Source organism: Marinithermus hydrothermalis DSM 14884 (genome assembly GCF_000195335.1).
In the GTDB taxonomy this organism is placed as follows: domain Bacteria; phylum Deinococcota; class Deinococci; order Deinococcales; family Marinithermaceae; genus Marinithermus; species Marinithermus hydrothermalis.
Window position 1 is genome coordinate 1,028,362 of sequence record NC_015387.1, and the last position, 225,551, is coordinate 1,253,912.

General features: G+C 67.6%; 206 protein-coding genes, 5 tRNA genes, 3 pseudogenes and 2 riboswitches (2 of these 216 only partly in view). Of the genes and pseudogenes, 99 read left to right on the forward strand and 115 right to left on the reverse strand.

All coding sequences use genetic code 11. The features are described from left to right. A protein-coding gene (locus MARKY_RS05245; RefSeq protein ID WP_013703838.1) for an efflux RND transporter permease subunit crosses the window boundary here: on the forward strand, positions 1–1,651 show its end. The gene continues 1,679 nt to the left of window position 1, outside the view; only the last 1,651 of its 3,330 coding nucleotides appear in the window; its start codon lies beyond the left edge, outside the window; the stop codon is at positions 1,649–1,651. A 56-nt stretch (positions 1,652–1,707) separates the two neighbouring features. Here MARKY_RS05245 and MARKY_RS05250 read toward each other — a convergent pair whose 3' ends face one another. From MARKY_RS05250 to MARKY_RS05260, 3 genes are read right to left on the reverse strand one after another with little or no spacing between them, the layout of a single operon-like run. Next, positions 1,708–2,538, reverse strand: a complete 831-nt coding sequence (locus MARKY_RS05250) for a carbohydrate ABC transporter permease (protein ID WP_013703839.1) — start codon at positions 2,536–2,538, stop codon at positions 1,708–1,710. Beyond that, on the reverse strand, positions 2,528–3,436 hold the full coding sequence (locus tag MARKY_RS05255; RefSeq protein ID WP_013703840.1) for a carbohydrate ABC transporter permease: 909 nt from the start codon (positions 3,434–3,436) through the stop codon (positions 2,528–2,530). Before MARKY_RS05255 ends, MARKY_RS05250 begins: the two co-directional genes overlap by 11 nt. Before the next feature lie 57 nt (positions 3,437–3,493). After that, on the reverse strand, positions 3,494–4,648 hold the full coding sequence (locus MARKY_RS05260) for an ABC transporter substrate-binding protein (protein WP_013703841.1): 1,155 nt from the start codon (positions 4,646–4,648) through the stop codon (positions 3,494–3,496). Positions 4,649–4,827: 179 nt separating this feature from the next. Between MARKY_RS05260 and MARKY_RS05265 the strand changes: the two genes are divergently transcribed. The 4 genes from MARKY_RS05265 (at position 4,828) to MARKY_RS05280 (ending at position 6,860) form a co-directional block, all read left to right on the forward strand. After that, positions 4,828–4,915: transfer RNA gene (locus MARKY_RS05265), tRNA-Leu, on the forward strand. A gap of 91 nt (positions 4,916–5,006) precedes the next feature. Beyond that, a tRNA-Leu gene (locus MARKY_RS05270) sits at positions 5,007–5,094 on the forward strand. Between the two features lie 75 nt (positions 5,095–5,169). Then, a complete protein-coding gene (gene trpS, locus MARKY_RS05275) occupies positions 5,170–6,162 on the forward strand; it encodes a tryptophan--tRNA ligase (protein ID WP_041657839.1) in 993 nt (330 codons plus the stop codon). Positions 6,163–6,164: 2 nt separating this feature from the next. Then, positions 6,165–6,860 carry a chromosome segregation and condensation protein ScpA gene (locus MARKY_RS05280; protein WP_013703843.1) on the forward strand — a complete coding sequence of 232 codons (696 nt, stop codon included), beginning with the start codon at positions 6,165–6,167 and terminating at the stop codon, positions 6,858–6,860. A gap of 7 nt (positions 6,861–6,867) precedes the next feature. Here MARKY_RS05280 and MARKY_RS11405 read toward each other — a convergent pair whose 3' ends face one another. Next, positions 6,868–9,195: an HD domain-containing phosphohydrolase gene (locus MARKY_RS11405; RefSeq protein ID WP_169311730.1), complete on the reverse strand. Its 2,328-nt coding sequence runs from the start codon at positions 9,193–9,195 to the stop codon at positions 6,868–6,870. 170 nt (positions 9,196–9,365) lie between these two features. Here MARKY_RS11405 and phaA point away from each other — a divergent pair, with 170 nt between their 5' ends. Next, complete coding sequence (gene phaA, locus MARKY_RS05290) at positions 9,366–10,556, forward strand: acetyl-CoA acetyltransferase PhaA (RefSeq protein ID WP_013703845.1); 1,191 nt, start codon at positions 9,366–9,368, stop codon at positions 10,554–10,556. Positions 10,557–10,601: 45 nt separating this feature from the next. Here the strand turns inward: phaA and MARKY_RS05295 are convergent, their stop codons facing one another. The 11 genes from MARKY_RS05295 to MARKY_RS05345 form a co-directional block, all read right to left on the reverse strand. Continuing rightward, entirely contained in the window at positions 10,602–10,916 is a 315-nt protein-coding gene (locus MARKY_RS05295; RefSeq protein ID WP_041657840.1) for a DUF503 domain-containing protein, read from the reverse strand. 19 nt (positions 10,917–10,935) lie between these two features. Further along, positions 10,936–12,456: an outer membrane protein assembly factor BamB family protein gene (locus MARKY_RS11890; protein ID WP_083804418.1), complete on the reverse strand. Its 1,521-nt coding sequence runs from the start codon at positions 12,454–12,456 to the stop codon at positions 10,936–10,938. A 69-nt stretch (positions 12,457–12,525) separates the two neighbouring features. Then, positions 12,526–15,246: an aconitate hydratase AcnA gene (gene acnA / locus MARKY_RS05305; RefSeq protein ID WP_013703848.1), complete on the reverse strand. Its 2,721-nt coding sequence runs from the start codon at positions 15,244–15,246 to the stop codon at positions 12,526–12,528. A 101-nt stretch (positions 15,247–15,347) separates the two neighbouring features. Further along, the gene (locus MARKY_RS05310) at positions 15,348–15,557 is read right to left on the reverse strand and encodes a heavy-metal-associated domain-containing protein (protein ID WP_041658290.1); all 210 of its coding nucleotides are present in this window, start codon (positions 15,555–15,557) and stop codon (positions 15,348–15,350) included. A 5-nt stretch (positions 15,558–15,562) separates the two neighbouring features. Beyond that, positions 15,563–16,015, reverse strand: coding sequence for a DUF1999 domain-containing protein (locus MARKY_RS05315; protein WP_041657842.1), 453 nt, complete (start codon positions 16,013–16,015; stop codon positions 15,563–15,565). A gap of 10 nt (positions 16,016–16,025) precedes the next feature. Continuing rightward, positions 16,026–17,477, reverse strand: a complete 1,452-nt coding sequence (locus tag MARKY_RS05320; RefSeq protein ID WP_342626878.1) for a VWA domain-containing protein — start codon at positions 17,475–17,477, stop codon at positions 16,026–16,028. After that, positions 17,459–18,964 carry a hypothetical protein gene (locus MARKY_RS05325; protein WP_013703852.1) on the reverse strand — a complete coding sequence of 502 codons (1,506 nt, stop codon included), beginning with the start codon at positions 18,962–18,964 and terminating at the stop codon, positions 17,459–17,461. The genes MARKY_RS05320 and MARKY_RS05325 overlap by 19 nt, the downstream gene beginning before the upstream one ends. A gap of 240 nt (positions 18,965–19,204) precedes the next feature. Beyond that, positions 19,205–19,756: a tRNA (adenosine(37)-N6)-threonylcarbamoyltransferase complex dimerization subunit type 1 TsaB gene (tsaB, locus tag MARKY_RS05330; protein WP_013703853.1), complete on the reverse strand. Its 552-nt coding sequence runs from the start codon at positions 19,754–19,756 to the stop codon at positions 19,205–19,207. A gap of 21 nt (positions 19,757–19,777) precedes the next feature. Then, the gene (locus MARKY_RS05335; RefSeq protein ID WP_013703854.1) at positions 19,778–20,524 is read right to left on the reverse strand and encodes a DUF58 domain-containing protein; all 747 of its coding nucleotides are present in this window, start codon (positions 20,522–20,524) and stop codon (positions 19,778–19,780) included. A gap of 3 nt (positions 20,525–20,527) precedes the next feature. Then, on the reverse strand, positions 20,528–21,439 hold the full coding sequence (locus tag MARKY_RS05340) for an AAA family ATPase (RefSeq protein ID WP_013703855.1): 912 nt from the start codon (positions 21,437–21,439) through the stop codon (positions 20,528–20,530). 19 nt (positions 21,440–21,458) lie between these two features. Beyond that, positions 21,459–23,429, reverse strand: a complete 1,971-nt coding sequence (locus MARKY_RS05345; RefSeq protein ID WP_013703856.1) for an elongation factor G — start codon at positions 23,427–23,429, stop codon at positions 21,459–21,461. Between the two features lie 80 nt (positions 23,430–23,509). Between MARKY_RS05345 and MARKY_RS05350 the strand changes: the two genes are divergently transcribed. The 3 genes from MARKY_RS05350 to MARKY_RS05360 are packed head-to-tail and all read left to right on the forward strand — an operon-like array spanning position 23,510 to position 25,896. Beyond that, on the forward strand, positions 23,510–23,896 hold the full coding sequence (locus MARKY_RS05350) for a M67 family metallopeptidase (RefSeq protein ID WP_083804420.1): 387 nt from the start codon (positions 23,510–23,512) through the stop codon (positions 23,894–23,896). After that, a complete protein-coding gene (moeB, locus tag MARKY_RS05355; protein WP_013703858.1) occupies positions 23,883–24,713 on the forward strand; it encodes a molybdopterin-synthase adenylyltransferase MoeB in 831 nt (276 codons plus the stop codon). Before MARKY_RS05350 ends, moeB begins: the two co-directional genes overlap by 14 nt. Before the next feature lie 43 nt (positions 24,714–24,756). Next, positions 24,757–25,896, forward strand: a complete 1,140-nt coding sequence (locus tag MARKY_RS05360; RefSeq protein ID WP_013703859.1) for a citrate synthase/methylcitrate synthase — start codon at positions 24,757–24,759, stop codon at positions 25,894–25,896. A 47-nt stretch (positions 25,897–25,943) separates the two neighbouring features. On the opposite strand, the gene MARKY_RS05365 is transcribed toward MARKY_RS05360, so the two are convergent. From MARKY_RS05365 to MARKY_RS05375, 3 genes are read right to left on the reverse strand one after another with little or no spacing between them, the layout of a single operon-like run. Then, the gene (locus tag MARKY_RS05365) at positions 25,944–26,588 is read right to left on the reverse strand and encodes an anti-sigma factor (protein ID WP_013703860.1); all 645 of its coding nucleotides are present in this window, start codon (positions 26,586–26,588) and stop codon (positions 25,944–25,946) included. Further along, positions 26,585–27,118 carry an RNA polymerase sigma factor gene (locus MARKY_RS05370; protein WP_013703861.1) on the reverse strand — a complete coding sequence of 178 codons (534 nt, stop codon included), beginning with the start codon at positions 27,116–27,118 and terminating at the stop codon, positions 26,585–26,587. Before MARKY_RS05370 ends, MARKY_RS05365 begins: the two co-directional genes overlap by 4 nt. A 39-nt stretch (positions 27,119–27,157) precedes the next feature. Beyond that, complete coding sequence (locus MARKY_RS05375) at positions 27,158–27,967, reverse strand: serine/threonine-protein kinase (RefSeq protein ID WP_013703862.1); 810 nt, start codon at positions 27,965–27,967, stop codon at positions 27,158–27,160. A 55-nt stretch (positions 27,968–28,022) separates the two neighbouring features. On the opposite strand from MARKY_RS05375, the gene MARKY_RS05380 reads away from it, so the two are divergent. Continuing rightward, positions 28,023–28,784 carry a patatin-like phospholipase family protein gene (locus tag MARKY_RS05380; protein ID WP_013703863.1) on the forward strand — a complete coding sequence of 254 codons (762 nt, stop codon included), beginning with the start codon at positions 28,023–28,025 and terminating at the stop codon, positions 28,782–28,784. Positions 28,785–28,794: 10 nt separating this feature from the next. Beyond that, complete coding sequence (lepB, locus tag MARKY_RS05385) at positions 28,795–29,610, forward strand: signal peptidase I (protein WP_041657846.1); 816 nt, start codon at positions 28,795–28,797, stop codon at positions 29,608–29,610. A 62-nt stretch (positions 29,611–29,672) separates the two neighbouring features. Here lepB and MARKY_RS11790 read toward each other — a convergent pair whose 3' ends face one another. Then, on the reverse strand, positions 29,673–29,855 hold the full coding sequence (locus MARKY_RS11790; protein WP_148230406.1) for a hypothetical protein: 183 nt from the start codon (positions 29,853–29,855) through the stop codon (positions 29,673–29,675). A gap of 119 nt (positions 29,856–29,974) precedes the next feature. On the opposite strand from MARKY_RS11790, the pseudogene MARKY_RS05390 reads away from it, so the two are divergent. Beyond that, positions 29,975–31,074, forward strand: a pseudogene (locus tag MARKY_RS05390) (transposase). A 1,104-nt stretch (positions 31,075–32,178) separates the two neighbouring features. On the opposite strand, the gene MARKY_RS05395 reads toward MARKY_RS05390, so the two are convergent. The 3 genes from MARKY_RS05395 to MARKY_RS05405 form a co-directional block, all read right to left on the reverse strand. After that, complete coding sequence (locus MARKY_RS05395) at positions 32,179–32,667, reverse strand: flavodoxin family protein (RefSeq protein WP_013703867.1); 489 nt, start codon at positions 32,665–32,667, stop codon at positions 32,179–32,181. 84 nt (positions 32,668–32,751) lie between these two features. Further along, complete coding sequence (locus tag MARKY_RS05400; RefSeq protein WP_013703868.1) at positions 32,752–34,080, reverse strand: NCS2 family permease; 1,329 nt, start codon at positions 34,078–34,080, stop codon at positions 32,752–32,754. 76 nt (positions 34,081–34,156) lie between these two features. Continuing rightward, entirely contained in the window at positions 34,157–35,482 is a 1,326-nt protein-coding gene (locus MARKY_RS05405) for an acetyl ornithine aminotransferase family protein (protein ID WP_013703869.1), read from the reverse strand. Positions 35,483–35,626: 144 nt separating this feature from the next. On the opposite strand from MARKY_RS05405, the gene minD reads away from it, so the two are divergent. The 5 genes from minD to tatA are packed head-to-tail and all read left to right on the forward strand — an operon-like array spanning position 35,627 to position 38,681. Next, on the forward strand, positions 35,627–36,430 hold the full coding sequence (gene minD, locus MARKY_RS05410) for a septum site-determining protein MinD (protein ID WP_013703870.1): 804 nt from the start codon (positions 35,627–35,629) through the stop codon (positions 36,428–36,430). Continuing rightward, positions 36,430–36,657: a cell division topological specificity factor MinE gene (gene minE / locus MARKY_RS05415; protein ID WP_013703871.1), complete on the forward strand. Its 228-nt coding sequence runs from the start codon at positions 36,430–36,432 to the stop codon at positions 36,655–36,657. Before minD ends, minE begins: the two co-directional genes overlap by 1 nt. Further along, positions 36,654–37,733, forward strand: a complete 1,080-nt coding sequence (gene rodA / locus MARKY_RS05420; protein WP_013703872.1) for a rod shape-determining protein RodA — start codon at positions 36,654–36,656, stop codon at positions 37,731–37,733. Before minE ends, rodA begins: the two co-directional genes overlap by 4 nt. A gap of 22 nt (positions 37,734–37,755) precedes the next feature. Beyond that, positions 37,756–38,511: a sulfite exporter TauE/SafE family protein gene (locus MARKY_RS05425; RefSeq protein WP_041657849.1), complete on the forward strand. Its 756-nt coding sequence runs from the start codon at positions 37,756–37,758 to the stop codon at positions 38,509–38,511. Continuing rightward, positions 38,508–38,681: a twin-arginine translocase TatA/TatE family subunit gene (tatA, locus tag MARKY_RS05430; RefSeq protein ID WP_013703874.1), complete on the forward strand. Its 174-nt coding sequence runs from the start codon at positions 38,508–38,510 to the stop codon at positions 38,679–38,681. Before MARKY_RS05425 ends, tatA begins: the two co-directional genes overlap by 4 nt. Here tatA and MARKY_RS05435 read toward each other — a convergent pair. The 8 genes from MARKY_RS05435 to MARKY_RS05470 form a co-directional block, all read right to left on the reverse strand. Then, positions 38,633–39,673: an ABC transporter ATP-binding protein gene (locus MARKY_RS05435; protein WP_013703875.1), complete on the reverse strand. Its 1,041-nt coding sequence runs from the start codon at positions 39,671–39,673 to the stop codon at positions 38,633–38,635. The two genes, tatA and MARKY_RS05435, sit on opposite strands and share 49 nt — an antisense overlap. After that, a complete protein-coding gene (gene modB / locus MARKY_RS05440) occupies positions 39,634–40,305 on the reverse strand; it encodes a molybdate ABC transporter permease subunit (protein WP_013703876.1) in 672 nt (223 codons plus the stop codon). The genes MARKY_RS05435 and modB overlap by 40 nt, the downstream gene beginning before the upstream one ends. After that, entirely contained in the window at positions 40,302–41,051 is a 750-nt protein-coding gene (modA, locus tag MARKY_RS05445) for a molybdate ABC transporter substrate-binding protein (RefSeq protein WP_013703877.1), read from the reverse strand. Before modA ends, modB begins: the two co-directional genes overlap by 4 nt. A gap of 170 nt (positions 41,052–41,221) precedes the next feature. Then, positions 41,222–41,788 carry a hypothetical protein gene (locus tag MARKY_RS05450; protein ID WP_013703878.1) on the reverse strand — a complete coding sequence of 189 codons (567 nt, stop codon included), beginning with the start codon at positions 41,786–41,788 and terminating at the stop codon, positions 41,222–41,224. A gap of 54 nt (positions 41,789–41,842) precedes the next feature. Next, positions 41,843–41,926, reverse strand: a riboswitch (cyclic di-GMP riboswitch). Between the two features lie 61 nt (positions 41,927–41,987). After that, on the reverse strand, positions 41,988–42,572 hold the full coding sequence (locus tag MARKY_RS05455) for a hypothetical protein (RefSeq protein ID WP_013703879.1): 585 nt from the start codon (positions 42,570–42,572) through the stop codon (positions 41,988–41,990). Positions 42,573–42,581: 9 nt separating this feature from the next. Beyond that, entirely contained in the window at positions 42,582–43,901 is a 1,320-nt protein-coding gene (locus tag MARKY_RS05460) for a hypothetical protein (protein ID WP_013703880.1), read from the reverse strand. 159 nt (positions 43,902–44,060) lie between these two features. Next, entirely contained in the window at positions 44,061–44,552 is a 492-nt protein-coding gene (ruvC, locus tag MARKY_RS05465; protein WP_013703881.1) for a crossover junction endodeoxyribonuclease RuvC, read from the reverse strand. 8 nt (positions 44,553–44,560) lie between these two features. Beyond that, a complete protein-coding gene (locus tag MARKY_RS05470; protein ID WP_013703882.1) occupies positions 44,561–45,298 on the reverse strand; it encodes a YebC/PmpR family DNA-binding transcriptional regulator in 738 nt (245 codons plus the stop codon). Between the two features lie 64 nt (positions 45,299–45,362). On the opposite strand from MARKY_RS05470, the gene tdh reads away from it, so the two are divergent. The 4 genes from tdh to MARKY_RS05490 all read left to right on the forward strand — a co-directional run bounded on the left by tdh (position 45,363) and on the right by MARKY_RS05490 (position 48,482). Beyond that, positions 45,363–46,403, forward strand: a complete 1,041-nt coding sequence (gene tdh, locus MARKY_RS05475; protein ID WP_013703883.1) for an L-threonine 3-dehydrogenase — start codon at positions 45,363–45,365, stop codon at positions 46,401–46,403. Positions 46,404–46,466: 63 nt separating this feature from the next. Continuing rightward, positions 46,467–47,459, forward strand: a complete 993-nt coding sequence (gene mtnA, locus MARKY_RS05480) for an S-methyl-5-thioribose-1-phosphate isomerase (protein WP_041658294.1) — start codon at positions 46,467–46,469, stop codon at positions 47,457–47,459. Beyond that, positions 47,446–48,057, forward strand: coding sequence for a ComF family protein (locus MARKY_RS05485; protein WP_013703885.1), 612 nt, complete (start codon positions 47,446–47,448; stop codon positions 48,055–48,057). Before mtnA ends, MARKY_RS05485 begins: the two co-directional genes overlap by 14 nt. 23 nt (positions 48,058–48,080) lie before the next feature. Then, on the forward strand, positions 48,081–48,482 hold the full coding sequence (locus tag MARKY_RS05490) for a hypothetical protein (RefSeq protein ID WP_013703886.1): 402 nt from the start codon (positions 48,081–48,083) through the stop codon (positions 48,480–48,482). On the opposite strand, the gene MARKY_RS05495 is transcribed toward MARKY_RS05490, so the two are convergent. The 3 genes from MARKY_RS05495 to MARKY_RS05505 are packed head-to-tail and all read right to left on the reverse strand — an operon-like array spanning position 48,479 to position 50,668. After that, positions 48,479–49,282 carry a sugar phosphate isomerase/epimerase family protein gene (locus MARKY_RS05495; RefSeq protein ID WP_052297157.1) on the reverse strand — a complete coding sequence of 268 codons (804 nt, stop codon included), beginning with the start codon at positions 49,280–49,282 and terminating at the stop codon, positions 48,479–48,481. The genes MARKY_RS05490 and MARKY_RS05495 overlap by 4 nt on opposite strands. 13 nt (positions 49,283–49,295) lie before the next feature. Further along, positions 49,296–50,183, reverse strand: a complete 888-nt coding sequence (gene ribF, locus MARKY_RS05500; protein WP_013703888.1) for a riboflavin biosynthesis protein RibF — start codon at positions 50,181–50,183, stop codon at positions 49,296–49,298. Further along, positions 50,180–50,668, reverse strand: a complete 489-nt coding sequence (locus MARKY_RS05505) for an NUDIX domain-containing protein (protein ID WP_013703889.1) — start codon at positions 50,666–50,668, stop codon at positions 50,180–50,182. Before MARKY_RS05505 ends, ribF begins: the two co-directional genes overlap by 4 nt. Before the next feature lie 32 nt (positions 50,669–50,700). Here MARKY_RS05505 and MARKY_RS05510 point away from each other — a divergent pair, with 32 nt between their 5' ends. Together MARKY_RS05510 and MARKY_RS05515 are read left to right on the forward strand one after the other, a co-directional pair. Further along, entirely contained in the window at positions 50,701–52,146 is a 1,446-nt protein-coding gene (locus tag MARKY_RS05510) for an amidohydrolase (RefSeq protein WP_013703890.1), read from the forward strand. A 117-nt stretch (positions 52,147–52,263) separates the two neighbouring features. After that, positions 52,264–54,153, forward strand: coding sequence for a sensor domain-containing diguanylate cyclase (locus tag MARKY_RS05515; protein ID WP_013703891.1), 1,890 nt, complete (start codon positions 52,264–52,266; stop codon positions 54,151–54,153). Here the strand turns inward: MARKY_RS05515 and MARKY_RS05520 are convergent. The 3 genes from MARKY_RS05520 to MARKY_RS05530 are packed head-to-tail and all read right to left on the reverse strand — an operon-like array spanning position 54,150 to position 57,629. Further along, the gene (locus MARKY_RS05520; protein WP_013703892.1) at positions 54,150–56,375 is read right to left on the reverse strand and encodes a DEAD/DEAH box helicase; all 2,226 of its coding nucleotides are present in this window, start codon (positions 56,373–56,375) and stop codon (positions 54,150–54,152) included. The two genes, MARKY_RS05515 and MARKY_RS05520, sit on opposite strands and share 4 nt — an antisense overlap. A 36-nt stretch (positions 56,376–56,411) precedes the next feature. Beyond that, positions 56,412–56,882: an arsenate reductase ArsC gene (locus MARKY_RS05525; RefSeq protein ID WP_013703893.1), complete on the reverse strand. Its 471-nt coding sequence runs from the start codon at positions 56,880–56,882 to the stop codon at positions 56,412–56,414. Positions 56,883–56,894: 12 nt separating this feature from the next. Beyond that, complete coding sequence (locus MARKY_RS05530) at positions 56,895–57,629, reverse strand: alpha/beta hydrolase (protein WP_013703894.1); 735 nt, start codon at positions 57,627–57,629, stop codon at positions 56,895–56,897. An 88-nt stretch (positions 57,630–57,717) separates the two neighbouring features. Here MARKY_RS05530 and MARKY_RS05535 point away from each other — a divergent pair, with 88 nt between their 5' ends. The 4 genes from MARKY_RS05535 to MARKY_RS05550 all read left to right on the forward strand — a co-directional run bounded on the left by MARKY_RS05535 (position 57,718) and on the right by MARKY_RS05550 (position 61,197). Next, the gene (locus tag MARKY_RS05535) at positions 57,718–58,086 is read left to right on the forward strand and encodes a hypothetical protein (RefSeq protein WP_013703895.1); all 369 of its coding nucleotides are present in this window, start codon (positions 57,718–57,720) and stop codon (positions 58,084–58,086) included. A 45-nt stretch (positions 58,087–58,131) separates the two neighbouring features. Continuing rightward, positions 58,132–58,602 carry a GreA/GreB family elongation factor gene (locus MARKY_RS05540; protein ID WP_013703896.1) on the forward strand — a complete coding sequence of 157 codons (471 nt, stop codon included), beginning with the start codon at positions 58,132–58,134 and terminating at the stop codon, positions 58,600–58,602. Between the two features lie 77 nt (positions 58,603–58,679). Next, positions 58,680–60,179 carry a lysine--tRNA ligase gene (gene lysS, locus MARKY_RS05545; RefSeq protein WP_013703897.1) on the forward strand — a complete coding sequence of 500 codons (1,500 nt, stop codon included), beginning with the start codon at positions 58,680–58,682 and terminating at the stop codon, positions 60,177–60,179. Positions 60,180–60,297: 118 nt separating this feature from the next. Beyond that, entirely contained in the window at positions 60,298–61,197 is a 900-nt protein-coding gene (locus MARKY_RS05550; RefSeq protein ID WP_013703898.1) for a cation diffusion facilitator family transporter, read from the forward strand. Here the strand turns inward: MARKY_RS05550 and sdaAA are convergent. The 7 genes from sdaAA to MARKY_RS05585 all read right to left on the reverse strand — a co-directional run bounded on the left by sdaAA (position 61,194) and on the right by MARKY_RS05585 (position 67,403). Continuing rightward, on the reverse strand, positions 61,194–62,069 hold the full coding sequence (gene sdaAA, locus MARKY_RS05555) for an L-serine ammonia-lyase, iron-sulfur-dependent, subunit alpha (protein ID WP_013703899.1): 876 nt from the start codon (positions 62,067–62,069) through the stop codon (positions 61,194–61,196). The genes MARKY_RS05550 and sdaAA overlap by 4 nt on opposite strands. Before the next feature lie 64 nt (positions 62,070–62,133). Further along, on the reverse strand, positions 62,134–63,045 hold the full coding sequence (locus MARKY_RS05560; RefSeq protein WP_013703900.1) for a hypothetical protein: 912 nt from the start codon (positions 63,043–63,045) through the stop codon (positions 62,134–62,136). Then, complete coding sequence (locus tag MARKY_RS05565; protein WP_013703901.1) at positions 63,042–63,734, reverse strand: ABC transporter ATP-binding protein; 693 nt, start codon at positions 63,732–63,734, stop codon at positions 63,042–63,044. The genes MARKY_RS05560 and MARKY_RS05565 overlap by 4 nt, the downstream gene beginning before the upstream one ends. 10 nt (positions 63,735–63,744) lie before the next feature. Continuing rightward, positions 63,745–64,962: an ABC transporter permease gene (locus tag MARKY_RS05570; RefSeq protein ID WP_013703902.1), complete on the reverse strand. Its 1,218-nt coding sequence runs from the start codon at positions 64,960–64,962 to the stop codon at positions 63,745–63,747. Between the two features lie 9 nt (positions 64,963–64,971). Further along, a complete protein-coding gene (locus MARKY_RS05575) occupies positions 64,972–65,703 on the reverse strand; it encodes an outer membrane lipoprotein-sorting protein (RefSeq protein WP_013703903.1) in 732 nt (243 codons plus the stop codon). A gap of 9 nt (positions 65,704–65,712) precedes the next feature. Continuing rightward, on the reverse strand, positions 65,713–66,924 hold the full coding sequence (locus MARKY_RS05580; RefSeq protein ID WP_013703904.1) for an ABC transporter permease: 1,212 nt from the start codon (positions 66,922–66,924) through the stop codon (positions 65,713–65,715). Beyond that, positions 66,921–67,403 (reverse strand): GbsR/MarR family transcriptional regulator, encoded by a 483-nt coding sequence (locus MARKY_RS05585; protein WP_013703905.1) that lies wholly within the window; start codon positions 67,401–67,403, stop codon positions 66,921–66,923. The genes MARKY_RS05580 and MARKY_RS05585 overlap by 4 nt, the downstream gene beginning before the upstream one ends. 151 nt (positions 67,404–67,554) lie before the next feature. On the opposite strand from MARKY_RS05585, the gene MARKY_RS05590 reads away from it, so the two are divergent. The 6 genes and pseudogenes from MARKY_RS05590 to MARKY_RS11650 all read left to right on the forward strand — a co-directional run bounded on the left by MARKY_RS05590 (position 67,555) and on the right by MARKY_RS11650 (position 75,850). After that, the gene (locus MARKY_RS05590; protein WP_013703906.1) at positions 67,555–69,129 is read left to right on the forward strand and encodes a type I restriction-modification system subunit M; all 1,575 of its coding nucleotides are present in this window, start codon (positions 67,555–67,557) and stop codon (positions 69,127–69,129) included. 2 nt (positions 69,130–69,131) lie between these two features. After that, positions 69,132–70,538, forward strand: coding sequence for an AlbA family DNA-binding domain-containing protein (locus MARKY_RS05595; protein ID WP_013703907.1), 1,407 nt, complete (start codon positions 69,132–69,134; stop codon positions 70,536–70,538). Between the two features lie 20 nt (positions 70,539–70,558). Continuing rightward, positions 70,559–72,016 (forward strand): ATP-dependent nuclease, encoded by a 1,458-nt coding sequence (locus tag MARKY_RS11645; RefSeq protein ID WP_013703908.1) that lies wholly within the window; start codon positions 70,559–70,561, stop codon positions 72,014–72,016. A 36-nt stretch (positions 72,017–72,052) separates the two neighbouring features. Continuing rightward, positions 72,053–73,150 (forward strand): annotated as a pseudogene (locus MARKY_RS05610) (transposase). Continuing rightward, entirely contained in the window at positions 73,077–75,497 is a 2,421-nt protein-coding gene (locus MARKY_RS05615; protein ID WP_218916181.1) for a type I restriction endonuclease subunit R, read from the forward strand. The pseudogene MARKY_RS05610 and the gene MARKY_RS05615 overlap by 74 nt, the downstream one beginning before the upstream one ends. Next, complete coding sequence (locus tag MARKY_RS11650) at positions 75,494–75,850, forward strand: M48 metallopeptidase family protein (RefSeq protein WP_013703910.1); 357 nt, start codon at positions 75,494–75,496, stop codon at positions 75,848–75,850. Before MARKY_RS05615 ends, MARKY_RS11650 begins: the two co-directional genes overlap by 4 nt. An 87-nt stretch (positions 75,851–75,937) precedes the next feature. Here MARKY_RS11650 and sdaAB read toward each other — a convergent pair whose 3' ends face one another. Beyond that, on the reverse strand, positions 75,938–76,600 hold the full coding sequence (sdaAB, locus tag MARKY_RS05620; protein ID WP_041657855.1) for an L-serine ammonia-lyase, iron-sulfur-dependent subunit beta: 663 nt from the start codon (positions 76,598–76,600) through the stop codon (positions 75,938–75,940). A gap of 73 nt (positions 76,601–76,673) precedes the next feature. Here sdaAB and MARKY_RS05625 point away from each other — a divergent pair, with 73 nt between their 5' ends. Then, a complete protein-coding gene (locus MARKY_RS05625) occupies positions 76,674–78,734 on the forward strand; it encodes a hypothetical protein (RefSeq protein ID WP_013703912.1) in 2,061 nt (686 codons plus the stop codon). Here the strand turns inward: MARKY_RS05625 and cdd are convergent. Genes cdd through MARKY_RS05660 form a run of 8 tightly spaced genes read right to left on the reverse strand, consistent with a single transcriptional unit; the run spans position 78,702 to position 84,959 of the window. Beyond that, positions 78,702–79,088 (reverse strand): cytidine deaminase, encoded by a 387-nt coding sequence (gene cdd / locus MARKY_RS05630; protein WP_013703913.1) that lies wholly within the window; start codon positions 79,086–79,088, stop codon positions 78,702–78,704. The two genes, MARKY_RS05625 and cdd, sit on opposite strands and share 33 nt — an antisense overlap. Beyond that, on the reverse strand, positions 79,088–80,476 hold the full coding sequence (locus tag MARKY_RS05635) for a hemolysin family protein (RefSeq protein WP_013703914.1): 1,389 nt from the start codon (positions 80,474–80,476) through the stop codon (positions 79,088–79,090). The genes cdd and MARKY_RS05635 overlap by 1 nt, the downstream gene beginning before the upstream one ends. 28 nt (positions 80,477–80,504) lie before the next feature. After that, positions 80,505–80,900, reverse strand: a complete 396-nt coding sequence (locus MARKY_RS05640; protein WP_013703915.1) for a diacylglycerol kinase — start codon at positions 80,898–80,900, stop codon at positions 80,505–80,507. Beyond that, positions 80,855–81,280, reverse strand: a complete 426-nt coding sequence (ybeY, locus tag MARKY_RS05645) for an rRNA maturation RNase YbeY (RefSeq protein WP_013703916.1) — start codon at positions 81,278–81,280, stop codon at positions 80,855–80,857. Before ybeY ends, MARKY_RS05640 begins: the two co-directional genes overlap by 46 nt. Next, positions 81,267–82,274, reverse strand: coding sequence for a PhoH family protein (locus tag MARKY_RS05650; protein WP_013703917.1), 1,008 nt, complete (start codon positions 82,272–82,274; stop codon positions 81,267–81,269). The genes ybeY and MARKY_RS05650 overlap by 14 nt, the downstream gene beginning before the upstream one ends. Positions 82,275–82,323: 49 nt before the next feature. Beyond that, positions 82,324–82,731 (reverse strand): hypothetical protein, encoded by a 408-nt coding sequence (locus MARKY_RS12215; protein WP_013703918.1) that lies wholly within the window; start codon positions 82,729–82,731, stop codon positions 82,324–82,326. Then, positions 82,728–83,723 (reverse strand): flotillin-like protein FloA, encoded by a 996-nt coding sequence (gene floA, locus MARKY_RS05655; RefSeq protein ID WP_013703919.1) that lies wholly within the window; start codon positions 83,721–83,723, stop codon positions 82,728–82,730. Before floA ends, MARKY_RS12215 begins: the two co-directional genes overlap by 4 nt. 6 nt (positions 83,724–83,729) lie before the next feature. After that, on the reverse strand, positions 83,730–84,959 hold the full coding sequence (locus MARKY_RS05660) for an NfeD family protein (RefSeq protein ID WP_148230461.1): 1,230 nt from the start codon (positions 84,957–84,959) through the stop codon (positions 83,730–83,732). Between the two features lie 115 nt (positions 84,960–85,074). On the opposite strand from MARKY_RS05660, the gene MARKY_RS05665 reads away from it, so the two are divergent. Continuing rightward, entirely contained in the window at positions 85,075–85,887 is an 813-nt protein-coding gene (locus MARKY_RS05665; protein ID WP_013703921.1) for a shikimate dehydrogenase, read from the forward strand. Here MARKY_RS05665 and MARKY_RS05670 read toward each other — a convergent pair. Next, on the reverse strand, positions 85,870–86,829 hold the full coding sequence (locus tag MARKY_RS05670; protein WP_013703922.1) for a CapA family protein: 960 nt from the start codon (positions 86,827–86,829) through the stop codon (positions 85,870–85,872). The two genes, MARKY_RS05665 and MARKY_RS05670, sit on opposite strands and share 18 nt — an antisense overlap. A gap of 44 nt (positions 86,830–86,873) precedes the next feature. Between MARKY_RS05670 and MARKY_RS05675 the strand changes: the two genes are divergently transcribed. From MARKY_RS05675 to MARKY_RS05700, 6 genes are all read left to right on the forward strand, one after another. Continuing rightward, complete coding sequence (locus MARKY_RS05675; RefSeq protein WP_013703923.1) at positions 86,874–87,455, forward strand: IMPACT family protein; 582 nt, start codon at positions 86,874–86,876, stop codon at positions 87,453–87,455. 4 nt (positions 87,456–87,459) lie between these two features. Beyond that, positions 87,460–89,964 (forward strand): DNA polymerase I, encoded by a 2,505-nt coding sequence (gene polA, locus MARKY_RS05680; RefSeq protein WP_013703924.1) that lies wholly within the window; start codon positions 87,460–87,462, stop codon positions 89,962–89,964. Positions 89,965–89,998: 34 nt separating this feature from the next. Then, on the forward strand, positions 89,999–91,309 hold the full coding sequence (gene glmM, locus MARKY_RS05685) for a phosphoglucosamine mutase (RefSeq protein WP_013703925.1): 1,311 nt from the start codon (positions 89,999–90,001) through the stop codon (positions 91,307–91,309). Positions 91,310–91,334: 25 nt separating this feature from the next. Continuing rightward, entirely contained in the window at positions 91,335–91,625 is a 291-nt protein-coding gene (gene rbfA, locus MARKY_RS05690; RefSeq protein WP_013703926.1) for a 30S ribosome-binding factor RbfA, read from the forward strand. 1 nt (position 91,626) lies between these two features. After that, positions 91,627–92,070, forward strand: a complete 444-nt coding sequence (locus MARKY_RS05695; RefSeq protein WP_013703927.1) for an acyl-CoA thioesterase — start codon at positions 91,627–91,629, stop codon at positions 92,068–92,070. A 560-nt stretch (positions 92,071–92,630) separates the two neighbouring features. Beyond that, positions 92,631–92,918, forward strand: coding sequence for a hypothetical protein (locus MARKY_RS05700; RefSeq protein ID WP_148230408.1), 288 nt, complete (start codon positions 92,631–92,633; stop codon positions 92,916–92,918). 6 nt (positions 92,919–92,924) lie between these two features. Here the strand turns inward: MARKY_RS05700 and hemG are convergent, their stop codons facing one another. From hemG to MARKY_RS05740, 8 genes are all read right to left on the reverse strand, one after another. Continuing rightward, complete coding sequence (gene hemG / locus MARKY_RS05705) at positions 92,925–94,328, reverse strand: protoporphyrinogen oxidase (protein WP_013703929.1); 1,404 nt, start codon at positions 94,326–94,328, stop codon at positions 92,925–92,927. Continuing rightward, positions 94,319–95,215, reverse strand: coding sequence for a ferrochelatase (gene hemH / locus MARKY_RS05710; protein WP_013703930.1), 897 nt, complete (start codon positions 95,213–95,215; stop codon positions 94,319–94,321). The genes hemG and hemH overlap by 10 nt, the downstream gene beginning before the upstream one ends. 10 nt (positions 95,216–95,225) lie before the next feature. After that, entirely contained in the window at positions 95,226–96,245 is a 1,020-nt protein-coding gene (gene hemE, locus MARKY_RS05715; RefSeq protein WP_013703931.1) for a uroporphyrinogen decarboxylase, read from the reverse strand. Between the two features lie 66 nt (positions 96,246–96,311). Next, positions 96,312–96,746, reverse strand: a complete 435-nt coding sequence (locus MARKY_RS05720; RefSeq protein WP_013703932.1) for a universal stress protein — start codon at positions 96,744–96,746, stop codon at positions 96,312–96,314. A gap of 50 nt (positions 96,747–96,796) precedes the next feature. After that, a complete protein-coding gene (locus tag MARKY_RS05725) occupies positions 96,797–97,876 on the reverse strand; it encodes a prephenate dehydrogenase/arogenate dehydrogenase family protein (RefSeq protein ID WP_013703933.1) in 1,080 nt (359 codons plus the stop codon). Between the two features lie 3 nt (positions 97,877–97,879). Further along, positions 97,880–98,917 (reverse strand): 3-deoxy-7-phosphoheptulonate synthase, encoded by a 1,038-nt coding sequence (gene aroF, locus MARKY_RS05730; protein WP_013703934.1) that lies wholly within the window; start codon positions 98,915–98,917, stop codon positions 97,880–97,882. A 117-nt stretch (positions 98,918–99,034) separates the two neighbouring features. Continuing rightward, positions 99,035–99,454 (reverse strand): hotdog fold thioesterase, encoded by a 420-nt coding sequence (locus MARKY_RS05735; protein WP_013703935.1) that lies wholly within the window; start codon positions 99,452–99,454, stop codon positions 99,035–99,037. 17 nt (positions 99,455–99,471) lie between these two features. Continuing rightward, the gene (locus tag MARKY_RS05740; protein WP_052297159.1) at positions 99,472–101,091 is read right to left on the reverse strand and encodes a chloride channel protein; all 1,620 of its coding nucleotides are present in this window, start codon (positions 101,089–101,091) and stop codon (positions 99,472–99,474) included. A gap of 45 nt (positions 101,092–101,136) precedes the next feature. Here MARKY_RS05740 and MARKY_RS05745 point away from each other — a divergent pair, with 45 nt between their 5' ends. After that, positions 101,137–101,340 carry a hypothetical protein gene (locus tag MARKY_RS05745; protein WP_013703937.1) on the forward strand — a complete coding sequence of 68 codons (204 nt, stop codon included), beginning with the start codon at positions 101,137–101,139 and terminating at the stop codon, positions 101,338–101,340. On the opposite strand, the gene truD is transcribed toward MARKY_RS05745, so the two are convergent. Beyond that, the gene (truD, locus tag MARKY_RS05750) at positions 101,337–102,398 is read right to left on the reverse strand and encodes a tRNA pseudouridine(13) synthase TruD (RefSeq protein WP_013703938.1); all 1,062 of its coding nucleotides are present in this window, start codon (positions 102,396–102,398) and stop codon (positions 101,337–101,339) included. The two genes, MARKY_RS05745 and truD, sit on opposite strands and share 4 nt — an antisense overlap. A gap of 41 nt (positions 102,399–102,439) precedes the next feature. On the opposite strand from truD, the gene tilS reads away from it, so the two are divergent. After that, on the forward strand, positions 102,440–104,026 hold the full coding sequence (gene tilS / locus MARKY_RS05755; protein WP_013703939.1) for a tRNA lysidine(34) synthetase TilS: 1,587 nt from the start codon (positions 102,440–102,442) through the stop codon (positions 104,024–104,026). 11 nt (positions 104,027–104,037) lie between these two features. Next, positions 104,038–104,128, forward strand: a tRNA-Ser gene (locus tag MARKY_RS05760). 39 nt (positions 104,129–104,167) lie between these two features. Here the strand turns inward: MARKY_RS05760 and MARKY_RS05765 are convergent. Continuing rightward, positions 104,168–104,863: a metallophosphoesterase gene (locus MARKY_RS05765; protein ID WP_013703940.1), complete on the reverse strand. Its 696-nt coding sequence runs from the start codon at positions 104,861–104,863 to the stop codon at positions 104,168–104,170. Between the two features lie 39 nt (positions 104,864–104,902). Here MARKY_RS05765 and MARKY_RS05770 point away from each other — a divergent pair, with 39 nt between their 5' ends. From MARKY_RS05770 to cysS, 3 genes are all read left to right on the forward strand, one after another. Beyond that, positions 104,903–105,346, forward strand: coding sequence for a regulatory protein RecX (locus MARKY_RS05770; RefSeq protein ID WP_013703941.1), 444 nt, complete (start codon positions 104,903–104,905; stop codon positions 105,344–105,346). 12 nt (positions 105,347–105,358) lie between these two features. Further along, a complete protein-coding gene (locus tag MARKY_RS05775) occupies positions 105,359–105,793 on the forward strand; it encodes a type II toxin-antitoxin system RatA family toxin (RefSeq protein WP_013703942.1) in 435 nt (144 codons plus the stop codon). 144 nt (positions 105,794–105,937) lie between these two features. After that, complete coding sequence (cysS, locus tag MARKY_RS05780) at positions 105,938–107,383, forward strand: cysteine--tRNA ligase (protein ID WP_013703943.1); 1,446 nt, start codon at positions 105,938–105,940, stop codon at positions 107,381–107,383. A gap of 341 nt (positions 107,384–107,724) precedes the next feature. On the opposite strand, the pseudogene MARKY_RS05785 reads toward cysS, so the two are convergent. Beyond that, positions 107,725–108,486 (reverse strand): annotated as a pseudogene (locus MARKY_RS05785) (transposase family protein); the annotation flags it as partial. A 350-nt stretch (positions 108,487–108,836) separates the two neighbouring features. On the opposite strand from MARKY_RS05785, the gene MARKY_RS05790 reads away from it, so the two are divergent. From MARKY_RS05790 to metF, 3 genes are all read left to right on the forward strand, one after another. Continuing rightward, positions 108,837–110,096 (forward strand): glycosyltransferase, encoded by a 1,260-nt coding sequence (locus MARKY_RS05790; protein ID WP_013703945.1) that lies wholly within the window; start codon positions 108,837–108,839, stop codon positions 110,094–110,096. Positions 110,097–110,214: 118 nt separating this feature from the next. After that, positions 110,215–110,326, forward strand: a riboswitch (SAM riboswitch). Positions 110,327–110,396: 70 nt separating this feature from the next. Next, the gene (metE, locus tag MARKY_RS05795; protein WP_013703946.1) at positions 110,397–112,646 is read left to right on the forward strand and encodes a 5-methyltetrahydropteroyltriglutamate--homocysteine S-methyltransferase; all 2,250 of its coding nucleotides are present in this window, start codon (positions 110,397–110,399) and stop codon (positions 112,644–112,646) included. Between the two features lie 33 nt (positions 112,647–112,679). Then, positions 112,680–113,564, forward strand: a complete 885-nt coding sequence (gene metF, locus MARKY_RS05800; protein WP_013703947.1) for a methylenetetrahydrofolate reductase [NAD(P)H] — start codon at positions 112,680–112,682, stop codon at positions 113,562–113,564. A gap of 43 nt (positions 113,565–113,607) precedes the next feature. Here metF and rnr read toward each other — a convergent pair whose 3' ends face one another. Then, positions 113,608–115,950 carry a ribonuclease R gene (gene rnr, locus MARKY_RS05805; RefSeq protein WP_013703948.1) on the reverse strand — a complete coding sequence of 781 codons (2,343 nt, stop codon included), beginning with the start codon at positions 115,948–115,950 and terminating at the stop codon, positions 113,608–113,610. 6 nt (positions 115,951–115,956) lie between these two features. Beyond that, positions 115,957–117,195 (reverse strand): aspartate aminotransferase family protein, encoded by a 1,239-nt coding sequence (locus tag MARKY_RS05810; RefSeq protein ID WP_013703949.1) that lies wholly within the window; start codon positions 117,193–117,195, stop codon positions 115,957–115,959. A 210-nt stretch (positions 117,196–117,405) separates the two neighbouring features. Here MARKY_RS05810 and MARKY_RS05815 point away from each other — a divergent pair, with 210 nt between their 5' ends. The 3 genes from MARKY_RS05815 to MARKY_RS05825 are packed head-to-tail and all read left to right on the forward strand — an operon-like array spanning position 117,406 to position 121,985. Next, positions 117,406–119,538 (forward strand): S8 family serine peptidase, encoded by a 2,133-nt coding sequence (locus tag MARKY_RS05815; protein WP_013703950.1) that lies wholly within the window; start codon positions 117,406–117,408, stop codon positions 119,536–119,538. Between the two features lie 34 nt (positions 119,539–119,572). Next, positions 119,573–120,736 carry a phenylacetate--CoA ligase family protein gene (locus tag MARKY_RS05820; RefSeq protein ID WP_013703951.1) on the forward strand — a complete coding sequence of 388 codons (1,164 nt, stop codon included), beginning with the start codon at positions 119,573–119,575 and terminating at the stop codon, positions 120,734–120,736. Then, a complete protein-coding gene (locus MARKY_RS05825) occupies positions 120,729–121,985 on the forward strand; it encodes an O-acetylhomoserine aminocarboxypropyltransferase/cysteine synthase family protein (protein ID WP_013703952.1) in 1,257 nt (418 codons plus the stop codon). Before MARKY_RS05820 ends, MARKY_RS05825 begins: the two co-directional genes overlap by 8 nt. Here the strand turns inward: MARKY_RS05825 and dtd are convergent. Both dtd and MARKY_RS05835 read right to left on the reverse strand, forming a co-directional pair. Beyond that, entirely contained in the window at positions 121,982–122,446 is a 465-nt protein-coding gene (gene dtd / locus MARKY_RS05830) for a D-aminoacyl-tRNA deacylase (protein ID WP_013703953.1), read from the reverse strand. The genes MARKY_RS05825 and dtd overlap by 4 nt on opposite strands. A gap of 16 nt (positions 122,447–122,462) precedes the next feature. After that, positions 122,463–123,305: a DegV family protein gene (locus MARKY_RS05835; protein WP_013703954.1), complete on the reverse strand. Its 843-nt coding sequence runs from the start codon at positions 123,303–123,305 to the stop codon at positions 122,463–122,465. Between the two features lie 134 nt (positions 123,306–123,439). On the opposite strand from MARKY_RS05835, the gene serA reads away from it, so the two are divergent. Next, positions 123,440–125,002 carry a phosphoglycerate dehydrogenase gene (gene serA, locus MARKY_RS05840; protein WP_041657861.1) on the forward strand — a complete coding sequence of 521 codons (1,563 nt, stop codon included), beginning with the start codon at positions 123,440–123,442 and terminating at the stop codon, positions 125,000–125,002. Then, a complete protein-coding gene (locus MARKY_RS05845; protein WP_013703956.1) occupies positions 125,002–126,081 on the forward strand; it encodes a pyridoxal-phosphate-dependent aminotransferase family protein in 1,080 nt (359 codons plus the stop codon). Before serA ends, MARKY_RS05845 begins: the two co-directional genes overlap by 1 nt. A gap of 1 nt (position 126,082) precedes the next feature. Here the strand turns inward: MARKY_RS05845 and aroH are convergent, their stop codons facing one another. Continuing rightward, complete coding sequence (gene aroH / locus MARKY_RS05850) at positions 126,083–126,451, reverse strand: chorismate mutase (RefSeq protein ID WP_013703957.1); 369 nt, start codon at positions 126,449–126,451, stop codon at positions 126,083–126,085. A gap of 59 nt (positions 126,452–126,510) precedes the next feature. On the opposite strand from aroH, the gene MARKY_RS05855 reads away from it, so the two are divergent. Beyond that, positions 126,511–127,203 carry a PIG-L deacetylase family protein gene (locus tag MARKY_RS05855; protein ID WP_013703958.1) on the forward strand — a complete coding sequence of 231 codons (693 nt, stop codon included), beginning with the start codon at positions 126,511–126,513 and terminating at the stop codon, positions 127,201–127,203. Here MARKY_RS05855 and MARKY_RS05860 read toward each other — a convergent pair. Genes MARKY_RS05860 through mqnC form a run of 3 tightly spaced genes read right to left on the reverse strand, consistent with a single transcriptional unit; the run spans position 127,115 to position 130,802 of the window. Beyond that, positions 127,115–128,554, reverse strand: a complete 1,440-nt coding sequence (locus MARKY_RS05860) for a chloride channel protein (protein WP_013703959.1) — start codon at positions 128,552–128,554, stop codon at positions 127,115–127,117. The genes MARKY_RS05855 and MARKY_RS05860 overlap by 89 nt on opposite strands. Beyond that, a complete protein-coding gene (locus MARKY_RS05865; protein ID WP_013703960.1) occupies positions 128,554–129,684 on the reverse strand; it encodes an amidohydrolase family protein in 1,131 nt (376 codons plus the stop codon). The genes MARKY_RS05860 and MARKY_RS05865 overlap by 1 nt, the downstream gene beginning before the upstream one ends. Then, positions 129,684–130,802, reverse strand: coding sequence for a cyclic dehypoxanthinyl futalosine synthase (gene mqnC / locus MARKY_RS05870; protein WP_013703961.1), 1,119 nt, complete (start codon positions 130,800–130,802; stop codon positions 129,684–129,686). The genes MARKY_RS05865 and mqnC overlap by 1 nt, the downstream gene beginning before the upstream one ends. Before the next feature lie 37 nt (positions 130,803–130,839). Here mqnC and MARKY_RS05875 point away from each other — a divergent pair, with 37 nt between their 5' ends. From MARKY_RS05875 to metG, 6 genes are all read left to right on the forward strand, one after another. Next, positions 130,840–131,325 (forward strand): adenosine diphosphatase, encoded by a 486-nt coding sequence (locus MARKY_RS05875; RefSeq protein ID WP_013703962.1) that lies wholly within the window; start codon positions 130,840–130,842, stop codon positions 131,323–131,325. Positions 131,326–131,364: 39 nt separating this feature from the next. Next, the gene (gene bcp, locus MARKY_RS05880; RefSeq protein WP_013703963.1) at positions 131,365–131,838 is read left to right on the forward strand and encodes a thioredoxin-dependent thiol peroxidase; all 474 of its coding nucleotides are present in this window, start codon (positions 131,365–131,367) and stop codon (positions 131,836–131,838) included. Next, complete coding sequence (gene rpiA, locus MARKY_RS05885) at positions 131,835–132,518, forward strand: ribose-5-phosphate isomerase RpiA (protein WP_013703964.1); 684 nt, start codon at positions 131,835–131,837, stop codon at positions 132,516–132,518. The genes bcp and rpiA overlap by 4 nt, the downstream gene beginning before the upstream one ends. 26 nt (positions 132,519–132,544) lie before the next feature. Continuing rightward, positions 132,545–133,267, forward strand: a complete 723-nt coding sequence (locus MARKY_RS05890) for an ABC transporter ATP-binding protein (protein ID WP_041658303.1) — start codon at positions 132,545–132,547, stop codon at positions 133,265–133,267. Then, entirely contained in the window at positions 133,264–134,442 is a 1,179-nt protein-coding gene (locus MARKY_RS05895; RefSeq protein ID WP_013703966.1) for an ABC transporter permease, read from the forward strand. Before MARKY_RS05890 ends, MARKY_RS05895 begins: the two co-directional genes overlap by 4 nt. Positions 134,443–134,585: 143 nt before the next feature. Further along, on the forward strand, positions 134,586–136,484 hold the full coding sequence (gene metG / locus MARKY_RS05900; RefSeq protein WP_013703967.1) for a methionine--tRNA ligase: 1,899 nt from the start codon (positions 134,586–134,588) through the stop codon (positions 136,482–136,484). A 25-nt stretch (positions 136,485–136,509) separates the two neighbouring features. Here the strand turns inward: metG and MARKY_RS05905 are convergent, their stop codons facing one another. The 5 genes from MARKY_RS05905 to MARKY_RS05925 form a co-directional block, all read right to left on the reverse strand. Next, the gene (locus MARKY_RS05905) at positions 136,510–137,835 is read right to left on the reverse strand and encodes a SpoVR family protein (protein WP_013703968.1); all 1,326 of its coding nucleotides are present in this window, start codon (positions 137,833–137,835) and stop codon (positions 136,510–136,512) included. Continuing rightward, positions 137,822–138,919 carry a DUF444 family protein gene (locus tag MARKY_RS05910; RefSeq protein WP_013703969.1) on the reverse strand — a complete coding sequence of 366 codons (1,098 nt, stop codon included), beginning with the start codon at positions 138,917–138,919 and terminating at the stop codon, positions 137,822–137,824. The genes MARKY_RS05905 and MARKY_RS05910 overlap by 14 nt, the downstream gene beginning before the upstream one ends. An 18-nt stretch (positions 138,920–138,937) precedes the next feature. Continuing rightward, positions 138,938–140,956: a PrkA family serine protein kinase gene (locus MARKY_RS05915; protein WP_013703970.1), complete on the reverse strand. Its 2,019-nt coding sequence runs from the start codon at positions 140,954–140,956 to the stop codon at positions 138,938–138,940. A 173-nt stretch (positions 140,957–141,129) separates the two neighbouring features. Next, positions 141,130–142,275: an AmmeMemoRadiSam system protein B gene (gene amrB, locus MARKY_RS05920; RefSeq protein ID WP_013703971.1), complete on the reverse strand. Its 1,146-nt coding sequence runs from the start codon at positions 142,273–142,275 to the stop codon at positions 141,130–141,132. Beyond that, positions 142,250–143,566, reverse strand: coding sequence for an HD domain-containing protein (locus MARKY_RS05925; RefSeq protein ID WP_013703972.1), 1,317 nt, complete (start codon positions 143,564–143,566; stop codon positions 142,250–142,252). The genes amrB and MARKY_RS05925 overlap by 26 nt, the downstream gene beginning before the upstream one ends. Positions 143,567–143,575: 9 nt before the next feature. Between MARKY_RS05925 and coaE the strand changes: the two genes are divergently transcribed. Continuing rightward, complete coding sequence (coaE, locus tag MARKY_RS05930) at positions 143,576–144,175, forward strand: dephospho-CoA kinase (protein ID WP_013703973.1); 600 nt, start codon at positions 143,576–143,578, stop codon at positions 144,173–144,175. Then, the gene (locus MARKY_RS05935; protein ID WP_013703974.1) at positions 144,159–144,965 is read left to right on the forward strand and encodes a helical backbone metal receptor; all 807 of its coding nucleotides are present in this window, start codon (positions 144,159–144,161) and stop codon (positions 144,963–144,965) included. Before coaE ends, MARKY_RS05935 begins: the two co-directional genes overlap by 17 nt. A 34-nt stretch (positions 144,966–144,999) precedes the next feature. On the opposite strand, the gene MARKY_RS05940 is transcribed toward MARKY_RS05935, so the two are convergent. Then, positions 145,000–145,090 (reverse strand) — tRNA-Ser (locus MARKY_RS05940). A gap of 61 nt (positions 145,091–145,151) precedes the next feature. Between MARKY_RS05940 and MARKY_RS05945 the strand changes: the two genes are divergently transcribed. From MARKY_RS05945 to MARKY_RS05955, 3 genes are read left to right on the forward strand one after another with little or no spacing between them, the layout of a single operon-like run. Then, positions 145,152–146,438: an amylo-alpha-1,6-glucosidase gene (locus tag MARKY_RS05945; RefSeq protein ID WP_013703975.1), complete on the forward strand. Its 1,287-nt coding sequence runs from the start codon at positions 145,152–145,154 to the stop codon at positions 146,436–146,438. A gap of 23 nt (positions 146,439–146,461) precedes the next feature. After that, on the forward strand, positions 146,462–147,247 hold the full coding sequence (proC, locus tag MARKY_RS05950; RefSeq protein ID WP_013703976.1) for a pyrroline-5-carboxylate reductase: 786 nt from the start codon (positions 146,462–146,464) through the stop codon (positions 147,245–147,247). Then, positions 147,244–147,807 carry a hypothetical protein gene (locus MARKY_RS05955; RefSeq protein WP_245526761.1) on the forward strand — a complete coding sequence of 188 codons (564 nt, stop codon included), beginning with the start codon at positions 147,244–147,246 and terminating at the stop codon, positions 147,805–147,807. Before proC ends, MARKY_RS05955 begins: the two co-directional genes overlap by 4 nt. On the opposite strand, the gene MARKY_RS05960 is transcribed toward MARKY_RS05955, so the two are convergent. The 9 genes from MARKY_RS05960 to rpsB are packed head-to-tail and all read right to left on the reverse strand — an operon-like array spanning position 147,788 to position 154,696. Beyond that, entirely contained in the window at positions 147,788–148,423 is a 636-nt protein-coding gene (locus MARKY_RS05960) for a glycosyltransferase family 2 protein (RefSeq protein WP_013703978.1), read from the reverse strand. The two genes, MARKY_RS05955 and MARKY_RS05960, sit on opposite strands and share 20 nt — an antisense overlap. Positions 148,424–148,425: 2 nt before the next feature. Further along, positions 148,426–149,454, reverse strand: a complete 1,029-nt coding sequence (locus MARKY_RS05965) for a M50 family metallopeptidase (protein ID WP_013703979.1) — start codon at positions 149,452–149,454, stop codon at positions 148,426–148,428. After that, positions 149,451–150,557, reverse strand: coding sequence for a 1-deoxy-D-xylulose-5-phosphate reductoisomerase (gene dxr, locus MARKY_RS05970; RefSeq protein WP_013703980.1), 1,107 nt, complete (start codon positions 150,555–150,557; stop codon positions 149,451–149,453). Before dxr ends, MARKY_RS05965 begins: the two co-directional genes overlap by 4 nt. Beyond that, positions 150,554–151,375, reverse strand: a complete 822-nt coding sequence (locus tag MARKY_RS05975; protein WP_013703981.1) for a phosphatidate cytidylyltransferase — start codon at positions 151,373–151,375, stop codon at positions 150,554–150,556. The genes dxr and MARKY_RS05975 overlap by 4 nt, the downstream gene beginning before the upstream one ends. After that, a complete protein-coding gene (gene uppS, locus MARKY_RS05980; protein ID WP_013703982.1) occupies positions 151,356–152,042 on the reverse strand; it encodes a polyprenyl diphosphate synthase in 687 nt (228 codons plus the stop codon). The genes MARKY_RS05975 and uppS overlap by 20 nt, the downstream gene beginning before the upstream one ends. Continuing rightward, the gene (gene frr, locus MARKY_RS05985) at positions 152,039–152,596 is read right to left on the reverse strand and encodes a ribosome recycling factor (RefSeq protein ID WP_013703983.1); all 558 of its coding nucleotides are present in this window, start codon (positions 152,594–152,596) and stop codon (positions 152,039–152,041) included. The genes uppS and frr overlap by 4 nt, the downstream gene beginning before the upstream one ends. A gap of 12 nt (positions 152,597–152,608) precedes the next feature. Next, positions 152,609–153,316: a UMP kinase gene (pyrH, locus tag MARKY_RS05990; protein ID WP_013703984.1), complete on the reverse strand. Its 708-nt coding sequence runs from the start codon at positions 153,314–153,316 to the stop codon at positions 152,609–152,611. Between the two features lie 37 nt (positions 153,317–153,353). Beyond that, entirely contained in the window at positions 153,354–153,944 is a 591-nt protein-coding gene (gene tsf / locus MARKY_RS05995) for a translation elongation factor Ts (protein ID WP_013703985.1), read from the reverse strand. Continuing rightward, positions 153,941–154,696 carry a 30S ribosomal protein S2 gene (gene rpsB / locus MARKY_RS06000; protein ID WP_013703986.1) on the reverse strand — a complete coding sequence of 252 codons (756 nt, stop codon included), beginning with the start codon at positions 154,694–154,696 and terminating at the stop codon, positions 153,941–153,943. The genes tsf and rpsB overlap by 4 nt, the downstream gene beginning before the upstream one ends. Positions 154,697–154,951: 255 nt before the next feature. Here rpsB and MARKY_RS06005 point away from each other — a divergent pair. Further along, positions 154,952–155,026: transfer RNA gene (locus tag MARKY_RS06005), tRNA-Ala, on the forward strand. A 45-nt stretch (positions 155,027–155,071) separates the two neighbouring features. Here the strand turns inward: MARKY_RS06005 and MARKY_RS06010 are convergent. Continuing rightward, positions 155,072–156,142 (reverse strand): hypothetical protein, encoded by a 1,071-nt coding sequence (locus MARKY_RS06010; RefSeq protein WP_041657863.1) that lies wholly within the window; start codon positions 156,140–156,142, stop codon positions 155,072–155,074. A gap of 281 nt (positions 156,143–156,423) precedes the next feature. Continuing rightward, entirely contained in the window at positions 156,424–156,930 is a 507-nt protein-coding gene (locus tag MARKY_RS06015; RefSeq protein WP_148230409.1) for a hypothetical protein, read from the reverse strand. A 204-nt stretch (positions 156,931–157,134) separates the two neighbouring features. On the opposite strand from MARKY_RS06015, the gene trpB reads away from it, so the two are divergent. From trpB to MARKY_RS06035, 4 genes are all read left to right on the forward strand, one after another. Further along, complete coding sequence (gene trpB / locus MARKY_RS06020) at positions 157,135–158,361, forward strand: tryptophan synthase subunit beta (RefSeq protein ID WP_013703989.1); 1,227 nt, start codon at positions 157,135–157,137, stop codon at positions 158,359–158,361. A 2-nt stretch (positions 158,362–158,363) separates the two neighbouring features. Beyond that, entirely contained in the window at positions 158,364–159,146 is a 783-nt protein-coding gene (gene trpA, locus MARKY_RS06025; RefSeq protein ID WP_013703990.1) for a tryptophan synthase subunit alpha, read from the forward strand. Between the two features lie 9 nt (positions 159,147–159,155). Further along, the gene (locus MARKY_RS06030) at positions 159,156–159,998 is read left to right on the forward strand and encodes an MBL fold metallo-hydrolase (RefSeq protein WP_013703991.1); all 843 of its coding nucleotides are present in this window, start codon (positions 159,156–159,158) and stop codon (positions 159,996–159,998) included. Positions 159,999–160,120: 122 nt separating this feature from the next. After that, positions 160,121–162,916: a tetratricopeptide repeat protein gene (locus MARKY_RS06035; RefSeq protein ID WP_013703992.1), complete on the forward strand. Its 2,796-nt coding sequence runs from the start codon at positions 160,121–160,123 to the stop codon at positions 162,914–162,916. Here MARKY_RS06035 and MARKY_RS06040 read toward each other — a convergent pair. From MARKY_RS06040 to gap, 6 genes are all read right to left on the reverse strand, one after another. Next, the gene (locus MARKY_RS06040; protein ID WP_013703993.1) at positions 162,913–163,716 is read right to left on the reverse strand and encodes a deoxyribonuclease IV; all 804 of its coding nucleotides are present in this window, start codon (positions 163,714–163,716) and stop codon (positions 162,913–162,915) included. The two genes, MARKY_RS06035 and MARKY_RS06040, sit on opposite strands and share 4 nt — an antisense overlap. Next, positions 163,713–164,249 carry a septal ring lytic transglycosylase RlpA family protein gene (locus MARKY_RS06045; protein WP_013703994.1) on the reverse strand — a complete coding sequence of 179 codons (537 nt, stop codon included), beginning with the start codon at positions 164,247–164,249 and terminating at the stop codon, positions 163,713–163,715. Before MARKY_RS06045 ends, MARKY_RS06040 begins: the two co-directional genes overlap by 4 nt. Continuing rightward, positions 164,246–165,286 carry a M24 family metallopeptidase gene (locus MARKY_RS06050; protein ID WP_013703995.1) on the reverse strand — a complete coding sequence of 347 codons (1,041 nt, stop codon included), beginning with the start codon at positions 165,284–165,286 and terminating at the stop codon, positions 164,246–164,248. Before MARKY_RS06050 ends, MARKY_RS06045 begins: the two co-directional genes overlap by 4 nt. 113 nt (positions 165,287–165,399) lie before the next feature. Next, positions 165,400–166,155, reverse strand: a complete 756-nt coding sequence (gene tpiA, locus MARKY_RS06055; protein ID WP_013703996.1) for a triose-phosphate isomerase — start codon at positions 166,153–166,155, stop codon at positions 165,400–165,402. Beyond that, positions 166,152–167,324, reverse strand: coding sequence for a phosphoglycerate kinase (locus MARKY_RS06060; protein ID WP_013703997.1), 1,173 nt, complete (start codon positions 167,322–167,324; stop codon positions 166,152–166,154). The genes tpiA and MARKY_RS06060 overlap by 4 nt, the downstream gene beginning before the upstream one ends. Before the next feature lie 71 nt (positions 167,325–167,395). Continuing rightward, a complete protein-coding gene (gene gap, locus MARKY_RS06065) occupies positions 167,396–168,388 on the reverse strand; it encodes a type I glyceraldehyde-3-phosphate dehydrogenase (protein WP_013703998.1) in 993 nt (330 codons plus the stop codon). Positions 168,389–168,499: 111 nt separating this feature from the next. On the opposite strand from gap, the gene smpB reads away from it, so the two are divergent. The 6 genes from smpB to MARKY_RS06095 are packed head-to-tail and all read left to right on the forward strand — an operon-like array spanning position 168,500 to position 175,283. Continuing rightward, on the forward strand, positions 168,500–168,928 hold the full coding sequence (gene smpB / locus MARKY_RS06070; protein WP_013703999.1) for an SsrA-binding protein SmpB: 429 nt from the start codon (positions 168,500–168,502) through the stop codon (positions 168,926–168,928). Next, the gene (locus tag MARKY_RS06075; RefSeq protein WP_013704000.1) at positions 168,919–170,250 is read left to right on the forward strand and encodes an N-acetylmuramoyl-L-alanine amidase; all 1,332 of its coding nucleotides are present in this window, start codon (positions 168,919–168,921) and stop codon (positions 170,248–170,250) included. Before smpB ends, MARKY_RS06075 begins: the two co-directional genes overlap by 10 nt. Further along, on the forward strand, positions 170,247–170,783 hold the full coding sequence (locus tag MARKY_RS06080; RefSeq protein WP_013704001.1) for a GerMN domain-containing protein: 537 nt from the start codon (positions 170,247–170,249) through the stop codon (positions 170,781–170,783). Before MARKY_RS06075 ends, MARKY_RS06080 begins: the two co-directional genes overlap by 4 nt. A gap of 7 nt (positions 170,784–170,790) precedes the next feature. Beyond that, entirely contained in the window at positions 170,791–174,036 is a 3,246-nt protein-coding gene (locus MARKY_RS06085) for an AAA family ATPase (RefSeq protein ID WP_013704002.1), read from the forward strand. 5 nt (positions 174,037–174,041) lie between these two features. Then, positions 174,042–174,581, forward strand: coding sequence for a peptide-methionine (S)-S-oxide reductase MsrA (gene msrA, locus MARKY_RS06090; protein ID WP_013704003.1), 540 nt, complete (start codon positions 174,042–174,044; stop codon positions 174,579–174,581). A 30-nt stretch (positions 174,582–174,611) separates the two neighbouring features. Beyond that, a complete protein-coding gene (locus MARKY_RS06095) occupies positions 174,612–175,283 on the forward strand; it encodes a hypothetical protein (RefSeq protein WP_013704004.1) in 672 nt (223 codons plus the stop codon). 116 nt (positions 175,284–175,399) lie between these two features. Here the strand turns inward: MARKY_RS06095 and MARKY_RS06100 are convergent, their stop codons facing one another. Then, positions 175,400–176,434 (reverse strand): tyrosine-type recombinase/integrase, encoded by a 1,035-nt coding sequence (locus MARKY_RS06100; RefSeq protein ID WP_013704005.1) that lies wholly within the window; start codon positions 176,432–176,434, stop codon positions 175,400–175,402. Between the two features lie 560 nt (positions 176,435–176,994). Between MARKY_RS06100 and MARKY_RS06105 the strand changes: the two genes are divergently transcribed. The 8 genes from MARKY_RS06105 to asnS all read left to right on the forward strand — a co-directional run bounded on the left by MARKY_RS06105 (position 176,995) and on the right by asnS (position 186,495). Beyond that, positions 176,995–177,303, forward strand: a complete 309-nt coding sequence (locus MARKY_RS06105) for a hypothetical protein (RefSeq protein WP_013704006.1) — start codon at positions 176,995–176,997, stop codon at positions 177,301–177,303. 28 nt (positions 177,304–177,331) lie between these two features. Then, complete coding sequence (gene hisS, locus MARKY_RS06110; protein ID WP_013704007.1) at positions 177,332–178,594, forward strand: histidine--tRNA ligase; 1,263 nt, start codon at positions 177,332–177,334, stop codon at positions 178,592–178,594. After that, entirely contained in the window at positions 178,591–180,351 is a 1,761-nt protein-coding gene (gene aspS, locus MARKY_RS06115; protein ID WP_013704008.1) for an aspartate--tRNA ligase, read from the forward strand. Before hisS ends, aspS begins: the two co-directional genes overlap by 4 nt. Then, positions 180,348–181,268: a PhzF family phenazine biosynthesis protein gene (locus MARKY_RS06120; RefSeq protein WP_013704009.1), complete on the forward strand. Its 921-nt coding sequence runs from the start codon at positions 180,348–180,350 to the stop codon at positions 181,266–181,268. Before aspS ends, MARKY_RS06120 begins: the two co-directional genes overlap by 4 nt. Before the next feature lie 153 nt (positions 181,269–181,421). Continuing rightward, entirely contained in the window at positions 181,422–183,002 is a 1,581-nt protein-coding gene (gene aceB / locus MARKY_RS06125; protein WP_013704010.1) for a malate synthase A, read from the forward strand. A 14-nt stretch (positions 183,003–183,016) separates the two neighbouring features. Further along, positions 183,017–184,285: an isocitrate lyase gene (gene aceA, locus MARKY_RS06130; RefSeq protein WP_013704011.1), complete on the forward strand. Its 1,269-nt coding sequence runs from the start codon at positions 183,017–183,019 to the stop codon at positions 184,283–184,285. Positions 184,286–184,340: 55 nt separating this feature from the next. Next, complete coding sequence (locus MARKY_RS06135) at positions 184,341–185,162, forward strand: HAD family hydrolase (RefSeq protein ID WP_013704012.1); 822 nt, start codon at positions 184,341–184,343, stop codon at positions 185,160–185,162. Between the two features lie 13 nt (positions 185,163–185,175). Further along, a complete protein-coding gene (gene asnS / locus MARKY_RS06140) occupies positions 185,176–186,495 on the forward strand; it encodes an asparagine--tRNA ligase (protein WP_013704013.1) in 1,320 nt (439 codons plus the stop codon). On the opposite strand, the gene pdxT is transcribed toward asnS, so the two are convergent. From pdxT to fsa, 5 genes are all read right to left on the reverse strand, one after another. Beyond that, positions 186,492–187,064, reverse strand: coding sequence for a pyridoxal 5'-phosphate synthase glutaminase subunit PdxT (pdxT, locus tag MARKY_RS06145; RefSeq protein ID WP_013704014.1), 573 nt, complete (start codon positions 187,062–187,064; stop codon positions 186,492–186,494). The genes asnS and pdxT overlap by 4 nt on opposite strands. 59 nt (positions 187,065–187,123) lie before the next feature. Next, entirely contained in the window at positions 187,124–188,005 is an 882-nt protein-coding gene (gene pdxS / locus MARKY_RS06150; RefSeq protein ID WP_013704015.1) for a pyridoxal 5'-phosphate synthase lyase subunit PdxS, read from the reverse strand. Between the two features lie 64 nt (positions 188,006–188,069). After that, on the reverse strand, positions 188,070–189,233 hold the full coding sequence (locus MARKY_RS06155) for a LysM peptidoglycan-binding domain-containing M23 family metallopeptidase (protein WP_013704016.1): 1,164 nt from the start codon (positions 189,231–189,233) through the stop codon (positions 188,070–188,072). Positions 189,234–189,261: 28 nt separating this feature from the next. After that, complete coding sequence (gene rho, locus MARKY_RS06160) at positions 189,262–190,542, reverse strand: transcription termination factor Rho (protein ID WP_013704017.1); 1,281 nt, start codon at positions 190,540–190,542, stop codon at positions 189,262–189,264. Next, the gene (gene fsa / locus MARKY_RS06165; protein WP_013704018.1) at positions 190,539–191,189 is read right to left on the reverse strand and encodes a fructose-6-phosphate aldolase; all 651 of its coding nucleotides are present in this window, start codon (positions 191,187–191,189) and stop codon (positions 190,539–190,541) included. The genes rho and fsa overlap by 4 nt, the downstream gene beginning before the upstream one ends. Positions 191,190–191,647: 458 nt before the next feature. Here fsa and ileS point away from each other — a divergent pair, with 458 nt between their 5' ends. The 4 genes from ileS to MARKY_RS06185 all read left to right on the forward strand — a co-directional run bounded on the left by ileS (position 191,648) and on the right by MARKY_RS06185 (position 198,868). Continuing rightward, positions 191,648–194,803 (forward strand): isoleucine--tRNA ligase, encoded by a 3,156-nt coding sequence (ileS, locus tag MARKY_RS06170; RefSeq protein WP_013704019.1) that lies wholly within the window; start codon positions 191,648–191,650, stop codon positions 194,801–194,803. A gap of 349 nt (positions 194,804–195,152) precedes the next feature. Then, the gene (locus tag MARKY_RS06175) at positions 195,153–196,826 is read left to right on the forward strand and encodes a Rossmann-fold NAD(P)-binding domain-containing protein (RefSeq protein WP_013704020.1); all 1,674 of its coding nucleotides are present in this window, start codon (positions 195,153–195,155) and stop codon (positions 196,824–196,826) included. 9 nt (positions 196,827–196,835) lie between these two features. Then, positions 196,836–197,867: a pyruvate dehydrogenase (acetyl-transferring) E1 component subunit alpha gene (gene pdhA / locus MARKY_RS06180; protein WP_013704021.1), complete on the forward strand. Its 1,032-nt coding sequence runs from the start codon at positions 196,836–196,838 to the stop codon at positions 197,865–197,867. Beyond that, on the forward strand, positions 197,864–198,868 hold the full coding sequence (locus MARKY_RS06185) for an alpha-ketoacid dehydrogenase subunit beta (protein WP_013704022.1): 1,005 nt from the start codon (positions 197,864–197,866) through the stop codon (positions 198,866–198,868). Before pdhA ends, MARKY_RS06185 begins: the two co-directional genes overlap by 4 nt. Before the next feature lie 53 nt (positions 198,869–198,921). Here MARKY_RS06185 and MARKY_RS06190 read toward each other — a convergent pair whose 3' ends face one another. From MARKY_RS06190 to MARKY_RS06210, 5 genes are read right to left on the reverse strand one after another with little or no spacing between them, the layout of a single operon-like run. Continuing rightward, on the reverse strand, positions 198,922–199,593 hold the full coding sequence (locus tag MARKY_RS06190; protein WP_013704023.1) for a site-2 protease family protein: 672 nt from the start codon (positions 199,591–199,593) through the stop codon (positions 198,922–198,924). A gap of 11 nt (positions 199,594–199,604) precedes the next feature. Further along, a complete protein-coding gene (locus MARKY_RS06195) occupies positions 199,605–200,231 on the reverse strand; it encodes a site-2 protease family protein (RefSeq protein WP_013704024.1) in 627 nt (208 codons plus the stop codon). Further along, positions 200,206–202,683 (reverse strand): CBS domain-containing protein, encoded by a 2,478-nt coding sequence (locus tag MARKY_RS06200; RefSeq protein ID WP_013704025.1) that lies wholly within the window; start codon positions 202,681–202,683, stop codon positions 200,206–200,208. Before MARKY_RS06200 ends, MARKY_RS06195 begins: the two co-directional genes overlap by 26 nt. Before the next feature lie 16 nt (positions 202,684–202,699). After that, a complete protein-coding gene (gene mfd / locus MARKY_RS06205; RefSeq protein ID WP_013704026.1) occupies positions 202,700–205,657 on the reverse strand; it encodes a transcription-repair coupling factor in 2,958 nt (985 codons plus the stop codon). Between the two features lie 8 nt (positions 205,658–205,665). Next, complete coding sequence (locus MARKY_RS06210; protein ID WP_013704027.1) at positions 205,666–206,517, reverse strand: DegV family protein; 852 nt, start codon at positions 206,515–206,517, stop codon at positions 205,666–205,668. A 30-nt stretch (positions 206,518–206,547) separates the two neighbouring features. Here MARKY_RS06210 and MARKY_RS06215 point away from each other — a divergent pair, with 30 nt between their 5' ends. After that, positions 206,548–207,762, forward strand: a complete 1,215-nt coding sequence (locus MARKY_RS06215) for a lipid-A-disaccharide synthase-related protein (RefSeq protein WP_013704028.1) — start codon at positions 206,548–206,550, stop codon at positions 207,760–207,762. Here MARKY_RS06215 and MARKY_RS06220 read toward each other — a convergent pair. Next, complete coding sequence (locus tag MARKY_RS06220; RefSeq protein ID WP_013704029.1) at positions 207,736–208,788, reverse strand: glycosyltransferase family 4 protein; 1,053 nt, start codon at positions 208,786–208,788, stop codon at positions 207,736–207,738. The genes MARKY_RS06215 and MARKY_RS06220 overlap by 27 nt on opposite strands. Positions 208,789–208,811: 23 nt before the next feature. On the opposite strand from MARKY_RS06220, the gene MARKY_RS06225 reads away from it, so the two are divergent. Then, positions 208,812–210,020, forward strand: coding sequence for a glycosyltransferase family 4 protein (locus MARKY_RS06225; protein ID WP_041657870.1), 1,209 nt, complete (start codon positions 208,812–208,814; stop codon positions 210,018–210,020). Here MARKY_RS06225 and MARKY_RS06230 read toward each other — a convergent pair. Next, the gene (locus MARKY_RS06230; RefSeq protein ID WP_013704031.1) at positions 209,959–210,642 is read right to left on the reverse strand and encodes a glycosyltransferase family 2 protein; all 684 of its coding nucleotides are present in this window, start codon (positions 210,640–210,642) and stop codon (positions 209,959–209,961) included. The two genes, MARKY_RS06225 and MARKY_RS06230, sit on opposite strands and share 62 nt — an antisense overlap. A gap of 34 nt (positions 210,643–210,676) precedes the next feature. Between MARKY_RS06230 and MARKY_RS06235 the strand changes: the two genes are divergently transcribed. Then, complete coding sequence (locus MARKY_RS06235) at positions 210,677–211,837, forward strand: MFS transporter (protein WP_013704032.1); 1,161 nt, start codon at positions 210,677–210,679, stop codon at positions 211,835–211,837. After that, positions 211,837–212,961, forward strand: coding sequence for a polysaccharide deacetylase family protein (locus MARKY_RS06240; RefSeq protein ID WP_013704033.1), 1,125 nt, complete (start codon positions 211,837–211,839; stop codon positions 212,959–212,961). Before MARKY_RS06235 ends, MARKY_RS06240 begins: the two co-directional genes overlap by 1 nt. On the opposite strand, the gene mnmC2 is transcribed toward MARKY_RS06240, so the two are convergent. Then, a complete protein-coding gene (gene mnmC2, locus MARKY_RS06245; RefSeq protein WP_013704034.1) occupies positions 212,915–213,610 on the reverse strand; it encodes a tRNA (5-methylaminomethyl-2-thiouridine)(34)-methyltransferase MnmC2 in 696 nt (231 codons plus the stop codon). The two genes, MARKY_RS06240 and mnmC2, sit on opposite strands and share 47 nt — an antisense overlap. A gap of 352 nt (positions 213,611–213,962) precedes the next feature. Here mnmC2 and MARKY_RS06250 point away from each other — a divergent pair, with 352 nt between their 5' ends. From MARKY_RS06250 to serS, 3 genes are read left to right on the forward strand one after another with little or no spacing between them, the layout of a single operon-like run. Beyond that, the gene (locus MARKY_RS06250) at positions 213,963–214,706 is read left to right on the forward strand and encodes a DUF554 domain-containing protein (RefSeq protein ID WP_041657872.1); all 744 of its coding nucleotides are present in this window, start codon (positions 213,963–213,965) and stop codon (positions 214,704–214,706) included. A gap of 5 nt (positions 214,707–214,711) precedes the next feature. Beyond that, positions 214,712–214,999: an Asp-tRNA(Asn)/Glu-tRNA(Gln) amidotransferase subunit GatC gene (gatC, locus tag MARKY_RS06255; RefSeq protein ID WP_013704036.1), complete on the forward strand. Its 288-nt coding sequence runs from the start codon at positions 214,712–214,714 to the stop codon at positions 214,997–214,999. Between the two features lie 4 nt (positions 215,000–215,003). Further along, positions 215,004–216,278, forward strand: coding sequence for a serine--tRNA ligase (gene serS / locus MARKY_RS06260; protein WP_013704037.1), 1,275 nt, complete (start codon positions 215,004–215,006; stop codon positions 216,276–216,278). Here serS and MARKY_RS06265 read toward each other — a convergent pair. Beyond that, complete coding sequence (locus MARKY_RS06265; protein ID WP_013704038.1) at positions 216,275–217,423, reverse strand: NAD(P)/FAD-dependent oxidoreductase; 1,149 nt, start codon at positions 217,421–217,423, stop codon at positions 216,275–216,277. The two genes, serS and MARKY_RS06265, sit on opposite strands and share 4 nt — an antisense overlap. A gap of 75 nt (positions 217,424–217,498) precedes the next feature. Here MARKY_RS06265 and MARKY_RS06270 point away from each other — a divergent pair, with 75 nt between their 5' ends. After that, complete coding sequence (locus tag MARKY_RS06270) at positions 217,499–218,767, forward strand: Gfo/Idh/MocA family protein (RefSeq protein WP_013704039.1); 1,269 nt, start codon at positions 217,499–217,501, stop codon at positions 218,765–218,767. On the opposite strand, the gene ald is transcribed toward MARKY_RS06270, so the two are convergent. Continuing rightward, entirely contained in the window at positions 218,764–219,879 is a 1,116-nt protein-coding gene (ald, locus tag MARKY_RS06275; protein ID WP_013704040.1) for an alanine dehydrogenase, read from the reverse strand. The genes MARKY_RS06270 and ald overlap by 4 nt on opposite strands. 108 nt (positions 219,880–219,987) lie before the next feature. On the opposite strand from ald, the gene MARKY_RS06280 reads away from it, so the two are divergent. After that, positions 219,988–220,467, forward strand: a complete 480-nt coding sequence (locus tag MARKY_RS06280) for an Lrp/AsnC family transcriptional regulator (protein ID WP_013704041.1) — start codon at positions 219,988–219,990, stop codon at positions 220,465–220,467. A gap of 1 nt (position 220,468) precedes the next feature. On the opposite strand, the gene MARKY_RS06285 is transcribed toward MARKY_RS06280, so the two are convergent. The 4 genes from MARKY_RS06285 to MARKY_RS06300 form a co-directional block, all read right to left on the reverse strand. Next, a complete protein-coding gene (locus MARKY_RS06285; RefSeq protein WP_013704042.1) occupies positions 220,469–222,070 on the reverse strand; it encodes an aldehyde dehydrogenase family protein in 1,602 nt (533 codons plus the stop codon). 107 nt (positions 222,071–222,177) lie between these two features. After that, on the reverse strand, positions 222,178–223,506 hold the full coding sequence (locus MARKY_RS06290) for a dipeptidase (protein WP_013704043.1): 1,329 nt from the start codon (positions 223,504–223,506) through the stop codon (positions 222,178–222,180). Between the two features lie 10 nt (positions 223,507–223,516). Further along, complete coding sequence (gene hspR, locus MARKY_RS06295) at positions 223,517–224,233, reverse strand: heat shock protein transcriptional repressor HspR, fused homodimer type (protein ID WP_013704044.1); 717 nt, start codon at positions 224,231–224,233, stop codon at positions 223,517–223,519. A gap of 116 nt (positions 224,234–224,349) precedes the next feature. Then, positions 224,350–225,551: the 3' portion of an NAD-dependent malic enzyme gene (locus MARKY_RS06300; RefSeq protein WP_013704045.1), read on the reverse strand. The gene runs 559 nt beyond the window's last position; the window shows 1,202 of its 1,761 coding nt (coding positions 560–1,761); its start codon lies beyond the right edge, outside the window; it ends in the stop codon at positions 224,350–224,352.

Genomic DNA, 225,551 nt, shown 5'->3' on the forward strand with positions numbered 1-225,551 from the left:
GTTGGGTCTGGCTGGAGGGGTCACCCTGGTGCTGTTTCTCGGCACGGAGCGAGCCTTGCGCGCCCTGACCGAAGGGTACGCGCGGTGGTTGCGGGGAGGGTTGGCCCGGCCAGGGCTTGTGCTGGGGGTGGCGGGGCTGTTGTTCCTCAGCCTAGGGTTTGTGCTGCCCCGGATTCCCTTTAACTTCACGCCCCGCTCCGACACCGGGGTGCTCACCGCTACACTTCTTCTGCCCCAGGACGTTCCCCTTGAGGAAACTGACGGCTTGAGTCGAAGGCTGGAGGGGTACTTCCTGGGCCAGCCCGGCGTGGATCGCGTCCTCACCACTCTGGGCGCGCGCAGCATCGGGGGTACGGAGGTGGTGGACGCTTCGCGCGCGCAGTTCGTGATCGTCCTGAAGCCCAAGCACGAACGGGAGGATATCCTCACCCTCGCGGAGCGCTTCTCCCGAGAGGGCAGCCGGTTCCTCCAAGGGATTCCGAACGCGGAGTTGCGCGTTCAGGCCCAGACCGGACCGGAGACCGAGGACGCGGACCTACAACTCGTCCTCACCGCGCCCGACTCCGCCCTTTTGGAGCAGAGAACCCGGGAAGCGGTGCGGTTGATCGCGGAACGGCCGTACGTAAAGGACGTGAAGTCCAGCCTCGAGGAGCGGGCTCGCGAACGGGTTTTCGTCCCGGATCCCGCGCGGCTCTCCGGCACGGGCGTCACGCCGTACGACCTGGCCCAAGCGATGCGCACGTACCTCTCGGGGACCGAAGCCGCGGTGGCGCGAAGGGCGGGGGAGGAGTACCCCATCCGGGTTAAGCTGGACCCCCTGGAGCTCGAGGACGAGAACGCCTTGCTCGCCCTTCCCGTGCAAAGCCCGGTGCTGGGCAGTCTTCCCTTGGGGAGTTTGGGGCGCTTTGAGGAGCGGCTCGCGCCCACCAGCGTGGCGCGGCAGAACCAGGCCTACTCCGCGGGGATCAACATCAACTTAAGGCCGGACGCGCCGGGGGTCTTTCAGGTGCAGCGGGAGCTCGAGAACCTCCTCCGGGAAGCGGGGGTGGTGGGGGAGGGGGTGGAACTTTCCTCCGCTGGGACCGCGAGCCTTACGGAGGACCTGGTGACGCTGGCCCCTCAGGCCTTCGCTTTGGCGTTGGTGCTGAATTACCTGGTGCTCGCCAGCCAGTTCAACAGCTGGACCTACCCCCTCTACCTCCTCCTTACCGTGCCGTTGGCTTTGGTCGGGGCCCTTTGGCTCACGTACCTGTTGGGCACGGGACTGGATGTGATCAGCGTGCTGGGGGTGGTGATGCTGATCGGCCTGGTGACGAAGAACGCCGTGCTTCTTTTGGACTTCGCCGTGAAGTTGCGGGAGAGGATGCCGCTTAAAGAGGCGCTTGTGGAGGCGGGGCGGTTGCGGTTAAGACCGATTCTGATGACCACCCTGACCGTGCTCATCATCAGCCTTCCCCTCCTTTTGGGGTTGGGGGAAGGGGCGGAGTACCGGCGGCCTCTCGGGGTGATTATCCTGGGGGGGCTGGTGAGCTCCACCCTGCTCACCCTCTTCGTGGTTCCCGCGGCCTTCTATCTCTTTGAAGGCCGGCGTGCGGAGGAGCGGGTTCGGAAGCCGGCGCTTGTGCTGGATGGGGATTCCGCGGGAAGCTAGCGGCAAGGCTCCCCGCCGTGGCCGACGCCACGGCGGGGAGCCTACTCGCGTAAGGCCTATTTGGCGGCTCCGCCGATCAAGCCGCGGATATAGTAGCGCTGGAGCAACAGAAAGACCAGGATGGGCACGATCATGGTGATGACGGCCCCCGCGCTCAGAAGCCCCCAGTCCACGTGGTACTGTCCCCGCATCAGGGGAATGCGTTGGGTCGCGACGAGCTTGTCCGGATCGAAGATCAACACCAAAGCGAGGAAGAAGTCGTTCCACGTCCAGGTGACCTGCAACGCGGAGACCGAGGCCAACGCCGGGGTCATCAGCGGTAGGACGATGCGGAAGAAGGTCTGGTACCGGTTCGCTCCGTCGATCGCTGCAGCTTCCTCGAGTTCGCGGGGCAGGCTCGTCAGGTAGCCCCGGAGGAAGAAGATGATCCAGGGGAGCGCCCAGGCGCTGTGCGCGAGGACGAGGCCGGTGTAGGTGTCGAGTAGGCCGAGGCTGTTGAGGAAACGGAACAGCGGCACGGCGACCATCTGTTGCGGGATGGCGAGCAACAAGGCGATCACCATGAGGATGGGGCCGCGCCCAGGTAGACGGAATCGTTCCAGACCGTAAGCCCCGAGCGCCCCGATGAATACTGGGATGAGCGTGGAGGGGATGACTACGAGCAGGGAGTTTTTCACCCCTTGGGAGAGGGGGGCCGTGGGGTGGTTCCAGGCGTTGACAAAGTTATCGAATGAGAAGGTCGCGGGTAGGTTCCACCACCCGTAGAGAATCTCTTCCTGGGGTCGAAGGGCGGACATGAGCACGCCCATGAATGGCACGATCCACACAAGGCCCACCAGGAAGGCCAGTAGACTCACGATGAGAGCACTCCAGCGTTTACCCTTCACGACCCACCCCCACGGTTCTACGAGCAAACCACACGCCGATGACCAGGCTGACCAGCGTGAGCAGCGTGGCTACAGCTGCGGCGCGGTACGGGTCGAGTTCCCGGAAGCCGATGAGATACATTTGCAAGGCCAGCACGAGTGAGGCTCCGCCGGGACCACCTTGGGTGGCTACGAAGACGATATCGAAGATTTTGAGCTCCCACAGGAGCGTGAGCGCGATCACGACCGCGGTCACAGGCCACAGCAGCGGCAGGGTGATGCGCCAGAACTTGTGCCACTCGGTGGCCCCGTCGATCTCCGCGGCCTCGTACAACTCCGGATCGATGGTGGAAAGCCCTGCAGAGTGCAGCACCATGCTGAACCCCGTCCAGAGCCACACGGAACCCAGGATCAGCGCGAAAAGCGCGGTCTCGGGGTAGGCGGTCCACGTCTTATCGAGCGGCTCCCCTAGGCCCAGCCAGTGCGCCAAGGCCGGCACGATCCCCGCGGTTTCGTCGAATAGAAAGCGGATGATCACGCCGCCCACGATGAGAGGGGTGACCATCCCCAGGAAGATCGCGACCTTGGCTAGGTTGGCCCACAGTCCCCGCACTTTGTTGAAGAGTACGGCGAGCGCGAGGCCTAGGATGACCGTGAGGGGTAGGTGAATCAGCACCCAAAGGGCGTTATTGACCAAGGATCCCCACGGGGGCAAGCGCGTAGGGAAGCGGTCCAGGTTCAGGGTGTCGCGGTCTGTGAGGACGTCTCTGAAGTTCGCGAGCCCTACAAACCCGTCCTCGCTGTAAAAGGAAAGGCGCAGGGTTTCCAGGGCAGGCCACAGGATGAAGAACGCGATGAGCAGGAGCGCAGGCAGCAGGAACGTTAGGGCCGTGAGCCATTCCCTTCGGTCGTTTCGCATGTTGCCTCCGAGAATCCCTCCCCCGGCACGCCGGGGGAGGGACGGGGAAGCCGGGGGTTACTGGCGCCGTTCCTCGAGGGTTTGCAGAACGTCCCCCAACCGCCCGGGACGCACCCAGAGGAGTTTCAGCTGATCCCAGAAAGCCTGCTGCCAAGCGCCGCCGATGGAGTCGTCCAGGTCAGGCAGGGTGCCGAACCCTTGGAGCGCGCGGGCTAGTTCTTGCTCCGCGGCCGCGTAGGACTCGGGGCCCACGTCGCTGCGCATGGAGAGCTTGCCACCCTTGGCCACGCGGATCTCCACGCCTTTTTTGCTGACCAGGAAGGCCGCGAGCTGTTTGGCCGCTTCGACGTTCTCCGAGTACTTGGGTACGAAGAGGTAGTCGGCGGCCGCTACGACGGCCTGAGCGCCCGGGAGCGGGAACACCCCGAGGTCCGTGGGGTCCTCAACCATCCCGGTGATCCAGTTCCCCATGAAGTACAGGCCGTAATCGCCGTTCCACCAAAGGTCCACGGCCTGCGTCCACTCGATCGGGTCGCTGAAGTAGTCCTTTTCGAGGAGGGGCACCAGGCGCTCCTCGAAGATGGACCGGACCTTATCGCTTTCCCACGAGACCTTACCCGCGATCAGGTCGTGGATCAGCTCGGGGCCCCCGAAGGTAGCCAGGAAGTGTTCGGTGACGTCGGAGAGGGGCCAGCCCACCCCGTCCCCGGAGGCGATCGCGTTCTTCACGCCCGGGATGCTCTGGATCTTCTCGAGCAGCGCCACGAACTCATCCCAGGAGGTGGGCACCTCGAGCCCGTTCGCTTCGAAGAAGGACTTCCGGTACCAGAAGCCGGGCTTGACGGACATCACGTAGGGCAGACCGACGAGCGCGCCGTCCACGCGGACCGCGTCCGTGATGAACGGGTCCGTGTCCACCAGCCCCGATAGATCCACCGCGTGCTGGGCGTTCTGCTCGATCCACCAGTTCCAGATGAAGATCACATCGCCCGGGGTCCGGCGCGCCGAGAACTGAGCGGGGAGCACCTGCGCAAGGTCCTCAGCGCGGAAGGTGCGGTACTCCACCTCAATCCCCGTTTCCTTCTCGAAGGCTTCAAGCACGGGGGTGAACTGATCGGCTTCGGCACCGGACCAGGGTCCGAGCACGGTGAGTTTCTGGGCTAGTCCAAGCGAGCCTACGAGCAGGACAACGATCCATACGAGCCGCTTCATCCTTGACCACCTCCCAACAGATCGTTGTGCCAACCGACTACAATGAGTTTGGCACCGCTTCCACTCTAGCATACACCGAACATTTCGCCATAGTTTGGGAGCGGTACGCTGGGAGCGCAGCAAGGGGCGGGGGACGCTTGACGAAACACGAAGGGACCGCTAGTATCGAGGGTGCGTCTGCCGGGATGGCGGAATTTGGTAGACGCGCATGATTCAGGGTCATGTGCCCGCAAGGGCGTGTGGGTTCGAGTCCCACTCCCGGCACCAGAACCTCCCTCCGCGTGCAGCGGGGGGAGGTTTTGTCAGGCCGCACCCCTTGACAAGCTCGAGCCGCACGGCTAATATCATCAGTGCGTCTGCCGGGATGGCGGAATTTGGTAGACGCGCATGATTCAGGGTCATGTGCCCGCAAGGGCGTGTGGGTTCGAGTCCCACTCCCGGCACCAGAACCTCCCCCGCGCGCAGCGGGGGAGTGCTGCTTAGGGGCGCATCGGATCTAGGGGATTGATATGATTTTCTCTATGAAACGCGTGTTCTCCGGCATCCAACCGTCGGGCGAAATCCACATCGGCAACTACCTCGGCGCCATCCGCAACTGGATCAAACTCGGCGAGAAGCTCGGCCGGGACGCGATCTTCTGCATCGTGGACTACCACGCGATCACCGTGCCCTACGATCCCGAGGCTCTAGCGAAACGCACCTTCGAAGCTGCGCTCGTCAACATCGCCGCGGGCCTCGATCCGGAAAAAGTCACGCTCTTCGTGCAGTCGCACGTGCCGGAGCACACCGAGCTCGCCTGGGTCTTCACCACCCAAACCCCCGTGGGCGACCTCACCCGCATGACCCAGTACAAGGATAAGGCCGCCCGGCAGGTCTCGGTGGGGGCGGGACTGCTCATGTACCCTGTGCTCCAGGCCGCGGACATCCTCATCTACAAAGCGGACACCGTGCCGGTAGGGGAGGACCAGCTCCAACACATCGAACTCACCCGCGAGATCGCGCGGCGCTTCAACGGCCGCTTCAAGGAGATCTTTCCCGAGCCCCAAGCCTTCGTGGACCCGAACGCTCCCCGCATCCCTGGCATCGACGGGAAGGCCAAGATGTCCAAATCGGTGGGCAACACCATCGGCCTGCTCGAGGACCCCAAGCAGATCTGGGAGAAGATCCGCACCATTCCTGACGATCCCGCGCGCATTCGTCTCTCGGATCCCGGAGAACCCGAGCGCAGCACCGTCTTCACCTTCCTCAAGTACGTGGCTCCGCCCGGGATGGTGCAGGCCCTCGCGGAGGAGTACCGCCAGGCCGGAGTGGGCACCCTGGTGATCAAACGCATCCTCTTCCAGGAGATCATGAAGATCCTCGAGCCCATCCAAGCGCGCGCGGCGGAACTCCGGCGGGATCCGGATTACGTGTGGGACGTGCTCATGGAGGGCGCGAAGCGGGTGCGTCCCATAGCGCAAGCCACGATGGAGGAGGTGCGGCAGGCGATCGGCTTGCTGCGCCCTAGGTCCTAGCCATGATCCACCTTTCCTTCCCGGGATTCGAAGGAAACGCCTTCGAGCTCGCGGAGGCCTTACGACGCGGGCGCATTCCCGCTGCGGAACTGCCCATCCTGAGTCTGATCCAGCAAGCGCTCGCGCAGCTCGAGGCCCTGGACCTCGGCGCAAAAAGCGCGGTGCTGCCCCTGCTCGCGGAGCTCTTGGAGGCAAAGCTGCGCGCGTTGCTGCCCCAAACGATGGATCCCGAGGGGGATGGGGAGGAATCCACCGAGGCGGAGATCGCCGAGCACGTGGTGGGGTTGCTGGTGGAGCTCGAGCGCGCCGTGGCGTTCCTAGAGGCCCGCAGCCGCGCACGGCGCGATGTGCTGCCCGTGCGCCCGCCGCCCCTCCCGGCGGACCCGCGGTTGCCGCGGCTCGCGCCGGAGCGGCTCGTACGCGCCGTGCGGGCGTTTCGACGCAAGGCGGAGGTGCTGGTGGCTCCGGAGCGTTACGGGATTCCGGAGGCTTGGCGCCGCATCGCGCGGTTGCTGGCGTTTACGCCCCGGCTCGTCTTTCAACGCTTGCCCTTCAGGGGGTGGGGAGAACGCGCGGTGACCTTCGCGGCCTTGCTGGAGGCGTTTCGATTAGGGAAGGTGCACCTCGAGCAAGCCGCGCCGTTCGCCGAGCTCGAGGTGGAGCGCCGGGAGGTGGAGCTCGAAGAGCGTTTGGCGTGAGGGGCGGTTAAAGGGAGCGGGAGCGCGTGGAGGAGACGCTGCGTCGCAGGGCTACGAACGCTTGCGCTACGCGCGGGTCGAACTGCCGTCCCGCCTGACGTTGGATCTCGGCCAGGGCTTTTTCCTCGGACCACGCCGGCTTGTACGGACGCTCGTTCGTGAGGGCATCGAACACGTCCACCACGGTGAAGATGCGGGCCTCGAGCGGGATGGCTTCGCCTTGGAGCCCTTCCGGGTAGCCGCTCCCGTCCCAGCGTTCGTGGTGGTAGCGTACCACGTTGCGCGTGATCTCGGGCAGGAAGGGGATGTCCTTGAGCATCTCGTACCCCACCTCGGGGTGGGTTTGCATCACGTGCCACTCGCGCGTCACCAGGTTATCGGGCTTGAGTAGGATCTCGTCCGGCATGGCCAGCTTGCCGATATCGTGCAGGTACGCTCCCCAACGCAAAGCCTCGAGTTCGGCGCCGTGAAATCCAAGGGCTTCACCGAGCTGTGCGGTGAGGGCCACCACCCGGTCGGTATGCCCGCGCGTTTCAAAGTCCCGCCGTTCCAAGGCGATGCCTAGGGCGCGGAAGGTGGCTTCGCGCGTGGTCTCGATGTCCGCGAGATGCGCGACGCGTTCGAAGGCCCGCTCCAAGCGGCGGGCAACCATCTGGGCGAGGGCTTGATGCTCCGGGGTGAAGTGTGCGTGCTGAGCGGTGGAGGCTAGGGCGAGAGCGCCGAGGGGGGCGTCGCCCACCCAGAGGGGCTCTACCAGGACGCTCTTGTACCCGATCTGCACCATCTCGGGGATGGCGTGCGCCCAGCGGTCGTAATGCGGAAGCAGGAGCGGTTTCCGCTCCTGGATGGCGATGCCGACTGCGCCGCGCCCCAGCGTGAGCTTTCGGGTCTCGAAGTAACGGCGAAACTCCCGCGTGTATTTTCCGTGCACGAGGTGCGGGTACGCCCAGCGGTCCTCGACCCTGAAGAGTACTCCGGTCTCGCAGGCCGTGACCTCGAGCAGGACCTGGAGGGCGCGTTGCGCGATGGCGTCGGGGTCCTCGATGATCTCGAGCTCGGAGGAGAACTCGAGGAGGCGTTTGTAGGCGGCGGCGCGTTCTTCCGCGGCGTTGAGCGCTTCGATGCGTTCCGCGGCCAGACCGAGGGTTTCCGCGGTGGCGCGGATGAAGGCGACCTCTTCGGAGGTAAAGGATTCCGGGGGGGCGGGCACGATGAGTACGCCGGTATGCTCGTGCTGGCCGTTTGTGATGGGGATGGTGAGGCGTGGAGGCTTGGAGGGCTGGGGGGGGCGGTTCGCGGTCGTGGTCCACTCCAGTCCTTCCGGCTCGATCATGGCGCCGGGAGGGGTGTGGGGGTCCGTCGAGGCGATCACTTGGAGTGCCTGACGATCCGAGTCGAGCCAGGCGATGAACGCCTGGCCGGCTCTCGTGTACCGCTGGAGTGTCTTGAGGGTTTCCTGATGCGCGCCTTCTAGGGTGCGGGCGTTGCGGATCCGTCGGTGGGCTTCGATGAGGTGTTCCAGGAGGTGAAGGTGGCGGGTGAGGGTGCGTTCGCGCTCCAGGATCGCGAGGTAAGCGGCTGCCTCGCGGGCGAACAGCTCGGCGATCTGGAGGCTTTCCGGGCTGAAGACGCGGGGGGTGGTGAAGCCGTCCAGGTTCAGCAGGGCGCGCACCTGGTGGTTCCACACGATAGGCACGGCGAGGTTTACTTTGATGCGGGCCGCGTGGGTTCGACCGATCAGCGGTTCACTAATGCGGCAGTGCAGCGTCGGGAAGGGCAGGATGCGCCCGGCACCTTGGAGGAATGCGGCCTCACCTTGGCCGTACCACTCGAGCTGATGGGTGCGCGGCAGGCGGGTGCCGAGAAGGGTGTCCGGAAACCCGATGGCTGCGCGGCACACAAACGCTTCCCCTTCCCAGATCCAGAGGCTGCCACCCTCGCTTCCGGGGACAGCCTGCATCGCTGCGTGCAGCACGGCGTGGTAGACCCGAGTAGGTTCGGCGTCCTCAGCTAACGCTGCTTTGACGGGGTGGAGCGCTTCGAGGACGGTGCGTGGCTGGCTCACGTCACGAGCCGAGGCCAGCAGCCCTCCTTCCCCTAGTGGAACGAGGGTGACGTGGTAGACCTGGGGGGGAGCGAGGGAGGGCGGGACCCACGTGAAATGCCCTGCGCGTTCGGCTTGCGCGGCGGCCTCGATCTCCGGAAGGTGCGCGGCGAGGCTTTCCGGCAACGGCAGGGATAGGGCCTCAGGGGTGTCGGGAGAAGGCAAGGCCAGCACACGCTGCGCCGGGGGGTTCGCGTACGTGAGGCGAAGGCCGTTTTTTGTGTTCTCCACGATAAAAAACGGAGTTTCAACGGCTTGAAGCACCTGCTTAAGCGTTAGATATCTTTGTCCCCGCACCGCCCCGAATATAACAGAACAAATCGTATATGTAAACGTTCTGAAGTAGGGCGGCTGCGTACCCCCGCCGGCGTGGGGTAGCATAAGTAACTGTGGAGGTCAACATGCGGGAAGCATATATCGTAGCAGCGGTCAGGACGCCCATTGGCCGGTTCGGGGGGAGCCTGAAGGACCTTTCCCCGGTGGATCTCGGGGCGCACGCGATGCGGGCGGCGCTCGAGCGCGCCGAGGTTGCGGGGGACCAGCTGGACCTGTACATCTTCGGTAACGTGCTGCGTGCGGGACACGGGCAGCTCTTGCCACGCCAAGCGGCCTTTAAGGCCGGAATCCCCAAGTCGATCGACGGGTACGCGGTGGACATGGTGTGCTCCTCGGGCATGCTGGCCTTGATGAACGCAGCCACCGCGATTCGGGCGGGTGAGGCGGACCTCGTGCTCGCGGGCGGTATGGAGTCCATGTCCCAGGCGGGCTTTTACCTCTCCCACCGGGCGCGCTGGGGGTACAAGTTCCTCCTCGGAGCGCGGGAGGAGGTCACGGACCTGTTGCTCTATGACGGCCTGACCGATCCCACCACCGGCGAGGCTATGGGCGAGCAGACCGAGCGGCTCATTGCGGAGCACGGCGTGACGCGCGAGGAGCTCGACGAGGTCGCTTACCTCTCCCAGACCCGTGCCGCTGAAGCGACCGCGAAGGGGGTCTTCAAGAACGAGATCGCCCCGATCGAGGTCAAGACCCGCAAAGGCGTGCAGGTCCTGGACCGAGACGAAGGGATCCGGCCCGACACCACGCGGGAGAGCCTGGCGGCCCTCCGTCCGGCCTTTAAGAAGGACGGGGTGCTCACTGCGGGGAACTCGAGCCAGATCTCGGACGGCGCGGCGGCCTTGCTGGTCGCGAGCAAGGAGGCGGTGGAGCGCTACGGATTGAAACCCATCGCTCGCGTCCTGGGGGCGACCTGGGCTGCGGGGGAGACCTGGCGCTTCCCCGAAGCGCCCATTCCGGCGGTCCGGAAGCTGCTGGACAAGCTCGGCATGACGGTGGCGGACTTCGACCTTTTCGAGAACAACGAGGCCTTCGCGGTGAACAGCGTGCTTTTCCGCAGGATGCTGGACGTGCCGTACGAGAAGCTGAACGTCTTCGGCGGTGCGATCGCGCTGGGACACCCCATCGGCGCGTCGGGCGCTCGGATTGTGGTGACCTTGCTGAACGCCCTTCGGGCCCAGGGCGGCACGCGGGGCCTGGCGGCCATCTGCCACGGCACCGGCGGCTCCACCGCGGTGGCTGTAGAGCTTGTATAACCCGATTTGAGCCCTTTCGGCGCGGACCTACGGGTCCGCGCCGCGCTAGTTCGTGTGCGCTTCCAGCTCCACAGCCTCGACGAAGACCTGTTCCGCGCACACGTGGTACGCGCCGTTTTGGGACAGGAAGGTGGCGGCCTGCTGGATGATCTGTTCGATCCAGGCGGGGTCGCTGCCGATCACGGTAAACCCCACGATCTCCCACCCGTGCGCGTCGAGCCCACCGAGTCGTGCTGCGGAAACGGGAAAACGAGCCTTGAGGCGCTCCATGACGGGGCGTACCAGAGCACGTTTCTCCTTGAGGCTGCGCACCCAGGGCATCTCGAGCCGGGCTGTGTAGACCCCCACGTAGGCCTTCATGGTACCCACCATGATAGCGTTACTCCGTGGGGCTCAAGGGGGTCCCGAGGTTTTGCTCGTTAAGGCGAAACTTCGGCCAGGGGGAGTCGGCCAGTCCAGGAGAAGTGGTCTGAAGGGCGAGGAGGTCCCCGTTCTTCGCGCCGATGTACAGCGTACCGTCGGGCGCGAGGGTGGGGGAGGAGGTCCAGGTGTCATCCCCGGTCTGGTAAGCCCATCGCAGCTCGCCGTTCGGCGCGACCGCGTAAACGTAACCGAGGCGCGAACCAACGTAGATAGTGCCGTCCGCGCCCACGGCCGGGGAGGACATGAGGTTTAACCGGGCTGAGAAGCGCCACTTGACCTTCCCCTCCGGGCTGAGCGCGTACAAGTAGTTGTCGTACGAACCGATGTAGATGGTGCCGTCCGTTCCGAGGGCCGGGGAGGCCCACACGGGGCCGTCGGTAAGGACGCGCCACTTGAGCGTGCCGTCGGGCTCGAGGGCGTACACACCCCCGTCCATGGCGCCTACGTAGATCGTGCCGTCCACTCCAATCGCTGGAGAGGAAGGGACGCTGCCCCCGAGGCGCACCTGCCACCGGAGTGTGCCGTCGGGCTCGAGGGCGTACACGTGATGATCCATGGATCCTACGTACACGGTGCCGTCCGGGGCGAGGGCGGGGGAGGAGATGATCGGGCTTCCGGTCTGGAAGTGCCATTGGAGCTTTCCGTCAGGGGTGATCGCGTATAGGTGCCCGCCGCGTGAGCCGATGTACACGGTGCCGTTTGGGGCGAGGGCAGGGGAAGAGTCGATGCGAAACCGCGTGGCTAGCTTCCACTTGAGCGTGCCGTCGGGCTCGAGGGCGTACACGCTGCCGTCCCAGGAGCCTACGTAGATGCGGCCATCCGGGGCGATGGCCGGTGCGGCAACGATGTCGCTTCGGGTCGCGAAACGCCAGCGCATCCTGCCTTCGGGGGTTAGGGCGTAGAGGTGGTTATCCATGGAGCCGACGAGGATACTGCCGTCTGGGGCGAGGGCGGGGGAGGAGCGGATAGGGCCGGCTGTTGGGAAGCGCCACTTCAGCACGCCTCCAGGGCCGGGAAGCGCACGGGCCACGCGTGCCTCGGAGGGCTCCGGCTCGGACGGGGGTTCAAGGGCGGAGGGAGGGGGTGGGGCTTGGACCGTGACCTGCACGGTCGCCTCGTGGGTTTGCCCAGCGGCGTCCTGCACGGTGAGAGTGGCAGTGTAGGTGCCTGCGGCGGTGTACGTGTGGGATTGCGTGGTGGTGGCCTCGCAGTCGGAGATCTCGTAAGCTTCTGGCCCGTCACCGGGTTGGAGGGTGCAGGTGAGAGAGGTGCGACCGGGATTCGCGGTCTTCCATGAAAAAGTCACCATAAGCGGTGCGTTGCCGCTAGAGGGGGCGGGCGTGAAGCTCTCGACCTCGGGAGGAGTGGGGGGGCGCTTGCAGCCAGAGAGTCCCAGGGCAATCCCTAGGCCAACGGCCATGAGAAGATTAGAATGGCGCATGAGCCTTCCCTTCTTTGTGCGCGCCTTCCTTATCATTATAGCATTTCTGGAGGTAAAGACGGCGGGCGGACCAAGGCCCGCCCGCCGTGAACGCGCGTTAAGGGGTTACGCCTCGGCGCGCTTCGCTTCCTTCAACAAGCGGCGCAGCACGGTTTGCAGGATGCCGCCGTTCTTGTAGTAGTCCACCTCCACCGGCGTGTCGAGCCGCACGATGACGTTGAAGCGCACCTCGGTACCGTCCGGCTTCTTCGCCACGACCGTGAGCTCGCTGCCGGGTTTGAGGTCTTCGTTCAGGCCGAGGATGTCGTAGGTCTCGAACCCCGTCAGGCCCAGGCTCTTCGCGGACTCCCCGGGCTTGAACTGCAAGGGCAGTACCCCCATCCCCACCAAGTTCGAGCGGTGAATGCGTTCAAAGCTCTCCGCGATCACCGCCTTCACGCCGAGGAGGTAGGTGCCCTTAGCGGCCCAGTCGCGGCTCGATCCGGTCCCGTACTCCTTTCCGCCGATCACCACGAGGGGCGTGCCCTCCTCCTTGTACTTCATGGCGGCGTCGTAGATGAACATCCGCTCACCCTCGGGGAGCTTGACGGTGTACCCGCCCTCGACCCCGTCCAGCATCAGGTTCTTGATGCGGATGTTCGCGAAGGTGCCGCGCATCATCACCTCGTGGTTCCCGCGGCGGGAGCCGAAGGAGTTGAACTCCGCGGGCTTCACGCCCTTTTGGATCAGGTACTGCCCGGCGGGACCGTCCGCGGGGATCACGCCGGCAGGGGAGATGTGGTCGGTGGTGACGGAGTCTCCCAAGAGCGCGAGCACCCGCGCGCCTTTGATGTCTTGGAGCGGCGGGGCCTCGAGCGGCATGTCCACGAAGAATGGGGGCTCCTGGATGTAGGTGGAGTTCTCGTCCCACTCGTACAGATCCCCGCTCGGGGCGGGCAGGTTCTGCCAACGCTCGTCCCCGTCGAAGACAGAGGCGTACTCCTTCTTGAACATCTCCGGGTCAAGCACCCGCCGGATCGTGTCGCGGATCTCCGCCTGGCTGGGCCAGATGTCCTTGAGGTAGACCGGCCGGCCGTTCGGGTCGTACCCCAGCGGCTCGGTCTCGAAGTCGATATCGACCCGGCCCGCGATCGCGTACGCCACGACGAGCATCGGACTCGCCAGGTAGTTGGCCTTGACGTGCGGGTTGATGCGCCCCTCGAAGTTGCGGTTACCGGAGAGGACCGCCGCGACCACCAGGTCCTCGCGCTCCACGGCCTCCGCGATCTCCTTCGGCAGGGGGCCGGAGTTCCCGATGCAGGTGGTGCACCCGTACCCCACGATGTGGAAGCGCAGCGCCTCCAGGAAGGGCATCAGGCCGCTGGCCTCGAGGTAGTCCCGCACCACCTTGGAGCCCGGCGCCATGGAGGTCTTGACCCAGGGTTGCACGTCCAGCCCGGCCTCGACCGCTTTCTTCGCCAAAAGGCCCGCCCCGAGCATGACCGAGGGGTTGGAGGTGTTGGTGCAGGAGGTGATCGCCGCGATCACGACGGAACCGTGCTGCAGCTCGAACTCCTCCTGGCCGCGCTTCACCGTGGCTTTCTTGCCCAGCTCCTCCGGCTTAAGGCCGAACCCGCGCTCCGTGGCGGGCTTGGTGAGGTGTTCCTGGAAGCTGGCCTTGATCTGGCGCAGCGGCACGCGGTCTTGCGGGCGTTTGGGGCCAGCCAGGGAAGGCTCGACGGTGGACATGTCGAGCTCGAGGGTTTCGGAGTACACGGGCTCGGCGTCGTCGGTGCGGAAGAGGCCGACGGCCTTGGTGTACCGCTCCACCAGGTCCACCAGCGCTTCATCGCGGCCGGTGAGGCGCAGGTACGCGAGGGTCTCCTCGTCCACCGGGAAGAAGCCCATCGTCGCCCCGTACTCGGGCGCCATGTTCGCGATCGTGGCGCGGTCCGCGAGGGAGAGCTTGGCGAGGCCGGGGCCGTAGAACTCGACGAACTTGCCGACCACGCCGTGCTGGCGGAGCATCTCGGTGATGCGGAGCACTAGGTCGGTCGCGGTGGCGCCTTCGGGCAGCTCGCCGGTGAGCTTGAAGCCCACGACCTTCGGGGCGAGCATGTAGTACGGCTGGCCCAGCATGACCGCCTCGGCCTCGATGCCGCCCACGCCCCAGCCGAGCACGCCCAGGCCGTTGATCATGGTGGTGTGGGAGTCGGTCCCGACAAGAGAGTCCGGGAAGGCCACGGTCTCGCCGTTCTCGGTGCGGGTCATCACGACCTGGGCGAGGTACTCGAGGTTCACCTGGTGCACGATCCCCGTGCCGGGGGGCACCACGCGGAAGTTATCCAGGGCCTGCTGGCCCCACTTGAGGAGGGTGTAGCGTTCGCGGTTGCGTTCGTACTCCTTGTCGACGTTGTAGAAGAAGGCGTACTGGGTGCCGAAGTAATCCACCTGAACCGAGTGGTCGATGACGAGGTCCACCGGAACCTGCGGGTTGATCTTCTTGGGGTCCGCTCCGAAGCGGGCCATCGCGCTGCGGAGCGCAGCCAGGTCCACCACCGCGGGAACGCCCGTGAAGTCCTGCAGGATCACGCGGGCGAGCTTCAGGGGAACGTTGATCTCCCCGGGCTCCGGCTTCCACTGGGCTAGGTTGATCACGTCCTCCCGCGTCACGTCGTACCCGTTGACGTTCCGCAGGAGGCTTTCCAGCATGATCTTGATAGAAAAGGGCAGTTTGGAGACCTGGGCAACCCCCTGCTCCTCGAGCACGTTAATGTCGTAGTAGCTGACGGTACCAGCCTGGGTCGATAGCGTTTTCTTCGCGCCAAACTCGTCTTTGTAACTCATTTGGGCTCCTTTCTGCTCCGCGACGCACAAGCCCTGCGTCGGGAGCGGCTATTCCCTATCTTACCCTTAACGCTCCGTATCCCAAGCGGGTGTAGGTGGGGTTAGAGCATACCGGCGAGGAAGCCCTGCTCCCGCGTGGTGCGGATCAGGTCCATCACCGTGAGCCGGTGCGGGTCGTACTCCACCACGACCTGACCCAGGTGCGGGGCCTCCGCTTTCGTGACCCCCTCGAGCCGCAGCAGGGCCTCGAGGACCACCCGCATCTGTTCTTCGCTTTCGATCCCGCGAATGCCCAGCATCACCCGATTCATCATGCTTATTCTAAAACGTGGCGCGTTTCGCCGCGCACGCCGCGGCTGCCGAGCACCCGGGTGGCGAGGACGAGCGGCCCGAGCGTAAACCCGGCGGCCTGCGCTGCGGCGACCAGGGCCTCGTGCTCTGGGTCGATGTGCATCGCCACCTCGTACACCCCCGCGTCGTACGCGGACTTGACCACGGCCCGGAGCAGCCCCTCGTACGCGGCGCCGTCCGCGGCCAGGATCCGCGTCACGAACACGGTGGGGCGGTCCCCCTGCCACACGGCTTGGGCCAGCGCGAACCCGTGCACAGCGTCTCGGGTTGAAGCGACGAAGGAGTGGCCTGTGCGCATGAAGAACCGCAGGGCTGCGGGGTGGGCGCGGTACGCGTGCTCGGGCGCGCCTTCAAGCAGGGCGCGCTCAAACGCTTCCATGGCGGGAAAATCCTGTTCGTCAAAGGGACGGTACTCCATGCCCTTCAGTTTACGCGCTACGCCGCCCTGCAAGCCGCGCCTCCCCCCAGAGCAGAAGCGCGGCCAGGAGGACCAGAAAAGGCGCGAGCGGCACCGGCGTGCGCGCCGCGTGCAGGGGCCGGTCCGGGACGGGCCTCGGCAGGAAGGTCTCCGAAGGGGCGCTCAGGTTGACCGCCACCCCCTCGACCACCTGGGGCTCGAGGACGCCGTTCCACCCCAGGGGAGCCATGGCCTTTCGGAACGGGGCGAGCAGGTTGTAGATCAGCACCGGAAAGGCCGGTAGGTCCTGCAGGGCCTCTATGGGCGGCAGGTACAAGCCGCGCGGGTGCGCCCACACCAGCCCTTCCCCCGATGCGTCATACACGATCGGACGCCACGAGGTAGGGGGCGGCGGGGGTATGGGCAACGCGTACCCGACGAGCTCCACGCTCCGCAGCGCCGGGTGCGTGGGCTCGAGGTCGAAGACCCGCCGAGCTTCACCGGCCTCGGTTGCGAAGTACACGCTGAACCCCTCGGGGTCCTCCGGCGGTCGGCCGAAGCGCACCTCGAGGTCAGGGTTCTGGCGTACCCGCTGGGCGCCAAGGAGCTGCAACAGCCGCACCAGGCTGGGGGGAGCGGCTTCGAGTCGGACGCGGGGAGGGCGTTCCCGGTAGAACGCGAGGTTATCCAGCTCGAGCGCGTCCGGGTCGGGGAGGCGTAGGGTTGTGGCTGGGGTGGCGGGGTACTCGAGGACGCGGAACCCCCCCGCGGGAACCCGTACCTCGAGGGTCTGGCCGCCCACTTGGACACGCCCGTCCCAGAGGCGACCGCTCGCGTTGCCGATCGCGAGGAACCCCCGGCCCAGCGCGGTGATGCCGCGGTTTTCTCCGGTGGCGGCCACGTTCCAGTACCCGTCCACTCCTGGGGGGGGCGGGGTGTCGCTCAGGACGACCACCGGTGCCCCGGGGAGGAGGGCTTGTCCTTGCCGGATGGCGGCTTCGAGGTCGGCGGCGGCATCCCCGGGCTGGAGCGCGGCGAGGGGTTCGAGCAGCGCGGGGCCAGGCGCGGGGCCGAAGACGCGCGGCTCGAGGCCCGCCCGGACCAGGACCGCCTGGGGGGCGGCTTCGAGGAGGGGGCGGGCGAGGGCCTGGGCGGCCGCGAACCGGTTTGGGGCGCGGTCGGTCGCGGCCATGGAGGCGGACGCGTCGATGACGAGCACCAGGGGGCCGGGGCTGACGCGGAGAAGGTACGGGCGCGCCAAGGCTAGGGCTGTGAGGATGGTGGCGAGGAGGAGGAGGAGGAGGCGAAGATCCACCCGGCGGCGCGCGCCCCCCCGACCGAGGGCGCGCTGCCACAACCAAACCCCTGCCGCCGGGCGCGGGTGGGGCCGCGCCCGGCGGTACAGCCAGTACACCAGCCCCGCTAGGGGGGGGATGAGCGCCAGGAAGAGGGGAGCTTCGAAGCCTACCAGCGCACCTCCCAGAACCCTTCGGACTCGAGGGTGTGGTCCTGAACCTGGCTGTAGGCCACCCCGCCTCCGACGCGGCCCGCGATGAACTCGAGGAAGGCCTGGAACTGCTCAGCGATCGCGAAGCTGGTCTGCATGGCGGCGGGGTCATCCACCATGAGCGGCAGGGTGCTGGTGATCAGCGCGGCCTGTTCGCGGAGGGTGCCGGAGAGGTTTGTGAAGGAGGCACTGACTGCGTTGGGCGGGATGCGGGTGGCGAACCGCTGGAACGCGGGGTCGTCCTCCAGGGTGGGGCCCGTGAGGGCGGAGAACGCCTCCGCGCTGGTGGCGAGGATCATCACCCCTTCGCGGTGGGCCAGGTACACCTCGCCCCAAAGCCCGACCTGGACCCGGCGGGCTTCAAGACCGTCAGCTTCGATCGGCTCGACCTTGAACCCCCCGGCGCCTTCCGCGGTGGCGAAGGCCGCGGCTTGCTGCAGCCAGGAGAGCACCGTGACCTCCGCGGTGATGGGGTCTTCGGTCTCCACATAGATCAGCATGTTCCCGAGCGGGTTTTGCTGCAGGAGCATGGGATCTGTGGGCATGGGGAGGGTGACCACCGCGATCCGCCGGCCGAACGCGGAGAGGTCAAGGTCGTAATCCACGCCGAAGAACTGCAGCCATTGCGTGACGTACGCGCCGAACTTGGCAAGGTCAAACACCCCTGAGGTCACGCTGTGCCCCTGCGCCAGGTCCTCGAGGGGCCAGGCCCGCTCTTCGGGCAGGAGGAGGGCGAGAAGCTCGGGGTCCCCCTCGGGCGACAGGGCGAGGCGTGAGCGGGTGTGGACGCCGTCCGGCTGCAGCTCGAGCGCGGTCGCGTACCCCGCGAAGGTCCGTACGACGCGCGCCAGCTCAGGGGGAAGGTCGGTGGTCTCCAGCAACGGCAGGAGGGGCTCCGGGTCCACCCAGAAGACCAAGTCGCCCTCGAGGGGCACCTCGAGGCCGCGTTCCTTGGCGAAGAACCGGTCGGCCGCGGTGGGGGTGGCGACCAGGACCAGCTCCTTGGTGTACCCCACCAGGATATCCATCTCTTCGCCGGCGAAGGTCTGGACCATCCATCCGCTGCGCGGCCGGGCTTCCTCGAGCAGGTTCTTCAGGGTGGAGATCACCAGGCCCACCCGGTCCGCGGAGGGTCGCGCGAGCGCGAAGAAGTTCCCGTCCGGGTAGACCGTAACGATCCCCTCACGGCCCACCACATCCAGGTTGAAGATCTGCCGGAAGAGCTCGAGCTCGCGGCGCTCCGTTTCGCTGAGCTCGAGCTCCTCCCCGAGCGCTTGGTCCACCCAGTCCGCTAGGCCCAGGCGCGCCCACTCCGCTTGGAAGTCGAGAAAAAAGGTCTTCTTCAGGCCAAGGTTGCGGGTGTACAGGCCCGCAACGGCACCCGGTGGGGTGAGCGCGGGTAGGGTTTGCGCGAGCGCGAGGCTGACCAGGAAAGCGCTGAGAAGAACAAGGATCTTTTTCATACCACCTCCATATTACCGAATCTTTTCAGCGGATACGGGTTTTCGTTCACCTCTTCGCCTCCTTTGACGCCGCCGCTACCCCCACGGATTATGAGGGGTGTTGGTGATTAGCCTTCCCGGATGGGGAGCGCGGCCCTGTTGGCCGCTCGACGCCCCCCGGGGTATGCCGTGTGCGGGGCAGGGTGGTTTTAGGGTACACGATCCGGGCCGGGGTGAAGGGCGTGCACGACCACGTTTGGCTCAAAGGTAGTGTACGGACACCCCTCGCCGGCCGGCTTGGAGCTGCGCGCGGCCCCACACGGCGAGGGCGCGGCCGCTGGGGGGTTCATCCACCACCACGCACCCCTCCAGGAAAGGGAGCGCCTCCAGCCGGGTCTTGTGTGGGGGGTGCACGACCTCGAGGTGGGGCGCGCTCGGGGTTTGGGAGGCGGGGACGCGGTAGGTTGCGGTGTAGACCCGACCGCTACGCGCGGAGAGGGCGGGGGTGACCGTGCCGCGATAGCGCAGGGCGATGCCCGCGAGGGTGTCCACTCCCACCACGGGCACCCCAAGGGCGCGTCCCAGCCCCAGCGCTGCGGAGACCCCGATGCGGACGCCCGTATAGGACCCGGGTCCCTGACCCACAACGATCCCGCGGATCGCTTTTAGGGACACGCGGTGCGTTTGCAGGAAGGCCTCGAGGTGCGTGAATAACGCTTCCGCGTGGCGCCGGTCGAGTCGCCACGCGCCTTCGGCGTGCGGCAGACCGAGGACGAGGTAGGGAGTTGCGGTGTCGATCGCCAGGACGGTCACGGCTGGAGTATACCCTCGCGCCTACCGTTCCTCCAGAACCTTTTGCTGGACCAGCCCGGGTACGATAGCCTCGCCCACCCTAAGGTGCGCATACCCCCCCGCGCGCCGCGCCCAGAACCGAAGTTCCCGAAGGTGCGCTGCCAACGCTTTCCGGTACGCTGCTCGCACCTGCGGCGTAACAAGGACGCGCGCGCCGGTTTCCACGTCCACGAGCTCCGCCTCCTCACGGGGAGGATCGAGCTCCTCAGGGGCCAGCACCTGTACGGTGATGGGCTGTACGCGCGCCAACTGACGGTACAACCCCCGCCAATCCCCCTCGTCCAACCCGTCCGTCACGACAAGAAGCGTGCCGCGCACGTGTGCAGCGAGCTGGGGAAGGGCCTCCATCGGTCCGCGCGGATCGGCCTCGAGCGCGCCCCGCCAGCGCCGCGCGCCCCGAGGGGTGAGCACGAACGCCCCCTCGGGGCGGGCCACGCGCAACAACACCTCCGCTACCCGCCGGGCATACGCGGCCTTACCGTGAAGGCGCATGCTGGGGGAACCGTCGAGCCACAGGTAAAACCGGCCTCGAGCCTCGGCCTGGAACACGCGCGAGTAGAGCTTCCCAGTGCGGGCGTAGGCCTTCCAGTCCACCCAGCGCAAGTCGTCGCCCGGAACGTAAGGCCGAAGCTCGAGGAACTCTAAGCTACCGCCGCGCCCGCGTACCAGGCGCTCGCCGGGGTACGCGATGAGGCGTGGGGTGCGGATCCGGTAGCGCGTGAGGGGCATGCTTTAGCGTGGGGTGATGCTTGGCATGGCTTTTTGCACCAACTCCTCCAGGACCTGGTGGGGGGTGATCCCCTCGAACTCCGCTTCCTCGGTGAGGAAGAGGCGGTGGATCAGCGCAGGGCGGGCTGCGCGGCGCAGGTCCTCCCAATCCACGTGCGCTCGTCCCCCCAGGAGGGCCATGGCCTTCGCGAGCCGAAGCCACGCCTTGGCCCCGCGGGGGCTCACGCCGAAGCGCAGCGCGGCGTGCTCCGCGGCGAGCAACGCTAGGTTCGTGACGGCCTCGAGGGCGGCGCTGGATACGCGCACCTGGTCCACGCGCGCGCGCGCTTCGTGGAACGCGTCCGCGTCGACCACCGGCTCGGGCGCCTTGGGCTCCTCGGACAGGATGCGCATCCAGACCGTGCGGGGCGGGTTGGTGATCTCGATCTTGGCCATGAAGCGGTCCAGCTGCGCTTCGGGAAGGGGGTAGGTGCCCTCGATCTCTACCGGGTTTTGTGTGGCCAGGACCAGAAACGGGCTGGGGAGGGCGTGTCGTTCCCCCGCGATGGTGACCGCGCCTTCCTGCATGGCTTCCAGGAGGGCGGACTGGGTTTTGGGCGTGGCGCGGTTAATCTCGTCAGCGAGCACCACCTGCGCAAACAAAGGGCCCGGCTGGAAGGTGAACGCCCCGTCCCGAAGCACAAGCGTGCCCGTAACGTCGGCAGGCAGAAGATCCGGCGTGAACTGGATGCGACGGTAGCTCAGGCCGGAGGCTTGCGCGAAGCTTTTCGCGAGCAGGGTCTTGCCCAACCCGGGCAGGCCCTCGAACAGCACGTGCCCGCCGGCCGTAGCCGTAGCAAGCAACGTGCGGATCACCGCCTCCTGACCGAACAGCGTCTCCGAAAGGACGGCCTCGAGGCGCTTTAAGGCTTCCACAGCTCCAGTATACGGGCCGCTACCCGGCCTCGGCCTGCCGCGCTGCGATCACCTTCTGCGCCAGGTGGGGGGGCACTTCGGCGTAGTGGCTGAACTCGAGGCTGTACGCACCTTGCCCGCCCGTGAGGCTGCGCAGAACGCGGCTGTACTCCAGCAGTTCCGCAAGGGGCACCTCGGCCTGCACTACGGTCAGGGCGCCGTCCGGCTCCATCCCCAAAATGCGGCCCCGCCGCCCTTGGAGGTCCGATAGGATGTCCCCCACACGATCCTGCGGAATGAATACCTTCAGCGTGTAGATCGGCTCGAGGAGCAAGGGATTCGCGGCCTCCATGGCTTTTTTGAAGGCCATGGACGCGGCGATCTGGAAGGCGAGGTCGCTGGAGTCCACCTCGTGGTAACTGCCGTGGAAGACCGTCGCCTTAAACCCCATCACCGGGTACCCCGCGAGCACCCCCTTTTGGGCAGCTTCCTGGATGCCTTTCTCGATGGCTTCCTTGTACTTCGTGGGGATCACGCCCCCCGTGATCTTCCACTCGAACGCGTACTCCGGGCTGGGCTCGAGCTTGAGCCACACGTCCCCGTACTGACCATGCCCGCCGGTTTGCTTCTTGTATTTGCCCTGGGCCTCGGCGGCCTTGCGTACGGTCTCGCGGTACGGGATCTTGGGGGTGCGCAGCACTACGCGGACCCCGTAATCCTCCAGGCGTTCCTTGGCGACCTCGAGGTGCAGGTCGCCCATTCCCCACAGCAAGAGCTCCCCGGTCTCCTCCTGCCGTTCAGTGCGGAGGCTGGGGTCTTCCTCCAAGAGCTTGTGCAGGGCTTCTCCGAGCTTGGCCTCGTCCTGTTTGCCTTCAGGGTATACCGCGACGAAGGTGGTGGGGTCAGGGAGGCGGGTGGTGGGCACCTCGTCCTTCGTCTCCCGCCACAAGACCATGCCTCGGTGCAACTGCTCGGCCTTGGGAACCGCGAGGATATACCCGGCTTCGGCGGCCTCTACCTCGACGAGGTCCTTGCCTTGGGGAACGTAGAGGTGCGCGAGCTTGACCGGGCCGTTTTCGGACTCGAGGGTATCCCCTGGAGCGAGGGCACCCCGGTAGAGCCGGACGTAGGCTACCTGCCCCATGAAGGGGTCCACCTGGACCTTGAAGACCTGGGCGAGCGGGGGGCCGTCCGCGAAGCGTTCGGTGGGGGCGGGCAGTGCCTCGAGGATGAGGTCGAGCACGGGTTCCGCACCGATCAGGGTTTTGCCGGAAGCGATCGCGACGGGGTAGAGCTGCCCTTGCCGTACGGCCTCGTGAAAAGCGTGCGCGAGGGCGGCTTCCTCCACGTCCTCGTCCCCAAGGTATTTTTCCAGCAGGGCCTCGTCGGTCTCGACGATGGCCTCGAGGGCTTCCTGGCGGTAACGCGCGACCTCGTCCTTGAACGCGTCGGGGATGTTCTCAGGGGTGTAGCCGCGGTCTGCGTGGCGGTAGGCCTTGTGGTGCAGCACATCGAGCAGCCCGATCCATTGACCGTTCTCAATCCAGGGTAGGTGCACGGGCAGGATGGGGCCTAAGGTGGCGCGAAGGTCTTCCAAGAGCGTGTAGAAATCCCCTCCCCGGTCGAGTTTCGTGACGACCACCATCCGCGCCAGGCCCAGCCGTTCCGCAACGGTCCAGGCGCGCTCGGTCCCGATCTGCACACCTTCTGGGGCGGATACGCACACCACAGCCGCGTCCGCCGCGGCCATGGCTCCGCGGATCTCCGCGACGAAGTCCGCGTACCCGGGCGCGTCCAGTACAAAAAAGCGGTGCCCCTTCCATTGAAGGGGCAGGACCGCGGTCCGCACGGAGATCCCGTGCGCCTTCTCCTCTGGGGTATAGTCCGAGATCGTGCTGCCCTCCTCCACGGCACCCATCCGGTCCTTGATCCCCGCCAGGTACGCCCAGGCTTCTCCCAACGTGGTTTTTCCGCTTCCGCTATGCCCGACCAACGCGATCGTGCGAATCATGGCCTCCCCCTTTCCCAAAGAACGGGTGTTTTGCCGTCCGCGTTACGCTCAGTATACCCCGCCGCGCGTAGACTGGACACGTGCTGGTGGTGTCGGAAGCGGTACTCGAGGCGATGTGGCTTCAGGCGCGGCTCGAGGCTCCGCGCGAGTGCGTGGGGCTTTTGGTGGGGCGGTTGGGACGGGCGGAAGCGGCCTGGCCGCTGCCGAACGCGAGCCCGCGCCCCGAGGTCGCGTACGAGGCGGAGCCGCGCGCGCTGGTCGCGGCGTTGCGCCGCATGGACGCGGCGGGCCTCGAGCTGGTGGGGATCTACCACTCGCACCCGAACGGCGCGGCTTGGCCCAGCCCTACGGACCGGGCGCGGGCGTACTGGCGGGTGCCGTACGTGATCCTGGGGCTTGCCGAAGGGGCCGTGCGGGCCTTTATGCTTCCGGAGGAAGAGGAGGTGACGCTGCTTGTGGACGCGTGAGGAGCTGGACCGGTATGCCCGCCACATCATCCTGCCCGAGGTGGGGGCCGAGGGGCAGCAGCGGTTGAAGCAGGCCTCGGTTGTGGTGGTCGGCGCGGGGGGGTTGGGTGCCCCATTGTTGTTGTACCTGGCGGCCGCGGGGGTAGGGCGAATCGGCATCGTCGAGATGGACACGGTGGACCTATCCAACCTGCAACGGCAGGTGCTCTACGCCACGGAGGACGTGGGACGTCCCAAGGCTGAGGTGGCCCGGGAGCGGGTCGTTGCCCTAAACCCCCACGTCCGGGTTGAGGCGCACCCGGTCCGGCTGACCTCCGAAAACGCTTTAGAGATCCTGGGGGATTACGACGTGATCGTGGACGCCTCGGACAACTTCCCCACGCGCTACCTCGTGAACGACGCCGCGGTCCTCCTGGACAAGCCCCTGGTGTACGGGGCCATCTACCGCTTCGAGGGGCAGGTGGCGGTCTTCCATCACGCGGGCGGCCCGTGCTACCGCTGCTTGTTCCCTAAGCCGCCCGATCCGGGCGCGGTGCCGAACTGCGCCGAGGCCGGTGTGTTCGGCGTGCTGCCGGGCGTGGTGGGCAGCCTGATGGCGGCGGAGGTCATCAAGCTGATCCTGGGGGTGGGCGAGGCACTTTCGGGACGGCTGCTGTTATACGATGCTCTCACCGCTTCTTTTAGGACGGTACGGTTTCCTAGGAACCGGAACTGCCCGATCTGCGGGGAGGTTCCGAGCCTTACGGGGCTTATAGATTACGAAGCCTTCTGCGCCGGCGGCTCCAAAAGTGATAGTATGCCTACCGAGACGAGTTAGACCCGGTGTACCGGGGTAGAGTGAAGGAGACGAAGGAGGAACCATGAGCGTAACGGAGATCGCACGGGGACTCGAGGGCGTGGTCTTCACCGAGACGAAGCTCTCGTATATCGACGGGCAGGCGGGCAAATTGTACTACGCCGGCTACCCGATCGAGGCGCTCGCTGAAGAGAGCAGTTACGAGGAGGTGGCCTTCCTGCTCTTACAGGGCCGCCTCCCCAAGAAGGAGGAGCTCGAGGCGTTCAAGGCCCAGCTCGCGGCGGAGCGGGAGCTTCCGGAGGTCGTGCTCAACGCCCTTAAGGCGTACCCCAAGCACACCCACCCCATGTCCGCCCTGCGCACCGCGGTGAGCCAGCTGGGGATGCTGGACGAGCGGGCGGAGGACCTCTCGCAGGAGGGGTTGTACCAGAAAAGCATCGCTCTCATCAGCCGGATCGCGACCATCGTAGCGGCGCTCAAGCGCATTCGTGAGGGTAAGGAGCCGGTCGCGCCTCGGAAAGACCTCTCGCACGCGGCGAACTTCCTCTACATGGTGAACGGTGAGGTGCCGAGCCGGGAGCAGGAGAAGCTCTTCGATGTGGCCCTGGTCCTGCACGCCGAACACGGCATGAACGCCTCCACCTTCACCGCCCTCGCGGTGCACTCCACCTCGGCGGACATTTACTCCTCGATCACCGCGGCGATCGGGGCGCTCAAGGGGCCGCGTCACGGCGGCGCGAACGAGGCGGTGATGCGCTCGGTGCAGGAGGTGGGCGCGCCGGAGCGGGCGGTGGCCTGGGTTCAGGAGAAGCTCGCGAAGAAAGAGCGCATCATGGGCATGGGGCACCGCGTGTACAAGGCGCTCGACCCGCGGGCGAGGATCCTGAAGAAGTACGCGGAGATCGTCGCGCAAAAGCACGGGCGCACCCAGGAGTACGAGATCCTCACGCGCATCGAGGCGGAGGCCGGCAAGGTCCTCGGCCCCAAGGGGATCTACCCCAACGTGGACTTCTACTCCGGGGTGGTGTACAGCGACCTGGGCATCCCGGTCGAGTTCTTCACCCCGATCTTTGCGGTGGCCCGCATCGTCGGGTGGGCAGCGCACATCCTCGAGTACAACGCCACGGACAACCGGCTCCTGCGCCCCAAGGCGCGCTACGTGGGCGAGCTGGACCTCGAGTACGTCCCGTTGGAAGCGCGCTAAGCAGGCGCGTAGGCCGGGCCGGGAATCCCCCGGCCCGGCCTTGCGGTTTAAATGACCGGCACCCGCCCCAGCGGTTCCGTAGGTTCGGGGCTCCCGCCCGCGGGCTCGAGGCTCACCCCGACGAACTGGAACCCGCGCCAGCGCACCTCGATCACCTGAGTTTGGGTCAGGCCTAGGGAGACGCGGTTGCCGTTACGGTGTCCCCAGGCTTGGTATGCCTTGCCGGGTGGTGGGGGGGTGGTGAGGAAGAAGAGCGCGCGGCCGTCGGGAAGGAACAACACGCTCCCCAGCGCGGTGCCTTGGGGTGTGGTCAGGGGACGCACCGTGACGCGGTCCGCGGTGAGGTACGCGCTGAGGAGGAGGCGTTCCGCCTGAAGCGCCTGGAGTTCTCGGGTGAGGACCGCACTCCAGGTGGCAGTCCCGAGGGCCAGGAGGATACCCGCAACGGCGGCAGCGATCCAGCCGCGGGGAGCGCGGGGGGGACCCAGCCGTTGAAGGATCCGCGCCCAGGTGTGACGGCGGGGCGGTAAGGGCGGCAGGGTGTCGGTAAGGGCGAACAGGGCTTCCCGCAAGGCCTTGACCTCTGTGCGGCACGCGTCACACGAGGCGAGGTGCGCCTCGATCTGACACGCCTCCTCGATCTCTAAAAGGTCCAGGACGTAATCGGCGAGCCGCTCGTGCGGGTGGTTCATGGTGCCTCCAGGTACCGGCGGAGTTTCAACAGCGCCCGGCGCAGCCGGGTTTTGACCGTACCCAAGGGCAGGCCGTGGCGCTGCGCCAGTTCCTTGTGGGTATACCCCATGAAGAAGGCTTCCTCAAGCAACCGGCGCTCGTCTGCCTCGAGCTGCTCCAGCGCCCGACGCACAACGACCCGGGTGGTGAGATCGGGGGGCTCGGGCGCGGGGTGGGAGAAGCCGGGGTCGTGCACATCCAGCGGGGCTTTTGTAGGCCGGGCGCTTCGAGCCCGTAACCGGGAGATGGCCAGGTTGCGGGCCACGGTGAGCACGAAGGTCCTGGCTGAGCTCTTCTCGGGGGTGTAGCGATGCCCGTCCCGGTAGAGTTTGACGAAGGTGTCCTGCAGGACTTCCTCGGCTTCCTCGCGGCTGCCCAGGATCCGGGTGGCCAGGGCGAGCACGCGGGGTGCCATCCGCCGGTACAGTTCGGCGAGCGCGGCTTGGTCACCCGAAGCGGTGCGGACCAGCAGCTCTTCTTCGGTCGCCACATCCTCATCTAACCATACGCACCGGATGCTTCGTTGGATTCAGAGGGCTTCGAAGGCTGCAAGCGCTTCGGCGCCGTCGCGGAAGCGATCCTGAGGATCCTTGGCCAAAAGACGCAGCAAGTACCGGGCAAGGCCGGGGGGGAGGTGCGGGGTTGGCGGAAGATGCACCGGCCGCTTGAGGTGGGCTTGCATGACCTCGTGCGGTGCACCGCTAAACGGCAGTTCTCCGAAGATCCCCCAGTACAGGAGGACACCGGCCGCGTACAGATCGGTGGCCGGGACTGGGGGAATGCCGCGCACCTGCTCGGGGGCCAGGTAACCCAACGTGCCGATACGAATCCGGCCGGGGAAGCGTTCCCCGATGGGACCGGAAAGGTCGAAGTCTACCAGCCGAGCTTCTCCCGAGGCGGCCACGATCAGGTTTTCCGGCTTCACATCGCGGTGCACGAAGCCCCGCTCGTGGACGTGGGCCAGCGCACGCAGCAGTTGATGAAACACGGCGAGAAACGCCTCGAGCGACGCACTGTTCCAAGTGGAGAGCCGATCCCCTGGAGCGAAGGCCAACAGCACCGCGGGGAAGCCTTCGACCGAGACCCGCTCGAGGACCGGGTTGATGTTCGGGTGCTCGAGGGCTCGGCCGACCTTCCACTCCCGATCCGCCCGCGCGGCGTAGGTTTTGGGAAACACCTTGACGGCGTAGGCCGTGCCGCCCGTATCGAAGGCCAAATACACCGTGGCCAACGCTCCACGCGCGATGGGCCGGACCACGCGGTACCGACCTAGGAGGACCGTTCCCGGAATCCCCACGGTACAACTATACCGTGGGCGGGCCTTCCCGTATTGGGCCATGCGTCTTTCGGGGAAGGCTCATGACGTTCATGAGGTGGGTGCGTAAAGTAGAAGCGTGAGAATCGGCGTGGCGCTTTCCGGAGGTGGGGCGAGGGGCTTCGCGCACATCGGTGTGCTCGAGGCGCTCGAGGCGCGGGGGGTGGAGGTTGCTTGTGTGGCGGGGACGAGCATGGGCGCGATCGTTGGGGCGCTTTGGGCGCATGGCGTACCGGCGCGGGAGATCTACCGTTTGGCGGAGCGCACGCCGTGGGTGAGCCTTTTGAACTTTGTGCCCCGCGGGGGGCTGGTCTCGGGGCGGAAGCTCCGCGCGTTTTTGGCCGAGTACCTGCCCCCGACCTTTGAGGCCCTGGAGCGCGAGCTGGTCGTGGTGGCTACGGATCTGGCGAGTGGGGAGGCGGTGTACCTTACGCGCGGCACCTTGCCCACGGCCGTACTAGCCTCCGCAGCGTACCCGGGGTTGTTGGCTCCGGTTGAGTGGGAGGGGCGCTGGCTGATCGATGGGGGAGTGGTGGATAACCTGCCGGTGGATGCGGCTCGCTTGTTGGGAGCAGACCGGGTCGTGGCGGTGGACGTCACGCCGGGGGCGGGGCTGCCTAAGGGGAGCGATCCGCCGCGTTCCTTGATTGGCACGGCCCGCCGGGCGGTGGATGTGATGCTCGCGCGGCTGACCGCGGTGCGTCTGGCGTTGTACCCGCCCGAAGTGTACATACGACCGGAGATCCCGGAGGTGCGCTTCGAGGACTTCGGTCGGTTGGAGGAAATCGTAGCTCGAGGACGCGAGGCTGCGGAAGCGGCGTTGGGTGCGTATGCTGATTAAGGGAGTGGTTATGCGCGAGTTTTTCGTTTACTTGTGGCGTGAGTGGTTTCGCCAGGTGGGCGAAGCGTTACTGATCGCGTTCGTTGTGACGACGTTCGGGTTTACTACGGTCGCGGTGTTCGGAAGCAGCATGCAGCCGACGCTGGCGCACGGAGAGCGCGTGTTCGTGCCCAAGTACGAGGCTTGGGCGGTGCGCTTTGGGCTTACGGAGTGGCGGCGTGGCGACATTGCGATCCTCAAACCCCCGCAAGGAGCGCCGAACTCGGTGACGGCCTTCCCCGTGCTGGGGTTTACCTTCCGGCCGTTTTTCATTAAGCGGATCGTGGGGCTGCCGGGGGATGTGGTCTCGGTACGGCGCGGCGTGGTGTACGTGAACGGACAGCCCCTCGATGAGGAGCACATCACGCGCTTCATCACGCCGTACCCGGACTCCTTCCCGCGGGTGGAGGTACGCCGCGGGAGGGTGGTGCGTTTCGCGGGCATTCCCGTGGACCGTCTCCCGGAGTACTTGAAGCCAGCCTTGGAGATGCTCGAGCCCCTGCCGGAGGAGGTGATCGCGGCGAGCCAGGCGCGTACGGTGGAGTACGTGGGAAGCCTGCGCCTTAAGGAGGGGTATTACTTTGTGTTGGGGGATAACCGGAGCCTGGGCGGTTCGGAGGATTCCCGGACGTTCGGGCCGGTGCCCGCGCGGAACATCGCGGGGCGGGCGACGTTCGTATGGTGGCCTTTGGTGCGCCGCGATGAGGAAGGGTGGCGCGTGAACGTGCGCCGGTTGGAGGTGCCGCAGGCCTTCCTGTCCGTGCCGCCTGCTCCAGAATCCCGGTAAGCGGGTAGGGTAAAGCCCTGCGGCTCGAGGGAGTGGAGCCGCAGGGCTGGGTTTTGGAGGGGTTAGGAGCTGCGGGCGATGCGGTTGGGATGCTCGGGGCGGGCGTGCTCCCAGTCCCAGTTCGAGCGGTGCACGAGCTCGGCGGCCTTGACGAGGTTCGCCCCGATGCGTGCGGCGTCTTTGAGGGCTTCGGGGTCCTCGTGGACGCTGCTGCGCCCGCGTCGGTGGGTGTACACCATTCCCATGGGGAGACTCATGTAAAAAAGTCGGTTGACTCAAAACTTGCACTTATGCACCCTGGGGATACCTATGCGCCAGGACCACTTGAAAGGGGCCGCTGGTTTCCCGTCTGATGACGGGTGCCATGACCCAAGCGGCCCTGTCCCTACTTTGGACCCTCCTGGCCCTTTTGCCAAGCCCCCACCTCCAGGAATCCCTCAAGGCCCTGCTCTTGCTCCTCCTCCACGGCCACGGCAAGGCCAGACCCCAGCACAGCCAGGTCAAGTCCCCCTCCGCCCTCTCTCGCTTCCTCAACCGCTACCCCTGGCCCACCCGCGCTCTCATCCGCCTGGCAAGAAAAGAGGCCGAGAAAGCCCTGGACCGGGCCAGAAAGAAAAAAGGCCCCAAGCCCCGTCTCCTGGTGGTCCTGGACCTAGTCACTCTGGAGAAGCGGGGCCGTTTCCAGGCCCTGCCCCTCTCCTTTTTTCACGGCAAGTGGGGACTCCATCTGGTGGTCCTCTACCTCGTCTACGGAGACCTCCGCATCCCTTGGGCCTACCGCCTCTGGCGGGGCAAGGGGGAGAAGGCCCTCTCCCGCCTGGCCCTAAGCCTCCTGGCCTCTCTGCCCCCCTGGATGCGCCGGGCCTTCCGGATACGGGTGGCCGCGGATGCGGCCTTTGGCACCACCTGGTTCCTTTTCGGGGTGAAGCGGTTGGGTTTTGAAGCGGTGGTGGGGATGCGGCGGGACCGGAGGCTGCGGGAAGGGGGGAGGCTTGGGGACCTCAGGCGGCAGGGGAGCCGGGTCTACCTTTGGGGGCTTTCCTTCCCGGTCTGGGTGGCCTGGTACCGCTACCCCCTGCCCCAAGGGGGCTGGGAGTGGCGGTACGTGGTGGCCACCTTTCCCGCCACGCCCCGGACGGCGCTCACTTGGGGAAAGAGGCGGTTTGCCATAGAGCACTTCTTCCGCGCCGCGAAAAGCGAGTTCTCCCTGGGGCAGTTTGGGCAGCGGACGGCTTTGGGGGTGCACCGTTTTCTGGTGCTTTCCCTTCTGGCCTACCTGTTGGCCCACTGGGTGGGCATGGAGGGGAAGGAAGCTGGCGGGAGGCCAGGGAGCGGGCGGCGCGGGTTCTCTTGCCTGAGCTCGTGGTGCAGGTCGCCCTGCGGGAGCTCTATGCCCTGGGTCTCTGGCCGCCGGGGGGAGGGGGTGAAGGTTTATGCGGGATATGCGGGAGGTGCAAGTTTTGAGTTGACCCTTTTATCCTCCCCACCAGGGGCCTCCACCAGCACTCTGGGGAAAGAGTTCCCGTAAGCCTTTCCCAGGGGCTCTTTTCCCCAATCCGCCGATGCCGCATCCGGTAAAGCCCCACCATCAACCAGGATTCCCCCACCTCCAGGCTCCGCAACACCCTCCGCCTGCGCCGCCGCCACAATCGCCCATGCCCTACCTCCGCCACGTTGTTTGTCCAAGGAGGCGGTACCTCGGCCCCCCAAGCCTCCTGCAACCCCTCCCAAGCCCGCACCCAGCCCCCCAAGGCCTTACCCCACCGGGGCAGAAGCTCCTTCCAAAAGAACGCCTCCCTCTCCCCAGGCCCAAGCCCCCGCAGCACCCTCAGACCCTCCCGTATCTCCCCCCACGCCTTCCGGTCCACCTTGGCCCGTACCTCCCGCATCAGGTGGAAAGCGCACCGGGCCCAAAGCAGCCTCCGCCCCAACCAGCCCAACGCCTCCCCTACCTCCTGCGCCCCGTCCGAAACCACCCCCAGCCTTGGAGGTAACCTCCAAAGGAGCTCCCGCACCCGCTCGTAACGCCGCCGATGGCCAAGGTCTCCCCACAGCGGGCAACCCGTCCAAGCCTCAAAGTAAAGGTACCCGTACCCCTTGGGGCCCCGGCCAAAGGCCCATTCATCCACACTCCCCCAGTACACCCGCCCTCGGAGAAGACGGTTCTCCCGCTGAAGGAGCCGTTTGGCCCTGGCCCCCGCGGACCTGAGCCAGCGGAGGCGGGTGGGACGGGTGAGGGGGAAGCCCAGGTTCTTGGCGAGATCGTTTTGGACGCTTTCAGGGGCGCGATGGCTTGCGAGGATGAGGAAGTGCTCCTGGATGGAGATCGCGTACCAGCGGCTTCTAGGGCAGTCCTCCGGGTAGAGAGCTCGTTTCTGGCGCTTGCATTGGGCGCAGCGGATCCGTTTGACTCTGACTTCCTGGATGCCCCGAAAGGTGCGCAGCTTGCGTCTGCGGTAGCCCCCGCTCTCCTCACGGGTGGCTCCGCAGTGGGGACAGGGTACGATGGAGCTCGGGGAGTCCTCAGTCGGCTTCATGGCAGAACCAGACTAAGGGCTCCCCTCTTACTCAACCGAGTTTTTTACATGACCCCATGGGGATGAGGGAGAACCCCATGTAGTTGAGGGGGGTGGCCAGCTGGGCCATGGCGTGAGCGGCGCCGTCTTCCTCGGCGACCGCGGCGAGAGCCATGGGTTTGCCCGCCAGCAGGAGCCCCTTGTTCTCCAGGGAGGTCATGCGTTCGATCAGGGCCTTCATGCGCGCGGAGGGCCCGTACCAGTAGACGGGAGTGGCGAAGACCACCGCGTCCGCCCAGAAGAGGCGTTCCGCGATTTTACCGAACCCGTCCCAGGGGCCCTGGGTACACTCGTTCGGGCCGCACGCGCTGGGTTCCATCGAGTAGTTCCCGACGCAAAAAGGAAACGGGTGGCGCACCAGATCCAGCCGTTCGACTCGAGCGCCTGCTTTTGCGGCATGCTCCAGGATGAGGTCCAAAAGCGCTGCCGTCCAGCCGTCAACTCTTGCCGAACCGTTTAGGCCCAAGATGTTGATCGGCATGCTATCACCTCAGTCTACGCAATCTATTTTAGCATGCCGAGCGCAACTCCCCTTGGACCCCTCCTGGAGCAGCTGCGCGCGGGTTTACCCGTGGGGGATAAACCCGTAGTACAGCGCCAAGAGTACCGCCAGGACGTACATGATCGGGTGTACCTCGCGCCCTTTCCCCGAGAGCAGTTTCAGGGCAACGAAGGTCACGATGCCCGCCGCGATCCCGTTCGCGATGGAGAAGGTGAACGGCATGATCACGATCGTGAGGAAGGCGGGCAGGGCCTCGTCCATGCGCGACCAGTCAAGGTCCCGGGCCCCCTGCATCATCAGCACGCCCACCACGATCAGCGCGGGGGCGGTGGCGATGGCCGGTACCGCGATGAACAGCGGGGTGAAGAAGAGCGAGAGCAAGAAGAGCAGCGCGACCGTCAGGGCCGTCAGGCCGGTGCGCCCGCCTTCCTCCACCCCCGCGGCCGATTCGATGTACGTCGTGACCGTACTCGTGCCCAGCATGGCCCCGACGGTGGTACCGGCCGCGTCGGCAGCGAAGGCTCGATCCGCGCCGGGCAGTTCGCCGCGCGCGTTCACGAACCCAGCCAGGCGCCCCACCCCGATCAGCGTGCCCGCCGTGTCAAAGAAGTCCACGAACAGGAACGCGAGGATCACGGTGAGGAGGGCTCCGGAGAGGATGTTGGAGAAGTCAAAGGCCAACAGGGTTTCCTGGGGGAAGGAAGGCAGGCCAAAGATGCGCTCCGGAGCCGGCGCGAGCCCCGTAACCCAAGCCACGACGGTGACTACAAGGATTCCGGCCAGGACGGCCCCCCGCACCTGGCGGGAGAGCAGCACCCCGATCAGGATCAGGCCGGCCAGGGAGAGCAGGACGGCGGGATCGCGCAGGTTCCCCAAGCCGACCAGGGTAGCCGGGTGATCCACTACGAGGCCCGCGTTTTGAAACCCGATGATCGCCAGGAACAACCCGATGCCGGTCGTGGTCGCGGCTTTCAGCGAGAGGGGAATAGCGTTAATGATCGCGGTGCGGATCCCGCCGAACGCCAAAGCCAAGAAGAGCAGCCCCTCGATAAACACCGCGGTGAGGGCGACCGGCCAGTCCACCCCCATTCCCTTCACGACCCCGAAGGTGAAGTAGGCGTTCAGGCCCATGCCGGGAGCCAGCGCGAAGGGAAAGTTCGCGTACAGCGCCATAGCCAACGTGGCCACGGCCGAGGCGAGCGCGGTAGCGATCGCTACGTCCGAGGCGGGCATACCCGCGGCGGAAAGGATCTGCGGGTTGACGAACAGGATGTAGGCCATCGTGAGGAAGGTCGTCACGCCCGCACGAATCTCCGTAGCGAGGGTTGAGCCCCGCTCACGCACCCGAAAGAACCGTTCCAGTTGACCTAGGTACCCCGTGGTCGCTTCCATGGCTACGCTCCTTTTTATGCAAGGCCCCGCGGCTAACGCAGCGGGGCTACACGCACTATACGTTTAGAAGGGGGCGTTATACAAGCGCTTCAGCGATTGCTTCGTCCAGAATCTCCACGGCGATCTGCGCCTCTTCCCGGCTCAGGATCAGAGGCGGCGCGATCCGGATCGTGCTGGGACCGGCAGGAAGGTTCAGCAGCCCCTTCGCGAACGCCCGGTTCGCCACGCGGTCCCGAAGCTCCGGATCCTCCTCCCGCGTCTCGGGGTCCTTCACGAAATCCAGGCCGATCATCAAGCCCCGGCCGCGCACATCGCCCAGGCGAGGGTACTTGGCCTTAAGCTCCTCGAACGCTCGCAGAAGGAAGGCCCCCACCTCGCGGGCGTTCTCCATCAAACCCTCCTCCAACAGGTCCAGCGTAGCGTGCGCCGCTGCCGCTGCGACCGGGTGCCCCCCGAACGTGGTGCCGTGCGCGCCGGGCGTCCAACTGGAGAGCTCCTCTCGGAAGAGAACCGCGGAGATCGGATACCCGGAGGCCAACCCCTTGGCGAGCACCACGATGTCGGGCTGGACCCCCTCGTGCTCCACGGCAAGGAACTTCCCGGTGCGGCCCGCCCCGGTCTGCACCTCGTCCGCCACCAGCAGGATGCCGTGCCGTTCCGTGAGCTCCCGCAACCCCTTCAGAAAGCCCTCTGGAGGCACAACGTACCCGCCCTCGCCCTGGATCGGCTCGATGAACACCGCACCGACCTCGTCCGGCGGCAGGCTGGTCTTGAAGAGGTGCTCGAGGTGCTCGAGCACCGCCGTGCCCGCAGCTTCGGGAGGTGCGCCGAGCGGGGGACGGTAGGGGTGAGGGAAGGGCAGGTGTACCACGCCGGGAAGGAGGGGGGCGAAGCCCCGGCGGTACTTGCTGTTCGAGGCGGTGAGGGAGAGGGAGCCCATGGTGCGTCCGTGGAAGGCCCCGGTGAAGGCGATGATGTACGGCCGACGCGTGTGGTAGCGAACGATCTTGATCGCGGCTTCGACCGCTTCGGTGCCGGAGTTGCCAAAGTACACGCGGTACCCGCCGCCGAGTTTTTCCACCAGGCGCTCGGCCAGGCTGAGCTGCGGTTCGGAGGTGAAGTCGGAGAAGCACACGTGCTGGAAGGCTTCAGCTTGCCGACGCACCGCCTCAACCACGCGGGGGTGCGCGTACCCGGTGGTGTTCACGGCGATGCCCGCCATCACATCCAGGAATAGGTTGCCGTCCACGTCCCAGATCCAAGCCCCCTCACCTTTTTCTGGAACGAAGGGGAAGGGGCGGATATACGAGGTGGACATGCGTTTCGCGTCGCGCTCGAGGAGGGCTTTGGCCTTGGGGCCGGGGAGTTCGGTCTGGATCAAAGGGCGCTTATGGGTGTACATACCGCCTCCTTTCCATGCGCCTCTAGTTTAGCCAGAAACCGGGGTGTTTCCAAGGTCGAGATGAGCGCGGAACCGGGGAGAATCGGGCACGGGTCCGGGTATAATCCCGATATACTACGGAACAGAACAAGAGGGGGGGTTGGCGTGGAAGCAAGAGCGATCGTTGTGACGTCGGGAAAAGGCGGGGTGGGGAAGACCACCACCACGGCGAACGTGGGCACCGCCCTGGCGAGGCTGGGAGAGAAGGTCGCGGTTATCGACGTGGACGTCGGCCTCCGCAACCTGGACGTGGTGATGGGCCTCGAGGGGCGCGTGGTGTTTGACCTGATCGACGTCCTCGAGGGGCGGTGCAAGCTGCGGCAGGCACTTATTCGCGACAAGCGGGTGGAGAACCTGTACCTCCTTCCAGCCTCGCAGACGCGGGATAAGGAGGCTTTGGATGCGGAGCGGTTTCGGGAGGTGGTGCGGCGCCTTTTGGAGGAGGAGGGGTTTGACCGGGTGTTGATCGATTCCCCGGCCGGGATCGAACGGGGATTCCAAACCGCAGCGGCTCCGGCGGATGGAGCGCTTGTGGTGGTGAACCCCGAGGTCAGCTCGGTGCGGGACGCGGACCGCATCATCGGGCTTTTGGAGGCCGGGGAGGTGCGGGAGAACTATTTGGTGATCAACCGCCTGCGTCCGGATATGGTGCGGCGAGGCGACATGCTTTCGGTCGAGGACATCCTGGAGATCCTGGGGCTGAGACCCATCGGGATCATCCCTGAGGATGAGCAGATCCTGGTATCCACGAACGTGGGGGAACCCCTCGTTTTAAAGAACGCCTCGGCGGCGGCCAAGGCCTTTATGGATACCGCCCGGCGGATTCGCGGGGAGGAGGTGCCGTTCCCTAACATGGAGGCGACCCGCGGGATTTTAGGGGCGTTGAAGCGGTTGTTCGGGGGGGCGTGATGTTCTGGGGACGTAGAAAGAGCAAGGAAAAGGTCAAAGAGCGGTTGAAGCTCGTCCTGGCGTACGACCGCGCCCACCTTTCCCCGGGCATGGTGGAGCAGTTGAAGCGGGACTTGCTGGAGGTGCTGCACCGTTACTTCCCCGCGGAGCGGGACGGGGTTGAGGTCTCCCTCGAGCAGCGCGGGGAGCGGGTCGTGCTGGTGGCGGATATTCCCGTGCGCTCATGACGCGCGCCGTTACCTTGACGTTGTACGACTGGACCCTGGTCGCGCTTGTGTTGCTCGTGACCGGGGTGGGCCTATTAAACCTGGCGAGCGCCGCTCCGGAGCCGCGCTTGTGGCAGATGCAGGTGGGGTTTGTGGGGGTGGCGGGGATCGCCGCCGTGGCATTGCAGCTGTTTCGGCGCAAGCAAGTGATGGGCTGGGCGTACGGCCTGTACGCGCTTTCGCTCCTCCTCCTCGCGTTGGTGTTGGTGTGGGGACGCGAGGTGAACGGGGCAAAGGCCTGGTTCGTGCTGGGGCCGTTGCGGTTTCAGCCCTCCGAGTTCGCGAAGATCGCATTGATTCTAGCGCTCGCTCGGCTTTTAGATCGGCGAGAGTTAAGAGGGGTTTGGGATTACCTCCCGCCGCTATTGCTCGCCGCGCCGCCGATCCTTTTGACCGCGATGGAGCCTGATCTAGGCGGGGCCATGGTGATGGCCGGTATCGTTGCGGGGATGCTGTTCATCCGGGGGTTACCCCTCAAGCATATCCTGGTCGCTTTGGGGCTTGTGGGGGTGCTGGTGCCTACCGTGGTTTGGCCGAACCTCAAACCGTACCAGCAGGAGCGCATCCTGGTTGTGCTGAACCCCGCACGGGATCCTCTCGGGTCGGGGTTTCAAGTCATCCAGTCCATGATCGCCATCGGTTCGGGCGGAATCTGGGGCAAGGGATACGGGGAAGGAACCCAGTCCCAGCTCGGCTTCATTCCCGAGCGGCAGACCGACTTCGTCTTCTCGGTACTGGCGGAGGAGATGGGGTTTGTGGGCGCGGTGACGCTGCTCCTCCTGTACGCGGGGCTGTTTTACCGCTTGGCGGTCATGGCGGTTGAGGTCATCCACGTGGGAGACCGGCTGGTTATCGGGGGAGTGCTGAGCTTTATCGCCTTCCAGGTCCTGGTGAACGTTGGGGTAACCCTGGGTCTCGCGCCGGTCACTGGGATTACCCTACCCCTGATGAGTTATGGGGGGACTAGCCTCCTGTCCACGTATGTGGCTTTGGGGTTGGCTCTCCTGGTGTACCGCGACCGTTTTCGGGACGTGTAAGGGATCCGTGTAGACTGACAGCGTGACGGGTTTCGCGATCGGCTTCCTCGCTGGCGTTTTTGGTGCGTTGGTTGGCCTTGGGGGCGGAGTGGTGATGGTCCCCCTCCTGGTGGCTTGGTCCAAACTCAGGCAGCACGAGGCCCACGGGACCAGCCTCCTCGCGGTGAGCGCGACCGCGCTCGTGGGGGGGGGGACGTACGCGCAGGCTGGGGCCGTGGATCTGGCCGGCGCGGCGGCGCTTACGGTCACGGCGATGCTCACCGCTCGTTTAGGGGCGCGCTTCACCAGGCGGCTGGACCCCTTGTCTCTACGGCGGGTATTCGGGGGGTTTTTGATCCTGACCGCGTTGCTCCTGCCGTTTAAACAGCACCTGCCCCATGTGGCTGCGGGAGGCGCGGGCGCGTTCAGCACGATCATCCTGCTCTTTGCAGGGGCGTTGGCCGGCTTTGCGTCGGGTCTCTTGGGGATCGGCGGAGGTACGGTCATGGTGCCTGCGCTTGTGTTAGGAGCAGGGTTTCCCCAACAACTCGCGCAGGGCACCTCCCTCGCTGCGATGATCTTACCCGCCTGGGTTGGAGCCCTGACGCACTACCGACTGGGGCACGTACGCGGGGAGATCGCGCCTTGGTTGCTCGCCGGGATCGCGGTCGGGGCGTACGCTGGGGGCAGCCTCGCGCTTGGCCTCCCTGAGGGTATACTTAGAGGGGTGTTCGCCCTGGTGTTGTTGTGGACCGGTACCCGGTACGTGCGGAGCCGGACGAGGGGAGAACAAAGATGAACCTAGGCATTTGGGAACTTCTGATCCTCTTGCTCATCGTGGTGCTCCTCTTCGGGGCGCGCAAGCTCCCGGAGCTCGCTCGAGGGCTGGGGCAGTCCGCACGCGAGTTTAAGCGCGGGCTTCACGAGGACGAAGGGGCGCCAGAGGAGAAGTCCGAAGGCAGCAAGTGAATGTACCGAGGCTCGAGGGTCACCTCGAGCTCCGTTCCCGGGGTAAGGTGCAGGTGGTCCGCGGCGCGCCTGGGGAGCAGGAGTTCTAGCTCCACCGCGCCGTCGAGACGCGCTTTTATGAATAGACCTTGTCGCGTGAGGTGCGCGAGCCGTCCCCGGAGACGATTGGGGGTGGGGGAGGCGAAGGGCGCGACCTGCACCTCTTCGGGGCGGATGCCCCAGTATACGGTTTGTCCTGGGGTGAGCCAGGGAAGAGCGGCGACCTGGAGCGGCCCGGCCGGGGTGTCGATCCAGGCCCAGGGGGGCGTGATGCTCCGCACCCGCGCAGGGAATAGGTTCGTCATGCCCACCAGCCGCGCGACCGTGAGGGTCGCGGGGCGCGCGTACACCTCCTCCGCGGGGCCTTCCTGCACGATCCGTCCCTGCACTAAAACCGCGAGGTGATGGCTGGCCTGCGCGAGAAACGGGTCGTGCGTAGCTACCAGCGCGGGGATGCCGGTCGTGTGCACAACCTGGAGTAGGTGAGTAAGGACCTCCTCGCGCGTCGGTAGGTCCAACGCACTCGTGGGTTCATCCAGGAGCAGCAGCTCCGGCTCGCGGGCCAAGGCCCGGGCGAGGGCGACCCGTTGTTGTTGTCCTCCGGAGAGTTCGTGGGGGTAGCGCTCCGCGAGTGCGGCGAGCCCCACCTGCTCGAGTCGCTCGAGCGCCCGAGCCTGCCGCTGGGATTTGGGGAGATGGGCGAGGGGAAAGGCGACGTTCTCCAGGGCCGTGAGGTGGGGAAAGAGCGCGTAGTGCTGCGGCATGTACCCGACCGGCCGGCGCTCCGGAGGCAGGCCGGCGTAGGGATGCCCGCGGGCGGGGAGGAGTCCCGCGATGGCTTTGAGGAGCGTGGTTTTACCGCTTCCGGAGGGGCCGAGCAAAACGGTCAAGCCCCGTACCGTAAGGCGGGCGTTTATGCGGGTGGGGCGCTCGAGGGTGTACGCGATCTCCATCGGGCCTCCAGTAAACGCGTTGCGTAGATCAGGGCGAAGGACAGCGCTAAAAGTACGAGCGATACACGGCCAGCTTCCGCGAAGTCCAGGGCCTGCACCAGGTCGTACACGTAGATACTGGCCACGCGGGTCTCTCCGGGGATGTTCCCTCCGATCATCAGGACCACGCCGAACTCGCCCAGCGTGTGCGCGAAGGCCAACACCGTGCCCGCGGCGAGGCCAGGCCAGACGAGGGGCAGCCCGACCTCCCGCCAGGCGCGCAGCCTCGAGGCCCCCAGGGTACGGGCGGTCTGTAGCAGGTCCGCATCCAGGCTCCGGAAGGCCTCGCGGTAGGTTGTGAGCACGAAGGGAAGACTATAGATCACCGAGCCCAGCAGCATCCCCTCGAACCGGAAGGCCCACTCGAGGCCTAGCCACCGCGCGATGGGGCCTTCCGGCGCGAGAAGCACCAGGAGGTAGTACCCGAGCACAGTGGGGGGCAGGGTGAGGGGGAGGAGAAGAAGCGTCTCGAGCGCCGCCTTACCCCGGAACGACTTGCGGGCTAGGAGGTAGGCGACGGGCGTACCGAGCACCAACAGGACCAGGCTCGCAGAAAACGCCAGCTTGAGCGAGAGCCAAAGGGCCTCGGTCATGGCAGGAGGAACCCGTACTCTGCAAGGATGCGTCGCGCCGTCGGGGTTTGCACGAACGCGTACAAGGCGCGCACCGCGGGTCGGTCATGCCCTTGGATGATCGCGTACTCCTGCTCCAGTGGGAGGTGTGCCTCCAGGGGAGCGACCCAGAACCGCCCCTTCCCGGAAAGGTTTGGGTTGCGTGCCAGCGAGAGGGCGAAGATGCCCGCGTCCGCCCCTTGGAGTGCGATCTGCGCCGCGTGCGATACGTTATCCCCATACACGAGTTTGGGTTTTACCGCCTCCCACAATCCGGTCCGCTCGAGCAAGCTGACCGCGGCCTCCCCGTAAGGGGCGTGCAGGGGGTTGGCGATCGCGATTCGCCGGATGCGGGGGTCCAGCAGCACGGCCGGCCCCTGAGGTTCCGGATCGAGCGCCACCCGGTTGGGCACCCAGACGACGAGGCGGCCCACCGCGTACACGGCCCGCGTACCGGCCTCGAGCCGGCCGGCCGCCTCGAGGAGGCGGGTGTACTTGCTGCTCGCCGCGAAGTACAGGTCGAAGGGCGCGCCCTGGGTGAGTTGCTGGTAAAACTTTCCAGAGGAGCCGAAGGTGACCTCGACCTGGATCTCGGGGTGTTGTTGGTGGAAGGCCTCGAGCACCTCCTTGAGCGCGTACTGCAGGTCGGAGGCCGCCGCAACGCGTACGGGTTGCGCCCAGGCGTGAGCGTAAAGCAGCAGGGTTAGGATCAGGTACGTTCGACGCATGCCGGCCCCCTCCGGAGTGCACCCCCGTGGGTTGGGGGAGCGTTCAACCCAGATTATACGCGGCGTTAGAGGGACGAATGCCTTGTGCTGCGGGGTGAAAGAACCGCACGGTGAGGGGGCGAGGAGAGCTCCCTCACCGTGCGCGTACTTTTGTGGAGCCCCACCGGAGCTTAGAACAGCGTGACGCTTAGGTTAAGTCGAGTGATCTCGTAGGTGAAGTACACCTCGCCTTGGGTCGTGGCGGTGACGGGGCCGCCCGTGAGGTGAATCCCGAAACGCAGCGTACCTTCGTTGAGCGCTTGGAGCTGCGCGGGGTTCAGCAGGATTTGGTCGCTGATGGTGAGGTGTTCTGTCGAGAGGTCGAAGGTTCGGGGGTCACCGAGCTTGTACGCTTCCTCCCAGAGGTTCACGTTGGGTGCGGCCGGCGCCAGGTAAGCCTGGACCGTCACGGTTCCCGAAAGGCCGCCGGGGGGCGTCTTGGTCAGTTCCACTGTGTAGTCCAGGCTGGCGCTGGTGAAGTTCACCGGGATCTCCGCGCCGCTGAAGTCCGCGTAGAACCCCTGGTCGTCGGGTAACCGCAGGTCCATGTTCCACGTGCCTGGGACGACCGTCCACGCGAAGGTACCGGAAGCTTCCGTGCCCAGGTAGGGCAGCAGGTTGACCGTGATGGGTAGAGCGCTGCACGCGCTGAGTGCGCCCATGACCAGGATCGCAAGTGAGAACTTCCGCATCCGCATTCCCCCTCCCTAAAAACGCGCCAGGGCGACAGGCGCCCTGGCAGTGTGCACACAAGATCCCCTAGCCGGTTGCGCCACTGGCTCCACCTGCCCCAGGCGCCCACGTACAGGACAGGCTTCCTCGCCGCTAGGGGAAGCTTCCCCTAATGGCTACCCTACCACGTGGCCGGCCCCTTGCGTATCCCCCAAACGGGGGAGGCTACGCGTCCGGAATCAAGGCGAAGAGCCGGCCGCTCACGGACACCTCGGCCGTAGTGACGGTGTAGGCTACCGTACCGCCCCCGCTATCCAGCCTTAGCCCCACCCGAAAACGCCCAGCCCGCACGCGGTTAAACGCTTCCAGGTTCTCCGTTTCCGAGAGCGCCAAGACCAGCTCGAGAGGGCCCGTCTCCCCGGCAGCGAGGAGGAGTTGCGCCGTTTGCCCTACCCGGTAGGTTTCCTGGTAGATGTTGGACTCCGAATCCGGCGCGATGTACACCGCAATGCTAAAGCTCGTGCTCGCCGTGCCTTGGTTCGTGAGGTTAAGCCGTACCGTGATCGCTGCGCGTTCCAGGACCTCGAGGGAAGGTAGCTGGACGAGCTGCCCGCCGTCCGGGAGGTCCGCCCGGCCGTCCTCGCCGGCGGGCAGGTACACGGTACCGGATGCCGGGCTGACCTCGCCCGAGTCGAACCCCTGGGCCGCGATGAAGGAGGCGAGGTCGACCTTGAGGGTAGTGAGGGTGCTACCGCTGCACCCGACCAGGGTAAGGACCAGCGTGAAGAAAAGAACCCAGATTCGCCGCATCGTGCCCTCCTATAACCCGAACCCCAGGCTGACCGCGATGCCGTACACCGGATCCCCGGTGAGGGGAGCTCGGTGCGTGGTCAGCGCCGCGTCGAGGCTGACGCCGCTTGCCTGATACCCCGCCCCAACGCCGAAGCGGAACGCTTCCTCCCAGCCGATCCCGCCGCGGATGCGGAAGGGGCCTAGGGCGTACTCGAGCCCCGCGTGCCCTTGGATCGTCTCGCCGAACCCCAGGTCCGCCCCTACCAGCACCGTGCTGGCCTCGGCGACGGGAATGCGGTACGCGGCGTTCGCGAAGACGTAAGGAGCAGCGCCGCTGGTCGTTCGGACCTCCGGTTGTTCGGTCAGGGTGCCGTCGGGGGTGATCTCGGCCCGAACGCCGCTCCACTGCACGAACCCCGCCGCGTTCAGTACGCCGACGCCCAGCTCTACCTGCTCGGTGCGCACCGCAAGCCCGAGGTCCGCGCGGAGGCCGTACCCGAAGCCGCGCCCGGGGTAAGCGTAAAAAGCGGTGGTGGTGAACTCCGTGGCGTTGGGGATGCGGTTGGCGTCGGTGGTGGTTTGGGCCGTGACGGTCGCGTCGATCATCCCGAGCCCGTAGAACCCCTGGAGCCGGGTGCCCCACGCCACATCCCCCGAAAAGCCCGGAACGGGAGGGAGAGCTGCTGCGTAACTCAGGCCGAGGTTAACCCCCGCCTGGGCTTGGGCGGTGCCGTCCAGGGTGTACGTGGTGTTCGGTTCGAACTGCCCCTGGGCCAAAGCGGTCTTCAACGCTTCGCTCGGTGTGAAGCGGAGGTTGCCGCCGCTCGCGAACAGGCCGAGCTCGAGCTCGAGGCCGGGAAGCCCTAGCGGGACGGGAAACCGCAGGAAGGGAGGGGGGGTGAGGTGGGTGGAGGGGGTGTGGCTGGGCGTGCTGGTGAACTCGAGGCTGAGCGGGGTGCCGTCGCCGTCCGTGAGCCGCACGCCGTCCGCGCTGACTTCGAACACCACCTCGCTGGGGCTTTGCGCGGGGTTGATGAGGAACTCGTAGGGGCGGCTCACCTGGTCGTAGAAGGCGAGCGCGTCGAAGTTGTTTTTGAAGACGGTTCGGTTGGTGAAGAAGGTGAAGGGGTTGGTTTCCGGGCGCAGCACCAGGTTCACTAGCCCCAGGGGGAGCGGCGTCGCCGCGACGCTGCTGGTCGCGTCTCCCGGTAAGGCCGCGTAGGCTGGGTTCAGGGGGGCGGCCCAGGGGCCCGGAAGGGTCACCCCGCCCATTCCTAAGCTGCGCACGCCTTGGGCCCAACCCAGTCCGCTTAAGGCGAGGATCGTGAGGATCACGGTTCGTTTCATAGTCTGTACCTCATGAATGGCTTTGTGCTGTACTTCTTCTAACCAACCTCAGCTTATCGGAGGAGGTGCGCGTTGAAAACCCCGTGCCTGGCGAGGTTACCTTTGCCAAGCACGGGGTTGGCGGCGCCGAACAGCCGCGTTCTAAGGCCCGGCCACGCGCTACATCGAGGAAGTCGCGCCGGTCCTGAGGTGCGCGAGGTGCGTCAGGGCGATGGCGAGCGCGTCAGCCACGTGGCTGACCTTGGGGGCCTCCCGGAGGTTCAGGATGGCCCGCACCATGTACGCGACCTGCGCCTTATCGGCGCGTCCGGTTCCCACGAGGGCCTGCTTGACCTGCATGGGGCCGTACGCGAACACGGGAAGTCCCGCCTCGTCCGCGGCCACGAGCACCGCCCCCATCGCCCACCCCACGCGGTACGCCAGCTCGTTCTGGCGGTAGAAGTACTGCCCCTCCACCGCCACGGCCTCCGGCCGGTACGCCTCGAGCACCCCCCGCACGGCGCGGTAGATGCGCCCCACCCGTTTAGGGGCCGGCTCCCCGTGGCGCGTCCGCACCAGCTCGCCGTGCAAAAAGCGCGCCTTGGGACCGTCTCCCTCCACGACCCCCAGGCCCATGTTCGTGATCCCGGGGTCCACACCAAGAACGATCATCCGAGGGGTTACGCCTCGACGCTCACGCCCTCGAGGTCCAGGTTGCTGTACACGTTCTGTACGTCGTCCAGGTCCTCGAGCGCGTCGATCATGCGCAGCACCTTTTGGGCCTCTTCATCAGAGAGGCGCACGGTGTTCTGCGGCAGCATGGTGATCTCCACCGACTCGGCGCGGAACCCGCGTTCCTCGAGGCCCTTCGCGACCGCGTAGACCTCGGTCGGTTCGGTGTAGACCTCGAGGACCCCTTCCGACTCCAGGAGGTCCACCGCGCCGAGCTCGATGGCTGCTTCCTGCGCGGCGTCGCTGGTGTCTTTGAGCACGATTAGGCCGCGGCGTTCGAACTGCCAGGCGACCGCGCCGCTTGCGCCGAGCGACCCGCCGTGCTTGGTGAAGACGTGGCGCACCTCGCCTGCGGTGCGGTTGCGGTTATCGGTGAGGGCGTACACCAAGAGGGCGACACCGCCGGGGGCGTACCCTTCGTACACGATCTCTTCGTACTGGGTGGCGCCTTCCCCTTCGCCGCGCAGCTTGGCGAGCAGGCGGTCGATGTTGTCCTGGGGAACGTCGTCACGACGGGCGGCCTCGATGGCGTTTCTGAGCTGCACGTTGGCGGCGGGGTCGGGGGAGCCGCCCGCGCGGGCCGCGGCCTGGATGGCCCGCAGGTGCTTGGTGATCATTTTGCCGCGCTTGGCGTCGTTGGCTGCCTTCTTGCGTTTGATCTGTGCCCATTTACTGTGACCGGCCATACCTCACCTCGTGTCTTCAGCATTCCCCATTATAGTCGCTCGGCCTGGTATCCTTAAGCCGGCTATGCGTGCACTGTTTAAGGACGCTCCTCGACCGGGTTTGCAGCTTAAGGAAGTGGAGCCGCCCACGCCCGGGCCTGGCGAGATCCTGGTTCGGGTCGAGGCAGCCTCCATCTGCGGCACGGACCTGCACATCTACAACTGGGACAACTGGGCCGCGTCTCGCATGCGCCCCCCCCTAGTGATCGGGCACGAGTTCTCCGGGGTGGTGGAGGCCGTGGGGCCGGGGGTGACCCACCCCAGGGTGGGGGATCACGTGAGCCTCGAGAGTCACGTGGTCTGCCATAACTGCGCGGCCTGCCGGACCGGGAACTACCACGTCTGCCTCAACACCCAGATCCTTGGCGTGGACCGTGACGGTGGGTTCGCGGAGTACGTGGTCGTGCCCGCGGAGAACGCCTGGGTCAACCCTCCTGACCTGCCGTTTGAGGTAGCTGCGATCCTGGAGCCTTTTGGCAACGCGGTGCACACCGTGTACGCCGGGAGCGGGGTTTCGGGGAGGAGCGTGCTGATCACGGGATGTGGACCGATCGGCTTGATGGCCGTGGCGATCGCGCGGGCCTCGGGGGCCGGGCCCATCATCGCGACGGACGTGAACCCCTACCGCCTGGCCTTCGCGGAGCGGCTGGGCGCGGACCGGGTGGTGAACGTCCTGGAGGAGGATCCCGTGCGGGTGGTGAAGGACCTCACCGGCGGCAACGGCGTCGAGGTGCTCTTGGAGTTCTCCGGGAACGAGAAGGCGATCCACCAGGGGCTGCAGGCCCTCATGGCCGGCGGGGAAGCCCGCATTCTGGGGATTCCGTCCGACCCCATCGCGTTCGACCTGGCCGGTGAGCTTGTGATGCGCGGCATCACCGCGTACGGCATCGCGGGGCGCCGGTTGTGGCAGACCTGGATGCAGGGCACGGCCCTGGTCTACTCGGAACGGGTGGATCTGAAGCCGCTCCTCACCCACACCTACCCGATCGCGCGTTTTGAGGAGGCTTTTGCGCGGTTGCAGCAGGGCCAGGCGGTCAAGGTCGTGCTCTACCCTCGGGAAGCCTAGCCCCTGACCCCAGGCGCGGGGGGCTTTCGGGTGCTCCCCCGCCTGTTTTGTTAGGCTATGGGCGTGGAACGCGTGCTGCCCTTTCGTTTCGACGAGGCCGAGGCGACGTTTTGGCTTTTGGATCAGCGCAAGCTGCCCTTCGAGGAGGTCTGGGTCCCCGTAAAGACCGCCCGCGAGGCCGCGGAAGCGATCCGCGCCATGGTGGTGCGGGGCGCGCCGGCCATCGGCGTGACCGCAGCTTACGGCATGGTGCTCGCGCACCTCGCGGGGGAGGCGCTGGCCGAAGCGGACGCCCGCTTGCGTGAAAGCCGCCCCACCGCGGTCAACTTGTTCTACGCCCTCGACAGGATGCGGCCCGCTTGGGGAAGCCTCGAGCAGGCCCTCGAGACGGCACGCGCGATCTGGCGTGAGGTGGAGGAGACGGAGCGCGCGATCAGCCGTAACGGCGCGGCGCTTTTGCGGGGGCAGGTCCTGACGCACTGCAACACCGGCCCGCTCGCCACGGGCGGGTACGGGACCGCGCTCGGCGCGATCATTGAGGCCTGGCGGCAGGGGCGGATCACCCACGTGTGGGTGGACGAGACCCGGCCGTACCTGCAAGGGGCGCGCCTCACCGCGTGGGAGCTGCAAAAGGCCGGGGTGCCGGCCACGCTCATCACCGACAACACGGCCGCGTACCTCATGCAGCAGGGCGAGGTGGACGCGGTCATCGTGGGCACCGACCGCATGGCGATGAACGGGGATTTTGCGAACAAGATCGGCACCTACGGTCTCGCGGTGCTCGCGCGCCACCACGGGATTCCCTTCTACCCCGCGCTGCCGTTGAGTTCGGTGGACCCCGCCCTAAAGACCGGGGCGGACATCCCCATTGAGGAACGCAGCCCTGAGGAGGTCACTACGGTGCGCGGCGTGCCCATCGCTCCGGAGGGGTTCCCCGCGCGGCACCCGGCCTTCGACGTGACCCCCCATGCCCTCATTACGGGCATCGTGACCGAGAAAGGCGTGCTGTACCCGCCCTTTGACGAAGCGCTTGGGAGGGCGCTTGGGCTGGATTGAAGCGCTGCTAGGGATCGCGTGCCCCGGGTGCGGCCGGGGCTTGGACGCGGCCGGTTTGTGCACCGCTTGCCGGAAAGCCCTCGCCCCTAGGCGACGCGGTCACCTGGTTTTCCTCGGAACTTACGCCCGGTGGGGTGGGGCGGTGCGGGCCTTGAAGTACCGCGGCTACCGGGAGGTCGCGCGGGTGCTGGCGCCAGTCCTTGCGCGCGGGGTGCACGAAGCCGGATGGGAGATCACCGCGGTGACCGCGGTGCCTACCCTCGTCTGGCGGCGCTTGCGGCGCGGGTACAACCCGGCGGAGGTCCTGGCCCAAGCGGTGGCTGAGGTCCTCGAGCGCCCCTACGTCCCGGTCCTAAGGCGCGCGCGGTACACTCCCTCCCAGACCCGAAGGGCTCCTCAGGAGCGCGCGAACCTGCCCCCGGACCTCTTTCGGGCCGCGCCGGTGCGGGGGGACTGGCTCCTCGTGGATGACGTGTGGACGAGCGGCGCGACCTTCGCGCGTGCCCGCGACGCCCTAGCGCGGGCCGGGGCCCGCCGCGTGTACGGCGCGGTCATTGCGGTGCGGAACCCCAAAGCCGCCGGGTTGACTCCCGTATAATCCACACAAAGGGGGTGGGGGTGATGCGGAAACGTCGGCTCAGGCGGCTCGAGGAGTTGATCCCGCATCTCAGGGAAGGACGGTACCGCATCGGCCCCCACGTCGCCAAGCACATGGTGCAGGAGGGGTTCACCGAGCTGGACGTCGTCCAGGCGGTGCGCTGGGGGCGCGAGCTTGCCGTATACCCGGAGGACGAGCGGATGCTGGTGCTGGGGTATATCGTGGTGAGCCCCCGGCTCAAGCTGCCCCTGCACGTGGTGCTCGAGTACCACAAGGCCCGCTGGGTGGACATCGTGACCGCGTTCATTCCGCGTGAGCCGCACCGGGTGTACTCCCGGGCGCGTCTCGCGGCGATCCTGCGTTTTGATGGGGCCCGGGAGGCGGTCGAGTGGGTGCGCCCGAAGCGCGCGGAGGGCGAGGGTTAACAGGCCCGTAACCAGGTCAGGCTGTCCTTTAGGTCCGCTTCGAGCTGGGCGAGGTAATCGCCTTCCTTGACCGGGGTGAAGGGGTCGGGCCCCGGAGCGGTGACCTCGAGGATGAGGGGGCCGGTGTACCCGACCTCTTGCAGCGCGTGGAGGAGGGCGGGGAAGTCGGTGTGCCCGTGGCCGATCCCCCGGCGGTTCGAGTCCGCCAGGTGCACGAGCCCGAGCCGGTCCCCCGTGCGCCGGATCGCCGCCGCGGGGTCGGGTTCCTCGAGGTTCATGTGGTAGGCGTCGAGCAGGACTTTGAGGTTCGGGTGGCCCACCGCCTCGAGGAGCTCGAGGGCCTCGGCGGTGGTGTGCACCAGGTGGGTCTCGTAGCGGTTCAGCACCTCGAACACGAGCGTGACCTCGGCCTGGGCGGCTGTTTCGGCTAGGGTTTGGAGGGCCTCCACCAACCAACCCCATTCCATCCGCCTATCGGCGAGGGGCGCGAACCGGCCCACGTGCCCGTGACAGGAGACCCGCGCCCCGCCCAGCGCTCTGGCGAACTCGATGAGGCGTGCGTAGTCATCCAGGGCTGCCCGCCGCACCCAGGGCTCGGGGTGGGTCAGGTCCACGTTCATCGGGGTTAGGGAGTAGACCTCCAGGCCGTGCGCTTCCAGCAGCCGCCGCGTCGCTCGGGGGTCTAGGCTCACGTCGCCGTAGAGCTCCACGCCGTCGAACCCCAGTTGCTCGAGGCGCGCCGCGATCGCCTCCAGCGGCAGGGGGCCAAACGTCCAGGTGCACACGCCGATCCTCCACACGATCCCGCTCCCTTCACAAGCCCAGGTACCGCCGGGCCGCTTCGGCGTCCTGGGCGAGCTGGGCCTTGAGGGCCTCCAGGCTCTCGAACCGCTGCTCAGAACGCAGCTTCTTCAGGAACGCCACCTCGAGCTCCTCCCCGTACAGGTTCCCGGTGAACCCGAAGAGGTGCACCTCGAGCCGCAGCGCGCGGCCGTTCACGGTGGGGCGGGTACCGACGTTCGCCATGCCCCCGTGCGTGCCGTGGGGGCCCGTGACGCGCACGGCGTACACGCCTGGAGGCAGGACCTTGAAGCTCGGGACGCGCAGGTTCGCGGTGGGGAAGCCGAGGGTGCGGCCGAGCTGGTCCCCGCCGGCCACGACGCCGCGCGCGCTGTAGGGCCGGCCCAGCAGGTGCTTGGCCTCCTCCACCCGGCCGGCCTCGAGCAAGGCGCGGATCCGGGTGCTTTTAACGGGGGCGCCGCCGAGTTCGAGGAGCGGCACGGTGACGGTGGGCGCGACGGCCTGGAGGTCCTGGGGCGTGCCGGAACGGCCCCGCCCGAACCCGAAGTCCTCACCCACGTAGATGGCGCACGCCTCGAGGGCCCGTAGGTCCTCCAAGAACTCGTCCTTGCTGCGGCGGGCGAAGGCCTCGTTGAAGGGGACGACCAGGGCGATCTCCACCCCGAGCTCGCGGAGGAGGTCCACCTTCTCGCTCATCGAGGAGAGCATCCCCACCCCTTTGACGAATACTTTGGTGGGGGGATCGAAGGTGTAGACGAGGAGGGGCAGGCCCCGGCGCTTGGCTTCCCGCAGTGCGCGGCGCAGCAGGTACTGGTGCCCGAGGTGCACCCCGTCGAAGCTCCCGATCGCGACGATCTTCGGGCCCGTGGGGGCGTCGTACGGGTCGTTGATCAGGATCATCGCGCACCCTGTACCGCGTACATCAGCCCGACGAGCGTGGAGGCGCTGACGTGTTCGCTGCCGGCCTGGACCCGCTCGAGCACCGCGCGGGGGTCGTGCCACTCGATCACTAGGTCCTCGTCCTCGTCCGGGGTGCCGCGGGCGGGCGTGAGGTGCGTGGCGCGGAACAGGTAGGTGCGTTCGTCCGTGAAGCCCGGGCTGACGTAGAACTGCGTGAGGTACTCGAGCTGGCCCGTGAGCTGGGCTTCTTCCGCGAGCTCGCGGCGCGCGGCCTCCTGGGGGTCTTCTCCAGGCTCGATCAGGCCCGCGGGGATCTCCAGCGTGGCGTGCCCGACGGCGGGGCGGTACTGCCGCACGAACAAGACTGCGCCGTCGCGCTCGGCGAGCACGGCGACCGCGTCCTTGTGCTCCACGATCTCGTAGCGTTCGTCCTCGAGGGCCAGGTTGAGGATGCGTCCCCGGTACAGGTAGCGTCGCTTGCCCATCCCTCCCAGTATAGGGGAGGTATCCTAAGGGGATGCTGCTGGTTGGGGACGTGTGGACGATGCACCGGGGCCGTCGGGCCGGTGCGGTGTACGTGGATGGCGAACGAATCCGCGATGTGGGAGAGGCCGAGACGCTTCGGGCGCGCTACCCCGGGGCGCGGGTGGTGCGGGCGGAGCGGATCACCCCAGGCGTGGCGGACGCGCACGTGCACCCCCTGTACTGGGGGCAGGCCCTCGCGGAGCTGGACCTCACGGGCCTCAAGGACCCGCGAGCGGTGGCGGAGCGGGTGGTCCAGCGCGCGCGGGCGGTGCCCCCCGGCACCTGGATCCGTGGGCGGGGGTATTTGTTCGACGCGTACCCCACCGAGAACCTGCTGGACCGGGCCGCGCCCGCGCACCCGGTCTGCCTCCTCAGCCGGGACCACCACGCGGCCTGGGTGAACGCCAAAGCCCTCGAGGCCAGCGGGATCACCGCCCAGACCCCGGACCCGCCGGGCGGGCGCATACTGCGCGACGCGCACGGGCGGCCCACCGGGTACCTGCTCGAGCGCGCGGTGGCCCTGGTCCTGGCTCACCTGCCCGAGCCGGGGCCGGAGGAGCTGGAGCGGGGCCTACAGGATCTGGCCCGGCGCGGGTACACCGCCGCGCACGCGATGGCCTACGAGCCGGCGCGCGTGCTGGAGTGGGCGGAGGCCCTCGCGGCGAGGGGCGCGCTTCCGCTGCGGCTGTGGTGGGCCCTGCCGCGTGGCGAGTGGCGCACGGTCCGGCCGGGGTGGCGTGGGGAGGACCTCGAGGTGGCCGCGGTGAAGTTCTTCGCGGACGGGGCCTTGGGGAGCCGCACCGCCTGGATGCACGCGCCTTACCCGGACGGCAGCACCGGGATGCCCCTGGATTCCCTGGAGCAGATCCGGGAGGAGGGCCGCGCGGCCCTCGAGGCTGGGTTCACGCTCGCGGTGCACGCGATCGGCACGCGGGCGGTGGAGGGGGTGCTCGAGGTCTTCCACGCGCTCGCGCCCCTGGCGCACAGGCCTTTGCGCCTCGAGCACGTGCAGCACGTGCGGGACGCGGCGCTCCCGCGGTTTTCCGGCCTGCCAGCCGCGCTTTCCCTCCAGCCGATCCACGCGCACGCGGACCTCGAGCTGGTGCGGCGCCACACGCCGGGCCGGGAGCACGAGGCCTTCCGGTTGCGGAGCCTGTGGCGGACGGGATTGGCGGTGGCCTTTGGTTCGGACGCGCCGGTGGCGCCCCCGGACCTGGCGGCCGGCCTCGAGGCCGCGGTGGGAGGGGTTCTGCCCGCTTCGGAGCGCTTGACGGAAGCCGAGGCGGTGTACGCCTTCACGCGTGGCGCGGCGCTGGCCGCGGGGTGGCCGGAATACGGGGTGATCCTCCCTGGCGCGCGCGCGGATCTGGGGGTTTGGGAAGCGGGACGACTCGTGGCGCGCGTGTGGCGCGGCCGGCTCGAGCCGGTCCTGGCATAGGGGCGGGTGAGTTTCGCGGGATCGGCATTATAAGCATTATAATTTATAGTAATTTGTTAATAGGAGCATAGCGAATGCGTTCTATGTTGTGCTGGCGGGGAAGGAAGCTATAGGAGCATGTTGAAGGCGTACTTGGAGTTGGCGAAACGCCTGAACCGCGACGCGGACCGCACGGCGTTCTGGGCGGGGCTATTGGAGGTCACGGGGTATGAGCAAGCGCGGGTGTTCCGCACCCTCGAGGGGCGCTCCGTTCTTGTGGAGGCTTACCCGGAGCGAGGCCCCTGCCGTTCCCCGGATCCGGAGGAGGCGTGCCGTCCCTTGAGCGAGGGGCTCGAGCGGGAACGGATCCTGGAGGTTCCCAACCCCGTTCCCGGACGGGTTCAGAGCCTGCTCGTGGTGCCCCTGCGCTCCCCGCGCGGCCCCCTTGGGGTGCTCGAGCTCGTCGCCGAGACGGCCCCCCACCCGCCCCTGACGGACGCGGAGCGGCGCGGCATCGAGTACCTCGGCCAGGTCCTCGCGGCGCGGCTCGAGGCGGAGCAGGCGGAGGCCAAGGCCCAGGCCAAGCAGCGCCGCCTTGCGGGCTTGCTGGCGTTGGCGCGCGCCATGAACACGGTCCATAACCTGCGCGAGTTGATGCTCGCGCTGCGCCAAGGCCTCGCCTCCTCCTTAAACTTCGAGATCATGTACCTTGCCCTGCGCGAGGGCGAGGTGTTCCGGTTGTTCTACTTCGAGGACGGTGAAACGCCCTTGGTGGGCGAGCTTACGCATCCCGTAGCGGGCGCGCCCCTTACGCGCCACGTTATCGAGCACGGCGCGCCCTTGCTGCTGGAGGATCTCTCGGACCCCAAGGTCCAGGCGCGGCATAAGGTGGCGCGCTACCGGCCTGCCGGGAGCGGCTTGGAAGGACGGGCGTACATGGGGGTCCCGATACGCTACCGGACGTTCGAAGGGGTGTTGTCCGTACAGTCCTCCAAACCCAACGCCTTCTCGCTGGAAGACCTCGAGCACCTCACCACCCTCGCCGCGCTGGTGGAGCTCGCGCTGGACCGGGTGCGTTGGGAGGAGCGCGAGGCCATTTTGCAAGGGCTCGCGCGGCTCGGCGTGTACACCGCGAGGCCCGAGCGTTTCCTGGAGGCGCTGGTGGACCTGGCCCTCGGATGCTGGGGCGCGCAAAGGGGCGGGGTGTGGGCGCGCACACCCACAGGGTACGTGTGCCGCGCGGCCCGGGGGGAAGAGGCGGACGAGCTGGTGGACCTGAGGCTCGACGCGGACCTCGAGCTCGAGCGCGCCCTGTACCTGGACGCGACGCAGCCCCCGCCCCCAGCCCTCGCGCAGCTCCAGGAGCGTTTAGGGGGTGCGCGGGGGGTGGTGGTGCCGCTCCAGGCGCGCGCGTTCCAGGGGTTGCTCGCTGTGGGGTGGGAGGAGGGGTACACCCTGGTGGACTGGAGTGTGGCGGACTTCCTAGCACAGGAGGTAACGCCCTTCCTCGAGGCCTGGTCCCTCTATCAGCGGCTCGAGCAGGAAGCGATTCGCGACCCCTTGACCGGGGCGTACAACCGCCGCTACTTCCGATTGAAGGCCGAGGAGATGCTGGCGCAGGGGGAGCGGTACGGGCGGCGCTTCGCCTTGCTGGTGATTGACCTGCAGAACTTCCGGGACGTGAACAACCACCACGGGCACCACGTGGGCGACCAGGTGCTCGCGCGGTTGGTGGCGGTGCTGAACCGCGCGTTGCGTAAGGGGGATTTGTTGTGTCGGGTGGGGGGGGACGAGTTCGTGCTGTTGCTCCCGGAGGCCGGGCGGGAGGAGGCGCGCCAAGCGGCCTTACGCTACGCGGAAGCGGTGCGGGACGACCCGGTCCTAGCCCGGTATAACGTGCGCGTGAACATTGGGATCGCGGTGTACCCGGAGGACGGGGAGGACCTCGAGACCCTGTGGCAGCTCGGCGATGCGCGCATGTACCGCGCCAAGGCCCGTGCGGAGGCCGTGGAGGTTTCGGATCCCTAGTTGAGAGGCTCCGGGGTGCCGGAGGGGCCCGCAAGCACCTGGGCGAGCTCCAGGGCCCCGGATTTATCCAGGTACTGGTTCCCGTTCCCGCACTTGGGGGAGAGCACGCAGCGCGGGCAGCCCTCCGCGCAGGGGCATTCCGCGAGGAGGTCGCGCGCGGCCTGCACCCACCGGTTGAAGCGCTGGGCGGCGGCGCGGGCGTACCCCACCCCGCCCGGGTACCCGTCGTAGATGAAGATGGTAGGGCCGCCCTCCGAGGGCAAGGGGTGCGGGTAAACGGGGTACGAGACCCCGCCGATGTCGCGCCGCTCCGCCAGCACAAATAGCGGCAACAACCCGATCAAGGTGTGCTCGAGGGCGTGCATCGCGCTGGGCAGACGTTCGGGAGGCACCGCCTCGGGCGGGTGGAACCAGATCGCTTCGGTTTCGAAGGACAACTCCGGCAGCTCGAGCGGCGCCTCCTCCAGCACGCTCTCCGTCACGTACCGGCGCTTCACGTACCCCACCACCCGCTCCTTGAGCACCACGCGCCCCACCCAGACCCCCGGCGCGAGCGCCTCCCCGCTCTTCACGAGGATCTCCGTCTCGGCGCGCGGTTGCGTGTAGTAGTCCTCGAGGCTGGGGAGGAGCACGACCTCGCGCGCCTCGAGGTCCAGGTTGCGCACCAGGTACGCCTCTCCCTGGTGGAGGTAGATCGCGCCGGGGTGCGCCTCCCAGTACGCCTGGCGTTCGTCCAGGTGCCCGAGCACCGTGCCGTCCGCGAGTTTCAGCGTGAAGGTCGCACCCTCCCCCCTCAGCACGATCTCCCGGTGCGGCGCGCGCCGCGTCGTGTAGATGCGGCCGCCGCGCTCCCGGAACCCGGGGCCGGCGAGCGCGGGCTTATAGAGGGGCTCGTGCGGCTCGAGGGGCAGCTCCCGCGCGGCGCAGTGCAGGTGCGGGGGGTACAGGTACGGGTTGAAGGGGTCCGCGACCGCGGCTTCCGGTGCGCTCGCGAGCAGCAACTCGGGCCGGTGCAGGAAGTACTCGTCCAAGGGGTCCTCGCGGGGAATCCAGAGCACGAGCGCGCGGCGGCCGCTCCGTCCGGCCCGCCCCGCTCGTTGCCAGAAGGCGTTGATGGAGCCCGGGTACCCCACGAGCACCACTGCGTCCAGGTCCCCGATATCGATGCCGAGCTCGAGCGCGCTGGTGGAGACGAGCACCCTGACCTCCCCGGCGCGGAAGGCGGCCTCGAGGGCGCGCCGCTCGCGGGCGGTGTACCCGGCGCGGTAGGTGCGGATGCACTCGCCGGCGGGGGAGGTTTTGGCGTACAGCCCGATCAGCTCAGCGGTTTTGCGGCTTCCCGCGAAGATCAGGGTTTTGAGGCCGCTTTCAGCGGCGTACACCGCGAGCTCCGCGGCCTCCATGTTCGCGCTGCGGCGCGCGAGTCCTTGCTTGTCGAGCGCTCGGGGCACCCAAAGCACGAACTCCCGCGGGGTGGGGCGCGTCTCGGCCGAGACGCAGGTGAAGGCCTCCCCGAACAGGTGCTCCGCGTGCTCCTGGGGGTTTTGAATCGTGGCCGAGGCCGCGATGAGCTGCGGGTGCGCCCCATAATGCTGCGCGACGCGGAGGAGGCGCCGGAGGAGGAGGGCCACGTGCGTGCCGAACACCCCCCGGTAGTAGTGCAGCTCGTCCACCACAACAAACGCGAGGCGCGCGAGGAAATGCGCCCAGTCCGTGTGGCGCGGCAGGATGCCGAAGTGCAGCATATCCGGGTTGGTGAGGAGGGCCCGCGCGCGCTCGCGCGCCTGCCGGCGTTTGGGGGCGGGGGTGTCCCCGTCATAAGCGTGCACGCGGTCCTGAAGCCCGAAGGGCTCGGCGAGATCCCGCAACCGCTCGAGCTGGTCGCGGGCGAGGGCCTTGGTGGGGTAGAGGAAGAGGACGCTATGCCCCTCGAGCATCGCCTTGAGGGTCGGCACCTGAAAGACCAGGCTCTTTCCGGAGGCCGTGGGGGTGGCCATCACCAGGTTCCGGCCCGCCTCGAGGACGCGGAACGCCTCGGCCTGGTGCGCGAACGGCTCGAGGCCGAGCACCTCGAGGACCCCGGCGTACGCGCCGTCGTAGGGCACGCACTGGGGGGGGCGGGCCGGAAGCAGGCGAGAGAACCGAATCTGGTTGGCGTACCCGGGAAGGGCGCGCAGCCACTCGGCGTAGCTGCGGTGCGGGGTTAAGGCCTCGGGCAGCACGCGCTCATTCTACGAGAGGGGCTCCGCCGGCTGCGGTCAGTGGGGCGCGTTCGCGCCGCCGTAGGCTGCGCGCTCGAGTTCGGCGGCCTCGGGGACCTGCCCGGCCTTTAGGGCGGCGATGAGGGCCTGGCTGGCGCGCCCTAGCGCGTCCCGTACCCGGCGCCAGGCCTCGAGATCCTGCCCGCTCGGGTCCGGGAAGGGCACGTGCCGCCTCCGGGTGCGGGCGGGGTAGGCCGGGCAGGCCTCGGCCGCGGCGTCGCAGACGGTGAGGACCAGGTCGAAGTTCCAGGGGTCCGGGACCTCGTGGAGGGTTTTGGAGGTGTGGCCCGTGAGGTCGATCCCCACCTCGGCCATGACCGTGCGGGCTTCTTCCTTAACCCGGGTGGCTTGGGTGCCCGCGGACCACACCTCGAGCGCGAGCCCCGCTTGTTGCGCGTGGTAGCGCAGCCACCCTTCGGCCATCTGGCTGCGCGCGGAGTTATGGGTGCAAAGCACGAGGATGCGCATGCCTCCTCCGTATCACGGGCGTGTCAGGGCTTCATCAAGGAAAGCGCGCGTGGCTTGAAGAACCTGCTCCCATTGCGCGCGGCGTTCAATGCGAGCTTCCCGGTCCCCGGGTTGCGCGCCGTAGGCCCCGAACCCCGCGTGGTTGCCGCCCTCGATCCAGACGATCCTGGCGTTCGGGGGGAGGAAGGCCTGTTTCTCTTGCGCGGTTTCCGGCGGCACGAGCCCGTCGTGCGTGGCGTATATGGCCAGGACAGGCAAGGGGCGTTCCGACAGGTCGTCCTGGGGGTACGCCGCCCATAGCACCAGCCCGGCGACCTCGTGACCCTGGGCGAAGCTGGCCGCAGCCACGCCGCCCAGGCTGTGCCCGCCCACCACCCAGCGGGAGACCTCGGGGTGGGCGCGCATGGCTTCGAGCGCCTTGTCCGGCGCGGTGATGGCGAGGTGAAAGGGCACCTTGAGCAGCGCGACGAGATACCCCGCCTCGGCCAGGGGGCGCAGTAGCGGCGCGTACGCTCGAGGGTCCACCCGCCCGCCGGGGTAGAAGACGAACCCGCCCTGCACCTCGCGTGTGGGCTGGAAGGCCCAGCCGTACGCGGTTTCCACGACGCGCACCGCCTCTTCGGACCGAAGGGCGGCCACGGCCAAAGGTTCGGCGGGGAACGGCCGCGTGCCGCGCCACACGAGGGCGGCTACGAGCCCAGAAAAAAAGAAAACCATCCCGAAGAAGAACCACCAGAACCGCTTCACGCCCTCGAGTCTACCCTGGGGTGGCGGGCTAGGAAATTGTGAGGGAGCCGTTCCGCGCAGGGTCGGGCGTTGTTATGATGGAAGGACTATGAACGAGGACACCTTCGATGAGCGGGAGCTCATCCTCGAGCTCTTTCCTGGCACCTCCCCGGCCTTGCTGCCTCCTGGGGAGGTGTTGTACTACCGGGATGCCCAGGGGTACATCCACATCCAGGAGGATCCCCTGCACATGGTGTTCGAGCCGATCCAGATGCAGCCCTCCATCAAGCCGGTCCTGTGCGAGGCCTGCCGCGTGCAGATCTCCCGAACGACAGCGGTCTTCGTGCGGGGGGTGGTGCCGGACTCGGGGGGGCGTCGCTTCCGGTACCTGACCCTGTGCGAGGACACCGAGGCTTGCCGGGAACGGGCGCGGCCTGAGCATTTGAGGGAAATCCTCCGTCGCGGTATACTACACTGAGTGATACCCAGGGGATCCCTGGGTTTTTCCGAGGACGGAGGGACGATGGCACGGGAGATCAAGCTGACCAAGGCGGGGTACGAACGCCTAAAGGCCCAGCTCGAGCAGGAGTACCAGCGCCTGGCGGAAGCCACGCGCATCCTTCAGGAGCAGATGGAGTCCTTCGAGGACTACGAGGACTCCGGTCTCGAGGACGCCAAGCGCGAAAAAGCGCGGATCGAGGCGCGGATCGACTCTCTTGAGGACACGCTTTCGCGGGCGGTGATCCTGGAGGACAGCCAGGGCGGGCAGGTCGTGGCGTTGGGGAGCCGCCTGGTGCTGCAGGACGCGGAGTCGGGCGAGGGGTACGAGATCCAGATCGTGGCGCCTGCGGAAGCCTCGGTCTTGGAGGAACCCCTCAAGATTTCCGACGAGTCCCCGGTGGGCAGCGCACTCCTCGGTCGCCGGGAGGGCGAGAGCGTCCGGGTGGAGACGCCCCGCGGGATTCGCGAGTACCGCATTATCTCGGTGGGATAACCCCTTGGGCTCGAGGTCTTCGGCGCGGGGGCGCGACGTCCTCGGCCGCCTCGAGCCGTTGATGCGCTGGAGTGAGTATGCCGGAGTGGAGTGAGCAGACCCAGCAGCGCTTGCGGAACCTGGAAGCCCTAAAGGAGGCGGGGTACGAGGCGTACCCCTACCGCTACCCCAAGACCCACGACGCCGCGCAGATCCTCGAGGCCCACGCGGGCGCCGGTCCTGGGGAGGAGTGGCCGGAGGTGGTGCGGCTCGCGGGCCGGCTCGTGGCCCTGCGCCGCATGGGCAAGGTGACGTTCGCGCACCTTCTGGACGGCTCCGGGCGGATTCAGCTGTACTTCAACAAGCAGGAGACCCCGGACTACAACCTCCTGAAGAAGCTGGACATCGGGGATATCATTGGCGTGGAGGGTACGGTCTTCACCACGAAGACCGGAGAGATCACGGTGCGGGTCACGCGCTGGACGCTGCTCGTGAAAAGCCTCCGCCCCTTGCCGGACAAGTGGCACGGCATCCGCGACAAGGAGGTGCGTTACCGCCAGCGCTACCTCGACCTCATCGTGAACCCCGAGGTGCGCGAGGTCTTCAAGAAACGCGCGCAGATCGTGCGTTTCGTGCGGCGGTTCCTCGAGGACCGCGGGTTCCTCGAGGTGGAAACCCCGGTGATCGTGCCTACCGCCGGCGGGACCGAGGCGCGCCCCTTCCGCACCTACCACAACGCGCTCGGAACCGAGTTCGAGCTGCGCATCGCCCTCGAGCTGCCCCTCAAGCGCCTCCTGGTCGGCGGGTTCGAGAAGGTCTTCGAGATCGGCCGGGTTTTCCGTAACGAAGGCATCGACGCCCAGCACAACCCCGAGTTCACCATGCTCGAGCTGTACTGGGCCTACGCCGACTACAACGACGTGGCCCAGCTCGTCGAGGACCTCCTCTCCAGCCTCGCCAAGGCCATCCACGGCTCGTACACGGTGCCCTACCAAGGGCGCGAGATCGACTTCACCCCGCCGTTTAAGCGCATCTCCTTCGTGGAGACCCTAAAGGAACGGGCCGGCCTGGATTTTGATCCGCTCGACCTCGAGCAGCTCCAGCGCTGGGCGCGGGCCAAGCACCCGGAGTTCGCGGACGTGCCGAGCTACAAGCTGCTCGACAAGCTCTTCGAGCACTACGTGGAGGCCGAGCTCTGGAACCCCACCTTCGTCTACGACTTCCCCCTCGCTATCAGCCCGCTCGCCAAGAAGCACCGGGAGAAACCCGGCCTCACCGAGCGGTGGGACCTGTTCGTCGCGGGCCTCGAGCTCGCCCCCGCGTACTCCGAGCTGAACGACCCCCTGGACCAGCGAGCGCGCTTCGAGGAGCAGGCTCGGCGGCGCGAGGCAGGCGACGAGGAAGCGCACGGGTACGACGAGGACTTCCTCGTGGCCCTCGAGCACGCCATGCCTCCGGCGGGCGGGCTGGGCATCGGGATCGACCGCCTCACCATGATCCTCACCGACATGCCCTCCATCCGCGACGTGATTCTCTTCCCGCTCCTTAAGCCCCGCAGGCCAGGGGAAGCGGAGCCGGTCTCGGAAGAGGAGGCGTAACCCCTGCCGCCGCGGGCTGTGTATGCTCAACGGTAGGGGCTCTGGAACGCCTTGATCGCGACGCGCACGGATGGCTGGAGCCCACCGTGCGCGTCCTTGGGATAGGAGTGTGCTTCGCGTGACGGTAGAGCCAGCATCCCCCCTAACGGCCGCTCGAGTCAGTCTGGCGGTGGGTCTGGTGGTGCTGGGGCTGAAGTGGCTCGCTTACCAGCTCACCGGTTCGGTCGCGCTGTACTCGGACGCCCTCGAGTCGGCCGTGAACGTCGCGGCAGCGGTGGCGGCGCTGTTGGCGGTGCGCGTCTCGCGCCGCCCGCCGGACGAGAACCATCCCTTCGGGCACACCAAGGCCGAGTACTTCTCCGCGGTCCTCGAAGGCGTGTTGATCGTGCTGGCCGCCCTTGCGATCGTACGGGAGGCCTGGGGGCGGCTGTTTGATCCGCTTCCACTCGCCGGGCTGGGGGCGGGCCTGGCGGTTTCCCTACTGGCCGCGTTGGTGAACGCCGCGCTGGCCATGTACCTGATCCGGGTGGGGCGCGCGCGGCGCTCGCCCGCAGTCGTGGCGGACGGGCATCACGTCGCCGCGGACGTGGTCACCTCGGCGGGGGTGTGGCTCGGGGTGGGGCTTTCCTGGGCGACGGGCTGGTGGGTGCTGGACCCGCTGATCGCCTTGGGCGTCGCGGTCCACGTCGTGTGGGTCGGCGGGCGGCTCGTGCGGGACTCCGTCGGCGGCCTGATGGATGAAGGGTTGCCGCCGGAGGAGTTGGAGCGGGTGCGCGGGGTGATCGCGGGCGCGATGGAAGGCGCGCTGGAGGCGCACGACCTCAAGACCCGCCGGGCCGGGCCTTGGACCTTCATCGAGTTCCACCTGGTGGTGCCCGGCACCTTGAGCGTGGAGGAAGCGCACCGCATCTGCGACCGCCTCGAGGTCGCGCTTAAAACCGCGGTGCCGGACGCGCAGGTCACGATTCACGTGGAGCCCGAGGGCGAAGCGCAGCACCGCGGGTTCAAGGTTGGTTAACCCTCCGGATCTGCCTCCTCGTCCTCCCCCAGGGCGCGCGCCGCGAGCTTACGGCCGGTAGGCGTGTCGGCCAGCCCGCCCTCGCCGGTCTCCTTCAGCTCGAGCGGCAGCAACCGCCCGATGCTGGCCATAGCGAGAATCACCTCGTCCGGGGGGATCACGCTGCGAATCCCGGCCAGGGCCTGCTGCGCGGCGGACACGGCGTGCACCGCGTAGAACCCGTTCCGCATGACGCACGGCACCTCGACGAACCCCCCCACGGGGTCACACACCAACCCCAACGTGTTCTGCAAAGCGAGCGCTGCGGCGTGCGCGCAGGCCTCCGGGCCGCCGCCGAGGAGTTCCGTAACGGCCGCGGCGGCCATCGCCGCGGAGGAGCCGATCTCGGCCTGGCATCCCCCCGAGGCCCCCGCGATGTAGATCGTGCGGCTGATGATCTTGCCCACCCCAGCCGCGAGCACGAGCGGCATCACGAGATCCTCGTCCTCGAGCCCCAGGTGGTCGGCCACCCCTATGAGTGCGCCCGGCACGGTGCCCGCGCTGCCCGCCGTGGGCGCGGCCACGATCCGCCCCATGCGCGCGTTCTCCTCGTTCACCGCCATCGCGTAGGCCTGCACGCGCTTTAAGAGCGGGGCGTTCAAGGGGTCCGGCGCGTCCCATAGGGTTTTCGCGTTCCAGCCCACCATCCCCGCGACGGAAGGCGCGTCGCTTTGTAGCCCCCGCGTGATGGACTCCCGCATCACCGCGAGCCGTTCCCGCATGGCGGAAAGCACCGCTTCCCGGTCCAGCCCGGACTCCTCGACCTCCTCCGCCAACAGGTGCTCCGAGGCGCGGCCCGTAAGCTCGGCCAGCGCGTTGAGGGTTAAGCTCATAACACCTCCCCGACTGTTATACTCGTAACCCACTCCTCTGACTAGGGGGCAGGCTCGAGCGCCGCTAAAAGAAGGACCGGGTCTCGACGCGCACCCCGTACGTCGGGGACCCCGGTCCGAACCCACCCAGGAGCGCGAGGGCGTACTCGCCGTCGGCCAAAGCTCGGCTTAACTGGATGGTGAGGTGCCCTTCGGACTCAGCCTTGAGTAAGGCGCGCCCGTCCACCGCGAGCAGGTCGGTTTCGCTGAGGGGGAGGAGTAACTGCCCGGCCACCTGCGGGCGGCACGGGATCCATGCGCCTTCAAGCGTCCAGAGCGCTTCGTTTAGAAAACCGTTCAGACCCACCAGGACGCGACCCTCGAACGGCGCGGTGAACCCCCAGGCCTCCCCATGCGCTACCAGCGTGCCCACGAGGCCGCTGCCTCCGAGGCTCACCGCGGCGCGCCCGTCGACGTACAGGGCGTTCCCGGAAAGATCCAGGCTCCCGAAGGAGCGCTGCGCCCGGAGGAGGGGAACCCAGTGGGCATCACGATAGGCGAGGGCCACGCCCAGTCGCGTCGCGCCGAAAAACGCGTCCACCTGAGCAGCCCAAACCCCTTGGCGCACCCCGGCCGCGCTGACCTCATCCAGCGCAAACGGAAGGAGCAGGCGGCCCGTCTCCAAAGGAAAGCGCAGCTTGCCCAGCGTCACGTCGAACCTTGGAGAGCGGTACCGCAGAAAGGCCTCACGCAAGCCAAGCACGGCCTGGCCCTCCCCGGACGGAAGCGCCCGAAAGGAAGGGTCCAGCACCGCTTCGACGGAGAACGCCCCCACTTCGTAGCGGCCCTCGAGGTGCCCGGAAAGGCCCCACTCGGCGAGCGGAGGCAGGCCGGGCGTGGCGTGAGCGCCAAACCCCCAGGCGAGCGAGCCGTGCACCTGAGGGGCTTGGGCGGCGGCGAACCCTATACAGACCAGGACCGCCAGGATCCGCTTCATACAGAGGCCTCCTCGACCCTGGCCACCCTTCCGTCCTCGAGGTGCACCGTGCGCCGCACGTGCTCGAGCAGGCGCGGGTCGTGCGTGGAAAAGACGAAGGTGATCCCGTGCTCCTGGTTGAGGCGCTTCATGTGCTCGATCAGGGCGAGGCCCGTTCTGGAGTCGAGGTTCGCGGTCGGCTCGTCGGCCAGCACCACCTGGGGCCGCGCGGCCAAGGCCCGCGCGACCGCAACGCGCTGCTGCTGCCCGCCGGAGAGCTGGTTGGGGCGGCGGTGGCTCAACGCGCGCACCCCGAGCACCTCGAGCGCCTCGAGGGCCCGGCGCTCCCGCTCCTGCCGGGGCGCGCCGCGCAGCTCGAGGACGAAGGCCGCGTTCTCCAGCGCGGTGAGTACGGGGATGAGGTTGTAGGATTGGAACACGAACCCGATCTTGTGCAAGCGAACCCGGGCGCGTTCGGTGGCGTTGAGGCGGTCGAGGCGGGTCTCCTCGAGCCACACCTCCCCTTCGGTGGGGAGGTCCAGCCCCCCGAGGAGGTGAAGGAGGGTGCTTTTACCGGAGCCGCTGGGCCCGGCGATGGCGGTGAACTCGCCGGGGTAGATCTCGAGGTCTACGCCCCGAAGGGCCCAGGTCTCGACGCCGTCGCCCCGGTAAACCTTGCTGACGTTTCGCGCGCGCAGTATGGGTTTCACGATCGCCTCCCTAAGCGGTGAACCGCATGGCCTCGACCGGCTCGAGCTTTCCCGCGACCCAGGCCGGCCAGGCCGCGGCGAAGAGGGCGGTGATGAAGGCCAGCATGAGCGTGGCTAGGACCTGCGTTGGGGTGATGCTGGCGTACATGACGGTAGGGATCCCGAACTCCGCGTAGATCTCGGCGATGCTTCCGGGGAAGCTGAACCCGCGGCTCATGAGCGCGACGAGGGCCAGGCCCACAGCGCTGCCCGCGAGGCTACCGACACCGACGAGGGCGAGGCTTTCCAGGATCACCATGCGCATCACTTGCCAGCGGTTCGCGCCCAGCGCGATGATCACGCCGAACTCCCGAATGCGCTCCACCAGCCCGAGGTAAATCGTGTTCACGACGAGCATCGCGGCGAGGATAAAGAAGATGGCGGAGTAGACGAGGAGGAGAGGATCGGTGAGCTCTAGGTACGTGGCGAGCTCGGGGTTGGCCTCCCGCCAGTTCTCGATCGCGAGGCTAGGGCCGAGCTCCGCGGCGAGCCGGTCCTGCAAGCGAAAGACTTCAGGCTCCTGGTTCAGCTTCGTGAGGCCGGGCAGATGGAGCTCGAACCGCGTCACCGCCCCGGGAGCGGCGAGCTCTTGCGCGGCCTCGAGGCTGGTGTAAGCCACGCGGCCCTCCACGGCGCTCTCGGGGAAGTCCAGAAGACCCACCACGGTGTACGCCGCCGCGCCGATTCCCTCCGTTCCGGGCGCGAAGGCAAAGACGGGATCGCCTAGCCCCACCTTGAGGGCCTCGGCCAAGGCGCGGCCCAACGCGATTTCCTCCAGCGCGCCCGGTTCGGGCAGGCGTCCGGCGGCGAGGTATTCCTCGAGGTGCTCGGTGAACCCCCGAACGCCGATGAGCTGCACGCCCCGCGAGCGGGTCTCTCCCGCGAGAAGCGCGGGCACCTCCAGAACCGCCCTCAGGGTGGCTTGCGGCGCGGCCCTTCGGATGCGGGCCTCGAGGGCCTCGGCGTCGCGGATGAGCAGGCGGTCGAACTCCCGCACCTCCCGCCAGTCCTTCACGCGTACCGAGAGGTGGCCCGAGTTCTTGGTGAGGAGCTGAAACATCCCGTTCTTCATGGCTTCCCCGAGGCCGAAGTAGACCAGGGTGGACATGACCACGAACGCGACCGCGGCCGCGGTCAGGAGGTTCCGGCTCTTGTGCCGCCACAGGTTACGCCAAGCGAACGCCCACATCCCACCCTCCTAAAGGCAGCCTCGCTCCAAAGCTTCGGGGCGAAAACACGCTTCGGGGATCTCCACCCCAAACCGCAAGTCCCGCATCTCGAGCGTGGTGCGGTAGCCCTCGCGCGTGAGGTCGAGCACCTCGATGCGGGTAGGGAAGAACAGCGCTTCGGCTTCGATAACCTTGGAGAACACGATGCGCTTCACCGGGTTGCCGCGCTGGTCGTAGTACACCACCTCCTTAGGCACCTTACGCGCAGCCTCCGCGGTAACGACGACCCGACCGAACGGCGTGGGCGCGCCGGGCTTAGGGGAGAGGGTAAACACCAGCTCCGAGCCGCTTTCGGTCAGCGTGACGGTGTAGTTCCGCTCGAGGTCACGCCCGGCGAGGTCGTTATAGCTGAGGTCGGACCCCAAGAACCGGTCGCTTCGCCCGCTGGGCGGCAGGCGCAGGGCGCGTTTGAGCCGCGGGTTATAGATCCACAGGTTCTCCCCGACCGTGAGGTACGCCTGCCCCGCGTCACGGGGCGGCTCAAGAACCCGCACCAACGCGCGGTCCTCACCGTCACTCACGAACGCCATCACGTACTGGGTGGTTCGGTCGGGGCGCTCGACCCGCAGGATGAGGGTAGCCTCGAGGCTGCCGCCCCGGAGGTTGTCCATCACGGCCTCGAGCGCGGCGTTCGCGTCTTGTGCTTGCACGAACGAGAAAGCGAGGGTGGTGAGGGCCAGTAGGGGAATGCATCGGCGCATGGTACCTCCTTACTCCGCCCGCATGGCTTCCGCGGGGTTTAACCCGCGGACCCGACGCCCCGGGATAAGGGTGGCGAGAAGCCCGGCGAAGACGACGGTGGCCAGGGCGTACAGGGCGTAGATTGGATGCACGACGGTGTAGAACTCCTCGGTGAGCCCCGCGGCGGTAAAGGCTTCGCCGCTCGCGGCGAACAGCGGGCCGAAAACGTTATGGGTCGCGGTGTACGTGATGAGCGCGTACCCGAGCACAAGCCCCGCCACCCACCCGAGGGTGGTGGCCAGGATGGACTCCAGCGCGACAAGGCCGGCCAGGCTGCGGGTGCTTAACCCGAGAGCCGCGATCACACCGAACTCCCGGGTGCGCTCCATCACGCTGACGAGGACCGTACTGGTCACGGCGGCCGCCGCGAACAACGCGAAGAGCAAACCGATCGGAATGGCCATGATCTTGGAGGCCTGCACGTCCGTCTTAATGGGGCCAATCAGGTCCCACACCTGCCGGGCCTCTAGCCCCTCGGGCAGGACGGCCTGCGCGCGTCGCGCGACCTCAGCCTCGCGCCCACGCGGCACGTCCAAAGCCAAGGTGGTCGCGGTGTCCAGGCCGGTCAACGCCCGAGCGTCCGCAAGGTGCACGAACACCGCGGCGTGGTCCACGGTGCTGACGCCCGCATCCACGATCCCAACGAGCGTGAGCCCCCGCGCTTGCGGCCCGGCGAGGGCGGCCGTGTCAAGAACCACCCGCTCCCCAAGGCGCACGTCCAAGCGCTCGGCGAGCTTATACCCCAGCACGACCTCCCCCGGCCCCTCGAGCCAACGCCCCTGCCGTACCTTCTGGGGGACGCGGCTGACCCGCGGCTCGAGGCTCGGGTCGACCCCGCGGGCCGTGACCGGCTCAGAGGCATAGGCCGAACGCAACAACGCGGGGAACTCGAGCCGCGGCGCGACGGCCCGCACCCCAGGCACCGCCTCGAGGGACGAGAGCACCTCGAGGGAAGGCAGGCCGTTCTCGGGGTCGGGGTCGGCGTACCACGCGACGCTCGCGACGCGCACGGGCGCGGCGATGTACCGGGCGTGCGCGTCGATAACGGAGGCCGCGTACCCGTCCGCGAAGCTCCAGAAGAACACGGTGGTCAGCGTGGCGTACGCCACCACGATCACGAGCAGGACCGTGCGTTGCCGGTGCCGCCAGATGTTACGCCAGGCAAGCCGTAGGAGCGTCATGGTTGCTTCTCCTTGTGAGTGGCCTCCCAGCGCGCGAGGACGGCTGGGAGTTCGCGCTCAAAGAACGCGTACATCTCGCGAAGCTCCATAAGCCGCGCGCGCAGCTCAGGAGGCTGGTCCGCGAGCAGCTCGAGGCCCTCCTCACTCAGGAGACGAAACCGGGTGATGCGCTCGAGTTGCGCCTTGACGGCGGTGTAGAAGCTGCCAGGCCGGATCCGGTAGTAGACCTTGCGGTCGCCGGGGCGCTTGAGGCGCTCGAGCATCCCGATCTGGATGAGGAGCCGGGTGTTGGTGCTGATGGAGGCCTTGCTTGTGCTGAGCGCCTGCGCGATGGCCTCGAGGGATTGTTCGGGGGGAACGGAGATCAGGAGGTACCCGAAGATGCGTCCGGCCATGCGCGGCAGCCCGCCTTCCTCGAAGAAGGCGCCGACCGCCTCAACAAACTCCTGCACCCGGTCCGCGCCCTGCGGTGCACGCATCCTAGCCTCCAGCTCCCAGGCTACACCTCTGGTTTGAATGATTTAGTAAGTACTGAACAAACTGAACACTTAGGGCTCCTAGGGCTCCGGTGCATACTCGGCAGGACGGCTCGGGCAGATGCGCCATAATTGAAGAAAGGGAGTGCTGTTTATGCCTGTCGATATCAACACACTAGAAACCTGGCTTTGGGAAGCTGCTTGCGCCATTCGCGGGCCGGTGGACGCGCCGAAGTTTAAGGACTACATCCTCCCCCTGGTCTTTCTGAAACGGCTTTCCGACGTCTTTGAGGATGAGCTTGAGCGCCTGGCCGAGGAGTACGGCGATCGAGAGACCGCCGAACAGATCATTGAGGATGAACGCGCGGGCGGCACCATTTCCAGAGGCCGCGGCTCGGTGCGCTTTTATATTCCGGAAAATGCACGCTGGCCACGTATCCGCGCCCACGGTCGGGCTGGACTTGGACAGTTCCTCACCGATGCAGTGCGCGCCGTGGCCCGCGAAAACCCACGCCTGCAGGGCGTGATTGACCTGGTGGACTTCAACGCCACAGCCGCCGGGCAGCGCATCGTACCCGACGAGTACCTGGCCAGGCTGGTGGATGTGCTCTCCCACCATCGTTTGGGCCTGCAGGATGTGGAGCCGGACATCCTGGGCCGGGCGTATGAGTACCTTTTGCGGAAATTCGCCGAGGGCCAGGGGCAAAGCGCGGGCGAGTTCTACACCCCGCGCGAGGTGGCGGTGCTCATGGCCCGCATCCTGGAGCCCGAGCCCGGCATGACCGTCTACGACCCGGCCTGCGGCTCCGGCGGGTTGCTCATCAAGTGCCACCTCCGCCTGCTGGAAACCCACGGTGAACAACAAAACGGCCACCGCTGCTTGCCACCCGAACACGCACCCTTGCAACTCTATGGTCAGGAGATCAACCCCGCGACCTTCGCGATGGCCCGCATGAACGCGGTCATCCACGACATGGAGGCCGACATCCGCCTGGGCGACACCATGCGCAACCCCGCCTTCAAGGACGCGAGCGGCCGGCTCATGCGCTTTGACCTGGTGGTGGCCAACCCCATGTGGAACCAGATCTTCCCCACCGAGGTGTATGAGAACGACCCCTACGAGCGCTTTGCCTTCGGCACCCCGCCGGCCTCTACCGCGGACTGGGGCTGGCTGCAGCACATGCTGGCCTCCCTGAGCGACACGGGGCGCATGGCAGTGGTGCTCGATACGGGCGCGGTGAGCCGTGGGAGCGGCACGCAGGGCAGCAACCGCGAGCGGGATATTCGCAAGGCGTTTGTCGAAGCGGACCTGATCGAGGCGGTGGTGCTCCTCCCCGAAAACCTGTTCTACAACACCACCGCGCCGGGCATCATCCTGGTGGTCAATCGTCGCAAACGCCACCCCGGTGAAATCCTGCTCATCAACGCCAGCAAACTGTTCGCCAAGGGGCGGCCCAAGAACTACCTGGCCGAGGAGCACATCGAGACCATCGCCCGGCTCTACCACGAATGGAAGGCCGAGGAGGGGCTTTCGGCCATCATCACCAACGACGAAGCTGCCCGCAACGACTACAACCTTTCCCCCAGCCGCTATGTGGCGAGCAACGACCAAGAAGAGGTGCTACCGCTGGAAGAAGCGGTGGTGCTTCTGCGCGAGGCGGAAGAGGAACGCGCTGATGCGGATCGGAAGTTGAATGAGGCATTGCACATTTTGGGGATGGTAGAGTAACAGTGCCCAGGATCGACCTGCAAGAAAGCGAAACCGTGGAGTTCAAACGGCAGTGGACCGACCGTGCCCTGGAGGACCTGGCGGCCTTCGCCAACACCCGCGGCGGAACGCTCCTCGTGGGCATTCGCGAAGATGGCGGGATCGTGGGGGTGAAGGTGGACGACCGGGAAATCCAGCGGATAACGAACCTCATCGCCGCCCATCTGGGCATTACACCGTCCATCCGGGTCGTGGAGATGGAGGGACGTCCGGTGCTGGAAATCCGGGTAGAACCGGCATCCGGCCTGGTCCCTTACGGCGGTCGGTATCTTCGCCGAGTTGGCACGACCAATCGGGACTTTGCACCGGACGAACTGGCCCGCCACCTCCTGGAGCGCTCTGGCCGCAGTTGGGACGGTTTGCCCAGCGAGTGGACGCTGGGCGAGATGGACCCGGAAGCGTTCGCCCACTTTGCCCGTCTTGCCCGCGCCCGGCTTCCCCACCTGGATCCCGAAAACCCCGATCAGGCACTGCAAAACCTCGGGCTTTTGAGTGACGGGCGGCTCACGAACGCCGGGGTGTTGCTTTTCGGGAAGCGCCCGCAGCGGCTCTTTCCTCAGGCCCAGGTGCGCATCGGAATGTTCCGCGGCAACGAGATTCTGGACAGCCACGACTTTCAGGGCACGCTCTGGGAGCAACTGGAGGGGGCCATGGCGCGCTTCCGCCAGGTGCTCAAGGTGCGCTTTGAGATCAAGGTCGAGGAGGCCACGCTTGAGGGGCTTCAGCGCAAGGAGGTCTGGGAGTATCCGCTGGATGCCCTGCGCGAGGCGGTGGTCAATGCGCTCGTCCACCGCGATTACACCTATCCGGCCGACATTCAGATTCGGCTGGAAGAGGATCGTCTGGAAGTCTGGAGCCCGGGCGAACTACCGCCGCCGCTGACGCCGGAGGCGCTGTATGGACCACACAGATCGGTGCTGCGTAACCCGCTGATCGCCCAGGCCTTCTACTTTGCCGGCGTGATCGAGCGCTGGGGCACGGGGACCACGCGCATCGTTCAGCTTTGCCGGGAACAGGGCCTGCCCGATCCTGAATTCGCCAACTGGCAGGGCGGGGTGCGGGTGGTCTTCAGCAAGGACCCCTACACGCCGGAGCGGCTGCGGGCGATAGGGCTGAACAAGCGGCAGATCCAGGCGGTGCTGTATGTGAAGGAGCACGGGAAAATCACCAATACGAAATACCAGCAAATCACCGGCGTTTCCAAGCCAACGGCCACCCGTGATTTGGACGCGCTGGTCCGTCTGGGCATTTTGGAAAGAGAGGGTACCGCAGGCCGTGGTGTTTATTACACGCTAACGGCTCATAAAGGGCTCAAAGGGCTCAAAAAGGGGTCAGAAACGGCTCAAAGGGGCCAAAATGGGGACATATAGGACTCAAAAGGAGGCATCTTATGGCACGAATCAGAAAGCTAACCATTGAGGGGTATCGTTCCATCCGTGATCCAATCGAGATCATATTTCCCCAAGATCAGCCTGTGGTTCTTATGGGAGAGAATAACGCTGGCAAATCCAACATCGTAAGGGCCCTTCAGCTTGTGTTAGGACCTTCCTGGCCCGGTAACCACGAGCCGGAGGATTATGAGTTCTTTGGTCGTGAAAGAAATCGAGCAATCAGAATTGAAATTGAATTCAACCCAGATGACCCGCTTGGCGGGCGATTTTCTCGTCTTGTATGGTGTTATGACCCTTCATCAGAAGAACCAATCTATTTTCGTGGTTTCAAACCCTATGGTGAGGAGAGGTATATAAAAACAGAAGATCGTGACACTTGTATAGCCATGGTAGTTGAGGCGGAGCGAAGCCTCCACTATCACCTCAGCTATTCTTCAAAGTGGACGCTACTCAGCCGTCTTATGCATCGCTTTCATCGCGCCCTGAGCGGGCATGATCAGGTCCGCAATGACCTCGAAAATCTCTTTGGGCAGATTAAGGGAAAGTTTCATGAGGTTCCAGAATTCAAAGACTTTGTAGAAAACCTTCAGGATGAGTTTGGCGACCTGATTGCCAATATGCCACACCGTCTCCAGGTCGACTTTGAAGCGTATAATCCTGTGAATTTCTTCCATGCCCTTCGACTGCATGCTGCGGAAGGAGACGAACCTCGCACACTGGAAGAGATGGGAACAGGAGAGCAGCAGGTTCTGGCTCTTGCTTTTGCGTACGCTTATGCCCGGGCATTCCACGGTGGGATTCTTCTTGTGGTTGAGGAACCAGAAGCCCATCTTCATCCGCTTGCCCAGAGATGGCTGGCCCGTCGGTTACGGTCAAGATGCCAACAGGGACTCCAGGTACTTTTGACCACGCACAGTCCGGCTTTTGTCTCCATTGAAGGGTTGGAGGGCCTTGTGCTGGTGTATAAAGAGGAGGGATCTACACGGGTACGCCAGTTGTCTCGAGCCGATCTTGTGCAAAAATGCATTCACATGGGAGCACCTTCCAACCGTGTAAATGAAGGCAATATCCTGCCTTTCTATGCAGCAAATGCCACAAGCGACATTTTGTCAGGCTTTTTCGCTCGAGTCATTGTGCTTGTGGAAGGCCAGGCTGATGAGTTGGCCCTTCCCATCCTCTTTGCAAAACGAGGATTCGACGTAGAACGCGAAGGAGTCGCGATTCTGGGGGTAGGGGGGAAGGGAAATCTTGCCAAATGGTATCGGCTGTTTAGCGCATATGGGCTCCCCTGTTACATTGTTTTTGATAACGATGCAAGAGACGATAATAGCGGAACGAAGAGGAGAGATGCCCTCAGAGCAGTAGGGATAACTGATGAAACCGAGGCGGATCAGCTGATTGGACTCAAAACTTGCACTTATGCACCCTGGGGATACCTATGCGCCAGGACCACTTGAAAGGGGCCGCTGGTTTCCCGTCTGATGACGGGTGCCATGACCCAAGCGGCCCTGTCCCTACTTTGGACCCTCCTGGCCCTTTTGCCAAGCCCCCACCTCCAGGAATCCCTCAAGGCCCTGCTCTTGCTCCTCCTCCACGGCCACGGCAAGGCCAGACCCCAGCACAGCCAGGTCAAGTCCCCCTCCGCCCTCTCTCGCTTCCTCAACCGCTACCCCTGGCCCACCCGCGCTCTCATCCGCCTGGCAAGAAAAGAGGCCGAGAAAGCCCTGGACCGGGCCAGAAAGAAAAGGCCCCAAGCCCCGTCTCCTGGTGGTCCTGGACCTAGTCACTCTGGAGAAGCGGGGCCGTTTCCAGGCCCTGCCCCTCTCCTTTTTCACGGCAAGTGGGGACTCCATCTGGTGGTCCTCTACCTCGTCTACGGAGACCTCCGCATCCCTTGGGCCTACCGCCTCTGGCGGGGCAAGGGGGAGAAGGCCCTCTCCCGCCTGGCCCTAAGCCTCCTGGCCTCTCTGCCCCCCTGGATGCGCCGGGCCTTCCGGATACGGGTGGCCGCGGATGCGGCCTTTGGCACCACCCGGTTCCTTTTCGGGGTGAAGCGGTTGGGTTTTGAAGCGGTGGTGGGGATGCGGCGGGACCGGAGGCTGCGGGGAGGGGGAGGGCTTGGGGACCTCAGGCGGCAGGGGAGCCGGGTCTACCTTTGGGGGCTTTCCTTCCCGGTCTGGGTGGCCTGGTACCGCTACCCCCTGCCCCAAGGGGGCTGGGAGTGGCGGTACGTGGTGGCCACCTTTCCCGCCACGCCCCGGACGGCGCTTACTTGGGGAAAGAGGCGGTTTGCCATAGAGCACTTCTTCCGCGCCGCGAAAAGCGAGTTCTCCCTGGGGCAGTTTGGGCAGCGGACGGCTTTGGGGGTGCACCGTTTTCTGGTGCTTTCCCTTCTGGCCTACCTGTTGGCCCACTGGGTGGGCATGGAGGGGGAAGGAAGCTGGCGGGAGGCCAGGGAGCGGGCGGCGCGGGTTCTCTTGCCTGAGCTCGTGGTGCAGGTCGCCCTGCGGGAGCTCTATGCCCTGGGTCTCTGGCCGCCGGGGGGAGGGGGTGAAGGTTTATGCGGGATATGCGGGAGGTGCAAGTTTTGAGTTAACTCACCTGATTCGTTTCTTCTACGGGCCTACGTGGAGCCTCTCGCGTAAGTCGCTGTTTAACTGGCGGGACGAGCAGGCAGGGGATTTTGAAACGCTGGTGAAAAGCTTTGTATCCCCGCGGCGGTTGCTGCGCGTGCTTACGGATTACATCCTATTCGTACGCAAGGATGGTGAGCTTACCAAAGCGGTGCTCAGAGCGCACCAGATGCGCGCCACGGAAAAGGTTGTTGCTCGTTCGCGCGATCCGGGGAAGCGCCGTGGCCTTGTTTGGCATACTCAGGGCTCCGGTAAGACCTACACCATGATTACGGTTGCTAAGCGACTGCTGGAGGACCCCCACTTCGAAAATCCTACGGTACTGATGATCGTGGATCGTAATGAGCTCCAGCAGCAGCTTTTTCAGAACCTGGGGGCGGTGGGTTTTAGGCATGTCCACGTGGCCCAGAGTAAACACCACCTGCGTGAACTTCTGCGTAACAACACCCGAGGTTTGATCGTTTCCATGATCCACAAGTTTGATAAGGCTGATGCCAACCTGAGCGATCGCGACAATATCTTCGTGCTGATTGATGAGGCCCACCGGTCCACCGGCGGTGACTTGGGGAACTATCTCATGGGTACGCTCCCCAGCGCTACCTTCATTGGTTTTACGGGTACCCCCATTGACAAAACTTCCCACGGTAAGGGCACCTTCAAGGTGTTTGGTGGTGGGGATCCCGGCGGTTATCTGGACAAGTACTCCATTCGTGAATCCATCGAGGACGGCACGACCGTGCCTCTACACTACCAGATGGCTCCTAACGATCTGGTGGTGGATCGGGAGGCGATGGAGCAGGAGTTCTGGGCTGCTGCGGAGTTGGAGGGCGTGGCCGATGTAGGGGAGCTCAACCGCGTGCTTGACCGGGCTGTCACGTTGAAAAACATGCTTAAAAGCCGCGAGCGCGTGGAAAAGATTGCTGCATTTGTTGCTGATCACTTTCAGCGCTACATCCGACCCATGGGCTACAAGGCCTTCCTGGTGGCCGTAGACCGCGAAGCTTGCGGTTTCTACAAGGAGGCGCTGGACCGTTACTTGCCGCCGGAGATGAGCCGGGTGGTTATCAGCCGTGGCCATAACGATCCGGCAGAGCTCAGGCGTTACCACCTCAGCGACGATGAGGAGGCTCAGGTGCGTAAGGCATTCCGCAAGCCGGGCGAGCAGCCGGAAATCCTCATCGTTACTGAGAAATTGCTCACTGGATACGATGCGCCCATCCTGTACTGCATGTATCTGGATAAACCCATGCGTGATCATGTGCTTTTGCAAGCCATTGCGCGCGTGAACCGCCCCTACGAAGACGATGAGGGACGCCGCAAGACCAACGGGCTGATTGTGGATTTTGTGGGTATTTTTGATAACTTAGAGCGCGCTTTGGCTTTTGATTCCCAGGATGTGGAAGGCGTGGTCGAGGGGCTCGAGGTTCTCGAAGAACGCTTTGCCGCTCTGATGGAGCAGGGACGCAGGGAGTTTCTCCGCTTGACCCATGGAAAGAGGGGGGACAAGGCGGTGGAGGTTGTCCTGGAGTATTTCCGGGATAAGGAGAGGCGTGAGGGGTTCTACACCTATTTTCGGGAGCTGGAGGAAGTGTATGAGATTCTCTCCCCTGATCCCTTCCTGCGCCCATTTCTCGAGGATTACCGGGCACTCGTGGAGATGTACCGGCTTCTGCGCAGCGCTTATGAGCCCCATGTTCCGGTGGATAAATCGTTTTTGCGCAAGACTGCAGAGATCGTGCAGCAGCACACGACCATGGATACCGTGCATGATCCTGCCGTTACCTATGAATTGGGGGCGGGCGCATTGTTGGCGCTTATAAAGCAGGATGTGCCGGACACGGTTAAGGTATTCAACCTGCTCAAGGAGCTGCATCAGCTGGTAGAAGCCAAGGGTAAAGAACAGCCTCATTTGATCCCTATTGGTGAGCGGGCTGAGGCGGTGCGCCGGGCTTTCGAGGAGCGGCAGATCAACAGTCAGCAGGCTTTGCAAGAACTGTCCGAGCTTGTTCGCAACCTCAAGGACGCTCAGGAGCAACGCCAGAAAAGCGATCTTTCCCACGAGGCCTTTGCCGTGGCGTGGTGGTTGCGGATGCAGAAGGATTTTGATCCGGAACGGGCTGAACGCTTGGCCATATCCATTGAACCAATTTTCAAGGCGTTCCCCCACTGGGCGACCAGCGCTGCGCAAGAGCGAGAGCTCCGCAAAAGGCTTTATAAGATCTTGATCCAGGATGGCGTAAAGGGTAAGGATGTGGTGGGTTGGTCTGACGAGATGCTGAGCCTGCTCAGGAGGGCTGCACAATGAATGGTGCGCCCGCTTCCTCTTCTGGAGACGCTCATGCAGACGCAATCCCCCGTGACGTCCTCATTTCCGAGGTTCGGGCGTGGGCGCGGCGCATGGGTGTGGAAAACCGCTTGCGGGAAATTCACGTGCGCCCCATGAAGCGTAAATGGGCCAGCATCTCCACCCGGGGGCGGCTCACACTGAACAGTGACCTCCTAAGGCAATCTGCAGCGTTTCGCCGCCAGGTGCTTGTGCACGAGCTGGTGCACCTCAAGCTCGGTCATGGGGCTCATAACAAGCTGTTTAGATCCTTGGTGCGGGCCTATTTAGCGCTAGATGCTTCAGAGAAAAAACCCGGGGACCTGCAGGGTTAAGGCAGGCCCCCAGGATTTAGCCGGGGCCTGTCCCTGCACACGATAACGGCGAGGGGATAGCAGGGATTCCTTTCTCTTTTGTGCCGGTCAGCCCGCGACCTGAGGCAGCATCCGAACCCACAGGATGTAGGACAGGTGGTTCAGGTAGTCCAGCGCGGGCTGTGAGAGGTCGCGGTCCACCTCGATGGACATCATCGCCTCTCCTCCGCGCTTTTGCCGCGCGCAGGTCAGGTACGCGATGTTCACCTCATCGTCCGCAATCACCCGCGCGACGCGCGCGATCACGCCCGGGGTGTCCACGTTCTTGATCAACAGGGTCGGCGCTTGACCGGTCACGCGCACCTCGAACCCGTCGATGCTAAAGATCCGCACGATTCCCCCGCCCAGGCTCGAGCCCATCGTGACCACGCGCTCCTCGTCGTTCTCCAGCGTGATGCGCACGGTGTTGGGGTGTACGTCCCCCAGCTCCGCGTTCCGGAAGTGGATCTCGAGGCCCGCCGCCTCAGCAAGCTCCAGGGATTGCGGGAGGCGCGGGTCGTCCGGCCGCATGCCCTGCACCCCAGCGGCGAGGGCCAGGTGGGTGCCGTGCCCCTTGCCGGTCTTGGCGAACGAGCCGTGCAGGTCGAACACCACCCGCTTCGGCGGGGATTGGAGCATGTGACGCGCGAGCAGCGCGATGCGACAAGCGCCGGCGGTGTGGCTGGAGGAGGGGCCCACCATTACCGGGCCGATCATGTCTAGCAGGCTCATGCCTCCATTCTACGCCGGAGGCGTACGGCTTTCGTGAAGGGACGTGCGGCACGCGTGTTTTTAAAATGAGCGTATGCGTATCGTTTGGATCTTGTGGTTGATGGGCCTTGCGTTCGCCCAGGTGCTCACGGTGCCCGGGGAGGGGCGGGTGGGCGAACCCCTCCTCATTGCGGGGGAAGGGCTGGTGCCCGGAGCGTACCCCCTCGAGATCGAAGGGCCTACAGGCCTCGTGGTGGAGACGGTGGAGGCCCTGGACGGGCGGTTCGAGTGGCGCTACGTCCCAGAAGTGCCGGGCACGTACACGGTGCGCCTGTACCACGCGCCGGAGCCGCTCGAGCGCGCGGTGCGCGTGGTGGCGTTGCAACCCACCCTGACCCCCGAGGGGCTGCGGGTTGGGGAGGTGGTGCTGCCTCTGCCCGAGCCCGCGGCGTGGATCGGGCCGGTCTTGGCGAACGGCCGGGTGTACGTAGCCCGCGACTTGGCCTTGATCGAGGTGGACCCTGACCGCCCGGATGCTGTGCGCCTGTACTATCCACCGGCCGAGGTCGAGGGCCTCGAGGCGGACGAGGCGCTCGAGGTCGTGCTGCGGGATGGGCGCCGCATGACGCTCGAGGAGTTGACGCGGCCCTGGCCGTTCGCGGGGGAGTGGCGCAGCCTGGAGGCGTTGGCCGCGTTGCGCGCGCACTGGGCGGCGCTAGGGCGCGGAGCCGTGTTGCCGACGCCGCCGGAAGGCACGAAACCGTACTGGGTTTACTTCGCCGAGGATCCTGAGGGCCTGACCCCGGCGGACCTCGAGGCCTGGGGGCGGGACCTGTTGCGTCGGGGGCATCGGGTGGAGTTGCCTTGGGGAGAGGAGGCGCGGCCTTGGTTCATGGCCTGGGTGACCCAGGCGCGCCAGGCGCGCGCTGAGGGGCTTGAGGCCAGCCGCGCGTGGTCTGACGCGTTGCTCGCGTACACCCCGCTCTTCCCTGGTTCCGTGGCGTTCTTCCAGGAGCAGGCTGCCTGGTTCGCGGTGCAGGGACGGCCGGACCTCGAGGTGCGCTACGCGGAGGCTGTGGCGGCGCTTCGGGCCTTCGCGCCCCCGTGGACGAGCGAGGGGTGGGGCCGGGGGGTGCGCGTGGCGTTGGTGTTGTATGCCGCGCTGGTCGCGGTGTTTTGGGCGCGGTACCTGGGACGCCAGCGGCAGGACCTGCGGCCTGTAGGGGGGTGGCTTGGCGCGTGGTTTAGGCACCCGCTGCTGCGCGTGCGGCACCTGCTCTTGGCGTACACCACCTTTGGGGAGCGGTTGCTGATGCTCTTGGCCTTCGCGGGAGTCGGGGGGGTGTTCCTCACGTACGGCCTGACCGTTAGGGTCGAGCGGATCTTACAGGAGGAGGCCCTGTCGCGGGCGATCTTGCAAAGCCAAGGCGCGCTGAACGTTTTACGTAGCTTGCCGACTTCTCCGGAGCTGGAGGGGGTTTTAGCGTACGCTGAGCAGGCCGCGAGTGTCGAGCGGGCCCTCGCGCACCTCGAGCGCGCCGCGCCGGCCGGGTACGCGTTGGCGTTGCGGGCGCGGTTGAGTGGGGAGGTGCATTACCTGGCGGAGGCGTATCGCCGTGCGCCGGGGTACGCGCCCGTGCGGGAGGCGTTGGGGCTGGGGGGGGATTACTGGAGCGGCGTGTACCAGTCCGCAGGCGTGGATCGTGCGGGGGTGCCGCGGTGGCGTGATCTTTGGGGAGCCCTCATGATGACCGAGGCGCGTTTTTTCCTGCGGCGTCCGCTTGAGGCCTGGGTGGCCTTGCCCTTCTGGCCGGCGGCGGGGTGGGCGTATTTGGGGTTAGGCTTCGCGCTGGCGTGGGTCGCGTACCACCTTTTGGGTTTCGTGCTGCCGCGCCCGCGCGGTGTGGTGCCCAGTCAGGGGTGGGGCGCGCGGTTGGTGTACCTCCTCGTTCCGGGCAGCGTCTCGCTTGGGGGCGGGTGGGGTTTCATGCTCCTCGCGGGCTTCGCGTACGGTCTCGTCGCCTTGGCGGAGGGCGTGCTTGGGGCTGTGTACGTCCTGGGGGCGGCGTATCTGCTGCACCTACCCGGTTGGTTTAAGGGAATCCGTGGGCGCAGCGCCTCCTCAATCCACGGGGAGGTGGAAGGCGTGGGGTAGCAGCTCCGCGAGCGTGAACTCGCGCGTTTCTCCCGCGGGGTTCACGCAGCGCACCCGGGTATTGGGGCGGCCGAACTCCGCCAGGATCTGCCGGCAGGCGCCGCACGGGGTGGCGGGGGGGGAGCTGGTGGAGTAGATCACGACCTCCGCGATCTCACGTTCTCCTGCGGTCACGAGCGCGCCCACCGCGATCTGCTCGGCGCAGCGGGAGAGGGGGTAGGCGCTGTTCTCAACGTTCACGCCCAGGTATACCGCGCCGGAAGCGCTTCGGACCGCGGCGGCTACGGGGAACCGGGAGTACGGTGCGTAAGCGTGTTCAAGCGCGTGTTTCGCTAGGGTAAGCAGGTCGTTCATCAGGTGTGCTCCTCGACCTCGTGCGTGGCTTCTTCTTCCCGCTCGACGCGAACCAGCTCGATCTTGCGGTCGTCACCGCGCTCGATCACGAAACGGAAGGGGCCGTATGGTACGGCCTCGCCCACCTTCGGGATGTACCCGAAGGTTTCGTACAGGAACCCAGAGAGGGTTTCGTACTCGCCTTCGGGAAGCTTGACGCCCAACGCCTCCGAGACCTCGTCAAGGGGGGTTTGCGCGTCGATCAGGAAGTTCCCGTCCGGAAGCAGCTGGATGGCGAGGCCTTCCTCCTCGTCCGTCTCGTCGTAGATCTCCCCGACGATCTCCTCCACGATGTCCTCCATCGTGACGAGCCCCGCGGTGCCGCCGAACTCGTCCACCACGATCGCCATGTGCGTGTGGCGGCGGCGCATCTCCAAGAGGAGGTTCCATACGGACATGGATTCCGGCACGAAGTACGCGGGGTGGGTAATGCTGGAGACGGTCAGGGTGTCAAGGAAGTTCACCGCTTCTCCGTTGCCGTTCACGTAGTTCAGGAGGTCCTTGGCGTAGGCGATGCCCACGATGTTGTCGATGCTTTCCTGGTAGACGGGGATCCGCGAGTAGTGGTGCTCCCGCTCGATCTGGAGGAATTCCCTCAGCGTGGCCGAGGCGTGCACCGCGACCATCTCCACCCGCGGCACCATGATCTCCCGGACCTGGGTCTCCTCGAGCTCGAGGACGCTCTGGATCATGTCTTCCTCGGCTTCCTCGATCGCGCCGCTCGCCTCAGCCCCGGCCAGGATGAGCTTGAGCTCCTGCTCCGTTACGAGCGGTTCGCTGCGGGGCTCCAGCCGCAAGAGACGCAGCACGGTGGCGGAGGCCCAGGTGAAGAACCGGCCCACGGGGTAGAGGATCACCGAGACCCAGTAGATCGGTCGGACGATGGCCCGGGCGAGGAGCTCTGCGTTGTGCACCGCGATGGACTTGGGCGTGATCTCCCCGAAGAACAGGACCAGGAAGGTCATGATCCCGGTCGCGTACCCGACCCCCGCGGAGCCGAAGGCTTTGGTGGCCATCTCGGTGACGAGCGCGGTGGCCGCGACGTTCACCAGGTTGTTCCCCACCAGGATGGTGGTCAGGAAACGGGTGATGTCGCGTTCCAAGAGCGCGAACGGGCTGTTGGAGCCTTCCTTTTGGGCGTACTCCCGCACCTTCCACGGCCACAAGGTGGTGATGGCCGTTTCGGAGGCGGAGAAAAACCCGGAAAGTGCGAACAGGACGAGAAGGACCGCGACGTCAACGGCTGGACTGCCGAACGTGGCGGCGTAGCCCGTTTGCGCAAAGCCAACCGTAACCCATGGGAGTCCTAGGAAGACGAGGCTACGACTTCGACTGGGCGGTCTATCCATACCCTTCTCTGGCGATTGTAGCACAGCTTCACACCCCGAGCCGCGCCAGGATCGGCGGCACGAAGAGGATCAGCCCGACCACCGCGGAGATCGCGCTGGCCACGAGCACCGCGGCGGCTGCCGTGTCCTTTGCGGCTTTAGCGACCGGATGGTAGGTGGGTTGCACCAGGTCCACCACCGCTTCCAGCGCGGTATTCACTAGCTCGAGGGTCAGCACGACCAGGATGAGCATCAGCACCGGGATCAGCGGCACCTCGAGCCACACCGCGCCCCCTAGGGCGGCGAAGGCTAGGGTGACCTCGATGCGGAAGTTGCGCTGGTTTTTCCAGGCGTACCGCAGCCCTTCTCCGGCGTAGCGGAAGGACTCCGCGACGCCTTTCACAGGGTCAGGATGCGTTCCTGGACGCGGCGGAACCCTTGCCATGCCTCCTCCGAAGCGTGGTCGTGCCCTAACAGGTGCCACAGCGCGTGCGCGGCGAGTACCAGCACCTCGTCCTCGAGGGTGTGTCCGGCCTCCCTGGCTTGTCGCTGGGCGGTGTCCAGGCTGATCCAGATATCCCCGAGGTGCGGGGGGATGAAGGGATCCCCGGGCTCGAAGGTGGGAAAGGAAAGCACGTCGGTGGGCGCATCCTCGCCCCAGTACCGGCGCTTAAGCTCTCGGATGCGTCGATCGGAGCAGAGGATCACCGTTACCGCGTGCTGGGCGTACCCGAGTTCCTCCATGAGCTTGGCGAGCTTGGCGCGCAACAAGGGGCGCAATCCTCGAGGCGGGCGTTTTTGGGGGATGACTTCAACCTTCGGCATGTTCAGCCTCGGCCCGTTCGTAGGCCTTGATGATGCGGGCTACGAGCGGGTGACGCACGACGTCGGAGTCCTTGAAGTAGATGAAGCGGATGCCTTCGATGTGTTTGAGGGTGCGTTGGGCTTCGACCAAGCCGGACTTGGTGTGCTTGGGCAGGTCGATCTGCGTGATGTCCCCGGTCACCACGACCTTGGAGTTGAACCCCATGCGGGTGAGGAACATCTTCATTTGTTCGGGCGTGGTGTTTTGGGCTTCGTCCAGGATGATGAAGGCGTCGTTCAGGGTGCGCCCGCGCATGAAGGCGAGGGGCGCGACCTCGATGATGCCGCTCGCGAGGTACTGGTCGAACCGGTCCGCGTCGATCATGTCGAATAGCGCGTCGTACAGCGGCCTGAGGTACGGGTCCACCTTGGCCTGGATATCCCCCGGCAAAAACCCCAGGCGCTCGCCGGCCTCAACGGCGGGCCGGGTGAGGATCAGGCGTTTGACGCGCTTGGCCTTGAGCGCCGCGACCGCCATGGCGACCGCGAGGTAGGTCTTGCCCGTGCCGGCCGGACCGATGCCGAAAACGATGTCGTTTTGCGCGATGGCCTCCACGTAGCGGCGTTGTCCCGGCGTTTTGGGGCGTAAGCGGCGCGGGAGGGACAAGCCAGAGAGTTCCGCGTGCGTTTCCTCCGTGAGGCTTTTTCCCGACTCGGCGAGGGCTACCGACTGCTCGATCGTGGCGCGGTCGATCTCCCCGCCCTGACGCACGATGGTGAGCAGGTCGCGTAGGGCTTGCTCGGCCACGGTGACCTCGTGCAGGTTTCCCGTGATGCGGATCGTGTTTCCCCGGGCTATGACCTTCGCGTTGACCAGCTCGCGCAGTACCTTAAGCCAGCGATCGCGGTGCCCGAACAGGTGAAGGGCTTCCTGACTGGATTTCAGGTGCACGACCGCGTTGGCCTCTTCCTCGTGCTGCCCTTCTGGTCGTGGGACGCTATTAGGGTTCGCCATATGACTCCGTTCCGAATCCTACAGGGTTTGCAGGAGAATGCCTAGAGCCTTACCCAATTCCACCCTTTCTTCGCCTGCGGTGACGCCATCGCTGGCCCACCGGTTCACCCAGAATCTCGTGCCAGACGATACCGTTTAAGAGGTGGTCGCGTGTCACGCCGAACGGCACTCGAGCCTCGGCTCGGGGTTGGGGCGGCGGGACTCGAGGCTGCATCGGGGGGGTGGGGGCCGGCTCAGGGGGTTTAGGGATGGGGGGTGGGGGGGCTTGCCGCACCTCCTTGGGTTTGGGAGGGATAGGGGAGGGTTTAGGAACAGGTTCGGGTTCCGCTTCGACCGGGAACAACTCCCCTACGGGCGGCGCGGGGCGTTGGCCTCCCCCCCGAAGCAGCCCGGTGAGGGCGGGCGCGACGACGAAGATGAGCAGGAACAGTAACCCGATCAGGTCATCCAAGCTCATTCGGTGTGGTCCTCCCCGGCCTCCGGCCGGCCTCCGCGCGTCGCTCGGCTGATCGAGTCGCGCATTTCGGTGTCGGCCTCGATGTTCTTCATGTGGTAGTAGTCCATCACCCCCATGTTCCCGCTTTTGAGCGCCTCCGCCATGGCGCGGGGGATCTCGGCTTGGGCTTCGACCAACTTGGCGCGCATCTCCTCGACCTTGGCGCGCATCTCCTGCTCGGCGGCCACCGCCATGGCCCGTCGTTCCTCGGCTCTGGCTTGGGCAATCTTCTTATCCGCTTCGGCCTGATCGATCTGCAGTTGCGCGCCGATGTTCTTCCCGACGTCCACGTCCGCGATGTCCACCGAGAGGATCTCAAACGCGGTGCCGGCGTCCAACCCTTTGTCCAGCACCGTTTTCGAGATCAGGTCCGGGTTCTCCAGGACGTCCTTGTGCGAGGTGGCGGAGCCGATCGTGGTCACGATGCCTTCCCCCACCCGCGCGATGATCGTCTCCTCCCCGGCACCGCCCACCAGCCGCTCGATGTTCGCTCGCACGGTGATGCGTGCCGTGGCCAGGAGCTGGATCCCGTCCTTCGCGACCGCAGCAACCATAGGGGTTTGGATGACCTTAGGGTTCACCGAAACCTGGACGGCCTCGAGCACGTCCCGTCCCGCCAGGTCGATCGCGGCCGCCCGGTCGAAGGTCAGGCTGATCCCGGCTTTTTCCGCGGCGATCAGCGCGTCCACCACCCGGTCCACGTTACCGCCCGCGAGGTAGTGGGCCTCGAGGCGGTCCAGGGGGACCTCCAGCCCGGCCTTGGTGGCCTTGATGAGGGGGTGAATGACGCGGGCGGGGGGGACGCGCCGGAGGCGCATGGCGATCAGGGTGATAAGGGGGACGCGCACGCCCGCGGCCCACGCGGAGATCCAGAGCCCAACCGGAACCACGCTGAAGAAGATAAACAGGAAGATAAGTGCCGCACCTGCGATGATGAGGATACTCACGTCCATACCGCTTTACTCCTCCTTCCGAACCACAACACGCATGCCCTCAACGCGGATCACGCGTACGGGAGTGTCTTTGGGGATGAACTCCCCGTCGCTCACGACGTCCACCCGAAGTTCTCCGAACCGAGCGACGCCCGCGGGGCGCAGGTCGGTCAGGGTGGTACCGATCGCGCCTAAAAGCCGTTCTCGTTCCGAGACGGGGGTGCTGTGCTCAGCGATGGCGCTCTCGAGGACCAGGGCGCGCCCCGCGCGGGTTTTGGGCAGGAACCGGAAGGCGAGGATGAACCCTGCCGTGGCGATGAGGATCGCGGTCGCACCCACCTGGAGGGATTGCTCCTCGAAGGTGAAGTACAAGGAGGCGAGGATCGCGCCGATCCCGGAGATGCCCGCGATGCCGAACCCCGGCAGGAGGAAGATCTCCGCCAGGATCAGGAGGATGCCGAGGAAGAACAGGATGATCTCGAGCGCGCCCGAGAGCCCCGCGAGGTACCCGCCCGCGAAGTACAGGCCCAAAGCGACCGCACCGATCGTGCCGGGGACGCCGAACCCCGGCGTGAAGGCCTCGATCACCAGTCCCAGTACGCCCACCGCGAGGAGGATAGGCGCGATGAAGGGGCTGGTCAAAAAGCGCGCGACCCGAACCCGAGCGGGCAGGTCCAGGCGCACGACCTGGGAGCTGAACCCCGCAAGCTCGAGGGCGTGCCGTAGGGAGGAGGCCTCGAAGTCCGCGAGCCCCAGCTCAACCGCCTTGGCGCCGGAGAGCGTGAGGGGCTCTCCTTTGGCGGCGAGTCCTTCGATCTCGATATCCGGGTCGACCATGGCCTCTGCAAGCTCGGCAGGTCGGCCGCGCGCCTCGGCGACCGCGCGGAACTTGCCGCGCAACCCGCTGATGATCTTGCGATCCGCGGCTTGCGGTTGGGTTCCGGGAAGCACGGTGATCGGCAAGGCCGCGCCGATCTCCGAACCTGGAAGCATCGCGATCTGGTCCGCGGAAAGAGTGATCAACGCCCCCGCGGAGAAGGCGTTTTGCACCACGGCCAGGGTGGGGATCGGGGTGCTCAGGATCGTGTCGGACATGCGAATGGCCGCGTCCACCCGGCCGCCAGGCGTGTCCACGAACAGCACCACCCCGCTGGCCCCTTCCTGCTCGGCCCGCTCCAAGGACTGCTCGAGGAAGTCCGCCAGCGCCGGCCCGATCTCCCCCTCGATGGGGATGACGTACGTCTGGGCGAAGGCCATTCCTAGAAGCGTTATGAACACCGCGAATGTCTGTTTCACCTACCTAAGGATAGCAAGATTCTTCGCGCGGGGCGATAGCTTAGGCTACATGTGGCGGGGCGTGTACAGTACGGGTATGCGCTTAGGGCTCATCGGTTACCCACTCGCGCACTCAGTTAGCCCCGCGATGCACCGCGCCGCCTTGCAAGCTGCGGGGCTCGAGGGCATCTACCGCCTCTTGGAGACGCCGCCAGACGAGCTGGAGTCCCGGGTGATGGAGGTGCGGCGGGGGTACCGGGGGGTGAACGTGACCGTCCCCCACAAGGTCGCGGTCCTGCCGTATCTGGACGAGGTGAGCCCCGAAGTCCAAGCGATCGGCGCGGTGAACACGATCGTGAACGAGGAGGGGCGTCTTGTCGGGCACAACACCGACGCGCCGGGGTTCACCCGGGCCCTCGAGGCCGCCGGGGTGACGGCGCGCGGACTTCGGGCGGTGGTGCTTGGCGCGGGCGGCGCAGCGCGGGCCGTGGTGTACGCCCTCGTGCAGGCGGGAGCGCGCGTGCGCGTCGCGAACCGTACCTTCGCGCGGGCCAAGGCCCTAGCGGAGGTGTTTGGTGCGGAGGCGGTGCCGTTCGAGGGGCCGGAGTTCGTGCGGGCGGTGCGGGAGGCGGACCTCCTCGTGAACGCCACGAGCGTGGGCCTAAATGACCCGGGCGCTTCGCCCATTCCCGAGGGGGTGTGGCCCCGGGAAGCGGTGGTGGACATCGTGTACAACCCCCTCGAGACCCGGTTGCTGCGCGAGGCGCGGGCGGCGGGCCTGGTGGCCGTGGACGGCCTCGGGATGCTCGTGTGGCAAGGCGCGCTAGCCTTTGAGCTCTGGACCGGAAGGCAGGCCCCGGTCGCCGCCATGCACGCCGCGGCGCGCGCGGCGCTAGGGGAGGACGCGTAAAGCCGGGCCGGCCGCCTCGACGCGGCTTTTAACGATCCGGCACGCCTCGGCGAAGCGCTCGAGGATCCAGGCCTGCTCTGGCCCGGTCGCGAACCAGGTGCGCCCGAACTCGAGCACGAGGGGGTAGGCCCGCACGGCCGTGGGGCCTTGGGGAGTGAGCTCGACCTCGAAGAGGAGCTGCCGGTCGTTACGGAAGTGAGGGTGGACCGCGTAATCGTCCAGGAGGTCCCCGGTCGCGTACAGGATCACGCCACCCTCGGCCCACTCGACGCCCTGGAAGTGGTGGGGGCCGTGCCCCCACACGACCCGCGCGCCGGCCTCGAGGAGGCTGTGCCCGAGCGTCCGGTAGACCGGGGCCGGGGCCGGCACCCAGTTCGCCTGCCAGTGGTAACTGACGATGACGTGATCCACGCGCTCGGCGAGGTCCGCCACGCCCTGAAGAAGGCGGGCGAGGGCCTTGGGGTCGTGCGGGTTCACGTAGTGGGTGCCGGGTCGGGCCGGGCGCGCGGCGAAGTCCGGCTGGTGGTCGCAGCAGGCGATGATCCCGATCCGCACCCCTCGGACCTCGAGCACGGCCGGGGCCCGGGCCGCCTCGAGGTGCGCGCCGGCCCCCGCGTGGGCGAAGCCGCGCGCCTCGAGGGCCTGGAGGGTCTCGCCCAGCCCCTCGAGGTCCGCGTCCAGCGCGTGGTTGTTGGCGAGAGTGACCAGGCCCACGCCCGCGTGGGTGAGCGCCTCGAGGGCCGCGGGGGGTGCTCGGAAGTAAAAGGCTTTCTTCGGGCCGCGGTAGACCCGGGGGCGCGCGCTGACGGCGCACTCCAGGTTCACCCCGAAGAGGTCGGCCTGCCGGGTGAGGGGGGAGAGGGTGCCGAGGGGGTGGGCGGGGCCGCGCGTGGCGATCACCCGGGCAACGCCGCGGCCCAGCATCGCGTCGCCGCCCAGCATAAGCCGCACGCTTCCAGCATAATGGGGATGGGAACGTGGGGGATATGCGGACGATCGCCGAGCCTTATACGTACGCGGAGGAGATCAAGAAAAGCCGGTTCATCGCGCATGCCGCGCCGGTGGAAACCCCCGAGGAGGCCATGGCCTTCCTCGAGGCGGTGCGGGACCCCCAGGCCACGCACAACTGCTGGGCGTACAAGATCGGCCAGGCCTACCGCTTTTCGGACGACGGCGAGCCCGGAGGCACGGCGGGGCAGCCCATCCTGCGCGCGATCGAGGGGCAGGGTTTGGATCACGTGATGGTGGTCGTGACCCGGTACTTCGGGGGGATCAAGCTCGGGGCGGGGGGGCTGGTGCGCGCGTACGGGGGGGTGGCGGCCACCTGCTTGCGTCAGGCCCCCAAGCGCGAGGTGCGGCCCCAGGTCCCCGTTCAGCTGAGCGTTCCCTTTGAGGCGATGGGCGGGGTGTACCCCGTCCTCGAGCGTTTCGCCGTGACGAAGGAGGCGGAGCGATACACCCAGGCAGGCCTTGAGCTCGCGCTCCGCTTAGACGCCGCGGACCTCGAGGCCTTCCGGCGGGCGCTTACGGACGCGACGCGGGGGAAGGCCCGGGTATGGGTAGAATAGGCGCGTGCAACAGCCGAGCCTGTTCGATCACCGTCCTGAACGCATCCTGATCGTGGATGGGCACCACCTGGCTTACCGGAACTACTTTGCCTTAGGGGAGTTGACGACGAGCCGGGGGGAGCCGGTCCAGGCCGTGTACGGGTTTGCCCGCACCCTGTTGAAGCTGCTGAAGGAGGACGGGGATTGCGTGATCGTGGTCTTCGACGCGCCCCAGCCCTCCTTTCGGCACGAGCAGTTCGCGGCGTACAAGGCCCAACGCGCCCCCACCCCGGAGGACTTCAAGCCGCAGCTCGAGAAGATCAAGCAGCTCGTGGATTTACTCGGCCTCGCGCGCTTCGAGCTCGCGGGGTACGAGGCCGACGACGTGATCGGCAGCCTCGCCAAAAAAGCCGAGGCCGAGGGGTACGAGGTGCGCATCGTCACAAGCGACCGGGACAGCTACCAGCTGCTTTCCGATAAGGTGCGGGTCCTCAAGCCGGACGGGGAGGAGGTCACCCCGGAGACGGTCCGGGAGAAGTACGGGGTGACGGTCGCGCAGTGGGTGGATTTCCGCGCCCTGACCGGGGACGCGTCGGACAACATCCCCGGGGTGAGGGGGATCGGCGCGAAAACCGCGGCGAAACTCCTCGCCGAGTGGGGCAGCCTCGAGAACCTGTACGCCCACCTCGCGGAGGTCACGCCCCCCAGCGTGCGCAAGAAGCTGGAGGCCGGCCGGGAGAAGGCGGCGTTGTCGCGCGCCCTCTCCGAGATCCACACCGACCTCGCGATCGAGGTGGATTTTGCCGCCTGCCACCGGCGCCCGGTGGACCGCGAAGCGCTTCGGGCCTTCTTGGAGGCGCTCGAGTTCGGCTCCATCCTGCGCGAGCTGGGCCTGATCGAGGCGCGTTCGGCGGAGGAAGCCCCTTGGCCACCGCCACCAGAGGCCTTCTTGGGGTACGTGCTGGACCGGCCGCAGCCCATGTGGGCCGAGCTCAAAGGGCTCGCCGGGGCCTGGGAGGGGCGCGTGGCCCGGGGGCCGGCGCGCGCCAAAGAGCTCGCGCGCTTCGAGGCCGTGCACGCCCTGCAGGCCAAGGACCTCACGGTCTGGGCCCGGCGCGAGGGGGTGCGCGTGCAGCCGGGCGAGGACCCCTTGCTGTTGGCGTACCTGTACGACCCCACGAACAGCGACCCCGCAGCCACCGTGCGGCGCTACGGGGCGGGGGACTGGTCGGAGGACCCCGCCGCCCGCGCCCTGGCCGCGGCGGAACTGTGGCGCATCCTAGGCGAGCGGCTCGCGGGAGAGGAGGCCTTGTGGTGGCTGTACCGTGAGGTGGAGCGACCCCTTGCCGGGGTGCTCGCGGAGATGGAGCACGCCGGGGTTCGCGTGGACGTCGCCTACCTCGAGGCCCTCTCCGCCGAGCTCGGCCGGGAGATCGCGGCGATCGAGGCCGAAGTGCACCGGCTTGCGGGGCGCGCGTTCAACCTGAACTCGCGCGACCAGCTCGAGGTGATCCTCTACGATGAGTTGGGCCTGACCCCTACGCGGCGCACGCAGAAGACCGGCCGGCGCTCGACCTCGGCCGCGGCGCTGGAGGCCCTCGTGGGGGCGCACCCCATCGTGGAGCGGATCCTGGCGTACCGGGAGCTCTCCAAACTCAAGGGCACCTACCTGGACCCCCTGCCGAGGCTGGTGCACCCCGCGACGGGCCGGATCCACACCCGGTACCACCAGACCGGGACCGCTACCGGTCGGCTCTCGAGCTCCGACCCGAACCTGCAGAACATCCCGGTGCGCACCGAGGTGGGCCGTCGGATCCGCCGGGCTTTTGTGGCCGAGCCGGGGTACGTCCTGGTGGCCGCGGACTACTCGCAGATCGAGCTGCGGGTCCTCGCGCACCTCTCCGGGGACGAGAACCTCAAGCGCGTCTTCCAGGAGCGCCGGGACATCCACACGCAGACCGCGAGCTGGATGTTCGGCGTGCCTCCCGAGGCGGTGGACCCCTTCCGGCGCCGTGCGGCCAAGACCGTGAACTTCGGGGTGCTCTACGGCATGTCCCCCCACCGCTTGAGCCGCGAGCTCGGGATCGAGTACGCGGAGGCCGAGCGGTTCATCCAGCGGTACTTCGAGTCCTACCCGCGCGTCCAGGCCTACATCGAACGGACCCTGGAGCAGGCCCGCGAGAAGGGGTACGTCGAGACCCTGTTTGGCCGGCGGCGGTACATTCCCGACATCCGCTCCCGGAACCGCAACGTGCGCGAGGCCGCCGAACGCATGGCCTTCAACATGCCGGTGCAGGGCACGGCCGCGGACCTGATGAAGCTGGCGATGGTGAAACTCGCGCCTGAGATCCGCTCCCTCGGGGCGCGCCTCATCCTGCAGGTGCACGACGAGCTGGTCCTCGAGGCCCCTCAGGAGCGGGCGGAGGCGGTGGCCCGGGTGGTGCGGGAGGTCATGGAGGGCGCGTGGGCGCTGGATGTGCCCCTCGAGGTCGAGGTCGGGATCGGGGAGAACTGGCTGGAGGCCAAGTGACCCGCCGGGCGCGGGGTGTGTATGCTAGATGGGTATGGCGCGTCGTTATTTCGGTACCGATGGGGTGCGTGGGGTGGCGGGAGAGCCCCCGCTGACCCCGGAGTTCGTGCTGCGGTTGGGCCAGGCGGCCGGGGCGTATTTTAGCGCGCATGCCCGGCAGCCTGTGGTGTTGATTGGGAAGGACACCCGCGAGTCCGGGGATATGCTCGAGGCCGCCCTCGCGGCGGGGTTGTTGTCCCAAGGGGTTCGCGTCGAGCACCTGGGGGTTTTGCCCACGCCGGGTGTGGCCTACCTCACCCGCGCCCTGGGGGCCGCGGCGGGCGTGGTGATCTCCGCGAGCCACAACCCGTACCGCGATAACGGCATCAAGTTCTTCGGCCCTGGGGGGACGAAGCTACCGGACGAGGCGGAGCTCGAGATCGAGGCGCTGCTCGAGCGGGAGTTTTCGACGGCCCGGGTGGGCACGGTGAACGATCACAAGGAGGCGGAGCGGCTGTACATCGATCACCTGGTCGCGAAAGGCCCTTCCCTCGAGGGCCTGCGCGTCGCGATGGACACCGCGAACGGCGCGACGTACCGGGTGGGGCCGCGCGTGTTCCAGCGGCTCGGGGCCGAGGTGTTCGCGGTGTACACCACGCCGGACGGGCGGAACATCAACCGGGGCTGCGGCTCGACGCACCCCGAGGCGCTCCAGCGGATCGTGAAGGAGGGGGATTTCGATCTGGGCGTGGCCTTCGACGGGGACGGGGATCGCGTGATCCTCGTGGACCGGCAGGGCCGGCTCGCCTCGGGGGACCACGTGCTGTACATCAACGCCCTGGTGCGCCGGGCGCGGGGGGTGGTGGCCACGGTGATGAGCAACATGGGCCTCGAGGTCAAGCTCCGGGAGGCGGGGATTCCCCTGTACCGCACCAAGGTCGGGGACCGGTACGTCTACGAGAAGCTCGTGGAGACGGGATTGACGCTCGGCGGGGAGCAGAGCGGGCACGTCCTCTTTTTGGATCACGCCGCTACTGGGGATGGGGTTCTGACCGCGCTCTTGACGCTCGAGGCCCTCCTGGAGGACGGGCGCGGGTTAGAGGCGTGGGTGGACGCCTTGCCCATGTACCCCCAGGTGCTGGTGAACGTGCGCGTTGCGGACAAGCACCGCGTCGTGCAGCACCCGGCGCTTGCCGAGGCGGTGCGCCGGGCGGAGGCCGGCCTCGAGGGGGGGCGGGTGAACGTGCGCCCTTCAGGGACCGAGCCGTTGGTCCGGGTTATGGTGGAAGGGCCGACCGAGGCTGCGGTGCGTCGGGTGGTGGCGGAGCTGGAGCGGGTGGTGCGTGAGTTGGACGCGCAGGCGTGACCCTTTGGGGTGCGTGGAGGTTGAGATGAACCGTTCCTTGCACCGGCTGGAGGTTCAGGTGGCCCGGGCGCTTTCCGAGATCATCCACGAGATGAAGGACCCCCGGTTGCCTTTGGTGGTGACCGTGGAGCGGGTGTGCCTCACCCCGGACCTGTCGCAGGGCCGGGTCCTCGTGAGCGCTTTGGAGCGCGTGGAGGAGACGGTCGGGATCCTGAACCGGGCGCACGGGTTTTTGCAGGAGGAGTTGGCGCGCGAGCTGCGGTTGCGCCGGATTCCTCGATTGCGGTTCTTTGCCGATCCGGGGGAGGTGCTGTAGCGTGGCGGGACCGAAGCGGGTGGAGTTGCCGCTGGAGGTCCGGTACGCGGAGACCGACCAGATGGGGGTGGTGCACCACGCAGCTTACGTGGTGTGGCTCGAGGCCGGGCGGGTGCGTTTTTTGGAGGAGATCGGGCTGCCGTACGCGGAGGTGGAGCGGCAGGGATGGTTTTTCCCCGTGGTGGAGTTGGCGCTTTCGTACCGGGCGCCGGCGCGTTTTGGAGATCGGGTGGGGGTGGTGTGCTGGTTGGAGGCGGTGACCCCTAGGGCGGTGCGGTTCGGGTACGAGGTGGTGCGGGAGGGAAGGGTGCTGGTGCGGGGCTACTCCCGGCATGTGGTGACGGATCGCGAGGGACGGGTGGTGCGCATGCCGGAGGCGCTCGTTGCGCGATTGCGGGCGGGGATGGGGAGGCTAGAGAAAACGACCGCCGATCCAGAGCCCTAGGATCGGCAGAGGGGTTAGGGAACGGTGCGTGGGGTTTAGTCTTGGCGGTTCGCCAGGGTGTACAGGAACAGTCCCAGAGCTACAGCGATCGCAGCAGTCCACTCTACGGGGGTCATGCGTGCCTCCTTTCCACCTTAGCGGCCTAGCGGTGCAACCTGCACCGCTGCCCATCAAAGCAGACGGCGGCGCGGGCGTCAAGTGTTGGTGATCACATTCACAAAACCTTGAACGGGGTCTCCCAACCTGGGTTTGTCTCCTTCTCGAACGCCTTTCCTCGCTCGATCTTTCCCGTATTGCGAGAGTAGGGTATACTTAAGAGTCTACCGCTAAAGTATTTTCCCCACTAAAACATTTTCGCATAGATAAAGGGGGGAGCCATGAAACCACTAGTCTGGCTAGGCTTAGGATTGTGGGCGATCGCCCAGGGAAGCGTCGCCTACGCGAACCAAGATCCGGCATGCGAAACGATTAGCGGAACCTTATTTACCAATTTCATCAGCGAGACTGAAACGCTAGGCGTCGTCCTGGGGAGCCTAGAGGGCGGGGTCCGCGCGGTCATTGTGGAACAGGCACCCCAGGATGACGGCCGCGTACGCATTCAACTCCGCCACACCTTCGTAACCCGGGACGGCTCCACGCTGCACACCCAGGACGAGGGGATTGGCACGCCGATCCGGGAGGGGTTAATGCACGTGACGGAACGTTCGGTAATCGTGGGGGGCACCGGCCGGTTCAGCAACGTGCGCGGCACCCTCGAGGTGCACGGCAGCGTGGACTTCGAGCGGGGCGAGACGGTCTTCCGCTACCGGGGCGAGCTCTGTCGCGAAAAACCCATGGCTCACGAGTAAACCCCGCTATCGCGCTGACGAGTGGGTTTTCCCGGTCAGGTATGTCACGGCGGACACTCCCGCCGCGCGCCCGTCCCGAATCACCTCCGGCAATCCCACCCCGCGATACGCTGCTCCCGCCAGGTAAAGGCCGGGCAGCTCCGATAGGGCGGCCTCGATCTCCTGAACGCGCTCCAAATGCCCCACGGTGTACTGCGGCATGCCGCGGGGCCAGCGGAACACCCAGGTGCGCTCCGGGTTCACCGACCGGCCCACCACCTTGCGCAGATCCGCGAGCGCTGCGCGCGCCAGTTCCTCCTCGCTTTGCCGGGCCGCCTCTCCGGAAAGGTAGGCTCGCACCAAGCGGTACCCCTCCGGGGCCCGGTCGTTCCACTTCCGGTCCACCCAGGTGAACCCCCGCACCGCCAGCCCTTCCCGCGCCGCGGCTAGAATGCCGTGCCCTTGCGTGGCGGGAAACTGATCCGCGGGAAACGCGAATGAGACCGTGGCCGCGTCCCCGTACGGGATGCCCCGCAGGGCTTCGGCCGCCCGCGGCGCGACCTCTGCGAGGGCTTTTGCCGCCGCGAATGCCGGCGCGGCGAAGACCACGGCGTCGGCCTCGAGCACCCCGCCCTCCACGTACACGCGCCACACCGTGCCCGTGCGCTCGAGTCGCGTCACCCGCACCCCAAGCGCTAGGTCGGTCTTCTCCAAAGCGTTTCGAAGGGCGGTGACGAGCTCGCCCAGCCCGCCCTTGAGGGAGGCGAACAGGCTGCCCCCCTCACGGCTCGCCTTCCGCTGGCGCATCATGGCGAGCGAACCGCGGATTAAGCTACCGTACTTGTCCTCGAGGGCCTTGAGCTGGGGGAAGGCTGCCAGAGTTGAGAGCTGGTAAGGATCCCCGCCGTAGATGCCGCCCACGAGCGGGGCGGCCAGGTTCTCCCATACCTCGCGCCCAAGCCGCCGGGTAATGAAGGCCCCGAACGGCTCGTCTCCCCGAGGGGCGCGGCGCATCCAAAGGTCGCGTGCCGCCCGTAGCTTGCCGGGCAGCGAGACGAGAGGAGTGCGCAGCAACGGCCCGAGCCGCGAGGGCACCACCACGTTCAGCCCCTCGGGTATGGGGTGCGCTTTCCCCCGAAGGTAGATGAACGCCGCGGGTTTGGCGGGCTGGGTGCCGGTGATCCGCTCCTCTAGCCCCAGCTCGCGCATCAACTCCAGGGCCCAAGGCTTATAGCGCACCACCGCGTCCGGACCGCCCTCCAGCACGAACCGGTCGCTGTGCGCGGTCTGCACCTTGCCCCCCAGGCGGGTCGAGGCCTCGAGGAGCGCCACTCGAAGATCCAGACCCGCTTCGCGCGCGGCCCGCTCCGCGGCGTACGCGGCGCTCAAGCCGGCGAGCCCACCCCCCACGACGACAAGCCTTACCGCCATGCCCGCTCCACCACGTCCTTCAAGACCCGAATGTAGTCCTCGTCCGCGTTCAGGCTGCGCGCCCGAACCAGCCGCATCCCAAGCTGCTTGGCCGCTTCTTGAGCCTCGTAATCGATATCGTAAAGGACCTCGAGGTGGTCCGCGGGGAAGCCCACCGCGGCCACCACAACCTCCCGCACCCCTTCCCGGGCGAGCGCCTCGAGCTCCTCGAGGATGTCCGGGCCGATCCAGGGCTCGGCGGTACGCCCCGCGGACTGCCAGGCGACGCGCCAGCGGGAAAGACCGATGCGCTGGGCTACGAGCTCGCCCGTGCGGCGCACCTGTGCGGGGTACCGCCCGCCGTCCGCCTGCACGGCCCGCTCGGGAATCGAGTGCGCGGTGAAGAGCACCACGGCCTGCTCGGGTTCCCGCACGCGCCAGAGCGCTTCCTGTACGCGGTAGGCGACCGCGTCGATGTAGAGGGGGTGGTCGTGGTAGTCCTCCACGAACCGGACCTCGAAGGGGTTCCCGAGCGCCTCGAGCGCGCGCTCCACCCGTTCGCGGTACTCGGCGATGCTGCGCAGGCTGTAGTGCGGGGCGGCCACGACGGCCACCGCTCGCTGCACGCCGGCTTCGGCCATCTCCCGTACCGCGTCGCGGATCCAGGGGCGCCAGTGCTTCATCCCCACCCAGACGCGGCTGCCCTCACCGAGAGCGGCGGCGAGGCGTTCGGCCTGCGCGAAGGTGATCTCGTTCAAAGGGCTTTTCCCGATCGCGCGGTAGCGCTGGGTGAGTTCCTCGAGCAGCTCTGCGGGCGGTGGGTTGCCGCGCCGAATGTCCGTGTAGTACGGTTCGATCTCCTCCTCACGGTACGGCGTTCCGTACGCCATGAGCAATACATCCGGCATCCGTTTCCTCCTATCGCTGCGTGCGTTCGTGCACGAACGCCACCACGCGCTGTACGGTCTCCACGGGGGTGCCCGGTAGGATCCCGTGCCCCAGGTTAAAGATATGCCCGGCTCGGCCGGCGTTGGCCTCGAGCACCCGCAGGACCTCGCGCTCCACCACAGGCCACGGGGCGAACAGCACGGCTGGGTCGAGGTTGCCTTGAACCGGCGTGGCGCCCAAGCGTGCGCGCGCCCAGTCGAACGGCGTGGTGTGGTCCACCCCGATCACCTGGCCGCCCGCGGCCTGCATCTCCTCCAGGAGGTGCATGGTGCGCGTCCCGAAGTGGATCGTGGGCACGCCAAGCCCCGAAAGCCCCGCGAACAAACGCTGCATGTGGGGCTTGACGTACCGCCGGTAATCGCTTGCGGTGAGGTGGCCTACCCAGGAGTCAAAGACCTGAACGGCGTCCGCACCCGCGTGCACCTGCGCCGTAAGGTACGCGATCATAGCCTCGGTCAGGGCCCGCATCAGCTGGTGCCAGGCTTCCTCCTCCGCGTACATGAAGGCCTTCACCCGCACGAAGTTGCGCGTGGGGCCGCCCTCGATCAGATAGCTCGCGAGCGTGAACGGCGCGCCCGCGAACCCGATGAGGGGCACCTCGAGGTCCTCCTTGAGCAGACGAATGGCCTCGAGGACGAAGGGAGTGTGCGCTTTCGGATCGAACGGTTGGAGGCGATGAAGGTCCTTGGGGGTTCGGATGGGGTTGTGGATGACTGGGCCTTTCCCCTCCACGATATCCAGGTCGAACCCCATGCCGTAGAGGGGCGTGGTGATGTCCGCGAAGAGGATCGCGGCGTCCACGCCGAGCTGCGCGACGGGTAGCTTGGTCACCTCGGCGGTGACCTCGGGGTGACGCACGATCTCGGGGAGGGTGTAACGCTCGCGGATTTTTCGATACTCCGGCTGGTACCGCCCTGCCTGGCGCATGAACCAGACGGGCGTGTACGGGGTCGTCTCCCCACGCGCGGCCTTTAGAAACACCTCGTTCACGCTGGCGATTCTACCGCACGCGCGGTGAGGACAACTGTCCCCGGTGCTTCGAAAAGTGCCGGCGCCTCAGGCACACCGCACCACCAGCACGGGGGTGTGGGTGCGGTGCAGCACCCCGTCCGTAACGGAGCCCAGGAGCAGTTTCTCCATACCGGTCCGGCCGTGCGTGCCCATGACCACCAGGTCATACGCCTTGGCCGCCTCGACGATCGCCGGCACGGGCAGCCCCTCGAGCTGCTCGGTGCGCACCGGGACGCCTACCTCATCGGCGATCTCCTTCGCTCGGGCCAGTGCCGCGTCGGCCGACCGGCGAAGGTCCTCGTAGAGCTGCACCTCGTACGGCACCCCTTCGGGCAGGAGCGGCAGGTGCGCGGTGGGGTCCTCGATCACGTACAGCACGGTGGCCTGCGCGCCCAGGGTCTTGGCGAGCTCGAGGCCCTGGCGTAGCGCTTTTTCGCTGCACGGGCTGCCGTCGGTCGGAAGCAGAATGCGTTTGTACATGACGCCCTCCAAGCCTAGGGAAGCCTTGTTCCTGGAATTATCCTACCAGACTAGCGCACCCGGTACCCGATTTGCTCCAGCACCTGCCGCGCTCGCGCGCTTTCCTCGCGGCTGCCGAACCCCAGCCGGATCGCGCCGCCCTCGTCGCGGATCGTGAGGACCTCGATGTCCTTGATGTTGACGCCTGCCTCCCCGAGGGCCGTGGCGATGCGCGCGATCTGGCCTGGACGGTCCGGAACCTGCACCACCAGGTCGTACATCTCCGGCAGCAGGCTGCGCCGCACGATCGGCAGGCTATCCCGGGTGCGTTTGGCGCGGATGGCGGCCGCTAGCAGCCCTTCCGGGTCCTCCAGGAGAGCCTCGAGCTCCTCCAGGACCGCGCGGAAGTCCGCGAGGGCCTCCCGGAGCGCGGCGCGGTTTTCCCGCACCATGTCGCGGCTCATGCGCGGCGAGCCGGACGCGACGCGCGTCAGGTCGCGGAACCCTCCGGCCGCGAGGAACATCAGGTGCTCCCGCTCGCCGTTCTGGGCGACCAAAAGGTTGAGCGCCACCGCGAGCAGGTACGGCAGGTGGGAGATACGCGCCACGAGGCGGTCGTGCAGGGCCGGGGGCAGGATGAGGGGGTAGGCCCCTAGGTGCTGGACGAGCTGAGCGAGAGCGCGCTGGTCCTCCGGGGGGGTCGCTTCGCTTGGGGTGATCACCCAGACCGCGTTCTCGAGCAGGCCGGCGTGCGCGTGGCGCACCCCCGAGCGCTCGCTGCCCGCCATGGGGTGCCCGCCGACGAACCGGGGAAGGAGTGGGGTGAGCGCCGCGACCACCGGCCCCTTGACGCTGCCCACGTCGGTCCACAGCGTGTGCGGCGCAGCGTACGCGCTCACCGCCCGCCCAAGCTCTGGTAGGGCCCCCACCGGCGCGGCGAGCACCCCTAGATCCAGCTCCGCCACCCACGCTCCGAGTTCCGTGTGCACCCGGTCAGCGGCCCCCACCGCGAGGGCCGCCTCGAGGGCCTCGGGGTCCGGGTCGTACGCGTGCACCTCCTGGGCGAGGAACCGCTCCCTGAGCCCCAGGCCCACTGAGCCGCCCAAAAGCCCCATCCCGAAGATGCCGGCCTTGCGCAACACGGGTTGCATCGCTCACCCCGCGAGCGTGGCCTCGCCGGTCGCGGGCTCGAGCGCGGCTCTCAGGGCGCGCACGCGCTGCATGAGGGTCGCGAACAGGGGTTCGGGGAGCTGCTGCGCGGCGTCCGAACGCGCCTGTTCAGGGTGGGGGTGCGCTTCCACGATGAGACCGTCCGCGCCAGCCGCGACCCCCGCGAGGGCCAGCGGCAGGACCCACGCGCGTTTCCCCGCGGCGTGCGAGGGGTCCACCCAGACCGGGAGGTGCGTCCAGCTCTTTAGGACGGGCACCGCGGAGACGTCGAGCGTGAACCGGGTGGCTCGCTCGAAGGTGCGGATGCCCCGCTCCACCAGGATGACGCGCGGGTTGCCCGCAGCGAGGACGTACTCAGCGGCCATCAAGAACTCCTCCAAGGTCATGCTCAGCCCGCGCTTTAAGAGCACGGGCTTGCCGGCTTGGCCGACCTCGCTGAGCAAGGCGAAGTTCTGCGCGTTACGCGCGCCGACTTGCAACACGTCCGCTTGTTCCGCGACGCGCTCGACGAGGTCGGGGCGTGTCACCTCCGTCACCACCGGCAACCCCGTCTCGGCACGAGCCTCGGCGAGCAGCTCGAGGCCCATTTCTCCTAGCCCCTGGAAGGCGTAGGGGCTGGTGCGCGGCTTGAAAGCCCCACCGCGCAGCATCTGCGCGCCGTGGCGCTTCACGAAGCGCGCCGCGGTGAGGATCTGCTCGCGCGACTCGACGCTGCACGGCCCGGCCGCGACCATGAAGTGCCCGCCGCCGGTCTGCCCGGTGGGGAAGGCCAGGACCGTGGGGGTGGGTTTCACTTCACGGCTGGCGAGCTTGTAGGGTTTGCTGATGGGAACCACGTCTTCCACCGCGGGCAGGCTGCGGAAGTGCTCCATGACTTCGGGCGTGGGGCTGGAGCCGACCGCGCCGATGAGCGTGGTCTCCTCGCCTTCCGAGACGTGGGGTCGAAAACCGAAGCGTTGGATCTCCCGAATTAAAGCTTCAACTTCATCGCGGGTCACGCCGCGTTTCACGATGAGCAGCATGCGCCACCTCCTGGAAAAGAGGGCCGAACGCCTAGGGGCCGATAGCCGGGATAACCGTAGCCATCGTCCATAGGCTCACCCCCTTTCCCACGAAGGCGTCGCATAGTGCCTTTAAGTCTAGGCATCCCGGGGCTTTCTGTCAACATTCACCACCGCGAGCGTGCAGCGCGAGATCGCGACGAGCCGCTCGCGCTCATCGTGAATCCGCACCTCCCAGACCTGGGTGGAACGCCCCACGAAAAGCGGGGTGCCCACAGCGGTCACGGCTCCATCGCGTTTGGGGCGCAGGTGGTTCGCGTTGATCTCCATGCCGAACGCGGCTTTGCCCGGAGGGCAGTGGAGCTGCGCGCCCGTGCTCGCCACGTGCTCCGCCAGGGCCACCGAGGCCCCACCGTGCAGGTACCCGAACGGCTGGTGGTGCTCCGGCGTGACCGGCATGGTGGCCACCACACGCTCGGGGGTGATCTCGAGGAAGCGGATGCCGAGGGTTTTGCCAAGGCCCACTCGCTCCAGAAACTCAGGGTCCAGGACGTCCATGCTCCTTACTATAGGCCTCAAGCCTCCCCGCGCGGTTCGACCGGTGCCTCGAGCCATTCGCGGAACGCGGTCATCGCTTCCGGCGTGGAGATCACGATCAGGCGGTCCCCTGGTTGCAGGACGGTGTCGCCGTGAGGAACGATGACCTGATCGCGGCGCAGCACGGCGGTGATCAGGATATCGGTGGGCAACCCCGCGTTGCGCAACGCTTTTCCTGCGAGGGCGGTGCCCTCCGGGAGCGTAAGCGTATAGAAGAACCGCCGTTCGTGAGGATCCAGGGGTACGGGGCGTCCGAGTTGCAGCAGATCGGCCAGGTCAGGCAACGGTATCCCCTCGAGCTTCAGATCCTGCGTGAGCTGCGCTTTGCGCAGGCGCTCGAGCCCCACCTGGAGGTAGGTTCCCACGTGCACCGGGCTGTCCGCCCGCGAGGGAACCTGGGCGGGGAAGAGGGTCCAGCGGGGGCCGGAGAGGGCGTAGCTCACGGTGCCCGCGAGGAGGCCCGGAACCAAAAGGGCGTAGGTGCCGCTCATCTCGATCACCTGGATGATGGAGGCCAGGGGGGTTTTGGCGGCGCTGGCGAAGAAGGCGGCCATCCCCACCATCATGAACTCGGCCTCCATTCCCTCGAGGCCGGGAAACACCCGGCCCGCGAGGCGACCCACCCCGATCCCGACCATGCCACCGATAAACACGCTCGGTCCGAAAAGCCCCGCGCTGCCCCCCGAGCCAATGGTGAAGCTGGTGGTGAGGAGTTTCGCGAGGATCAGCAACAACACCCAGGAGAGGGGAGGGGTGGTTTCCAGGACGCGCAACAGCTCGCCGTACCCGACGCCGAGCGCGCCGGGAACACCCATCCCGATGAGCCCCACGACGGCCCCTCCCAGGGCGGGTTTGGTCCACAAGGGAAGCCGGAGGGCCTCGAGGCGCCCCTGCACGAAACGAAATAGAGCGATGAACGCGATGGCTGCTCCGGCTTCCACCGCGCCCAGGAGCGCGTAAGCCGGTAGGGTCCAGGGGTGCATCTCTCCTGAAATCGACACGGTAAACAAGGGGTGAAAACCGAAGAACGACCCGTAAACCGCGTACGCGGTGATCGCGGAAAGGATCGCGCCCATCAAGGCCTCGGTTTCGAACTCGAGCCGCCGGTACAGCACCTCGCTGACGAAAAAAGCGCCGCCGAGCGGGGCTTGGAAGACCGCTCCGATGGCCCCCGCGGCCCCGCTGAGCACCATCACCCGCCGTTCCCCCTCGGAGAGGCGCAAGATGTCCGCCAGGAGTGAGCCTAAAGCGGCGCCGCTCTGTACCAGCGGGCCTTCCTGACCGCCGCTGCCGCCGCTGCCCAGGCTGATCACGGAGGTGAGGGGTTTGGCCCAGGTGATGCGCCGGCGGAGCCGCCCCGCGGTCCGGTGGTACGCCTCGACCACCTTGTTGATCCCGGCCCCGGCTGTTTCGGGAGCGTATAGCAGAATCAAGCCGACGGCGAGCCCGCCCAGGGCAGGAGCGAGGGGCGGACCGATGTAAGCGAACGCGTTCGTGACCCACTCGAGCGCTAGGGTGAACGCGACCGTTACGAACCCGCTCATCAGGCCGGGGAGAACGCCAAGTAGGAGCAGCAGGCGAACCTGGGACGCACTCACACCTATAGCTTATTCGGGTTGTGGGGCTTGCTTTAGACTGACGGCATGGACTGGGAGGACCTGGCCGCCTTGGCGCGCGATCACGGACTGACGCTGCCGGAGCTCGAGGCCCGCGGGTGGCGGGAGCGGGCGGTGTGGGAGTTCACGCTCGAGGTGGTGAGCGAGCTCACACGGCGGGGGCTTTTGCCGAGCGTGAGCGCGTTCGAAGCCCCCGGGTGCTACGGGACCGTGCGGGGCGAGGGCAACTAGAGCCCTTCCTCCTCGAGGGGTTCGGCCTCGGGGTTTTTCTTCATCACCTCGCGCAGCACGGCCGTGGCGTAGCTGCCTTTGGGCAGGAAGAACCGCAGCCACACGCCCTCACCCGTGACCTCGACGCTCCAGTCCGTGAGGGGGAACCGCACGGGACGGCGCGCGCCCTTGCGCGCCCTGAACTGCTCCCGCGCGAGGCCGTACCGGGCGAGGACCGCGTCCTCGAGCCGCCGCGCCTCGTCGGTCGCCTCGAAGTACTTCCGGCCGTACAGGGGGCCGGTCGCGCTGATCTCGAGCCGCTGGGCGCGTGGGGTTTCGGCCTCGGGGTCCTCCACGCGGAACTCCCCCCCGGAGTCGTGCTTCTTGGCGATGTCGCCCTTGACGACCCGGTCATAGAGGCCCCGCTCGAGGCGCAGCGCGACCCAGTCGTTGAACAAAAGGCTTTGCAGGCTGCCGATCAGGAACTTCTTCAGCCAGGGGGTGCCCCGCCCCTTGCCGGTGGTGACGAGCCGATAGCCGCGCTCGGGGTTCTTCCCGCCGATCCCGAAGCGTTGCGGCCCGTAGTAGTTCGGCACGCCTTTTGCAGCGAGGGCCTCGAGGATGGCCCGCGCGCGTTCAGGGGGACCCTCAGGGTCCCGCACCAGGATCGCGAAGCGGTTGCCCTTGAGGTGCCCCACGCCGAGCTTGTTCCGGTGGTACGCGGCCTCGAGCACCCGTACGCCCGGGAGGCGCTCGAGGCGCGGCAGGTGGGGCGCGTGGCTTTTGGGGATGGAGAACCACTGCCGCGTCAGGGCGTGCTTGTCCTTGAGGCCGGCCACGCCGATCAGTTTTTCCGGAACGCCCATCTCGTCCCGGATGTACTCGAAGACCTGGCGGGTGGTGAGCCCTTCCTTCTCGAGGTGGATGAACAGGTGCTCGCCCTGGCCAGACGGGGGGTACGCGGGCACCTCCTCCACCTGGAAGTCCCGCGTCCGAACGCGGATCCGCCCCCCGATGCCGGGCTGGTCCGCGGTGAGGTACGGGTACCGGTCGAAGTCAAAGGTCAGCTCCGGCGTCACCGCCTCATGGTATCAAGCCGGTGGGGGCGTGGGGTGCCATAATGCCGGTGATGGAAACGCACGCCCTGGAGGCGCGGTTTAAGGAGGCGCTGGCGCGGTTGTGTCCCGAGGGTCGGCTCCTCGCGGCGGTGAGCGGCGGGGGGGACTCGGTCGCGTTGCTGTACCTGCTTAAAGCCGCGGGACGGGACACGATCGTTGCGCACCTGGACCACGCCCTAAGGCCGGACTCCGCCGCGGACGCGGCGTTTGTGGAGAAACTCGCCCAGCGGCTGGGCTTCCCCCTCGAAACCGAGCACGTGGACGTGCGCGCCCTCGCCCACCGCAAGCGGATCAACCTCGAGGCCGCCGCGCGCGAGGTGCGGTACGCCTTCCTCGCCCGGGTCGCCCGGCGCTGGAAGGCCCGATGCATCCTCACGGCGCACACCCTCGACGACAACGCCGAGACCGTCCTCCTGCAGATCCTGAGGGGCGCGGGGCGCGGCCTCGGGATTCGCCCCCTGCAGCGCCGGGTGGCGCGCCCCTTGCTCGAGTTTTCCCGCGCCGAGCTCCGGGCCTACCTCGAGGCGCGCGGGGCGCGCTGGCTCGAGGACCCCACGAACCGCTCCCTCGAGCTGGACCGGAACTACCTCCGGCACGCGGTCTTGCCGCGCATCACCGCGCGGTTCCCCCACGCGCTGGAGGCGCTGGCGCGTTTTAGCCAGGCCCAGCAGGCGGACGATTGGGCCCTCGAGGCCCTGAGCGCGCGCCACCTCATTCCCGACCGGCGCTGGCCGGTGCCGGCGTACCGGGCGCTGCCCCTCGAGCGCGCCCCCGAGGCCCTGCGCCGCCGCGCGATCCGCGGGGTGCTCGAGGCGCTCGGGGTGCGGCCGGAGGCGCGGCTGGTGGCGGACGTGGAGGCGGCGCTAGGGGGCCGGGCCCAGACCCTGCCGGGTGGGGTGGTGGTGCGCCGGCAGCGGGGCACGCTCTTTTTCATTCCGCCGACCGTGCGTTTCCCGAAGGTCCAACCTCCGGCGGGGCTTGAGGCCCGCCCACCCCGGCCCGGGGATTACCTGGTCTTCCCGTATGGGAGGAAGCGCCTCGTGGACTTCCTGAACGAGCGCGGGGTGCCGCGCGAGCTCAAGCGGCGCTGGCCGGTGGGTGCGGTGGGGGCGGAGGTCCGTTGGGTGTACGGGCTTTGGCCTGAGCCGGACGAGGACCGGTACATGCGGCGTGCGCTGGTCTTGGCCCGCGCGGCCGCCCGGCAGGGCGAGGTGCCGATCGGGGCGGTGCTGGTGAGGGACGGGGCGGTTCTCGCCGAGGCGGCGAACGCCGTGGAGGCTTCCCGGGACGCTACCGCGCACGCCGAGCTACTGGCCCTCCGGACGGCCCTTCGGCGCGTGGGGGAGAAGGTCCTGCCCGGCGCGACGTTGTACGTGACCCTCGAGCCCTGCCCCATGTGTTACGGGGCGATTTTGGAGGCCCGGGTGGCGCGGGTGGTGTACGGCGTGGAGAACCTCAAGGCGGGAGCGTTTACGGTGCACGGCCTCGAGCCCCGCGTGGCGCTGGAGGCTGGACGAGTGGAGGGGGAGTGTGCTAAAGTCCTAAAGGATTTCTTCGCTCGGCTTCGTCCTGGTCGGGACGGGGCGTGAGCGGAGCCCTTGGAGGGGTGCCGGAGCGGTCGAACGGGACGGTCTCGAAAACCGTTGTACCCATCTCGGGTACCGTGGGTTCGAATCCCACCCCCTCCGCCAACAGCCCGCCGCGCGGCGGGCCCATCTTTTTCTGGGGGGTTAGGGTAGCTCCAGGATTTGTTTCGGACGGAAGCGCAGGTAGTCCGCGGCCACCAGGTATAACGGGATGCCCTCCCAGGTGTGGATCAAGCGGCGCGCGTCCGCGCCGTGCAGGTGCCCGTACACCACCGCGTCCGGCCGGTACTGTTCGATCAGTTCCGTGAACCCCGTCGGCTCGCCCGTAGGGCCCGTGGGGGGGTAGTGGAGCGCGATGATCAGGCGGTCAAACGCCTGTCCTTCCAGGTGCTTCAAGCTGAGCCGCAACCGCTCCACCTCACGCCGGTAGATCTTCTGGTCCTGCTCGGTGAACTCCCGATCGCCTGGCGTGACCCAGCCGCGCGTGCCGGCCACGGCAACCCCATCGATCACGATCGCGTCGTTCTGCAGGGCGTGCATGCCCGCGGGAAGCGCGCGCCGCAGCTTGGAGATCGAGGGCCACCAGTAGTCATGGTTTCCCCGGAGGAGCACCTTGGTCCCCGGCAGGGCCGCGAGGTCCTCCAGATCAGGGAGGGCCTCCTCGAGCCGCATCGCCCAGGAGATATCCCCCGGAACGATCACGAGATCCTCCGGCCCGACGACCTCGCGCCACCCACTGAAGAAAGCTTCGGGGTGCCCTGCCCAGTTCTCCCCGAAGATATCCATCGGTTTGGGGTTGACGCGCGAGAGGTGGGGGTCGGCGATGGCGAACACGCGCACGACCCCTAGTTTAGCAGCCGGGAGTATCCTATAGGCACGATGAACGAACGCGAGGCGCTCGACTACGCCCTGCGTCTCCTCTCGCGCCGCATGCTGGCGGAGCGCGAGCTAGAGCGACGCTTGTTGAAGCGCGCTTCCCCCGAGGTGGTGGCGCGGGTGTTGGCGCGCGTGCGCGCCTGGGGGTACGTGGACGATCGGGCCTACGCCGAGGCGTTCGTGCGAGCGCGGGCGGGCCGGTGGGGCGAACGCAAGCTGTACCAGGCGCTCCGGGCGCGAGGTGTGGCCCCCGAGGCGATCGAGGCGGCCCTCGAGGCCAGCCGGGGGGATCCGGTGGCGGAGGCCACGCACCTCCTGCGCCGGCACGCCTGGCGGCACCAGGGCGACAAAGCGCGGGCGGTGCGGTACCTCGTGCGGAAAGGCTATCCCCTGGGGGTGGCCCTCGAGGCCTTCGAGCGCTTGCAACTCGAGCCAGAAGAGGGGTAAAACAAGCGAGGTATGCCCACGGTTCGAGCAGAGATCCACATCCCGAAGCCCCCGGCCGAGGTGTACGCCGCCGCGAAGGACCTGGAGGGCCTCAAACCGTACCTCAAGGACGTGGAGACCCTGAAGGTCCTCGAGGACGACGGGCGGACCTCCCGCTCGGAGTGGGTGGCGTCCGCCATGGGGAAGAAGGTCCGGTGGGTTGAGGTGGAGGAGTGGGACGACGCGGGGTTGCGGAACCGCTTTTATAGCCCCGAGGGGGATTTTGATCGCTACGAGGGCACCTGGGTCTTCGAGGCGGCGGAGGGAGGCACGCGGGTCACTCTGACCATCGAGTACGAGCTGAACCTGCCGATCTTTGGGGGGTTATTGCAAAAGCTCGTGAAGAAACTCATGCAGGAAAACGCGGAAAGCTTCCTCGAGGGCCTTAAAGAACGGTGCTTGGCGTAGCGAGCGACCCTGATACACTAAGGGCATGCGGTGGTTCCGCCGATGTCGGCTTAACCCCTGATTCCCCTACACAGTTGGGCGGGTTCCGCGACGCCCTCGTGAGGGCGTCGCCCGCGCGGGAGTAAGGATTGCCTGGGAGGTTGCATGTCGCTGGTCATCTACAACACGCTCTCGCGGAGAAAGGAAGCCTTCGAGCCAGCCACGCCGGGGTACGTGGGGATTTACGTGTGCGGGCCGACGGTCTACAGTGACCCGCACCTGGGGCACGCCCGCGGTCCCATCACCTACGACGTGCTGCGCCGCTGGCTCCAGCACCTCGGGTACAAGGTCCGCTTCGTCTCGAACATCACGGACGTCGGGCACCTCACCGACGACGCGGACGAGGGCGAGGACAAGATCCAAAAACGCGCCAAGCTCGAGCGGCTCGAGCCCATGGAGGTCGCGGAGAAGTACATGTGGCGCTACTTCGACGACATGCGCGACCTTAACGTGCTCCGCCCCGACATCGCGCCGCGCGCGACCGGGCACATCCCCGAGCAGATCGAGCTGACCCAGCGGCTCATCGAGCGGGGGTACGCCTACGAGCGGAACGGCTCGGTGTACTTCCGTGCGGCCAAGTGGCCCGGGTACGGGCGTTTGTCCGGCAAGCGCTTGGACGAACTTGTGGCTGGAGCGCGCGTGGCGGTGCGTGAGGAGAAGGAGGACCCGCGCGACTGGGCCTTGTGGAAGGCGGCGGACCCCGGGCACATCATGCGCTGGAAAAGCCCCTGGGGCGAGGGGTACCCCGGGTGGCACATCGAGTGCAGCGCGATGAGCCTGAAGTACCTGGGGGAGAACTTCGACATTCACGCCGGGGGGATCGACCTGCAGTTCCCGCATCACGAGTGCGAGATCGCGCAGGCCGAGGCGGCGGGGTACAAGTTTGCGCGGTACTGGATGCACCACAACCACGTGCTCCTCAACGGGGAGAAGATGGCGAAGAGCACGGGGAACCTGGTGGTGCTCCGCGAGCTCCTCTCGCGCCACGAGCCCATGGTGATCCGGTTTTACCTCCTCCAAAGCCACTACCGGAGCGTGCTGGACTTTACCGAGGAGGGCCTCGAGGCCGCCCGGCGGGGGTACACGCGCCTCCTCGACGCCTACCGTGAGGCGCGCCGCCGATTGGAGCGCGAGCCGGAGGGCGAGCACCCCGGCCTCGAGGCTGCGCTGGACCGGCTCGAGGCGGAGTTCACGGAGGCGATGAACGACGATCTGGGCACGCCGGAGGCCATCGCGGCGTTCTTCACCTTCCTTCCGGAACTCAACAAGGCGCTCGCGGGACGGGTGGGGAAGCGGACGCTGGAGCGGGCTGTGCGGGTCTTTCACGAGTTCGGCGAGGGCGTCCTCGGCCTCTTCCCGCCGCGGGTGTTGGAAGCCCGGGTGGGTGGGCGTTTGCTGAGCGGTTTGGTCGAGCTGCTGCTCGAGCTGCGCGAGGAGGCCCGGCGCGAGCGGGATTTCGCGCGGGCCGACGCGGTGCGCGCGCGGCTGGCGGAGCTCGGCGTGATCGTGGAGGACACGCCGCAGGGTCCCAAGTGGCGGCTCGAGGTGTAGGCTGCGCGTGTGGGCCCCGGGCATCCCCGGGGCCGTTCGTTTGGGGAGCAGGCCGCCAGCCACGGGCGGGGTTCGGGGCGGAGCCCGGAGGGCCGCGCGGTCCTAGGATTCGGGGGCCTGACCCGGCTTCCGCGCATAACGATGCGGCTCGGCGAAAAACGTGATGTCGGCATAGCCGGCCCTGATCCTCGCTGAGTGCACCGCGCCTTCGGGAATGAAGTAGGTGCCTCCTCTTTTGTGTGTTTTGCTCTCTCCGGCAATGGTCAGCGCTAGCTCACCCGAGTAGGACAACCCCTCACTGGGCGCCGTGGGTGTGCTCGGGCAGTTCCACGTCTTTCTCAAATTCCCCAGTAGGACCGGGCCTCTATCCGATGAAGTCCCAAAGACCGCACCATCACGCTAAACCGCGTCTCAATCCAGTTCCGTACCCTTCCCATCCTCCCTCTCCACCCCGTCTCCACCACCGTTCCTCCCCTGACCCGATAGGGTGGCGTCTTGACCCCCTGGACCCAGCGAAAACCCCGGTCCCCGAGGACCGCGGGCAAACCGTCCAGGAGGTCCCTCCCCCAGGTCTCCCGGGCATTACCGGGGAGAATGGCCCAACGAAAGAAGAGACCCCGCTCGTTCATCACCGGCATGAGGACGTAGCCTCCAAAAGCCCCCAGAGGCCCTACCCCCATCGCGGCCTCGGGAAGAGAGAGGCCGTGGATGCGGTGGCCGTGGGCCAGGGGGATAGGCTTGAGGTCCACCACCTGCAAAAGTCCTTCTCCGCCAGCAAGGCGCGTAGCGAGGCAGGCCAACAGCCCCTGGGCCTTCTGAAGAACCCGGTAGAAGCGGGAGAGGTGGGGGAGGGAGGGGAAGTAAGCCTTCAGGGTGGTTTTGGCGGCCAGGTAGCCTTTGGCGAGGTCCTGGCCCTGGAGGAGCAAAAAGATGGCGAGGGTCAGGAGCTCGGCCAGGGTGGCCTTCTGGTGCTTTTGCTTTGGGGGGGGGTTGAAGCCCTGAGCTTGCAAGGCCTTGAGTTCGTCATCCACCCAGATGTAGGTAGCCACCAGAAGGGTTTCCGCGTCAAGATAGTAAAGGGGGTGCTCCCGGTTGGAGTCCATAGCACCCCCCTTCTTTCACATCTTGGGGGTCCAGATCAAGTAGCACACGAAGGAATTCCATGAAAAGGATTGGGTGCGTGTCCGCCTAGGGATATCCGCTTCGGGTAGTGCCCGTATGTGCTTGGGGAACACACTTTTTTCCGATGACATTCTTACTCTTCCCTTAGCACGCCCTCTTGCTTAGATTCGTTCATTTCGCACGCCGATCCAGTCATTGCTTGGAGGCTCCCTATCAGACCTGTTTTGATACCTCGATGATTGCTGCCTCTCGCTTACCGTTCCGACGCATTGAGGATGGGCGCCGCTTGACCGCAAGGCCAGGCCGCGGCTAGCTTGGGGGTGGGGCCGGTATGCAGGTAGCGATCGTGGCGGTCGGCTCGCGCGGCGACGTGGAGCCGTACGTAGCCTTGGGCGCTGGCCTCGTTGCGCGCGGGCACGAGGTCCGGATGCTCGCCCCGCAAGGGTTCGCCGAACTAATCGCACCCTTCGGCCTCGAGTACCTCCCCCTGGGGGAGAACCCCCGCGCGTTGCTCGAGGCCCTCGAGGTCCGGCGCGCCTTCGCGGCGGGTGCGAACCCGTACCGTTTTGTGCGCGAGCTGCTCGAGGTGTACCGTGCCTTTCTTCCCGGTTTTCTGCGCGCTTTGGAGCCCGGCCTCGAGGGCGCAGACCGGGTCGTGTTCTCCACCTTGGGGTTCCCAGCCTATCACTGGGCGGAGGCTCGGGGGGTACCGGCCGTGGCGGCCTTTCTCCAGCCCCAGACGCCGACGGCCGCGTTTCCCGCGCCGTTCGGCCCTTCACCGCCTTTCCTGGCTCGCTGCGGCCTGTATAACCGCTTTTCGTACGTGGCTATGGAGCAGTTCGCCTGGTTTTTGGTCGCGTCCCAGACCAACCGCTGGCGCCGGGCCTTGGGCCTAGCTCCGCTCTCTTGGCGCGGTCCCTACCCGCGGCTTCGTAGGGGAGCGGTGCCGGTACTTTACGGGTTCAGTACCGCTGTGGTGCCCCGGCCCAGGGATTGGCCGGACTGGGTTCGGGTAACGGGGTACTGGCGTTTACCGCTGGATGAGGGTTGGCGTCCGCCGGGCGAGCTGCAAGCCTTTTTAGAGGACGGCCCGCCCCCGGTCTACGTAGGGTTTGGGAGCATGCGTCCTCCGGATGTGCGGCGTTTTACGGAGATCGTGCTGGAGGCCCTTCAGCTGGCCGGCGTGCGGGCCGTGCTGGTTCGGGGGTGGGGCGGATTGGATCCCGAGAGGGTTCCAGACAGCGTGTACGTGTTGGATGCTGTCCCCCACGCCTGGTTGTTCCCGCGCGTGGCGGCGGTGGTGCACCACGGTGGGGCCGGCACCACCGCCGCCGGGCTTTATGCGGGGAGGCCCACAGTCACGGTCCCGTTCATCGCGGATCAGTTCTTCTGGGGCGAGCGGGTGGCGGCCCTGGGGGCAGGGCCCAGACCGGTCCCCGCGAAACGCTTGGCGCCGAACGCTCTGGCGCGCGCGATCCGGGCTGCAGTGGAGCGCTTTGCGTACCGCCGGAACGCGGAATTCTTGGCGCGGCGGCTCTGCCGGGAGGACGGGGTGATGGAGGCCGTGCGGGGGGTGGAAGACCTGGCGTGACTCCACCCGTTTCCGCGCCGTTGAACTCAGTAACGCTGTAACGCTTAGGCTGGCTTGACCCAGCTATCCCTAGGGTGTACCATCGGGGGTAAGCGGGCGTAGCCCGTCACAACCTACCTCCTCATCCAGAGCGGTGGAGGGAACTGGCCCTGTGAAGCCGCGGCAACCGGTGGGGTGCACTTTCCCACGTCCGGTGCCAATGCCAGCCCCCGAGAGGGGAACGATGAGGAGGGGTGTGTAACCGGAGTATTTCACCCCCTCCTCGTCCGAGGAGGGGGTTGAAATTTAAGGAGGTAACACATGGGTATTCGCAGTGCGACCGTAGGGTATCCCCGGATCGGCAAGAACCGCGAGGTCAAGCGCGCCCTCGAGGCCTACTGGGCGGGCAAGACGGACGCCAAAACGCTCATCTCCACCGTAGAAGCGGTTCAGGAGGACGGTTGGCGCGCCCAGCAGGCGCGCGGCGTGGACGCCGTGGCCGTGGAGGGGACCAGCCTCTACGACCACGTCCTCGACTGGGTGGTTTGGCTGGGCCTCGTGCCCGAACGCTTCCGCCACCTCGAGGGCCTCGAGGCGTACTTCGCCATGGCCCGTGGCCTGCCGGGTATTCCCGCACTTGAACTCACCAAGTGGTTCGACACGAACTACCACTACCTGGTTCCGGAGATCGCGCGCGGACAACACCCCGAGCCCGGCTTCGAGGGGTTCTTCCGCACGGTGGAGCGTGCGCAGGGCGTGCTTGGAGCGCGCGCGGTGCCGGTGGTGCTGGGGCCCGTGACGCTCCTGCGGCTCGCGCGGCTCGAGGAGCCCCTGGGGGAGGTGCTGGAACGCCTCCTGCCCGCTTACCGCGCGCTGTTGGAGGGGTTGCGTGGCCGGGGGGTGGGGGAGGTGCAGTTCCACGAGCCGGCCCTGGTGCTGGGGGACGCGGACACCCTTAAGGCACACGTGGAGCGGGCCTACGCTGAGCTCGCCCGGGCGGGCGTGGCGATCGACCTGGTGACCTACTTCGACGATCTCGGCAAGGCGTACCCGTGGGTGGTGGCCCTGCCCGTGGCCGCGGTGAGCCTCGACTTCACCCGCGGCAACAACCTCGAGCTGATCGAGGCGCACGGTTGGCCGCGGGAGAAACGGCTTGGGGCCGGGGTGGTGGACGCGCGCAACGTGTGGCGCATCCGGCCGAGTGAGGTTCTCCTGCTCCTCGAGCGGCTTCACGGGATCGCCCCTGAACTCTCGGTGCAGCCTTCGGCCTCCCTCCAGTTCGTGCCGTACGACGCTTCCCGCGAGACGGGGTTGCCGGAGGCGTTGCGGGGCGTGTTGAGCTTCGCCGAGCAGAAACTGGAGGAGGTGGTGGCGCTGGCCCAGCACCTCGGCGGCCAGGGGGGGGAGGCGGAACTCGCGCGGATCGAGGCGGCGTGGGCGGCGTTCCGCGCTTTTAGCCCAGAGAATCCCTCGGTGCGCAAGCGCCTTCAGGAACTCACGCCGCAGGACTTCCGCCGGGCGTTGCCGTACGCCGAGCGCCGCCCGAAGCAGATCCAGACCTCCTTGTTTCCCACCACCACGATCGGGTCCTTCCCCCAGATCCCGGAGGTGCGGCGCGTGCGGGCCCGCTACCGCAAGGGCGAGATCTCCGAGGCGGAGTACCGCGCGGCGATCGACGCGTGGATCGCCTACGCCATTGGCGTCCAAGAAGGCGTTGGGCTGGACGTGCTGGTCCACGGGGAGTTCGAACGCACCGACATGGTGGAGTACTTCGGGCAAAAGCTCGAGGGCTTTGCCTTCACCGTGCACGGCTGGGTGCAGTCGTACGGCAGCCGGTACGTGCGTCCCCCCATCATCTACGGGGACGTGGCGCGCCCCGAACCCCTCACGGTCCGTGAGTTCAAGGTCGCCCAGTCCTATACGGACAAGCCCGTCAAGGGCATGCTGACCGGCCCGGTCACCATCCTGAACTGGTCCTACCCGCGCACCGACATCCCCCGCAAGGAGGTGGCCTTCCAGATCGCGCTTGCGTTGCGGGACGAGGTGGCCGACCTCGAGGCCGCTGGCGCGCGGGTGATTCAGGTGGACGAGCCTGCCTTGCGCGAGGGGCTGCCCCTCAAGCAAGAGCGGTGGGACGCCTACCTCTCGTGGGCGGTGGACGCGTTTCGGCTCACGACCGCGGTGGCCAAGCCGGAGACCCAGGTGCACACCCACATGTGTTACTCCGAGTTCGGCGACATCCTCGCCGCGATCGACCGGCTGGACGCGGACGTGATCTCGATCGAGAACGCCCGCAGCGGGGATGAGACCCTGAGGGAACTCGCGGAGTACGGGTACCCCCGAGAGGTGGGGCCCGGGGTGTACGACGTGCACAGCCCGGTGGTTCCGGAGGCTGAAGCGATCCTGGCCAAGCTCCGCACCTTCCTGCGGCACCTGCGCCCGGAGCAGATCTGGGTGAACCCCGACTGCGGCCTTAAGACGCGGCGCTGGGAGGAGGTCATTCCGACCTTGAGGAACCTCGTAGCGGCGGCCCGCGCCTTGCGCGAAGAGGTCCGGGCCGCGAAGGGCTAGGGGACCTGCCGTGGTTGGTGAAGGGGGAAAACCATGAAGATTCGTGACCTGTTCCGGGAAGGCCGGCCGCTCTTCTCCTTTGAGTTCTTCCCGCCGAAAACACCCGTGGGGGAGGCGGCGCTCTTCAAGACGATTGAGCGGCTCAAGCCGCTCAAGCCGGCCTTCGTCTCCATCACGTACGGGGCAGGCGGCAGCACCCGCGCGAAAACGATCGAGTGGGCCCGCCGCATCAAGTTCGAGCTGGGCCTCGAGACCGCGGTGCACCTCACGTGCGTGGGGGCCTCGAGGCGGGAGATCAAGGTGCTGCTCGACCAGGTAGAGGCCGCGGGGATCGAGAACGTCCTCGCCCTAAGGGGGGACCCGCCCCGTGGGGAGACGGAGTTTAAGCCTGCGCCGGACGGGTTCCGGTACGCGAGTGAGCTAGTGCGGTTCATTCGCGCGGAAGGGTATCCGTTTAGTTTGGGGGGGGCGGGGTACCCCGAGGGGCACGTGGAGTGCCGGGACCGCGAGCAGGACCTGCTGCACCTCAAGCACAAGGTGGATAGCGGCCTGGACTTCGTGATCACGCAGCTCTTCTTCGACAACCACCACTACTTCGACTTTCTAGAGCGCGCCGAGCGGGTTGGGATTCGCGTACCGATCGTTCCGGGCATCATGCCCATCACGAACATCCAGCAGGTGCAGCGGTTCACGAAGATGTGCGGAGCCTCGATCCCGCGGTCGTTGTTGGCGGAGCTCGAGCGCTTCGGGGACGACGATCAGGCCGTGCTCGCGATCGGTGTGGAGCACGCGACGCGGCAGTGCCAGGAGCTGCTCGACGCGGGGGTGCCCGGGATTCACTTCTACACCTTGAATAAATCCCCGGCGACGCGGCTTGTGGTGCGGAATCTGCGGGTTCCGGTGCGGAAGACCGCTTAAGGAAGCGCGCGGCCCGGGGGATTCCCGGGCCGCGCTGCGAGCGTTACTTGCGCCGACGGCGGGTCCGCCGGGACTTCGTGGGTTTGGCCTCCCTATGGTTTTCGCCCGTCCACTCGCCGAAGTACAGCTTGTGCACGGTCACCTTGACCGGGCGCTCGTTGCGCTTGGTTTCTTCCGGCGGCCCAACCACCCGTCGGGTGCGCTTCGGGGTAGCTTTGGTGCTGGTGCGTTTGTTGCGCGGGCGCCGTGGCGCTTTGGCGCTCTGGGTTGAGGGTGCACTGCTTTTCTGGCTCATCTCGTCCTCCACGAGTGCGAAATCGATCTGTCGTAGCGCCGGGTTGACCTCGTCGATCGCGACCTTGATCCGGTCGCCCATCCCGATGCGTTTGTTCGTGTGCCGGCCGATTAAGGCCAGGGCTTCCTCCACGTACTCGTAGTAATCGTCCGTCAGGTTAGAGAGGTGCAACAGCCCCTCCACGCCGTTATCGAGCGCGACGAACACCCCGAAGTTGGTGACCCCGCTGACGGTACCCTCGAAGACCTCGCCCTTGTGGGCCTCGGCCCACTTGCACTGGTAGTACTTGCTTAGGTCCCGCTCGGCGGCCTCCGCGTTCCGCTCGCGCTCCGAGGCGTGCTCGGCGATGCGGGGGAATTGCTCCTGCCACGCCGCGATCTTCTTCTGGGAGAGGCGGCGGCGCATCACGTGGCGCAGCACCCGGTGCACCACCAGGTCCGGGTAGCGCCGGATGGGGCTCGTGAAGTGCAGGTAATCCTCGAAGGCTAGACCGAAGTGCCCCAGGTTCTCCGGGGCGTACCGGGCGAGGCTCAGCGAGCGCAGGAGCAGCATGGAGACCGCCGGGGCCTCGGGGCGTCCCGCGGCCTGGTGCAGCACCTGCTGGAGCGCCTTGGGGTCGGGCTCCTTCCCGGGCAGCTTGTACCCCATCCGCGCCAGGGCCTCTACCAGGGCCCGGTAACGGTCCTCCGCGGGGTCCTCGTGCACTCGGTAAAGGGCGGGGATGCCCTTGTCGGCGAGGTGCTTCGCGACGATCCGGTTCGCGAGCAGCATCAATTCCTCGATCAGGCTCCGGGCCTCCCGCTCAGCGATGGGGATCAGGTGCAGCGTCCCGTCCGGATCCACGTCCACCTTGACCTCGGTGAAGCTGAAATCCAAGGCGCCCTGCTCGAGCCGCCGGGCCTTGAGGGTCTGGGTGAGCGCGAACAGGTCCCGGAGGTCCGCCTCGAGGAAGCGGGCCGCTTCGGGCAAGGGGTCCCCCTCGAAAAAGGCCTGCACCTGGTCGTAGGTCAGGCGGGCCTTCGAGCGGATCACGCCCTCCTTGAAGCTGTACCGCTTCACCTCCCCGCTAGGGGTGAGGTCCACCAGCACCGAGAGGACCAGCCGGTCCTCGCCGGGCACGAGGGAGCACACCCCGTTCGAGAGCTTCTCGGGCAGCATCGGCAGCACCCGCCCCGGCAGGTAGACGCTCGTGCCGCGCTCGAACGCCTCTTGGTCTAGGGCGCTGCCCTCCGGCACGTAGTGGGACACGTCCGCGATGTGGATGCCGACGCGGTAGTTGCCGTTCTTGTAGCGTTCGATGTGGATGGCGTCGTCGAAATCCTTCGCGTCCGCCCCGTCAATCGTGAAGACGTTCAGGTGGCGGAAGTCTGCGCGACGGTGGAGCTCCGCCTCGGGAATCCGGGCCTCGATACGCTCCGCCTCCGCGAGGACCTCCGGGGGAAAATCCTCGCGCAGGTCGTACTTCACGATGACCGCCCGCGTCTCCGTCTCTGGGGTCTCGCCCTGGCCTAGGTACTCTAAGAACTCCCCAAAAGGCTCGCGCTCCCCGGTTTCCTCCGGGTAGCGGACGCGCACCACGATGCGCGCGCCGGGTTCGAGGCCCTCGAGCCCGTCCGGGACGAGGAGGAGGCGTTCCCGAACGCGCGGATCGTCAGGCCTTAGGATCGCGTACCCGCGGGAGAACTCGAGGGTGCCTACCAGCTTGTCGCGGGCGCGTTCGAGGATGCGGATCACCTCGCCCCACGGCCGGCCGTCCCGCCCCGGCGGCTTAGGGCGCGCGACGACCTTGTCGTTGTGCCAGGCGCCGCCCAGGTAGGCGGGTGGGATGAACAGGTCCGCTCCCTCCCCCTCCGGAACGACGAAGCCGAACCCGTTGGGGTGGACGCTGATCCGGCCCACCACGAGGCGCATCTCCTCTGGGAGGCCGTAGGTCTTGCGCCGGGTCTGGACGAGCTTACCTTCTTGCACCAGGGCGTCCAGCGCGCGCTTCGCTTCCTGGCGGGAGACGCGCAACTGCCGCACGATTTCCGCTAGGTGGTAGGGCTTCTTGGGGTTGCGTTTGATGAATTCGTAGATCGCTTGCTTAGTCATGAAGGTTTACAACACACCCTCCAGGGTGGTTTGGGTGGCCTCGAGGGAGGCCTCGAGGGCCTCGAGGGCCTCGTCCACGTGGGAACGCTCGATGATGAGGGGCGGCTCGAGGCGCACGACCTTGGGGTTGTTGAGCCCGAAGGCGGTCAGCACGCCGCGGGTGGCGAGTTCGCTGATCACGAGGGCCCCGATGTCCGCGTCGGTGAACTCGAGGCCGATCATGAGACCTTTGCCGCGTACTTCTTGGATGAACTCCGGGTAGCGTTCGGCGAGGCGTTTGAGTCCAGAGAGGAGATACCCGCCCATCTCTAGGGCGCGCTGGGGGAGGCCTTCCTCGAGCGTGACCTCGATCGCGGCGAGGGCCGCGGCGCACGCGAGGGGGTTCCCGCCGAAGGTGGAGGAATGCACGAGGGGGTTGTGTTGGAAGGCCGCGAAGAGCTCGGGGCGGCCCACGACCGCACCGATGGGCATCACGCCGCCACCCAGGGCCTTGGCGGTGGTGAGCAGGTCCGGTTCGATCCCCTCCCATTCGCTGGCCCAGAGCTTCCCGGTGCGGCCCATGCCGGTCTGGACCTCGTCCACGATGAGGAGTACGCCGCGTTCCCGGGTGATCTCGCGCACCGCTCGGAGGTACCCTTCGGGGGGCAGGTTGATGCCGCCCTCGCCCTGGATGGGCTCCAGGATCACCGCGGCGGTCTGGTCGGTGATCGCGGCCTCGAGGGCCTCCGCGTCCCCGAACGGCACGGTTTTCACGCCGGGCACGAGGGGACGCACCGGGTCCTGGTACTCGGGTTTGGGCGTGAGGGAGAGGGCGCCGAAGGTCTTGCCGTGGAAGCCGCCGGTGGTGGTGATGATCTCGGGCTTGCCCGTGTGGAGGCGGGCCAGCTTGAACGCCGCCTCGACGGCTTCGGCGCCGGAGTTCCCGAAGAAGACCATGGAGAGGGGGCCGGGGGTGATCTCGGCGAGCTTGGCGGCGAGCCGGGCCTGGGGTTCGCTGACCATGACCCGGACCGACATCGGCATCCGGTCCAGTTGCCGCCGGACGGCCTCGAGGACCCGCGGGTGCCGGTGCCCCAGGTTCATCGTGCCGTACAGGCCCAGGAAATCCAGGTACCGCTTGCCGTTCTTGTCCCAGACGTACACGCCTTCGGCGCGGTCCTCCTCGACGTCCAGGCCGGTGAAGCGCAGCAGGCCGGCTAGCCCGGGGTTAACGTGTCGCTCAAACAAAGTAAAGGCGTTGCTCATCTCGTCCTCCAGAAAGATCGCGGCCAAGCCCCCAATCCATACCCTATTATGCCATGCTTCGTACGAGAGCGCTTCGGCGCGTGCGGGGCGGATGCGGGTTTGTGGCGCGTCGGGGACCGGAATGCAGAAAACCGGCTATACTATATAGGTATTCCAGAAGTAATCGTATAGCCCAATCCTAACCTTTGGAGCATTACTGGAAAGGGGAAAATGATGCGTGAATTACGGAGGTATGTTTGGGTCCTCGGGGGGTTGGCCGTGTGGATGGGGGGGTGCCAGCTTCCGGTGAACGTGGAGGAACCCCCCGAACCGCAACGCACCATCACCGGCACGGTACGAATCGCGACCGGCACCGGCACCCACGCGATCCGTGAGGCGGGGGCCAGGGAGCTGGGCGCCCTAGCGGACCGCCCCCTTCTGGTTCCCGGAGAGGTCATCGTGCGCTTCGCTCCCACGGTGCGCCTCCAAGGAGCGGCCCGCCTCGAGGTGAACGGCACCCCCCTCGAGCCGGTGCGGCCGCTTGCCTTGGAGGGGGCCTTCCTCTACCGCGCCGGGGGGGTGGACGCGGAGGCGACGCGGGCCGCGGCGCGAGCCCTCGCGGCCCGGCCGGGGGTGCTTTGGGCCCAGCCGAACTACCGCATCTACCCGCTGCTTGAGCTGAGCGATCCCTTCTTTGACCTCCAGTGGCACTACAGCGCGATCAACCTTCCCCAGGCGTGGGAGGTGACGCAGGGCTCGAGCGCCGTGGTCGTCGCGGTGATCGATACCGGCGTGCTGCGGGCGCATCCGGATTTTGCGGGGCGGTTGCTGGCTGGGTACGACTTCATCTCGGACCCGCAGGTGGCGGCGGACGGGGACGGGCGCGACCCGGATCCGGAGGACCCCGGGGATAACCCGGGCGGGCAGTCGAGCTACCACGGGAGCCACGTGGCGGGCACGATCGGGGCCGCGACGAACAACGGGTTGGGGGTGGCCGGCGTGGATTGGAAGGCGCGGATCCTGCCCCTCAGGGTGCTGGGCGTGGGTGGGGGCAGCACGGCGGACATCATCGACGCGATCCTCTGGGCGGTGGGGGTGAGCCTGCCCCCGGTGCCGGACAACCCCAATCCCGCTCAGGTACTGAACCTGAGCCTGGGCGGGGCCGTGCCTTGCAGCGAGACCCCCGCGTTCCAAGCGGCCTTCGACGAGGCCATAAGCCGCGGAGCGATCGTGGTGGTGGCCGCTGGGAACGAGGACCGGGACGCGAGCAACTTCAGCCCGGCCAGCTGCGGCGGGGTGATCACCGTCGGGGCTACGGACCTGCCAGGGAACCGGGCGTTCTACTCGAACTTCGGGCTGCGCGTGGACGTGATGGCGCCGGGCGGGGACACGGGGGTGGACCTGAACAGCGACGGTTTTGTGGACGGGGTGCTCAGCCTGAACCGGGACGACGCGGACGGCACCTTCGATTACCGCTTCTTGCAAGGCACCTCGATGGCCGCCCCCCACGTGGCCGGGGTGGTCGCCTTGATGAAGGCGCTGGAACCGAGCCTCACACCCGTCCAAGCGCTGGACCTCCTGAAACAGACCGCGCGTCCCTTAAGCGCCTCGGCTTGCAACCGGCCCTCCGCTGCGGAGTGCGGCGCCGGACTGATCGACGCGCAAGCGGCGCTGAGCGCCCTGCAAGCTGCGCCAACGCCCGACTACACGCTCTCCCTCGCGCCGGGGGTGCTCGAGCTGAACCCGGGGGAGGCCGGGCAGGTGGCGGTGACCCTCACGCGAAGCGGTGGGTTTTCCGAGCCGGTCACGCTGAGCCTGGGGGGGGCACCCGCCGGGGTGACGGGCGGGTTTAGCCCCAACCCCGCCGCGGGCACGACGAGCACCCTCACCCTGAGCGTGGATGCCGCCGCGCCCCTCGGTAGTTTCGGCTTGCTCGTGCGGGGCGCTGCGGCCGGCACGAGCAAGGTCGCCGCCCTCACCCTCACGATCTCCGGTACCGGCGGCGGCCCGGACGTGCTGGGTACCGTGGTCTTCGCCTGCTTCTACGTGCCGGACCCGAGCGTGGTTTGCGACCCCAGCCGGACGCGCTTCGTGGTAATCGCTTCGGGAGGCTCCGTCGCGCCCTACGCGTTCGCGGGCCTCGAGGCGGGCGGGTACGTGCTGTTGGCCTGGCAGGACGCGAACGGCAGCGGGGACGTGGACAGCGGCGATTACGCTGGGGTGTTCCTGAGGCCGGGGGAGTTGCTGAGCTTGATCGAGCCGCCCGCGGCGGGGATCGACATCCCCATGGAGCTCCTGCAGGACACTGCTCCTTCCGTGCGGGCCCTCTTGCAAAAAGCCATCGGAGCACGGCGCACGCCCTAGTGTTTATAATCGCGTGCAAAGGAAGGAGGCGCCCATGCACGTGGCTGAGCGGCTGAGCACGGTGATCGCTCACGCAAAGACCCATCCCTTGTACGCGGACCGGCTTCGAGGCATCGATCCTGCACGATTCACACCGAAGGACCTGGCACAAATCCCGCCCGTAACCCGAGAGGAGTGGGTGCGGTTCCTGGAGGCACACCCCCAGCCGCCCGCGGGCACGGCCCTCGTGCACCTCACGCCCAGCCCGCGGCTCGGCTGGATGCCCGAGTACCTCTCTCAGGAGGACCTCGCTTACCAGCGCGCAGCGATGGCCGCGCACTTCCGCCGGTTGGGCCTCGAGGGCCGGCGGGTCATCGTGGCGTTTAGCTACCACGTCTTCGCCGGGGGATGGTTGTTCCACGAGGCGCTCCTCGAGGCCGGCGCGGTGGTGCTGCCGCACGGCCCGGGCGAGGCCGATCGCGTCGCGGAGATCGCGAAAAAGTACGCCTTCGACGTGCTGATCGCCAACCCTTCCTTCGCCCTGAAGGTCGGGCAGGCGGGCGGGCGGTTTAAGCTCTTGCTCGCCGCGGGAGAGCCCTTCACCTCGGTGCCGGGCTACCGCGAGCGCGTGGAGCAAGCGATCGGTGGGATGGCCCTCGACGCGTACGGCACCTCGGAGCTGGGGATCGTGGCCGGCGAGACGCCAGCGAAGGACGGACTGTACGCGGTGGAGGAGATGGCCATCCTCGAGGTGCTCGACCCCCAGACCCTCGAGCCCGTACCGGACGGGGAGCGGGGAGAGCTCGTCGTCACGGCCCTTTCGCGCACGCTCATGCCGATGATCCGCTTCCGCACCGGGGACCTCGCGGTGGCCGAGCGCCGGGAGGGCCGCGTGCGGTTGCCGCGCGGGGTGTTCGGCCGCACCGACGTGATGGTCAAGGTCAAGGGGGTGAAGCTCTACCCGAGCGAGCTCGGCCCGATCCTCGCGGGGTTTGGCCTGGACCCCAAGGGCTTCCAGGTCGTTGTGGAACCCAAGCCGGGGGGGACGGACGCGCTGGTGATCCGTTTGGCGGCCGAGACGGTTCCCGAGGGGCTCGCGGACGCGATCCGCAGCGCTACGGGCTTGCGGGTGGACCGCTTCGAGACGGCCCAGGCGATCGAGGGCGGGCTCGTGCTCGACCGGCGGTTCGGCCACCTGGAGGAGGACGCGCGTGGGTAAGGACCTCGAGTACGCCACCCTCGCGGTGCAAACCGGCCTGCCCGAGAACCCCTACGACGCGCTGGGCCTGCCGATCTACCCGGTGGCCGCCTACCAGTTCGGTAGCCTCGAGGAGGGCGCGGACCGCTTCGCGAACGCCACCGGGTACACTTACAGCCGGCTGCAAAACCCGACGGTCGCCGCGCTGGAGGAACGCCTCGCCGCGCTCGAGGGCGCCTTGGGGGCGGTGGCCCTTTCTGCGGGGAACGCCGCGACCTTTGCCGCGCTGCTCGCGCTCGTCAAGACGGGGGACGCGATCGTGGCCTCGCCCGGCCTGTTTGGCGGCACGGTGGGGCTGTTGAACAACGTTTTTAGCCTGATGGGGGTGGAGGTGCGGTACGCCGCACCGGAAGCGGACGCGGTGCGGGCGGTGCTGGACGAGCGGGTGCGCGTGATCTTTACGGAGTCCCTCGCGAACCCGGCCCTCACGCTGCCGGACCTCGAGGGGCTGGCCGCGCTCGCGGAGGAGCGTGGGGTGGCCCTCGTCGTGGACAACACCTTCGGCTCCCTCGGGTACCTGCTCCGGCCCCTCGAGCACGGGGCGCACGTCGTGGTGCACAGCCTGACCAAGTGGGCCTCGGGACACGGCTCCGTCCTAGGCGGCGCGGTGCTCTCGCGCGAGACCGAGCTTTGGCAGCGTTACCCGCAGTTCGTGAACCCCACGCCGCAAGGTTTCGTGCCGCTCGAACGTTTCGGGGCGCGCTGCTACCTGGAGCGCGTGCGGAACCTGGGGTTGCAGCTGGGGGGGATGGTCCTCTCGCCCTTTAACGCCTACCTGATCCACCAGGGGCTGGAGACGCTCGCCCTCCGGGCGGAGCGGGCCTCGAGGACAGCGCACCGGCTCGCGGAGTGGCTGCGGGAACACCCCAAGGTCGCGTGGGTGCGGTACCCGGGCCTTGAGGATCACCCGGACCACGCCCGAGCCCGGAAGTACCTGAAGCATTTCGGGACGATCCTGACCTTTGGCGTCAAGGGGGGAATGGAGGCCGCGAGCCGCCTGTTGCGGGCGATTCGGTTGTTGCGGCAGGCCCCGAACGTGGGGGATGCGCGCACCCTGATCCTGCACCCCTGGACGACCACGCACGGCCGCCTGCCCGAGGCCGCGCGCCGCGCGGCGGGGGTGGCCCCGGAGATGCTGCGGATCTCGGTGGGCCTCGAGGACCCGGCGGACCTCGAGGCCGCGCTTGGGGAGGCCCTCGAGGCGGTCTAGCGCCGGGAGGGGCGCAGCCGGTCCGCGGAGTCGATGAGGATCGTGACGGGCCCGTCGTTTACGAGGTGCACCTGCATGTGCGCGCCGAACACCCCGGTCTCCACGTGCAGGCCTTCCTGGACCAGGAGGTCCACGAACCGCTCGTATAAGCGCTTGCCCGTGTCGCTGGGCGCGGCTTGGGTGAAGGACGGGCGGTTCCCTTTGCGGGTATCGGCGTACAGTGTGAACTGACTCACGGCAAGCACGGCGCCCCCCACGTCCTTGAGGCTTAGGTTCATTTTTCCGGCCTCGTCCGGGAAGACCCTGAGCCCCGCGATCTTTCGCGCCAGGTACGCGGCGTCCTCAGGGGTGTCCGAGTGGTGCGCCCCCACGAGGACGAGGAACCCCTTCTCGATCTCCCCGACGACCTCGCCCTCCACCACCACGCGGGCTTCGCTGACGCGTTGAACCAGTGCGCGCATGGGGTGATTCTACCGTTTAGAGGCTGTACGCGTAGTACCCGTAGGTGCCGGGGCCCGCGTGCGAGGCGATGACCGCGCCGATCTCGCTGGTGTACACCTCCTCCACCGGAAGACCGGAGGACAGGATGGCATCCCTCAGGTTTTCGACGGCGCGGGCGTCGGCGGTGTACATGAAGTACACCCGGATCTTTTCGCGGCCCTGGGCCCACTCGCGGAAGGAACGCACCATCTCCGCGAGGGCCTTCTTCTCCCCCCGGGCCCGCCCCGCGGCGTCCACGCGCCCGTCGCGAACCTCGAGGATCGGTTTGATGTTGAGGAGCGTGCCCAAAAGGGCCTGCGCGCCCCCGATGCGCCCGTTCCGGCGCAGGAACTCGAGGGTCGCTACGGTGAAGCGCACGCGGTGGTCGGCGCGGATCCGCTCGAGCTCGGCGAGGATCTCGGGGAGCTCACGTCCCGCTTGCAACATCTCGTGCGCGCGGCTTACGAGCATGCCGATCCCGGCGGAGGCGGCTTGCGAGTCGAACACGGTGACTTTCCCGGGAAACTCGGATGCGGCGAGCTGGGCCGACTGGACCGTGCCGGAGAGCTTGGAGGAGATGTGGATGGAAAGCACGTGGTCGGCCTGCTCCAGGGCTTTTTGGTAGACCTCCTTGAAGTCTTGGGGGGACGGCTGGCTGGTCGTGGGGGGTTCCGCACCGGCCTGGACTGCCTCGAAGATCTCCGCGGGGGTGATCTCGACCCAGTCCTTGTACACGCTGCCCTTGAAGTGCACGTATAGAGGTACGACGAACACCCCCATTTGTTGGACGTGTTCCCGCGGGATGTCGCTGGTTGAGTCGGTGACCAAAGCGATACGCATCTACCCCTCCTTTAAGCGCACTTACCTTAGCATACCGGCAGGTATTTTCCTCGTGTTGAATCCAGTAAAAATTCCAGGCCGGGCGGGGAGCGCTTGCGGGGGTGGGGGAGTGGTGTTAGTTTTTATGCATAATGATGTGGCGGATCCTGGTGACGGATGAGATGCAGCTAGGGGAGGCGAGCTGGCCCGGCGTTCTCCTCGACTACCGGCCGGGCATGCCCCGCGAGGAGGTGCTGGAGGCGATCGGAGCCTACGACGCCCTGATCACCCGCAGCCGCACCCGGGTGGACCGGGAGCTGCTCGAGCGCGGCACCAGACTCAAGGTGATCGGACGGGGCGGGGTTGGCGTGGACAACATCGACCTCGAGGAGGCCTCACGCCGCGGCGTGATGGTCGTGAACGTCCCCGAGGCCAACACCCGCAGCGCCGCCGAGCTTGCGTTCGCCCTGATGCTTGCGGCGGCTCGGGGGGTGGCGCTTTCCGATCGGAAACTGCGCGAGGGCGTGTGGGACCGGAAGTTCCTCGGCCTCGAGCTGCGCGGCAAGACGCTGGGGATCGTGGGGCTGGGGCGGATCGGCTCGCAGGTCGCGCGTTTCGCGAAGCACTTTGACATGCGCGTGCTGGCCTACGACCCCTATATTCCCCGCGCGCGGGCGGAGAGCCTCGGGGTGGAGCTGGTGGACGAGCTCGAGGCCCTGCTCCACCGCGCACAGTTCTTAACCGTGCACACCCCCCTCACCGAGGAGACCCGGGGCATGATCGGGCGGCGGGAGCTGTACCTCCTGCCCAAGAACGCGGTGGTAGTCAACGCTGCGCGCGGCGGGATCATCCAGGAGGAGGCCCTCTTAGAGGTGCTGGAGGAAGGCCACCTCTTCGCGGTGGGGCTGGACGTGTTCGCCCAGGAGCCGCCCCCTGTGGATCACCCCCTGCTGCACCACCCGCGCGTGGTGCATACCGCCCACCTGGGCGCGAATACTTTCGAAGCCCAGGAGCGCGTGGGAGAGGCGGTGCTGGAGCGCGTGGTGAAAGCTTTGAAGGGGGACTTCACCTACGCGATCAACACCGGGTTCGACCCCGAGGCTTTCCAGGCCCTGAAGGGATTTATTCCGCTTGGGGAAGCGCTCGGCAAGCTTCTCGTGCAGATCACCCGGGGGCGCGCGCAGGCGGTGGAGGTCGCTTTTTACGGACGCTTCGAGGCGAGCCCCGAGCCCGTCGCGACCGCGGTGGCCAAGGGGATGCTGGAGCGCGTGCTTTCGGAAGGGGTGAACCTCGTCTCCGCCGGCCCCCTCCTGCGCGAGCGCGGCATCCACCTCTCCACCTACCACGACCCGGAGCCCCGCGGGTACACGCAACTCGTCGAGGTGCGCCTTTCGACCGACCAGGAGACCCGCCGCGCGCGCGGTACGGTCCTTGGGAGCCAGCCGCGGCTCGTGGGCATCGACGACTACCCCCTCGAGGTCGTTCCCGAAGGGCACCTGCTGGTCTGCGTGAACCACGACCGGCCCGGCGTGGTGGGCCGGGTAGGCACCCTGCTCGGCGAGGCCGGCGTGAACATTGCCGGTATGCAGCTCGGGCGGGACGCCCCCGGTGGCCGGGCGCTGTTCGTCCTCACCGTGGATGAGCGCCCAAGTCCGGAGGTGCTCGAGGCCCTGGCCCGGCTCGAGGTCCTCGAGCGGGTGGACGTGGTGGAGTTGTGATGGAAGTGCGTCCGCGGCTCCTTACGCCCGGTCCGGTCGAGCTGCATCCCAAAGCCCGCGCGGCCCTCGTGGCCCCCCAGGTGCACCACCGCACGGCCGTGGCCCGGGAGCGGTTCACGCGCGCGCGGGCGCTGCTCGCCGAAGCGTTCCGCACCCAGGGCGAGGTGCTGATCCTCACGGGCAGCGGCACGGCCGCGATGGAAGCCCTCGCCACGAACCTGTTCGCGCCCGGGGAGCGGGTGTACGTCCCGGTCCTGGGAAAGTTCAGCGAGCGCTGGGCGGAGATCGCGAAAAGCGCGGGGCTTGAGGTGGTGCGGCGGGGCCTCGAGTGGGGGCGTGTCCTGGTCCCTGAATCGCTCGAGGCCGATCTCAGGGCCTACGGCCCGGTGAGCGGGGTGCTGCTTACCCACTCGGAGACCTCGACCGGAGCCCTGAACGACGTGCGGGTGCTCGCGGAGGTGGTACGCCGGGTGCAGCCCCAGGCCCTCGTGGTGATCGACGCGGTGACGAGCCTGTTGGTGAGCCCGCTCGAGTTGGACGCTTGGGGGATCGACGCCGCAGCGAGCGGCAGCCAAAAGGGCCTGATGTGCCCGCCGGGGCTGGCCTTCGCGGCCTTAGGCCCCCGGGCCTTGGCTCGCCTGAGGCCCCGCGGGTACTACCTGAACCTCGAGCGCGAGCTGAAGGCGCAGCGCACGGGGGAAAGCGCGTACACGCCCGCCATCAACCTGGTTTTGGCGGCCGAGGCGGTCTTGGAGGAGGTGGTGCCCCGCCTCGAGGCACACTTGGCCTTGAAGGCCGAGCAGCACGAGCGGTTGTACGCCTTGGGCGCAGAGCTGGGCCTAAAACCGGTTCCGGAGCGGCGCAGCGCGGCGACGGCGGCGTTTTGGCTGCCGGAAGGGGTGCGCTACCCGGAGGTGCGGGAGGCGTTCGCGCGTCGCGGCGCGGTGATCGCGGGCGGACAGGGGCCGTTGAAGGGACGGATCTTCCGAGTGTCGCTCATGGGGTATTTCGACCGTTACGATACGGAGGCCGTGCTGGCACTCGTGCGTGCGGCTCTCGTGGAGGTACTAAGGGCGTGAGCTACTGCGCGCTTTCCAGGTCGGGGCGGAGCCGCGCGGCCTCGCGCAGGTAGACGTGCCGCACCTGGTCCTGCGCGGTCTGGGTGTTCCACAGGGCCAGGATGCGGATCACGCGCGGCAAAGCGCCTGGGACGGGCACCTCTTGCGCGGAAAGCAGCGGGACCCGGTGCATGCCCAGCTGCCGGGCGGCCTCGGCGGGGAAGGCGGAGGACAGGTCGGGCGTCACGGTGAAGATGATGGCGGCCAGCTCGTCATAGCTTTGGATGCCGTTCGCCTCGAGGATGGCCTTGAGGAGTTCGCGGGTTGCCGCATGGATGGCCTCCGGCGTGTCGTGCTCTACGGTGATCGCCCCTCGGATGCCCCGTACCATATGTGAGGCATTCTAGGGCGGGGCCCGTGGCCGTGGCAAGGCTGGGGTAGCATGAAACCATGCGGGTTCTTGCGGTGTTCAGCCACCCGGACGACGAGATCGGCTGCGCGGGCACCCTGGCCCTGCACGCGCGCCGCGGGGATGCGGTGATGCTCGTGTGGTTGACCTACGGCGAGCTCGCCAGCCAGTTCGGGGATCAACGCCCTGAGGAGGTGGCCCGGGTCCGGGAGGGGCACGGCCGGGATGTCGCGCGGCTGATCGGCGGCACGTACCGGTTTTTAGGCTTCCCGGACGCGGGGCTTACGGGAGGGCGCGAGGAAGCGCTGGCCGTGGCGCGGGTGATGGCGGAGTTTAAGCCGAACGCGGTGATCACCTGGGATCCCGAGGACGTGCATCCGGACCACCGCGCGACCTACCAGGCGACGCTTTCCGCGTTGAAGTTGGTGCGTATCCCTAAGCTGGTCGGCAACGCTTACCGGGAGCCCATTCGCCTGTTCCACTATTACCGCTCTGAGGTGCGCCGCCCGGTGGTGAGCGTGGACATCACCCCGGTCATGGAGGTGGCCGAGTCGGTCTTCGAGTACTACCGGGCCTTCTACGGGTGGGCCTACACCCTCGAGGCCTTCCGCGCGCGGCGCGCTGTGATCGGAGCGGAGGCCGGGGTCAGGTACGCGGAGCGTTTTCAGGTGGTGGCGCCTCAGGCTCCGGCGCTTCCGTACCTGCCAGCACCAGGTGATCCGAGGCGCGAATGACGAGGCTGGGGGTTGCAGGAATGCGCTCACCGGAACGCAGCACGGCCTCGAGGGCGAACGGCAGCTCCGCCACCCGCTTCCCGGCGTACGGCGTGCCCTCGATCACCACCCCAGAATTGACGAGGGGGGGCGTGGGGTACGCGTACACGCTGGTGAGGGCGTAGGTGGTGAGTGCGGCGGGCAAGACCACCGGGAGGATCGCGTACCCTCCAAGCTCCGCGGCCAGCGCGATACCGGCGAGCGGAGCTCGAGCAATCCCCGCGATCATCGCGCCCATGCCCGCGAGCGCCGCGACCTCGGGCGCAGTGAACGCGAAGGGAAGGGCTCGAGCCATTAGGATGGCGAACAACCCCCCGACCACTAGGCTGGGGGTGAGCCGCTCGCCGTGCCCGCCGAGGCCAGCAGCAACCGCGGTCAGGGTTAGGACGCTGAGAAACAGCGCGCCGAGAAAGGCCAGGCTCGGTACCGGCGTTGTGCCGAGCTGAACCCAGGCGAGGCCGCTCCCTAGAGCGAAGGGAAACACGAGCGCGCTGAGGGCGAGAATCCCCCCGATCGCGAAATGACGCAGCACGCGCCGTGTGGACCGAGAAAGCCCGTGCACGAACTGCGCGGCCAGCACCCACACGGTGCTCACCCCGGCGAGCGCCGCGCCGAGCAGCAACGCGGACGCGACGTCCCTAAAGTGGATGGGGTCCACGCGCAGCTCGAGCAGCGGCCCGTACCCGTGCACCGCGCCGTACACCGTAAACCCCGCGAGTGCGCCTACCAGTGCAGGGGCCAACGCGGCTAGCTCCAGCGCGAACCCCCGGTAAATCATCTCCGTCGCGAGCAGCGCGCCAGCTAGGGGAGCGTGAAACGCCGCAGCGAACCCCGCTGCAACCCCCGCGAATGGCAGCAACCACGGCCGGTCCTCCAGCCGGAACGCACGCCCGACCGCGGCGCCTACCCCGTACCCCAGGGCCGCCATGGGGCCTTCCCGCCCCAGCGGCGCGCCCGCGGAGAGCTCGATAAGGCTACCCAGCGCGTACCGCAGCTTCGCGGTGAGGGGGGTTGGACCGCCCTGGCGAAGCGCGGGGATCAACCAGAAAAACCCTCGGTTCTTCCCGATGAAGGCGGCTACAGCGAAGATTAGGGGAAGGAGCAGCACCAGCGCCCATGGTCGCGAGGTGCGAAACGCGAGGGGAAGCGCGCCTTCCCCAGGAATCCCGGCAGGCAAGAACCCCACCACCTCCCCCAGCAACACCCCCTGACCGACCCGCAAACCCCAGACCCAAACGGCGCCCAACCCTCCGGCCAGCGCACCGACCAGGGCGCTGTAGAGCAGGAGCGGGCCGACCTGCGGGCGCGACATCACCAGAATTCTACCTGCCGGACCGGAGTGCCTCGCACCAGCCTGGGCGCTGCGAGTCCCAAAGCGCGGTACCCGCCGCGCGTCAGCGCGCGAAAGACCCCCCGCGGTTCGAGCCCCGCCTCGAGCAACGCCTGAGCCTCTGCGCGTACGTCCAGGTCGGGGCTGCTCGCGCGGGAGTCCGTGCCAAGCGCAACCTCGACGCCGTACTTTCCGTACAACCCCCAGGGAAACCGCCCGACCTCGAGGCCCGCGTTGCTGCGGGGACAGCTCACGACCCGCACCCCCGCTTCCGCCAGGATGCGCACGTCTGCTTCCGTGACCTGCACCGCGTGGACCAGGGTGGGGCGGGCCTCGAGCACCCCCAGCTCCGCCAGGTAGGCCACCGGCGTCATGCCGGGGGCGGGGTGGGAAAGGCCCGTGACCTCCCTCAGGAACGCCGCGAGGGGGCCGGTGCCGCGCTGGAAGTACTCGAGCTCCGCCGGGCTTTCCGCGGCGTGGATCTGCATGGGGAGTCCCTCGAGGCGCGCGTACTCCGCGAGGCGTTTGAGGAGCGGAGCGCTCACGGTGTGCGGCGCGTGCGGGCTGAGCCCGACGCGCACCCCGCCGGGGCGTTCCAGGGCGCGCCAGCGCTCTATGCGCGCCCTCACTTCCCGGAACACCTCCGCGGCCTTCGTGGGGTCGGGGGCGATGACCTCCCAGTACGCCACCCCAGGCAGGGGGGATTCGGTGAGGAGCCAGCGCATCACCTCCTCGCGGGTCACGATGTCCCCGAAGGCCGCGGCGCGGTGGGATTGTAGCTCGGCCATGCCCCGTCGTGCGGCCTCGAGGCCGCGCGCGCCGCGGCGCGTGTGCTGGATCACGTGGCGGACAAACCCCACGTACGCCCCCTGGTACCGGGGAACGGCGGAGAGGTCGAGGTGCGTGTGGGCGTTGACCGGGGGGATCCCGAGGTAGCGGCCTTTGTGCTCGATGGGCGCGTCGGGGTAGGCCCGCCGGAGGTCCTGGAGAGGCCCCGTTTGGGCCACGTGCTCCCCTACGACCGCCACCCCTCCAGCGCGCATGGGCGCACCGAACCCGGTGTACACGAGGTCCGCAGTCCAGATGTGAGCGCGCAGGTCGATCCGGGGCATCAGGCCATCGGCAGCTCGGTGGGTTCGGGTTCGACCTCCGGCCAGCGGATGATGTTGTAGTACACGTCGCGCTCGGCGGGCTTGAACCCGGCGTCCACGATGTGCCGGATGATCTGGCGTTCGGTCGCGTGGGTTCGGGTGTGCCCTCCTGCGGCGGAGACCACGTTCTCCTCGAGCATCGTGGATCCGAAGTCGTTCGCCCCATAGTACAGGGCGGCCTGCGCGACCTTGAACCCCAGGGTCGGCCAGGAGGCCTGGAGGTTGGGGATGTTGTCCAGAGTGAGCCGGGCGATGGCCAGCTGCTGGAGGTACTCGTGCGCGGTCGCGCCGGGGGCCTTGCCCTTGAGGCGGGTGTGCTCGGTCTGGAGGGTCCACACGGCGAAGGCCGCGAACCCCTGGCCGTATTGCTCGAGGGCCTTGTCCTGCTGGGCACGCAACTTGAGGAGGTGCTCGGCGCGTTGGGCAGGGGTCTCGCCGAGCCCGATCACCATCGTGGCGAGGGTGTAGAGCCCCAGGGACTGGGCGGCGTCGATGATGCGGAACCAGTCCTGCGTGCGGATGCGGGCCGGAGCCACCTTGGTGCGCACCTCATCCACCAGGATCTCCGCGCCCGCGCCGGGCATACCGTCAAGCCCAGCCTCCTTAAGCTCTGCGAGCAGCTCGAGGGCGGGTCGGCCGGTGAGCTTCTCGAGGCCCAGGATCTCCTCGGGGCTGAAGGCGTCGATGCGGACGTCGGGGTGCTCGCGCTTGAGGTAGCGCAGCATCTCCAGGTACCACTCGAACGGCAGCTCGGGGTTCACGCCGCCCTGCATCAGGATGCGGCGGCCCCCGACGGCCTTGAGCTCCTCGATCTTTTGGGAGATCTCCTCGTAGGAGAGCGTGTAGGCGTCCTGCTGGCGGCGGGTGCGGTAGAAGGCGCAGAAGCTACACGCGACCGTGCAGATGTTGGTGTAGTTGATGTTCCGGTCGATCAGGTAGGTGACGACCTCAGGGTTGCTTTTCCGTAACCGGACCTCGTGCGCAGCGGCCGCCACCTCGGAGAGCGGCAGCTGGTAGAGGGCCTCGACCTCGCGGGGTTCTAGACGCGCGCCGCTTACGGCCTTCTCCAGGACGTCCATGCCCTCATCCTACACGCTCAAGACCTAAAATGGGCGTATGGAACTGAAACTGGTGCCGATCGAGAAGCCGGAAGCGGTCAACGTGATCCTGGGGCAGGCGCACTTCATCAAGACCGTGGAGGATCTGCACGAGGCGATGGTGAACGCCGTGCCGGGCATTAAGTTCGGCCTGGCCTTTTGCGAGGCTTCGCAGGAGCGGCTCGTGCGCAAAAGCGGAACCGACCCGGAGCTCGTCGAGCTCGCGGTCAAGAATGCGCTCGCGGTGGGGGCAGGGCACTTTTTCATCATCGTGCTGGGGGAGGGCGTCTTCCCCATCAACGTGCTCCACGCGGTCAAGGCCTGCCCGGAGGTGGTGCGGATCTTCGCGGCGACAGCCAACCCCGTGCAGGTCGTGGTCCTCGAGGCGGGCGAGCAGCGCGGCGTGCTCGGCGTGCTGGACGGGTTCAAGCCCCTCGGGGTGGAGGACGAAGCGCACGTCGAGGCGCGCAAGGCGTTGCTGCGGCGGTTTGGCTACAAGCTCTAAGCCCGTTTGGTGCGTACCGGCCGTGTATGATGGCCGTGTATGCGCGTTGGAGAAGTCGCACCGGAGTTTGCGCTCACGGATCAGGAGGGTCGTTTGCACCGGCTGGAGGACTACCGGGGCCGGTGGGTGGTGCTGTACTTCTACCCGAAGGACGACACGCCGGGGTGCACCAAGGAGGCCTGCGCCTTCCGGGACGCCCATGCGGAATTAAAGGCGCTGGGCGCGGTCGTGCTGGGGGTCTCGGCGGACGGGGTGGAGAGCCACAGGCGGTTCGCAGAGAAGTACGGCTTGAACTTTCCTCTTCTGGCCGACCCGGAGAAGGCCGTGATTCGGGCGTACGGCGCGTGGGGGAAGAAAAACCTGTACGGCCGGGTGTACGAGGGCGTGATGCGCTACACCTTTCTGATCGACCCTGAGGGGCGTATCGCGCGGGTGTGGAAGAAGGTTAAGCCGGCCACACATGCCCAGGAGGTAGCGGCGGCGTTGCGCGAGTTGATTAAGGAGCAGGCATGAGCGCGGAGGCCTACAAGAAAGCCGCGGCTTTGGCCGCCGTGCAGCTGGTGCGTTCGGGCATGACCGTGGGCCTAGGCACCGGGTCCACCGCGAAGTACGCGATCCAGGAGATCGGCCGGCGCTTGCGCGAGGGGAGCCTGGAGGGGGTTCGGGGCGTGCCGACCTCCGAGGCCAGCGCGCGCCTGGCGCGGGAGGTGGGCATCCCGCTGGTGGAGCTGGGCCCGGAAGGGGTGGACCTCGCGATCGACGGCGCGGACGAGATCGCCCCGGACCTTGCCCTCATCAAGGGGCTGGGCGGAGCCCTGTTGCGCGAGAAGATCGTGGAGGCTACGGCGCGCGTCTTCGTGGTGATCGCGGACTCGAGCAAGAAGGTGCGGGCCTTGGGCGAACGGGGGCCGGTGCCGGTGGAGGTTGCGCCCTTTGGGTACCGGGCCACGCTGGTGGCTTTGCGCCGGCTGGGTGGCGTGCCTGAGGTGCGCATGGCTGGGGGGCGGCCGTTCGTAACGGACAACGGGAACCTGATCGCGGACGTGCGTTTTGACCCCATTGAGGATCCCGCACGGTTAGAGCAGGAACTGAAAGCGATACCGGGTGTGTTGGAGGTGGGACTGTTTGTGGGCATGGCGGACCTGGCCTTCGTGGCGGGGCCGGAGGGGGTGGAACGGCTGGAGCGCGCGTAATCCTTTATACTACTTTCGAAATGGACATGATTCAGGTAGATGGTTTAAGCAAGCGCTACGGCGGGAAGTACGTCGTAGACCAACTGCATTTCGAGGTGCCCCAGGGCGAGGTGTTCGGCCTGTTGGGCCCGAACGGAGCGGGGAAGACGACCACGCTGCGCATGCTGGCCACCTTGATCCGGCCCACCGCGGGCACCGCGCGCGTGGGTGGGGTGGATATCCGCCAGCGCCCCCTGGAGGTCCGCCGCAACCTGGGGATCGTCAACGGCGGCATGGGACTGTACGAGCGCATGACCGGGGAGGAGATCCTGCGCTTTTTCGCTCGTTTTTATGGGATCGAGGGCCCGGAGTTCAAGCGGCGGCTGGCCTGGGTGGACGACCTGCTCGAGATGGGCGACCTCCTCAAAAAACAGGTGCGTGAGATGTCCTCCGGCATGCAGCAAAAACTCATCATCGCCCGGGCCGTGCTGCACGAACCACCCGTGCTGCTTCTCGACGAAGCCACCGCGGGCCTGGATGTCTTCGCTCGGCGCGCCCTCCTTGATTTCGTCGCGCATTACCGCACGATGGGGCACACCATCATCTACTCCACCCACGTCATGGCGGAGGCGGAGGAGGTCTGCGACCGCGTGGGGTTCCTACACCAAGGCAAGCTCTTGTTCATCGGCCGGATCGAGGAGGCGCTTCAACGCTACAACACCCCGAATCTCGAGCGCGCCTTCATCCGGGCCGTGCGGGGGGCGGCATGAAGTTCGCGCTTTGGGTGGCCTGGAAGGAGCTGTCGAACCTCGTGCGGGACCGGCGCGCTTTGTTCGGCAACCTGGTCCTGCCGATCCTCCTGATGCCCTTGTTCATGTACGGCCCTACCGCCCTGATCGGCAACCTCGCCGGACAGGCCGAGGCGGAGGTGCAGCGGGTGGGGGTGATCGGGGTCGACGAGGCGCTGGTGGCCAAGCTGCGGGAGGCCCACCTCGAGCCGGTCTCCGTCGCGGACCCGGTAGAGGCGGTCCAGGAGGCGCGCGTGGAGGTCGCGTTGGTCCATAGCGACGGGGAGTACGTGATCTACGCGCGCCTTTCCGGCAGCCAGCTCAAAAGCCAGGTGGTCGTGGCCAAGGTCCGCGCGGTTCTGGAGGAACGCAAGAACGCCCTTATCCTCGAACGGCTCCAGGCGGCCGGCCTGGACCCGTCGGTGCTGCGCCCGTTCTCGGTGCGCCTCGAGGACGCCTCCAAGCCCGCCGAGCAGGCGGCGGGATTCTTGGGCTTCCTGATCCCCATGTTCTTGCTGATCTTCATCCTGCAGGGTGGGCAGCCCCTCGCGATCGACGCGACCGCCGGGGAGAAGGAAAAGGGCACCTTGGAGGTGCTGCTCTCGGCGCCGGTGGACCTCAAGCATCTCGTGTTCGGCAAGTTCCTCGCGACGCACGTGATGGCGGTGGGCGCGACCCTGAGCGGCCTGCTGGGCCTCATCCTGGGGGGACAGTTAATGCGCCGGGTGCTCCCGGAAGCCTTCACGTTGGAAGGCTCGGAGATGATGGGAGGCGCGCTCGCTTTAGGAGCGGGGACGTACCTGGCGCTTTTGGTGACCGGGGTGTTGTTCGCGGGGTTGCTGGTCTCGGTGCAGCTCACGCTCGCGCTGTACGCGCGGAGCTACAAGGAAGCCCAGGCGTACATGGCGCCCCTGTACTTCATGCTGATCATCCCGGTGATGTTCCTGACCTTCTCCTCGGAGTTCCTCCGCGTGGGGGACGGCCTGTACCTGGTGCCCCTCGTGAACACCTTCCTCTTAATCGACGGTTTAATCAAAGGCGCGGCGGAACCTATCCAGATACTGTTAACCTGGGCGAGCACCGCCGCCTACGCCCTTTTAGCCCTGGGGGTGGCGTACTACAGTTTCCAGCGCGAGGAGGTGATTTTCCGCAACTAGGGCGCTTGCGAAGCGGAAACGGCTTCCGCTAGGATAGGAACATGACGCTGGGCGCGCGAATGATGGAGTTCCCCCGCGGTGGCTAAGGCTACCTTAGCCGCTCGCGGGGCGCACGCGCCCCGCTTTTTTGTTGGAGGGTGGATATGGGGAAGACCTTTTACGTCACCACGCCCATCTACTACGTGAACGCCGAGCCGCACATCGGCCACGCGTACACCACGATCGTAGCGGACTACCTCGCGCGCTGGCACCGGCTGGACGGGTACGACACCTACTTCCTCACCGGTACGGACGAGCACGGCGAGAAGATCGCGCAAGCCGCACAGAAGGCCGGCCTCGAGCCCAAGGCTTTCGTGGACCGTGTCAGCGCGCGTTTCCGCGAGGCGTGGGCGGCCCTGGGCATCGCGTACGATGATTTCATCCGCACCACTGAGGAGCGCCACAAGGCCGTGGTGCGCGCGGTGCTGCAGAAGGTGTACGACGCGGGGGATATCTACTACGGGGAGTACGAGGGGCTGTACTGCGTTGGGTGCGAGCGTTTCCTCACCGAGAAGGAACTCGTGGACGGCCGCTGCCCGGACCACGGCGTGCCCCCGGAACGGCGGCAGGAGGGCAACTACTTCTTCCGCATGGAGAAGTACCGCCCCTGGCTGCGCGCTTTTATCGAGCAGCACCCCGAGTTCATCCGGCCGGAGCGCTACCGTAACGAGGTTCTAGCCATGCTAGCCGAGCCGATCGGGGACCTGTCCATCTCCCGCCCCAAGCGCCGCGTCCCGTGGGGGATCGAGCTGCCTTGGGATCCAGACCACGTGACGTACGTGTGGTTCGATGCCCTTTTGAACTACGTCTCCGCCCTGGGATACCCGGAGGACCCCCGGTTTGAGCGGTACTGGCCGGCGGCCCAGCACCTGATCGGGAAGGATATCCTGAAGCCCCACGCGGTCTTCTGGCCGGCCATGCTCAAGTCCGCCGGGATCCCGCTCTACCGGCACCTAAACGTCGGCGGGTACCTGCTCGGCCCCGACGGGCGCAAGATGTCCAAGTCCCTCGGGAACGTGGTGAACCCCTTCGAACTCGCGGAAAAGTACGGGACCGACGCAGTGCGTTACTACCTCCTGCGGGAACTCGCCTACGGCCAGGACGGTGCGGTCAGCGAGTCGGGCCTCGTGGACCGGTACAACGCGGACCTGGCGAACGACTTGGGGAACCTCGTGCAGCGCACGCGCACCATGCTCCTGAAGTACCTGGGGGGGGTGCTGCCCAAAGCCGAACCGGCCCCGGAGGACCAGCCCGTCGTGGAGGCGGCCACCACGCTCGCCGCGCGCGTGCGGCCCCTGGTGCAGGAGCTGCGCTTTCACCAGGCCCTCGAGGAGGTCCTCCAGTTCACGCGCTTGTTGAACCGCTACGTGAACGAGCACAAACCCTGGGAACTCGCCAAGGACCCCGCGCGCAAACCGCGCCTTGAGCAGGTACTCTATGCTGTGGTCGAGGGGATCCGGATCGCCTCGATCCTCCTCGAGCCCGCCATGCCGACCAAGGCCCGGGAGATCCGGGCGGCCTTCGCTCTTGGGGACGGCACCCTCGCGGACACCGAGACCTGGGGGGTGGCCCCCGCGGGCACACGGATTCCCGCCGAGGCCCCGATCCTGTTCCCTAAGGCCGAAACGAAGAAACCCGAGGTGAGCAAGGTGCAGGAAACCCAACCGGAGACGCTTCCGCAGATCAAGATCGACGACTTCGCTAAGGTCGAGCTCCGCGTCGCGGAGGTGGTGACCGCCGAACCGCACCCGAACGCGGACAAGCTGCTTGTGCTGCGGCTCAACGTGGGGGATCACGAGCGCACCGTGGTGAGCGGGATCGCGGCTTGGTACACCCCCGAGGAGCTGGTGGGCAAGCGGGTGGTTTTGGTGGCGAACCTCAAGCCCGCGAAGCTCCGGGGCGTGCGCTCCGAGGGCATGATCCTCGCCGCGGAGGACGCGGAGGGGAACCTGGGCCTCGTCACGCTGGACCGCGCGTTGCCTCCGGGCGCGCGCGTGCGCTAACGCCCCGGAAAAAGGGCGCGCGGATTTAGAGCACCTCGTGCCGGTGCGCGCCGTCGTAGCTGAGCCGCACGGGCTCCTCGTCCACCACCGTCTCGAGGTGCACCGCGCGCCCCCATAACCGGTACAGGTTCTCCAAAACGGCCCGGGCGCGCTTGAGCTCGAGCTCCACGCCCTCGTACGCGTGGTACAGCACCAGCTCCCCCCGGTTCTCGAAGTTCGCGTCGATCACGTACACGATGGGGTTTCCGGCGTTCGTGAGGGCGAAGAGCAGCCGGTCCTTGGCTGCCTTGAAGGTCTCCTCGTCCCCCGGCGCGATGACCTTGTGCATCTCCGCGAACTCCAGGGTCAGCCACTCGTCGAGGAAGCTCACGTCGTCGTGCACGCTTCGCGCCCGGAAGAGGGCCTCGAGGCCGGCTTTTTCCTCCATGTACCGGTACAAATGGTACCCTAGCCGGTACGGATTGAACCCGTCCCCCCCCAGGACCCCGGCCTGCATCTCGGCGAACTCCAGCACCTCCTCCGGCTTGAGGAGCCCGCCCTGCACCAGGATCCGCGTGTGCCAGAAGGTCGCCCACCCCTCGTTCATGATCTTGGTCATGGCCTGCGGCGCGAAGTAGTACGCCTCCTCCCGGATCACCTCGAGGATCGCCTTCTGCCAGGGGGCGAGCGGGGCGTGCTCCACTAAAAACCCCAACACGTCCCGCTCCGGCTGGGCAGGGAGAGGTTGGATCTGCGCGCCTTCGTCGGCTTCCTTGGGGGGGTCGGCCGGCGGGTTCACGTACGGGTCCAGGTACACGCGGACGGGAAAGCGCACCTGGGGTTCTTCCTCGAGGGGTTCGTGGTGGCGCTGGATGTAGGGCGCGTGCGGGTCGATGAGGTTCTCCAGGGAAAGGGCGAGGTCCAGGAACTCCTCCACGGCCCGGCGGCCGTGGCGCTCGGCGAGCCGCTCCACCAAAGCCGCGTGGTTGGCGAGCTCGTTGTGCATCTCCTTGGGGGTCGGCGCGAAGTACGCGTTGTTCTTGAAGAAGTCGGCGTGCCCGTAGATGTGGGCGATCACCACTTTTTGCGCGAGAGGTGGGTTGGACTCGAGCAAATACGCGTACACCGGGGAGGTGTTCACGACGAGCTCGTAGATGCGGGAGAGGCCGTACCGCGCGGTTTGCTTGAAGCGCGCGTACTCGACCCCCCAGCGCCAGTGCGGGTAGCGGCGCGGAAACCCCCCGTAGGCCGCGAGCATGGCCATGGTCTCCCAGTCCACCACCTCGAAGACCACGGGGTCGAAGTCCAGCCCGAAGTCGCGGGCCACGCGCTCCGCGGTGCGTACGACCTCCCGGAGTTCAGCTGCCGTCACGATCGCCTCCAAGTAGGCGCCGGAGCGCCTCGGGCAGGCTGTTGCGGCCGCGGATCTCCGTGGCGGCGAGCGCCTCGTACTCCTCGCCGAAGTACTCGAGGAGGTCCTCCAGGAACCGCCCTTGGCCGTGCCGCAGGTGCACCTGACCATACCCGAAGAGCGCAAGGGTGGGTAACAGCTCCTCGAGGGTTTCGAGGGCTTGTCCGGTGTCCTCGCTCCAGTTCTCCCCGTCGCTGAAGTGGTACACGTACCGGTTGTACAGGTCCGGGGGGTACTCCTCGAGGAGTTTCGCGGCGAGCTGGATGGCGCTGGAGAGGCGGGTGCCGCCTCCTTCGCGCACGCGGAAGAAGGCGTGCTCGTCCACCTCCCAGGCCTCGGTGTCGTGGAGGATGTAGCGCCGGTCGAGGCTCGGGAAGTGCTTGCGGATCCACGCGGTGATCCAGAAGGCGAGTTGTTTAACGATCTCGAGCTGCTCCCCCGCCATCGAGCCCGACACGTCCAGGGCGAACACCACGACCGCTTGGGCGATGGGGCGGGGGTGTTCGCGCGGCGCTCGGTAACGGAAGTCCTCGGGCTCCGGGATGAGCTGGGGGTCGTCGGGGCGGTAATCCCCGCTGATCAAGGAGCGCCGGAGGGCTTGGCGCAGCGTGCGGCGGACGTGCCGGAGGCTTTCCGGCCCGAAGCGGGAGAGGGTGGTGTAGCGCTTCGAGGTTTCCTCCACGGCTCCCGGGCCCTTGGGCTCGAGGCGCGGTAGACGCAGCACCTCTCCCATCAACTCCAGGAGCTCCTCGAACTCGATCTCCGCGACGGGGATGTGCCCGCCGGGGCCCAGGCTGCCCTGCCCGGCCCCACCCATGCCGCCCTGGCCGGTGCCGCTGCCCTCCCCGTCGCCTTCGCCTTGGCCGAAGGCGTTCTCCCCGTAGATCAGGCGGGGCACCTCCAGCTGCGGCAGCGGGATGGAGACCGGCTGGCCGGCGACCTCGCCCACGTACTCCGTGCGGGTGAGGAACTCTCGGACGCGTTTTTCCACCTCGCCCCGGACGATTTGTTTGAACCGCTGGAGGTCTCGTTCAATGGGCCGCATGCCGCCATCCTCGGAGGATTACTCCTTGGTGTCCCCGCGCGCGAAGATCGAGGCCACGAACTCCAGCACGCCGCTCGCGCAGTGCTCGCAGTACCCGTAGTCCTGGGTCAGCCGGGCCTTGACCACGTCGATCTTCGCTTGGGTTTCGGGGTCCACCGCACCGGAGACGAGCGCACTGAGCCGGATCGTGTCCTTTTGGTCCTCGAAGAGCTTCATCTCTAGCGCGCGGCGCAAGCGCTCGTTGTCCTTGTAGGTGAAGCTCTTGCCCTCGAGGGACAGGGCCCCGATGTAGTTCATGATCTCGCGGCGGAAGTCGTCCTTGCGCGACTCGGGGATCTCGATCTTTTCCTCGACCGAGCGCATCAGGCGTTCATTGGGCGGCTCGGATGCACCGGTGTAGGGGTTCTTGACGCGCTCACCCAGCACGTAGGCGCGGATGTGATCGATGTAGTTGTGGAAGAGGCGCTGGAGGGCCTCGTCGTCGGTGGCGATGGCCCGCTGCACCTCGTTCTTCACGATCTCGGCGTACTCGCTTTTGACCTCCTCGAGGAGCGCCTTGTAGCGCTCGCGGGTCTGCTCGTTCGAGATGAGGGAGTGGTGTTTGAGCCCCTCGGCGAGCTCGTTCATCACCATAAAGGGGTTGATGCAGGGCTCGTCCACGGTCACGAGGACGTTGGAGATCTTGTCCTGCACGTACCGGGGAGAGATGCCCTCCATGCCTTCGCGCGCGGCTTCGCTCATCAGTTCGCGCACCGCCTCTTCGGTCCAGCCGGGCATGAGTTTGCCGTCGTAGAGCTTGAGCTTTTGCATCAGGTTCAGGCCGGCCTTCTTGGGGGGCTCGAGCCGCGTTAGCACCGCCCAGGTGGCGGCCATCTCGAGGGTGTGCGGCGCGATGTGTTTGCCGCGCACCCTTGCGAAGTCCCGCTGGTAGATGCGCACCTCGTCCGAGACCCGGAGGAGGTAGGGTACGTCGATCTTGATCGTGCGGTCCCGGAAGGCCTCCATGAACTCGTTCGCCTGGAGCTTCTTGTACTCGGGCTCGTTGGTGTGCCCGAGGATCACCTCGTCGATGTCCGTTTGGGCAAACTTCTTCGATTTGATCTTGTGCTCCTGGGAGGCGGTGAGGAGGTCGTAGAGGAACGCGACGTCTAGCTTGAGGATCTCGATGAACTCCACGATGCCGCGGTTCGCGATGTTCAGCTCCCCGTCGAAGTTGAAGGCGCGGGGGTCCGAGTCCGAGCCGTACACCGCGATCTTGCGGTAGTTGATGTCCCCCGTGAGTTCGGTCGAGTCCTGGTTCTTCTCGTCCTTGGGCTGGAACGTTCCGATGCCCACCCGGTCCTTCTCCGAGAGGATCAACCGCCGCACGCGGACCTCGTTCTCGAGGACCGCGGCCAGGTCGCCTTCGTATTTCTGCAGTGCTTCCCGCATGTAAAAGCGACAGGCCGGGCACAAATCCCCCTCGACCTCGATGGGGTAAGGGTAGTCCGGGTGCCGGGCGCGGAGGGTGTTGAGGAACTCCTCGCGCAGCTTGGTGGGGAGGAGGTGCAGCGGTTCCTCGTGCATGGGGCAGGGCTCCCAGCCCTCTTCCGTCCGCCAGGCGAAGCTGTAAAGCGCGCCTTCCGGGGTGCGGCTGTAGACCTCGAGGCCTTTCTTCAACAGCCGCGCGATCGTGGACTTGGAGGAGCCCACCGGCCCGTGCAGCAGGAGGATGCGCCGCTCGGGGCCGTACTGGTAGGCCGCGGCCTTGAAGAAGGCCACCAGTTTCATGAGGGCCTTGTCCAGCCCGAAGACCGCGTCCCGCCCGTTTTCGAGGGGGTCATCGAAGAAGCGGTAGTGGATCACCGGCTCGCGAAAATGGGTGTAGGTTTCGCTGCCGTAGCTGACGATCATGTCGTGGAGGCGCTGGTAACTGGTGCGCAAGGGGCGCGGGTCCTCTAACAGTACGTTGAGGTACGCTTCGAAACTACCTTCCCAGTGGAGCGAGCGGTAATGCTCGAGGTCCAACTGGCGTCGAATCTGCTCTAATGGCTTCATGGGTACCTCCCAAAGGCCTTGCTCAGAACGGAGCCATACCGTCTGTTTAATAGGACCCTTGCCCTAAAAATAGCAGTTTCGTGGAGGTGTTGCTGTATACTGGGGCACGAATCCCCGCAAAAACGGGTGCGCCTCCCACAGCGCACCCGGCCTTCCGTACTCTGGGCTTCAGGCTAACGGAAGAGCACCGCTCCCGCGCCTACCGCGCTTAGGGTTTCCACCTCCGCGGAGAACCGGTACGCCACGACCTCCCCCGTGCCGCGCAGCACCGCTTTGAGCGCGTGTACCGCGGCGTACGCGTCGATGCCCGTGGGGTTCTTGGGCAGCGTCACGTCCAAAAACGCGCGGTCGAACTCACCCCCAGCGACAAGCTCCAGGTAACGGCGGTCCACGGCCTGCGCGCGGGTGGCGAGGGCGCGGGTGAGCGGTCCGTGCCCGAACCGGGCCCCGACGTGCGACAGGTCCACGCTCGCGACTGGCAGGAACGGGTAGTCCTTCGCCAGCACCTCCACGGCGCGCGCCAGCTCCTCCAAGGGGATGGCCTCCTCGCTCCCGGAGACGATCAGCGGGAGGATCTTAAAGCTCGCCTCGGGCCAAACGCCCTTGAGGAAGACCGCGGGAAACTCCACCGAGTGCTCCTCCCGGAAGGCGAGCGGCGTGTTGAAGAGCTCGAACGGCACGAGCGCGTCCAGGGCTCCGAGCGCCTCGAGGTCCACCTCGACCCGCCCCAGGGGCGTCTCGAACGCGAGGGGCAGCGCGGCCGCGATCTCCTGGATGGGGCGGTGGGCCACGCCCACCACCAGCACCCGCTCGGGCGGCGGGGTTTGAGCGAGGGCTTCGAGCACCGCGCCGTACACCTCGGGAACCCGCCGAGGCTCGAGGTGCGGCATCACCACACCGCGCACTGCTCCTTTTGTTCCTTCCGGCACGAGGGCGCGGAAGGCCTGGAGGTACGCGGTGAAGGCCTCAGCTTCGGCGGGGTAGGAGATCCCCGCGAGGGCCATGGGGCGGCTTTCCTGCTGGGTAAAGGCCCGCTCGGCCTCGGCGAGCTTCTGGGCGAACTCCGGGGTCTCGAGGAACCCCGCCCGCTCCAGGCCGCGGATGAGCTCCTCGAGTTTCTCCCGGGGGATGAGGCTGCCGCTCGTGTTGAGGATGTGGGCTTGCAGCTCCACCACGTCCCGGGTGCCGTCGAGGAGGCTCGCGAGGTACATGGCCTCCGGGCTCAGCACCAGCACCTCTTCGGAGATCCCATAAGGGTCGCGCAGCACGTACCCTTCGGGCGTAGGGGTGATCTCAAGCTCCCGAAGCTTCGGCTTCATGCCTTAATCGTATAAAGGCCCGGGCCTCCTCGGGCGTACGCACGTCCCCCACGGCCTGCGCTTCCGCGAGGGCCCGGAGAAGCCGCCCCACCTCAGGGCCCGGCGGGATCCCCAAAAGCGCCATGACCTCGCGCCCGGAGAGGAGGGGAGGCTCGAGGGGATGGTGTTCCAGAATCTCCCGCACCGTCTCGAGCGTGGCCCAGAGCTGCGCGGTCTCCTCCGGGTTCGCGCGCGGCCCCCGGGTCGCCTCGCGGTCCGCGAGCTGCAGGTACAGGAGATCCGGTAGGAGGGCGCGGTGCTTGTGCACCCAGCGGAGCAACCCCCGCCGGCTCTTGGGGGGAAGGTGCATGTGGTGCTGCACGAGCCGGTAGACGCGGCGTACGAGGGCCGTGGGCTCCCGGAGTCGCTTCAGGACCTCGCGCGCTACGCCCGCGCCGACCTCCGCGTGCCCGAAGAACCGGTAGTACCCCCGCTGGGGGTCCCACTGCCGCACCAGGGGTTTCGCCACGTCGTGCAGCAAAGCGGCCCAGCGCAGGGCGGGATCGGCCTTTGGGTGGATCCGCACCAGTTGGGCCAGCACCTCGAGCTGGTGCCGGAACACCTCCAGGTGGTGGTACCCTCCCTGGGCCACCCCCACTCCGGCGGCCAGCTCCGGGAGGTACGCGGCGAGCAGGCCTCGGCGCTCGAGCTCGAGGAACCCGTTCGCGGCGTAAGGGGAGGCGAGCAGTTTCTCCAGCTCGTCCCGCACGCGCTCCCACGCCGGCCGCGTGCTGAAGCGCAGGGCCTCGGCGTGGGCGCGCACCCACCGCGCGGTCCGCGCCTCCAGCTTGAGGCCGAGCGTGTAGGCGAGCCGCACGGCCCTGAGGCTGCGCAAGGGGTCCGCCCAGAGGTTTTGGCGCCGCACTGCGCGCAGCCACCCGTGCGCTAGGTCGTGGCGCGCCAGGCTTGGGCCGAGCACCAGGCCACGCTGGTTCGCGGCGAGGGCGTTCACGGTGAAATCCCGCCGGAGGAGGTCCTCTACAAGCCCTCCGGGCGGGAGAGGCGTGTAATCCAGGGTGAGCCCTTCCTTCACGACGCGCCAGTGCCCCCGCGCCTCGTCCAGGAGGAACGCGCTGCCCCCTAGGGTCTTCGCCGCGCGGGTGGCCTCGAGGCGCGGGTCCAGGACAACGAAGTCGAAGTCCGCGGGGTGCCGGCCAAGCCACAGATCCCGGACCGCGCCGCCCACCAGGTATCCTGTTCGGGGGAAGGGAAGGTGCTTTGGAAGATGGACGCGACCGAGCGCGACGAGCATAAACCCATTATGCGCCGGATTGGCCTTACGGGCAGCATCGGGAGTGGAAAATCCACGGTCGCGCGCATGCTCGAGCGGCGCGGCCTGCCGGTGATCGACGCCGACCAGCTGGCCCGCGAGGCCGCACAAGCCATGCAAGGCGAGATCTGCCGCGCCTTCCCCGAGGCCTGCCGGGGCAGCGTACTAGACCGCGCCCGTCTCGCGGAGATCGTGTTTCGCGATCCTGCGGCCCGCGAACGCCTCGAGCGCCTCATCCACCCGTACGTGCGTCGGCGCATGGCCCAGGAGATCGCGCGGCTCGAGCAACGCCCTGTCCCGCCCCCCGCGGTGATTCTGGAGATCCCTTTGCTGTTTGAGGGGGGGCTCGAGCGCGGGTTGGACGGGGTGCTCGTCGTGACCGCTCCGGACGCGGTGCGGATGCAGCGCGTGCAGGTGCGGAGCGGGCTGGATCCCGAGGCCTTCCGGGCCCGGGACGCGGCGCAGATGCCACAGGCGGAGAAGGCCCGCCGCGCGGACTGGGTGATCGAGAACGCCGGGGACCTGGAGGCCCTCGAGCGAGCGGTGGAGGCGTGGTACCGGGAGGTGATCCTGTGTGAAGATCGTGCATGACGGGTTGGGGACGCTCGAGCTGCCGGAAGATCCGAAGCGCATCGTTTCGCTCGCCCCGAACGCCACGGAGACTTTGTACCGCCTGGGTTTGGGCGCGCGGCTGGTGGGGCGCAGCGCGTTCTGTTACCGGCCGGAAGCTGCGAACGCCCTGCCCGTGGTGGCGAGCTACACGAAGGTGCGTTGGCGGCTTTTGGAGGAGCTGAGCCCGGACCTGATCCTGACCACGACCGGGATTCAGCGCGACCTCACCCGCACCCTTCATGAGGCGGGGTACCCTGTCTTCCCGGTACCGCTTCCCCACACGCCTTGGGGCATCCTGGAGAACGTGGGGTTGCTCGGCGGGCTGACCGGGACTGTAGAGGCCGCAGCGCGCTTGAGTACCGAGCTTGCCGAGCGTTACGCGCGCCTTGCGAACCGGTTCGCGGGCGTACGCGTGTACTTCGAGTTCGACTTCAACGGGCCGATCAGCGTGGGGCGGGGCAGCTACATCGACGCGGCCTTATCCCACCTGGGGATGGTGAACGTGTACGGCCACCGAGCGGAGGCCTACTTCGTGCCGGACCTGGAGGAGGTCGCGCGCCTCGAGCCCGAGCTGGTCATCTACGAGCCCAAGCCGGTCCGCAGCAAGGCGGTTATCCAGGAGAAGACCCGAGCCCTTATGCGTCAGCGGGGGTGGGTGTACCCTCTCGTGATCACCGGCGGTGACGAGATCGCCCATTACGGTCCCCAGTTCTTCGCGTACCTCGAGGCGCTCGCCGAGGAGATCGCGTGCGTGCTCGAGGCCCGCTAAAACGCGGTCGCCCCGCCTAACGGCGGGGCGGTTTTGGCGGAGAGGGCGGGATTCGAACCCGCGGTACGGCTAGGCCGTACATACGCTCTCCAGGCGTACCCCTTCAACCACTCGGGCACCTCTCCGTGCCGTTCATAAGCCTAGCAAAGCGTCTGGGATGCGTCAAGCTGCGGGTAAGATGAAGGCATGGGGGGGCTTTACGAGCAGGCGGTGCAGGTGCTTCGCAATAACGACCGCGGCGGCTTCACCGCGCCCGCGCAGGGTTTGTACCCGTACCAGTGGCTTTGGGACTCCGGGTTTAACGCGATGGGGTGGCTGCACCTGGACGAGCGTCGGGCGTGGCAGGAGTTGTTCTCCCTGTTCGAGGGGCAGTGGCCCGACGGGATGGTGCCGCACATCGTGTTTCACAAAAAGCAAGAGAGTTACTTTCCCGGCCCCGAGGTCTGGGGCACGGTCGGGCGGGGGTGCGCGAGCTCGGTGATCACCCAGCCGCCCATCCTGGCTACGGCCGTGCGTTACCTGTACGAGCACGCCCGGGATCACGCGTTCGCCCGGGAGTCGGCGAAGGCCTTGTACCCCAGGATCCTGGCGTACCACCGGTGGCTGTACCAGGCGCGCGACCCGAACCGCACCGGGCTGGTCGCGGTAGTGCACCCGTGGGCGACCGGGATGGACAACAGCCCCGCTTGGGATGAACCCCTCCGGCGCGTACCGACGGAAGGGGTGCCCCCGTACGAGCGCAAGGACCTGCTCTACGCCAAGCCGGAGGAGCGTCCCCGCAAGGAGGAGTACGACCGCTACCTCTGGCTTTTGTACTTCTTCCGCCGGCTGAACTTCGACCAGCGCGCCATCTTTCGCGAATCGCCCTTCAAGGTGATCGACGTGGGCTTCAACGCGATCCTGCACCGGGCGAACCAGGATCTGTACGCCCTTGCGGTCATGCTCGGGGAGGAGCCGCACGAGATCCAGGAGTGGATCGTGGAAGCCCAGGTGGGCTTCCAAGCCCTTTGGGACCGCGAGGACAACTTTTACTACTCCCTCGACCTCATCACCGGTCGGCGCATTCGCGTCAAGACCTCGGCGGGCTTCCTCCCTTTGTTCGCGGGCATCCCCGGTGAGGGCCGGGCGCGCCGCTTGGCGGAGCATTTCCGGGAATGGGTGCGCCACGTGCGTTACGCCCTGCCTAGCGTGCACCCCCTCGAGCCGAGTTTTGAAGGCACGCGGTACTGGCGCGGCCCGGTTTGGGTGAACGTGAACTGGATGCTCGCCGAGGCCTTCTGGGACTACGGGTACGACGACCTCGCGGAACGCCTGCGAAACGACACGCTCGAGCTGATTCGCCGCTTTGGCTTCCGCGAGTACTACCACCCCAAAACCGGGGAGGGCCGCGGCGGTAAGGACTTTTCCTGGACGGCCGCGCTGGCTTTGGTGTGGCGCCTGCTGACTCGGGACGAGGACGCTCCTGCAGCGTGACGGCTCGTGCTAGACTTGGGGGCATGAAGCTGGCCTTCGTCGGCGTGGGGAAGATGGGTAGAAGTCTGTTGGAAGCGCTCCTCGCGGCGGAGTTTTTGCCCCCGGAGTCGGTCGGCGTTCTCATGCGCACCCCGGAACGCACGCGCGAGGTGGCCGCCCGCTACGGGGTCGTGCCGCTCCGGTTAGAGGAACTCGAGCGCGCAGAACGCGTGCTCATCGCGGTGCAGCCGAAGGATTTTACGCACCTGGCTCCCAAGATCGCGCACCCAAACACGGGTTACCTCTCCATCATGGCGGGAGTCCCAACCGCTGTGCTTGCTCGGAGACTGGGAACCCGCCGAGTGGTGCGGGCCATGCCGAACCTGGCCGCGACGATCCGCAAAAGCGCCACTGCTCTCACCGCGCCCCGTGAGGCCCTCGAGGCCGGGGATCTGGAGTTCGCCTTCGCCCTGTTTCGTACGGCCGGGGACGTGTACGAGCTTCCGGAGCACTTGTTTGACGCCTTCACCGGTATGACCGCCTCCGCGCCCGCGTATTTTGCGATCGTCGCGGAAGCCCTCGCGGATGGCGGGGTACGCATGGGCATTCCGCGCGCCCAGGCCCTGGCGATGGCCGCGGATGTGCTGGTCGCGACCGGGGAGTTATTGCGCTTGAAGCACCCGGCGGTCCTTAAGGACGAGGTTTCCAGCCCGGGCGGCACCACGATTCACGGGGTCGCGGCCCTCGAGCGTCGGGGGGTGCGCGCGGCGTTTATTGAGGCGGTGGAAGCCGCGACGGCGCGCGGACACGCGTTGGGAGAGGAGGAATGAGGGGGATGCGTGGGTGGCTCGTGGCGCTTCTCCTCGTCTTGGGGGGGGCGTGGGCTGAACCCGATTACTACCCGCACGCGCTGGGGCTCGCCTGGGTGTACGACTCGGGGGAGGAGCAGGTCTTCGTTGAGGAGCGTGAGCTGGACGGGCAGCGCGTGTGGGTGCTCGAGCACCGCTTTTCGGGGAAGGCGCGGTACGCCGATGTGGTGCGTTACGGGGAGGACGGGGTCTGGCTTTTGGGGATTGTTCTGGATGGAGAGTTTAAACCGTACGACCCGCCCATCCAGCTCTACCCACCCGCGCCCCTGTGGGTAGGGCGGGAGTGGGGCAGCCGCTCTTCTTTGGACGGGCAGCGCGTGGTGGTGGTGGCGCGCGTGCTGCGGGTCGAGGGGGTCACGGTGCCCGCAGGGCGCTTTAACGCCTTTGTGATTCGCGGCTCCCTCACGACGGAAAGCGGTGGGAGCCGCGTGATGGACACGTACTTCGTGCCGGGGGTAGGGGTGGTGCGCTTCGCGACGCAGGACGGTGGTGCGATCGATCTCATCGACCTGCGCCGCTAGCCCAGTAGCGCAGGATCTCGTAGTACATGCGGAGTCGGTGGGCGAACCCGGCCCAAAACCCGCGTTTTTCCTCCTTCATCACCTGGCTCATGCCCGGGAGCGGCACGTACCGTACCCGCCACCCCTCCCGCTCCGCCGTACGCGTGAGGAGGAGCTCGACGTCGTACCGGGCATGCTCTAGGCCCTGCACCGAGGCAAGGCGGGCGGTGGGCAGAGCCCGTTGCCCTGAAAGGTAGGGCGTGAGGCGCTGGGCGAGGTCCGTGCGGAGCCGCCCCCCCTGAAACACCCCCACGGTCATCTCGGCCTCGTTTTGCAGGACCGGGTTAAGAAGGGCGGAGAGGTGCTCGGGCTTTAAGCCCACCAGATCCGCGTCCAGCAGGATTACGTACGGGGTCCGGACCGCTTGGAGCCCTGCGGCGAGCGCCCCGCCCTTCCCGCGGTTTTGGGGGAGCCGGACCACCTCCGCGCCGGCGGCTTCGGCTTGCGCGGCTGTCCGGTCGGTGGAGCCATCATCCGCGACGACCACGGGGTATCCGGCCTCCCGCGCGCGCTGAACGACGTGCGCTACGGTGGCTTCCTCGTTGTACGCGGGGATGAGGACGGTCGCCTGGCTCACCTTCACCCTCCGAAGAAACGCTGGACGTCCTGCAACGTAATCATAACGATAAGGAAGATCAAAAACATAAACCCGATAAAATTAACCGCCGCTTCGTGCTCCGGTCCGATACGCCCTCTCGTCAGCCCGTTCAGGACGAGCATGAACAACCGCCCCCCGTCCAGGCTAGGGATGGGCAGCAGGTTAAACACCGCGAGGGACAGGTTGATCACGGCCATCAAGCGGATGAGGGCAAACCATCCTTCCTGCGCGGCCTCTCCCGTCATCGCGACGATCCCCACCGGCCCGACCACCTCCCCGGTGGCCGTGCCCGTGAACGCCCCGAGGATGCCCCGGATGAAGCTCTGCACCATCTCCGGGAAGAACCCTACCGAGAACTGCACCGCCTGCGCGAACGCGCTGGGGAAAGGCAGCTGCACGTACGCCACGCCCGGACGATACCGCACACCGATCTGCTCGGCCTCGGGCGTCCAGACGAGCTGAATCTCGAGCGGCGCCCCGTCCCGCAGGACGGTAAGCGCGTGCGGCCCTGGCCGTTCCTTGACCTTCGCCAAGTCCGTGTATGCCTCGAGCGGCTGCCCGTCGATCGCGACGATGACATCGCCTGGCCTCAGGCCCGCGCGTTCCGCTAGGCTCTCGGGGAGAACCTCAACGATGTGCGCTTCTGTAGGGATCGCTCGCGGTATGCCCTGGCCGCTGAAGAGCACGGCCATCAGCGTCCACGCCAGGAGCAGGTTCATCACGACGCCTGCGAGCAGGATGAACGCCTTCCCCAAGAACCCCAACCGGGCATACCCCCGAAGGCGCCCGTCGGGATCGGGGACCATGCCCTCGATCTCCGCGTACCCCCCGAGGGGGATCAGGCTGAGCCGCCACTCGGTCCCGCCGCGCTTAAAGCGCACCAAAGGCGGCCCAAACCCAATGGAGAACGCGGGAACCCCTACGCCCTGCAGCCGAGCTGCCAAGTAATGCCCCAGCTCGTGCACGAAGATGCTAACGCCGAGAATCAGCAGAAAGAGCACCAGGCTCATATGCACTCCTTTGCGCGTTCCCGGGCCCAACGATCCGCCCGGTACACACTCTCCCAGGTTACTGGCTCGCGGGGGGTATCCTCCAGGACGCGGCTTATAATCTCGGGAATGCGCGTGAAGGGAATCCGCCCCGCGAGGAACGCCTCGACCGCCACCTCATCCGCGGCGTTCAGGACCGTGGGGGCCAGCCCCCCCATCCGCCCAGCCGCGTACGCGAGCTCGAGCGCCGGGAACCGGGTGGTGTCCGGAGGGTAGAACTCGAGCCGTGCCTCCAGGGGGAGCGCCGCGAGCGGGTTGGGGGCGCGCTCGGGGTAGGTGAGGGCGTACTGGATGGGGAGCCGCATGTCCGTCGGGCCGAGCTGCGCCTTGAGCTGCCCGTCCACGAAGCGCACCAGGGAGTGCACGTACGCTTGGGGGTGGATCAGGACCCGAACGCGCTCGAGCGGCACGCGGAAGAGCTGGACGGCCTCGAGCACCTCCAGCCCCTTGTTCATGAGGGTCGCGGAGTCGATCGTGACCTTCGGGCCCATGTTCCAGCGGGGGTGGGCCAAGGCCATCTCGGGCGTGACTCGGCTCAGGTCCTCCGGCCCTTCGCGGAACGGGCCGCCGGAGGCGGTGAGGATGAGCTCGTGTACGTCCTCGAGCCGTTCCCCTACGAGGGACTGGAAGAGGGCGGAGTGCTCGGAATCCACGGGGAGGATCTCCCCGCCGGCCGCTTCGACTTCCGCCCAGAGCAAGGGCCCTGCGGCGACCATGCTTTCCTTGTTCGCAAGGGCCAGCCGGACGCCTTGGCGGGCGGCCGCGCGGGTGGGAGCGAGCCCGGCGAGCCCCGGGATCGCGGAGACGACCACGTCCGCGGGATGCGCCGCGACCTCCTCGGCCTGGTCCGTGAAGGTGACGCGTGGGAAGCGTGCACGCAGCTCGGGGAGGAGTTCGGGGTGCGCGGAGACGATCTGAGGGTTGAACTCCTGGATTTGCGCGGCGAGACGATCGAGGTTCCGGCCCGCGGCGAGGCCCACGACGCGGTACCCGCGCCAGCGGCAGACCTCGAGGGCTTGGGTGCCGATGGATCCGGTCGAGCCCAGGATGACGACGCGTTTCATGCGAAGATCACCCACAGGTAGTACGTGAGGGGAACGCTGAAGAGCAGGCTGTCCATCCGGTCGAGGAGCCCTCCGTGGCCGGGGAGGAACTCGCCGGAGTCCTTCACGCCACAGTAGCGCTTGAGCATGGACTCCGTGAGGTCGCCGAGCTGGGCGGCGAGGGAGAGGAGGAGGCTCACCAGGAGCAGCTCCACCCACCCGAAGGGAAACACGCCTTTTACGAGGCTCGTGTACCCGAGCAGCGCTCCGATGGACGCAAGGACCCCGCCGACGGATCCTTCGATCGTTTTGTTTGGGCTGATCGTGGGGGCGAGCTTGTGCCGCCCGAAGGCCCGCCCGATGAAGTACGCCCCGATATCCGTAGCGAATGTGGCCACGAGGGGCAACGTCAACGTCCACAATCCCAGGTTGCCGTCCGGGGCGTACCGCAATAGGAGGAAGTACCCGAGCGTCCACGGTAGGTACAGGAAGGCCATCACGCTAAACGCGAAGCGATGGATGTTGCCGCCCTGCACCAGCTCGTAACTAAACGCGCTGAATAAAACCAGGCCTAAAGCCACCTCTCGCCAGGGGATCTGCGGGTAGAGGGCGTGCAGCTGAGGCATGGAGGCCACCAGCATCAGCACCCCCCCCCACCGCAACAGGCCCAGGTTGAGCGTCACTTCGCGGCGGCGCAGCATCGCATTGAGTTCCGCGGTGCCCAACCACAGCACGAACACAAGCCCCGGCACAACCAGCGGCAGCCCCGCCCACAACACGACGAACAGCCCGACGAGCCCCAGAGCCCCGGAAAGGACCCTAGCGCTGAGGGACTCCACCGAACCGTCGTTCCCGCTCTTGGTAGGCTTGAACGGCTTGGCCAAAGTGTTCCTCGCTAAAATCCGGCCAGAGGGTGTCCGTGACCCAGATCTCGCTGTACGCGCTCTGCCACAAGAGGAAGTTGGACAGCCGAAGCTCCCCGCTCGTGCGGATAATCAGATCCGGGTCCGGCATCTCCGGGAGGTAAAGCGCGCGGCGTAGATTCTCCTCGGTGGGCTCGAGCCCCTCCGCCACCATTCGGCGTACGGCACTAAGGATCTCCTGTCGGCCGCCGTAGTTGAGCGCGCCGACCAGATGGAGGCGCGTGCCTTCGCGCGAGGCTTCCTCCGCGTAGCGGATCGCTTCGAGGAGGGTGGGGGGGAGGCCTTCGCGCTCCCCGATGATGTGGATGCGCACGCCTTCCCTGACGAGGTTGGGGGTTTCCTCCCAGAGGACGGTCTCGAACAGCTCGAAGAGCGCGTCGACCTCCTCTTGGGGGCGCCGCCAGTTCTCCGTGGAGAACGCGTACAGCGTGAGCCACTCCACCTGGTGCTTTACCGCAGCCCGCACCGCGGCCCGGATGGCTTCACGGCCAGCAAGGTGCCCGCGAAAACGGGGGAGGCCGCGGGCTTGGGCCCAGCGGCCGTTCCCGTCCATGATGATGGCCACGTGGCGGGGAACGCTCATTCTCCGAGGATTTCGTGCTCTTTCTTCTCTAGGATCGCGTCGATCTTGTCGATGAACTCGTTGGTGATCTTTTGCACCTCGTCCTGAGCGCGCTTGGCCTCGTCTTCGGAGAGGAGCTTTTCTTTCTCGAGCTTCTTGATCTGGTCGAGCGCCTCCCGGCGGGCGTTGCGCACCGCGATGCGCGCTTCCTCCGCGTATCCGCGCGCGGTGCGTGCGATCTCTTTGCGCCGTTCCTCGGTGAGGGGCGGAATCTGGATGTACAGCGCGTCCCCGCGGTTGTTGGGGTTGAGTCCCAGGTCGGACTCCCGGATGGCCTTTTCGATCGCGGGTAGGGCGTTCTGGTCCCAGGCCTGCACCACAAGGGTGCGCGCGTCCGGCGCGCTCACGCTCGCCACCTGATTCAGGGGCATGACCGAGCCGTAGTACTCGACCTTGAGGTGCGCGAGGAGGGCGGGGTTAGCCCGGCCGGTGCGCAGGCCCCCCAGGTTGGCCTCGAAGGCCTCCACCGTTTTTTGCATGTGCGCTCGAGCTTCGCGATAGACCTCTTTAAGCATGGTCCACCTCCATCAGCTGTGAATCAAGGTGCCGATACGCTCCCCCTGAATAATACCCACCAGCGCACCCGGTTTAAAGATATCGAAGACCACGATGGGCAGTTTGCCCTCCATGCACAGGCTGACCGCGGTGGCGTCCATGACCTGGAGCCCCTTGGACAGGACCTCCATGTACGTCAGCTCGTCGTACTTGACGGCGTTCGGGTTTTTGCGGGGATCGTCGGAGTACACGCCGTCCACCTGGTTTTTGGCCATGAGCACCACGTCGACGCCCATCTCCAGGCCGCGCAGCGCGGCCGCGGTGTCCGTGGAGAAGAAAGGATTCCCAGTTCCCGCGCCGAAGATGACCACCCGCCCCTTCTCGAGGTGCCGTAACGCCCGGCGACGGATGTAGGGCTCGGCTACCTCGGCCATCGTGAGGGCGGTTTGGACGCGCGTCTCGAGTCCCAGGGACTCTAGCGCGTCCTGGAGGGCGAGGGCGTTCATGCTGGTGGCCAGCATGCCGATGTAGTCCGCGGTAGCCCGGTCCATGCCGACCCCCTGGCGGGCGCCGCGCCAGAGGTTCCCGGCGCCCACGACGACGGCGAGCTGCACTCCGGTGCGCTTCGCCTTTTGGATCTCCTCGGCAAGTGCGCGGGTCGCGTCGGGAGAAATGCCTTTGCCGTCGGGCCCCGCGAGGAACTCGCCGGACAGCTTGAGCAGTACGCGCTTGTACTTCATCGCTTTAAAAACGGCCCCCTTTCGGGGGCCTATGGGCTTAACCGCCGATTTCGAAGCGGCAGAAGCGTTTGACGACGATGTTCTCCCCGATCTTGGCGATGGCCTGCTGTACCAGCTCGCCCACCGTGATCTTGTCGTCCTTGACGAAGGGCTGCTCGAGCAGCACGTTCTCCTCGTAGAACTTCTTGAGGCGCCCTTCGGCGATCTTGGCCGCGATCTGTTCGGGTTTGCCCTCGTTCAGGGCCGCTTGGATGTAGATCTGACGCTCTTTCTCGACCTCCTCAGCGGGCACCTCGTCCTTGGAGACGTAGCGGGGCGCGGCCATCGCGATATGCATCGCGATATCCTTCGCGAGCTTCTGGAACTCCTCGTTGCGCGCCACGAAGTCGGTCTCGCAGTTCAGCTCCACCATCACGCCGACGCGCTGGTTGTGGTGGATGTACGACCCGATGATGCCCTCGCGGGCCTCGCGGTCGGCCTTCTTCGCGGCCTTCACCGCTCCGCGTTCCCGCAGGATCTGCAGGGCTTTCTCCTCGTCCCAACCGGCCTCCTCGAGGGCCTTCTTCACGTCCATCATGCCAGCGCCGGTGGAGGCGCGCAGCTTCTTGATGAGTTCCATCTGGCTCATGCCTCGGCCTCCTTCCCTTCCGTCACAGCTTCCGGGGCCGCTTCCGCTTCGGCTTCCGCCTCGGCCTCGCCGCCCCGCGCTTCGATGATCACGTCGGTCAACCGGCTCGTGATGAGCTGGATCGAGCGGATCGCGTCGTCGTTACCGGGGATGATGTAGTCGATCAGGTCCGGGTCGGAGTCGGTATCGGCCAGCGCCACGATCGGGATGCCGAGCTTTCGGGCTTCCCGCACCGCGATGAGTTCCTTGGTGGGGTCCACCACGAACAGCGCGTCCGGGAGGCGCTTCAAGCGGCGGAAGCCGCTCAGGTACTTTTTCAAGCGGTCCAGCTCGTGTTTGAGACGGACCTGTTCTTTTTTGGGGCGCTCCTTGATCTCTTCGGACTCGAAGAGGGCCTCGAGCTCCTCGAGACGGTTCACCCGGGCGCTGATCGTCTTGAAGTTGGTGAGCATCCCGCCCAGCCAGCGCTGGTTCACGTACGGCATGCCCACGCGGTCGGCCTCGAGCTGGATGATCTCCTGCGCCTGCTTCTTGGTGCCGACGTAGAGGATCACCCCGCCGCGCGCCGCGAGGTCCTGCACGAAGTTGCAGGTCTTCTCGATCTCGACCAGCGTTTTTTGCAGGTCGATGATGAAAACCCCGTTGCGCTCGGCGTAGATGTACTTCTTCATCTTGGGGTTCCACCGCTTGGTCTCGTGACCAAAGTGGACCCCGGCCTCCAGGAGCTCTTTGATAGATACGTTACAAGCCATGGTCCTCCGCTCGGGGGGCGTTGAGGTTGGGATTTGGGCGTACCTTCAGGGTTGTGCGGGGGACGCCCCCCTGCCCCCGACGGCCTTCCGGCACGCCTCAATGATTATAGTGGCTGGTTGGGCGTATGGGAAGCGGGGGTGTTTTGGGGAAGATATTCACTAGCGGTAGATATCGTGAAATAAATCACTTAATTGGTTTGACGCCCCTACCTAAATGCCGTAAAATACGCCCGGCTGGGCGTAGCCCAAGCACACGGGGCCGTAGCTCAGAGGGAGAGCACCTGCCTTGCAAGCAGGGGGTCAGCGGTTCGAATCCGCTCGGCTCCACCAGCGAGCGAAAAGACCCCGGGTTAAACCCGGGGTCTCGGCGTTGTATCACCCAAAGATGCCTCCCGGTCCGCAGTGCCCGCGCGACTGAAGCCATTCCTGCAGGGAAACGGACCCGTCACTGAAGACGAGGGTTACGTTCGCGCCGGGGCAGGTGTCGTCTTGGAAGTCGTTCTGATCCAGGAATCCGCTAAAGGAAAGGGCTTGCTGCCCGTTGTACTCGACGAACCCGTTCAGGTCGATCCGGACGGGGTTGCCCTGGGCGTCAAGCTGAACGCTGCTCACGGTGATATTGAAGACGAACGACTCATCGCCGGCCTGCGTGGTGACGGTGAACTCCCCGCTTTGGACCTCGATCTCGGAGATAAAGCAATCGCTCCCCCGCGTCAGCGTACCGTTCAGGGTGAGGTCGAGGCGGAGCAACGCCGTCGGATTCGTGTTGGTGGTGTGGAGCTCCACGTGAGCCTGGAGGGTGTCCGTCGTGCCTTCCGTGAGGTTGTACCCGATATCCCAGTTGAGCTGCTTGATCTGACCCAGGGAGCCCGTGAAGGAGAGGAAGGTGGGCTCCAGGATGGGGGTGCCGTTGCAGTCGTACCAGGCGGCCGCGAAGTCCGCCGTTCCCACGACCTCTGCATTCAGGGGCGGCATAGGCCCTCCCCCTTCACCCAGGGTCATCTGGATGTGCGTATTTTGAGGGACCTCGTGGCTGACCCCGTCGCGATCATGCGCCCAGCGCGTGCTCTGATCGTCTTGGTCCCAGTCCACTAAGAGCTCAGCCACCTGGGTGTTGTGCGGCCACTTCAGGCCGAAGTCGTAAGGCGAGGGCGGCGTGTACGGCACGGGTTCGCCGAGGGTGTAGTCGGTCCCCCCCCTGGGCAGTTCGCTGCTCGGGTTCGGGTGGCTTAGGCTTCGCACCCCCTGCATGGAGAGGTCGTAGACTCGGAGCGGGTGAACGCTCGAGGGGCGGGGGGTTTGCAGGAAGGCGATCATGTCTTGCGTGAGGGGAAGCGGGCCGGTGTTGAAGGCGCTGAAGACCGTGTCGCTCCCCAGGTCCTGGATCGCTTGGTCCAGCGCGGCGCGATAGGCCTGCCAGGCCTGATCGAACTCCGCTTGGCTCAACCCTCCGCCAGGGCCGGGACCGGGACCGGGGCCCGGACCGGTCCCCCCGTCACCGGGAAGGCCTTGAAGACCGCAAGCAGCGATAACAATCCCTAAAAATCCAAGACCCAATGCCTTTTTCATGGCATTCCTCCTTAATCCTCAATGCACAGCGCTGAATTGATGGCCTGGAATATATAGGTTACCCCCTCCCCGCTTGGGGTACCGTGAGGCTGCTTTCACATTCCTTGGGCCCCATCCATCCCGCCCTGCAGCGAGAGGCGCACCCTACGAAGCCGCGCTCACCACAAGGGAGGCACCGCCACGTAGCGCACATGACCGCCGCAGCGCCCGTCCGCGTAGTGCACGGTGGCCTCGAGGCGCTTGATGGGGCCCCCGTAGTGGAACGAGATCCACAACACGTGCGCGGTGGGGTCGTACTGGATGTCGTCCACGCCTTTGAAGAGGTCCCGGCACTGCATCTCCCTGCCGTTGCCGTCGTCGTAACAGACGGTGACCAGGCTCAGGGCCTGGTCGGGGAAGGGGCGGGGGGTGCGCAGCACGTACCGGACGGGCTGCCCGTTCCGGTAGCCGTACCGGATGGGGAGGCTCCAGTTCGCGCGGTCGTAGGGCAGCACCACGCGCACCAGCGTGCCTTTGCGGTACACCTTGGCCGGTAGGGGGTCCCCGGTCAGGGGATAGATCCCGTCGGGACAGTAGAGGACACCGCGCGTGGCCTCTTCAGGAAGGAGCTGCGCTAGGGCCACGCCCGCGAGCAGCGATGCGACATAGAGCACAATTCGCAGCACGTTCATATCATAGTTGAAGCCTCGTGCGGCGCGTAAGGGGTGCTTGACGCGTTGGGGCGTACGGTACTAGCGTAGGGACATGCGGCCTCGCGTGCGCACCCCCCGGAGTTACAAGTGGCACCACCAGCGGTGGTGGTGCGGCTAGGCCAGCATCCTTAGGTTTCGGTTTCCCTCGAAAACTCGGTTTGCCATCTAGGAGGAGGTGTGCCTGTGTTACCGGACTACCCCTTACCCGACGCCCGTGGCCGTTTCGGCGTGTACGGCGGGCGTTATGTGCCCGAGACCCTGATTCCAGCCCTCGAGGAGCTCGAGGCGGCCTACCGAGAGGCGAAGGCGGACCCGGAGTTCCTCAAGGCCCTCGAGTATTACCGCACCCGCTACGCGGGGCGCCCCACGCCGCTGTACTTCGCGGCGAACCTCACCCGGCACTGGGGGGGCGCGCGGGTGTACCTGAAGCGCGAGGACCTGAACCATACCGGCGCGCACAAGATCAACAACACCCTAGGCCAGGCGCTGCTCGCGCGGCGCATGGGGAAACGCCGGGTGATCGCGGAGACCGGCGCGGGGCAGCACGGTGTGTCGGTGGCGACGGTCGCGGCGCTGTTTGGCCTGGAGTGCGTCGTGTACATGGGCGAGGAGGACGTGCGCCGGCAGGCCTTGAACGTCTTCCGGATGGAGCTTCTAGGGGCGGAGGTGCACCCCGTGGCGAGCGGGAGTCGCACGCTTAAGGACGCGACCAACGAGGCGATTCGCGACTGGGTGACGCACGTGCGGGACTCCTTCTACATCCTGGGCTCCGTGGTGGGGCCGCACCCGTACCCCATGATCGTGCGGGATTTTCAGAGCGTGATCGGGGAAGAGGTGAAGCGGCAGCTCCTCGAGGCCGAGGGCCGCGCGGTCCCGGACGCGGTGGTGGCTTGCGTTGGGGGCGGATCGAACGCGATCGGAATCTTCGCGCCATTCGCGTACCTGCCGGAGGGGCGGCCGCGCCTGGTGGGCGTGGAGGCCGCGGGGAAGGGGCTCGGCACCGGCCGGCACGCCGCCTCGATCAACGCGGGCAAGCGGGGCGTGCTGCACGGGAGCTACATGTACCTGTTGTGTGATGCGGACGGGCAGATCCAGCCGGCACACTCGGTCTCCGCGGGGCTGGACTACCCGGGGGTGGGCCCGGAGCACGCCTACTACGCGGACGCGGGGATCGCCGAGTACGGGAGCGTCACGGACGCGGAGGCCCTCGAGGCCTTCCAGCTGCTCGCGCGGCTCGAGGGGATCGTGCCGGCCTTGGAGTCGGCGCACGCGGTGGCGTACGCGGGCCGGCTCGCGCGGGAGATGCGGCCGGACGAGGTGCTCGTGGTGAATCTCTCCGGGCGCGGGGACAAGGACGTTGTCGAGGTGAAGCGCCTGCTCGAGGCGCGGAAGGGAGGGCGGTGATCGTGTCGGAGCGGGTGGCGGAGGCGTTTCGCGCCGCGCGCGCCGAGGGGCGCCGGGCGGTGATCCCGTACCTGACCGCGGGGTACCCCAGCCCGGAGGCGTTCGTGGAGGTGGCGACCCGGCTGGCCCGCCGGGCGGACCTGTTGGAGGTGGGCCTGCCGTACTCGGACCCTTTAGGGGATGGGCCCACGATCCAGCGGGCGAGCGAGCAGGCCTTGCGGCAGGGGGTGCGGACCGCGGCGGTGCTGGAGATGGTGCGCGCCTTGCGGGAACGCACCCGGGTGCCCATCCTCCTGATGACTTACGTGAACCCGGTACTGGCCTGGGGGGGCGCGCGGTTTTTCGAGGCCTTCGCCGGGGCGGGCGTGGACGGGGTGATCCTGCCGGACCTGCCGCCGGACGAGGACCCTGCGCTCGTGGCCGCGGCGCGCCGGGCGGGGCTCGCCACGGTCTTTTTACTCGCGCCGACCTCGACGGAAGCGCGGATCCAGACCGTGGTGCGCCACACGAGTGGGTTTGTGTATGCCGTCTCCGTGACCGGGGTGACTGGGGCGCGCGCGCGGCTTCCGGAGGAGGTGGGGGCGCTGGTGCGTCGCATCAAGGCCCACACCGAACTGCCCGTGGCCGTGGGGTTCGGGGTATCGAACGAGGCCACCGCGCGGCAGGCGGCGGCCGCAGCGGACGGCGTGGTGGTGGGCAGCGCGCTGGTGCGGGCCCTCGAGGCGGGGGAGGATCCCCTCACGGTGCTCGAGGCGGTGCGGCGGGGAGCGGCAAAGCCGGTATAGTGAACGCGTATGCAGCGCTATCGCTTGGGGAACCTGGAGGTGTTTTTTCTGCAGGATGGCGCGTTCCGTTTGGACGGCGGGGCGATGTTCGGCGTGGTGCCGAAGGTCCTGTGGTCCAAGGTTGCGCCGCCCGATGAGGCGAACCGCATTCCCTTAACCCTGCGCCCCATGCTGGTGCGGGTGGGGGAGAAGTGGGTCCTGGTCGAGACGGGGGTGGACGATAAGCCCGGGGAGAAACACCGCCGGATCTACGCGATCGACCGGAGCACGAACCTCCTGGCCGCGCTGAAGGCGCTCGGCCTGACCCCGGAGGATATCGATCTGGTGGTGAACACGCACCTGCACTTTGACCACGCGGGCTTGAACACGGTGCGGGACGAGGCGGGCCGGATCGTGCCGTTGTTTCGCCGGGCGCGGTACGTGGTGCAGCGCCAGGAGCTATATGACGCATTGCACCCGCATGAGCGCAGCCGCGCGAGCTACCTCCCGGAGAACATCGAGCCGGTCCTCGAGGCAGGGTTGTTCGAGGAGGTGGAGGGGGAGGCCGAGCTTTTGCCGGGGGTTCGGGTCGTTCCGCTGCCTGGGCACACCCTGGGGCAGCAGGGGGTGGTGCTGGAGTCCGAGGGGCAGCGGCTGGTGTACACGGCGGATCTACTCCCGACCTTTGCGCACGCGCCGCTCCCGTACATCATGGCCTACGACCTGTACCCGGTGACGACGTTGGAGACCCGCAAGCGCTTCTACCCGGTCTGGGCCGAGGAGGGCTACCTGGTCGCGCCTCCCCACGATCCCACGTACGCCTTGGGGCGTTTGGTGTTGGGGGAGCGTGGGTATACACTCGTGCCGGTGTAGGCGTTCATTGGGTACACTGAGAATAGGCGCGCCGCGTGACGCCATGATGAAAGCGTGCTGCGCACGGGACGTGGCCGGGTTTTTCCCGGCCCTGTCCATGCCCTGAGGTGGTGTATCCGGTAATGGCCAGGAAGACTACACCGTGGCTCGAGCTGCTCGAAGGTGTGCGCCCGCACCTTTCGGGCCGGGACCACCGTGGCGCAAAGGGCAGCCTGCGCTGGCTCGAGGCCGTCATGGCGGAGCGCGGCGGTCGCGCCGGAGCGGTCCGTAACATCCTGTACAAGGACCTCGGCGCTCCGGAGGAGAAGGCGCGCCTGTACGGGATTATCGCGGAGCTGTATCGGGAGGCTGGCCTGAACCCGCCCGCTCCGCCCGTCGAGCTCGCGCTGGAACGCGCGCGGCGCGTGCTGGGCCGGGACAAGCGACGCTACTACCGGCGGTTCATCCGGGCCCTCAGCCAGGGCGAACGCCCCCAGATGATCGTCGTGGGGGAGGCGGCCACTGGGAAAGGCGTTCTGCTCGCGCACGTGCGCGAGGCGGTCCCCGAGGCCTTTTTCGTGAACGTCGCCGGGGATCTGGGGCCCGCCTTGTACTCCTTGGCGGAACTCCTTGACCTGGATGAGGCTTTCGAGGCCCTTTTGGCTCGGCTTTCGCCCGTCCAACCTTACGCGGTGCAGGCGGCGTTGCAGGGCGAGGTGCGTGCCCTATTCGCCAAAGGCTTGAACGCGCGGGGCCGCGTGCTTTTGTTGCGCGCCGAACGGGACGCGACGATCGCGGACCTGCCCTTGCGCGATGCGGACGGGAACCGCGTCCGCCTCGCCGCGTGGCTCGAGCCGTTACTCGAAGCGCTCGAGGTGCCGTACCTCGCGGCGCTCTCCGAGCCACCCCCTAAGCTTTCCTACCAGCTCCTCAAACCGCCCTCCCGTCAGGAGGCCCGCCGCTACGTGAGCGAGCGCTTGCCGCACCTGAAGGCGGAGGAGGTTGAAGCGATCGTGAATCGGGCGGGGCGCCATTACGGGGAGCTCTCCCGCCTCACCCTCCTCGAGGCGGTGCGCCACGGGGACTCGGCCGAGGCCGACCTCGAGCAAGACCCCCGGATGGGGCCGTTGGTGCAGGCTCTCGCGGTCCTCTCTCCAGACGAGGACCCTGCCGTGCCCGTGCCCCTGCTCGAGCAGGTGATCGGCCGGACGCTCGGCGAGCTGAGCAAGGCCGAGCAAGCTTTGATCGCGGAGGCGGGGGAGGGGTACGTACGCCCCGCGGTGCGCGCGGTGCTGCCCGAGCGCCCGAGGAACGCGCGCTGCGTGCACGCGGAAGCCCTCGCCTACTACACGCGCCACCCGCACCCCTTCCGCCAGCTGTACCACGCCCTAGGGGCGGAGGCCTACGAGGTCTTCCTCGAGCTCGTGGAGGAGGACCCGATGCGTCTCGCGTTGGTCCCGGGGGTTTGGGGGGAGGCGGCCGCGTGGCCGCTGTCCGCACGGTTGCGCCTCGCGAACGCCGTGATCCGGTACCGGGCGGTCCTCGGGGAGTACACCCATCCTGAGGTGCGGGAGGCCTTGGAGCTCCTCGCGAACGCGCCGGACCCGGAGCTGCGGGCGTGGGCGCGCATCAAGGCCGCGGAAGCGTACGTGGACCAGGGGCGGTACGCCGAGGCGGCCGCCTTGATCCAGGAGTTGCCGCACTTAAAGGACGAGGCGCGGGCGGAGGCGTTGCTGGTGCAAGCGGCGCTCGAGCGTTGGCGGGGCGCGTACGATCGGGCGGAACGCGCGGTGCGGGAGGCGCTCGCCCTGTCCATCCCACCGTTTCTTCTGGATCGAGCCCGGTTGTGGCAAGGGGTTGTGGCGAAGGACGCAGGCCGCATGACGGAGGCCCTTGAAGTCCTTAAGGAGGTGCGGCACAACCCCCTCGCGGTCGCGCGGGCCCGCTACCAGGAGGGCGACCTCCTGATGCGGTTGGGGCGCGCGGAGGAAGCCGTGACCCGCATCGAGACGGCTTTGCAGGGCCTTGAGGCGGTGGACGCTCCCTTGGAGGAACGCAGCCGCGTGCGAGCCCGGCTGGGCACGGTGCTGCGCCGCTTGGCGCGGTACGATGAGGGAGCCCGTCACCTGTATGCCGCCTTGGAGTGCGCTCCGGACCCGTTCACGCGCGCGCGGGTCGCGAGCGAGGCCGCGATCCTGGAGGCGGCCCGCGGTCGCGGTTTTGAGGCCGTGCGGTTGGCAGCGGAGGCGGAGGCGTTTTTCCGCATGACCTCCGTGCGTCCCGAAGAGGCGCGCTACCGGCACCGGCGCACCCTGTTCCGCTTGGCGATGGCCTTTTGGGTGTTAGGAACGGGGCAACCGTACCGCGCTCCGTTCCGTGGGAGCGGTTCGGTCGAGGCGGCACGCCGCCTGCTCGAGCCGCTCTTTTCGGAGGTGGCGCCCCTCGCCTCGACGGCCGATCGGTACCGCCACCTGTTGGTGGACGTGGCCTTGGGGTTGGCGCTCGTGCTCCCGGCAGCGGAGGCCGCCGCGATGCTCGAGCCGCTTTTGGAACAGCCCCAAACCTATTTGGCGGTGCAGGTTCGCCTGGGGTACGCCGAGGCGCTATTGCGCGGGGGGCGGCCGGAGCTGGCGCTACGGCAGACGCTGCTGTTGCCTGAACTGCCGCCGGAACCGGGGTTGGGCGCGTGGAAGCTCGCGATTGAGGCCGAGGCGTTGCTGCGCCTGGAGGGCCCCCAGGCCGCCGAGCGGCGGCTTGGGGGAGTGCGGGCCTTGCCCGCCCCGTTGCGTGCGCAGGTGGGGCGCGTGTTGGGGCGGGCGCTGCTCGATCTGGGCCTCGAGGCGGTGGGGGAGGCTTGGGCGGGAGGGTTGGGGCCGCTGGGCCTTCCGGAGGGGCTCGCCCTGGCGTTTGAGCGGGCGGCGGTGCCCGCAGAGGTTTAACTCGCCTCTAGGCCAGTCCACGCGCGGAATACCTGGAGGTTGTACGGGTCGTACTCTTTAGGAGTTTCCATGATGAAGCTCTTCTCCTGGAGACGCGCGTCCTGAACCACCTCCCGTAGCGCTTCCCCGATCTGGCCTTCGCCGAGGTTCGCGTGGTGGTCCGTGCGGGTGTTGAAACCGCCTACGGAGTCGTTCAAGTGGATCACCGGGACGCGCTCCAGGCCGATCACCCGATCGAGTTCGGCGATCACGCCCGCGGGGTCCTCGTGCACCGGGTACCCGGCGGCGAAGGCGTGCGCGGTGTCGAAGCAAACCCCTAGGGGGGTGCCTTCGATGAGCTGGGCGAGTTCCTCGAAGCGCCGACCGACCTTCTGGCCGCCCCCGGCCACGTTCTCCAGGAGGAGGCGGGCGGGGGAGGGGGCGAGCTCGAGGGCTTTCAGGGCGCCTTTGCGGACCTGCTCGGGGTCCCCGGAGCCGGGGTGCACCACCACGTACTCCAGGCCGAGGGCGCGGGCTTTGCTGAGGTCGTCCGCGAGGCTGAACACGCTTTTTTCCCAGAGCTCGCCTTGAGCACCGAGGTTCACCAGGTAGGAGGCGTGAATCACTCCAGTAGCGACCCGACTGAGCTCGCGTGCTTCGCGGAAGCGTTCCGCTTCTCCTGGTTTGAGCGTGCGCGTGCGCCAGCTGCGGGGGCTTTTAGCGAAGATCTGGATCGCAGTGATCCCCAGGCGTTCCGCCTCGTCGATCGCGGTGGCGTACCCTTTCTTGCCGCTGATGGAGACGTGAAGCCCGTACCTCATTCCGTGCTCGCCTCCTCGATAACCTCGAGGCGCACCCAGACCACGCCGAGCCCGATCATCTCGAGGTCCTGGGCGGCCCGGTACGACAGGTCGATGATCCGGCCTTCCTTCCACGGTCCGCGGTCGTTGATCCGCACCACCACGCTCTTCCCGGTGTCGAGGCGCGTGACGCGCACCCGCGTGCCGAAGGGCAGGGTGCGGTGGGCGGCGGTGTAGGCGTACATGTCGAACACCTCGCCGCTCGCGGTCTTACGGCCGTGGAACTTCGGGCCGTAGTACGAGGCGTACCCTTCCTGCACGAACCGCGCGGGACGTGCGGGGGAGGTGCCCGAAGGGATGACGAGGACCTGCCCCGCGTAGATCGTGGTGCCCTCGAGGTGGTTGGCGGCCTGGAGGGCCGCGACGGTGGTACCGAAGCGCCGGGCCAGGCTGTAGAGCGTGTCCCCGGGCTGGACCACGTAGCGCGGGGGCGCGGTGAGGGCAGGGGCGCACCCCATGAGCACGAGGGCGAGGCTGCCGATGAGCCGTTTCATACCTGGATCAGGTGCTTAGGGGTTTGGGAGAGAACCTCGAACCCGTCGGCGGTGACCAGCACCAGATCCTCGATGCGGCACCCGCCCACGTCGGGGATGTACACGCCGGGCTCGATCGTGAGGATCATGCCCGACTCGAGAACGTCCTCGGATTCCCGCCAGAGGGCCGGGCCTTCGTGGACCGCGAGGCCGACCCCGTGCCCGAGGGAGTGCGTGAAGTACTCGGCGTACCCGTGCTGGGCGAGGACTTCGCGGGCGATCCGGTCCAGCTCGCGCGCCGCGCGGCCGGGGGCGACGGCCTGAAGGGCGGCTTCCTGGGCAGCGAGGACCGCGTCGTAGATGCGGCGAAGCTCGTCGGGGATGGGGCCGACGGCGAGGGTGCGGGTCATGTCCGAGTGGTACCCGTCCACGCGCGCGCCGAAGTCGAGCGTGACGAGCTCACCGGACTGGATTGTGCGGGGGCTGGCGGTGCCGTGCGGCATCGCGCTGCGGGGGCCGGAGGCGACGATGATCTCGAAGGCCGTGTCCTCGGCGCCGTGCGTGCGCAGGAAGCGTTCGAGCTCGAGGGCGATCTCGATCTCGCGTACGCCGGGGCGGATCTGGGGGAGGATGTGCGTGAAGGCTTGGTCGGTGAGGGCGGCGGCCGCGCGGATCTTCTCGATCTCCTCGGGGGTTTTGCGGAGCCGGAGGGTTTCGATGAGGCCGTGGGTCGGGACCCATTCGGCGGGGATGGTGGCCTTGTACCGTTCGTACTGGGCGTAGGGGAGGTGGGCGGCTTCGAAGCCGACGCGGCCCTTGAGGAGCTCCTTGAGGGCCTCTAGGAGTTCATGTCGCCCGAGGATCCGGTAGGGGATGCGGCTTTCCTCGCGGGCTTGGACGGTGTAGCGTCCATCGGTGAGGAGGAGGGCGCCTTCTTGGGTGAGGATGACGCGGGCGTCTTGGGGGGCGCTGAAGCCGGAGAGGTAGCGGACGTTCTCGGGGGTGGTGACGAGAAGGGCGTCGAGGTCGTGTTGCTGTAGGAGTTCTTCCGGTTTCACGGCATGAGTTTAGCATGGCTTTTTGAAGAATGTTTTCACGAGCATGGTTTATCGTGAAAAATATCACTAATTATCCAACAAAAAAGGGCAGGGGAGACCCCCACCCCCACACACTACACAGCCGTAGCCAGCGCCAAAAACCGCGTCGCATCCAGGCTCGCGCCGCCTACCAGCCCGCCGTCCACGTCCGGACCCTCCAAGATCTCCGCAAAGTTCCCAGGCTTGATCGAACCCCCGTACAGCACGCGCACCCCCGCGGCGAACTCCGGCGTGTACCGGCGGGCCAGCCAGTCCCGGATCGCCCGCGCCATCTCCTGGGCGTCCTCCGGGGTCGCGGTTCGCCCGGTGCCGATCGCCCACACCGGTTCGTAGGCCACGACCAGCCGACCGGGATCCGGGGCCTCCACCCCCTCCAGACTCCCCTCGAGCTGCGCTAGCGTGAAAGCCACCGCCTCTCCCGCCTCGCGCACCTCGAGAGGTTCCCCCACGCACACGATCGGCACCAGGCCGTGCTCGAGGGCCTTGCGGGCCTTAGCCGCGACGAGAGCGTTGGACTCCTTCCAGTACGCCCGGCGCTCGCTGTGCCCCACCACGACGTACGCGCACCCCAGATCCGCGAGCTGACGCGCGGCGACCTCGCCAGTATAGGCCCCTTCCTCGTGCGCCGAGACGTCCTGGGCTCCCCACCGCACCGGGCTGTTTTCAAGCGCTTCCCGAACAACGGGGAGGAGGGGGTAGGCGGGCAGCACGGCCACCTCGCACGCCACCGGGTCCGGTAAGCCGTCGAGGACCGCCCGGCACCACGCCCGTGCCTCGGCGGTCGTCTTGTGCATCTTCCAGTTCCCGGCAATGAGCACCCGCCGCGTCACTGGAGCACCTCCAGCCCGGGCAGCGTGCCCCGCTCGAGGAACTCGAGGCTGGCTCCTCCGCCGGTCGAGACGTGACTGAAGCGCGCGGCGAGGCCCAGCCGATTCGCCGCAGCGACCGAGTCCCCGCCCCCCACGACGGTGTACGCGCTCTCGAGGCCGGCGATGGCCTGGGCGACGGCAAGCGTGCCTTGCTCGAAGCCCGGGACCTCGAAGACGCCCATGGGGCCGTTCCAGAAGACGGTGGCCGCCCCCTGGAGGGCTTGGGCGAAGCGCTGGCGGGTGTCCGGCCCGATGTCCAGCCCCATCCAGCCGTCCTCGATCGCGTTCGCAGGCATCACGCGGCTCGGGGCGCCGGCCTCGATCCGGGTGGCGGCGACGCTGTCGGTGGGGAGGAGGAGCTGGACGCCCTGGGCTTCGGCGCGGCGCATCAGCTCGCGGGCCAGCTCCAGCTTGTCCTCCTCGACGAGGCTGTCCCCGACCCGGCCGCCTTGGGCCTTGATGAAGGTGAAGGCCATCGCCCCACCGATGATCATGCCGTCCACGCGCGGCAGGAGGTTCTCGATCACCCCGATCTTGTCGCTGATCTTCGCGCCGCCTAAGACGACCCAGTAGGGTTTCGGGGCATCCTCGAGGAGTTTCCCAAGCGCTTTGACCTCACGCTCGACCAAAAGCCCAGCGTATCCGGGGAGTTCGCGGGCCACGCCGGTGACGGAGGCGTGCGCGCGGTGGGCGCTCCCGAAAGCGTCGAGGACGAAGGCGTCTCCGAGCCGGGCGTATCGCCGCGCGAGCTCGGGATCGTTCTTGGTTTCGCCAGGCTCGAAGCGCACATTCTCTAATAGGGCGACCTCACCGGGCCGGAGGTCTTTTAGGGCCTGGTGGGTCTCGTCCGCGCCGGGCAGGCTGGGCACGTACCGCACAGGCCGCTGGAGGAGGGCCTCGAGGCGCGCGGCGACGGGAGCCATGCGGTAGGCGTCGTCCACGCCTTTGGGGCGGCCCAGGTGGCTCATCAGGATCAGGGCGGCGCCTTGCTCGAGAAGATGGCGTAGCGTGGGGAGGCTGGCTTGGATGCGGGTGTCGTCCTGCACGACGCCGTCCTTGATCGGCACGTTATAGTCCACCCGCACGAGGACCCGTTTGTCCTTGGCGTTGAGTTCGCGTACGGTTCGCATACTACCCCCTTTCGATACCGGGAGGGGCGGAGTGCGCCCCGCCCCTCAGCATACCGTTTGGTTCTCGTGGGTTACTCGTGTTTTCCGATGAGTTCCACCAGGTCAGCTATGCGGCTGGCATACCCCCACTCGTTGTCGTACCAGCTGAAGACCTTGGCGAGGTTTCCGAGGGAGATGGTGAGGCTGCCGTCGATGATGGCGGAGTGCGGATCGCCGACGATGTCGGTGCGCACGATGGGTTCCTCGGTGTAGCGCATGATGCCCTTGAGGGGGCCTTCCGCGGCGGCTTTGAGGGCGGCGTTGATCTCTTCGCGGGTGGCGTCGCGCTTGAGGAGGACGGTGATGTCGCTGATCGACCCGGTGGGGGTGGGGACCCGGAGGGCCATTCCGTCGAACCGGCCCTTGAGTTGGGGGAGGACTTTGGCGGTGGCTTTGGCGGCCCCGGTCGTGGTGGGGATGATGTTGATCGCCGCGGCTCGAGCGCGCCGGAGGTCGGAGTGGGGAAGGTCCAGGATGCGTTGGTCGTTGGTGTAGGAGTGGACCGTGGTCATGAGGGACTTCTCGATACCGAAGGTTTCGTCCAGGACCTTCATGACCGGGGCGAGGGAGTTGGTGGTGCAGGAGGCGTTGGAGATGATGCGGTGCCGTTCCGGGTCGTACTCGTCCTGGTTGACGCCGAGGAGGGCGTTCCAGTCGGGATCTTTAGCGGGGGCGGTGATGATCACCCGTTTCGCCCCGGCTTTGAGGTGTTTTTCGGCGTTTGCGCGGTCGCGGAAGACGCCGGTGGATTCGATAACGATGTCCACGCCGTGCTCAGCCCAGGGGATGGTTTCGGGATCGCGGGTGGAGGTAACGCGGATGCGTTGGCCGTCGACGAGGAGGTGGTGCTCGTCGTACTCGATCGCGCCTGGGAAGGGGCCGTAGTTGGAGTCGTACTTTAACAAGTGCGCAAGGGTTCGGGTGTGGGTCAGGTCGTTGACCAGTGCGACGGGGATGCCGCGTTGGTGTAGGATGCGGAAGACTTGCCGGCCGATACGTCCAAACCCGTTGATGCCAATCCTCATATCACGCCTCCCTCGTGGAATCGTTTCCACCCACGTCTACTATACCACGCCCACCCCAGACAAACGCCCCTCCACCTTCAAGCCCCTCGGCCTACAGCTTAGAATACGGTTGTGCTGGAGAACCGCAAGGCCCGTCACGACTACGAGATCCTCGAAACCTACGAGGCCGGCATCGCGCTTAAGGGCACCGAGGTCAAGTCCATCCGCGCGGGCAAGGTAGACTTCACCGGCTCGTTCGCCCGTTTCGACGGCGGCGAGCTCTGGCTCGAAAACCTCTTCATCGCCCCTTACGAGAAAGGCTCGTACACCAACCACGACCCCCGGCGCCGGCGCAAGCTCCTGTTGCACAAGCACGAACTCAACCGCCTCCGCGGCCGCGTCGAGCAGCGCGGCCTGACCCTCGTTCCCCTAAAGATCTACTTCAACGAGCGCGGGTACGCCAAACTCCTGCTGGGCCTCGCCCGAGGCAAGAAAGCCTACCAAAAGAAAGAGGACGACAAGCGCCGCGCGATCGAACGGGAGATGGAGAAATGGTACTAACGCGCCTAGCTCGAGCTGTTCCCCTGCTCGCGCTGGTCGGGATGCTGGGCGCGTTCGCTCAAGCCCCCAAGCCCCTCCTCGCGGGACGCGCGAACCTCACCGCGGTCTACCCGGTGAACGCGGGGGTTTCGTACGCTGACGCGCGCGCCCTTGCGGAAGCGCTTGGCCTAGGGTACTGGGAGAACCCGAGCTTCGTGATCCTTCAGTTGGGCAGCCGAGTCGTGAAGCTCACGGTCTACTCCGAGGAGAACCAAAAAACAGCGGTCAACGCGAACCCGCCCGGCGCGATCCGCCAAGCCGACCGGGTTCTGGTTCCCCTCCGCTACGTGATGCAAGGGCTTGGCGGGCAGTACGTGGGCAGCGAGGTCGCCCTACGCGTGAACCTGCCGGTCGCCCGGTTGCGCGAGGTGCGCGCGCAGGTGATCGAGACGCGGGACCAGGTACTGCTTCGCTTCGATCGGGACGTGAACGTCCGGCAGATGGGGCCCGGCGAGTTCGTGGCGGTTGGTGTGCAGGGGCGGTTCGCGGTGTACGACGTCACGGGCGTGTACTTAAGCCGCGTACGCACCGCGCCCGACCCTTACGGGCTGCGGATCTACCTTGAGGGCGCGGAAGGCTTCACCGTGCGCCACTACCCACTCCCCAACCAGGTCGTCTTCGAGATCGGTGCCCGCACCGAAAGCCGCGCCGCCCCCCGGATCGTGATCGACCCCGGGCACGGCGGGGAGGACCCCGGCGCGACCCAAGGCGCCCTCCGGGAAAAAGACGTGGTCCTCCAAATCGCCCAGAAACTCCAGCGCCGCCTAGCCGAGGCCGGGTACGCAGTGCGTCTTACCCGCGACAACGACACCGCCATCCCCCCAGAAACCCGCGCGCAGGCCGCGGTCGGGGCGGACGTCTTCCTCAGTCTGCACCTCACGAGCGGCCCCGTACCGCAAACGGGCGTCGTGATCTACACCTTCCGCCCCAGCACGCCGAACTCCCGCCTGACGCCGGCCTTCGTGCGCAACGGCCGCACCCTCCTCGAGGGGCGCGGCGCCCGGCAGGACCTGCTCGCGCGTTTCCTCACGCCCGCCGAGGCCAGCCAAGCCCTCGCCCAGGCCCTCGCCCTGCAGCTTAAGGACAGGGTGGGCCTCGCGGTGCGGCACGGTCCCGCCCCGGACTACGTCCTCGCGTACGCCACCGGAGCCGCAGCCCTGATCGAGCTGGGTTCGGTGGAGGACGCCGTGGACCGCGCGCGCCTCGGGGACCCCCTGGAGCAGGAGCGGCTCGTGGAGGCCCTAACCGAAGCGGTGATTGCGTATCTTGGGAGGCGGGAATGAAGCGCTTCGTGACCCTATGGAACCTCCTGGGCCTCGCGGTGCTCGCCCTGGGACTCGCGGTCTACCTCTACACCGACCGCCGCCAGGGCGGCGCGGTGCTGAACCTCCCAGAGACCCTCGAGGAGGCCCGCACCCCCCGCACGCTCCAGCTGCGCCTGTACTTCGGAAAACCCGACGGGACCGGTTTCGTGGTGGAGCGCCGCCAGGTACGCCTCGAGCCGGGCGAAAACCCTTACGAACGCGCCCTCGCCGAGCTCGTACGCGGCCCGGCCCAAGGCGGCACGCCCCTAGTGCCGGCGGGAATGGATCCACCCGCGGTCTTCGTCGCGGGAGACACGGCGTACGTGGACCTCCCCGCGGCGTACGGCCGGCTGGGGTACGGCAGCGCCGGCGAGGTCCTGCTCCTCTTTGGCATGGCCAACACCCTCCTCGAGTTCGAGGAGATTGGCGCGGTCAAGTTCCTCCTCGAGGGGCGGGAGGTCCCCACCCTCGGGCACGTCTCCCTCGTGGATCCCATCCGTAAAACCCGTTAACCCCACCATGCGCATCGAACGCCTGATCCTGCACGGCTTCAAGTCTTTCGCGGAACGCACCGTCCTCGAGTTTCCCCACGGCCTGAGCGGCATCATCGGGCCGAACGGGTCCGGCAAAAGCAACGTGATCGAAGCGCTGCGCTTCGTGGTCGGCGCGCGCGCCCGAGAACTGCGCGGCGGCCGAGCCGAGGAACTGATCTTTCACGGCGGCACGGGCCGACCCCCCATGCCCTTCGCGGAGGTGATCCTCGAGCTCACCCGCGGCCGGGAACGCATCACGGTCTCCCGCCGCATCGAGCGGGACGGCAGTCAGGAGGTGCGCCTCAACGGACGGCGCGCCAGCTTCCGCCAGATCGAGCAGGCCCTCGCGGGCAGCGGCCTCGGACGCAACGGGTACGCGATCGTCGGACAGGGGGAGGTGAGCGGCATCCTACACGCCAGCCCCGAGGTGCTCCTCGGGCACCTCGAGGACGCCGCGGGACTCCGCACGGTCACGCTCGCGCACCGGGAAGCCCAGGCCCGCCTCGAGCGCGCCGAAGCGCACCTGGCGGAGCTCTCCAGTGAACTCGCGCGCCGTCAAACGGACCTCGAGCGCCTCGCCGAGGAAGCCCGCGCCGCCCAGCGCGCCCAGGCCCTTGCCGCGGAACGCCTCTGCGTCCAGCGCGGCCTCATCCAGGCCCGCGTGGCGGAGCTCGAGCGCGAGATCCAGGCCCTGCGCGCCGCGATCCAGGCGGCGCAGGACACGCAGGCCGAGCTGCGGGAACGCCAAACCGAACTGAAAACCGCGCGCGCCCAGGCGGAAGCTGCCCTCGAGGCGGCCCTCGCCCATCAGGCGGAACTCAAGGCGGCCTACGAGGCTCGCCGGGGAGAGGTGCGGCTCCTGGAGGCGCGGCGCGAGCACCTTCAGCGCGAGCGCCGGCGCCTCCTCGCGGAACGCGCGCGGCTCGAGCAGGAGCTCGAGCGCCTGCGACGCCAAGCCCCGCCCGAGCTCCCCGAGCGCCCCGAGGGCGACCCGAACACCCTAGCGGAAGCCGTCGCGCACGTGCGGGATGAACTCGCCGAAGCGGAAGCTGCCCTAACCGACGCGGAAACCACCTACCGTCAAGCCACGGAGGAATACGCGCGTTACCAAAAAGCCCTGGCGGTGCACGAAGCGCAGCGCGCGGCGCGCGCACAAGCCCTGCAGGAACGCGCGCGGCTCGAGGCCGATCGCGCACGCCTCACCGAAGCCTACGCGCGCCTCCAAGCCGAGCTCGAGGCTAAGGAAACCCAGGCGCGGAAACTGCGGGCCGCGCTGAACGAAGCCTCCCGCGCCCTGAGCGAAACGACGAGCGAGCTCCGGGCCCTCACGCGTGAGAAGGAACGCCTGGCGGCTTTCGTGGCTTCCGGCGCGGACCTCGCGGAAGGCCCGCGCCGCGTCGCGCAATCCGGGATCCCCGGCGTGATCGGCGTGGTCGCGGACCTCGTGCGCGCCCCCGAAGGGCTCGAGGCAGCCCTCGAAGCGGCCCTTGGGGGCCGGCTGCAGTGGGTGCTAACCGAGGACGAGGCAGCAGCCAAGACGGCCGTGGCCTACCTGAAGCGGCACGGGGGGCGCGCCACCTTCCTGCCGCGCACCCTACTCCGCCCCCGCACCCGATCCTGGAGCGCCCTGGCACGCGCGCCGGGCGTGCTGGGGTTCGCGCGCGATCTGGCCCCGATTCCCGGAGAGCCCGAAGCGACCGCCGTGCTCTTCGGGGACACCCTGGTCATCCAGGACCTCGAGGCCGCCCTGGCGATCGCCCGCGCGCACCCGGACCGCCCGCGCCTCGTGACCCTCGAGGGGGAGGTGCTCGAAGCGAGCGGCGCGCTCACCGGGGGGCGCGCCCGCAAAGGCGCGGGGCAGACCCTCGCGCTGCGGCGTCGCCTCGCGGACCTCGAGGCGGAGGTCGCCGCGCACGAAGCGGAGGTTCGTGCGCTTCAGGACACGATCGCGCGCACCAAGGCGGACCTCGCCGCCCTCGAGGTCGAGCAATCCCGCGCGCGGGCCGAGGAACTGGCCCGTGAACTCAAGGCCCTAGAGCGCGCCCTCGCGCACACCACGCTGCCCGAGGTGCCGCCCGCCCCCGAGCCGGTCCCCGAACCGGACCCCAGGCCCCTTGAGGCCCTCCGGGAACGGGTCGCGGCCCTCAAGGACGAAGCAGGGCGACTGGAAGCCGCCGCAGCCCGCTGGGAGGCGTACCGCCGGGAGGCAGCCCACTACCGCGCGCTTCTCGAGCGTTTTGAGGCGGACCAGGCCCGTGCCCAAGAGGCCATGGCCCGCCTCGAAACCCTACGCGCGGAGCTCGAGCAGCTCGAGGCCGAACACGCCCAGCTCGCGGCGGACCTGGACCGCGCTCGCCAGGCCGTGGACGAGCTCGACCTGGAAGCCGCTGCCCGCCGCGTTCAGGCGCAACGCCAAGAGGTCGAGCGCCTCCTCGCGGAGGAGGAGGCCACGGTGCGCCGCCTGAGCGAAACGCTCACTCAAGCGGACGAGCACCGCCTCACCCTCGCGCGGCGCGAGGCCACCCTCGAGGCGGTGCGCGCCGAGGCCGCCGCCCTCCCCCCAGGCGAGGCTGCCGAGGGCACCTACCGCACGCTGCAGCGCCGCCTCGCCCAGATCGAGCGAGAAATCTCGGAGATGGGGCCCGTCAACCACCGGGCCGAGCACGCGCACGCCCAACTCGCGGCGGAAGTGGAACGCCTGAAAGCAGAGGTCGCGGAAGCCGCCGAAGCCGCACGTCAGCTTGAAGCGGGCCTGGAGGCGGTTCAGCGCGAGTACGCGGACCGGCTCGAGGCCGCCTTCCAGCGGTTTCAGGAGCGGTTCGCGCACTACGCGCACGCGCTCTTGGGGGGAGGTGCGACGGTACAGCGCGAGGCGGGGGGACTGGCGCTCGGCCTGAACCCGGCCGGGAAGCGCACGCGCCGGCTCGAGCTCCTCTCGATGGGGGAGAAGACCATGGGGGCCTTGGCCTTTCTCTTCGCGTTGGCGGAGGTGGGGGAGGGCGGGCTGCCCCTCGCGGTGCTGGACGAGGTGGACGCCCCGCTGGACGAGGCGAACATCGCGCGGTTCACGCGGTTCTTGCGGCGGTTTTCAACGGAACGGCAGTTCATTCTCGTCACGCACCAAAAACGCACGATGGAGGCCTGTGACGCCCTGTACGGCGTGACCAGCCGGGACGGAATGAGCCGCGTGTACACGATCCGGCGGGAGGAAGCGCCGCTCGGCGTAGAATAGCAGGGATGGCAGTGCAAGCGGAGGTCGCTACCCTAGGCGGAGGGTGCTTTTGGTGCCTCGAGGCGGTCTTTCGGCGACTCGAGGGGGTGCTCGAGGTCACGTGTGGGTACGCAGGCGGGCAGGTGCCGAACCCCACGTACGCGGAGGTCTCGACGGGCACAACCGGGCACGCGGAGGTCGTGCAGGTCGTGTTCGATCCGCAGCGCCTCTCATATCGCGCGTTGCTCGAGGTGTTCTTCGCGGTGCATGACCCCACGACCCGGGACCGCCAAGGGGCGGACGTGGGGCCCCAGTACCGCTCGATCGTGCTGTACCACACGCCCGAGCAGCGCCGCGTGGCGCTAGAGGTGATCCAGAACCTCGAGGCCGAGGGCGCGTGGCCGGACCCGATCGTGACGGAGGTCGTGCCCCTCGAGGCTTTCTACCCGGCGGAGGCGCACCATCAGCGTTACTTCGAAACGCACCCGGACGCGCCGTACTGCCGGGCGGTCATTGCGCCGAAACTCGCGAAGTTCCGGGAGCGTTTCCGGGACCGGACGCGTTGATTTGAGGTCACAAAACCTGGGGAGGTTCACGTGCCGGTTTTGTACTACCGCGCCCGTCCCCCCAAGCCCCTGACTTCTTTGCCGTTCGGTGAGGGCGACACCCCGTGGGTGGCGGGGGTGGCCGCCCCGCCCCTGAACAGCCGGACCGCTCAGGACTGGGAGGCCTTCACCCGCGCGGCGAGCATCGGCCTGGAGCTGCCCGCCGAGAACTGGTGGTACGTCCCGCTGATCCACCGTCCTGAGACGCCCCCGCCCGAGGAGGAGCGGGTGTACCCGGGCACCATCTCCGTGATGTACCCGCTGACCCTAGCCCTTCGGGAGTTCGACCTGCCCCCGCCCGACCGGATCGACGAGGGGGAGGAGTCCCGCTACACCCCCGACCCCGCGGAGCGGGCCGAGCTCGAGGCGGACCGCGACCTTCTGCGGGACTGGCTCGCGGAGCAGCGCCTCGACGACGCGGTCTTCACGGAGCTGCGCGAGCGCCTCCGCACGGCGCCGCACGAGGAGGTCGAGCCGCTCGCGGCGCGGATCACGCACCTGAGCTTGATGCGCGGCGCGGCGCGGGCCCTCGAGACCGAGGACGACCTGATCGGTTGGAGGTGGGCGATCGCCCTTCTCTGCGCGGAGGCGGCCCGGACCTTCTTCCCCCTCGAGGACCTCCCCCTGCCCCCGGCGCGGCGCTGGCGCTACTGGTACCCGTAGAGCCGCGCGGGGCGCAAGAAGAAGCGCGGGGGCCCCGTCCCCGCGCTCGGGTTTTTTGGGGGGGGCTGCTTTACCCCTTACGCACGCTCATCCGGGGGCGTGCTGGGGGGAGAAGGTCATTCCAGATCCTCGAGGCGCTCGACGGCCTCGCGCAGGCCCTCGAGATCCATCTTGGCGTAGATCGCGGTGGTGTTGATGTTGCTGTGCCCAAGGAGACGCGCGGTGACGTGCAGGTCTCGGGTGGCCTTGTAAAAGCGCGTCCCGGCGGTGTGGCGCAGCATGTGGGCCCCGCGGTAGCGGGCGGGGAAGCCGAGCGCGCGGTAGTAGCGGTTGAGGGTCTTGCGGAGCGTGCTGTCGGAGACCGCACGGCCCCGGTTCTTGCGGCCGCCGAGGTTGACGAGGAGGGTGTCTTCGCCGGGCGCGGCGTGCGCAGCACGAACGCGGAGCCAGGCTGCGAGGTCCCGTTGGACGCCGCGGGGCAGGGGAAGGGTGCGTTGCTTGCCCCCCTTGCCGCGGCGGACCACGAGGAGGCCTTCGGCGAGGTGTACGTCCTCCACCTTTAAGTGAATTACTTCACTTATTCGTAGTCCGACCTCACCGAGCAACCGAACCGCCACCCGGTCCCGCAAGACCCGCGGCTCCTCGCCCGCGAGGTGCTCGAGCAGCGCGCGGTACAACCGGAGCGGCAGGGCGGGGCGGCGCTCCTCGCGCGGCGTGGGGTCGCGCGGGGCGGCCACCCCCTCGGGCAGCCGAGCGGCCCCGGCCCACTCGAGGGCCCGGTAGAAGGCCCGCACGCCGGCGAGATAGGTCGCGATCGTGCTGGGTTTGAGGGGAGCGCTCGTCTCGGGAAGGTGCCCGCCGTGAGTCTGGAGGTCGGCCACGTACCGGTCGAGGTCGTCCGCCGTGGCTTTCAACAGGGGCACCACCGGCCCTTCGGCCTCCGGGGGCCAGGCCCAGGCCAGGTAGTCCCGCACCGCGACCCGGTAAGTCCGGAGGGTTTGGGGGCTAGTGGCGGCCTTCTTGCGGCTTTTCAAACGCAGGTAGGCCTCGAGCAGCTCGAGGAGCGCGGTTTCGTCGCGCTCCTGCGCGGCGCGGATCGCCTCGAGGCGGCGCTTTTGGGGGTCGTGCCAGTTGCGGGTCGGTACGAGCATGGCTTTATACTATCATATTCCCGTTAATTTCCCTTAACGGGAATATGGGGTGCGCGATCGACTCAGCGCAGGCCCTCGAGCCCCAGGTAGGCAGCCGGGCGGCCTCCGTTTGGGAAGCCCTCGGAGCCGTTTACCGAGGGGCTAGTGCCCCGCTGGTTTCCCTTCCAGATGGCGGGCCCTGGGGGCTTTGGATCGCAGTTCTCGAGGCCCTCATCTTCTATACTCTGGTCGCCCTCGGGTACACCACACCGTTGCCTTCTGGGTCAGCCGCTCCTTGATCGTGGTAACGGCCCTGCACGTCCTGACCAACCTGACCGTTTATCGCGCAGTGCACGAAGCCTTGGAAGGAGCGGCGTAAGGGTGGCTTCCACCGTAGCGCCTTCTTAATGAAGATACGCGGGCCCCCACGGCGTACCGGTGAGCGCCCGCGCATGGAGTGGGCGGACTGAGTCTAGCGCACCCGCCAGGTTCGCGCAAGCCCCGCCGCGCCGGTCCCGCCATCCCCTCCCCCGCCCCTTGCTACAATCAAGGCAAGGCCCAAGGCCGGAAAGGGGAACGGCATGAAGTACCTGGTGCTCGTGTACCGGGGGCAGGACGCGGTCCCCGTGGATGACCCCGCCGCGCTCAACCAAGCCAACCGGGACTGGATCCAAGCCCATAAGGCCGACGGCATCCTCGAGGCAGCCTACACCCTGCTGGATAACGCCAGCGGCCTGATCGGCGCGGGAATCGTGAACGTGGCCTTCCACGAGGCCCTGCGGGAACTGCTACTCTCCTACCCGGGGTACCTGCAAGCCGAGTTCGAGGTGCACCCCATCCTGGACGCGGAGGTGGCGATCCAGCAGAACCTGCGCTTCTGGAAGAAATGACCCGGAGCGCAAATGCTACAATAGCTCCGTGATTCGCGCGGTTAAGGGTACCTACGACCTGTACGGCTCCAAACTCCACGCGCACCGCTACATCATCGACACCGCCCGCAAGGTGCTCGAGTCCGCCGGGGCTTTGGAGATCCAGACCCCGGTCTTCGAGGAGACCCGCGTCTTCGAGAAGGGCGTGGGGGCCTCGACCGACATCGTGCGCAAGGAGATGTACTCCTTCACCGACCGCGGCGGCCGGCACCTGACCTTAAGGCCGGAAGGCACCGCGGGCATCGTGCGCGCCTACCTCGAGCACGGCATGAAGGTCTGGCCGAGCCCGGTCAAGCTCTGGATGGCCGGCCCCATGTTCCGCGCCGAGAACGTGCAGCGCGGGCGTCAACGCCAGTTCCACCAGGTGGACTTCGAGGCGCTCGGGCTGGAGGATCCGATCGTGGACGCGGAGGCCATCGCGTTGATGGTTGAGGTGCTGCGCGCCCTGGGGCTCACGGGCCTCGAGGTCAAGCTCGGCTCGGTCGGGGATCCGGAGGACCGCGAGCGGTACAACGCGTACCTGCGGGAGGTTCTCGAGCCTTACCGCTCGGAGCTTTCCGAGGACTCCCAGGAGCGGCTCGAGCTGAACCCCATGCGTATCGTGGATTCGAAGAGCGCGCAGGACCAGGAAGTCCTGCGGCGGGCCGGGGTGCGGCCGATGCTGGAGTTTTTGGGCGAGGCGGCGCGGGCGCACTTCGAGGCGGTAAAGCGGCACCTGGACCGCCTGGGGGTGCCGTACACGGTGGATCCCACGATCGTGCGGGGCCTGGATTACTACGTGCGCACCGCGTTTGAGATTCACCACGCGCGGATCGGCGCGCAGTCCGCGCTGGGGGGTGGCGGTCGGTACGACGGGCTTTCCGAGCTGTTGGGCGGGCCGCGCGTGCCGGGCGTGGGGTGGGCGTTCGGCGTGGAGCGGATCGCGTTGGCCCTCGAGGAGGAAGGCCTGACTCCACCGCGCCCTTCGGGGCCGGATCTGTACCTGGTGCCGCTGGATGAGGCCGCGGTGGCGGAGGCCCTCGAGCTCGCCACGCGGCTGCGCCCCCAGGCGCGGGTGGAGTTCGCGTACGCGCCGCGCCGCGTGACCAAGGGCATCAAGGAGGCGGAGAAGCGCGGGGCGCGGTTCGTGGGGTTGATCGGCGAGGGGGAGCGCGCGCGCGGCGTGGTCGCGGTGAAGGACCTCGCGAGCGGCGTGCAGGTTGAGGTGCCCCCGAGCGAGGTGCTGAGCGTGATCAGGGGAGGTACGCGGTGAAACGCACGCACTACTGTGGTGAGTTGACTCGAGCGCACGTGGGGGAGCGCGTCACGCTCGAGGGGTGGGTGAACCGCCGGCGGGACCTGGGGGGGTTGATCTTCGTGGACCTCAGGGACCGCGCGGGGCTCGTGCAGGTGGTGGTGCCGCCCGAGAGTCCCGCGTTCGCTGAGGCGGACCGGGTGCGCGGCGAGTACGTGGTGCGCGTCAGCGGCACCGTGCGCGAACGGCCGGCCGATCAGGTGAACCCCCGGCTGGCCACCGGGGAGGTGGAGGTGCTCGCGGAGGCGGTGACCGTCCTCGCTGAGGCGAAGACCCCGCCGTTCGCGGTGGACGCGGGGTGGCGGGGCGAGGCGGACCCGACGGACCGGGTGAACGAGGATTTGCGCCTCAAGTACCGGTACCTGGACCTGCGGCGTAAGGGCATGCAGGACAAGCTCCGCTTGCGCCACCGGGTGATCAAGGCCATCTGGGATTTCTTGGATCGGGAGGAGTTCATTCAGGTCGAGACCCCCTTCCTGACGCGCAGCACGCCCGAAGGCGCGCGGGATTTCCTGGTGCCGTCGCGCCTCGAGCCCGGCCGGTTCTACGCGCTGCCGCAGTCCCCGCAGTTGTTTAAGCAGATGCTGATGATCGCGGGGGTGGACCGGTACTTCCAGATCGCGCGGTGCTTCCGGGATGAGGACCTGCGCGCGGACCGCCAGCCGGACTTCACGCAGCTGGACTTGGAGATGAGTTTCGTGGACGTGGAGGACGTCCTCGAGCTGAACGAGCGGCTCGTGGCGCACGTCTTCCGGGAGGCGCTCGGGGTTGAGGTGCCCACGCCGTTCCCGCGCTTGGCGTACCGCGAGGCGATGAACCGGTACGGTTCGGACAAGCCGGAGATCGGGTTTGGCCTCGAGCTGGTGGACGCGACCGAAGCCTTCCGGGCCTCGGAGTTCCGCGCGTTCCGGAGCGTGGTGGAGGCGGGCGGCGTGGTGAAGGCCCTGGTCTGCCCGCGGGAGCTGAGCCGCAAGGAGGTCGCGGCCCTGGAGGAGGAGGCTAAACGCCACGGCGCGAAGGGCCTCGCGTGGGCCAAGGTCACGCCGGAGGGCCCCGCTGGGGGGATCGCGAAGTTCCTCCCCGCGGACCTCGCGCAGACGCTCGGGGCGGAGCCGGGCGCGACCTTGCTCTTCGTGGCGGACTGCTGGGAGACCGCGGTGAAGGCTCTCGGCGCGGTGCGCCTCGAGCTCGGCCGGCGGCTTGGATTGATCCCCGAGGAAGGCTTCCGGTTCCTGTGGGTGGTGGACTTCCCGCTCCTGGAGTGGGACGAGGAGGCCGGCCGCTGGACGTACATGCACCACCCCTTCACCTCGCCGGTCGAGGCGGACCTCGAGTACCTCGAGACGGACCCGGGCCGCGTGCGGGCCAAGGCGTACGACCTGGTGTTGAACGGCACCGAGGTGGGGGGCGGCTCGATCCGCATCCACCGGGTGGACGTGCAGCGGCGCATGTTCCAGGCGTTGGGGATCGGCGAGGCTGAGGCGCGGGAGAAGTTCGGGTTTTTCCTCGAGGCCCTGGAGTACGGGGCGCCGCCTCATGGGGGGATCGCGTGGGGGTTGGACCGCATGCTCGCTTTGATGGCGGGGGCGGCCTCGATCCGGGAGGTGATTCCCTTCCCCAAGAACCAGTCGGGGCGGGATCCCCTGACCGACGCGCCGGCGGTCGTCGCGCCGGAGCAGCTGGCTGAGCTGGGGATTCGGGTGGTGGAGGAATGAAGCTGCCGTACCTCTTGGTGGACGCCTTCACCGAGACGCCGGGGACCGGGAACCGCGCGGCGGTCATCCTGGACGCGCGGGGCATGAGCTGGGAGGAGATGATGCGGGTCGCGCAACGCCTCGCGGCGCCCGCGGAGCACGAGCGGAAGAGCCTCGAGGCCGTGTTCGTGACGCACTGGGAGGGGCCGGCGTTCTGGGTGCGGTTTTTTACCGCGACGCGGGAGATCGAGTTCGCGGGGCACGCCGCGATCGCGCTCGGGCTCACGTTGGTGCGCGAGGGGCGTGTGCCGGAAGGCACGCGGTTCGTGTACCTCAAGACGGCGGTGGACACGGTCCCGATCGAGATCGAGTACCAGGACGGCGTGCCGTACCGCGCGATCATGCGCGCGCCCGCCCCGCGGTTTCGGGACGTGCCCCCGTGGCGGACGGTGGAGGAGGTCACGGAGGTGCTGGGCGCGAACGAGCGGTACCTGCACCGGGGTCTTCCGGTCGGCATCGCGTTCACTGGGTTGTGGTCGTTGTTCGTGCCGTTCGTGGCGCCGGGGTTGGTGGACGAGCTCGAGCCGGACATGGCGCGGCTCACGGCGCTTTGCGCGCGGCTGGACGTGGCCACGGTGCACGCGTACGCGCCGCTCGGGCCACGCACCTTCTACGCGCGGGATTTCGCGCCGGCCCTCGGCATCCCGGAGGACCCAGTGACAGGGTCGGCGAACGGCGCGCTCGCGGCGCTTTTGGCCCGCGCGGGCGTGGTGCCGCGCCGCGAGGGGTCGGTGGAGATCCAGGTGCTGCAAGGGCACCGCCTGGGCGTGCCGGGCACGGTGCGGGTGCGCGTGAACTACGGCGCGACGGGCGAGCCGTACGCGGTGTACGTGGGGGGCGGTGCGGTGCTGGCGCACGCGGGCGTGCTCGAGGACTAAGCGCCGCCAGGGGTTCGCGCCGCGGAGCGTGCTCCGCGGCGTTTTTTGTGTAGGACGCGCTGGATACACCCGCGGGGCGTGTGCCCGACCCGCGGGTACACGCCTGCCCCCGGGGTGCGCCTCGCGGATACTGACCCCGTGAAAGGAGGCGACATGCCGGAAGTGACGACGAGCGGGATCGAGGTTCGCGGCGCGCCCCTTCCGGAGGCCCGGGAGGTGCTGACCCCGGAAGCCCTGGCCTTCGTGGCGGCGCTGCAGCGGGAGTTCGGCGAGGCCCGCGAGGCCCTCCTCGCCGCGCGCGCGGCGCGCCAAGCTGCGCTCGACGCTGGCGAAATGCTGGACTTCCTCCCGGAGACCCGGTCCGTGCGCGAGGCGAACTGGCGGGTGGCGGACTGCCCCGAGGACCTGCGGGACCGGCGCGTGGAGATCACCGGCCCCGCGGAACGCAAGATGATGATCAACGCCCTCAACTCCGGAGCGAACGCCTTCATGGCCGACCTCGAGGACGCCCTCGCCCCCACCTGGGGGAACGTGGTGCGGGCCCAGAAGAACCTGATCGACGCGGTGCGGCGCCGGCTCGAGTACACGAGCCCGGAGGGGAAGGTGTACCGGCTTAAGGAGCGGCTCGCGACCCTGATCGTCCGGCCGCGCGGCTGGCACCTCGAGGAAAAGCACGTGTGGGTGGACGGGAGGCCCGTCTCGGCCAGCCTGTTCGATTTCGGGTTGTTCTTTTACCACAACGCTCAAGCGCTCCTGGAGCGAGGCTCGGGCCCGTACTTCTACCTGCCGAAGCTCGAGGGGCACCGGGAGGCCCGGTTGTGGAACGAGGTGTTTAACTTCGCGCAGGACCGCCTGGGCATCCCGCGCGGCAGCGTACGCGCGACCGTCCTCATCGAGACGTTGCCCGCCGCGTTCGAGATGGAGGAGATCCTCTACGAGCTCAAGGAGCACGCCGCGGGGCTGAACGCCGGGCGCTGGGACTACATCTTTAGTTGCATCAAGCGCCTGCGCGCCAGCGCCCCCCTCTTCCCCGACCGCGCCCAGGTCACGATGACCGTGCCGTTCATGCGGGCGTACACCGAACTCTTGGTGCGCACCTGCCACAAGCGCGGCGCGCACGCGATCGGCGGCATGGCGGCCTTCGTGCCCAGCCGCAAACGCCCCGAGGTGAACGCGCAGGCCTTCGCGAAGGTCCGCGAGGACAAGGAGCGCGAGGCCTCCCAGGGGTTCGACGGCACCTGGGTGGCGCACCCGGACCTCGTGCCCGTCGCTCGTGAGGCGTTCGACCAACGGTTGGGGGAACGCCCCCACCAAAAGGACAACCTCCGCGAGGACGTGCGGGTCACGGCGCAGGACCTCCTCGACTTCCGCGTGCCAGAGGGCCGGATCACCGAGGAAGGCCTGCGCAACAACGTGAGCGTGGCCCTGCAGTACCTGAACGCCTGGCTTTCCGGGACCGGCGCGGTCGCCATCCACCACCTCATGGAGGACGCGGCCACCGCCGAGATCGCCCGCGCGCAGCTGTGGCAGTGGGTGCACCGCGGCGCGGTCCTCGCTGACGGCCGCGCGGTAACCCCGGCCCTGTACCGGCAGGTGCGCGAGGAGGAGTTAACGGGCCTCGGCGGCCCGGAGATCGGCCGGTACCGGGAGGCCGCGGAGGTCCTGGACCGGCTGGTGCTGAACCAGAAGTTCCACGAGTTCCTGACGCTCGTGGCTTACGAGTACCTCGAGTAAGGAAGGAGGAAGGCATGCAGGAAGCTCAAGCTCTGGCGAGATCCTGGCGTGAGGACGCGCGCTGGCAAGGCATCCGGCGGACCTACACGGCCGAGGAGGTGGTGCGCCTTAGGCCCTCGATCCAGGTGGAGTACACCCTGGCGCGCCGCGGGGCCGAGCGGCTCTGGGAACTCATGCAGACCCGGCCGTACGTGCACACCTTCGGGGCCCTGACCGGCGCGCAGGCCGTGCAGATGGTCAAGGCGGGCCTCGAGGCGATCTACGTCTCGGGCTGGCAGGTCGCGGCGGACGCGAACCTCGCCCACCAGACCTACCCGGACCAGAGCCTGTACCCGGCGAACTCGGTGCCGACCCTGGTGCGGCGCATCAACAACGCCTTGATGCGCGCGGACCAGCTGCACCGCGCCGAGGGGCAAAGCGAGATCGACTGGTACGCGCCGATCGTGGCGGACGCTGAGGCGGGGTTCGGCGGGCCGTTGCACGCCTTCGAGTTGACGAAGGCCATGATCGAGGCGGGCGCGGCCGGCGTGCATTTCGAGGACCAGCTCGCCGCGGAGAAGAAGTGCGGCCACCTGGGCGGCAAGGTGCTCGTGCCCACCAGCCAGTTCATCCGCACGCTGCAGGCCGCGCGCCTCGCGGCGGACGTGCTCGGGGTGCCCACCGTCCTGATCGCGCGCACCGACGCGCTCGCCGCGACCCTCATCACCTCCGACGTGGACGAGTACGACCGGCCGTTCCTCACGGGGGAACGCACCCCGGAGGGGTACTACCGCGTAAAGAACGGCCTCGAGGCGGCCATCGCCCGCGCCCTGGCGTACGCGCCGTACGCGGACCTCCTGTGGTTCGAGACCAGCACCCCGGACCTGGAAGAGGCCCGGCGGTTCGCGGAAGCGATCCACCGGGAGTTCCCCGGGAAGCTCCTCGCGTATAACTGCTCGCCGTCCTTCAACTGGCGGAAGTTCCTGGGAGAGGCGGAAATCGCGCGCTTCCAGAAGGAGCTCGGCGCGATGGGGTACAAGTTCCAGTTCATCACGCTGGCCGGCTGGCACCTCTTGAACTACCACACCTTCGACCTGGCGCGCCGCTACAAGCGCGAGGGGATGCCGGCGTACGTGGCGCTCCAGCAGGCCGAGTTCGCCGCGGAGGAAGCCGGGTACACGGCCACGCGCCACCAGCGCGAGGTGGGCACCGGGTACTTCGATCAGGTGCTGCTCACCATCACGGGCGGCCAGGCCGCGACGGCCGCGCTGGTGGGCTCGACCGAGGCCGAGCAGTTCCACTAAGCGCTGTCCTTCCCCCGCCCCCCGGCTCACGTCCGGGGGGCGGTAGCATAAGGGCATGATTCGCCTGATCCTCGTGGACGTGGACGGCACGCTGTTCGGCCCGAACGGGGTCCCGGACTGCGCTTGGGAGGCCGCGGCCGCCGCCCGAGCGCGCGGGGTGCACCTCGCGGTCTGCACCGGCCGGCCCGGGCGCGGCCGGGCCCTCGAGTACGCCCGAAGGCTGGACCCCGAGGGGCTGCACATCTTCGAGTCGGGCGCCGTGATCCTCCGCGGGGACGGCCGGGTGGTGCGGCGCGAGGCCCTGCCCCTCCCGGCGTACCACCGGCTGGTGGACCTCTCCCGGACGTACGCCCTGCCCCTCGAGGCCTACACGGCGGACGGGCGCTACGCCTACGAGCGCACCGCGGAAGCGATCCGCGTGCACGAGCGCATGCTGGGGTTTACCGGGGAGCGCACGGACCTGCACGCCCTCGCGGGACGGGCCGCCGTGGTGCGCGCCCAGTGGGTCACGCCCCGCACCCAAGCCTGGCAGGCGGCGCGCCGGGAGGTGGCGCGAATGGCTGGGGTTGAGCTGCACGAGGCCACCAGCCCCGGGATGCCCGGCGTGGTCTTCGCTTCGGTCACCAAGTCCGGCGTGAGCAAGCTCGATGCGGCCCGCTGGGTGGCGGCCCAGTACGGGCTGGGCCTCCACCAGGTCGCCATGGTCGGGGACGGGTGGAACGACCTCGAGCTCATCCAAGCGGCGGGGTTGGGCGTCGCGATGGGCGGCGCGCCCCGGGAGGTGAAGGCCGCCGCGGACCGCGTGGTGGGGAGCGTGGACGAGTGCGGCCTGGCCGAGGCCATCCGGCTGGCGCTCGCGGCGGAAGGGATTGGGTAAACTCGTAAGCGGTATGCAACGAGCGGTGATCGAGCACATCGCCAGGTACGAGGGGCAGGAGGTCCTCCTGCGCGCCTGGCTGGTGAACCGGCGCAGCAAAGGCAAGATCCACTTCCTCATCCTGCGTGACGGCACGGGGTTCCTCCAAGCCACGGTCTTCAAGGGCGAGGTGGACGAGGAAACCTTCGAACGGGCGGACCACCTACCCCAGGAGACGGCCCTCGAGGTGCGCGGCCTGGTGAAGGCCGACGCGCGCGCGCCCGGCGGGTACGAGATCGCGGTGCGCGGCCTCCGGGTGATCCACACTCCCACGGAGGAGTACCCCATCACGCCCAAGGAGCACGGGATCGAGTTCCTCATGGACCGGCGGCACCTGTGGCTCCGGCACCGCCGCCCCTGGGCCGTCCTCCGCATCCGCGACGAGATCGAGCGCGCCATCCACGACTTCCTGCACGAGCGGGGGTTCATTCGCTTCGACGCGCCCATCCTCACGCCGAACGCGGTCGAGGGCACCACGGACCTCTTCGAGGTCGAGCTTTTTGACGGGGACAAGGCCTACCTCTCCCAGTCCGGGCAGCTCTACGCCGAGGCCGGCGCGCTCGCGTTCGGGCGGGTGTACACCTTCGGCCCCACCTTCCGCGCCGAGCGCAGCAAGACCCGCCGGCACCTCCTCGAGTTCTGGATGGTGGAGCCCGAGGTGGCCTTCATGACCCACGAGGAGAACATGCAGCTGCAGGAGGACCTCGTGAGCTACCTGGTGGGGCGGGTCCTCGAGAACCGCAGGACCGAGCTCGAGGTCCTGGGGCGGGACGTCTCGCGGCTCGAGCCGGCCGCGAACGGGAACTACCCGCGCATCACGTACACGGAGGCCGTCCAGCTCCTGGAGGAAGTGGCGAAGGAGGACCCGGACCTCGAGCCGATCCCGTGGGGGGAGGATTTCGGCGCGCCGCACGAGGCCGCGATCTCGCGGCGGTTCGACCGGCCGGTGATCGTCGAGAAGTACCCCGCGGCGGTGAAGGCCTTTTACATGGAGCCGGACGACGCGGACCCGCGGCTGGTGAAGAACAACGACATGCTCGCGCCGGAGGGGTACGGGGAGATCATCGGGGGGTCCGAGCGCATCCACGACCCGGAGTTGCTGCGGCGGAAGATCCGCGAGCACAACCTGCCCGAGTCGGTCTTCGATTGGTACATGGACCTCCGGCGGTTCGGTTCGGTACCGCACGCGGGGTTCGGGATCGGGCTGGAACGCACCGTGGCCTGGATCTGCGGGTTGCAGCACGTGCGCGAAGCGGTGCCGTTCGCGCGGATGTACACGCGCATGCGTCCCTAGCCGCGCGCCAGCTCCACGAACCGCGCGTGTAATCGCGTGTCCCCGGTGAGTTCGGGGTGGAAGCTGCTCGCCCAGAGCCGGTCCTGCTGCACGAAGACCACGCGGTCCCCGTGCCGGGCGAGGACCTCCACCCCCTCCCCCACCCGCTCGATGACGGGCGCGCGGATGAAGACCGCGTGGAAGGGACGATCGAGCCCCTGGATCTCCAGGTCCTCCTCGAAGGACTCCACCTGGCGGCCGTACGCGTTGCGCCGCACTGCGATGGGCATGAGGCCGAGGCGGGGCTGGTCGGGGTAGCCGATGATCTCTTGAGCCATCCAGATCGCGCCGGCGCAGGTGCCCCAGACGGCCAACTCCCCGCAGGCGTACCGCTCGCGGATGGCTTCGTCCAGGCCGTACTCCGCGGCGAGCTTGCCGATCGTGGTGGACTCCCCGCCGGGCGCGATGAGGCCGTGCACGCCGGTGAGGTGCTTGGGCAGCCGGACCTCCACGGCCTCGACCCCGAGGGCCTCGAGCATCTGCTTGTGCTCACGGAAATCGCCTTGGAGTGCAAGAACGCCGATCTTCACGCCGTTATTCTACGGTAAAACCGGGCGGGGCAACCCGCCCGGTTTCGGAGTTCAGGGGGTTACCAGCCGCGTTTGGCCAGGCGTTCCTCCTCACGGAGGGTGTCCAGGTTGATGCCCACCATCGGTTCGCCCAGGTCCTCGCTTACCTCCGCGAGGACCTCGGGGTCGTTGTAGTGCGTGACCGCACGCACGATCGCCCGAGCGCGCTTCTTGGGGTCCCCGGACTTGAAGATCCCGGAGCCGACGAAGACGCCGTCCATGCCCAGGTGCATCATGAGGGCCGCGTCCGCCGGCGTGGCCACGCCCCCCGCGGCGAAGTTCACGACCGGGAGCCGGCCGTGCTCGTGCACGTACTTCACGAGCTCGTAAGGCGCTTGGATCTCCTTCGCGTAGGCCATCAGCTCGTCCGGCCGCAGGCTCTGCACGTGACGGATCTGCTTCATCATGGTGCGGGCGTGGCGCACGGCCTCGATCACGTTCCCGGTGCCGGCCTCGCCCTTGGTGCGGATCATCGCGGCGCCCTCACCGATGCGGCGCAGCGCCTCGCCCAGGTCCCGCGCGCCGCACACGAACGGCACCTTGAAGCTCCACTTGTCGATGTGGTGCTCGTCGTCCGCCGGGGTCAGCACCTCGGACTCGTCGATGAAGTCCACGCCGATCGCCTCGAGGATCATGGCTTCGACGAAGTGCCCGATCCGCACTTTGGCCATCACGGGGATGGAGACCGCGGCCATGATCTCCTTGATGATCTTGGGGTCCGACATGCGGGCCACGCCGCCTTGGGCGCGTATGTCCGCGGGCACCCGCTCGAGGGCCATGACCGCGCAGGCCCCGGCCTCCTCGGCGATCACGGCCTGCTCCGGGGTGGTCACGTCCATGATCACCCCGCCCTTGAACATCTCGGCGAAACCGGTCTTGACGCGCAGCGTTCCTTTTTCCATGCGTCCCTCCAATAAGAAAGCTTACCCCACGGCCGGGGGCACGCCAAGGGTAAGCCTTCCAGGTTCACGGCAGGTAGGCCATGGGGTTCTTGGTGCGCCCGTTGATGCGGATCTCGAGGTGCAGGTGCGGTCCGGTGGACCACCCGGTGGAGCCCACGTACCCGATGAGCTGCCCCTGCTGCACCTGCTGGCCGGGCTTCACCACGATGCGCGACATGTGCCCGTACAGCGTCTCGACCCCGCCCCCATGATCGATGCGCACGTGCAGGCCGTACCCCACCCGGCTCCAGCCCGCGACCCGCACCCGGCCGGCCTTCGCCGCGTAGATCGGGGTGCCCATGGGAGCGGCCATGTCTAGGCCGGTGTGGAAGTTGGACCCGCCGATCCGGAGCCGGCGCTTCCCGTAGTACGAGGTAATACGGAACGATTTCAAGGGCCACTGGAAGCCTTGGGCCGAGGTGCTTCCCCGGTAGGCTACCTGCCTTAGGTGCGCCTCCCGCTCCCGGCGGCGCTGTTCCGCAAGCCGCCGCCGGCGCTCCTCGGCCAGGCGGCGCTCCTCCTCGCGCTGCTTCTCCAGCCGGGCCATCACCTCGGTGGCCATCACGCCGGGAATCAAGACCCAGTCCCCAGGCTTGAGCTCGAGGGGCGATTGGATCCCGTTCACCCGCGCGAGCTCCTCCACGGGGCGGCCGTAACGCGCGGCCAGCGTGGGGAGCGACTCTCCCTCCGCGAGCGGCACCAGCACCCCCTTCTCTTCCGTGGGGATCAACAAGCGCGTACCGGCCACCACGCGGTCCAGGCTAGGCAGGGTGGGGTTCGCCGAGACCAGCTCGAGGATGCTCAGGCCGAACCGCTTGGCGATCGCCTCCAGCGTGTCGCCGGGACGGACGGTGTACACCCTGACCCCTGGAGGCACGCGGGCCTCGCGCTCCTCCTTCACCTCGATGGGAATGCGAACGACCTGCCCTGGGTACAAAAGGTCCTTTTTGAGGCCGCTGGCCGTTTTGATCTCTTCGATGCTGACGCGGTAACGCTCCGCGAGGGCGGCTAGGCTCTCGCCTGGCGCTACGGAATGATAAACCACCCCTCGGCGAGGGGCGGGCTCGAGTACGATCACGTTTTGTTGCGTCGAGGTTGCGGAAAGGTCAGGGAGCGCTTCTAGCGGCGACAAGGGGATACCGATCAGCGCACCCGCAAAGATAAACCGGAGCCAGTCATCCCGAAACAACGCACTCCCTCCCGCCGGGAATTATACCCTATTTCGCCGCTAGTGTGGCCAGGAACTCTTTGTTGCTCTTCGTGCGGGAAAGCCGTCCCAAGAGCATCTCCATCGCCTCGGCCGGGTCCATGTCCGCGAGGACCTTGCGGAGCAGCCACATCTTGTGGATGACCTCCTGCCCGAGCAGCAACTCCTCCCGGCGGGTGCCCGACTTGAGGATGTCGATCGCGGGGAAGATCCGGCGCTCCTCGAGCCGCCGGCTCAGGTGAAGCTCCATGTTGCCCGTGCCCTTGAACTCCTCGAAGATCACGTCATCCATGCGGCTGCCCGTCTCCACCAGGGCCGTGGCGAGGATGGTGAGGCTGCCGCCCCCGCGGATGTTGCGGGCCGCGCCCAGGAAACGCTTGGGGAAGTGCAGCGCCGCCGAGTCCAACCCACCCGAGAGGGTCCGGCCGGTCGGGGGGGTGACCAGGTTGTTCGCGCGGGCCAGGCGCGTGATCGAGTCCAGCAAAATCATCACGTGCCCACCCTCCTCCACGATCCGGCGGGCGCGTTCGTGCACGAACTCCGCCACGCGGATGTGGTTTTGCGGGGGCTCGTCGAAGGTCGAGGCGATCACCTCCGCGCCCTCGACCGACTCCCGGAAGTCCGTAACCTCCTCGGGCCGCTCGTCGATCAACAGCACGATCACCTTGATGTCGGGCTCGTTTTGCAGCACCGCGTTCGCGACCTTCTTGAGGAGGGTGGTCTTACCAGCCTTGGGAGGCGCGACGATCAAGCCGCGCTGCCCGCGCCCGATCGGAGCGAGCAGGTCGATCACGCGGGTAGCGAGCTCGTCCGGGGTGGTCTCGAGCTTGATCTGTCGGTCGGGGAACTGCGGGATGAGCTCGTCGAACTTGGGGCGTTTCTGCGCGGCCTGCGGGTCCACGCCGTTCACGGCCTCCACGCGGATCAGGGTGCCGTACCGCTCGTTCTCCCGCGGGGGGCGGGCCTTACCCACGATGTAATCCCCGCTGCGCAGCTGGAACTGCTTGATCAGCCCGGCGGAAACGATCACGCTGCGCGAGTCCAGGTTGTACACGTCCTCCTGGAGGAAGCCGTACCCGTCCGAGCTGATCTCGAGGTACCCCTTGGCGAGGATCAGGCCCTCGTCCTGCGCTTGGTGCTCCAGGATGGCCATGATGAGCTCATCCTTGCGGAGCTTCTTGTACCCGTCGATGCCCACCTTCGCGGCGATCAGGTGGAGCTCGGGCAGGATCTTGTTCGCGAGTTCTTGGTAGTTCATGGCGGTCGGGGTGGGGGTTTTCTTCCGGCTCATGCTTGTTGTTTAGCCTTCTCCCAATCGTCGAGGAAACGCTTGAGGCCGATATCCGTCAAGGGATGCACCAACAGCTGCTTGAAGACCTTGTAGGGCATGGTGGCGACGTCCGCCCCGGCCAGCGCCGCTTCGGTCACGTGGCGCGGGTGCCGGATCGAGGCCGCGAGGACCTTGGTGGGGAGGTCGTGCAGCGCGAAGATCTCCGCGATCTCCCGCACCACCTCCATCCCCTCCCAGGAGATGTCGTCGATGCGGCCAAGGAAGGGGCTCACGTACGCCGCGCCAGCTTTAGCGGCGAGAAGGGCCTGGTTCGCGGAGAAGATCAGGGTCATGTTGACCTTGATCCCCTCAGCGGAAAGAGCCTTACAGGCCTTGAGGCCCTCCACCGTGGTGGGGAGCTTCACCACCACGTGCTCATTCAACCCCGCCAGGTGCCGCCCTTCACGGATCATGCCCTCCACGTCCGTCGCGGTCACCTCGGCGGATACGGGTCCTCGCACGATCTCACAAATCTCTCGGATCACCGTCTCGAAGGGGCGCCCCGACTTGGCCACCAGCGTCGGGTTCGTGGTCACGCCGTCCAGCACGCCCCACTCGGCGACCTCACGGACCTCAGTAACCTCAGCGGTATCCAGGTACAACTCCATGCTTATCTCCTTTTGATGGGTTTCTAAGTGAGAACCTACTTGTCCCGTACTTTAGGTCATTCTAGGGCATCTTCAGGATCCTGACAAGTGCGTTGACGCCCGCCCTCGCCCTTGCTACCATGTCGGCAAGCGGTGCCGGGCTACCGAGGGGGGATTATACCCCAGGCCCAAGGCGCTGTAAAGGCTACGACGGGGCGAGTACGCTCGGCGCGCCCACGCAGCGAGCCGGGGAGGGTGCGAGCCCGGCGGCAACGCCCGAGCGGAAGATCACCCCTGAGCCGCGGGAAGAAAGGGAGCCCCAAGCTCCTGAGTAGACCCCGCCGGGTGCGCCCGTAACAGCGCGAAAACGAGGGCCCGGACGGGCACGGCCCGTTCGGGAAGCGCGGTGGTACCGCGGGGCTCGAGCCTCGTCCGCGCGCAAGCGCGGGCGGGTTTTTCATCAAGAAGGGAGGTGCGTGATGTTCAAGGAAGTAGGCGACGCGCGGTTCCCGGAACTCGAGGAAGAGATCCTCGCCTTCTGGCGCGAACGACAGATCTTCAAGAAAAGCCTAGAGATCCGAAAGGGCGGCCCGCAGTACACCTTCTACGAGGGCCCCCCCACGGCGAACGGGCGGCCCGGCGTGCACCATGCCCAAGCCCGCAGCTACAAGGACCTCTTCCCCCGGTACAAGACCATGCGGGGCTACCACGTGCCCCGCAAGGCCGGGTGGGACTGCCACGGGCTGCCGGTGGAGCTCGAGGTCGAGAAAAAACTCGGCCTCACCTCCAAGCGCGAGATCGAGGCCTACGGCATCGACCGGTTCAACCAAGCCTGCCGCGAGTCGGTCTTCACCTACGAGCAGGAGTGGCGCCGCTTCACGGAACGCATCGCCTACTGGGTGGACCTCGACGACGCGTACATGACCATGTCCAAGGAGTACGTCGAGTCCATCTGGTGGAGCCTCGGGGAACTGTGGAAAAAGGGCCTCCTCTACCGGGACTTCAAGGTGGTGCCCTACTGCCCCCGCTGCAGCACGCCGCTCTCCTCGCACGAGGTGGCCCTCGGGTACAAGGAGATCGCCGACCCCTCCATCTACGTGCGCTTCCCCCTCAAGGCCCCCGAGCGGCTCGGCCTCGAGGGTCGGGTCAGCCTCCTCGTGTGGACCACGACCCCCTGGACCCTCCCCGGGAACACCGCGGCCGCCGTGCACCCCGAGTTCACGTACGCCGCCTTCGCGGTGGATGGGGAGGTCCTGATCCTCGAGGAGGGGCTCGGACGGGCCCTGCTGGGCGAGGAGACCCCGGTGCAGCGGCGCTTTACTGGGGCGGAGCTCAAGGGGCTCGAGTACGAGCCGCCCTACCGGTTCGAGACCCCGGACAAGCCCGCGTGGTTCGTGGTCACGGCCGAGTTCGTCACCAAGGAGGACGGGACCGGCGTCGTGCACCAAGCGCCTGCGTTCGGCGCGGAGGACATGGAGACCGCCCGAGCCGAGGGGCTCCCCGTCCTGCGCACCGTGGACGAGGAAGGCAAGCTCACGGTCGGCCCGTGGGCCGGCACCTTCTTCCGCGACGCGAACAAAGGGATCATCCGTGACCTGCGCGACCGTGGCCTGCTCTTCAAGCGGGAGGATTACCTGCACAACTACCCGCACTGCTGGCGGTGCAGCACCCCGCTGATGTACTACGCGACGGAAAGCTGGTTCATCCGCAACACCGCGTACAAGGCGCGGCTTAAGGAGCTGAACCGAAAGATCCGCTGGGTGCCCGCGCACATCCAGGAGGGCCGGTACGGGCAGTGGCTGGACAACCTGGTGGACTGGGCCTTAAGCCGGAACCGCTACTGGGGGACCCCGCTCCCCATCTGGGTGTGCGAGGCCTGCGGGCACGAGCACCTGGTCGCCTCGTACGCCGAGCTTAAGGAACGCGCCCGCGAGGACGTGGACCCCACGAGTCCCGAGTTCGACCCGCACCGCCCGCACGTGGACCGGATCACCCTCACCTGCGACCGCTGCGGCGGCATGATGCGGCGCGTGCCGTACGTGATCGACGTCTGGTACGACTCCGGCGCGATGCCGTTCGCGCAGCACCACTACCCCTTCGAAGCCCAGGAGGCCTTTCAACGGGGGTTCCCCGCGGACTTCATCGCCGAGGGGATCGACCAGACCCGCGGCTGGTTCAACAGCCTGCACCAGCTCGGCACGATGCTCTTCGACTCCGTCGCGTACCGTAACGTGATCTGTCACGGCCTGGTCCTCGACGAGAAGGGCCAGAAGATGTCCAAGTCGAAGGGCAACGTGGTGGATCCCTGGGAGATCATGAACACCTTCGGCGCGGACGCCCTGCGCTGGTACATGTACATCTCCGCGCCCCCCGAGGCCGATCGCCGCTTCGGGCCCAGCCTGGTGCGCGAGGTGGTGCGCGACTACTTCCTCACGCTCTGGAACGTGTACAGCTTCTTCGTGACTTACGCAAACCTGGACAAGCCCAACCTCACCGCGCGCCCCGCCCTCGAGGCCCGGCCCGAGGTGGACCGCTGGCTCGCAAGCCGCGTGCAGGAACTCATCGAGGAGGTCACGGAGGCCCTCGAGGCCTACGACCCCACCGCGGCCAGCCGGGCGCTCAGGAACTTCGTGGTGGAGGATTTGTCCCAGTGGTACGTGCGACGCAACCGCCGGCGGTTCTGGAAGAACGCGGACGCCGCGGACCGCGAGGCCGCGTACGCCACGCTCTGGGAGGCGCTGGTGGCGGTCACGCACCTCACCGCGCCCTTCACGCCGTACCTGGCGGAGGCGCTGTACCAGAACCTGGTCCGCTCGGTGGACGCCGACGCGCCCGAGTCGGTGCACCTCTCCGACTGGCCGACCGCGGACCCAGCGAAAAAAGACGAGGCGCTGCTCCGGCGGATGCGCGCGGTGTTGAAGGTCGTGGACCTGGCGCGCGCCGCGCGGGCCCGCAGTGGGGTCAAGACCCGTATCCCCCTCCCCCTCCTCCTCGTCACCGCGCCGACCGAGGAGGAACGCGCGGGGCTCGAGCACTTCGCGGAGGAGATCGCGGACGAGCTGAACGTCAAAGCGCTGCGCGTGGTGGGGCCGGAGGAAGCCTTCCTGACCTACACCGTGAAGCCCAACCTCCCCAAGCTGGGGCCCAAGTACGGGCGCCGGGTGCCCGCGATCCGCAAGGTCCTGGCCGAGCTGGACGGCCAGGAGGTAGCCCGGGCGGTTCGGGAGGGGCGCGGCGTCGTCCTGGAGCTCGATGGAGAGCAGATCGAGTTGCTGCCGGAAGAGGTTCTGGTGGAGGCCAAGGCTCCGGAGGGGTACGCGGCCCTCGAGCGGAACGGGTACCTGGCGGCCCTCGAGGTGCGGGTGGACGAGGCGCTGTACCTGGAGGGCCTCGCGCGGGAGATGGTGCGGATGGTGCAGCAGGCCCGTAAGGAGATGGACCTGCACGTCGCGGACCGCATCCGGTTGTACTACGAGGTCGAGGGGCGGTACGCGGAGGCTTTGGAGCGCTTCGTGGAGCGCTTGAAGGAGGAGACGCTCGTGGTCTCTTTGGAGCCTGTGGTGCCGAGCGGGGTGTACCGGGTGCAGGTGGAGGATGAGGACGGCCGGGTGGTCTTTGGGTTGAGGAAGGCGTAGGTACTGGGGAGCCGGGGGAAACCCCGGTTTCCCGAGTGCCGAATTAGTGATAATTTTCACGATAAATCATGCTCGTGATATTTTTCTCCTTTTCGAAAGCGATGTACCAACCGCCCCTAAAGAAACCCCGGCCTCGAGCAGTTTCTCGTAAGAAAACCCCAACTTCTCCCGCGCCGTAGCCTCACCTCACCACCCTCCCTTGCTCCTCCCTCGCTGTACCCTGAAAACGCCTTGCCCTTCTCCCCCATCCCTCGCGCCTTTCCAAATGAAAGGATCCCTCCCCCTGAGCTTGACCCTCCCGCGCACCGCCGGGTAGGCTGAAGCCGGAAAGCACAACGGGAGGCACCGTATGGATATACGCGATAAGACGGTTCTCATCCTAGGCGGATACGGCCTCGTCGGCCAGGCCGTGGCCCGCGAACTGCTGGCCTACCGGCCCAGACGCATCGTCCTGCTCTCCCTAAAACAAGCCGAAGCCGAGGAAGCCGTAGAGCGACTAGCCCCCTACGCCAACGGCACCGAACTCATCCCCGAATGGGGGGATGTCTTCGCGCTCGAAGCGTATAAGGATACACCCCGCCACGAGCTCCTCGCCAACCCCCGAACGCGCCGCGAGGTGATCCGCGCCTTCCTCGACGACCTCAGCACCGTCGGCGTCGAGCGCTTCTACCTCCACACCCTCATCCAGCGCCACAAGCCCGACATCATCGTGGACGCGATCAACACGGCCACCGGCATCGCCTACCAGAACGTCTACCGCGAGGCCGTCCTCACCCTGCAAGCCCTCGAGGAAGGCCGGCTCGAAGGCGAGCAGGTCGAGCGCCTCCTCACCTCCCTCTACATCCCCCAGCTGATCCGACACATCCAGGTGCTCTACGAGGCGATGCGCCGCCACGGGACCCGCGCCTACTTCAAGGTCGGGACCACCGGGACCGGCGGCATGGGCCTCAACATCCCCTACACGCACTCCGAGGAGCGCCCCAGCCGCGTCCTCCTCTCCAAAAGCGCCGTGGCCGGCGCGCACACCCTGCTGCTCTTCCTCATGGCCCGCACCCCGGACGGCCCCATGACCAAAGAGGTCAAGCCCGCCGCGGCCATCGCCTGGAAGGAGATCGGGTACGGGCCCATCAAACGGCGCGGCCACCCCATCCCCCGGTACGACGCCGAGCCCCGCCCCCTCCCCGAAACCCTCCGCCCCCACGACCCCAGCGCCGGCGCGCCCACCGGGGAGGTGCTGGAGAACGTGTACATCGACACCGGCGAGAACGGCCTGTTCAGCCTCGAGGAGTTCTCCGCCCTCAGCTCCGCCGAGCAGATGGAGTTCATCACCCCCGAGGAGATCGCCAAGGTCATCGTCGCTGAACTCCAGGGCGGCAACACCGGACACGACGTGATCGGCGCGCTGGACTCCGCCGCGATGGGCCCCACCTACCGCGCGGGCATGATGCGCCACTGGGCCCTCGAACGCATGCGGGCCCTCGAGGACCAGCACCACGTCGCCTCGGTGGCCTTCGAGATGCTCGGCCCGCCCCGCCTCTCCAAACTCCTCTTCGAAGCGCACCTCCTGCGCAAGGTCGCGGGCTCCATGCAGGCCGTGCGCGAGGCGGACCCCGTCGAGCTCACCCGAAAACTCAACGAGCTGATCCTCCTGGACGGCGACACGCGCAGCCAGATCCTCTCGATCGGGCTCGCGATCCTCCTCGAGGACGGCCGCTTCATCCGCGGCCCCGAGCTCAAGGTGCCCGCCGCGGTCAGCGGCGAGGAGGTGTTCCAGGTCACCCCCGAGCGGCTCGAACGCTGGGCGTGGGAAGGCTGGGTGGACCTCCGGCTGAGCAACATCAAGACCTGGCAGCAGCGGTTCGAACGCATCCACCAGGAAACCCAGGCCATCCCCGAGTGGGACACCTCGAGCCGGTACCTCCGGACGCGGCAGTTCTGGGACGCGCAGCAGAAGATCCAGCCCGGCAAGCTCGCGGGGTGGATCTTCGCCGTGGAAGAGGCGGGCATGCGCCTCAAGGACTAAGGAGGCAGCATGGAGATCATCCGGTTTCTGGACGACAACGGCAAACCCCTAAAGGACCCGCCGTTCGAAGCGGAGGAGCTCATCGAGGGGTACAAGGCCCTGCGGCGCGCCCGGTTCTTCGACGAGAAGGCCTTGATCCTCCAGCGGCAGGGTAAGCTCGGGGTCTTCCCCCCCATCCGCGGCCAGGAGGCCGCCCAGGTCGGGGCCACCCTAGCCCTGCGCCCCACGGACTGGGCGGTCCCCAGCTACCGGGAAAGCGGCGTCGCGCTCACGCACGGCCTGCCCCTCACCCACCTGATCCTGTACTGGCGGGCGCACCCCGCGGGGTGGCGTTTCCCCGACGAGGTGCGGCTCCTACCCTTCTACATCCCCATCGCGACCCAGATCCCCCAAGCCGTCGGGCTGGCGCACGCCGCCCAGTACCACGGCGAGGACTGGGTGGTCGCGGTCTTCATCGGGGACGGCGGAACCTCCGAGGGCGACTTCCACGAAGGCCTGAACTTCGCGAGCGTCTTCAACGCCCCCGTCCTCTTCGTGGTGCAGAACAACGGGTGGGCCATCAGCGTGCCCACCTCCCGCCAGATGAAGGTCCCCCACGTCGCCCTTCGGGCGCAAGGGTACGGCATCCCCGGCGTGGTCGTGGACGGAAACGACCTCATCGCGGTCTGGCACACCGCCCGCGAGGCCGCCCACCGCGCCCGCAACGGCGAAGGCCCCACCCTGATCGAAGCCATGACCTACCGCATCGCGCCGCACACCACCTCCGACGACCCCAAACGCTACCGCGACGAGAAAGAGGCCGAGGCCTGGCTTCGCAAAGAACCCGTCAAGCGCATGCAGAACGCGCTCAAGCACCTGGGCCTGTGGGACGAGGAACGGGAGCGCGCGCTCCTCGAGGAACTCGAGGCCGAGTTCCAGGCCGCCCTCGAGGAGGCCGACCGCACCCCGGAACCCGAGCCCTGGGAGATCGTCGAGCACGTGTACGCCGAACGGACCCCCGACCTGGATCGGGCCTGGAAGGCGCTGGGAGGTCCGGCATGAGCACGAAAACCCAGCCCGCGACCCGCACGCTCAACCTGGTGCAGGCCGTCAACGAGGCGCTCGACCTGGCCCTGGAGCAGGATCCCCGCGTCCTCGTGTTCGGCGAGGACGTGGGCCGCATGGGCGGCGTCTTCCGCGCCACGGACAACCTGCAGGCCAAGCACGGCGAGCACCGGGTCTTCGACACCCCCCTCGCGGAGTCCGGCATCGTGGGGTTCGGGATCGGGCTGGCCCTCGCGGGCCTCCGGCCCGTCGCGGAGATCCAGTTCGCCGGGTTCCTCTACCCGGCCCTCGACCAGATCCTCTCGCACCTCGGGCGGATGCGGCACCGCACCCGCGGCCGGTACTCGATCCCCATGGTGATCCGCGCGCCGTACGGGGGCGGGGTGCACACCCCCGAACAGCACGCGGACAGCCCCGAAGCCATCCTCGCGCACGTGCCCGGGGTGAAGGTGGTGATCCCCTCCAGCCCCGAACGCGCCAAAGGCCTCCTGCTCGCCGCGATCGAGGACCCGGACCCGGTATTCTTCCTCGAGGCGATCAAACTGTACCGCTCGGTGAAGGCCGAGGTGCCCCAAGGGTACTACACCCTTCCCCTCGGCAAGGCCCGGGTGGTGCGCGAAGGCCAGGACGCTAGCCTCTTCTGCTACGGCGGCATGGTCGAGGTGTGCCTCAAGGCCGCCGAGGTCGCCGCCCGCGAAGGCGTGGCGCTCGAGGTCGTGGATCTCGAGACCCTGGTGCCGCTCGACACCCAGACGATCGTGGAGTCCGTCGCGAAGACCGGGCGGGCCGTCGTGGTGTACGAAGCCATGCGCACCCAGGGGTTCGGGGCCGAGGTGGCCGCGCGGCTCGCGGAGGAGGCGGTGGATTACCTCGAGGCCCCGGTGGTGCGCGTCGCGGGATGGGACGCGCCCTACCCGCCGTTCAGCGCGGTGGAGCACCACTACCGCCCGGACGCGCGGCGCGTGCTGGAGGCGGTGCGGCACGTCCTGACCTACTGATTCTCCGCGAAACCCGCCCCACCAGAGGTGGGGCGGGTTCGTGTGTTTCGGGGTTAACCGAGCGTCCAAACAATAAAACTCCGCTGCGCCCAGCCCAGAAACCGGCTGACGGGACCGTTGAGCTGAAGGTCGGCCAGGATCAGCACGAAACTCACCAGGCTGTAGCGCTCGAGCCGCCAGAGCAGGGCGTGCCAGCGCAAGGGCAGGAGGGACTGGAGGATCTTCGAGCCGTCCAGGGGCGGGATCGGCAGGAGGTTAAAGAGGGCGAGGATCAGGTTGATCAAGCCAGCGTAGAAACTCGTCAGGGCCACGAGCCCCGCCCCGCCGGTGATCTCGCGGTACAGCAGCGCCCGCGCGACCGCCTCCGGATCGGTTTGAAACACCGCGCGCAGCAAGAGGGCGAACCCCAGGGCCAGCGTGAGGTTGATCACGATGCCCGCGATGGAGACCACGAACAACCCCGTGCGGTACCGCCGAAAGTTCGGAGGGTAGATCGGCACGGGCTTGGCCCACCCCAGCCCGGCGAACAACAGCAACAGCGTGCCCATGGGGTCCAGGTGCGCCAAGGGGTTCAGGGTCAAACGCCCCGCCCGGCGCGCGGTGTCGTCCCCCGCCCAGAGCGCGGCCAGGGCGTGCCCGAGCTCGTGCAGCACCAGCGAAAAAGTCAACGCCACCGCGATCAGCACGAAGGCCAACGGGTCGGTACGCAACAGGTCGATCAGCATGAATCACACCCCTAAAGCCCCAGCGCGCGCAACGCGTCCAGGAGAAGGCCCAACAACCCCCGCTCGACCGCGCCCAAAAACCCGGTGAACGAAAGCACCAAGAAGATCACGAGAAACCCGATCGGCCCGTAACTGCCGATGCGGTCCAAAAACCGCCGGACTTCGTACCCGCCGACCGCGTACAAGGCCCGCGCGCCGTCCAAAGGCGGCACCGGGAAGAGGTAAACCGCCGCGTGGCGCACCATGATGAGCGCCGCGAACTGCAACCCGAGGCCCACCTGATCCAAAGCCAGGGTTCGAGGCAGCAGCGCGCTGATCAAGAGGTACACGAACGCCGCGAGCAAAAACCCCACCGGCCCCATCAAGGCCACCCAAGCCTCCCGGTTCCCGCGCAGCACGCGAAACGGCACGAAGCGAGGCCACCCAAACCCCAGCAGCAACAGCAGCAACAGCCCCAGAGGGTCCAGGTGCACCCGCGGCTCGAGGGTCAAGAACCCGTAGCGCCGAGGGCCAGAGTCCCCGTACCGGTCCGCGAGCCACGCTTGCGCCAGGTTATGCACGACCAGACCGAACACGCTCGCGGCAAACGCGACCACGAACACCAGAAACCCGTTAGCGAGAAGACCGATTAGTCCCATAGTCCTCCACCAGTTTACGCGCAAGCGCGAGCTCCTCCTCAAACCCCCGCACCTCGCCGCGCGCCCGGGCCTCGGCCACGCGGCGAAGCACCTCGCCCACCTGAGGGCCCGGCGCAAGCCCCAACGCCAGCACGTCCCGCCCTCGGAGCGTGCGGCGCGGACGCGCCAGCCACGCAGCACGATCCGGGTACAGCGCGCAAAAGGCCTGCACGAGCGCCCCCCCGAACTTGCGGACCGCCTCCGGGTCCTCGGGCGGCTCGCGCAAAACGGCCAACCCCTCCAAAAGCCGCCCCGGAAAGCCGAAGGTACGCACGAACCCCTCCGGGTCCCTCGCGCCGTAAAGGAGCAGGTACAGGTAGGCCTCCGGCTCCGGGGCCTCGGCGGGCCGGAGGGCCTCGAGGCGCTCGAGGGCCTGGCGGACCGGAGGGGTGAGCCTGAGGCCGTAGAGGCGCTCCAGCACCCGCTTTGAGTGCATCTGCTCCAGGACCCGCAAAGGGCTGGGTTCAGCCAGGGCCAACAGGAGCTCGCCGCGCAAACGGCTCTTCGAAGCTTGCCGAATCACCTTCGGGGTCAAGGCCGCCTCCAGCTGGGCCTCGGCCTGCGGTGCGAAGGTCAGGCCAAGCCGCGCCGCGAGCCGCAACCCCCGCACGATCCGGCTGGGGTCCTCCACGAACGAGACCGCGGAAAGCGGGCGCAACCGGCGTTCCTCGAGGTCCTCGAGCCCTCCGTATGGGTCGAGCAGTACCAAAGGCTCGGGGTGCACGCGCAACGCCATCGCGTTCACGGTGAAGTCCCGCCGAGCTAGGTCCCGCTGGATCGTGGAGGGGCGCACCACGGGCAGGGCCCCAGGGTACGGGTAGTGCTCCTCGCGGGCCTCGGCCAGATCCACCTCCACCCCCGAGGCGAGCCGCACGTGGGCGGTACCAAAGGCATAGTGCAGCCCGTAACTCCCCCCGAGCGCCTCGACCAAGGCCCGTGCGACCTCCGCAGCGGACAAGCCCTCGAGGACCAGGTCCACATCCCCCACCGCCTCCCCTAAAACGGCGTCGCGCACCGCGCCCCCCACCAGGTAGATCCGCCCATCTTGCGGGGCGAAGCGTTCCTTCAAGACCTCGAGGACTCGCCGAATCCCTTCAGGAAGGCGCTCTAAAAGCCTGGGGACCAGCGCGTCGGGGTCACGCGCGCGGGCTGCGTACAACCGGTACAGGTCCGTTCGGGTAAAGATCCCTACAAGCCGCCCATCCTGCACCACCAGCACGCGCCCCGCCCCGCGCTTCAACGCGGCCTCGGCCTCGCTCAAGGGCACCGACGGGTCCAGCGTCACGGCCGGCTGCATGAACCCGGTCACCTGCGCCTCCCCCATCCCGTGGTGCTGGGCGCGCTCGAGGTCCCTGCGGCGCACCACCCCCAAGACCCGGCCGTCCTCCACGACCGGCATCCCGCCGTACCCCCGCTCGACAAGGTGCGCCAAGGCCTCGCTTACGGTGAGGTACGCGGGCAGCGTCTCCACCCCTCGGGTCATGAGGTCACCGAGCGTAGGCTCGTGCTCCAAGAAATGCCCGAGCGCCTCCTTGATTCGAGCCTCGACCGCGTCCAGATCTAGTTCCACGCGCGCAAAAGCCGCGCGGGCGTGCCCGCCGCCCCCAAACAACTCCCCCAATAACCGCGCTACATCCAGCCGCTTGCGGCTCCGCGCGATCACCATGTGTTGCTCGCCGAGCTCCAGCAGCAACAGCCCCGCGTCCGCGTCGTACAGGTCCATGAGGGTGTGGGCCAACGGCGCGAGGGCCGGCACGTACCCGTCCTGCCGCGCGCGGGCCAGCACCACGCGGATTCCCTCCACCTCGAGGACCTCCGCCGAAGCGAGGAGCTGACGCAAGACCCCGTGGACCTCCGCCCCGTACCGCTCGCGCACCCACTCGCGCACCAGCCCCACGTCCGCCCCGGCACGCATCAGGAAGGCGGCCGCCTCGAGGTCCTCCGGCGTGGAGCCCGGGTAGGTGAAGCCACCCGTGTCCTCCCACAGCCCCGCGTACGCGAGCGTAGCTTCCTCCGGCGCGGGCACGAACCCGCGGTCCTCGAGCAGCCGGCACAGGATCGTAACGGTCGCGCCCACGGCCCGTAAGGCCCCGCCCGCCGCGGGCACGTCCCCGTCCGCCGGGGGATGGTGGTCGTACACCGTGAAGGGCACCCGGCCCACGAGCCGGGCGAACGGCCCGATCCGTCCGGCGCTTCGGGTGTCCACCACGATCACCTCGGTCACCGCCTCGAGGGGCACCTCCGCCGCGAGCATCAGGCCGAGGTGGTCCTCGAAGAGGTTCACCACGGTACGGATCCGGCCTTCGAGCCCCCCCACGAGCACCAGGCGCGCGCCGGGGTGCAGGTGACGCGCGAGGACCATGCTGCCCAGGGCGTCAAAGTCCAGATTCTCGTGCCCGACGATGACTTTCACTAACTCTAGTGTACCGTTAGCCCACGAGGTACAGGAGGTCCATCAGCACCTGAGGGTACTGGCCGGGCTCGAGGCCCTTCTTCTCCACGCGGAAGCCCGGAGGGTGCTGGGTCACCTCCACCCGCTGGGGAAAGCTCCGCAGGCCGCGGGCGTCGTAGTCGAGGGGCCAGCGGCCCATCACGACCTGGATGTGGGTGAGGTCCTCGGTGATCGAGAGCACTCCTTTCTTCTCAGCCAGAAGCCGGAGGCGCGTGAGGGCGAAGAAGTGCTCGACCTCCCGGGGTGGGGGGCCGTAGCGCGCTTTGAGCTCGCGGACGAGGCGCGCGAGCTCCGCCAGGCTCTGGAGTTCGGCGAACTTGCCGTAGTACCGGCTGCGCGCCGCAGCGTCGGGGATGTACTCGGGCACGAGGCGCGCGGAGACCGCGAGGTCCAGCGTGACGCGTTTTTGAGGCGTGGCGGCCTCTCCCTTGAGCTTCCGCACGGCTTCGGCGAGGAGCTCCGTGTACACCTCGAAGCTCACCGCGCGGATGTGCCCGTGCTGCTCGGGACCCAAGAGGTTCCCCACCCCGCGGATCTCCATGTCCTTCTCCGCGAGGAGGTGGCCCGAACCCAGGTCCGAAAGGTCCGCGATCGCCGCGAGCCGACGCTCCGCAGCCTCCGTGAGCTTAGGAGGGTGGAAGAGGTAGGCGTACGCCTCCTTCTCCCGGCGCCCCACGCGCCCCCGAAGCTGGTACAGGTTCGCGAGGCCCAGCTTATCCGCCCGCTCGATCAGGATCGTGTTGGCCTCGGGGATGTCCAGGCCGGACTCCACGATCGTGGTCGCAACGAGCAGGTCGAACGCCCCCTCCTGGAAGAGGAACATCACCTCCTCGATCTCGTCCTCTGGCATCTGGCCGTGCACCACCCCGATACGGGCCTCGGGGATGAGGGCCTCGAGGTACTTGGCGCGCTGCGCGATCGAGGCGACCCGGTCGTGCACGTAAAACGCCTTTCCGCCCCGCTCAATCTCGAACATCACCGCCTCGCGGACCAAGGCCGGGTCGAAGGGGGCCAGGATCGTGCGGATGGGTTTGCGTCCCGGGGGCGGCGTCTGGATGCTCGAGACGTCCTTGAGGCCCACGAGCGCCTGGTACAGCGTGCGGGGGATCGGCGTGGCGGAGAGCGTCAGCACATCCACCCCCTCGCGCAGCTCCTTCAGCCGTTCCTTTTGCGCGACGCCGAACCGGTGTTCCTCGTCGATGATGAGGAGGCCCAGGTCCCGGAACGCAACGTCCGCGGAAAGCAGGCGGTGCGTGCCGATCACGATATCCACCGCGCCGCGCTTCAAGCCCTCGAGGACCCGCCGCTCCTCCCGAGCGCTGGTGAAGCGTGAGAGCATCCCGATCGAGACCGGCAAATCACGGAACCGCGCGCAAAAGGTCTCGTAGTGTTGCTGAGCCAGGAGGGTGGTGGGGACCAGAAACGCCACCTGCTTGCCGTGGCCCACCACGCGGTGCGCGGCGCGCAAGGCCACCTCCGTCTTGCCGAACCCCACGTCCCCCGAGATGAGCCGGTCCATGGGGCGGGGGGTCTCGAGGTCCTTGAGGGTTTCCTCGAGAGCGCGTTTCTGGTCCGGTGTGAGCGTGTAGGGGAAGTTCTTCTCGATGAGAGGGTCCCAGTCCGGAAGCGGCGTGAACGCGTACCCCGGCGTGGCCTCGCGCTTCGCGTGCAGCACCAGCAGGCGTTGCGCCAGGGCCTCCGCGTCCTTTTGGGCTTTGGCCTTGGCCCGGGCCCACTCGTTCTTGCCGAGGCGCGAAAGCCGGGGCGGGTCGTCGGTGGTGCCCGGGTGGCGGCGCAAGAGGGACAGCTGCTCGATGGGTAGGTACAACCGGCCGTCCCCCGCGTACTGCAGCACCAGGTAGTCCCGCTTTACGCCGAGGACCTCGCGGGTCTCGATCCCCAGAAAACGCCCGATCCCGTGCTCGGGGTGGATCAGGTAATCCCCTTCGCTGAGGGCGTCGGGGTCCGCGACCTCCCGGCCCACGAGGCGCCGCCCGCGAAGCCGCGCGGCTCCGCTGAAGCTATACAGCAGCTCCTCCGTGACGTAAACCCGGCCCTCCTCCCGATGCACGAACCCGCCCTCGAAGGCTCCCGGGACGAAGAGGAGGCCGTCAAAGGAGCGCACCGCGTTTTGAATTCGGTGCGGCACGTCCTGAAAATGCCGTTCGATCAGGTAGTCCCGGCTCCGCTCGTGCCGGTAGAAGAAGACCACCTGCCGCCCCTCCCCAAGCCAGGCCCGCACGTCCCGCGCGAAACGCGAGAGCTGCGCGCGGTACGGGCTCAAAGGCTCGAACGGCAGGTGCACCGCGGGAAGCTCCGGCCCTCCGCGGCCAAACGCGATCAGGTTCCGGCCCTCCAAGGCCGGCCACAGCTCGGGGGGCGCTAAGGCCGGCCAGTCGAGCAGCACCGGACCGGGAAAGTGCGCGACCACCACGGAATCCCACGCTTCGGCCTTCCCAGGCCGGGCGGGAAGCACGTACCGCGCCTGGGGCTTACCCCGCACGAGCACGCGCTCCAGCACGTCCCCGAAGAACTCGAGCCGCGCCTCCCCGACCTCGAGCACCTCCCCCAACACGCGGTAATCCCCATCTCGGCCGTACCCTAGTCGCTCGAGGCGGTCAAGAAGCGCGTCCCGCAGGTAGGTCCGGCCCACCTCCAGGACGATGCGCCAAGCGTCCGGGTCCTTGGGGAAAGGGCGAAGCGCCGCCTCGAAGGAAAAGAGGTAATGCCCTACCTCCCCCACGGCCTCGAGGCCCGGATTGACGTATACCGTCCGGCCGAACGCCGCAAGGTCCTGGTAGTGCTTGAGGCGCTCTTGGGGAGCGATGAGCACCGCGGGGGCAGGAAGGTTGGCCCACAGGTAGGCCCGCGCGACCTGCGGCAGGCTCGGTACGTAACGATCCAGGACGCGGTGCAGCACGGGATTCGGATCCACGGCACTCCTTACGAGACGGGGTAGGCGTGCACGGCCAGCGCCCCAGGACCGGTATGGCTGCCGGCCACGCCGCCCATGCGCGTCACGCGCCCTTTCTCGATGCGGGCGCCGCTCGCGGTCAGGGCTTGCTTGATCGCCTCGACCGGCTCGCGCGAAGTGTCCGCCACGGTAATGGTGACCCGCAAAGCGCGCCCTGGGAAGCTCCGCGCGACGGCCTGCGCCAACGCTTGGGGCTGGTTGCCGTCCCGCACCGGCCGCAAGAGCTTGAGGCGTCCCTTCTCCATGGTGAGCATGGGACGCAACCCGAGCCACTCTCCCAGCGCCTGCCCCACTCGAGGCAACCGCCCGCCGCGCACCAGGTGCTCGAGGTCCGCTACGGTGAAGAAGAAGCGGGAGCGTTCGCGGATCTCCTCTACCCCCTGCAGCACCTCCTCGAGCTCCCGGCCTTCCCGGATCCACTCGGCGGCTTGGAGCACCAAAGCCCCCAGCCCTCCAGAAACGGCGCGGCTGTCGATCACCCGGATGCGGTGCGGGGCGACCTGCTCCGCGGCCGCCTGGGCCCGCTGGACGGTCTCGGAGAGCGCTCCGGAAAGGTGGATGGAGATCAGGTAGTCGTAGTGCTTCAGGTACCGCCGGTACACCTCCACGAAGTCCTCGATCTCGGGGGGGCTCGTGGTGGGCTGGGCGCCGCGGCGTAGGGCCGCAACCAGCGCCTCTGGGGAAAGCTCCACGCGGTCGCGGTACCGCTGCCCGTCCAGGGTGATGTACAGCGGCACCATGCCCACGCCCCACTCGGCCGCCATCTCAACGCTCAGTTCGCTTGCGGAGTCCGTTACGATGCCGAGTTCCACGCCCGTCATTTTACCGGGAACAAGGTTAGACTAAGTCGCGTGGGGCTAGGGCTAGGGACGCACCCCCCCAGGGTGCTGATCATCTCCAACGGGAACGCCGAGGACCTGATCGGCGCGGCCCTCGCTCGGCAGCTCGGCCTGCCCACGCTCGCGCTGCCCCTGGTCGGGAACGGCCGGGCTTATGAAGGCGCGGCGGAGGCGGTGCTCGGCCCGCGCGCTACCTTGCCCTCGGGCGGCTTTCCCTTCGGGAGCCTGGCGAACCTCGCTGCGGACCTGCGCGCCGGCTTGATCTCCACGTCGCTCGCCCAGTGGCGTGCGGCCCGCGCGGCGGCCCGCGCAGCCGCCGCCGTCGTTGTGGTGGGGGACGCGTACGCCCTTTGGGTGGGGGTGCGGGCCGGCCGGGGCCGGCCGTTATTTCACCTGCAACCCCTGGTTTCCGCGTATTACGTCGAGGGGCGCTCCTGGTTTTCGCGCCTTCGGCACCTGAATCAGCTGGGCGCGGACGATTTTACCCCGTTCGAGCGGCACCTCCAACGGTACGCGCGGGCGGTGTACGTGCGCGACGCGCCCAGCGCAGCGCGTCTTCAGCGGCTCGGGGTGCGCACCGCCCGGTTCTACGGGAGCTTCGCCATGGACGTTCTGCCCCCCCCGGAGCAGGACCTCGAGCCGCTACGCGATGGACGGCCGGTGCTCGCGCTGCTGCCGGGGACGCGGCGGGATGTGGCGTTCAGCCTGCCGCGTATGCTGGAGGCCGCCTATCGGTTGGATGAGTTCGAGGCGTTCGTGGCGTGGGGGCTGCCCCTCGCGGCGCTGCCGGCGTGTCCCGGATGGCGCGCGCGCCAGGTTCGCGAGGGGGTGCTGCGCTTGGAGCGCGATGGGCGGCACGCCTGGGTGATGCGCGGCGCGTTCTCGGCCATCCTGCATAGCGCCGCCCTGGCCCTGGGCACCGCCGGTACGGCGAACGAGCAGGCCGCGGGGCTCGGGGTCCCCATCCTGGGGTTCCCTACCCCGGGACCGCAGTACACGCGTGCTTTTGCCGAACGGCAGCAACGCCTCTTGGGTGCGGCCCTCACCCTGTGCCCGCCGGACCCCGAGCGGATCGCCGCTGCAGCTCGCGCCTTGTGGCGGGATCCCGAAGCCCTCGAGCGCGCTCGGACCGCGGGTCGCGCTCGCATCGGCCCCCCCGGCGCGCTGCCCCGCATCGCGACGGAAGTGCGGCAGGCCCTCCTAAGCCCCGCCGCGCTCCACGGCTAGGGTGCGCTCGAGAAGATCTCGGATCATGCCTTCCCAGCGTTCGGGGCGAAACCGCGCGGCAAAATGCCGCAACCGCGCTTGTTTGACCGTACGCGCTGCTGGGGTCATCAGCCGCTGGATGCGCGCCCAAACCGCCTGGACCGGCTCGTTCCCGTAGGGCGGTACGCGAATCACGCACTCCGCGAGGAACGGGTCCCGGGCCATCTCGGCCGCTACGCCGGTGGGGGTGGCGAAAGGCAAGGTCCCACAAGCGGCAGCCTCGGCCACCACGTACCCAAAGGACTCGTACCGGCTGGGGAAAAGCACGAAGTCCACGCTGCGGTACACGGCGTGCACCTCTTCCCGGCGCAACGGTCCCACCCACGCGAGGCGCGGATGGCGCAGGGGAGGCCAGAACGCCCGCTGGTGCACTCCGCTGGGCGCGCTCACGAAGACCAGTCCCACGCCTTCCGGCATCGCGCGCACCATCGCCCGCAGGACCGCAGGATTCTTCTGCGCGTCCCAACGCCCTACGAAAGCCCCCACAAGGGGGTAGCGCTCGCGCGCCGTACGCACCGCCCGGGGCAAAGGACCTGGAGGTTCCGGCAGGTGCACCGCGTTCGGGATCACCACGGCCCGTACGCCAAAGTCCCGCGCGAGTTCCTCCCGATTAGCCTCGGAAACCGCGATGAAGACCGCGCCGCGCCGCTCGAGGCGGAGAAAGGCGCGCCGCAGGGCCGCGCTCACCCCCCTCCCTACGGGCCGGAGCCAAACCGGGTGGTTCATGCGGCTCGCGGTGGGCCAGGAGTTGTGCGGGACGACCCAGATATGTCGGGCGCGCTTCACCCAATGCCCAGCCCGCAGCGCTACGCTGCCGGATCCTCCGTTTAGCACGAGGAGGTCCGTGGCCTCCGCGGGGCTCGCGGGATGACGCACGGAGACCTCGAGGCCCGCGCGCTCGAGGACCCGGGCGAGCTCCCGGGTATGGAGTTCCTCCCCGCCCACAAGGCGGTCGGGAGGAAACGGCGTGAGCACTACGGCCTTCATCGAACCATGCTATCATGGGGACAGTGCGGTTGTACCGAGTGGGCCTGTTCACCGACGTGTACCTGCCCAACCTGAACGGCGTCTCCACCAGCGTGTACCTGCTGTGCCGGGAGCTCAGGCGGATGGGGCACGAGGCGTGGGTGATCGCCCCCTGGTTCCCGGACGCTCCGGAGCGGGAGGAGGGGGTGGTGCGCGTCCAGAGCCTCCCGTACCCCTTCTACGAGCGGCACCGGATCGCGCTGCCCAGCACGAAGCACCTCCCCACCGAGTTCGAGGTGATCCACACCCACACGCCGCTCAACCTGGGGGTATGGGGGCTCCACCTGGCCAACAAGCACGAGATCCCCCACGTATCCACCTTCCACACGCACTACGAAAAGTACGCGCACTACGTGCCGGGGCTCGCGTTCCTGGACCGGTTCACGCACATCGTGCCCCGGCTGGCGCGGGCGTTTTATAACCGCGCGGACGTGGTCATCGCCCCCACCCAACCCGTTAAGGCGCTCGCGGAGTCCTACGGCATCGAGCGCCCCATTCAAGTCATCCCCACCGGGATCGACACCGAGATCCTAGAACGCGCTCCCACCCCGCCCTCCCCCTGGCCCCCAGGCGCACGCCGGCTCTTAACGGTCAGCCGGCTGGGCAAGGAAAAAAGCGTGGACGTGGTGCTCCACGCCTTCCGCGAGATCCGGCGCAGCGTGGACGCGCACCTGGTGTTGATCGGTGAGGGCCCCGAGGAGGAGGCGCTCAAGCAACTCGCTGCAGAGCTCGGGATTCTCGAGCACGTCACCTTCCTGGGCCCCGTCCCGTACCACGCCATCGGGGGGTACTACCGCCTCGCGGAGGTGTTCCTCTTCGCGAGCGCCACGGAAACCCAAGGGCTGGTGTTGTGGGAAGCGCAGGCCATGGGAGTGCCCGTGGTCGCGGTCGGCGCGGAAGGTGTACTCGAGGGCGTGCAGTCCGGCGTGAGCGGGTACCTGGTGCCGCCCCACGACGCGGCGGCCCTCGCGGCACGCGCGGTGGACCTGCTTCAGGATGAGGCCCGTCGGCAACGGTTCAGCCAGAAGGCGCGCGCCTTCGCCACGGCTCGAAGCAGCGCCCGCATCGCGGAAGAGATCGTCGCGACCTACGAGGAAGCACGGGAGATCCTGCGCGCCGAGCCCAAACGGCTCATCTTTCCTTTCCCGCGTCTTCCTGAAAATACGTATCCGTCCTCCCGGCGAGGTTTTTAAGCTGCTGCCAGAGAAAATGCCCCCATCCCCGGCGGAGCCGGCGGGCGGAGGTCAGTACCAGCGCCTCCGGCACGTACCGTACCCGCCCCCGCTTCGCCAGACGCCACCCTAACAGCACGTCCTCCCGCGCGGGCACCTCGGGGTACCCCCCCACCTCGAGGGCCGCGGCCCGCTCAAACGCCATGTTCGCGCCTGCGAGGTTTGGGCGCCCTGCGAGCCGCATCACGTGCACGAACCCCCGGTACCCCACGTCCGAAAGCCAGGCCTCCCACCCGCGGACCCCGTAAAAACGCAGTGGACCGTAAAGCGCGACGCTGCCCGGCATACGGCGCTCGAGCGCCTCGAGCCAGTGCGGCAACGGCAGCGAGTCCGCGTCCGTGGTGACGACCCACGCGCCACGGGCGGCCATGAGGCCCGCCTGCCGGGCGTAGGCCACGCCGGGAGTATCGCAACGCAGCACGCGCGCCCCCCAGTCCCGAGCGATGCGGGCGGTGCGGTCCGTGCTGGCGTTGTCCACGACGATCACCTCGTCCGGCCGCCGGGTCTGGCGGGCCAGGGCCTCGAGGGTATGGGGCAGCCAGGCCTCCTCGTTTCGGGCCGGAATGACCACAGAGATCCGCACGCCTCTTACTCTACCTGCCCGGTATACTCTAGGCGTGCATCGTTTACTCCCGTGGCGGAGCGGTCAGGTAGGGGTTCTGCTCCGCTTCCTCTTGGCGCTTGGGCTTGTGGAGTTCGCCAGGAGCGGGTTGTACGCGGGGTTGTTGCCGCTCGTGGCGCCGGAACGCCTCGGGCTGAACCTGGGCGTGGTGGGGGTTGCGGTCTCGCTGCACTACCTGGGGGACACCTTCGGTCGCAGCTTCGGGGGGTACCTCAGCGACCGGTTCGGTGTGGGGTGGGTGGTCGGCACGGGAGCGCTGGTAGGGTTGGCGGTGGTGCTTTGGGTTCCGGAGGCCAAGGTCGGGGGGCTCCTTTGGGGGTTGGCGCTGCTGCACGGGCTCGCCATCATGCCCATGTGGCCCGGCGTCATGACGCTCGCTAGCCGCGCGAGTAAGCCCGGCGCGGACGCGCGCTCCATTGGGCTGGCCCACATGCTCCTCGCGCCGTTCATCGGCCTGGGGGCCCTCGCGACGGCGTACTTCGCCGATACACGCCCGCGCACAGCCTTCACCCTTGTGCTGGGAGCACAGGCTATCGCCGCAGTCCTGGCGTTGAGCGTGCTCCGCGTGCGCGGCGAGGCGCGCCCGGCCCCCCCGACACGCCCCCGCTACCCGTGGGGGCGCCTCGTTTCCCTGTTCCCCGCCGCGTTCGCGCAAACCCTTGCCCCGGGCCTTCTCGCGCCCATCCTGTTCCCGTTCGCCAAATACGCGGGCCTCTCCCCCCTGTGGGTGGGGTTGGTGATCGCGGTCGGGGGGCTCGTCGCCTACGGGTTGCTGCAGCCCGCGGGGCGACTCGCCGACCGGTACGGCCCCAAGTGGCCCCTCATCGTCGGGATCAGCCTGAACGCCATCACCCTGCTCCTCCTGGCGCGCATGCCGCCGCTGCCGCTTTACCTTTTGATCGCCGCACTGGGAGGGCTGGGGTACGCCCTGATGGTGCCGAGCTGGGGCGGGCTCGTCGTGCGCACGCTACCGGAGCACAACCGCGCCGCAGCCTGGGGGGCGCTCATGACCTTCGAAGGGCTGGGGTTCGCCGTCGGGCCTGCCTTGGGCGGCCTTGCCTGGACGGCGCTGGGGGTCACGGCGCCCTTCGAGCTCGGCGCGTCCGTGTACTTGATCGTAGCCCTCTTCTACCTGATCTACCTGCGGAGGCGCTGATGGTGTGGTGGCTCGGCATCCTCCTCCTGTACGCGCTCACGGACCTCTTGTTCCGCTGGATGGGGTGGGGTGCGCTCGCCCACGCCGCGCGCACCACCCCCAAGGTCGCGCTGACCTTCGACGACGGTCCCTCCCCCGTCACGCTCGAGCTCCTCGAGCTGCTGGAGCGCCACGGCGCGCGTGGCACCTTCTTCGTCACGGGCACACGAGCTGAACGCCACCCTGACCTCCTCCAGCGCATCCGGGAGGGGGGACACCAGCTGGCCTCGCACGGGTACTGGCACCGGCCTGCCCTGTTCATGATGCCGTGGACCGAGTGGGTCCATATCCGGCGACTGCCCTACTCCCTATACCGCCCGCCCTGGGGGATCCATTCCCCCTTCACGCGCCTTTTCGCGCGGCTCGCCGGAAAACGCGTGGTGCTGTGGGACGTGGAGTCCCAGGACTGGCTCGAGCAAGACCCCCAACGGCTCGCTGAGCGCGTGCTGCGCTACGTGAAGCCCGGATCGATCGTGCTGCTGCACGATGGCCCCGAGCGGACCCTAGCGCTTTTGGCGCACCTCCTGCCGCGCCTACGGGCCCTAGGGTACGCGGCGGTCACGCTGGAGGAGTTGCGGCCGCACGCCCTGGGCTTCCGGGAGGGACTACAGCGCGGGTTGCAGGGGAGCGAGGAGCGGTTCGACCGCCGCCGCAACACGGTGCGCGTGGGGCTGGGACCGTTCGACGTGCTGCGCGTCGAGAAGCGACCGTACGACGGGCCGCCCCTGCCGGGCATCCCTCAGGGTGCTCCGGCCTTTGAGATTCACCTGGAGTCCGCCCGGATCAGCGCGCTAGGGCCCTTCCAGGCCGCCCGCCAAGTACGCCGGGGGTTGGTAGAGGTGGCGCGCCTGCTCCTCGAGGATCCGGAGGTGCGGCTGGTCTACGGTAAGAGCGTCCTACTCCCCGGCGCGCGGCGGCTGGGGTTCGAGACTGCTCCTCTGCCCCTGGTGGAGCGGCTGGTAGCCGCTTGGGCGGGCCGCTGGTTCGCGTGGCTGTACCGAGGACGGGTGCCCTCCGGTGAGGCGCGCTTGGTGTACCTCACTCGGGAGGCGCTTCTCGAGCGGTACATGCCTCCGGTTTCGTAGCCCGCAGCCACTCCCGTTTCCCTAGGACGCCAGGGACCTTGGTCACCGTGAATCCAGCCGCGGCCAGGTCGCGACGCACCTGCCCCGCGACCGAGTAGGTGGCGAGCAGCGCGCCGGGCCGGGCCGCGTGGAAGAGGCCCTGGAGCACCTCCGCGGCCCAGGGCTCCGGGTTCGTGCGGGGGCTGAAGGGATCCAGGTAGATCGCGCTGGCCCACCCCTCCGGGAAACGCACCTGCCGCACATCGCGAAAACACACCTCGAGGCGGAAATCCACCCCTTGCAGCACGAACCCCTCTGGGCTCTCCCAGGCGGCGAGCAACGCCTCCCAGGCGTCCTCCACGCCCGAAAGGCCGTGCTGGAAGGCCTCGAGGAGGGGAAGGGGAACCGGGTCCTTCTCGTAAGCTAGGTAGGAAAGCACCGCGCCTCGTTGACGCGCGTTTTGGAGGGTCACCAGGAAGTTCAGGCCCAGGCCGAACCCCACCTCGAGAACGTGGGGCTCCGGGTGCCGGTGCGTCTCGGTGCCCTCGAGGTAGACCTGGCGGGCTTGGGACAGGGCGCCGTGCTTGGAGTGAAAGTATTCGTTGTAAAGCCCGTGGTAGGCGGTTAGGCTCCCGTCCGCGGAGGGTTCGATGCGCACCGTCGGGTTCATGCTAGTTACGGCTTATACCACAGGTGCGCGGCTTGCTGTAGGTTAGCAACTTACAGTTCGTACTCTTCTTGCTTCGGGTTTCGCGGCCCCGCAGCGACGCGAAGGCTTACGGCGCGTGAAGCGCGGGCTTGCGCCCCAAAAGAGCCGCCGGCTAATTATAAATTAAGAATAAAACCAAAGATATTTAATTATCGCTCATTCAAGGTCATCACCGCCACAGGAATCCACAAGGCACGGAGTGGCCACGGCAGGGAAACGCGGCGATGGCCCAGGGTTTACCCTAACCGCTGGCGGGTACTTGCTCGGAAAAACCCCCAAGGCCACAGCGCACCGCCCGTACTACAATTGCGGCATGGAGCTCGGATTCTGGGAGCGCACCAGCGGCACCTGGATCAACGCGGCCACCGTGCTCGCGGGCACGCTCGTAGGGCTCGCGCTCGCCGGGCGGCTCCCCGAGCGCCTGCGGCGGATCATGGTCCAGGGCGTGGGGCTCACCACGCTGTTCATCGGGTTCACCCTCGCCGGAGCACTCAACCGCGTCCAAGGCGGGACGGTGGACGGCCTGATCATCGGCCTCGTGGCCCTCGTGCTCGGCGGGCTCCTCGGAGAGTGGGGGCGGCTCGAGGACGGCCTCGAGCGGCTCGGCCACGCCCTCAAAACCCGCTTCCAGGGCGGCGGGCGCTTCACGGAAGGGTTCGTTACCGCCAGCCTCCTCTTCTGCGTGGGGCCCCTGACGCTGATCGGAAGCATAGAGAACGGGCTTTTGGGGGACGACACCCTCCTCATGATCAAGGCTACGCTGGACGGACTGAGTGCCGTCGCGCTCACTAGCGCTTTCGGGGTTGGGGTAGGGTTTAGCGTATTGGTCATCCTTCTCTACCAGGGCGGGATCTCCCTCGCGGCCGCGAGCGTCGCCGCTTTACTGCCCGATCCCGCCACCGACCCCCGGGTCCTTGTGGTCACGGGGGTGGGCGGGCTGATGATCCTAGGGCTCGGGCTGAACCTCCTCGAACTCACGCGCATCCGGGTGGCCTCCTTCCTCCCTGCCCTGGCCCTCGCGCCGCTCCTCTGGGCCCTCGCGGAACTGGTAAGCTAGGGAGCATGGAGGTTACGCCGGAACTCATCCGACACCTAGAGCGGCTCTCCCGGATCCAGCTCACTCCGGAGGAAGAAGCCCGGATGCAAGAGGACCTGGGACGTATCCTGGGCTATTTCGAGAAGATCTCCGCGCTCGACACGGACGGCCTCGAGGAGATGGCGCGGCCGGTGCCGCTCGAGAACCGGATGCGCGCCGACGAGGCGCGGGAAAGCCTCGCGCAGGCCGAGGCCCTGAGCGTCGCGGTAGAGGCAGAGGACGGCTTCTTCAAGGTTCCGCGCGTGATCGAGTAACACCATGCTGGACATCAAGTTCATTCGCGAACACCCCGAACAGGTCAAGGAAGGCATCCGCAAGAAAGGCGAGCTGGAGGCGTTGCCGCTCGTGGAGGCGGTGCTCGAGCTCGACGCCCGCCGCCGCCAGATCCTACGCACCCTCGAGGCGCAGCGGGCCGAGCAAAAGCGTCTGGCCAAGGAGGTCGGCCGCCGCAAGGCCCAGGGCGAGGACGCACGCGAGATTCTCGAGGCGGCCGGCCGGCTCGCTAGCGAGATCAAGGCCCTCGAGGCCGAGGAGCGCACGGTCGCGGAACGGCTGCGCGAGGCGCTCCTCCAGATCCCGAACCTCCCCCACCCCTCGGTGCCGGAAGGCGCGGACGAGACGGGGAACCAGGTGGTCAAGACCTGGGGGGAGCCGCCGGGGTTTGATTTCGAACCTAAGCCGCACTGGGAACTGGCCCGGACGCTGGGTCTCGTGGACTTCGAGCGGGGCGCGAAGGTCACGGGCTCCGGCTTTCCCTTCTTCGTGGGGGACGGGGCCCGGCTCGTGCGCGGCCTGGTCCAGCTCTTCCTCGACTTCCACGCCGAGCGCGGCTTCACGGAGGTGCACTCCCCCCTCCTGGTGAACCGCGCCTCCGCCATAGGCACCGCCCAGCTCCCGGACAAGGAAGGCCAGATGTACGAGGTCTCGGACGGGTTCTACCTGATCCCCACCGCCGAGACCAGCGTCACCAACCTGCACCGCGACGAGATCCTCCCGGCCGAGGCCCTTCCCCTAAAGTACGCGGCCTACACCCCCTGCTTCCGCCGGGAGGCCGGCAGTTACGGCAAGGACGTGCGCGGCCTCAACCGCCTCCACCAGTTCGACAAGGTGGAGATGGTGGTCTTCGAGCACCCGGACCGTTCGTACGAGGCCCTCGAGTGGCTCACGCGCGAGGCCGAGGAACTCCTCGAGCTGCTGGGCCTGCCCTACCGGCGGCTCCTCATGTGCACCGGGGACATGGGGTTCGCCCAGGCGAAGAAGTACGACCTCGAGGTCTGGAGCGCTGGGCAGGGGCGGTGGCTCGAGGTCAGCTCGGTCTCGAACTTCGAGGCCTACCAGGCCCGCCGGATGAACCTTCGCTTCCGCGAGCCGGGCGGCAAGCCTCAGTTCGTGCATACCCTGAACGGCTCGGGCCTCGCCCTTCCCCGCGTGATCGCGGCGCTTTTGGAGCACAACCAGGACGCGGAGGGCAACGTGCACCTGCCCGAGGCGGTCGCGGAGTACGTGGGGAAGCGGGTGCTGAAGGCGCGTTAAACGATGTGCGCTTCCAGGCGGGTGTTCCCGGTATGGAAGCGCTCGTAGCGCAGCGGGTCCACGTCGATGCTGTGGGCCCGCCCGTCCACGACCTCCTCCGCGATCACCCGCCCCACAGCCGCGGCCTGCTGCACGCCGTGGCCGGAGAACCCCGCGGCGTTCACCCACCCCGGCACCCCCGGCATGCGCCCCAGGATGGGGTTGTGGTCCGGGGTGACCTCGTAGTACCCCCACCAGCAAGCGCGGCGGTCCAGGGAAAGCCCGGCAAACCACGGGAACCGCGCCAGGGCCACCTCCAGCGTGGGCTCGAGCCACGCCCAGTCCACGCCCTCGCGAAACCCCGGGGGCTCCGCGGGGTTCGAGCGCCCAAACAGCAGGCGTTCGCCTTCGCTGCGGAAGTACACGCCGGAGGCGAGGTCCACGGTGAGGGGGTAGGCGTGCGGCTCGGAGAGCGGCCCCGTGACGAAAACCACGCGGCGCACCGGCCAGACGGGGACCTCGAGGCCCGCACGCCGGGCGACCTCCCCCGCCCAGGCGCCCGCGGCGTTCACGATGTAGGGAGCCTCGAACCAGCCGTGGGGGGTCCGCGCGCGCCACACGCCCTGCGCGTGCCGCGCCTCGAGGAGGGGGGTCTCCAGGTACAGCCTGGCCCCCCGGGCGCGAGCCAGGCGCAGGTAGGTGTGCGTGACGCGGTGCGGGTCCACCACCCCGTCCGCGGGGCCGTAGGTGGCCCCGGCGATCCCCTCGGGGACAAACTCCACGATGGCTTGCGCTTCCTCAGGCGGGAGCACCTCGACCGGCGCGCCCAGCCGGCGCTGGAGGGCCACCCCCGCCTGGTGCCGGGCCCAGGCCGCCTCCGGGACCAAGAAGAGGTACCCGATCGGGCGGTACCCGGCGTCCTCCCCGTACAGTTCCGGGAACGCGCGGTACTCCTGGATGCTCTCCCAGCTGAGGCGTACGTTGACCGCCTCGGTGAACTGCACCCGCACCCCCGCGGCGCTCCGGCCGGTGGACCCCATGGCCGGGGCGGCCTGGGCCTCGAGCAAAGCGACGCACAGCCCCCGCTCCGCGAGCCGAAAGGCGGTAGCCGCACCGATGATGCCGGCCCCGATCACCAACACGTCCGCGGTTTTTTGTTCGCGCATGCCGTGCCTCCCGTGGCGTACCCCTAGCCTAAAGCACGCCGCCCGCTCGCGTACAATGAGGGTACGCGAATCCAGATGCACAGCAACACCCCAAACGAACCGGTAACGCTGGCCCTCATCGGGGCGGGCAACCGCGGGGCGGACGTGTACGGACGGTACGTGCTCGAGCACCCCGAGGCGGCCCGCATCGTCGCGGTGGCCGAGCCGGACCCCGCGCGCCGGGCGCGCCTGGCCGCGCAGCACGGGCTCCCGCCCGCCCGCTGCTTTGCGGACTGGCGGGAGCTGCTCGCCGAGGGGCGCCTGGCGGACGGGCTGATCCTCGCGACTCCCGACCGCGCGCACGTCCGGCCTGCCCTCCAGGCCCTCGCGCTGGGGTACGCGATCCTCCTGGAGAAGCCCATCGCGCCGACCCCCGCGGCCCTCGAGGCCTTGGCCCGCGCGGCTCGAAGGCACGCGGGCCGGGTCACGGTGGCTCACGTGCTGCGGTACACCGCGTTCTTCCGCACGATCAAGCGCCTGCTGGACGAGGGCCGCCTCGGCCACCTCGCGACCATCCAGCACACCGAGAACATCGGGTACTGGCACTTCGCGCACGCCTACGTGCGCGGCAACTGGCGCAGCGAGACCACCGCCAGCTTCATGCTCCTGGCCAAGGCCTGCCACGACCTCGACCTCCTCCGCTGGTTCGCGCAAAGCCCCTGCCGCCGCGTGAGCGCGTTCGGTGGACGGGTGCACTTTAGGCGCGAGCACGCCCCTCCCGGCGCGCCTCCTCGCTGCACGGACGGCTGTCCCGTGGAACGCACCTGCCCGTACTCCGCGATCCGGATCTACCTCGAGCGGTTCGGGGGACAGGCCGAGTGGCCGAACACCGTGCTCACGCCCCGCCCCACGCCCCAAAGCGTACGCCGGGCCCTCGAGCGCGGCCCGTACGGCCGCTGCGTCTACCGGTTGGACAACGACGTGGCCGAGCACCAGGTGGTGGCCCTCGAGTTCGCGAACGGGGTGTGCGCGACCCTGACCGTCTCCGCTTTTACCGAGGCGAACACCCGGACCGTGCATCTCATGGGCACCCACGGGGAGGTGCGGGGGCATCTGGGGCGCGGTGAGATCGAGGTGATGGATTTTACACGCGGGACCCGCGAGGTGCTGACCGTCCCCGCCGTGGGGCGCCACGCCGGCGGGGACGAGGGATTGATGGCGGATTTTTTAGAGCGCCTCCGCCGCCTCAAGGCCGGCGAGACGGGGTGGGCGGCGCCCACGGCCCTCGAGGAGTCCCTCGAGAGCCACCGCATGGCTTTCGCGGCCGAGGCTGCGCGACGGGAAGGGCGCGTGGTCGAGGTTTAGGCGTGCGCCGCGAGCGCCTCGTCCGGCGGGGTGTAGGCCAGGCTGAAGGCCTCGGCTACCGCTGGGTGCGTGACCCGTCCGGCCAGGGTGTTCAGGCCCTTGAGGAGGGCCGGGTCTTCCTTGAGGGCGTTTAGACCCTTCTCCGCGAGGCGCAGGAGGTAGGGCAGCGTCTGGTTGGTCAGGGCAAAGGTAGAGGTGCGCGGGACCGCCCCGGGCATGTTCGCCACCCCGTAGTGCACGACCCCATCCACCACGTAGGTCGGGTCCGCGTGCGTCGTGGGGCGGATCGTCTCCACGCACCCGCCCTGGTCCACCGCCACGTCCACGATGACCGCGCCTTCCTTCATCGTGGGCAGCATCTCGCGCGTCACCAGCTTGGGTGCCTTGGCTCCGGGGATCAGGACCGCGCCGATCAAGAGGTCCGCGTGCTGTACCGCCCGTTTGATGTTGGCTTCGTTCGAGGTCACGGTGATGATCCGCCCTCCAAACACATCATCCAGGTACTGCAAACGCGCGTGGTTCACGTCGAGGATCGTGACCTGCGCCCCCATGCCCAGGGCGATCTTGGCCGCGTTCGTCCCGACCGTGCCGCCGCCCAGGATCACCACCGAGGCCGGCGGCACCCCGGGCACGCCCCCAAGGAGCACGCCCCGGCCCCCCTGGGACTTCTCCAGGAAGTGCGCGCCCACCTGGGTCGCCATCCGGCCGGCGACCTCGCTCATCGGGGTCAGTAGCGGCAGCGCGCCGTTCGCGAGCTGCACGGTCTCGTAGGCGATCGCCGCGGTGCCGGCCTCGAGCAGGGCCCGGGTCAGCGCCTCGTCCGCCGCGAGGTGCAGGTAGGTGAAGAGCACGAGGTCCTCACGGAGGTAGGGGTACTCCTCGGGCAGCGGCTCCTTGACCTTCACCACGAGCTCCGCGCCCCAGGCCTCCGCGGCCTCGACTAGCTGGGCGCCGGCCGCCTCGTACTCGGCGTCGCTAATGCCGCTGCCCACTCCCGCGCCCCGCTCCACAAGGACGGTGTGCCCCCGCCGCACCAGGCTCTCTACGCCGCCCGGCGTCAGCGCTACCCGGTTCTCCAAGGTCTTGATCTCCTTCGGTACTCCGATGACCATACCGATTCCCCCTTGACTTCTACATTAAGATGTGCGGACGCGAAACGGAATGCGAAAATAAAAGTAAACCCCTGTGCATCCCTTGAGTTTGTAAAGTATATTTTCGGTATGCCTTTCGATGCCCAAAAATATCTGGATGAGGTCGGGCTCGCGATCCTCAAGGAACTGCAACACGACGCCCGGCTCTCCTACAGCGAGCTCGGCCGGCGCGTGGGCCTCTCCGCGCCGGCCGTCGCCGAACGGGTGCGCCGCCTCGAGGACGCCGGCATCATCACCGGGTACGCGGCCCGCGTGGATCCCGCCGCTCTCGGGTACACGGTCAACGCCCTGATCGAGCTCACCACCACCCCCGGCCAGTACGCCAAGGTGCTCGAGTACGCCGAGAAAACCCTGGAGGTGCGCGAGTGCTACTTCGTGACCGGGGAACACTCCTTCGTGGCGCGGGTCGTGGCCCGGTCGATCCCGCACCTCCAACGGATCATCCAGCAGCTCAGCCTGTTCGGGCCCACGCGCACCTCGGTGGTGCTCTCCACCCCCCTCATCAAGGACACCTTCGCTCTGGAAGCAGCGGACCTCGCGGAAGGGTAGCCTAAAGGCCCAGCACCTCCCGCCAGTTCACCCCCTCCTTGGGGCGGGTGTACTCGGTGTCCATCTGCGCGAGTTGCAGTTTGCCCGAGAACTCGTCGTTGACCGCTTGCCAGTAGGTGTACTCCTCGATCACCCACACCCCGGACTCGCGCCCGCCGTTTCCGCTCGCGCGCACCCCCCCAAAGGGCATGTGCGCCTCCGCACCAACCGTGGTGTTGTTGATGTTCGTCATCCCGGCCTTGATCTCGGTCTTGAAGCGGTAGGCCCACATGCGGTTGTTGGTGTAGATCGCGCTCGACAGGCCGTAAGGGTGGTCGTTCGCCACCTGGATCGCCTCATCGATCCCGTCCACCCGGATCAGGTTCACCGTCGGCCCGAAGATCTCCTCTTGGGTCTGGCGCATGCCCGGCCGGGCCTCCCAGACGGTCGGCCAGCCGAACCACCCCGCGTCCGGGTCGCCCCTAAAGTGCGGGTAGGGGTTGTCCGAGGTGATGCGCCGCTGACCCACGAGCAGCGTTGCCCCGTCCTTCGCGGCCCAGTCGTAGTGCTCGAGCCAACGGTTGAGGAAGCGCTCGTTAAAGAACGGCCCGTAGTGCACGTCCTCGTACAGCACGGGGTTGCCCACGACGGTCGCTTCAACCCGCTCCAGGAAGCGGCGCTTGAACTCCTCGTAGATGGGGGCGTCCACGATGATGTTGCCCGCGCTGGTGCAGCGCTGGCCTCCGGTCGCGAAGGCGGAGAAGAACGCGCCTTCCACGGCGTTGTCCAAGTCCGCGTCGCGCATCACCACGAGCGGGTTCTTCCCCCCCAGCTCGAGGGTGGCCCGGATCAGGTTGCGCCCGGCGACCTCCCCGATCCAACGGCCCACGGCGGTCGATCCGGTGAAGGCGAACTTGTTGAGGAGGCCCTCGTCCATCAGCTCGACGAGGTACTGCCCCGCGGAGTCCTTACCGAACCCGAAGACCACGTTGATCACGCCGGGGGGCAGGCCCGCCTCCTCGAAGAGCTTGGCGAAGACGTAGGAGAGCACCGGAGCGTCCTCGGAAGGCTTCCACACCACGGTGTTCCCGGTGAGTACGGCCGGGATCAGCTTCCAGCTCGGCACCGCGATGGGAAAGTTCCCCGCGGTGATCATTCCCACCACGCCGAGGGGACGGCGGAAGGTGTAGAGCTCCTTGTTGCGCATCTCGCTGGGCACGGTCTGGCCGTAGAGGCGGCGCCCCTCAGAAGCGAAGAAGATCGCGGTGTCGATCGCTTCCTGTACGTCTCCCCGCGCCTCTTTCAGGGACTTGCCGACCTCGCGGGTCATGAGCCGGGCCAGGGTCTCCTTCTCCCGCTCGAGGATCCGCGCGAGGTTCGCGAGTACCGCGCCGCGGACCGGAGCGGGCGTGCGGGACCAGGCCTCGAACGCCTCCCGGGCCGCCAAGGCCGCTTGGCGCACCGTGGCCTTGTCCGCTTCGGGAAAGACCCCCACCACGTCCTCGAGGTCGCTGGGGTTGCGGGAGGTGAACTCGGGTCCGGCGAAGACCTCCTCCCCACCGATGAGGTGGCCACCGGAAAACGTATTGCCGTACTTGCTGCGCTTCGCAGGTTCCGTCCGCATTGTGAACCTCCTTATTCCTTCCGCATCCTATCACAGCCGAAGGGCGTTCAGGACGTGAAAAAGGGCGGCAAATGCCGCCCTTGGATTGGCGGGACCGCTAGCAGGGGTTAGCCGAGGTGCTCTGGGAGGATCCGCAGGAAGTTGCGGCTGGCCTCCACGGCCTTCTCGAAGTTCACCAGGTCCAGCTTCTCGTTCGGCGCGTGGAGGTTGTCGTCGTTCAAACCGAACCCCATCATGACCACCGGCGCGCCGAGCAGGTCCTGGAACTCCGCCACGATCGGGATCGAGCCGCCCTCGCGGGTGAAGACGGTCTTCCGTCCCCAGGCCGCTTCCAGCGCCCGGGCCGCGGCCTGCATCGGGGGCGAGTCGATCAGGACCAGGACCGGACGGCCGCCGTGGTGGCGGAGGATCCGGACGCGGTACCCTTCCGGCGCGATCTCCTGGAGGTAGCGCTCGGTCATCGCGTACACCTCCTCCGGGTCCTGGTCCGGCACGAGACGCATCGAGAACTTGAACCCGGCCCGCGCGGGGATCACGGTCTTCGCGCCCTCCCCCTGGTACCCGCCCCAGATCCCGTTCACGTCCAGGGTCGGCCGGGCCCAGCGGCGCTCGAGAACGGAGTACCCGGGCTCGCCCGGCGTAGCCTCCACGCCGACCGAGCGGGCGAACTCCGCCTCGTCAAACGGCAGCTCGCGCCACATGAGCCGCTCCCCTTGGGAGAGAGGCCGGACCTTGTCGTAAAAGCCCGGGATCAGGATCCGGCCGTCCTCGTCCTTGAGCTTCGCGATCATCCAAGCCGCGGCGTGCACGGGGTTCGGCACGGCCCCGCCATAAGCGCCCGAGTGCATGTCGCGCGCCGCGCCCTCGATCTGGACCTCGAGGTACGCCAGGCCCCGCAGGGCGTAGGTCAGGGTGGGCAGTCCCGGAGCGAACATCGGGGAGTCGGAGATCACCACCGCGTCGGCCGCCAAGCGCGCGGCGTGCGCCCGCACGAAGGGCACGAGGTTCGGGCTGCCGATCTCCTCCTCGCCCTCGATCACGAACTTCACGTTTACTGGAAGGTCCGCGCCGAGGTCGCTCACAGCCGCGATGTGCGCGTAGAACTGCCCCTTGTCGTCCGAAGCGCCCCGGGCGTAGAGCTTCCCGTCGCGCACGGTGGGCTCGAACGGCGGGGTCTCCCAAAGCTCGAGGGGGTCCGGGGGCTGCACGTCGTAATGCCCGTACACGAGGACCGTGGGGGCCTTGGGGTCCACGATACGCTCGGCGTACACGATGGGGTGCCCGTCCGTGGGCACCATCTCGGCCGCAAACCCGATGGCCTCGAGCTTGGCCTTGAGCCACTCGGCCGCGCGCTGGACGTCGGCCTTGTGGGCGGGATCCGCGGAAACCGAGGGGATGGAGAGCAGCTCGAACAGGTCGTCCAGGTGCCGCTTCATGCCTTAGAGCTTACCCCATTTCCTTTTGGGAGGCCTTCGCGTCCTCCTTGGATTCAAAGGTCTGCAGCAGCTGGAGCTTCAGGCGGGCGATCTCGGCCTCGAAGCGGTTCTGGAGGGTCTCGAGCTCCTCGCGCAAGCGCATGATCTCCTCTACCCCCGCGAGGTTCACCCCCAGCTCCTGCGTCAGGCGCCGGATCTCCCGGAGCCGCTCGATGTCCCGCTCCGAGTACAGCCGGGTCTTCCCCGCCGAACGCCGCGGCTTGATCAGTCCCTTCCGCTCGTATAACCGCAGCGTCTGCGGGTGCATCTCCACCAGCTCCGCCGCTACCGAGATCACGTAAACGGGCCGGTCCTTGGGGCTTTCGGGGCGTTTCGGGGTGGAGTCCGGCGCGGGCAGGGCCGGCGGCGTCTCGAGCGAGCGCAAGCGCTCGCCGAGCTCGGCCTTGAGGCGCTCCACCTCCTGCTCGAAGCGGTTTTGGAGGGTCTCGAGCTCCTCGCGCAACCGCATGATCTCCTCCACCCCCGCGAGGTTCACCCCCAGCTCCTGCGTCAGGCGCCGGATCTCCCGCAGCCGCTCGATGTCCCGCTCCGAGTACAGCCGGGTCTTCCCCGCCGAACGCCGCGGCTTGATCAGTCCCTTCCGCTCGTATAACCGCAGCGTCTGCGGGTGCATCTCCACCAGCTCCGCCGCTACCGAGATCACGTACACAGGACGGTTTTTCTCCATGCCACCCCCCAAGGGCAGACCATTGACACTAAAATTATAAGGTTTTTAAGCCTATCGGCGCAAAATTGTGGTACCCCTCCGCGATCGTTAACTGATCGCAGTCTTCAAGGGATACTTTAGCGTTTTTCTTGCAAGCTCTTCTCAGGCACCCCCCGAACGTAGGGCAGGTAACGAGGATACCAGAACCGCTCCCGCACGTAGGCCTCGAGGTCCTCCAGGCTCCGGCCCTCCAGGTCCAGGGCCTCGGCCACCCCGTCTTGAAGGGCCTGCTGGATCGCCGCGGCCGCGACCTTGATGCTGGCCTCGCGCAGCTCGCGGATGTAGGGGTAGACCAGGCCCGCCTCCAGGTGCGCGGGAGTCAAAAAGCGCGCGAGGGCGTAGGCCGCGGCCAGAACCATCTCGTCCGTGATCTCCCGGACGTGCGCAAGGACCGCGCCAAAGCCCAGCCCCGGGAAGATAAAGGCGTTGTTGCCCTGGCCGATGGCGTAGGTCCGCCCCCCGTACGCTACCGGAGGGAAGGGGCTCCCAGTCGCCACGATCGCCCGCCCCTCACTCCAGCGGATCAGGTCCTCGGGCAGGGCCTCGGCCGCGCTGGTGGGATTGGAGAGCGGGAAGATCACCGGCCGGTCGGTGTTCGCCAGCATCGCGCGCACCACCGGCTCGTTGAAGCTCGCGGCCTGGCCGGAAAGCCCCAAAAGCACGGTCGCGCCGGCGTTCCGGATGACCTCCAAAAGCCCCGGCGCCTCCCCGGCGTACGACCAGCCCTGGAGCCAGCTCGGATCGTGAGCGTACGGCCGCTTATACGCCTCCATCGCGCGCCCCTCGAGCAACAGCCCCCGGGAGTCCAGCACGTACACCCGCCGGCGCGCCTCCGCCTCGCTGAGCCCCTCGCGCTTCAACCCCTCGCGAAGCGCCCAGGCCACCCCGATCCCGCCCGCGCCCGCGCCGTAGACTACGATCGTCTGGTCCTGAAGGCGCTCCCCCTTCAAGCGGCAGGCCGCGAGCACGCCCGCCAGCGCGACCGCCCCCGTGCCTTGGATGTCGTCATTGAAGGAGGGAACCACCTTCCGGTAGCGCTCGAGGACCGCGAAGGCCGTGTCCTTAGCGAGGTCCTCCCACTGCACGATCACCCGGGGGTACCGTTCCCGAAGCGCCGCGACGAACCGGTCCATGAAGCGGTAGTACGCCTCGCCCCGGAGGCGCTTGTGCCGCACCCCCAGGTACAAGGGGTCGTTCAAGTGGTCCTCGCGATCGGTGCCCACGTCGAGCTCCACCGGGAGCGTCTTGTCCGGCGCAACCCCGCCCGCCACCGTGTAGA

Coding starts and splice junctions, on each gene's coding strand:
- MARKY_RS05255 (WP_013703840.1), bottom strand. CDS start 3,436: ATGCGAAACGACCGAAGGGAATGGCTCACGGCCCTAACGTTCCTGCTG.
- MARKY_RS05260 (WP_013703841.1), bottom strand. CDS start 4,648: ATGAAGCGGCTCGTATGGATCGTTGTCCTGCTCGTAGGCTCGCTTGGA.
- trpS (WP_041657839.1), top strand. CDS start 5,170: ATGAAACGCGTGTTCTCCGGCATCCAACCGTCGGGCGAAATCCACATC.
- MARKY_RS05280 (WP_013703843.1), top strand. CDS start 6,165: ATGATCCACCTTTCCTTCCCGGGATTCGAAGGAAACGCCTTCGAGCTC.
- phaA (WP_013703845.1), top strand. CDS start 9,366: ATGCGGGAAGCATATATCGTAGCAGCGGTCAGGACGCCCATTGGCCGG.
- MARKY_RS05295 (WP_041657840.1), bottom strand. CDS start 10,916: ATGAAGGCCTACGTGGGGGTCTACACAGCCCGGCTCGAGATGCCCTGG.
- MARKY_RS11890 (WP_083804418.1), bottom strand. CDS start 12,456: ATGATAAGGAAGGCGCGCACAAAGAAGGGAAGGCTCATGCGCCATTCT.
- acnA (WP_013703848.1), bottom strand. CDS start 15,246: ATGAGTTACAAAGACGAGTTTGGCGCGAAGAAAACGCTATCGACCCAG.
- MARKY_RS05310 (WP_041658290.1), bottom strand. CDS start 15,557: ATGAATCGGGTGATGCTGGGCATTCGCGGGATCGAAAGCGAAGAACAG.
- MARKY_RS05315 (WP_041657842.1), bottom strand. CDS start 16,015: ATGGAGTACCGTCCCTTTGACGAACAGGATTTTCCCGCCATGGAAGCG.
- MARKY_RS05325 (WP_013703852.1), bottom strand. CDS start 18,964: ATGAAAAAGATCCTTGTTCTTCTCAGCGCTTTCCTGGTCAGCCTCGCG.
- MARKY_RS05335 (WP_013703854.1), bottom strand. CDS start 20,524: ATGCCCCTCACGCGCTACCGGATCCGCACCCCACGCCTCATCGCGTAC.
- MARKY_RS05345 (WP_013703856.1), bottom strand. CDS start 23,429: ATGATTCGCACGATCGCGTTGGTCGGGCATAGCGGAAGCGGAAAAACC.
- MARKY_RS05360 (WP_013703859.1), top strand. CDS start 24,757: ATGAGCGTAACGGAGATCGCACGGGGACTCGAGGGCGTGGTCTTCACC.
- MARKY_RS05365 (WP_013703860.1), bottom strand. CDS start 26,588: ATGAACCACCCGCACGAGCGGCTCGCCGATTACGTCCTGGACCTTTTA.
- MARKY_RS05375 (WP_013703862.1), bottom strand. CDS start 27,967: ATGGCCCAATACGGGAAGGCCCGCCCACGGTATAGTTGTACCGTGGGG.
- lepB (WP_041657846.1), top strand. CDS start 28,795: ATGCGCGAGTTTTTCGTTTACTTGTGGCGTGAGTGGTTTCGCCAGGTG.
- MARKY_RS11790 (WP_148230406.1), bottom strand. CDS start 29,855: ATGGGAATGGTGTACACCCACCGACGCGGGCGCAGCAGCGTCCACGAG.
- MARKY_RS05395 (WP_013703867.1), bottom strand. CDS start 32,667: ATGCCGATCAACATCTTGGGCCTAAACGGTTCGGCAAGAGTTGACGGC.
- MARKY_RS05400 (WP_013703868.1), bottom strand. CDS start 34,080: ATGGAAGCGACCACGGGGTACCTAGGTCAACTGGAACGGTTCTTTCGG.
- MARKY_RS05405 (WP_013703869.1), bottom strand. CDS start 35,482: ATGTACACCCATAAGCGCCCTTTGATCCAGACCGAACTCCCCGGCCCC.
- minE (WP_013703871.1), top strand. CDS start 36,430: ATGTTCTGGGGACGTAGAAAGAGCAAGGAAAAGGTCAAAGAGCGGTTG.
- rodA (WP_013703872.1), top strand. CDS start 36,654: ATGACGCGCGCCGTTACCTTGACGTTGTACGACTGGACCCTGGTCGCG.
- tatA (WP_013703874.1), top strand. CDS start 38,508: ATGAACCTAGGCATTTGGGAACTTCTGATCCTCTTGCTCATCGTGGTG.
- MARKY_RS05435 (WP_013703875.1), bottom strand. CDS start 39,673: ATGGAGATCGCGTACACCCTCGAGCGCCCCACCCGCATAAACGCCCGC.
- modB (WP_013703876.1), bottom strand. CDS start 40,305: ATGACCGAGGCCCTTTGGCTCTCGCTCAAGCTGGCGTTTTCTGCGAGC.
- modA (WP_013703877.1), bottom strand. CDS start 41,051: ATGCGTCGAACGTACCTGATCCTAACCCTGCTGCTTTACGCTCACGCC.
- MARKY_RS05450 (WP_013703878.1), bottom strand. CDS start 41,788: ATGCGGATGCGGAAGTTCTCACTTGCGATCCTGGTCATGGGCGCACTC.
- MARKY_RS05455 (WP_013703879.1), bottom strand. CDS start 42,572: ATGCGGCGAATCTGGGTTCTTTTCTTCACGCTGGTCCTTACCCTGGTC.
- MARKY_RS05460 (WP_013703880.1), bottom strand. CDS start 43,901: ATGAAACGAACCGTGATCCTCACGATCCTCGCCTTAAGCGGACTGGGT.
- ruvC (WP_013703881.1), bottom strand. CDS start 44,552: ATGATCGTTCTTGGTGTGGACCCCGGGATCACGAACATGGGCCTGGGG.
- MARKY_RS05470 (WP_013703882.1), bottom strand. CDS start 45,298: ATGGCCGGTCACAGTAAATGGGCACAGATCAAACGCAAGAAGGCAGCC.
- tdh (WP_013703883.1), top strand. CDS start 45,363: ATGCGTGCACTGTTTAAGGACGCTCCTCGACCGGGTTTGCAGCTTAAG.
- MARKY_RS05490 (WP_013703886.1), top strand. CDS start 48,081: ATGCGGAAACGTCGGCTCAGGCGGCTCGAGGAGTTGATCCCGCATCTC.
- ribF (WP_013703888.1), bottom strand. CDS start 50,183: ATGATCCTGATCAACGACCCGTACGACGCCCCCACGGGCCCGAAGATC.
- MARKY_RS05505 (WP_013703889.1), bottom strand. CDS start 50,668: ATGGGCAAGCGACGCTACCTGTACCGGGGACGCATCCTCAACCTGGCC.
- MARKY_RS05510 (WP_013703890.1), top strand. CDS start 50,701: ATGCTGCTGGTTGGGGACGTGTGGACGATGCACCGGGGCCGTCGGGCC.
- MARKY_RS05515 (WP_013703891.1), top strand. CDS start 52,264: ATGTTGAAGGCGTACTTGGAGTTGGCGAAACGCCTGAACCGCGACGCG.
- MARKY_RS05525 (WP_013703893.1), bottom strand. CDS start 56,882: ATGCGCATCCTCGTGCTTTGCACCCATAACTCCGCGCGCAGCCAGATG.
- MARKY_RS05535 (WP_013703895.1), top strand. CDS start 57,718: ATGAACGAGGACACCTTCGATGAGCGGGAGCTCATCCTCGAGCTCTTT.
- MARKY_RS05540 (WP_013703896.1), top strand. CDS start 58,132: ATGGCACGGGAGATCAAGCTGACCAAGGCGGGGTACGAACGCCTAAAG.
- lysS (WP_013703897.1), top strand. CDS start 58,680: ATGCCGGAGTGGAGTGAGCAGACCCAGCAGCGCTTGCGGAACCTGGAA.
- sdaAA (WP_013703899.1), bottom strand. CDS start 62,069: ATGAGCTTAACCCTCAACGCGCTGGCCGAGCTTACGGGCCGCGCCTCG.
- MARKY_RS05560 (WP_013703900.1), bottom strand. CDS start 63,045: ATGAAGCGGATCCTGGCGGTCCTGGTCTGTATAGGGTTCGCCGCCGCC.
- MARKY_RS05570 (WP_013703902.1), bottom strand. CDS start 64,962: ATGTGGGCGTTCGCTTGGCGTAACCTGTGGCGGCACAAGAGCCGGAAC.
- MARKY_RS05575 (WP_013703903.1), bottom strand. CDS start 65,703: ATGCGCCGATGCATTCCCCTACTGGCCCTCACCACCCTCGCTTTCTCG.
- MARKY_RS05580 (WP_013703904.1), bottom strand. CDS start 66,924: ATGACGCTCCTACGGCTTGCCTGGCGTAACATCTGGCGGCACCGGCAA.
- MARKY_RS05585 (WP_013703905.1), bottom strand. CDS start 67,403: ATGCGTGCACCGCAGGGCGCGGACCGGGTGCAGGAGTTTGTTGAGGCG.
- MARKY_RS05590 (WP_013703906.1), top strand. CDS start 67,555: ATGCCTGTCGATATCAACACACTAGAAACCTGGCTTTGGGAAGCTGCT.
- MARKY_RS11645 (WP_013703908.1), top strand. CDS start 70,559: ATGGCACGAATCAGAAAGCTAACCATTGAGGGGTATCGTTCCATCCGT.
- MARKY_RS05615 (WP_218916181.1), top strand. CDS start 73,077: ATGCCCTGGGTCTCTGGCCGCCGGGGGGAGGGGGTGAAGGTTTATGCG.
- MARKY_RS11650 (WP_013703910.1), top strand. CDS start 75,494: ATGAATGGTGCGCCCGCTTCCTCTTCTGGAGACGCTCATGCAGACGCA.
- sdaAB (WP_041657855.1), bottom strand. CDS start 76,600: ATGAGCCTGCTAGACATGATCGGCCCGGTAATGGTGGGCCCCTCCTCC.
- MARKY_RS05625 (WP_013703912.1), top strand. CDS start 76,674: ATGCGTATCGTTTGGATCTTGTGGTTGATGGGCCTTGCGTTCGCCCAG.
- cdd (WP_013703913.1), bottom strand. CDS start 79,088: ATGAACGACCTGCTTACCCTAGCGAAACACGCGCTTGAACACGCTTAC.
- MARKY_RS05635 (WP_013703914.1), bottom strand. CDS start 80,476: ATGGATAGACCGCCCAGTCGAAGTCGTAGCCTCGTCTTCCTAGGACTC.
- MARKY_RS05640 (WP_013703915.1), bottom strand. CDS start 80,900: ATGGCAAGGGTTCCGCCGCGTCCAGGAACGCATCCTGACCCTGTGAAA.
- ybeY (WP_013703916.1), bottom strand. CDS start 81,280: ATGCCGAAGGTTGAAGTCATCCCCCAAAAACGCCCGCCTCGAGGATTG.
- MARKY_RS05650 (WP_013703917.1), bottom strand. CDS start 82,274: ATGGCGAACCCTAATAGCGTCCCACGACCAGAAGGGCAGCACGAGGAA.
- MARKY_RS12215 (WP_013703918.1), bottom strand. CDS start 82,731: ATGAGCTTGGATGACCTGATCGGGTTACTGTTCCTGCTCATCTTCGTC.
- floA (WP_013703919.1), bottom strand. CDS start 83,723: ATGGACGTGAGTATCCTCATCATCGCAGGTGCGGCACTTATCTTCCTG.
- MARKY_RS05660 (WP_148230461.1), bottom strand. CDS start 84,959: ATGGCCTTCGCCCAGACGTACGTCATCCCCATCGAGGGGGAGATCGGG.
- MARKY_RS05665 (WP_013703921.1), top strand. CDS start 85,075: ATGCGCTTAGGGCTCATCGGTTACCCACTCGCGCACTCAGTTAGCCCC.
- MARKY_RS05670 (WP_013703922.1), bottom strand. CDS start 86,829: ATGCTGGGCGGCGACGCGATGCTGGGCCGCGGCGTTGCCCGGGTGATC.
- MARKY_RS05675 (WP_013703923.1), top strand. CDS start 86,874: ATGCGGACGATCGCCGAGCCTTATACGTACGCGGAGGAGATCAAGAAA.
- glmM (WP_013703925.1), top strand. CDS start 89,999: ATGGCGCGTCGTTATTTCGGTACCGATGGGGTGCGTGGGGTGGCGGGA.
- rbfA (WP_013703926.1), top strand. CDS start 91,335: ATGAACCGTTCCTTGCACCGGCTGGAGGTTCAGGTGGCCCGGGCGCTT.
- hemG (WP_013703929.1), bottom strand. CDS start 94,328: ATGGCGGTAAGGCTTGTCGTCGTGGGGGGTGGGCTCGCCGGCTTGAGC.
- hemH (WP_013703930.1), bottom strand. CDS start 95,215: ATGCCGGATGTATTGCTCATGGCGTACGGAACGCCGTACCGTGAGGAG.
- MARKY_RS05720 (WP_013703932.1), bottom strand. CDS start 96,746: ATGTACAAACGCATTCTGCTTCCGACCGACGGCAGCCCGTGCAGCGAA.
- MARKY_RS05725 (WP_013703933.1), bottom strand. CDS start 97,876: ATGCAACCCGTGTTGCGCAAGGCCGGCATCTTCGGGATGGGGCTTTTG.
- aroF (WP_013703934.1), bottom strand. CDS start 98,917: ATGCTGCTCATCGTGAAACGCGGCGTGACCCGCGATGAAGTTGAAGCT.
- MARKY_RS05735 (WP_013703935.1), bottom strand. CDS start 99,454: ATGGACGTCCTGGACCCTGAGTTTCTGGAGCGAGTGGGCCTTGGCAAA.
- MARKY_RS05745 (WP_013703937.1), top strand. CDS start 101,137: ATGGACTGGGAGGACCTGGCCGCCTTGGCGCGCGATCACGGACTGACG.
- tilS (WP_013703939.1), top strand. CDS start 102,440: ATGCCGGTGATGGAAACGCACGCCCTGGAGGCGCGGTTTAAGGAGGCG.
- MARKY_RS05770 (WP_013703941.1), top strand. CDS start 104,903: ATGAACGAACGCGAGGCGCTCGACTACGCCCTGCGTCTCCTCTCGCGC.
- MARKY_RS05775 (WP_013703942.1), top strand. CDS start 105,359: ATGCCCACGGTTCGAGCAGAGATCCACATCCCGAAGCCCCCGGCCGAG.
- cysS (WP_013703943.1), top strand. CDS start 105,938: ATGTCGCTGGTCATCTACAACACGCTCTCGCGGAGAAAGGAAGCCTTC.
- MARKY_RS05790 (WP_013703945.1), top strand. CDS start 108,837: ATGCAGGTAGCGATCGTGGCGGTCGGCTCGCGCGGCGACGTGGAGCCG.
- metE (WP_013703946.1), top strand. CDS start 110,397: ATGGGTATTCGCAGTGCGACCGTAGGGTATCCCCGGATCGGCAAGAAC.
- metF (WP_013703947.1), top strand. CDS start 112,680: ATGAAGATTCGTGACCTGTTCCGGGAAGGCCGGCCGCTCTTCTCCTTT.
- rnr (WP_013703948.1), bottom strand. CDS start 115,950: ATGACTAAGCAAGCGATCTACGAATTCATCAAACGCAACCCCAAGAAG.
- MARKY_RS05810 (WP_013703949.1), bottom strand. CDS start 117,195: ATGAGCAACGCCTTTACTTTGTTTGAGCGACACGTTAACCCCGGGCTA.
- MARKY_RS05815 (WP_013703950.1), top strand. CDS start 117,406: ATGATGCGTGAATTACGGAGGTATGTTTGGGTCCTCGGGGGGTTGGCC.
- MARKY_RS05820 (WP_013703951.1), top strand. CDS start 119,573: ATGCACGTGGCTGAGCGGCTGAGCACGGTGATCGCTCACGCAAAGACC.
- dtd (WP_013703953.1), bottom strand. CDS start 122,446: ATGCGCGCACTGGTTCAACGCGTCAGCGAAGCCCGCGTGGTGGTGGAG.
- MARKY_RS05835 (WP_013703954.1), bottom strand. CDS start 123,305: ATGCGTATCGCTTTGGTCACCGACTCAACCAGCGACATCCCGCGGGAA.
- serA (WP_041657861.1), top strand. CDS start 123,440: ATGTGGCGGATCCTGGTGACGGATGAGATGCAGCTAGGGGAGGCGAGC.
- MARKY_RS05845 (WP_013703956.1), top strand. CDS start 125,002: ATGGAAGTGCGTCCGCGGCTCCTTACGCCCGGTCCGGTCGAGCTGCAT.
- aroH (WP_013703957.1), bottom strand. CDS start 126,451: ATGGTACGGGGCATCCGAGGGGCGATCACCGTAGAGCACGACACGCCG.
- MARKY_RS05855 (WP_013703958.1), top strand. CDS start 126,511: ATGCGGGTTCTTGCGGTGTTCAGCCACCCGGACGACGAGATCGGCTGC.
- MARKY_RS05860 (WP_013703959.1), bottom strand. CDS start 128,554: ATGTCGCGCCCGCAGGTCGGCCCGCTCCTGCTCTACAGCGCCCTGGTC.
- MARKY_RS05865 (WP_013703960.1), bottom strand. CDS start 129,684: ATGCCCCGGATCGACCTGCGCGCTCACATCTGGACTGCGGACCTCGTG.
- mqnC (WP_013703961.1), bottom strand. CDS start 130,802: ATGGACGTCCTGGAGAAGGCCGTAAGCGGCGCGCGTCTAGAACCCCGC.
- MARKY_RS05875 (WP_013703962.1), top strand. CDS start 130,840: ATGGAACTGAAACTGGTGCCGATCGAGAAGCCGGAAGCGGTCAACGTG.
- bcp (WP_013703963.1), top strand. CDS start 131,365: ATGCGCGTTGGAGAAGTCGCACCGGAGTTTGCGCTCACGGATCAGGAG.
- rpiA (WP_013703964.1), top strand. CDS start 131,835: ATGAGCGCGGAGGCCTACAAGAAAGCCGCGGCTTTGGCCGCCGTGCAG.
- MARKY_RS05890 (WP_041658303.1), top strand. CDS start 132,545: ATGATTCAGGTAGATGGTTTAAGCAAGCGCTACGGCGGGAAGTACGTC.
- MARKY_RS05895 (WP_013703966.1), top strand. CDS start 133,264: ATGAAGTTCGCGCTTTGGGTGGCCTGGAAGGAGCTGTCGAACCTCGTG.
- metG (WP_013703967.1), top strand. CDS start 134,586: ATGGGGAAGACCTTTTACGTCACCACGCCCATCTACTACGTGAACGCC.
- MARKY_RS05910 (WP_013703969.1), bottom strand. CDS start 138,919: ATGCGGCCCATTGAACGAGACCTCCAGCGGTTCAAACAAATCGTCCGG.
- MARKY_RS05915 (WP_013703970.1), bottom strand. CDS start 140,956: ATGAAGCCATTAGAGCAGATTCGACGCCAGTTGGACCTCGAGCATTAC.
- amrB (WP_013703971.1), bottom strand. CDS start 142,275: ATGAAGCCGAAGCTTCGGGAGCTTGAGATCACCCCTACGCCCGAAGGG.
- MARKY_RS05925 (WP_013703972.1), bottom strand. CDS start 143,566: ATGCTCGTCGCGCTCGGTCGCGTCCATCTTCCAAAGCACCTTCCCTTC.
- coaE (WP_013703973.1), top strand. CDS start 143,576: ATGCGCCGGATTGGCCTTACGGGCAGCATCGGGAGTGGAAAATCCACG.
- MARKY_RS05945 (WP_013703975.1), top strand. CDS start 145,152: ATGGGGGGGCTTTACGAGCAGGCGGTGCAGGTGCTTCGCAATAACGAC.
- proC (WP_013703976.1), top strand. CDS start 146,462: ATGAAGCTGGCCTTCGTCGGCGTGGGGAAGATGGGTAGAAGTCTGTTG.
- MARKY_RS05955 (WP_245526761.1), top strand. CDS start 147,244: ATGAGGGGGATGCGTGGGTGGCTCGTGGCGCTTCTCCTCGTCTTGGGG.
- MARKY_RS05965 (WP_013703979.1), bottom strand. CDS start 149,454: ATGAGCCTGGTGCTCTTTCTGCTGATTCTCGGCGTTAGCATCTTCGTG.
- dxr (WP_013703980.1), bottom strand. CDS start 150,557: ATGAAACGCGTCGTCATCCTGGGCTCGACCGGATCCATCGGCACCCAA.
- uppS (WP_013703982.1), bottom strand. CDS start 152,042: ATGAGCGTTCCCCGCCACGTGGCCATCATCATGGACGGGAACGGCCGC.
- frr (WP_013703983.1), bottom strand. CDS start 152,596: ATGCTTAAAGAGGTCTATCGCGAAGCTCGAGCGCACATGCAAAAAACG.
- pyrH (WP_013703984.1), bottom strand. CDS start 153,316: ATGAAGTACAAGCGCGTACTGCTCAAGCTGTCCGGCGAGTTCCTCGCG.
- tsf (WP_013703985.1), bottom strand. CDS start 153,944: ATGAGCCAGATGGAACTCATCAAGAAGCTGCGCGCCTCCACCGGCGCT.
- rpsB (WP_013703986.1), bottom strand. CDS start 154,696: ATGGCTTGTAACGTATCTATCAAAGAGCTCCTGGAGGCCGGGGTCCAC.
- MARKY_RS06030 (WP_013703991.1), top strand. CDS start 159,156: ATGCAGCGCTATCGCTTGGGGAACCTGGAGGTGTTTTTTCTGCAGGAT.
- MARKY_RS06035 (WP_013703992.1), top strand. CDS start 160,121: ATGGCCAGGAAGACTACACCGTGGCTCGAGCTGCTCGAAGGTGTGCGC.
- MARKY_RS06040 (WP_013703993.1), bottom strand. CDS start 163,716: ATGAGGTACGGGCTTCACGTCTCCATCAGCGGCAAGAAAGGGTACGCC.
- MARKY_RS06045 (WP_013703994.1), bottom strand. CDS start 164,249: ATGAAACGGCTCATCGGCAGCCTCGCCCTCGTGCTCATGGGGTGCGCC.
- MARKY_RS06060 (WP_013703997.1), bottom strand. CDS start 167,324: ATGCGAACCGTACGCGAACTCAACGCCAAGGACAAACGGGTCCTCGTG.
- gap (WP_013703998.1), bottom strand. CDS start 168,388: ATGAGGATTGGCATCAACGGGTTTGGACGTATCGGCCGGCAAGTCTTC.
- MARKY_RS06075 (WP_013704000.1), top strand. CDS start 168,919: ATGGTACTAACGCGCCTAGCTCGAGCTGTTCCCCTGCTCGCGCTGGTC.
- MARKY_RS06080 (WP_013704001.1), top strand. CDS start 170,247: ATGAAGCGCTTCGTGACCCTATGGAACCTCCTGGGCCTCGCGGTGCTC.
- MARKY_RS06085 (WP_013704002.1), top strand. CDS start 170,791: ATGCGCATCGAACGCCTGATCCTGCACGGCTTCAAGTCTTTCGCGGAA.
- msrA (WP_013704003.1), top strand. CDS start 174,042: ATGGCAGTGCAAGCGGAGGTCGCTACCCTAGGCGGAGGGTGCTTTTGG.
- MARKY_RS06100 (WP_013704005.1), bottom strand. CDS start 176,434: ATGCTCGTACCGACCCGCAACTGGCACGACCCCCAAAAGCGCCGCCTC.
- MARKY_RS06105 (WP_013704006.1), top strand. CDS start 176,995: ATGAAGTACCTGGTGCTCGTGTACCGGGGGCAGGACGCGGTCCCCGTG.
- MARKY_RS06120 (WP_013704009.1), top strand. CDS start 180,348: ATGAAGCTGCCGTACCTCTTGGTGGACGCCTTCACCGAGACGCCGGGG.
- aceB (WP_013704010.1), top strand. CDS start 181,422: ATGCCGGAAGTGACGACGAGCGGGATCGAGGTTCGCGGCGCGCCCCTT.
- aceA (WP_013704011.1), top strand. CDS start 183,017: ATGCAGGAAGCTCAAGCTCTGGCGAGATCCTGGCGTGAGGACGCGCGC.
- MARKY_RS06135 (WP_013704012.1), top strand. CDS start 184,341: ATGATTCGCCTGATCCTCGTGGACGTGGACGGCACGCTGTTCGGCCCG.
- asnS (WP_013704013.1), top strand. CDS start 185,176: ATGCAACGAGCGGTGATCGAGCACATCGCCAGGTACGAGGGGCAGGAG.
- pdxS (WP_013704015.1), bottom strand. CDS start 188,005: ATGGAAAAAGGAACGCTGCGCGTCAAGACCGGTTTCGCCGAGATGTTC.
- rho (WP_013704017.1), bottom strand. CDS start 190,542: ATGAGCCGGAAGAAAACCCCCACCCCGACCGCCATGAACTACCAAGAA.
- fsa (WP_013704018.1), bottom strand. CDS start 191,189: ATGGAGTTGTACCTGGATACCGCTGAGGTTACTGAGGTCCGTGAGGTC.
- ileS (WP_013704019.1), top strand. CDS start 191,648: ATGTTCAAGGAAGTAGGCGACGCGCGGTTCCCGGAACTCGAGGAAGAG.
- MARKY_RS06175 (WP_013704020.1), top strand. CDS start 195,153: ATGGATATACGCGATAAGACGGTTCTCATCCTAGGCGGATACGGCCTC.
- pdhA (WP_013704021.1), top strand. CDS start 196,836: ATGGAGATCATCCGGTTTCTGGACGACAACGGCAAACCCCTAAAGGAC.
- MARKY_RS06185 (WP_013704022.1), top strand. CDS start 197,864: ATGAGCACGAAAACCCAGCCCGCGACCCGCACGCTCAACCTGGTGCAG.
- MARKY_RS06190 (WP_013704023.1), bottom strand. CDS start 199,593: ATGCTGATCGACCTGTTGCGTACCGACCCGTTGGCCTTCGTGCTGATC.
- MARKY_RS06195 (WP_013704024.1), bottom strand. CDS start 200,231: ATGGGACTAATCGGTCTTCTCGCTAACGGGTTTCTGGTGTTCGTGGTC.
- MARKY_RS06210 (WP_013704027.1), bottom strand. CDS start 206,517: ATGACGGGCGTGGAACTCGGCATCGTAACGGACTCCGCAAGCGAACTG.
- MARKY_RS06220 (WP_013704029.1), bottom strand. CDS start 208,788: ATGAAGGCCGTAGTGCTCACGCCGTTTCCTCCCGACCGCCTTGTGGGC.
- MARKY_RS06240 (WP_013704033.1), top strand. CDS start 211,837: ATGGTGTGGTGGCTCGGCATCCTCCTCCTGTACGCGCTCACGGACCTC.
- mnmC2 (WP_013704034.1), bottom strand. CDS start 213,610: ATGAACCCGACGGTGCGCATCGAACCCTCCGCGGACGGGAGCCTAACC.
- MARKY_RS06250 (WP_041657872.1), top strand. CDS start 213,963: ATGGAGCTCGGATTCTGGGAGCGCACCAGCGGCACCTGGATCAACGCG.
- gatC (WP_013704036.1), top strand. CDS start 214,712: ATGGAGGTTACGCCGGAACTCATCCGACACCTAGAGCGGCTCTCCCGG.
- serS (WP_013704037.1), top strand. CDS start 215,004: ATGCTGGACATCAAGTTCATTCGCGAACACCCCGAACAGGTCAAGGAA.
- MARKY_RS06265 (WP_013704038.1), bottom strand. CDS start 217,423: ATGCGCGAACAAAAAACCGCGGACGTGTTGGTGATCGGGGCCGGCATC.
- MARKY_RS06270 (WP_013704039.1), top strand. CDS start 217,499: ATGCACAGCAACACCCCAAACGAACCGGTAACGCTGGCCCTCATCGGG.
- ald (WP_013704040.1), bottom strand. CDS start 219,879: ATGGTCATCGGAGTACCGAAGGAGATCAAGACCTTGGAGAACCGGGTA.
- MARKY_RS06280 (WP_013704041.1), top strand. CDS start 219,988: ATGCCTTTCGATGCCCAAAAATATCTGGATGAGGTCGGGCTCGCGATC.
- MARKY_RS06285 (WP_013704042.1), bottom strand. CDS start 222,070: ATGCGGACGGAACCTGCGAAGCGCAGCAAGTACGGCAATACGTTTTCC.
- MARKY_RS06290 (WP_013704043.1), bottom strand. CDS start 223,506: ATGAAGCGGCACCTGGACGACCTGTTCGAGCTGCTCTCCATCCCCTCG.
- hspR (WP_013704044.1), bottom strand. CDS start 224,233: ATGGAGAAAAACCGTCCTGTGTACGTGATCTCGGTAGCGGCGGAGCTG.